The sequence below is a fragment of the Paenibacillus sp. FSL K6-2441 genome (assembly GCF_037964765.1).
Classification (GTDB): domain Bacteria; phylum Bacillota; class Bacilli; order Paenibacillales; family Paenibacillaceae; genus Fontibacillus; species Fontibacillus phoenicis.
In genome coordinates this window covers 400,687-631,372 of the sequence record NZ_CP150174.1, presented here as the reverse complement: position 1 = coordinate 631,372, position 230,686 = coordinate 400,687, and the positions used below count along the sequence as shown (strand labels likewise).

Genomic DNA, 230,686 nt, shown 5'->3' with positions numbered 1-230,686 from the left:
CTCCGCTTACAGCTGACGCAACCTCCATCTTGCGCAACCGCTCCAACACGCCCATCTCTCCCATTTCCCCCATCTGTCCCACCTCACCTATCTCTGCACTTCTTTCGGATGCGCGTATAATCGCCCGTCCTGCTCCGTCACCGGGATGAAGATCGGACGTTCATTGGGGCTGTCGTTTGGCGTATGAATCGCCAGTCGCAGCTCGCCCACGAACGTGCGGAACACCATCCCGTGGCCGCCATCCCGTTTATACAACGGCTCTGTGTCCTGCACCCACGGGCCGGTAATGTCTCCACCAGCTTGGCGAGCGCAGCCGATCGTGTAGCCGCCGTCGCTAAAGCTGGACCAGAGCAGCAGCAGCTCGCCGTTATCAGCGCGGTACAGGAAGGGGCCGTCCGTGACGTAATTGGCCCCGCCGCGAATCCCTTCGGCCCATGGTGCCTCCGAAGCCCGGAACAATAGCATAGGCTCAGACACCGCCCGGTCCAGCTCGCGGCTTAGACGCACCGCGCAAATCTCCCCATCCTGCACCTGCACCCATTCATGGCAGAATACCATCCAGGGCTCGCCCTGCGGGTCGACGTAAAACGTCCCGTCCAAGCACTCCCAATCGCGCGGCGTCAACGGCCCGTCCCCAAGCGGCTGGAACGGGCCCAGCGGGCTGTCCGCCACCAGCGTTTGCGTGCCCCGGCAGCGACCGTCTGCCTTGAAGGTGGCGAACATGTAGTAGCGCCCCTGCCACTCATGCACCTCCGGCGCCCAGTAGTTGAAGTCCGACCAGAAATCCGGCTCCGGGCGGAACGCCGGGTAAGGACCTTCCCATGCCGCCAAATCCGTGCTCACGTAAACGTCAAACCCGCGCGGTTTGCCCTTCCAGCACGTCTCTCCGATCGTGCCGTACATATAATATTTGCCTTCCGCCGGCATCGGCAGGAGGAACGGATCCCGAATATGGATGTCCGATAACGCCAAGGTCATAACCAATCCCTCCTAGAAGTCGTGTACAGTTCACCGTCCTGTCAGCTTACTTCAGCCCCGTCGTCGAGATTCCTTCGACGATATAACGCTGGAAGATCAGGAAGATCACGATGACCGGCGCAACCGCCACCGTCGACATCGCCATCAACGAGCCCCAGTTCGACGTGCTGGTGGAGTCAATTAACGAGCGCAAACCGATCATTACCGTAAACAGCTTAGGACTGTTCAGGTAAATCATTTGCCCAAAGAAGTCGTCCCACGTCCAGTAGAACGTAAAGATCGACGTTGTAATCACCGCCGGTACGCACAGCGGCATAATGATCCGCAAGTATATCTGCCAAGGTCCACAGCCGTCGATCCGGGCGCTTTCGTCCAATTCCATCGGTAACCCGCGAATAAACTGCACCATCAGCAGCACGAAAAACGCATCCAATGCAAAAAATTTCGGCACAACGAGCGGAAGAAACGTATTCACCCATCCAAACGTGTGGAACAGAATATATTGTGGGATGAGCGTCACTTGAAACGGCAGCATCAACGTCATCAGCATCATGCTGAACCAAAATTTCTGACCGGCAAAATTCAAACGCGCAAAGGCAAAGGCCGCCAGCGAGCAGGAGATCACGTTACCGATCACCGCCAGCGCCGCGATAATAAAGGAATTAATCAGGAAATGCCCAAACGAATAACCTTGAATCCCCCGCCAGCCGTTAACGTAATTGGAGAACGTGAAGGAATCCGGCCACAATCCCATGTCCGAGAAGATTTCCGCGTTTGGCTTGAACGAGCTGCTGATCATCCACAACACCGGATAAATCATGATCGTCCCGATCACGATCACCACCACGTGTCTCCACAGTTTGCTTAAGCTTAGCCTCAACACCATCTCTCTCAGCCCCTTTCGTCCTTGCCGTCGCCGTAATAAACCCAATACTTGGAGGAAGCGAACACGATCGCCGTAAAAATACCGATAATCACAAGCATCACCCAAGCCATAGCCGAGGCGTAACCCATATTAAAGTAAGAGAACCCCTTCAAATACAGGTACAGCGAGTAGAACATCGTCGAGTCGATCGGCCCGCCATGACCGTCCCCGATAATGTACCCGGAGGTAAACACCTGGAACGAGCTGATCATGTTCATCACCAGGTTAAACAGGATAACCGGCGACAACAGCGGCAGCGTGATCCGCAGAAACTGACGCGTCCGGCTGATGCCGTCCACCGCCGCAGCCTCGTAAATTTCCCCCGGGATCTGCTTCAGTCCCGCCAGGAAAATCACCATCGACGAGCCAAATTGCCAAACCGACAGCGCGACGATGGAATAAATAATGTAGCTCGGATTCGCCACCCAATCGGGGGCATCAATATGAAAAATCCCGAGGAACCGGTTAAACAACCCGTCACCGGAGAAGATTTTTTTCCAAACCACCGCAATCGCCACGCTCCCCCCTAACAACGAAGGGATGTAATAGACGGTCCGATATAGGCCAAGCAGCCGTAACCCTTTATTCAAAATAATCGCGACCGCCAGTGCGAACACCAACCGCAGAGGAACGGAGAGGAACACGTATTGAAATGTCAGCTTCAACGAATGGGTAAACGTGGCATCTCCCGTAAACATCTCCGTAAAATTCTGAAGCCCAATCCAAGCGGGCGCTTTCAACATGTTATAGTTCGTAAAGGACAAATACAGCGAAGCCAGAATCGGCCCAATCGCCATGCAAAAAAATCCAATCAACCAGGGCAGCAGAAACAAATAACCCGTCAAGTTCCGTTTCAGGGATCGACGTCGTTTTGGCTTTACCATCGTTTGGGTTGCCACACCTGTCACCGAATCCATAAGTAAACACCTCCGTAACCATCATTCCTTGGGTTCAGAAAAAGGGGAACCCAACGGATCCCCTCTTTCGTGTGACAGGCCGGTTAATTTGTCGTTGCACTTAAGTTTGCCTGTAAGATTTTTTGTCCCTGTGCATAAAAATCTTCTGCTGCCTTCGCGATGTCCATCCGTCCGAATGCCACGTTCTGGCTGGCTTTCAGCAGCTCTTGCTTAAACTCGTTGGAGCCCGGAACGTTGTACAACAGGTCGACATCATCCACCGCCACGATATCCAGGTAATCGTATACCACTTTATCCGTTTCGGAAGCCTCCGCCTTCAGTACGGCCCGCATCTCCGAGGAGACTGGCACGCCGCGGTTGTTGCCAAGGATTTTGGCTGCGTCCGGATCGTTCACCCAGAAGTCCATCAGCATCGCTACTTCCTTCGGATGCTTGGTATTGGCATAACCCACGATGTTCTGGCTCGATTGAACGGAGATCATGCTGCCGTTTGGTCCCATCGGAACCGGGATGAGCGTCAGCTTATCCTGGGACATTTTTTGGAAATCAGCAAACTGGTTCGTCGGAATAAACTGCATCGCCACTTGGCCTTTCGTCACCAGGGACATGCTTGTATCGTCCGGATCGGCCGAAATTTGCAGCTCCGGCGTAACGATGCTGCCGGCTTTGCGCATGCCTTCCCAGAGCGTGAACCACTCGGCGACGTCCGCCGCCTCGAAGCCCAGCTTCTTCTCCGGCTCATTGTAGATCATCTTGTCCCGCTGAGTCAGGTATACCCCAAACTGGTCCATCTCGCCGGAATAATCGTAAGAACCGTAAATGTCTTTGCCGGTAGCCGCAATCTGTTCATTGATCTTGACAAAATCATCCCAAGTCCATTCCTTCGTCGGCAGAGGCAGTCCAGCTTTCTCAAACAGCGCCGTATTCGCGAGAATCGCTGTCGAGTTCGCCCCAATCGAGATCCCCCGCAGCTTACCATCAAACGTATTCACGTTGATGAGCTGCGGCGAAATTTTGCTGGTATCGACTTCATTGCCGACGTACGGAGTGATATCCAGCAGTACATCCCGTGTGGCATATTCCAAGATATTGCTCCCTAACGTAAACAGGTCCGGGGCCGTCCCCGATGCCAGCTGCGTATTCAGCTTATCGAAATATCCATCAAAAGGAGAAAACTCGGGGATCACCTTGATGTTCGGGTGTTTCTCCTCGAACTTCTTCAGCATGGCCGTGGTAATGTCAGCCCGGGTTTGGTCCCCCCACCACATGACGCGAAGCTCAACTTGCTCCTCGCTGGCGGCGCCTCCTGCCTCCGACGGCTGGTTCGTATTCCCCGTAGTTACACTCCCGGCATTGTTGTTACCGGAGCCGCACGCCGAGACCAAGATGGCCGTAACAAGAAACAAACTGGCCAACAACATCGCCTTCGTCTTCTTCATCTCTTCCTTCCCCCTTCATGAGAATGGTCTTGCTGATTAAATGGTAGCGCATACAAAAAAGGAGAAGAATCCAATTTCTTTGGGCGTTGGACTTTTACTTTTTTTAGATGTTCTTATCCTTCTGCCGGTACTCGGACGGACTGATGCCAAATACCTTCTTGAATTTCGTGCTGAAGTAGCTGGCATTGGAGAAGCCCGTCAGCTCCGCGATATCGCTTAAGGACAGCGGGGTTTCGTCAAGCAGCTGCACCGCTTTGTTCATGCGTACATCGGTCAGGTACTGGAGAAAGGATTTGCCGGTTTTTGTTTTAAACAGATCGGACAAATAGGACAGGTTATAGTGGTACTGCTCGGCGATTTGCGACAGGTTCAGATCGTTCATGTAATTCAGCTCGATCATTTCCTTCATCGCTTCCACGATGGAGGGCTCCTCCCTCGTGCTGTCCCCCTTCTTCAGCGAAAACAGCGGCTCCGCCAGCTCATACAGGAACCCGCAGGCTTTGGATACGGTGCCGAGCCCCCATACTCGCTCCGGATCCAACCAGATCTCGTCCTTCTCCCGCAGCGCAAGCCCCATGGCATCCGCTGCCGCTTCGATGGCCAAGCAGCATTGGAAAATCAGCTTGATAAACTGCGGGTGCGAGAACGCCAGCGCGGCGGCGAGCTCCTCCTCCACCAGCTTCTCAAACGCTGCCTTGCGGCCGTCGGCCAAATGCCGCTGCAGCAGCTTCAGCTTGTCCTGGGCCGCCAGCTGTGCCGGATCCGCCGGGCCCCGCGTAGGCTCCGCTCCGGCTTGCTGCGTGTACCGGCTCATATACCAGGCCAGCACGGAGGAAAGGTACCCCTCCCGCCATGCCTCCAGACCTTGCACGGGTTCGCCGGCCATCACCAGCGCCTTCTGTTTCAAATAGCTGCGGACAATATCAGCCACTTGGCTGGAGAAGCTTTGCACAGCGGCCGTGTCGCCCGGCACGATGGCAAACAGCAAGTCAGGATGCTTCGCTTCCCGAAAGACCGGGATACCGGGAGCAGAACCGGTTGTACCCGCCAGCTCGCGGCAAAGCAGCTCAAACGGCAAACGCAGGCCGGATTCCTCCGGCGCTTCTTCCGGTGCCGGCGGTAACCCGATCGCCACAAAACGCACCGGTTGCTCCGCCAGTTCATTTAAGCCAAACAACCGAACCCGTTCCGGCCACAGGTGGCTGTTGCCTGGATAAGCTCGGATCACGCTCTGAATAAATTGCTCCTTCATTTCCTCCAGGTAGCGGGACAGCTTCCATTCCGCCAGCTTCCGCTCCGCCTGCGCCGAGCGCTCCCGGTCCAGCTCAGAAGCGACCCTGCCCAAGGCTCCGGCCAGTTCGCTCCGCGTCACCGGCTTGAGCAGCAAGTCACTGGCGCGATTTTTGATCGCCGCATGGGCATACTGAAAATCGTCATATCCCGTCAGCACGATCAGACGAATATCCGGATATTGCCGGGAACAGCTTTCGAGCAGCTCCACCCCGTCCATGATCGGCATGCGCATATCGGTAATGATAATGTCGCAGTCCCCGGTCTGAAGCCACTCCAGCGCCTCCTGACCATTCCCCGCTTCCCCGGCGATCTGGAGGCCCAGCTGCTGCCAATCGATTTTTAGCCTTAGTCCTTGACGAATCTCCCGTTCATCATCAACCAGCAGCACGTTATACATCCGCATTTCCCTCCCCTATCGGCAAACTCAGTGTGATCGTCGTCCCTTCCCCGGGCGCCGATTGAATCGAAAACGCAAAGCCAGCTCCATAATAAAGCGCACACCGGGCCAAAATATTCCGCAAGCCGATCTGTCTCCCGCCGGTGCTTAATACCTGCTCCAGTTGGGAATGCTGGTACTCCTCGTTCAGCTGCCGCACCAAGTCCGGCTCCATGCCAACTCCGTTGTCGGCCACCTGCAAGAGCAGCCGTTGATCCTCCTCCCAAATCCGGATGCGCACAACGGCAACGTCGTTTTTGACCTGACTGTATTTCACGGCATTTTCCACAAGCGGCTGCAAAATAAACTTCACGATATACACCGGACGGTCCGGCACCGCGTTCTCCAGCGTCAAATCCAGCTGTTCCGCAAACCGATGGTGCAGAATCGCAGCGAAAGATTCGGTATACGTCACTTCGTCACGCAACGGGATCAGATCGCTTTTGGCATTCAGCGAGAAGCGCAGCATTTTGCCTAGCGATTCGATAACGTCAACTGCATCATCCGTTCGCCTCTGGATCACCAGACTGCTGAGTAACTCCAACGTGTTAAACAAAAAATGCGGATTAATCTGCATCAGCAGCGCCCGATATTCCGCCTGTTGCCGGCGCAGCTTCAATTCAAACTCGCTTTTCAAATGGGCGCGCAGCCGTACAATCATGTTACGGAACGTGGCCGTCACGAACCCGACCTCATGGTTCACCTGCTGCCGCTCAGGAATACGCTGCTCCGCCTGGGCGAACTCCCCGCGCTGGACAAGCCGCATCGCTGCCACCAAGCCGCCCAGCGGTTTGGTAATGCTGTAGGAAATCCAGACGGCCGCAAGGACAGCGAACACCAACAGTGTCCCGGTCGCCACCAAAATCCCTGATTTCAGATTGATCAGGTTGGCCAGCAGTTCATTTTCCGAGACCGCCCCAACGAGCATCCAATCGTTAAATTGCAGTTTTTTGTAGACATAGATCATGTCCTCGCCCTGAGGTTTGGCATAAAATACGCCTTCCCGCGGCCCCCGCTCCCGGATCTCCCCCAGCTTGTTCAGGACCGGTTCGCTGAAATCTGATAACGGCTGGCCTAACAGCGGTTCACCTTCGCCGCTAAGCAAAAAAATCGTACCATGGGTTCCGAGATGCACCTGGCTGAGCGGGTCCTTGAAGTATTCAGCGCGAACGTTCACCTTCATGATGGCGGTAGCTTGGGAAACGCTGAACGTCCCGATCGGGATCAGGAAGCTGATGACCTCATGCTCCTTCAAACGCACCGGTTCAAACGGATCCACCGCCGCCGGGGCCCAATGCTGCTCAGACTCGTAAAAATTTCGATACCAGTCCGTCTCCAAAAACGACGGGTCCTGCAAGATCCGGTTGTCCAGACCGACATACAGCCCGTCTTTGCGATAAATCGAGGCGGTGGCGATGATGGAATAGTTGTTCACCGTCCGCGTCAAAAATTTGCTGAGCTGGATATTTTTCAGCATCTTCTGCCCTTCGGACTGCGTGGGATCGGAGACGAATTCGCTCCAGTCGTTCGTGATGTCACTGTTATAGATCACTGAGGAGAAATCGTAGATTTGGCCAATCGTGGAGTTGATGAGTGCGGTGTAGGCCGTCATTTTTTCCAATGCCGCCGTTTCGCTGTCAGAGCGCAAGATCGCGCTGGACTTGTTATAGCTGATCAGGAACATGACGCAGAAGGAAATGACCAATAAGACGACAAATACGGCAATCAGCCGATTGCGTAGCGAAAAAAACATCGGCGCCCCTCCCTTATGCACAACACTATAACGAAAACGTCCACTTCCCGCAATAAGCGCTTACATAGGCGTGACGTCAAGCTTTTTTTCATTTCACTTGCCAGAATCCCTCCCGCGCCCAAGCCCCTGCCCCGACTTCCAGACGAGGAACCGGCCCGACCAAGGTCCAGTTCACAAACCGTCCCCAGCCCGTTATGCCCTGCCGCCATTCCCGGTAGAATGAAGACATGAACAACGGATAACACATTCGTTCAATCGAGACTCAGTCCCCATGATCCTATTGACTTAAAAATAAATGAAAGCGAGTGGTTGACCATGAGAAAACTGTATCGTTCGGCAACGGATAAGCAACTGAGCGGCCTGTGCGGCGGGCTCGCCCAATGGCTTGGGGTTGACTCCACGGTCGTGCGGCTGATCGCCGTCGTTGCGGTATTCTTCAGCTTTGGCACCGTCGTAGCCCTGTACCTGATCGCAAGCCTCATCGTTCCCAAGGAACCGATCGGCAGCTACAGCTACGATGATCCGTTTTCCCCGTTTTGATCTGTGAAAGTTCCCAAACTCTATTAACCCTAAAGGAGAGATTCCAATGAGCAGCGTATTTGATCGTATCGCCAATCTGGCCAAGGCTTCCATTCATGAAGTGTTAAACAAACTGGAGGATCCGGTCCTGATGACCGGCCAATACTTACGCAACCTGGAGGACGACATCGCCGCCGCTGAGAAACTGTTGAAGGAGCAGCAAATGACCGCGACCGTTCAGGAGCGAAAAAGCGCAGATATCGCGCATCTGGCCAAGCAAAGTGAAATTCGGGCTTTGACCGCTCTGGAGCAAGGCGATGAAGTGACGGCGCGCCATGCGGCTGCGGAGAAAATCCGTTACGAGGAGCAAGCGCAGCTGTACGCCAAAGAAGCGCAGGAGGCCCGTGACCGCGTCGCTGAGCTGGAGATTCGCATCGCGGAAGGCAAAGCGGAGTTTGCCCGCTTGAAGGAGAAACGTAACGAGCTGGCAGCCCGTGCCCGCAAGGTACAAGTCAAAGCCGAGACCGAACGGCCGAACTTTAGCCGCGGCATCGAAAGCGGCGCAGCCGCGCGGGGCTTCGAGCGCATGGAGGAGAAGATCCTGAGCTGGGAAGCTCAGCAAGAAGTCTCCGCCAGCTACGGGAGAACGGCCGGTGTCGCGGATGCAGGCACAACCCAGTCCGCCGCCGTCAACGAAGAGCTGGAACGTCTGAAGGCGCAATTGTCGAACCGGCATTCCTGAGCCGTTCATATATAGAGGAACCGACCGAGAGAGCGCCGATCGAGTTAAGCATGAAAAAGAGCCCGGCAAGAACAATCTCTTGCCGGGCTTCTTCATTTGAAAGCTTATGATTTGCCGTCCTTGCCAGCTTTGAACACTTCGCCGATCGCGCCGAGGCTTCCCAGCGTTTCGATCGCATTCGATGGGAGAAATACCTTGTTGGCCGGTCCCTTGGCCACTTCCTTCAACGCTTCGAAGGACTGGTACGCCAGGACGGCTTCGGTTAAAGCAGCGTCGCGCAGCATTTCGATCCGCGTCTTTTCGGCGGCGGCAATCGACTCGATCGCTTTTGCTTGACCCAGCGCCTCCAGCTCCTGGGCTTGGCGGAAGCCTTCGGCTTCGCGAATACGCGCTTCCTTGTCGCCTTCCGCTTTCAGAATCTTACTTTGCTTGTCACCTTCCGCACGCAGGATCATATCCTGCTTGGCGGCTTCGGCCTCAAGCACGATGGCCCGTTTGTTCCGCTCGGCCTTCATTTGTTTGTCCATCGCTTCTTGGATATCGACCGGCGGCCGGATGTCGAGGACTTCTACCCGTTCGATCCGCACGCCCCACTTCTCGGTCGCTTCATCAAGCGCCGTCCGGATATCGGTTGAAATCTTCTCCCGACCGGACAACGTTTCGTCCAGTTCCATTTTACCGATGATCTGACGCAGCGTAGCTGTTGTAATGTTACGCACCCCGTACACAAAATCAGAAATGCCGTACGTTGCTTGTTCCGGATTTACAACCTGATAGAAAATAATCGTGTCGATCTGCACCTGTACGTTATCTTTGGTGATGACGGTTTGCGGCGGCACATTCGTCTGTTGAATCCGCAAATCGTGATACGTCCGCACCTGGTCGATGATCGGGATCAGGACGTTCAGACCCGGCGTCAGCAAACGGTTAAATTTACCGAGCCGTTCAACGACACCCACCCGTTGCTGCGGTACGATTTTGACTGTCAGTGAGACAAATACGACAACAACGACCACAATGACCGCAATAATTGCCCATTGCATTAAGTAATTTCCTCCCATCTTTCTACTTCGATAATTGTACTGCTTCGCGCCAGCACCCGAACCTTCTCATCCCTGCCGATCGGGACGGAGGCCTTCGCGCTCCACGAATCTCCCCCAACCTTCACGATGCCGTATTGACCGGGTTCAATCGATTCCACAACGACGCCTTGCTTCCCTACCAGTTCGGTACCGATATCCTTAAATCCTTTTGCTGTGCGAAATTTTCTGGAAAGCGGCTTCGTAAACACCGTCAGGACTACGGCGACCAGACAGCCCAAAGCGACCTGCCAGAAGTAAGCTTCGGGGGCCACCAAAGCTACAACTACCGCAACCAGCGAACCGATGCAGAGCCATAGCAGGTAAAAAGTCATCGTCATCATCTCAAGTACCAATAAGATTCCGGCGACGATGAGCCAAATCGCCCACATTTCCATCCCCCTGTTGCACCACCTTTCAGCATTATAGTTATTTATACGGGAAACATACCAAAAAGTATCAAGGAATCGTTGGAAATAGAAAAAAAAGCACCCCAGCACACCGCCGGAATGCTTAATTCAAACGTAAAGAGCTCTGATTTCCTGAGTTACCGGTACAATGCCAACAGCCGGAACACCGCCGTTTTGCTCTCCACCTCTTCTTCTCTTCCATATTCAAAGGAGTCGACGATATAGAGCCGGTCGGCTTTCTGCAGAGCTACGGCGAAGTTTTTGACTTCCGCCAAGCTCCCCCGGAGCTGAAGCTGCAGCGACATCACGGTGAACCCCGCCGTACTGAGCTCCGCTTCATTTAACAATCCGGAAGCCCCCAATGCAGAAGGAACGCCGTCTGTCGACGATGAACCTGCGGGCAGACTGTTCAAAATGGACACACTTCCGTCCAGAGACAAGGAATTATCTACGGCCGCGGCATCAGCGGAAACCGCAAAGGACCCGCCGCTTTCCGGCCCTTCGAAGACAACCTCCCGAATCTGTACGCCGGAGGACTTGGCCGCTCGTTCCAGGTCTAGCAAAATCCCTTCCCGGTCGGGCTCCTCCGGTACCGCTGCCTCCCGCTTGGCCGTATCGGCCAAAGCGTCCGATGCTGCTGCATCTGCCCGTTTGGCCTCAACAATCGCCTGTGTTTTTTGCAGAAATAATTGTTTGGCTTCGTGGTCGGACGCCAGGTTCGCCGATTTCTCCATCTCCGGCCGGTATCCGAAGAAATAAAACGATCCCGCCGCTAGCAGCACCAGCGCAGCAACCAGCATCCAGCGGGCTCCGGCCGATCCGGAGCGATGTTCCGTATTCATTCGCCGTCACCTGCCTGTTCCGCCGTTCCCGTTCCCGGCTTCAGCTCAAATGTGCCGATATACCCCCGCCCCGGCAGCTCTTTCACCGATTGAATCAGCTCGCCGCTTAGTTCCGGCTGTTTACGCAGCGCGGTGGAATAGGCACTAGCTTCACTTAAGCTGGCGAATCGGCACGTCCAAGTGAGTACGGTCTCTTGAAAGCGTACCGTTTCCAACGTGCCCCCAGCGGGAAGCGGGGCTTCCAGGCTGGTGATGAGCGCCTTCACATCCGGCCGCTGTCCACTTAGCTTCTCGATCAACTCGATGCCCGCCGCTCCGATTCCCGCAGTCCCCAAGCTTTGCAGTTCGCTTTGCAACTCCGCCTGCTGCCGTTCCGTTTCGGCGATTCTCGTAGTTAATTCAGCAGCCGTCTCGTGAACGCCCCAAAAGGCATACCCAAAGTAAGCGCAAAGCCCAAGCCCGGCGAGCAGCAACAAGAGCGGGAGAAGGACTCCAGAGGAAGCCGGACGCGGCTTGGGAGGGAGCAAATTGATATCGATCATCGGCCTTCCGCTCCCTTCATGGCGAGGCCAAGGGCAATCGCATAGCTGCCTTGGTCGGCGATTTCCTGTCCAGCAAAATACGGGGACAAGTCCACTTCGGACACGCTCACCTGATCAAAAGCCGCCGACAGCTGGCGCACGATCTCCGGCTTGTCCGGCGCGGCGCCGGCAATCACGATGCCTTGCACGCGTTCATGCCCTTCATGCAGCGTATACTCATAGAAATTCATGATCCGGGTCACCGAGGAGACGATCTCCCCATACCGCCACGTATTCAGCTTGTCCCCGGACATCGGCTCCAAGGGAAACGTGCGCACGAAATCAGGCAACCCCTGGTGGTAGGTATAGACCTCCGCTTCTTTGGCTTTGAAATTAATCGCCATCACATTGCCGGATTCCCCTAGCAGGCGCTGCTGCCGAAGGATGCGCGACAGCGCAATGGCCGCCAAATCGACCGCTTCCAGACGAAGTCCAGCTTGTTCCAGTGAAGACACCATCTCTTGAATGATCGGACGCGGCACGGCGGCCACAAACGTGAGCAGCGCCTCCCCCTCCTCGCGCTCCTCGATCCAATGGTAGTCAATCACCGGATCCTCAAACGGCAGGCGAATGCTGCCTTCGATCTCCAGTTCGGTCACGCGGCGTTGCTGCCTTTTGCTCACCTTCGGGACCTGGAGCAAGCGGATAAACGATTGGGAGGTGGGCGCCGCTAGACGAACTTTCTTCCCGGCTAGTCCCCGGCGGTTCGCCCAGCGCTTCACCATCTCGGTGAAGCCGGACACGTCGGGAACCCCGTCCTCGTTCAGTTCGGCATCCACCGGCAGCAAGCCGGCCCGTTCTACGATGCCACGTTTGGCGTCAAATTTGACGAAACGGATTCCATCCTCATCGATCGTAATCCCAATGTGGGCCGACCGCCGGTTTAGTAAAAAGGAATGACGTTTTGCAGATACCAATGGATGATCTCCTTTCCATACATGTAAACCACCAGGGTGCCGATTGCCAAAAAGGGACCAAACGCCAGCGTCTGGCCGCGTCTTCTGCGGCCCCACGCCAGCTGCAGCAGTCCGGCGGCCGCGCCGGCTGCGCTGGCCAGAAACAAGGCCAGGAGCACGCCGGGAAAGCCGACGACCCAGCCAAAGACGGTCAGCAGCTTCACGTCGCCCATCCCCATCCCTTTCCCGGAGGTGAGGAGGGCGATCAGCAGCAGCAGACCGCCGCCGCCAAGCGCGCCCAGCGCTTGGCTCCACAACGGCACGCCGCCCGCCAGCGGGGCGGCGACGAGCAGCACGGCGCCGAAGCCTAGGACGGCGCCGTTGGGGATAATATGCGCGGTCAGGTCAGTGACCGCGCACAGCACGGCCAGCGCGCTCAGCAGCAGGCCGAGCGCCCATGCGCCCGATGCACCGAATTGCAGGTGCATCAGCGCGAACAGCGCCGCCGTCCCAAGGGCGGCGGCCGCTTCGCCCGCTGCCGGGCCTGCGGCTTGGCTGCTGCTTGCGCGCAGCAGCCCGCGCTTCGCCACCAGCCGGCGCCCGTACCACGCCAGGACCGGCCCCAGGGCCAGCCCACCGGCAACATTCAGCGCCGTCAGGATCATATTCGCGTCCATCCGCTTCAGTCTGTAGAAGAAGCAAGCTTCTTACCTGCTTTTAATTCAGAGGTTTTAAAACTGACGCTATCACTGCCGATGATCAACGTGACTACAGCATTCTCCGTATTCCAATTGTCCAGATTTACGGAAGTATTGTCGCCTAATGCCGCCCCGGTTTTGGGATCTGTAATTCCGCTCTGGATGTATTTTTCACTAACCAAGTCGGACAGCTTATGCGTCCCTGTAACTTCCCCGTTGTTTTTCGTAATCGATCTCAATCTCGCCGCTTCATACAGCTGGTTTGCCGTTGCTGTTCTGGCATTCTCCTTCGTATCGTTCAACAACCCGGAAATCAAAGGCACCGCGATTGCAGCGATCACCCCGATAATGACGATAACGGCCAGCAACTCGACGAGCGTAATCCCCTTCTCTTCCTTGCGCAATCGTTGAATCCGTTGGATAAGTGCTGTCATAATAATTAACCTCCTAAAATAATTTGCTTCACTTCGTGAGCTCAACCCAATTCAGCTGATACTTTGATAAATACTAAGCATCGGGATCATTACCGAAGCAATGATAAAGCCAACCACGCCAGCCAGCAGCAAAATCATCGCCGGCTCGATCAGCTGCTTCAGCTTGTCCACCGTGTTCTCAACGTCCCGTTCATAAAAATCGGCCACCTTGCCCAGCATCGCATCGATCGAACCGGTCTCCTCACCAACCCGAATCATCTGGGTGACCAGCGGCGGAAACACCCACGACTGGCGCAGCGGCTCTGACAGCGGCCGTCCTTGGCGCAGCGATGCCTGGCATTCCTGCAGCGTCGCTCCGATCACCCTGTTGCCGACGGCCTTCTCTACGATCGCCAAGGCTTGAAGCACCGGCACCGCGCTGGCAAACAACGAAGACAACGTCCGCGTCATCTGGGCGATCGCGCTTTTCCGATTGAGCATCCCGAACACGGGGACTTTGAGCTTGATATAATCCCAAGCATACGCCCCTCGCTCCCACTTCAAGAGCAGGTAGACCACAGCAACCGCCGCCAAAGCGGCCAGCAGCCATACGATCCAATGCTGTTCCACACTGCGGCTGAGGGTAAGCGTAAACCTCGTAATCGCGGGCAAATCACCGCCTAATTCAGCGAACATCGCTTGAAAGCGGGGAATCATAAATTTCAACAGGAAGATAATCACAAACACGGCCATCACGCTGACGATCAGCGGATAGGTCATCGCGGACTTCACTTTCTCCCGCGTGACATGCGCTTTTTCAAAATACACCGCAAGCCGCTCCAGCGTCTCTTCCATGCTGCCTGCCTCTTCCCCTGCGCGAACCATATGTACAAAGATCGACGGAAAAATCCGCGGGTACGCCGCGACCGCCCCGGAGAGCGTATTGCCCTTACGGAGCTCGGCGGTTACTTCAGCCAGCGTCTTCTTCAGCGGTTTGCTTTCCGATTGCTCCGCTAAGATCGCGGTCGCCTCCACGATCGAGATTCCCGCCTTAATCATCGTGGCAAACTGCCGGCAAAACACGACGAACTGCTCGTTCTTCACCGGGCTGCCCAGGTAAAACTCTTTATTCCACACCGTCTCGCGCTGCTCACGCAGACCCGTTACTACGATTTGCTGCCTCTTGAGTTCGGCAAGCGCGGTTGGCCGATCCGGGGCTTGCAGAGCCCCTTTGCATCGCTTCCCCACCACATCCTTGCCCTGATATACGTACTGGGGCATCTTCCATCTGTCCTTCCGCTTCACACATCTGCTGTTTACTTAACCTCGTGAATTAATGAGGGCTTTCCGCTAGGTATGGCCGGGCTGCAGCCTCATCAATGGCCCCTTGCCGCAGCAGCTCACGCAGACTCATCTCCAGCGTGTGCATCCCAAGCTGGGAGCTTGTCTGCATCACGCTTCGAATTTGGTGCACCTTCTCCGTCCGGATCAGGTTGCCGACCGCCGGCGGATTGAGCAGCAATTCCGTCGCGCACACCCGCCCTTTCCCGCTGCGGGACGGAAGCAGCCGCTGCGATAGGATTGCCAGCAACACCGAAGCCAGCTGAATCCGGATCTGCCCCTGCTGGGCCGGTGGAAAAGCATCAATGATCCGATCGATCGTTTGCGGAGCGTCCGCCGTATGTAAGGTGGCAAAGACGAGATGACCGGTTTCGGCCGCCGTGATGGCCGTCCGAATCGTCTCCGGATCGCGCATCTCGCCAACCAAGATGATATCCGGATCTTGACGAAGCGCAGCCCGCAGTCCGTTATCAAAAGACAACGTATCCAGCCCCACCTCCCGCTGATTAATGATCGACTTGTCGTGGCGGTGCAAGTATTCGATCGGATCCTCCAGCGTTACGATATGCTTGCGCTGGGTATGATTAATATGGTCAATCAACGAAGCCAACGTCGTTGATTTGCCGCTTCCCGTCGGGCCGGTAACCAGAAACAACCCTTGCGGCTTCTGCGCCAGCTTCAACAGCACCGGCGGCAAATTTAACGTTTCGAAGGGCGGGATCGAAGGCGAAATGACCCTGGCCGCGATGCTGATCGAGCCCCGCTGCCGGAAGACATTGATGCGAAACCGGGAGAGGCCCGGCACGCCGTAAGAGAAATCCAGCTCCCCGAACTCCGTGAATTTCTTATACTGCGCCGGGCTCATCAGCTCTTGCACGATCTGCTCCAGCATGGACGGCGAGAGCAGCTCTCCGTCCAGGGCGCGAAGCGCTCCATCGATGCGCAGCACCGGAGGCGAATTCACCGTCACGTGCAAATCGGAGGCGCCGGCATCAAACGCCTGCTTCAACAGTCCGTTAAACGTCCCGTCCGTCACGATCGGTCCTTGATTCATCGCTCTCCCTCTTCCACTTCACGGATGATTTCCTGCAAGGTGGTTTGTCCCTCCAGCGCTTTCTGGATCCCGTCGGCAAACAACGGCGTCATCCCTTGCTCCTTCGCCATCCGGCGCAGCTCATGAATTGAGCGGCCTTCCACAATCGCCGTGCGCAGGTCGTCGCTGATCAGCAGCGCTTCATGCACCGCCATCCGGCCACGGTAGCCGGTTTTGCCGCAGGTGCCGCAGCCGTTGCCGCGGTACAGCTTGTCCGTTTGAATGCCGAGACGCTCCAGATAAATCATTTCCTGCCGATCTGGCGTATAGGCCGTTTTGCAGTCCGGGCAGATGCAGCGCACCAGCCTCTGGGCCACGATCCCGATTAGCGACGAGGCGATCAAGTACGGCTCGATCCCCATGTCACGCAGCCGGACGACCGTACTCACCGCATCATTGGTATGTAAAGTCGAAAATACGAGATGCCCGGTTAAAGAAGCACGAATTGCAATCTCCGCCGTTTCCAGATCGCGGATTTCCCCCACCATGATAATGTTGGGATCCTGACGCAGGATGGAGCGCAACCCCCTGGCAAACGTCAATCCGGCAGCCGGATGAACCTGCATTTGGTTCACGCCGTCCAGCGTGTACTCCACCGGATCTTCGACCGTAATGATATTCGTTTCTTCCCGGTTCAAGTGCTGCAGGGCCGAATACAAGGTCGTCGTCTTCCCGCTCCCCGTTGGCCCGGTCAGCAGAACCATGCCGTGCTGCTTCTCAATCATGCGCCGGAACAGGCTTAACGTCTGCTCCGTCATGCCCAGCTTGTCCAAGCCCTTCACGCCTTCGGCAAGGTCGAGCAGCCGCATGACGATTTTTTCTCCATGGACGGTTGGCAGCGACGACAAACGGATATCGATCGTTTGGCCATCCACCAGCATTTTGATCCGGCCATCCTGCGGTAACCGCCGTTCAGCGATGTTCAGGTTGCCGAGAATCTTCAGCCTGGCGATGATGACGCCTTGCATCGACTTCGGAATCGTCCGCTCATTGCGCAGCTGTCCATCAATCCGATAACGGATCGCCAGTTGGGTCTCCATCGGATCGACGTGAATGTCGCTGGCGCCAAGGCGCACCGCCTGCTCAATCATTTGCTGCACCAGCCGGACGACAGGCGAATCCTCACCCTGAATCACCGCATCTTCAACTTCAATTTGAGCGGTGCCGGCCCCAAGATCCTTGAACATTTCATTCATGGAGTCCTGCAGGCCATACAACCGGGCAATGCCCCGCTGCAGCTCGCCCCGCGAAATAATCGCCGGTTCGATCGTAAAGCCGGTGCTCATTCTGAGGTCGTCGATGATAAACAGATCCAAAGGATCGGCCATTGCAACCATGAGTTTACGTCCGTCTACGCGGATCGGAAGCACTTGATACCGTCTGGCCATTTGCTCCGGAATGACCTGGCTTAATTTCGCATCGATTTGAAACCTGGATAGTGTGACATGAGGAATACCCAGCTGAAATTCCAACACCTCGATGAGCTGGTGCTCCGTCAAGACGCCTTGTGCTAACAACACGTCACCAAGCTTTTTTCTTGCGCGCTGCTGTTCCTCCAAAGCGGCTTGCAGCTGCTGCTCCGTGATGATTCCGGATTCCAGCAGAAGTTCACCCAACCTTTTCTTGATCGTGTACATGGTTCACCTCATCCCTGTTGGAGTTTTCATGCGATTTAATTAATAGTTCTATTGTCCTATTTAGAGCAAACAAAAATAGTTCCAGAAAAATAAATCGTAGTAATTTAATACCGATTATATACCTTTCACTAAAACGATGCTATCATTTTTGTAGTAAAATATACCTAGATTACATAGGTCGACAGAACTCTCTATCGATTAACAACACTCTGCATATGTATCCCGTTTTGAAAGCGAGGGGACGGTCATGGAACCTGCCTATAGACAAAAAAAATCACCTCTTCTCCGGGCATTTGCGCGGGAAGACGGTCTGACCTTACTTGAGGTAGCCCTGGCGTTAGTGATTCTCTCCGTCGTCTGCTTAGCTTTGTTATCTTATTTCTCGAACAGTGCATCGCAGAGCAGACTTACGAATCAGCGTTTATCCGCAACCCATCTGGCGAACGCCCGACTGCACGAGGTGCAAGCGATGGGGTTTTCGCAGCTGCAGACTTGGGCTAGCCGATCCCCGGGAACGCTGCCGAATATCACTCGCGGAATCTATTTGCTAGAAACCGAGGTGAGCAGCCATCATTCGGACTATCCTTCCCATCCTGACATTCTGTACATCACCGTAACAGCCTATTGGCAGCCTGACCCATCCCAGGACGCAGGCGAATATAGACACAAAGTCTCGATAACCGGGGCTGTGAAGAAAAACTACGCAATCGCCGGAGGGGGCTCGTCATGAAGCATCGATTGCGGCTGATTCACCGGGAAGACGGAATTACGCTGGTGGAGCTGCTGGCCGCCTTGGCTTTATCCGGATTGCTGGTCGTCCTGGTGTCTACCGTGCTGACCACATCGCTGTTCGCTTTTGGACGGGTTAACCATGAAACCCAGCTTCGGAACGAAGCGATCACGCTCAGTTCAGCCCTTCAGACCAAGCTGAGAAACGCCGTGTCCATTTCGGGCTCGGGCACCTTTACGCAATTTCAAGCGGAAGTGGTCACCGATGCGCTGACGGAAACGACCCAGACGCTCCGCTTTCAGCTTGTCGGGGGACAGCTTCTCCTCAACGGCGAACGTTTCAGCGACGAGAGGTTGGATTTAACCGGCACCACTTTTTCCAAAGGCCCTAACGATCTGTGGGTGAACCTTCAAGTGGCGCTAAAGAATGAGCCCGAGGTCGAGCCAATCTATCTGTTCGTTTCCATCAAACTGATTTCGTGAGGTGCGTGTGGATGACAAAACGAGGACTAGCCACAATCCGCCAAGAGCAAGGTTATGCTTTAATCTCTGTGCTGCTCTTAGTTGCCATGCTGCTCGTGATCGGCACGCTGGTCGTGCAGTCGGTAACGAATTCTCAAGGGATGGTCAACGTCTCCGAAGATATCGTCTCCGCCCAAGCCGACGGCGAAACGAAGCTGCTGATCAAGCTTTCCGATTTGCGGGCGGCCGTGATGGCGCTGAGCGATAGGGACAAAGTGACGTTGGAAGACGTGCAAGCCGCTGCCGCCCCCTATGTAGAGGCTGAGACAGTCACCTTGGACACCGAAAACCAGCGGTACGTTGCCGTTGTCAGAGCCGATGGGGTATCGGACAAAATCACGCAAACCTTCCGGCGAAAGGTGGAGATTACGCTCGCCTTCACTCCTACCGACCCTTCTCCGGGAACCGGAACGGGCGAGTACGCCGTAGTTAGCTTTGGGTCCACGGCTTTGAACGGAACGACGATCAACGGGAATGTCTATTCGGCTGGAGCAGTAGCCAACAATCAGTCCCACATTAACGGTGTCCTTGTATCCCCTACCTTGCCGGGATCGAGTCTAACTCCGCCAAAAAGATTAGATATCACCTCCATCGTGAATCAGCTCGATCAGGACCTGAAGACGACGAAATCGGCCCTTTTTGCAACCCCGGCGACACAACTGGACTTCGAGGTTCGAACTAGCACCCAGTTCACGAAATCAACCGTATTAAATGCGATCAAATTGATGCCCAACGTTGCTTTAAAGGTGGACGGCGACCTCTGGGTAAAAGGCGGGGTTACGATGGAAGCCAATTCGTCTATCGTGGCCAGCGGGATCATTTACATTAGCGGGGATTTGTTAATCAACAACGGAAACAATATGAAATTGCAAGGCAGCTTAATTAAAGTGAACGGAACCACCAACTTTAACAGCGAACCTACGGTGAACATCACCGGCGATTTTTATGGAAGCTCCTTGAATACCAGCGGTACGCTGTTCGCCCAAAACATCTATCTCACAGGAGCCTCCAACATCAATAATTTAAACGGCAGCAATCAATTTGCCTTATTCGCTGCGGGTTCGGTCAATGTGAACAACGGGACTGCCCCCTCGGCCTTAACAGGCCACATCTATACGAACGGTGCGCTTCATATTAACGGGAACAACAAAGTAACCATCAACGGTGCAGCTTCTTCCCCCGCAACTCCCGAGAAACCGTCGGAGATCAAGTTCGAGGAAAAATATTTTGTTATTAACTGAGGGGGACTCACAGGGCCAACGCTATCTCATGACCCTCGTGACCTTCGTGCCCCCCTCTGGCTCCTCTTTCCATGATTATCCCTTTCGTTCAGAAATGGAAGGATTGAGTGAGGTGATCCCCGCCCCCCCCTGATGCAACGGGATAATCATGAGAAGCGTGCGGCTGACATAGGTACCCTACACAGAAAAACCGCCGGGCATACGCCCAGCGGTTTTCGTTTGCATTTCCCATGCGATGTATTAAGCAGTCACAGCGTCCAAGTCCACGTCGCGTTTGAACGCCTCGGTGTCGTTCTCGCCCAGAATCTTGCCGGTGATTACGCCAGCGGTGATCGAATCGTTGACGTTCAGCGCCGTCCGGCCCATATCGATCAGCGGCTCGACGGAGATCAAGAGACCCGCCAAAGCAACCGGCAGGTTCATTGTCGACAGAACGATCAGCGAAGCGAACGTAGCCCCGCCGCCAACGCCGGCAACCCCAAACGAACTGATCGTTACAACCAGGATCAAGGTCAGGATAAAGTCCCAGCTCATCGGGTTGATCCCAACGGTCGGAGCGATCATAACAGCCAGCATTGCTGGGTAAATCCCGGCGCAGCCGTTTTGTCCGATCGTTGCACCAAACGAAGCCGACAAGTTGGCGATTCCTTCTGGAACGCCCAGACGTTTCGTTTGCGTCTCCACGTTCAACGGAATCGTTGCCGCACTCGAACGCGAGGTAAACGCAAATACCAGCGTCGGGAACACTTTACGTACATACTGAATTGGATTGTAGCCAAAGGCGGCCAACAGAATCAGGTGAATGATGAACATCACGATCAGCGCCACATACGAAGCTCCCACGAACTTGATCAGCTTCAAAATCTCTTCGGCGTTGGTCGTAGCAGCGACGTTCGTGATCAACGCCAAAATCCCATAAGGCGTCAAGCGCAGAACCAACGTAACGATCCGCATCACAACGGTGTAAACCGCTTCGACCATTTTGCGGAACGTATCCGCCTGCTCAGGTTTTTTCTTATCGAGTCCAAGTACCGCTACCCCGATAAATGCCGAGAAAATCACGACCGCCAAAGTCGAGGTGCTCCGCGCACCGGTCATATCCGCAAACGGATTGGTAGGAATGAAGTCGAGCACCTGCTGCGGAATTGTCTTATCTTCCACTGTGCCCAGCCGGTCTTCAAGTGCCGCCCCGCGCGCCTGCTCCCGTTCGCCTGCCTCGATTTCAATTGCCTTCAGATCGAAGCTCAAGCTGGTCACGATGCTGACGCTGGCCGCGATCGCCGTCGTAATCAGCAATACCGCGATGATCAGACCGCTCATTTTACCTAAGTTTTGTTTCCCCTTCAAATTCATGATTGCCGAAATAATCGAAACCATGATCAGCGGAATAACAACCATCTGCAGTAGCCCGACGTAACCACGCCCAGCCAGGTTAAACCAGTCGGTTGATTTCGCGATAACCTCAGAGCCGGCGCCGTAGGACACCTGCAGGATCACTCCAAACACGAGCCCAAGCCCCAGTCCGGTAAACACCCGCTTGGTAAAGGATATGTGCTTCTTCTGCATCCAAATCAGAATGCCGATCAGCACGAGCATAACGGCTACATTAATGATAATACGCAAGGTATCCATAACCTGATCTCCCCCTGAATATGTCCTTAAATTCGTGTTCGCACCTTGATAGGCAAACGCCGAGTTGCGAATTACAAATCGTATGATAACACATATACAAGTATTTTGATAGGATTAACTTTCACACAGCTTGTCACTAAATTACAAAGGTTGTCCCTGCTCCACACAGTAAGACTTTGCCTCATCCCCACATCTCAAATTCTAACGTTTGCATACTGATATATTGCATAATTGGGATAAATTAGATTCATTTTTACGGATACCAATCTAAATTTTCATGGTTTTGTTCAATAACAATTATGAGAACAGGCGATTATCTAATTAATATGGAGATAACTAATGATTTCGTCTTAATAATTATGTAATTTACTTATATTAACTGAAATTTCCTTAAATTCTCCTTGTGCAAACGTTTTATTTTTCTTGTTGCTCAGGTATGATGGTGAAATAAAGGTACTTTTGCGAAAGGAAGATGTTCGATGCAAACCCCAAGTCTTCTTCAGCGAACGAAGCTGCGGCGAAATGGAAGCGCTGTCCCGTTGCTTCCCCCGCACCTGCTTCGGATCCTGATCCTGCTCTTGGTGCTGCTGCCGATGCTGCTTGCCGGCTGTACCGATACACCGGGCAGTAAGAGCACCGCCTCGGAACCAAAAGGGAATTCCACCGATACAGCAGCCACAAGCCCGAACCCCCCTGAAGGCGGGAAAGCCGCTGCACCTAATGCGGTGGATTCCCAACCCTCTACGGTTTTTTATGAAATTTTTGTCCGTTCCTTTGCCGACTCGGACGGCGACGGCATTGGGGACTTCAAGGGGCTGATCAGCAAGCTCGACTACTTAAATGATGGGAACCCGGATACGGATACCGACCTGGGGATTGGCGGCATCTGGCTGATGCCGATTAATCCTTCGCCAAGCTATCACGGTTATGACGTCACCAACTACAGGGACATCAATCCGGATTACGGGACGATGGATGACTTCCGCACGTTTTTGAATGAGGCCCATAAGCGCGGGATAAAGGTCATTATGGATCTGGTCGTCAATCATACCAGCAAAGAGCATCCGTGGTTCACCCAATCAGCTGCCGATCCAAACAGCCCGTACCGGGATTGGTACGTTTGGGCCGAGGATCAAGGCCGTGCTGTGTCCGGCACCAGTGCCGCCGGAAGCGGCAACCCTTGGCATAGCCTGAACGGCGGCCATTACCTCGGAATCTTCTGGGACGGGATGCCGGATCTCAACCTCGATAACCCGGAAGTACGGAAAGAAATGATCGAGATCGGACAATTCTGGCTGGAGCAAGGCGTGGATGGGTTCCGCCTGGATGCAGCGAAGCATATCTACGAGGATTTGCTGACCGACAAGAGCCAAGAAACCACGAACAAAAATGTGGCTTGGTGGCAGGAGTTCCGCAGTGGGCTCAACGAAGTCAAGCCGGACGCCTATCTCGTTGGCGAGATCTGGGATCCTTCCGCAGCGCTGATCTCCTCCTATCTGGACAAAGCCTTGGATTCCGGGTTTAACTTTGGCCTGGCCGAAACGATCCTCAGCAGCGTCAAGAACGAAAAGGACGCGAACATCCCTTTTACGCTGGAGCGTACGTATAAGCTGTACAGCGAAAAATCCGGCGGCAACTTCGTCGACGCTACGTTCTTGACCAACCATGACCAGAACCGGGTCATGACCCAGCTGGAGGGAGATGTGCCGCACGCGAAGATGGCCGCGAGCCTGCTGCTCACGCTTCCCGGCAATCCGTACATCTATTACGGCGAGGAAATTGGCATGTTTGGGGCGAAGCCTGACGAGCTGATTCGCGAGCCGATGCGTTGGACGCCGGACGACAGCGAAGGCCAAACGACCTGGGAGCCCGCCAAAAACAATGCCGGCATCAAGGGCCTCAGCGTAAGCGAGCAAACCGGCGACTCCGCCTCCCTGCTGTCGCATTATCGCCAGTTGATCCGGATGCGCAACGATATTCCGGCGCTAAGGGACGGAGCAATCCAGGAATATACAACGGATCAGCCGGGAATCACCGCGTTTGTTCGCTTGACAGAAGACCAGGCGGTGCTCGTCGCTCACAACTTAACCGGTCAAGAGCTCACGGTCTCCTTGGATCCGAATCAAGCAGACGGCAAGAGCTTCACCAAGCTGTTGGCGGAAACAGGCGAAGGCGCCAGCCTCAGCGGCAATACGCTGACGCTGCCTGCGTATTCAACAGCGGTATTAGAATAGTAAAAGGCCCTGCCAGCTAACAAACAGCTGCAGGGCCTTTTTAAATGTAACGGACTGTATGGACGTTATTTGCTCATTTTTCGCATATTTCAAAAACTAATGGACTCCAGTGACGTTATTCGGGCTAAAACTAGCGTTTGGAGCTATCCAAGCAGCAAATAGCGGCTCCTGGGTCCGTTAGTTTTCGAGGATCCCGCTGATCAGCGGATATAACGGCATTTGAGTCCGCTAGCGACACGAAAACACGACAGACAATTAATGACTCGCCGCGCCTTCACCCTGGAACGCGCTGAGCGAACGCTGCAGTTGCCCCGCCAGTTCCTCCAGACGAGCCGACAGTTCAACCAACTCGGCGCTGACCCGATGCTGCTCTTGAGACATAGAGGCTACCTCTTCGGTGGAGGCGCTGGTTTGCTCCACAACCGAGCTGACCGTGTCCACAAAATCCTGCAGGGTCGCTTGCGATTGCAACAGCTCCTGAACGGAGGCCGACGAGCTTCGGATCTCCGTCACGAACCGCTCCATCTCCCCTTTAACGTTCTGGAAGATGCCGGCTGCTTCTTTGACGGCCTCGGTTTGTGCCGCAAACAGCGGCGCAATTCCCGTCAACACCTCCACCGTTTGTCCTATTGCCTCCTGGATTTCCTCGGTGATCGCCGATACGGTTTGGATCGATTCCCCCGAAGCGGCTGCCAGCTCGCGGATCTCCCCGGCAATGACCATAAAACCTTTGCCGGCTGCCCCGGCACGGGACGCTTCGATCGAAGCATTTAACGACAAAATGTTCGTTTGCTTGGTCATCTCCACCATAGGGGCAAGGATCGAGCGGATCGATTGGGTGCTTCGGCTGAGCTTCGCCGAATTCTCCTCTAACCGCGCCGTCATCCGCGACACGGCTTCCGTCTTCTCCACCAGTTCCTCCATATGCGCTTCCCCATTGCGGCTGACCTCGATGACACGTCCGGCCGAATCGTCCATCGCTGCGTTCAGACGAGCCACCCGGCTCATTTGATTGCCAATCTGCTCCGCTGTCTCGGTGCCCTTGTCCGCCTCCACGGCCAAGCTTTCAGCTCCGGCGGCGATTTCTCCGGTCGCCTGCGCAATCTCGGCGGCGGTCTGCGACGTATCGCGCGATGCCTTCGTCAAATTCTCCGCCGTAGCCAGCAGCTCCACGGCGGAATCATTTGTCCGGTCCACCAGCCGTGAAATTTGCTCCAGCATCCGGTTGAAGCTGTGTCCCAGCCGACCGATCTCGTCATGCCCTTTAAAGTTGGTACGCACCTGCAAATTTCCGCGTTCGCCTTCCTCCATTAATCGGCACAGCTGCTCCAAGGGCCGGCCGACCATGCGCACCAGGAAATAGCCGATCAGAGCCGCAACGACCACGGCGCCCAGAAGCACGAACAACATGACGACAAGCAGCCGATCCGTCGCACTCAAAAAGTCGTTCTCCGGAGCATATCCAACAATCCGCCAGTCGACCGTTTTCAGCGGCCGGAACACGACCAGTTGCTGAACTCCTTGCTCGTCTGGCGCCTGGAACGAGCTTTCCCCCGATTCCGCCCGTTTGGCATCTACCTTAATTATGGATTCCGTCTCCAGGAGAGCGGAATCGTTCGCATGGACAATCCGGTTATCGGCGGTAAGTACCCGCACCTGACCGTTTTTCCCGATTTGCAAGTTGCCCAAAATATCCCCCAGCGCCTGCGCCTTAATCTCAAACAGCAGGATGTACTCAGCCTCCGGGTGATTGATATTCCTTAGCAAGCGGGCCATCGTGATCGTCGGCTCGGTATAAGCGTTAAAGAAGCCCTTCTGTAACGCCGGGAACCACACGGGCTCGCCGGTTGCTTCCAATACCTCCTTCACCCGGATTTCCACCGCCTCATCCGTACGCACCGAACTGACCCCTGAAGATTTGTACGACTTCACGTCTTCCAAGTCCTTAGAAACAAGACGCACTCCCTGAAGACGTTCATCGGCACTCTTCAACGCGTCAAGCTTCTTGCGGATCCGGTCCTCGGCTTGCGTCTTCACAACGGTTCCGATTCCCGGCTGGTTCACCGTCTCCAGATCGCTCCGCAGCGTCTGATCAACGGCCAATTGCCGCGACGTAGCCTCATATTGTTCGAACAGGAAGTCGAGCTTGTCCGCTGCCTGCTCCACCGCCTGAGTGGAGGCGGAAGCCACTTGCTCCCGGATGATCTCCCTGGACGCCCGGTAAGAGCTGAACCCCAGCACCACCGACAACACCACGACTGCCGCAAATACGATCACAAACATCTTTAGGCCCACGGAATTCCAGTGCCGCCCACCGCGAAGCTTCTTCATTTCCGCATCCCCTTTTGTTTTATGTATAAAAAGGGTATAGCCCCGCTTTGACTGAGGCTATACCCAGGTGTTGATCAACTCTAGCTGCATTATCCTTTGCTGGCGCCCGAAGTTAAGCCGTCAACAAGCAGCCGCTGCAGGAACATAAACAGGATCGTGATCGGAAGCGCGATCAGAACCGCCCCTGCGGCAAACAGCGTAAAGTTGCTGTTCTGATTGCTGCTGACCATATCCCACATCCCGACGGCCAGCGTCCAATTTTCCTTCGTCCGCAGGACGAGCCGGGCAAAGATGAAGTCAACCCAGGGACCGACAAATTGGGTTAACGCCATATATGTCAGCATCGGCTTGGACAACGGCAGAATGATGCGCCGGAAGATCAGGAAGTTGCTCGCTCCGTCGATCCGCGCCGCTTCATCCAGCGATCGCGGAATTGTATCGAGGAAGCCCTTGGCGATAAACGTACCGCCCAGCGGAGCCCCAGCCGCATATACGATGATCAGAGCCAAATGCGTATCCAGCAGCTGCATCTCCCGCAGCAGCAGATAGATGGCGATCATGCTCATGAATCCCGGGAACATCCCAAGCACGAGCAGGCCGGAAAGCGCCGTTTTGCGTCCGCGGAACCGGAACCGGGAGAGCGCATAGCTCGTAAGCAGCGTCAGCAGCACGCCCAGAATCATGGAGCAGACAGCAATTTTCAACGTATTCAGGTACCAGGTGCCAAACAGATAGGTTTTGGATGTAAATAGTTCGTGATAATGATCAAACGTAAATTTTTCCGGAATCAACGTTTTGCTGTAAAGCGATTTACCCGGCCGCAGCGAACCGAAGACGACCCAAAGCACAGGGTAGACGGCGGCAATGCACAGCAGGTTCAGCACAATGTAGCTGGCGCCCAGACGAATCGCGTTTCGTATTTTCCGTCTGCTCATTGGATCATATCCTCCTCTTTAAACGACTTGGTTCTGCGGTAGTTGTAAATCGAGAACGAAGCGATAATGATGAAAATGATGATCCCGATCGCAGAGGCCATGTTGTATTTGTTTTGGTTCAACGTCAGCTTGTACAGCCACGTTACCAGGAGGTCGGTCGCCCCGGCATACTGATAATCGCCCTTCACCGGATCGCCGCCCGTTAACAGGAAGATGGCGTTAAAGTTGTTGATGTTACCGGCAAATTGGGTAATCAGCGTTGGTGCGGTCGTGAACAGAATCATCGGCAGCGTGACGATCTTAAATTTCTGGAACCCGGTAGCTCCATCCACTTCCGCTGCTTCGTACAAATCCTTTGGAATCGTCGTCAGCACGCCCAGAATCAGCAGCATGGAGACCGGAATCCCCACCCACATGTTAACGACGATAACCGTCACTTTCGCCCAGAACGGGTCGGTTAACCACGGCAGCCCGCCCAGACCGAAATAACTAAGATATTGGTTGATTGGACCAAACTGACCGTTAAACATATTTCTCATGACAAGCAGCGAAATCAGCTGCGGAATAGCGTAAGGAAGAATTAAAATCGTTCTCCATAGCCCTTTGAAGCGAATGCCCTTTTGATTAATAAGTAAGGCGACAAGCATACCACCGAAATAAGTCGTTACCGTGGACAAAATCGCCCAGATAATCGTCCAGGTCAATACGCCGTAAAAGGTATGGCTCCAGGTTTTGAGTGCCACCAAATTTTTAAAGGTTTCGAAGCCAACCCAATCGACCAGCATGGCCGGCGGGATGTGCTTCGGCGCCGAATAGTTGGTGAACGCAAGCAGAATCATGAACAGAATCGGCATTACGGTAAAAAATAAAATCCCGAGGGCGGGAATGCTCAAAAATGCAACAGCGAACTTGTAATCCAGGATATAACGTACCGTTTGCTTAAAGTTATTCGGTGTCTTGCCTTTGTCCCGTTCGAGCCCGATGGCGCGAGCATCGCGGACGTTCATCACATAAACGATAATAAAAACCGCCACAAACAGCAGCGTAATCAAGCTTTGAATCATGATGAAGATCGAATGATCCCAGCTTCCGTTCATATTGGCTCCGGTTCTTGGCGTTTCACCAAGCGTAACGATTCCCCAGAGCGCAAACCCTAAGTTCCGGATCAAATAGATCACGCTAAATGCTTCAAAAAGGACGAACAACAACCCTTTGATATATTGTCGATTGTAGAGTTGTCCTAGGCCCATGCACAGTATCGACAAAAGCGTCGCCCGATCCCGATGTTGGTGTCGGTCCATTTCCCTTCCTTCTCCTCTCCCTTGGGAAATTAAGGATGACCCGCCGCTATCAGCGGCGGGCTCAACCTTCCCTCACTGGGTGACAGTTCGTTCTGCCTTACTCCGTTGCCCCTTGGTTCAAATCCCGAATTTGTGTCACGGCATTTTCCATCGCGGCTTTTGGATCTGCATTGTTGTTCCAGATTTCCGGAAGCGCAGCGTTAACAGGAGCCCAAACGTTAGCCATTTCCGGAATGGAAGGCATCGGCTGGGAGTTCTTCGCTTGCTCAGCAAAGACGGAAACGAAAGGATCGTTTTTGATTTGATCGGTTTCCAGCGCTTCCAGGTTCGTCGGTACGGCGCCGACTTTTTCGTTCAGCAGCAACTGAGCATCTTTCGTGGAAGCGAAATGAGCGAACAGTTTAGCTGCATTCGGGTATTTCGTAAAGGAGTTTACGACCCAAATTTTAATACCGGAGAAGGTGATCGCTGTTTTGCCGTTGACGGAAGGATATAGAGCAAGACCCAGGTTGTCGCCGAGAGCGGCTTTGTATCCTGCCAATTCCCAAGGACCGTTGATGTCCATTGCCACGTCGCCTTCGTTAAACAAGCTGCGTTTGATGTCCGGGTTGATGTCGCCGCTGTTGATCGGCAGAGCTTCTTTCAAGCTTTGGAACACTTTCAAGCTTTCGATCGCGCCATCGTTAGCCAAACCGATGTCGTCTGGGTTCGTACCGTTATCGCCGAACAAGTAACCGCCGGTGCTCGCAATAAACGGATAGTTGAAGTACATGTTGCCGACTTCCCACATGATGCCGTATTTGTTTTTGGATTTGTCGGTAAACGTTTTGCTGAATTCCAGAACGTCTTTAAAGTCTTTAGGCGGTTCCGGAACGAGCGATTTATTGTAATACAAAGCCATCGTTTCGGCAGCTCTTGGATAACCGTACAGAACGTCGTCATAGGTTGCACCTTGAATGGAGGCTTCTGTATTGTTCTTCGTCGTTTCTTCGGCGAATACATCGTTCGGCAGGATCAAGCCGGAAGTCGCTGCGTTCCCCAAGTGGTCATGAGGGACGATCAGCACGTCGGCCGCCAGACCGGACGGTCCGTCTTGCGTCAATTTCCCGATTTGGTCGGTTGGCGATACTTCTTCAATTTTTACAGGTACGCCGTATTTTTCGGTGAATTGCTTCGCGATTTCTTCAGTGAACACTTTCTCTTCTTTACTATCCCAAATGAGCAGCTCAGCGCCCTCTTCCGGAACGATCGCATCAGCGGAAGCGTTCTCCCCGGCACCGGTATTCCCCGTATTTTCAGTCTGATTCGCCGGAGCATTTGCACTTCCGTTGTTGCCGCCGTTGTTGCCCGATCCGCAAGCCGTGATCGAAACAACCAAGGACAGCGCCGCGATCAAGGTCAATGCCTTTTTGAACTTCATGACTATAACCCCTCCTATAATTATAAAGACGTGATGCGCAAACGTTTTCAGAAAATACTTGAAACTATTTTTCCTCCACGACTTCTTCCTGGGATAGTTTAGTATTTCCCGCCCGAAAGCGCTTTATCCATGAACTCATGATACATCATACCTATGAAGTTGTAAAAACGTTTGCACAGAGAATAAACGCGGGTTAATCATCCTCTTCCTCTGTTTTTCTTACGTTTTCTCTAATATTCGCACTTTTTATATATTCCCAACTTTGTTGTGCGCCAAGTGAACATTGCATATTTGCGCAAAATTTTCACGATTTATCAGCACAATCTACTATTTCATCGTTAGGTTATCATCTATCGTCTGCTTTCCCCTGAACATTACTTTCTCCCGTCTTGTGCAATGGTTTGAACAGTGTTATAATCCGGATCAATGAGAGCAATACTAGCTTTGCCGTTCGGTTACACAATTTGAAGGCACTGTTATCGAAAGGTACATCCTCGGCCCGTTTCTCCGGCTTGGATGTGCTTTTTTTGCTTCCAAAGCAAGTGGATACGGGGGCCTGGCGGACAAAGCTGTCCACAATCCACTAGGAGGGATTCATCATGTTACTTGAAGCGGTCTATCATCGCCCTAAGCTGAACTGGACTTATGCTTACGACCACAAAACGCTTCATCTGCGCTTGCGCGCCAAGAAGAACGATCTCACTGAGGTCTATGCCTTTGTGGGGGACAAATACATGTGGGATCAAAGTAAAGAACTGATTCCGATGACCCTGATGATCAGCGACGAGATGTTCGACTATTGGGAATGTACCTACCAACCGCCGCTGCGCCGAACGAGATACGGCTTTCTGCTGAAGTCCGGCGACGAGCAGATCTGGATGACGGAAAGCGAGTTTACGAAAGAGCGTCCATCTGGCCCTGAGCGGCTGTTCGAATTCCCGTTCATCAATCCGGTTGACGTCTTTACGCCGCCGGCATGGGTGAAGGATGCCATCTTCTATCAAATCTTCCCTGAACGCTTCGCCAACGGCGACCCAAGCAACGATCCGAAGGGCGTATTGCCTTGGGGCGGCAAACCGGAGCGCGATAACTTCTTTGGCGGGGATTTGCAAGGCGTCATTGATCACCTCGATCATTTAAGCGAGCTTGGCATTACGGGTATCTATTTTACCCCGTTGTTCGAAGCGACAACCAACCATAAATACGATACGGCCGACTATATGAAGATCGATCCGCATTTCGGCGATATCGCTACGGTCAAGAAGCTGGTTCAAGCCTGCCATGAGCGCGGGATCAAGGTGCTCTTCGACGCCGTATTTAACCACTCCGGCAGAACCTTCGCCCCTTTCGTTGACGTGATGGAGAAAGGCGAGAAATCCCGTTACAAAGACTGGTTCCATGTGCGCGAGTATCCGCTGCAAGTGAAGGACGGCGTGCCTAGTTACGATACGTTTGCTTTCGAGCCGCTGATGCCTAAGCTGAACACGGAAAATCCGGAAGTAAAAGAATACTTGCTGAAAGTCGCTGAATTCTGGATTAAGGAAGTGGGCATCGACGGCTGGCGGCTGGACGTTGCCAACGAAGTAGACCATGCCTTCTGGCGCGATTTCCGTAAAGTCGTGAAGGCGGCCAACCCGGATGCCTACATCTTGGGCGAAATCTGGCATGAGTCCTCGGCTTGGCTGCAAGGGGACCAATTTGATGCCGTGATGAACTATCCGTTCACCGAAGCGGTGCTGGACTTCGTCGTACGCGGCACGTTGGATGCCGAGGGCTTCGCGAATGCGATCGGCAAGCAGCTGTCCCGTTATCCGCTCCAAGCAAGCGAAGTGGCGTTTAATCTGCTGGACAGCCATGACACGCCGCGCTTGCTCACACTATGCGATGGCAACAAAGCCAAAATGAAGCTGGCCGCCCTGTTCCAATTTACGTACAGCGGAACGCCTTGCATTTACTATGGCGACGAAGTTGGTCTCGACGGCGGACCGGATCCGGATTGCCGCAAATGTATGGAGTGGGATCCTAAACGCCAGGATCGCGATTTGTTTGCGTTTTATCAGAAGCTGATCAAGGTTCGCAAGCAGCTGGCTCCGCTGCGCACCGGCAGCCTGAAATTCCTGCTCGCCGAGAAGGGCGGCTCGAAGCTGGCTTATGAACGCGTACTGAACGGGGAGAAAGTACTTGTCCTGCTCAACAACTACGATGCCGGACAGACCTTTACGATCCCTGCGGATGGGAAAATGTGGCGCGACACCTTCAGCGGGCAAACCTACAACACGGCGGACGGCAAACTTGCCGTTAAGCTACCAGCATACGGTTATGCAGTATTAACGCAAGCATAATCTACAAACTGCTTTTTATACCTGCGGTCGGCCCTAACTCGATGAGAAAATGGGCCGGCCGAATTCTTTTTTAAGAGTAAAACGTTTGCGCAAAAATCTCTTGATTTTCCTGCATTGAATGCCCATTTTCGATGAGAATATGAGGAGCTTTCAGCGGTGTTATACGGGGTTATCCCTAGATTCTCTATTTACTTTCAGATTTCTTTAGATTAATATTACAGTGTAAAGCAAACGGTTCCACAGAGGAGGTTTTTTATGGCTGTCACCATCAAGGATGTTGCCAAAAAGGCCGGAGTATCGCCCTCTACCGTGTCCCGGGTGCTGTCCAATCATCCCAGAATCAGCGAGGAAACCTCGCGTAAAGTAAAGCTCATTATGGACCAGCTTGGCTATCATCCCAACATTATGGCCAAGAGTCTGGTCTCCAAAACGACAAATAGCATTTGCATCCTGCTGCCAAAGTCCGCCGAGGAATTGTTCTCCAACTTCTTCTTCATGGAACTGATCCGCGGCATTGTGACCCAAGCCAGCCGCCTGGGTTATGACGTGCTGATCAGCTCCGGAGCCAATGAGAAAGAAGAAGTCGAAAGCGTCTCCAGACTGCTGAACGGACGCCGGGTGGACGGGGTCATCTTACTGTATTCCCGGCAGAACGATCCCGTGATCGAATTTCTCCATAAAGGCGGTCATCCCTTTGTACTCATCGGGCGCAGCGAGGAATATCCTGATATTTTAACGGTGGATAACGATAATATCCAGGCGTCGTACGACGCCACAAAGCATTTGATCGCGTTAGGACACGAACGGATCGGGTTCGTCAGCGGACCGCCGGAGCTCGTTGTTTCCAAAGACCGGTTGAAAGGCTATCAGGATGCGCTCAGAGATGCAGGCTTAGAGTGCCGGCCCGAATGGATTGTCGAAGGTGAGTTTTTGCAGGACAGCGGCTATCGGGCCATGTCGTTCTTCATGAATCTACCGAACCGTCCGACGGCCTTGGTCATGATCGATGACGTCGTAGCGTTTGGCGTGCTCCGCGGCCTGCATGAGCTGAAGTACAAGGTACCTGAAGACTTATGCCTGGTCAGCTTCAACAATATTCCGTTGTCCGAGCTTTCAACGCCGCCGCTGAGCAGCATGGATATCGGCATTTACAATCTGGGCTATACGGCTTCGCAAGTGCTGATCCAAGCGGTTCAGAACAACGGCGACAAGGTGTATCCGAAACGGCAAATTATTCCGCATCGGCTGATGGTTCGTGAGTCGTCCATGTATTCGGTTCCCAAGAAGCCTTGAGGCAACAGGTTGCATTAGACATTGGAGAAAAAATAAACGGAAGCTCACGCTTCCTTTATTTTTCACGCTTTGTTCAAACGTTTGCGCTAAATCCACCATAGAGGAGGTTCGTTATGAATCCCATTCAAGCTTGTTTATTTGATCTCGACGGCGTGCTCGTGGATACCGCGAAATACCACTATCTCGCCTGGAAACGGCTGGCCGCCGAGCTCGGCTTCGAATTTACCGAACAGGACAATGAGAAGCTGAAAGGCGTCAGCCGCATGGCCTCGCTCGACATCTTGCTTAGCGTGGGCGGCCTTCAACTGGAAGACAACGTCAAGCAGGAGCTGGCTGAACGCAAAAATAACTGGTATGTCGAGTACATCTCCCAAATGGACGCGTCGGAAATTCTGCCGGGAGCGCTGGAGTTCTTGCAGCAGTGCCGGGAAAACGGATTGAAGACCGCGTTAGGATCAGCGAGCAAGAACGCCCCGATCATTTTGCGGAATACCGGGCTTACCCCGTACTTTGACGCGATCATCGACGGCACTCGCACCTCCAGCGCCAAGCCCGATCCGGAAGTTTTCCTGCTTGGCGCTGCGGAGCTGGGCGTTGCCCCCGAAGCGTGCGTCGTGTTCGAGGATGCGGAGGCCGGAATTGAAGCGGCCCGCCGTGCGGGCATGCGCTGCATTGGCATCGGTTCGCCGGATACGCTGGGCAAGGCGGATCGGGTGGTCTCCTCGCTGGGCGACGTTTCGGTCGCCATGCTGCAGCAATTAGCCGCGAAATAAGCGCAGTCAACACTAGGGCCCTAGGGCAGCTTCGCAGGAAGCACAGCTCGCCTTGCTTTAATTTGTGCGGGCCGCGTGCGGCGAATACCTCTCGTTCTATTTTTGCATAATAATCTATTCGAAATGACTAAAGGAGCGGTTAGCGTGAAACAGTATTTGAAAGTGGATCCCTGGTCCATCCTGGAAGAATCGTTTGATCCGGCGAATCATGAAATTTCGGAAAGTATTTTTAGCATCGGCAACGGTTATATGGGCCAACGCGCGAATTTTGAGGAGCAGTACAGCGGCCCTTCCCTGCAAGGCAGCTACATGGCCGGCGTGTATTATCCGGACAAAACCCGGGTGGGCTGGTGGAAGAACGGCTATCCGGAGTATTTTGCCAAAGTGCTGAACAGCACCAACTGGATTGGCATTAACGTATTTGTGGACGGCGTAGCGCTGGATTTGGCCGAATGTCAGGTGAAGGATTTCGTCCGTGAGCTAAACATGAAGGAAGGTTACCTCTACCGCCGCTTTACCGCCGTGATGAAGGACGGCAAAGAGCTGGCTGTGGAAGCGCTGCGATTCGTCAGCATCGTACGTCATGAGATCGGGGCGATCCGCTACGCGGTAACGCCGCTCAACTTCAACGGAGAACTGCGTTTTGCGCCTTACCTGGACGGAGACGTGATGAATAAGGACTCCAACTATGAGGAGAAATTCTGGCTTGAGGTGGAAAAATCGGCCGGTACCGACGTCTCCTACTTAACCGTAAAGACGAAAAAGCTCGACTTCCACGTCACCTCGGTGATGGCGTTTGACGTGGAACAAGGCGGGAAACGCCTGGAGCTGGCCCCTGCGTTCCACGAGCAGGAGAAGTTCGTCTCCGCCGAAGTGGCCGTGGCAGCGGTCTCCGGTGAGACGGTAACGTTGTATAAGTATGTTGCCAATGTCACCTCCCGCGATCATGGGCTTGGCGAGTTGGTGAAAGCCGGCAAGGCCGCGCTGCACTCCGCGAAAGAGGCCGGTTTCGATGCCCTGAAGCGCGAGCAAGCTGAAGCCTGGGCGAAGAAATGGGAAATGAGCGACATCATCATCGAAGGCGACGTTGCGGCGCAGCAGGCGATTCGCTTTAATATTTTTCAATTAAACCAAACCTACAGCGGCGAGGACGACCGACTGAACATCGGGCCTAAAGGCTTCACCGGGGAAAAATACGGCGGCAGCACCTACTGGGATACGGAAGCCTATTGCTTGCCATTCTACCTCAGCACGGCGGAGTCGGATATCGCTCGCAATTTGCTGATTTACCGCTATAAGCATCTGGAGAAAGCGAAGGAGAACGCCCGCAAGCTTGGCTTCACCAAAGGCGCGCTCTATCCGATGGTGACGATGAACGGCGAGGAATGCCACAACGAGTGGGAAATCACGTTTGAAGAGATCCATCGGAACGGGGCGATCGCTTATGCGATTTATAACTACGTTAACTATACAGGGGATAAAGCATATTTGGGCGAGTATGGCCTGGAAGTGCTGGTGGAAATCTCCCGCTTCTGGGAAGAGCGCGTGAACTTCTCACAAGCCAAGGGCAAATACGTCATGCTCGGCGTAACCGGCCCTAACGAATACGAGAACAACGTCAACAACAACTGGTACACGAACCGGATTGCCGCCTGGACGCTCGAATACACGCTGGAAGTGCTGGCCGAGCTCAAAGTCCAAGATGCCGCGCACTATGCAGCGCTGGTGGAGAAGCTGGGGCTTCAGGAGTCGGAAACGAAGCAATGGCAGCACATCATCGACAACATGTACTATCCGTACGATGAGGAGCGCGGCGTGTTCTTGCAGCAGGACGGCTTCCTTGATAAAGAACTGATGCCGGTGAAGGAACTGGATCCGAAGCAGCTGCCGCTGAACCAGAACTGGTCGTGGGACCGGATTTTGCGCTCGTGCTTCATTAAGCAGGCGGATGTGTTGCAAGGCTTGTATTTCTTGAGCGACCGTTACGACCTGGATACGAAGAAACGTAACTTCGACTTCTACGAGCCGATGACCGTTCACGAGTCCTCCCTCTCCCCTTGCGTGCATGCGATTCTCGCCTGCGAGCTCGGGTATCAGGAGAAGGCTTACGAGATGTACCTGCGCACCGCGCGTCTGGACCTCGACAACTACAATAACGACACCGAAGACGGCTGCCATATCACCAGTATGGCCGGCACCTGGATGGCGATCGTGCAAGGCTTCGGCGGCCTGCGCGTCCGGGAGGGCGAGCTGGTGCTGCGGCCGTTCATCCCGTCGCACTGGACCTCGTTCTCGTTTAAGGTGATGTTCCGCGGCGCCCGGCTGAAAGTCAACGCAACCGCTGACAGCATCATCGTCTCGAACGAATCGGATACGCCAGCAGCGATCCGCATTTACGACCAAAGCTACACGGTCGATGCGAACAGCCAAGTGCAAGCGAAGCGCCTGGAGCCTTCGGCGCTGAGCTGAATTTATTGAACCAACCCCCATGGCTTTGCCGTGGGGGTTGGTTTTTGGGGGCGCCCGGCGTTGCGGGGGCCCCAGGGAATAATAACGGTAATAAGTTCCCTTATTTCCGGCGATTGAGCTTCATTTGAACAAATAGCGGTAAAAAATGGCCTTATTTCGGTCCGGCAGGAGCAAAAAGCCCCATTTGGGGGCTCCTGCGGGAGAATAAGGCCATCAAATACCGCTATTTTGTTCAAATGGGGCGGCTACGCGGAAATAAGGGTCAAAAATACCCTTATTTCCGCGTAGCCCGCTAGCGCCCGGCCGATCCTCACCCGGCCGCGGCGCTAAACCAAGGGCAACGGGGCTCACGCCCCTTGCCCTTGTCGCGGTTACCGCGGGACGGCGAGTACGACGACGCCGACCCCGCGCACCTCCAGCCGTGCCCCGCCGGCTGGAGGCCCCCCTGCTGCAGCGTGCGCCGCCGCTGCAGCCTCAGCGCTCGCGCCCGCTTCCAGCGCGAGCACGTGCTCGCCCCCGAACCGGACCTCCCACGGTCCGAGGGCGGGCAGCTCCAGCGACAACGCGCCCGGGTTCGCGTTGTAGAGCACGTACAGGTGGCGGTCTGGATCGCCACCCGCGTGGTCGCGCAGCGTAAACGCCACGGCGTGCGGCGGCGCTGCCTCAAAGCGCAAATGCGCGCGGATCTCGTCCGCCGTCTTCAGGCGGAACGCGGGATGCGCCTTGCGCAAGGCGATCAGGCTGCGCATATAGGACACGTCGTCCTGATGCGCAGCGCAGCGCTCCCAATCGAGCCAGTTGACCTCGATCGGCGATTTATAGCTGTTCTCCACGCCGCCCTTCGTGCGCATAAATTCCTGACCGGCGTGGAGGAACGGGATGCCCTGGCTCGTCAGCACGATCGCGGAGGCGAGCCGGTGCATCGCCCGGCGTTCGTCGTCCGAAACGCCCGGCGTGGACAGCTCGATTTTGTCCCATAACGTATGGTTATCATGGCACTCCACATAGTTCACCGATTGAACCGGTTCCACCGCAAACTGCCGGAGCTGGCCTCCGTCATAGTTAATTCCCCCGGCCACGCCGCGCTTCACCCCGTCCTCGAAGCCGTCGCCGGCGCTAATAAAGCCTTTGCGGTCAAAGATAAAAATATCCCCTTTTACCGAGTCCCTCAGCCCGTCGTTAAACATACCGATGCCCGGCAGCTTCCCGGCGTTGTCCTGGTTGGCCCGACGCTCCTTGGGAAGCACCGTCTCCATCATCCAGCCTTCGCCGATCGTCAGGATCGTCGGATCGATCTCGTCCAACCGCCGGCGGATTTCATTCATCGTTTCGATGTCGATCAGTCCCATCAAATCAAAGCGGAACCCGTCAATATGGTATTCCCGCACCCAGTGCAGGATCGACTCAATCATATATTTTCTCATCATCGGCCGTTCCGAAGCGCACTCATTGCCGCAAAATGCCCCGTCCGAGAACGTCCGATCCGACTTGTACCGCAAATAATAACCCGGCACGAGCTTGGTGAAATGAATCAGATACCCGTCATAAACGTGATTGTACACCACATCCATAATCACTCGAAGTCCGCGAGCGTGCAGCGTTTGGATGAGACGTTTCAGCTCAAGGATCCGTGCGGCTGGGTTATACGGGTCCGTCGAGTAAGAGCCTTCCGGCACATTATAATTCTGAGGATCGTACCCCCAGTTGTAATGGGGTTCATCCAGGCGGCTTTCATCCACGCTTTCCTGCGAGTAATCAAAGATCGGCAGCAGTTGCACATGCGTCACGCCAAGTCCGGCAATATGGTCGAGCCCCGTTGGAATGCCGTTCGGCCCGCGAGTACCTTCCTCGGTTAAGCCGAGGAACTTCCCCTTTTCGCGGATGCCGCTTCTCGGGTGAATCGACAGATCTCGAACATGCAGCTCATAAATCACCGCATCCGTCGGCGAAGCCAGCGGAGGCTTCTGATCGTTCTCCCATCCTTCCGGATTGGTGCTGCGCAGGTCAAGGATCGCCGCTTTTTTCCCGTTCACGCCCACCGCTTTCGCGTAAGGATCAACTGCCTCGTTCCACTGCTCCCCAACCTTCACACGATACGTGTAGAATAACCCCCCGCAATCTTCCGGTACCGTTAAGGTCCACGTTCCTTGCACATCCCGCTTCATGGGCAGCTCATTTACCGGCGTCCCGTCCTCGGTTTCGTACAGAATGACTTTGGCTTCGGAGGCGGTGGGGGCCCACAAGCGAAAACGAGTTTGTTCCGGGGTATACACCGCTCCTAAATCATCACCATCGTATACATACAGCTCGTCAAACTTCGCGTCAAATACCGAGATTCCCCCGGTGACCGCCACATCTCCGTAATCGATGGTGCCGTGGAATTCTTTTTGTACTGACAACGTCCTCACTCCAATCCCGTCAAATTCGGCAGCACGTCTTCCGTATAGGTCCGAGGAATTTCCCCAAGCTCTAGGTAAGGGTTAAGTCACTGTGCCCGGTGCAGACAATTCCCGTCAACAATGTTGTCCATGCGCCAAATCCCCGCACCTTCTATGCTCATTCATCATATGGTCGCTTTTCCCCGAAACGTTCCGCAAGCTGGTGGCAGGAACCTGTAATCATCTTCCCCATCAGGTGGTTTCAAATATTCATAGACAACGTGCGCCCTGTTGGTTCTCATTAGCCAATGCTTCTCTTTCCGTTCTCTGAAAAAAACATCTGCGTCCAATGTAGAACCTTTTTTGCGCCCTAACGTAAACGTTTACTTTCCTGTATGTGCTGGATTATATCACCGGTGCTAAGACTTGGTCAATCGTTTGCACAAAAGGTGGAATTACACTTGCGGTCGCTTGGTTACCCCTTTACCGCTCCGGCCGTAATGCCAGCGATAAAGTACCGCTGCAGCAGCAGAAACAGTAAGATAATCGGGACAACAGCGATCAACGAACCTGCGAACACGATGCCCCATTGCGTCGTATATTGCCCTTGGAAATTGGCCAGGGCAATCGGTAACGTTCTTTTCAGTGGATCATTGATGATGGTTAGTGCCCAGGGGAACTCTTCCCACACGGTCAGCGCGTTAAAGATCGTGGCTGGAACAAATGCCGGCTTGGAGAGAGGCAAAATGATGGAAGCGAATAACGTCCAGGCGCCGCCCCCTTCCATCTCCACCGACTCATCAATGTCACGGGTTATGGAATCGAAAAAGCCTTTAAGCAAGAAAGTTGTAAACGGAATGGCACCTGCGGCGTAGACAACGATAAGCCCCCACCGTGAATCGAATAAACCCAACTGACGAATCAGGACAAACTGGGGAATCAGCAACGTCAAACTTGGGATGACCAAGCCTCCCATAATAATTGCAAAGCTTAGGCTTTTTCCCTTAAAGTCAAACCGCGAGTAGGCAAAGGCTAACATGGAAGACAGCAGAAAGATAAGCGCAAAGCTAGCCAAGGTCACCAGCAAGCTATTCAACAAATATAACGCGAAATTTTGACTTCCCCACGCTTCTCTAAAATTGGACCAGGTCATTTCCGAAGGCAAAAAGCGAGGCGGAAACTCAAATAACAGCGTCATGGGTTTGAGAGCGGTTAGCAGCATATACACTAAAGGGTAAATGGATATCAGTCCGCCCGCGACAAGCAGGGCGTAGATGCAAAATGTTTTCAGCGAGCGCATATGGTTCGCCCCCTATTCCTGCTTGTTCAGACGGAACTGCACAGCCGTTAATCCAGCAATGATCACCGCAAAGACATAGGATAACGCCGATGCGTAACCCAGATCATATTCGGAGAACGCCTTCTGATACATTCTCGTCAACATCACTTCGGTCTGATGCAACGGTCCGCCATTGGTAATGAGGTACACGGATGTAAACACATTAAACGCACCGATAATTAACATCATTTGGATAAAAAACGTCGTGTTTCGAATCGATGGCAGCGTGATATAACGGATCTGGTTCCACGCATTGCAGCCGTCTAAAGAAGCCGCTTCATATTGATCTTTGGGTACCCCTTGCAGCGCGGCCATGTAGATAACCATCGCCCAGCCAACCCCTTTCCAGATCCCAAGGGCTCCGATCACGATCAAGGCTTTTCCCGGTTCACTTAACCAACTGATCGTCCGGTCCGTCAGATGAAGGATATCCGTAATGGCATAATTCAAAAAGCCCTGATCGGCAAAAACGTATTTAAATATTAACGAGGCAACGACCCAAGACGTAATGACCGGCAAGAAGTAAAGCACCCGAAACGTCTTGGTACCGGGGCGATTCTGATAAAGTGCATAGGCGACCAGAAAACCCAAAATCATTTGGCCGGGTACAGAAATGATCCCGTAGATAAAAATATTTCGTATCGAAATCCAGAACACTTCATCCCCGAACACATGCTTATAGTTATCCCATCCCACAAATTCAAGATGATTTATGTTCGTGAGCCGAAAATCATAAAAGCTGTAGATCAAATTCCGGATCAACGGGTAGAGAATAAATAAGGCAAAAAATAAAAATCCGGGCAAAAAGAACAAGTATCCGGCTGCTCCGTTTTTTTTGCGCATGTCATGTTGACTCCTTCGTAAAAGGGAGCGCCTCCCGTACGGAAAACGCTCTCCTGATAATGGACTACTCCTTCAACAAAGCATCGATGGCACGGACTGCCGCATCCAGCTCCGTTTTTACATCCGCATCCGTCATGAAAATTTTACTCATCGCATCATTAATCACGCCGTCGATTTGCGGCCAAGCACTAACCGGCGGGCGAGCTTTAGCCGTCTTCAACTGTTCAAGAAACGGTGGATAATAATCGATCGCCTTGACATCGGCATTCTCCATTGAGGCGAGGTTAACCGGAATTTGTCCGATCTTGCCCATCTCGATCTGAGCCTCTTCCGACACCATGAACTTCACGAATTTCCAGGATTCCTCCTGCTTGTCTTTACTAAAGATCCCGATATCCTCTCCGCCCAACACCTGAATGGAGCCCGCCGATCCCGCCGGAAAAGAAGCCATTTCGACGTCGAAATCAGGGAATTGCGATTGGAACTGAGCCACCGCCCACGGGCCTTCCGCCATCATGGCATAGCTTCCGCTCGCATGACCTTCCGTAACCGCTACATCTCCCGGCTTAAATCCGGAAATTTGACCGGCGTTGTAGGCGTCTTTAAGTTTCGTCAAAATTTCTACCGAAGCTGGGCTATTCAAATAACCGTCAGCCGTTGTGAAGTCAGGCGAGAGTACATCCCCACCGTTGCTCCAAATCCACGGTAAGACGTTCCAGCCTTGAAGGGCCGGTTCACCGAATCCCCAGCTTTTTTCATACTTACTTTTGATTTTACCCAAAGCCTCAAAAAACTGTTCCGTGGTTTCAGGCGCTTGCTCTACACCGCTTTGCGACAGCATCTCCTTGTTCCAGAACAACACCTTGGTATTCGTATTGAGAGGAAGTCCGTAATAGTGATCGCCTACCTTCGCTGTAGACAGCGGGCCTTCCAGCAAGCTGCCGGCAACCTCGTCAAAATCTTCAAATTCGTCTAACTGTTGCAGCAACCCGCTTTTCTGGAACTCCGGCACCCAGATAATGTCCAGCCGGGCTACGTCCGGCAAATCGCCAGCGCTGCCGCTGATCTGCAGCTTCTTATGCAGGTCTTCCCAAGTAAAGGCAACAGGGTTAACTTTAATCCCGGGATTCTCCTCCTCAAATTTCGGAATAAGCACCTCTTTTAACGTCTTCTCTTCCGGAGATGCAGTACTGTAGTGGTGCCAGAACGTTATAGTGACCTCCTTGCCCGGCTTCGCATCCGAGCTTGTCCCGTTCGCCGTCTCTTGCTTCCCCTTGGAACCGCAGCCCGCCAAAACCAGGGTCACGGCGAGTAAAATCGGCAATAACTTGCTCCATTTATTTATCATAGATTGATCTCCTTAATTCTGTTTTTGGAAAAGAATCGTATCTCCGGGACCGATGAATTCAGGCAAGTTCCCGGTATCCTGCGAATGATCCATTGTATAAGCGCCAATCAAGTCAAACTGCTTCATCACGACGTCCAAAGCTTGCCGGTCCTGCGAAAAATTGATTAAAAGCACCGCTTCTTTGGTTTCGGTGTAGCGCCGAATGACGTAACACTCCGAGTCTTCCCGGTATCTAAGCTCCGTGTTGCCGTGCTGCAGTACCGGATCGGTTGTTTTACGCCGAATCCAGGTGCGGAACTCTCTTAACAACTGCGGTTCGGCCTCGACGAGCTGCCAAGGCATGCTCCCGCGGCAGCCTGGGTCATTCTCCCCGGTCATTCCCAGTTCGTCCCCGTAATAAACGGTAGGATTCCCCGGCAGGAAGAATTGAAGGGCCAACAGTTGCTGTAGTTTGCTTTCATCCTTCCCGCAACGCGTCAAGATTCGTTCCGTGTCATGGCTTCCTAGCAGGTTAAACATTTGATTTAGTTCAGCCAAGGAATAACGATGGAGTAAACTCACAAGTCTGGAATGGAACTCCGCAAGCAGGATGGAACGATCCAGACAGTAATCGAACAGAATCGTTCGCAGCTCATAGTTCATCACGCTGTCCACGCCGCCAGACGCCATCAGGCGCTTGGCATCATCCCAGATTTCTGCAATAATGATAGCGTTAGGATTTAATTTCTTGACACAGGATTTCAGCTCCCGCAAAAAGCTGATTTCCACCTCATCTGCGACATCGATTCTCCAGCCGTCGATGCCCGTCTCCTTCTGCCAAAAGGAAACGATATCGTATACGTACTGCTGAACTTCGGGATTCGATGTCCGCAGCTTAGGCATCCATTGATAATAACCTACAGAATCGTAACCGTCTTCGCTTCGGTGAACCGGGTACCGGTTAATATAGAACCAATCTTTATATACCGAAGCTTCTCCTTTTTTCACGACGTCCTGAAAATATGGATGATAGAACCCGCAATGATTGATTACCAGGTCGAGAATCACCTTGATATCGCGTTCGTGGCATTTTTGGACAAGCTCTTGCAGATCTTGTACCGTCCCGAATTGCGGATCGATTTGAAAGTAATCCACGGTGTCATATTTGTGGTTCGACGTAGCCGCAAATATCGGATTTAAGTACAGCGCATTAATGCCAAGCCCGCTCAGGTAATCCAATTGCTTGATGATTCCTTGAAGATCACCTCCCATATAATTGTCCCGCGTTGGCACGCTCCCCCAAGGTTCCACAGATTCCGGATCATTCTCGGGATCACCGTTACAGAAACGTTCAGGGAAGATTTGATACCATACACGGTTCCCAATCCATTCCGGAGAGTTCACCATGTCGCGATCTCCCGCATAGGCATACGAATAGCTGCCTCTGGTTCCTTCCGTCTTACATAATCCCTCAGCACCCAGCCAGTAGGATTCCCCCTTTGCAGCAAACTCGAATTTATATTGAAGGTACCGAATGCGAGATTCCATACCCGTCAATATCGTGCGATAGTACTTAAATTCCCCCGATTCCGCCCATAACGTCATCGCTTGCTTCCGAATACCATACTCCGGCTTATATTTATTCCAATAGTTTAGCGTGACTTGATTCGCATCAGCAGGGAGCTTTAGGCGAACTTCCAATTCATTCAGAGAAATTAGGGTAGCATCTACTACCGGATCGTGATACAAATATTGGGTCATCAACTTATTACCTCATTATGTTTAGTTTGTTCGATCATTTACCGATTTGCGTTGGAATCGAGATAAACGGCGGTACCCCCGATTCTTTATTCATCCGCGAAAACAGCATTTGCGCCGCTTGCTTCCCCATCATTTCCAGATCGATTTCTACGAAATGCACCGGGTATTTCAAGTATTTGGACATCGGAAAGCTGTCAAATGTAGCTAAAGCCAGCTCGGCCAAGAGAGGATTACCGTTCTCCCAGTCCAAGATTTCGAAAAGCTGTTCATGCGTACAGCAGATCAGAGCATCGGGCCGTTGCGCTTCCGATCCAGAGCGAGGGGAATCGTAAAGCTTTTTCAAAAAATCGGCATGCTCGATCACTTGAGGTTCCAAGTGGTGTTGACGCATCGCTTCATGGTAGCCGTTCAGGCGATCACCCAGAAATTTGTCCCTCTTGGCGGCTGATCCGCCGGCATAAATCATGATGTTGCGACAGCCCAAATCGATTAGATGCTCGGTCAGAATCCGACCAGCCTGAACGTTATCGATATCTACCCAAGGTGCGTCCGCTTGCTTCAGCGTATTTTCGCCGGATACGACAAACGGCATGTCATGTTTGGTTAGCAATTCATAATTCCGCTCATTAAGCAGCGTATTGGGGATAATGACACCGTCAACCCGGCGCTCAACCACCACCCGCTCGAATGTTGATCTGCCGTTCTTCCCATCATGATCGCTCATCATCAGAAACATGTGATCGTGATTGTATACGACCTCTTCAATCCCTTGAAGGACTTTGTAAAAATACGGGTTAGCATAGGCCTGTTTATTGGTGTAATCAAAACAAAAGCCGACCGTAAACGTCTTCTTCGTCGCCAATCCGCGCGCAATGGAGTTGGGGACATAGTTATACTGCTTCATGATGTCTTCGACTTTCTTCCGAGTTTTCTCGGAAATGTTCCGATTCCCGTTGATCACCCGGGATACGGTCGCCTTGTTAACACCCGCCAAAATCGCAATTTCTTGAATAGTTATCTTAGACACGATTGATCTCTCCTTAATCTGCAACCGGTTGCATAACTCATTATACAAAACGCTTTCATTCTTGGCAAGCCTGGTTTTTTTAACGAACGAAGGCAAAAAAGCCGCTCAGGCATCTACTCTATCCTGAGCGACTTTTCTATTCCAAGATCTACAAGCTAAGCCGCCACTCCCCCGATATACTCCAAATCCTCCAGCATCAGATTCGCGAAGCTCTGCTTCATGGTTAATCCGCTTTGGACGCTGATCGTGATCTTCAGCGCCTTGAGCCTGATATCGCGCTCCAATGGAGTTTTGGCCTTTTGCAGCGAGGCGATTTGGGCTTGCAGGCTGGTGGCCGTGCCATTCGTTAAGAAATAGCCGTGATGTTTGCCCATGTCCACCAGCTCATCTAAGTGCGCAATGTCGATGGTCACTTGGAACGTAAATTCCACCGACGTGGTATGTCCCGCTGCATCCGTTGCTTGCACCGTCAGTTTATGAGTACCAACCGATAGCGAGAACGGAACGATTTCCGCAACCCCTGTGATGGTTCGTCCGTCAAGCCGGTAAGCCGTTGATTTTGGCCCGCTGACCGCGTCATTTACATCAACGTGAAAAGGAACACTCGAAGCAACCTGCAGCACTTGCTGATCCCCGGTGAACGTCACTTCTGGCGCCAGGCGATCTACGTTAATGTACAGCGTCTTCGGCGCTTCCTCGTTACCTGCCCGATCCACGGAGCGGTATTCGATCGTATACTTCCCGTCGTTTGACAGTGTAAAAGGCTCAGCATACTGAATCCACTCCCCGCCGTTCACCCGATACTCAGTCCGTTCCAAACCGCTGCCGCCTTGATCCTCTGCGTACAAAGCTACCGTGACTTCCATCGGATTATAAACGTCCGCCCCCTCAACCCCGGCGACATCGCGCTCCGTCACCGGAGCCGTTAAATCCGCCTCGGTCGTGCTTGGTACGACATGAGCCAAGGCAAGCGGCTTCAGCTGGTAGGTCCCTCGGTATACCGAGGCGATACCGCTGATATTCACGCGGGTACCTTCAGGGTACAGCGCCAAAAAGGAATCCATCGTCACTCCGGTTCTACCATCAAACCGTACTCGGGTTGAACTGCCGTCTTCGCGGACGGCATTAAATTCAAGAGAACCCGCCGGAGTCGCAGCAACGACATCCTGCACCACTACGTTGGTCAAGGTGATCATCTGTCCTTGATTCGCCTCCGTCACCGCATCCTGAACCTGCGGCTGCGGCAGCGAAGCTGTCCCCAGATTCTCGATCAGCACCGGATTCTCCAGCTCAACTTCCCCGTTGTACAACGTACGGGTTGCGCTGATACGGATAAGGTCACCGGCATGATAACCCGCTGCTGTTTGGAAGACGTAAACGCCTCCCGTTTCATCCTGCAAATAGAAGCCTTGACCGCCAAACACACCCGGTTCGGAAGTAATCACTCCCTGAACCGTGACGACCGTCCCTTCCGCCGCCTCACGTGCTGCGGCAATTGTGCCCAGCTCCGGCACCGTCGGATGATCGCCTGGCAACGGCTCGGCATCCACATTCGCGATCTCGACCTGCTTCGTGAGTTCATTCGCGCTGCCTTTTTTCAAACGTAAGTTAGCGCTTGAGGCCGTTACCCCCGGCTTCAGTTGCACGGTCAAATCCTTGGATGCATGCCCCAGGGCATCGCCCGTCAACGAAAACGCCGGGCTGTAATTGTAATCCGACCAGCTGCCGTCCGCATTCTTGAACCGGGCGATCTGTTCACCGCCGGCCAAATAGATGCCTACCCGCAAATCGGACACCGTCTGTCCCGGCGTTAAGCCGTCTGCGGTCACGCGGATTTGGAATTCCTGCTGGCTTGGCAGCTGTGCTTGATGGACGAAGGCAAACGTTGGCTCCGTTTCCGGTGCTTGCGACGAGCCGTACGAACCCGGCTTAAACGTAGCCGGATCATACCATTTATATCCGGGGGCCGGCTGCGCCCACGGCTCTGGCTGCGGTTCGGTGGTGGCGGCCGGCTCCTCATCTGCGTCCAGCGCAGTTGGCGTATCCAGCACCAGTCCCGGCACCTGATCAAAAGAGGTGTAGCTCTCGTCATGCGCCAGCCATTTCACCGTTTGCACCAGGAACAAGCCGTCGTCCACTTCCTTGAAGCCGTCATAGGTCGTTTTCTTTTGGCCGTTTTCTTCCCGTACATACTTCGGGGTTGCGTCTTCAACCGGCGAAGAGTCACCGATAAAAGCGGCTTTACCGAGACCCAGCTTGGCGATCGCCGCATAAGGGCCTTCCGCCCGACCGCCGCCATTATAGACGCCTTCGTCAACGGCATTGCCCCATGCCGGAACGCCAGTCGGGACATAGACAAGCCCTTTGGCTTTGTTCGGATCGAGAATCGCTACAGTTGACCCGGCATGCATGGCGACAGCTTCCACTCCCGCCGTGATGCCAAAAGATTGCGACGGGCTGACGATATCCGTTGCATTGACGTCGCCCAAGGCGTTATAGCGGAAGCGAACGCCAAAGTTGTCAGCTAACCAGTCGGAGCTGCTCACCCCATGCATCGCTGGAGAATTGGCCTCTTCAGCCGTCATCCCTTTGGCTGGATTTTCGTATGCCCCGCGGCGATAGCCGTTAAATACCTCTGAGGCGTCCCAGCGGTTCTTGTTACGGTCAGCATTATAATGGTCGGAGATGAAAAATACGGCGCCGCCATTTTCCACGTACTGCGCCAAAGCCTCCTGCTCAGCCTCCTTAAACGGAATGTTCGCTTCAGGAATCACAAAGACGTCATAAGGCTCTAATGCCTCGTAGGTAATGGCCGTTTCCCCAAACGTATACGGCATCGGGCGTTCCAGCGACTCTACCGTAAAACCGGCCGCCCGCAGCCCATCGGCAAAGTCGGAAAACCCGCCATCGATAACCCAATCCGCTGCGCCGGCGGTTTGGCCGTGGGCGTTGTCAAACAGCACCTTTTTGCCGGTGCCGTCCGGAAGCTGCGGGATGTCGCCCGGATCCGGATCTTGACCAGGGTCCTCACCGGGATCCTCGCCAGGCTCTTCTCCAGGATCTTCACCCGGATCTCCCGGCTGGTCCCATAATGAAATCGCGGTTACGCTTTTTAATCCAGCAAAATTGTTGTACGCCGCCAGCGACCCCGATACGATCACCGACTTCCCGATCAAATCCGGGTTGCTTTGCAGGCCGAACTCGGCTCTGAAGCCGGAAGGAATCTGTACGTCGATGAGCTTCGTTTTGTCCTGTTCCCCGGCCGTATCGGCAATCAGGAAGTTAAAATCGTTGCCGAAGGGCGCTTCAAAATCCGCAGTAAGCGATCCCGTCGCATGGCCCACAATGATGCCGTCCACTTCCACTGCTTCGCCGCTGTTCCCCTTGGCGATCGCTTCAGCGACGCTGAGCGGAGCGGCAGCGATCTGCAGCAAGGCCTCTCCGCTGTTCGATACTGCGTTAAGCTGCGCGCCTGCCCCGGCCCGCGATACATCGACCGTTAAATCGGCAGGCTGGGCTGCCGCCTGTGGTGCCCATCCCGGCAGACCGGTTACGACCAATGCGCCGGCTAATAAGAAACCTAACCATTTCTTGCGCCAAGCGTTCGCCTTGCCCTTACTCATAAATCATCGATTCCTCCCCATGCGCTTGATTTTTATTGGACTACCTCCTCATCATACTTATTTTAAAATTGAACATTATTTCCTGTCGATTAAAATTATGTAAAATCATTCCGCCAAAGCATGAACATCAACGATTCACGAAGAACAAAAAACGGGCACTGCCCCCGTTTCAAGGACTGTACCCGTAATCTTATGTGCTCCTTACACTCCCGCTTTCTCGATCATTCCGCGGGCGATCCATACTCCGGCCGCTCCCGCCTGGGCTAAGCCGCGGGTAATCCCCGCGCCGTCACCGCCGCAGAACAAGCCGCTGATCTCCGTTTCCAGCGATTCGCTCAGCTTCGGACGGGCCGAATAGAACTTCGCCTCCACCCCGTAGAACAACGTATGCTCCGAAGCAATCCCCGGCGTCACTTTATCGAGCGCCTCGACCATCTCGATCAGGCTCTTCATCGTATTGTACGGCAATACCAGGCCGAGATCGCCCGGCACCGCTTCCTTGAGCGTTGGCTCCAGGAAGCCTTCGGCAATCCGCGCAGCTGTGGAGCGGCGTCCGCGCAGGATATCGCCGTATTTTTGCACGATGACCCCGCCGCTCGACAAATCGTTGGCCCGCTGACAAATTTCCCGCGCATACTCGTTTGGTTTATCAAACGGTTCGGTAAACCGATGCGATACGAGCAGCGAGAAGTTGGTATTCTGCGAACCAAGCGCCGGATCTTTGAAGGAATGACCGTTGGCCGCCATCACGCCGCTGTGGTTCTCGACGACGACATGTCCGGAAGGATTGCTGCAGAACGTGCGCACTCGCGTGCCAACCGATGTATTAAAAATAAACTTGCCCTCATACAAATGCTCGTTGATCTCCCGCATCACCACATCGGAAGTTTCCACACGAACGCCAACGTCCACCTGATTGTTCGTCATCTTCAGACGGCGTTTCTTAAGGATCTCGGTCAACCAAGCGGAACCGTCCCGGCCTGGAGCTACCATCACCAGATCGGCTTCGTACGTTTCGCCGTTCTTCAGTGTGATCCCGCGGACTTGGTGGCTTCCATCGATTTTTTCCGTGATCAGGTCTTCGACTTCTGCCTTGAACAGCATATCAATGCGCGTGTTGAGATATTCGTAGATCGATTTCAGGATTTCCAGATTCTGCTCGGTCCCCAGGTGCCGCACCTGCGCCCGCAACAGCTTGAGCCCGGCGGCGTATCCGCGTTGTTCGATCTGTCGGACCGCTTCCGTCATCGGATCGGTGATGGTGGTTGTCGCCCCGTGCTCCAAGTTGATCGCATCGACATATTTAATCAAATCCAGCACCTTGGACGGCGCGATATAATCGCTCAGCCAACCGCCGAATTCCGTCGTGATATTAAATTTCCCGTCGCTGTAGGCTCCGGCACCGCCAAATCCAGCCGTGATCGAGCAGGCCGGCAAGCATCCGGCAAACTCCTTGCGCCCGGCCGCAGGCGGGCAAAGCGTAATCTTCTCCTCCAAGATTGGGCAACGGCGGCGGTAGATATCATGCCCCTTGTCCACCAGAAGCACCTTCCAATGCGGCGCTTTCCGGGTCAGTTCGTAACAGGCGAAAATCCCGGCAGGGCCGGCTCCCACTACAATGACATCGTATTTGCTCATCTGTATCCTCCTGAGGTGATTATCATTCACATCATAAACCAAAAAATTCCTGACCTCTCATAGGTATGCGAATGCACCCTATTCGTAGTCAGGAATTTATGGTTCCTTGTAGAGACCCTCAATCCATATTATTGAGGATATACGAACTTGTTCTTTAATCTATGGACTTGTTTGTGTTTTGGAACAACCTGAGTATAAGCGGGATAAACGGATAAGTCAAGCCTAATTTAAATTTAATATTCGTGTTTTTTACCAAAACAAAAGAAAATAACGTGGATTTTTTCACAACGACTGCTAAAAACACGAACATTAACACCTAATCCGCCCCGCGAGCGGGTTCGCATGAACGGGAGAGTTTATTGTATAATAGTGATAAGATTCACGCCATTATATTAAATTATCGAGGAGTAGATGCATCGAATGGACAGTGACAGGTATTTGGTTTTAAATGTGGTTTTGGTCGTCATTCTTATCGCGTTAACGGCGTTTTTCGTCGCGGTAGAATTTGCAATCGTTCGGGTCCGGGGCAGCCGGGTCGACCAGTTTGTGGCGGAAGGACGGAAGGGTGCCGTCGCCGTCAAGCAGGTCACCTCCAACCTGGACGGATTTTTATCGGCTTGCCAGCTCGGAATTACGATCACCGCGCTGGGACTCGGATGGCTAGGTGAACCAACGGTGGAGCGCATGCTGCATCCATTGTTCCATAGCCTGAAAGTACCTGAGACTGTTGGCAGCGCGCTTTCGTTTATTATCGCGTTTGTCGTCATCACGTATTTTCACGTTGTTGTGGGTGAGTTGGCCCCTAAGACCGTGGCAATCCGCAAAGCCGAAGAAATTGCCATGATTACAGCCAAACCTTTGATTCTTTTTACGAAAGTCATGCGCCCTTTCATCTGGGCCCTAAACGGTTCGGCCAACCAGCTCGTGCGCTTGTTTGGCATTAAGCCGGCCTCCGAACATGAGGAAGCGCACTCGGAGGAAGAACTGCAGATCATCATTAACGAGAGCTTCGAAAGCGGCAAAATTAACCAAAGCGAATTTGGCTACGTGAATCGGATATTCGCATTTGATAATTTGCTCGCCAAGGAAATCATGGTACCTCGCACCGATATGGTGTGTTTATATACGGACAAGACGCGGCAGGAGAACTTGGAGATCATCCGGGAACAGCAATACACCCGTTTTCCGGTTGTTGATGGCAGCAAGGATAACGTCATCGGAATCGTAAATACGAAACAGTTCTTCTTGGCTTATGATCACAATCCAAATCTGGATTTTTCCGCTTTGCTGCAGCCGGTGATGGCCGTCTCCGAAGTAACTCCAGTGAATGAGTTGCTGAAGAAGATGCAGAAGGAAGGCACCCATATGGCGATCCTGATCGACGAATACGGAGGAACCGCTGGTCTGGTTACACTGGAGGATATTCTCGAGGAGCTTGTCGGGGAAATCCGCGACGAATTCGATAAAGAAGAGGAAGATCCGATCGTCCAGCTCGACGAATCGCATGTGGTTGCCCTCGGCACGGTGACGGTGAATCAGATCAACGAAGTGCTGCTAACCGACCTGAGCACGGAGGAAGTGGATACCATTGGCGGCTGGCTCTACGGCAGAAACCCGTCTATGGATGTCGGAGACACGCTGGAGCATGAGGATTTAACCTTCACATTGCTGGAGAAGGAACCGCATCGCTTTAAGAAACTCGAAATCGTCAAACACAGTTCCTAATGAAAAAAAGAACGCGAGCAAGCAGAGTAAATCTCTGCAGGCTCGCGTTTTTTGCGTCTAACCGCTAGGTCGATCCGGAGCACACCTGCTTCGCCTTACCGCGCAAGGCGCCGCCGCAGCTCCGCCACCTCCTCGTCTCCCGGCAGCTCTTCCCCATACCTCGTTTCATAGTACAGTTGGAGCAACGGATCAACTGCAGCTTCCAGCTTGATCTCTTCCACCAATTCCTTTGGGGTCAAATAGGGCTTGAGCGAGACCCCCCGCTGACGTTCCTTCCGCAAAAATAGTCGGTACAAAAAGCGGACGCGCTCTCGGTTATCCCTCATGTCCTCCCAACGTTCGGCTGGCTTCCCGGTACGCAGCAGGCGGGCGCCAATCCTGCGCCAGCCTTGCAGTGCCGATTCCCAAGTCAATAAACTCGTCTCCTCGTCGCGGTAAGCAGCTGGCTCCGGCGCGGCGCTTTCCCGGCGCAGCAAGTTGAGCAGGCGACTGATCGCTTTGCGCCAGTAACCCCCGGCGTTCTTATACAGCCAATACAGGACGAAGCCCAGCAGTGCCGCCAGGAGCAAGCCGCCAAACACATAAAACGCATAGTTCAAAATTTCCGACAGCAACCCCGGTTCCTGGGGTTCCGCTGGCAGTATCGGCTCCTGCGGCGGAGTTACCGCTTCCGGCTCTTCCGTCGGCGGAAGCACAGGCTCCTGCGGACGGGTTAACCAACGCACGATCGCTTGAAGCAATCTCCACAGCAGGCTGCCGATCCAGCGACCAACGCCGGCCGCCAGCAACAAAGCGGCAACAACGATCACGCCGACAAATAAGCGGTTATGGCGGCGGAGACCAGCAGGCAGCCGCTCTCCCGAGTCACCGGATTGCGAACTGTAGCACAGAAACTGATGGTTCGTCACGAACAGAGCCGTGGCCAAGTTGATTACGCCGGCCCAGGTGATGAGCGGGACCGTCGCTTGAAGCGCTTCGATTCGCGGGAAGAAGATTCCCGCTAAGAAATAGAGGCCAAGCCCAACCCAGTACAGCCGAAAATGGCGCTGGCGATTCCGAACCGTCAGCCCTTGCAGCGAGCAAAACACCCCGGCGGCAAACAGCGCCACCGTTTGCAACAGCGCAACGACGGTGGAGGCTAGCGCGGGCGTCTGGCCGGCCGATGCGGCGTTACCGAAGCCAAGCGCGCTCGCGCCCCCCGCCCAAGCGAAGGCGGCCGCGGTATACACCGCGCCAAAGGCGAGGGCCGCAGCCCCGCGCTGCCACAGCTTACGCAGCCGGGTGCCAAGCAGGACGCCGGCCAGCGAGAGCAACGGCAGCAGGCCAAGTCCCGCGACCGGAAGCTCCGGCGGCCGAAGGAACGCCGCGAACAAGATCCATGCCGGCAGCAGCAGCACGTATTCCATCAGGCAGGTGAGGCCAAATCGCAGAGCCTGCACCAGGTAAGCGGATTCATTTTGATGCGGGTCTGCGTATTCGCCCTTGTCGTTCATCCCGTCATCCCTCCCGATATGTTCCTCCGATGGCCGGCTCCGGACCCTATTCCGACACCTATCCGAACGAAAAGCTCTCCTTCTTCTAGATTCATCATATCACAGAGGAGGGGGCTGCGGGCGTCGTTTATCCGAGGCTCCCCCCAAAAAAGAAGACCGATGGTTCACTGTAGTTGGTTCGCTGGATGAGCAGTGGATTTTTTCTCGCTTCCATTTCGAATTCCATCATCTCTACTAATCCATTATATAGCGAATATCGCGGCTCCCACCAGAGGATCTCCCGAACTTTGCCGTTATCAAGCACACTCTGGTCAATATCCCCCGGCTGGGCGGGACGGAATTGCGGCTGCACATGGCGGCCGGATATCTCCGATAAGACCCCCAACGCCTCCAGAATAGAGATACCGCGCCCGCTGCTGACATTTATAATCTGACTGCCCGCGCATCGCAGCGCCTGCACGTTCGCCTCTGCGATATCCTTCACATAGACGAAATCCCGCGTCTGCGAGCCATCTCCGTACACCTCCAGAGGAAGGCCCGCAATCAGTCGTTCGACGAACGCGGTCAGCACTCCATCCTCACCGGTACGCCGCTCCCGTATCCCATAAACATTGGCATACCGAAGGATCGAATACTCCAGCCCGTAGCGCTCGCTAAACGATTGGATATACATCTCGGAAACCCGTTTCGACACACCGTAAAAAGACAAAGGCTCCGGTCGTTGCGACTCTTTGATCGGCAAATGGTCTGGATTCCCGTACACCGCGGCCGATGACGCAAAGACAATCCGCCGCACTCCGAAACGAATGCATTGCTCCAGCAGTTGGATCGTCCCCAGGATATTCGTCTCGGCGTCGGCCGTTGGGTTTTGCAAGGAGCGACGGACACTGGTTTGGGCTGCAAGGTGAATAACGGCATCCGGTCGTTCCTCGGCAAAGATCAACTCCAATTCATCGGACATAATGTCCGTCGCGTAGTATGTAACCAACTCGTCTTTTTTCCTTAGATTCCCGGGCAACCCGGTATCGACCACCACCACCTGCTCCCCCTCTTCCACCAGCCGCTTGACTGTGTGGCGCCCAATAAACCCCGCTCCCCCCGTGACTAGCACTTTCATCGGCTTGACTCCCCTATTCCCTAAAAAAATATCGGCATTCGCCCCATTTCCACCACCTTATGTAGGTCTAGTCCGAAATAGACTTGGTAAAATGCTGGAATTTCGTCATTTTTGCACGCATTCGCGCACTCTGACGCTGGCTTGGCAGATTCCTTCATTCCGAGCATACGGTTCAGATTCCACGAATATACTGCTATGAAACCCTTTCACGAGATCTACTCGAATCGCTAGAGACGGAGTGGAAAAACGAATGAAATTCAAAATCCCCAAAAAAGTGGCAATCCCGGTAATTCTTCTGCTCCTTGCGGCTTTCGGACTGCTGACCGCCTATTTGAAATACGAGCCTTCACGGCATTTTCGGGGCACCGAGATCCCGGTATTGGCTACGCCGGAGCGTACCGGTGGAGATGTACTGTCGGATACGGAGGAAGGCATCGGCGACGAAGCTTCAAGCTCTGGGCAAACTGGTGTTATTGATAATGGAACGGCAGGAAAAGCCGGTGCGGCCCCTTCGTCAGAGGAGATTCGCGGAGCCCGGGGCAGCTTTAACCTGCTGCTGCTCGCCACTGACGCTCGGGCAGAGGAAGCTTCGCGCACCGATGTGCTGTTGCTCGCCCACGTCAATCCGGAGGACAATACCGTCAACCTTGTATCCATTCCGCGCGATACCCAGGTCAACCTTCCCGGCATTGGACTGACCAAGATCAACCATGCCCATGCCATGGCGGAAGCCCGTGGCAAAGGCAGCCACGCCGGCACCCTCGCCGCAATTCAGGCCGTCAGCAATTTATGCCGCTGCACCATCAACTATTACGTCAAAACCAACTTCAGCGGGTTTGAGCATTTCGTGGATACGATCGGCGGCATCGACGTTAAATTGGAGGCTCCCGTTAAGCTGACCTACAATTATCGGACTTTGCCTGCAGGAGAACAGCACTGGAATGGCGAAACGGCTCTCGATTTCGTCCGCGAGCGCAAATCGCTGGAAGACGGCGACAACGCCCGGCAGCGAAATCAGGCGCTGGTCGTGCAGGCGATTGCCCGCAGGCTGCTCGTTCCGGATAACCTGACCCGTCTGCCCGAGCTGATCCGGCAAGTGAAGGAAGACATTTTGGACACCAATCTGACCGATGCCGATATGCTGAGCTTGGCCTGGATGGTTCGCAGCATTGATCCCGAGGAGATGTATTTTGTGCAGTTTCCGGGGAGCAGCGGCAAAGCGAAGGACCCGTTGGTCGGCGCTGAACTGTACTACTGGATTCCGAATATGACGGCCTGGTCCGAGATGTCCCGTCAGCTTCTGGGGGATGAGCCCAATGAGTAAAAAATCTCTCTGGCCACATCCAAACGGCCCGCTTCGCCCGAAGCGAGGCGGCGGTGATCCGCGCCGGCGTCAGAGCCGGTGGCTGCTCCTTGCACTGTTGATTTTGGGCTTGAGTTGGGCCTTGCTGCTGCGTTGGGAGGCGAACTCCCCCTTTCCCGCTCCCACCTTCAACGTAAAGGAGGCCGGCGCCAAAGGCGACGGCCTCACAGATGATACGGCTGTTTTTTTGCGCGTGCTTCGGCAAGCGGCGGCCACCGGTCATAACACGACCGTCCTCGTCCCCCCTGGCACGTATCTGCTCGCTCTGGACGAGCCGCTGCCGATCCGCAGCGGCGTCACCCTCCGCGGGCTGGGCCGGCCTGTCCTGAAATTCCGTGCGATCAGCGGAGCCCGATACGGCTTTGAGGCCGTCTCCGTCCAGGGGCGCAAGGTCCGCATCGACGGCATCGTGATCGACGGCGGTTCACGGCTGACCCGCGGGATCGGCGTGCACAGCGGATCATCGAACGTGCAAATTGTGAATAGTACGATCCAGGACTTGAACCAGCCGGCCGATCCGCAGCACCCGTTGTCCACTACCGTCGTCGCCGGCATTATGATCTACGGCAACACTCTGGACATCAATATCCTCGGCTGCACGATCACCGGAATCTCCGCGCGAGAAATCGCCCCCGTCGCGCGGGGGATTATGGCCTGGAGCGAACCGGGGCGCACGATCGCCCGCCGCGTCAGCATTACAGGCAACCTGATTTCTTATATTACCCCGCGAGAGGATGCGGACGGAATCTATTTTGATCAGCCGCCTGCTTCTTCGCCGCGATCGGATTCTGTCATCTCCGGGAACATCCTCCACCACACCGCCAAACGCGGCATCAAAATCTCCGCCCCAGGCGTTGTCGTCAAAAATAACCGGATCCTCAACTCCTACTCCGGAGATAACCGCTATCTCGTTACGCCCAAGGACCCGCTGCCGCAGGACATGTACTCTGCCATATCCGTATATGCCGGCGATGTAACCGTGTCCGACAATACCATCGGGGGAAGCGGCAGCTTCTATGCTGCGATTGAGGCCAACGTTGGCTCGGCTGGCGGCGTCGTCATTGAGCGCAACGTCATCGAAAACGGCGAAGGCCAGCCCTTCCCCGATTCAAGCGGGATCCGCCTCGACCAAATCGGCAGCTTCCACATTGCCGATAACGTAATTACCGGCGCGGAAACCCCTATCCGCTTGTCGGAGCAAGCTAGGGCAGCGCTGGCATCGGGAGCAGGAACGCTGGCGGACAATACGGCCAAGTAATTCATTAGATTTGGAGGCCGGTGGAGGCATTTTCGCTATCCTTTCCCGCTGCCGTGGACGTTGCCGCTGCGCCTGCCTCCACGCCTTTGGCTTGCTCCCGTTGAAGCACGACCCGGATCGTCTGGAACAGGATCTTCAGATCGAGCAGCAGCGAATATCTTTTGATGTACATCAAGTCGTAACGCAGCTTGTCGGACGGTGTGGTGGCATACCCTGCCATCACTTGGGCATATCCCGTTAACCCCGGCTTCACCATCAGCCGATACGTGTAATGCGGCAGTTCCTCTTTAAACCGGTTAATAAAAAACGCCCGCTCCGGCCGCGGCCCTACCAAGCTCATATGACCAAGCAGCACGTTGAACAGCTGCGGCAGCTCGTCGATCCGGGTGGCGCGCATCCACTGGCCCAGCCGGGTCACCCGGGCATCGTTCCGCCCGGCCAGCACCGGACCGGTTGCGGCTTCTGCTCCATCCACCATGCTGCGGAACTTGTACAACGAGAACGGCTTTTCATGCAGCCCGATGCGCTCCTGAACATACAGCGCCTTCCCTCGCGACGTCAGCGGGATGAGGAGGAACATCGCAAGCATCACGGGGGATGCGGCAAGCAGCAAAACCGAAAATACCGTCAGATCAAAAAGGCGCTTGAACAGGCGCTCCGGCAGCGTCAACTGCGGCGGTATCAGCGAATACACCAGCAAATCGCCAATTTGTTGCGGCTCGGCATCGGCGAGATACAGCTCGTAAAAATCGGGAACGATGACCACTTCCATATTTCTTTTCCCTGCGGCCTGAACCCATGCTGCCTTCGTTTCGGGAGTCAACCCTGGACCGATGAGCAACGTCTCCATCCCTTCCCATGCCTGCTCCGGCAGTGCTTCGCCCGCCTCTCCACTGTCCGCGCGTACAATCCGCTCAACGCGGAACCAGGGCTTGCCCTGTTCCAACATGCCGCGCAGCGCTTCTTCACCAGGAGCTTCAGCGCTGACCACGGCCAACGTCTTTTTGCGGGTAAATCCTTTGCTCTGGATGTAAAACAACAGCAACCGAAGGCCAAACGATAACAGCAACTGGGCGGCAAATGTAAAGAGCAACAGACGCGGAGGCAAGCTCAACCATTTGCTCGCATAGCTGAACACGATCAGCTCCGCGGCGACGAATAACTGGGCCAGCAGTAAATTCCATAGAAATTGCGCCGGCTTCCGCCGTCCTGCCAAATCGTATAAGTTAAAAAAATAATACGTCATCACCGTTAACATCCCTAACCATGGGGCGCTACCGAATGATGAATCCCCCAGCACACCGGGCTGGCTCCAGCTCCCTTGCGGCAGCAGTCCGGCAGCAAGCCAGTAGCTGGCATATATCGCCAGCAGATCAAGAAGGAGAAGCACCGCCTTCATCCCATTATTCCGAAACAGCTTGATCATAAATCCCTTCCCCCTCCGCGTCTTCCAAGCGCGGCTGATCCTCCCAAGCTTCTGCCCGCTTGTGCACCCCAAGCTGCGTATACATCGCCGCCACGTCGCGGCGAATTTGCTCCAAATCGTACAGCCGCGCCAGCTTGCGGCCGTACTCGCCCATGCGCTGCCGCAGCCCGGCGTCCTGCTGCAGCCGCTCGAGCGCCTCGGCGGTGGCCTGCACGTCCCCAACCGGAACGAGGTAGCCGTTGCGGCCGGGGGCGACGAGATCGCGGCTGCCGCGCACCGCCGTGGCCACCAACGGCTTGCCGGCGGCCAGCCCCTCCAGCAGCGCCTTGGGCAGGCCCTCACGCCGCGACGCGAGCGCCAGGACGTCCGCTGCTTGCAGCAGCTGCGGCACGTCGCGGCGATAGCCGAGGAAGCGCACGGCCTCTGCCGCGGCGAGCTGCCGATACCGCGCTTCCTCCCGGCCAACCCCGGCCAGCAGCAGCACGGCCGGGACGCCTCGGCGCCGAAGCTCCGCGATCGCTTCAATCAGCTGCGCTTGATTTTTGTTGCGGTTCAGCTCCGCAATGCAGAGCACGGCGAAATCGTCCGGGGCTAAGCCCAACTCGCGGCGTTGCTGCTCGCGATTTCCATCCCCCAAGGCCGCGTCCGAATATAAAGTCAGATCTGCGCCAACCCCGGGGACGTAGACGCTGCGGCCACGCACCGGAAAGGCGGCCGCCCGCCGGGCATCCTCCCGGTTGATCGTCACGAGAATATCGGTCCACCGGGATAAGAGCCGCTCCAGCGGGTAATACAACAGCCAGTTCAACCAAGGAGCTCCGGTATAAAAATGAAAACCGTGCGCGGTGTAAACGACTTTAGGATACGGACGGCCTGCCATTAAGGCGGCCACCCGGCAGACCACACTTGCGTTGGGCGTATGCACATGAATCAGGTCATATCGCTCCCGTTTGAGCCAGTCCACGAGCTCCCGCAAGGCTCGAACGTTCCCGGGGGCCAGTGGATTGCGGCTAAACGGCAGGTCCCGGCACGTAAACCCGGCGGCGTCCACCTCTTCCCTGCCGTGATCCGGGGCGGCGTAGGCATGAACGGTAAACCCGGCAGCCCGCAGATCGCGCATAAAAGGCAGATGGAACGCCGCCAAATGGGCGTATACCGTTGCGATATAAGCGGCTTTTCGCGTTTGCGTCATCCTTTATGCGCCTCCTTGGACAACATTCGGGCAGAAGGCAGCTTCCGGCCGGATGCCTGCTCGTAAAGCTCAATCCATTTCCCGGTGACACGGGAAATGTCATAATGGGCCGCAGCGTGTTCCCAACCGCGCTGCCCCATGGCTCGCCGCTCCTCCGGCGGCAGGGCCATCACCTGCTCCATCGCACGAGCCAGCGCGGCCGGCTCCGCCGCCGGTACCAGGTGGCCATTTACGCCGTCCAGCACCACCTCGGCATTGCCGCCTACGGCGGTAGCAACGATCGGCAGCCGGCTGGCGCAAGCCTCCAGCAGTACGATCGGCAACCCTTCCCATTTCGAGGACAGGACAAATCCATCAGCGGCTTGCATCAGGGCCGGCATGTCCGTACGAATGCCGAGGATGCGCACGTATGCCGATAAGCCCAGCTCCGCCGCCAGCTGTTCGATCCGCGGCCGTTCCGGTCCGATTCCGGCGATCCACAGCACGCTGTTCGCAAAGCGCTGCCGCGCTTCGGCATAGGCTAGCAGCATAGCCGGGTAATCCTTCTCCGGGACGAAACGTCCGGCAGCCAGCCAGACAAACGGCTCCTGCGGAAGCCCCGCGCTCTCCACAACGGCTTGTTCACCTTCTCCACCTGTTCCGGCCCGGACTTCCTCCCCGCGTTCCTCCGCCTCACATGCGCCCCCTTGCTCCACCCCCAGCTCTGCCCGCAACTGCCGGCGTTGTCGGGGATCCTCGGCGAAGCGGCTGAGATCGATGCCATTTTCCATCAACCGGATTTTACGGGCTGGCGCGATTCTGCGCTCAGTATATATGCGCACCGCTTCCTGGCTGACATTGGTCAGCAGGTCCCCCAGCGGATCGGTAAGCCGGTACAGCAGCTCCCGCCGCCAGCCCCCTTCGTTGACGTTGTGGGCAGTGCAGACCAAAAACGGAATGCGCACAAACAACCGTGTGACACGCGCCAAAATATTCGCATGCACCAGATGGCTATGGACCACATCGGGCCGCATCCGCCGAATCAAGCTGGTAAGCCGGCAGATCGCCCGAGGGTCCGGTACCCCTTTTTTCATGCCGAGGCTGACAACTTCAACCCCCAGCTCCTTAAGCTCCTCCAAGTACGCCACCGGCGGTATCATCGTCACCAGACGGACCTCACAGTCTCTGGCCCGCAGTTCGCGGCACAGCAGCAGCACTTGGTTTTCCGCTCCCGCATAATCAAATCCGGTGATCACAAATAAGAGCTTCACGTTGGATCCCCACTCCTTCCCGTTGCTTGACCGGCAGCAGCGCCAATCCTGTCACGGCCATCACCACGTATTCGTAGTTGTAACCAAAGTCCCCGCTGAGCAGGGAGTAACCCACCGACTGAACCAGCAGGATGGCCAGCACCGGCGTACGTTGGTAAGCCGCCCCTAAAGAGAACAGCAGGGCGAATGTCCATAATGTTAACCCCACAAATCCCCCTTCAGCTGCGATTTCCAGCACCAGATTATGCGGAAAATCCCGGGCTAAGGGAGGTGTGACGCTGCCTAGCCCGGCCCCGAGAAACGGAGTGGACTCCAGCTTCTCCAAGGCCCTTGTCTGCAAGTCCAACCGGCCGATATAGTTATCGTCGCCCTGCAGCTGATTTCGGTCGAACAGGACCATAAACCGGCTGTTTTCCACCCAATCCTCCAATTGCTCCGCATAAGCCGATGCGACTCCACCCGCTACGATCGCCAGAAACAGCAGCGGCACAGTGAAACGCGACAGTTTCCTTAGCTTCCGCACCCGGAATTGACGGATGAACCATACGCCCAAATACAGCGCGTTGGCGAGCAGAAAAGCCGCCAGCGGCCCCCGAGACTGCGTGGCCAGCGCCGAAGCCAGCGCGACGCCCAGCGACAGAAGCCTGAGCGGCAGCGGAATCCGCGGCGCCCAAAGGCATACCGTTGCCGTAATCAGCGATGTCCGGGCGTTAAAGATCGGATTTCCGCCAGGAAGCGTTAACCGTCCGGGATATTCTTCGTTGTACTCGCCTAGCAGCAGATGCAACACCGCGTAAGCCAAGCCGGCCCAGGCGACGATGCTCCAGGAAAACCGGCCGTATTTTCGATAGACGAGATAGATATACAGCGCCGGAACAACGCCATGCGCCAACAGAATAACTTCCTTCATGAATCCGTTGGATTCAGCCGGAGCCCAGGTCAGCGAGATGAGGGCATAGCCGAGAAAAATCGCCCAAAGCCAAATCCCTTGATCCCGCAGCGTCTCCAGGACAATTGACGGTTTAAGCAGCAGAGCGGCACCCACCGGCAGCAGCGGCGCTCCAACTAACAGGATTAACGATTCCCCGGGAACGGCCAGCTTGTAGAAGTAGGCAAAGAAATCGAAATAGATGCAAAACGCAAACAGGTAGGCGGCGTCCACTTTCATTATTAATGACAACAGGCACTGAAGGTTAAAAAATATGACGGCCGCAACCAGCAATCCGATCCATATCAGACTGGTCTCGACCATCCTCAGCCCCCTCCTTCCTGCCGCCCAGCAATCCGCCGCATATAAGCCACCCGCGCCGCCTCTTTAAAGGCGACGTCCAAGTGACGCACCTGCTCCCGTTCCACCCGCCGCCCCCGCCATTCGCGGACAAAGCGTTCAATCTCAGAGAGATGGCGGATCACGTTCGCCGGCTCGCCCGGCAGTTGGAGAAAGATGGGGACCGGCTCCGGAAAATCCGTCTCCCGGTAGGCCGCAATCACCGGCAGGCCGTTGGCCAAATATTCGCGGACCTTCAGCGGCGAGGCTTCCTTCATGCCTTTGCGATACAGCGCCAGCGTTCCGATGGCGATATCGGCCTGATCGAGCAGCGGCTGATAACGATCACGTGTCAACTGGCCGTAAAACGCCATGTTCGCCGGCACCTGCAGGCCAGCCTCCTCCAGCTCGCCGCGCTCCGGACCGATGATGTCAAACTGCCAGTCCGACTTAACGGCGGCCAGCCGGGCGATCTCTTCCAAGCCCTGCCAGGCTTGGCCCGGCGAACTGATAAACACAAACCGCACTGGATCAGAGTCCGAGTGATTCGCCGCATCCTCCACAGCGGTTGCTCCAAACTGATCCAACGGGATACCGTTGCCGATCACCACATAATCGTTCTTCACGTACCGCCGGAAGCTCGCTGTTTCAGCCAACTCCCCGCTGACGAACACAAATCCTCCGGCGGCTCTCAAGACGAAGCGGCGCGTCAGCAAGTGATACATGCGGCGGAGCCCAAGCCCGCCGCTTTCCAACTCCAGCTCCGCAAGATCATCCGTGTTAATCTCCAGCACGGACGGATGATCCCGGAGCAGCCGAGGCAAGGAGGGATAATACAAATCATAGCGGTGGTAGATGACGTCCGGCTTCCAGGCGCGCACTCGGGCAGTTAACGCTTTAAATCGGGGGGCCCGGCCCAACCTGCCGCGATACGTTACGCGAAAGACAGGCAGCCCGCAGCTTTCCGCTTCCGTCCAAGCCGCGGCCGTATCCCGGCTGAACAGAAACAGCGCCGTTTCATGGCCTAGCGCTTGCCAGGTTCGTGCTTGGCTGATGATTTTTTTGAATACGCCGCTCTCCGGCCCTTCGTTCCAATGAATCAAATAGGCGATTCTCACGCATTCTCCCCCTTACGGCTGCGTTGACCCGAGCAGCTCCAGTACCACCTTGCGGTAAAGCCAGCGATCCGACGATTTCACGAGCTGGCTGTTGTGCCACAGCAGCGTGAAATCGCCATTGTACTTCCGGCATTCCAGGTATAGCCAGCGGATCGTTTCATAGGCTTGTTCGAGGGTGAGCCCCATATACTCTGGATGCAGGATGGTTTGGTCCATCACGATGAGTGGACGCTCACGCAATGCCAGCTCCCGCCGGGTCTTTAGATTAAACACCGGAAATTCATAACAAACCCCGCAGCGGAAGCCCGCCTGGTCCGCATATCCAAGCGTGCTGTCATAGTCCAGTCCGGCATCCTCCCAGAATTGCCATGTGTCCGGCGCCTGCCAGCGCAAATAGTGCTGGCGCCCGCCCCAAGCCACCTGATGAATGCCACCAGCTTCAGCAATTTCCCGCAGCTTCTCAAATTGTCTGCGGGTCCGTGCGGGATTCAAAAACGTATAGTACCCCGGATGCAGCCCGATCTCATGCCCCCGGGCATGGATTTCCTGCAGAAGCTGCTGGATCGCCGGGTCGTCGATGGAATAGTTGCCGTCAATCCCGGATTTGTCTTGATGCTCCTCGGTGATGAAATAAAAGGCGCTGCGCAGCCCGGCTTGTTCGCTTAGCTCCATCAACCAGCCAAACGTGTTGAACGGATCCTGGTCCAGTGCTCGTCGGGATCGAAGAAGCACCCCGGCTTTCTTACGGGCCGAATCAAGATCCCGGCGGCGAACAGCGTCCATCATCACTTCGCGGATCATCCGCAGTCGGCTGCGGCCGTAAACGTAGAACGGATAATCCACGTCATGACTCAGGTAAATCGCCGCCTCTCGCTTCCTGCGGGCCAGCTCCGGCCACAGCCCGTGCAGCAGTTCCCACAACAGCTCCACGTATTCATTGACGATCGGGCGATGCAGGAAGGACTCGCGCCAGGCGAGAGAACGGTATCCCGGAAACCGGCCGTGCCCGTCTCGCTCCTGGACCGCAATCTCTTCATACCTCGTCAGCATAAACAAACAGCTGCCGAACACATCCACGCCAAGATAGCAGCCTTCCTCGCCCTCTTCGTTTAACGGCTCGATGTAAGCGCCTGTCCGTCCTTTTTTGCCATAGATAACCGGCAGCAGTTCTTCCCCCGTTCCTCTTGTTGGTTTCTTGAACCGATCCAGCGGCAGCTTCGGCAAGGAAGCGGAGGTCAGCCATATCCGGTCGGGCGTCTTCAGAAGCACGTCCGGCATGCGGAGGAGTCTGCTAGAGGCTGCCTCCCCCTCTCGTTCTGCAGCCGTTCCCGATGCCCAGGTCAATTCAACATGCTCTCCGTCCCGGTAAATGATGGTATAGTCCAGACCAAGGAACTCGCCCAAAATCACGCGGTAGATGTATTCTCTCTCGGCCGCCCTTGCTGGAGGCGAATAAATCGTCAGCATCCCGTTAACCTCGCTCCTTGCCCAGTAGTGATCTGTCCGCAGCAGCTTCGGCTGCAATGATTTCAACGGTTTCTAGCGTATCCTCCGCCTTGTCCTCTGCCCCCCGGTACTTCCGCACCGAATGCCACGACAGCCCCAGATGCAGCGCGTACCCCAACGTAGATGCAGCGCTGAACAGCCCGATGGCCATTTCGGCCGACTGGTGCGTATGCCAGGCGAAATACAAAGAGCCCAAAATGAGCACCGTCCGAATGATCTCCCGGTACAAATGCAGATCCTGCCGTTCCATCACGTCGATCGTGGATCCAACGGAATTGGCGACAAACTGACTTAAGTACATCATCGAGAGAATGCGGATAAAGCTGCCTGACCGGGCCCACTCTTCGCCAAACAGGAACGAGAATAGGTAGGGACCTACCCCAACGATGATAAAAATAACCAAGGCGCCGAACAGAAAGACGTTGCGTACCGTTTTGCGGAATAAGGGATACAGTTTGTGGGGATGGTTGATCATGGAGTCGGCGGATTCCGCCAAGTACACGTTGCGAACGGAGGTCATGATCAGCGTCATCGGTGAGCCGAGAATCCGCTGGCAAAGCGCGAACCAGCCGGCCACCTGCGGGCCGTAGAACGAAGCGAGCAGGATGGTAGGTACGTAGAGGACAACGCTGTTCAGCAGCCCGGCGGCCATCGACAGGAACGGAAACCGCCGGTATCGGTAGGCGCTCTCCTTCAAGTCAGCCCAATCCGAGGTGATGGCCTGGCTTTTGACATCTCGGCGCCAGAGCTTCCACTGCGGCAGCAATCCGCCAAATCGGCCGATGATATCCCCAATGATCAGCCCTAACGGCCCGAGGTGGAACAAGCTCAAACCAATCTGCGAGGATACTTGGCTCAGGCTTTGCGTATATTTCGTTCGCGCCAGCTGCTTAAAGTATTTTTTGCGGATCGACCAGTAGTTCAGGATTTGATAGAACCCGGCTACGAACAAGCTGACGATAAAGAACAGATAATAGTGCGTCAAATAAGATTCGTGCAGCCAAGCCGACAGCGGCTCCTCCAGGATATGAATCCCGATGCCGCTGGCAATGCTGACCCCGATACAGATGCGCAGGGACAGACTGAGCACGTTGGAGGCGGTACGGTCGTCTTCCGGCAGCGTAATGGCATTTTCGTAGGAGAACGAAATCACCATCAGCAAGATCCCGATAATCGACAGGTACATCGAGTACGTCCCGTATTCAGTTGGCGAGTAAAGGCGCGTCAACACCGGCAGCGTCGCCATCACGATCACCTGGCTGACAACCGTTCCGCTGGCCAGCACGGCTACGTTCTTCAGGAACCCGTCGTTCTTGAGTTTCCGCAGCAGGGCGGGCACGTTTTGGAGCCGCAGCAGTTCCCCAAGCTGTCTAAGATGGCGGATAAATTGGAAGTTAAATTTTCTTATCATATTTGGCATAATCGTCCTTTGAAAAATAAATTAGCCCATCAGCCTGCGAACTTGCCCGGCAATGTGTTCCTGCACTTCTGCGCTGATTTGCGGCCAAATCGGCAGCGACAACACCTCTTGCGACAGCTGCTCCGCCAACGGAAAGACCAGGTTGCGGCCTACGTAGACAGGAAGCCGATGGAGCGGCAGCGGGTAATACACGTAACTGCTGATTCCGGCTTCAGCCAGTCCTGCCTGGAGGGCGTCCCGCCGTCCGTTCAGCACCCTCACCGTATATTGATGGAACACCTGCTTGTCGCCGGACGGAACCTCGTCTGGAAGCACCAGCCCGGGGATGTCCTGCAGCAGCTCGCGGTAACGCGCGGCAGCCTGCCGGCGGCCCTCGTTCCATGTCTCAATACAGGGCAGCTTCACCCGCAGGATCGCCGCCTGGATCTCATCCAGCCGGGAATTAAAGCCCACCCGCTCGTTGTAATATTTGCGCTTCGAGCCGTGCGTCCGGAGCATGGCTGCGGCTTCGGCCAACCCAGGGTCGTCCGTAACCAGAAGGCCGCCGTCCCCGTAGGCTCCCAGGTTCTTGGATGGGAAGAAGGAGTAGCATCCCATATCTCCAATCGTCCCGGCCTTCCGCCCTCCCGTCTCAGCGCCAAACGCCTGAGCCGTATCCTCAATGACGATCAGCCCGCAGCGCCTAGCCAGCAGCATCAATCGTTCCATATCCAGCGGGCGGCCAAACAGGTGCACAGGGATGATCGCCTTGGTGCGCGGCGTGATGGCCGCCTCCAGGCTGTCCAGATCCAGGTTATACGTCAGCGGATCCACATCGACGAATACCGGCTCTGCCCCTACGCGACTGATCGCCTCCGCCGTAGCGAAAAACGTAAACGGAGTCGTAATCACCTCGTCTCCGTGGCCGATCCCAGCAGCAAGCAACGCGATCACCAGCGCGTCCGTACCGGAGTTCAGCGTGATCGCATGCTTTGTCCCCAGGTACTCGGCCAGCTCCTGTTCCAGCCGCTTGACCCCGCTGCCCATAATAAACGCCGCTTCGTCCAGCACTTTTTCGATCGCCTGCATCAGCTGCGGCTTCAGCTCCGCAACCTCCCGCTTCAGATCCAGCAAGGGGATGGCTGCTTGCTTTCCTTGAGCTGTGGCGATGCTGCCCGCTTCCTTCGGGCTTCCCGCAGCACCGCTCGCTTGTTGCCCGGTTTGTAATGGTTCCATACCCGCTCACCCTTCCTTTATGATCGCTACGGCATCCTGCTCCAGCTGGTATTCCCGGCCGCAGTCGCCGCACCGTCCAATCCCGCCGCTAAAGCCCAGCGTTTTGCCGCAGCGGCACACCCAGCCGATACGCCGGCCAGGCACTCCCGCAATCAGCGCATAGGGCGGCACATCGCGGGTGACGACGGCCCCCGCCGCGATCAGAGCCCACTCCCCGATCGTAACCCCGCATACGACGGTGGCATTCGCCCCGATAGAAGCACCGCGTCCGACCCGCGTCTTGAGATAATCCTGGCTGCGATTGCGCGGAAACGCCGCGCGCGGCGTCCGCACATTCGTAAAGACCATGCTTGGCCCGCAAAACACCTCGTCCTCCAAAATGACGCCCTCATAGACAGAGACGTTGTTTTGGATCTTCACCCCGTTGCCGATACGGACGCGGTCTGCAACGTAGACGTTTTGCCCCAGGCTGCATCGGCCGCCAATCACCGCACTGGACGACACGTGGGTAAAATGCCAGATCCTTGTCCCTTCCCCAATTTGCGCTCCCGGATCCACTACGGCAGTTTCATGAATCATTGCATCCATGGTTATTTGCTCCTCATCAGATTAATGGGTGAGTTACAGCAAGTAATACCGATCCGGCTTGACCTGATCCTTCATGGCGTTTCGTGTATCCAGCAGGCAGCGGCTGGCGCGCCCGATCAGCTCATAGTCAAATCCCGAATGATCCGTTGTGATCACCGCAATATCCGCTGCTCGCAGCCGCTGTTCGGTCAGCTCCTCGCACGTATAAGTCAGGCCTTGATACTTAAACTCCGTAATATGCGTATCGCTCGTCCATACGGTGGCGCCGCGCTCCTCCAGCAACCCGATCATCTTCAGCACCGGTGATTCGCGGTAATCGTCGATGTCCTTCTTGTAAGCAACGCCCAGCAAATAGACGGTTGAGCCGCTCAGCGACTTGCGGTCGTTGTTTAAGATGTCGCCGATCCGCCGCACAACGAATTCCGGCATCGCATTGTTGATCTCTCCCGCCAACTCAATCAAGCGGGTATGGTACCCGTATTCCCGCGCCTTCCAGGTCAGATAAAACGGATCCACCGGGATGCAATGCCCGCCAAGCCCCGGCCCCGGATAAAAGGCCATAAATCCATAGGGCTTGGACTTCGCCGCGTCGATCACTTCCCATACGTTGATCCCCATGCGGCTGCAGAGAACGGCCATTTCATTCGCCAGGGCGATGTTGATATGGCGGAACGTGTTTTCATAAATCTTCTCCATTTCCGCCACGGCCGGACTGGATACAACGTGCACGTCGCCGTTCAGCACCTCGCGATACAGTGTCTCGGCCACCTCCGAGCAAGCGGCAGTGACGCCGCCGACCACCTTGGGAGTATTTTTCGTATTGTACGTCTTGTTCCCGGGGTCCACCCGCTCTGGAGAATACGCCAGGAAAAAATCAATGCCACAGCGCAGCCTAGTCGCTTCGAGGATCGGCCGCACCAGCTCCTCTGTCGTTCCAGGGTACGTGGTGCTCTCCAACACGACCAGCATCCCCGGGTGGAGAAACCGGGCGATTTCCCGCGTGGAGTTCTCGACATAACTCGTATCCGGCTGCTGATAAATATCAAGCGGGGTCGGAACGCAAATCGCCACAGCATCCACTTCACGCAAAAACGCGTAATCCGAGGTAGCCCGCAGCCGCCCGTCCTTCACCATTTCGCGTAAATCCTCGTCTACGACATCACCTATGTAATTATGGCCGCGATTTAGCATCTCGATCTTTTGGCTCTGTACGTCAAAACCGATGACGCTGTAGCCGGCCTTCGCTTTTTCAACGGCCAGCGGCAAACCGACATACCCCAATCCGATCACGCCGATCACCGCGGTTTTGTCCTTTAACTTGCGCAGCAGCTCGGCTTGCCCGTCCCCGGGATTCTCCGTGTTCTGCACCCACCGGCTCTGCATTCCACTATGCATATGTACCGTCTCCTTCCTATCCGCGGGTATGAGCGGGTTCGCCGCTGCCCCCGCCGGTCATGTCCAGTGCCAGCTTGACGGCGCGAATGCCGTCCTCCAGCGTAATTTCCGGTTCCCGGTCCTCCTGAACGGCCCGGACCAGATCGGCGATGATGCACTGGTGCCCCGGCACACCGTAAGGATCCTCGTCCACTCGGCGAATCAGCGCCTCCGTCTCTTCCCGCGACATCGACGCGCAGACCCAATGCCGGATCCAGTTGGCCGTCTTGCCGCCAATCACGGCATATCCTTCCTCGCCGAACACCCAGATACTTTCCTCGAGATTATGCCCGTACACCGTGGTCGCAGCTTCGATCACGCCCAGCGCGCCGCTGTCGAGCCGGATCGCGGCAATGGCGACATCCTCCGCTTCGATCTGCTTGATCCGCGTAGCCGTCAACGATTTGACCTCCGCAACCGGACCAAACAACCACTGGAGCAAGTCCAGGCCATGAATCGCCTGATTGAGCAGCACCCCGCCGTCCATCGCCTTCGTGCCGCGCCAAGCCGCTTGATCATAATAGGCTTGGCTCCGGTTCCAGCGGAGGGTCATGTTGACGTGGCTCAGCTTACCGAACCGGTGCTCCGCCAACGCCGCCCGGAGTGCCTGCATCGCCGGCCGATAGCGGTTCGGATGAACGACCGTCGCCTTGACGCCGCTCACGCGAACAGCTTCCCGCAGCTGCTCCGCCTCCGTCAGGCTTAACGTCACCGGCTTCTCCAGCACGAGATGCTTGCCCTCCCGGAGCGCCTCAAGCGCCAGCGGCGCGTGCAGCCCGCTGGGCGTGCAGATGCAAACCGCGTCAATCTCCGGCTGCCTCGCCAGCATCGTGCCCAGGTCCGGATAGGCCGTAGACGACGTGACCGCCCGCAGTTCCTTGAGCCGGTCCGGATTTGGATCGCATATGGCGACCAGGCGGGCTCCTTCCGTTTTTTCAATCGCGTCGACATGCTTGTAAGCAATATGTCCGCAGCCCGCGATGGCGAAATTCATCATTTGGCGGCCCTCCCTATATATTTCTTCTCAATCCGAACCAGGGCGTCGCTAAGCTCCGAGTAATCCTCCGGCAAGGGTCGCCGCGCTTGGCGGTTTCTCTTGTTGCGGATATGGCAGGCATTCAGGATCAGCGCCAGGCTGAGTCCCCCGAACAAGCCTACGAAGCCGGCGAGCGCGATGTTCAGCGCTTTACGCGGGCTGACCGGCTTCTTGGTCTCCTCCAGGCTGGCGTAATCCAGAATCGAAACGTTAGCTGCGGCCACAATCTCCTTGGATTTGGCGATAAACGTTTCGGCGAAGGCGTTGGCGATCGCGACAGCCTGCTTCGGGTCGTCTCCCGTATAGGACAGCATGATGACCAATGTACCCGGATCGGTGCGGACCTTGATCTTTTTCAGCAATTGAATGACCGTGTCAGGGGTGGAGACTTGCTTCTTGACCTCGGAGGCGATATAGCGGCTTTGAATCGTATCCTCATACGTTTTGGTCAGCATTTGGCTGGCTAGAAACTCGTTGTATGTACTCGATTCCGGATTCGAGGCGATATTGGCGACCAGACTCACATTCGCCCGGTAGGAGGGAGTCACCACTTCGTTCAGAAGCACAGCCAGTCCGACGCATGCCGCGATGACGAGGGAAAAAGCGAGAAGATGTCGTCGAACGGCATTCCACACATCTACCATATCCATAGTCGTTCACCTCATTCGATTAATGCCTGCAAGCTTCGGTTCTCAGTAAATCCCGCGGCTTCCTCCGGGATTGCCGCTGCCAGTTTCCCTGCTCCCGCTAACACTCGTTCTCCAAGCTCCTCCATATTCAGGCTGATCATTCCGTATTGCTCGGCCAAATAGCGATAATGGCGGATTACCGCTTCCAGCGAGCGGAATAATTCCTCGTCCGCCGCGTTGTAAGGATGAAGCCAGAGATGATACACTTGCCCCTGCCGGGCAGCCTGGGTCATTCCGTCCTTGATCCGCTTCAATCGAAGCGGATCAAGCCGCCGAAGCAACCCCGGCGGGGTCCGGAAGAAGAAGCTTGCCGGCAGATCGATCGGCAGCCGAGGTGAGATCGAGTCCACGGAGTAAGTATGGTGCCCGGTCAGGTTCAAGTAGCTGTCTGCCAGCCGCAGCGCCCGGCGGAACCAGGAATCGGACGTCGAATAGCCGCCGCGGTACAGCGAATGTCGGGGATTCCCCCGGTACGTCTTGAACCCGAGCTCCGGCAGTTGGTGCAGATACCGGCGGCGCAGCTGGTTGCGCGGAAGCACCAGGCTTTGAAGGGATATCCCCTTTTGTTCGGCTATGGCTACGTTTGCCTGCAGGTCGCTGTAAAACTCGTCTGCGGTTTGGCCTTTCTCGCTGCAGTAATAATGGGAAAACGTATGGGAGCCAATCGCTTGACCCGGAGTCTGGCGGATTCGCTCGATCAGCGTTGCGGCAAAGGAAGAAGGGTCCTCGGCTTCCCCGTCCCCAACCGCACCGGCTTCAATCTCGGCGTAAGGGGACAGTCTGTTGTCGGCATAACTAGGTTTGAGCTTCGGCAGCCCGGCCAACAGTTCACGTCGATTTTCGAAAAATAACAGCCCCACCGTGGCCCACGTCGCATGAACGCCGGACGTCCGGAACAACTCTAACATGCGAGGAATCCATTCCCTCTCTCGCAACCATTTCGCTCCATACTCCGCTTTGGTATAAAGGTCGCGAACACCCCAATATAACTCGAAGTCGAGCGAAACAACCAAAATGCCCGCTTCCTCCGCCAATGTTCTCACCTCTTTCGGGTCAAGCGATGGCTTCTACCGTCTACCAAGTTGATTGCTATACCGTTTTATATTCAGGTTTTTGCTGTTTTAGTAGCTTATTTTTAAAAAATCCCTCCGCGCAGAAGGATCCTCTATCGAGCCACCACATTCGAATTGGTTGACGAAGAGGTTTTCACTTTAAAGGTGGACGCCGTAATTTGGTTCCCCGTGCAGACGATGTTCTTTTGCGTGTACCCGCGCAGATACGTCGTCAGGTCAATCCCGCCCCCCTTCAGCATCCGGATGACGTTGCTTTCAATCCGCCCATTCTCCGCATTTTGCCAGGTCCAGATCCCGCGTTCGCCGTGATTTAACGTATTGCCCCGAATGACGAAATCGCGGATATTTCCAAGCCGGATCGCGGTCGTGCCTTTGATCTCGCTTTGGCTGCCCATGGTGACGGAATTCCCTTGAATGGTCACGTTGTCGACGACCGGTCCGGCCCCAACCTCGATGGCGGCATAGAAGCTGCCGCCCCCTGCGATTTGGTTCCCTTCCACAACGCAATCCCCGCCATAGATGCTGATCGCCGAATACATATCCGGGGCTAAGCGGCCCTGATCCGCCCCCTTATAATAGTTGTTGTTTCGATACGGGTTGTTGATCGTATTGCCGCGGATCGTGACGCCTTTCGCAAACACCTTCACCGCCCGTTTAGCACATTCATCAAAGCGGTTACCGACAATCGAGCTGCCAACCCCCGAGGCGCGGTTCTCCTCCATGGCCGGGTCCTCATAATAAATCCCGTCTCCGTCGTCCGCTGGCCCAATCTGATGAATATAACAGCCGGTGATCGAGACTTGCCGAGCGGCCCGTTCCTTGCTGCCCCAGGTCGTGGTGACATAAATCCCCCGAGCGACAAGACCGGCTGCGCCCATGTTCCGAGCGATAACGTCCGCAACCTCGGTTCCCTGGATCATAATCGATTCGGTGTTCCCCAACACCACGATGCCTGACACAACGCCCGTATTATACTCGCTGCGCCGGTCACTGCTATGAGTCGCCCCTTGGACGAGCAGCCCTTGGACGTTCACCCGCGAACTTCCCCCGGCGATCGTAAGCACCCGGTTCACCCGCCGATTGCCGTCCAGGACAATTCCAGTCAACAGGATGTTACTCCCCGACACCCGCATCAGTTCCCAACCAAAGCTGCTGGACGCTGCACGGATGATCGAGGTATGTCCGTCGCCCTTCACGGTGGTGTTCCCGCCAACTTTTAACGTTTTGGCCGGATTGACCAGGTAAACCCCCTTGGGAAAATAAACCGTATCCCCGGTAGCCGCCGCCTGGTTGAACGCTTTCTGAATCGCCGCGGTGTCGTCCGTCACTCCGTTGCCTTTTGCACCAAAATTCGTTACTACAATCATGATCTCACCTCCTTTGAGTTGGTTGATATATATAATGCCAAGTCTTTATGGAGGGAGCGGCAGTTGCCTTGATCTGCGCTGCGCGCCTTTTTCACATATTCTCATGGACGAGATCATAGGTTGGCAGTAAGGCATGGTCTGCCTTTAATAATGAAACCAGAGGTAATCGTATGGATGATCGTAATGAAGTGGAAAAATGGGCGGAATTTCACACGCGAAAATGGGGCTGCCGCGCACACCTGGCCCGTTGGGAAGCTCCTAATTCGCCAGCGCGGGGGGAGGGATTGTTATTTTTCAACCGGAGAGGCCACTTGTATTTACCGCCCTTGAATCCTTACCACCCCTTCGTCTTTCACCCGACGCCGACAGATAAGCCGTATAAGCTGACCCGGCAATGGCACGAGGTGGCCAAAGCGATGATTCCGGATTTGCGGAAGGTCCAGCGCAGCGCAAGCTTCGTCTTTCCACCTGGTATTGCCGATATTCGTCCGTTTGTATGGAGCGGTTTTATCGCCGAGGTGAAATATACATACATCGTGGAGCTCCCCTACGAGATAGACCAGGCCAGCACGGAAATCCGGGCAAAAATCAAAAAAGCGACCGCCGCCGGCTACTGGACGGCGCTGACGCAGGACATGGCCGAGGTATATCAGTGCTTGCAGGGCACGGAAACGCGGCAGGGCTTCAGCCACCATCTCACGCAGCAGGATCTTGAGCTGGCCCAAAGTCTGCTCGGGGATCAAGCCTTCCGCGCCTATGTCTGTTATGCGCCGAATGGAGAGCCGGTCAGCACCAGTGTAGTTGTATCGTTGGATGGCCGCCGTGCCTTCGGCTGGATCGCAGCCAGCAAAACGGAACATCTGAACCTCGGCGTGGTTCAGCAGTCGCAAAGCTTCGCCCTTCAGGATTTATCTGACCTGGGCTTCGCCGAATTTGATTTCGCTGGGGCCAATCTCCCGACGGTCGCCTATTCCAAAACCAATTGGGGAGGCCGGGTCACCCCGTACTACCTTATACGGTCGCCGGGATTAAAGGAGATTTTCCGGGCGGGACGCGACTGGATGCGGTTTGTACGCAGATCCCGACAGCCCCTGTAGGTGAGATGAATCGAGCAGCCTGATTTCCCCCTTCCCATTTATGGAAAATGAGATATAATAAGCATAAGTATTAGTTCGTTATAACGAACATTTCAACGAATAGCGATAGCTCTCGGCACGAATTGAACGCCTCCCTCAGTCTGAGAGGGCTACATCGCAAGGAAGGGAAAGGATGGGGACGATTGAAAAGGGTGAGGTATCGGAGCTTCCGCAAATACGCCGCGGCCATTTACGCTGCGTCCATCCTCGTCGGGGTGGTATGGCATGCAGGACAGGCCAGCGCCGCAGATACCTTGAAGCTGCGGATCGGAACGGAGCTCAGCAGCGAGCTGCCGATGACCAATTTAAAGCCCGGAGACCGGGTTGAACGGACGTTTACGGTCGCGAATGACGGCAGCATCGCTTTTGATTACAAGGTGCGGACGCGTTTTGTCTCGGGGGACACCGAGTTCTTCGATGTCCTTCAGCTGACGGTAAAGGACGGGGACACCGTGATTTATGACGGCGCGCTGCATCTGCAGCAACAAGAAATCGCGTTAGGACGGCTTGCAGCCGATGGAGAGAACGAGCTGGATTTAAGCGTGAAATTCCCGGAAGAGGCCGGCAACGAATATCAAGGCAAAGCAGCAACGATCGCGTTCGCCTTCTCCGCCTATGCCGAGGAGCCTTCCAACGGCGGGGGCGGCGGTTCCAATCCGCCGGGCGAGGGGCCGAATCAGCCCAATGATCCAACGCCGGGGAATAACGGCAATCCTCCAAGCAACCCTGGAACGAATCCGGGCCAACCCACCGAGGAGCCTTCGGTCGAGGAGCCTGATCCTTCCACGCCGGAGCAACCGGAAAATCCCGCTCTGCCGCAGCCTCAGCCACAGCCGGAGGAGTCACCTCAACCGCAGTCGTCCGATCCAGGGCCAGGACCAGGCGATGGCGGGTCAGGCATGATCGAGGAGCTGCCGCAAACGGCGAATCCGTGGTATAACCTGATTCTGATCAGCTTGTTTGCTACGGTCGGCACCGGCATGTTCCTCCGCAAGTCAAGACGGGAGTAACCGATGCGACGCAAACGTTCATTATTACGAATGTCCGCATGGCTGGTATTTTCCTGCTCCTTGGTTGTATTGGCGTACTCCATCTATCAGGTGATCCAGGCCCCGCTGGAAGCGCAGCAAGCCTTGCGGCAATGGGATGAACTGCAGCGGGAAACGGACAGCGAACGCGCGGTGCGGTCAGCGGACGAAAACCCGCTGTCCCCGGCCTTGGCCAGCAAGCTCCAGCAGACCGGCGGCGACGGAAAGGCCGCCGCGCCTGCGCGGATCGCCGAGGATGGCGAGCTTCTCGGCAAGATCGCCTTTCCTTCTCTCGATCAGCGCTATGCGATCCTGGAGGGAACGGGGAACGGCCCCCTCAAACTGGGGGTCGGGCATGTAACCGGCACCCCGCTCCCAGGAGAAGACGGCAACAGCGTCCTCGCCGGCCATCGGGATACCGTCTTCCGCAACATCGGCAAGCTGAAGGCAGGGGATCGGATCGAGGTAGAGACCGCCGCCGGTAACTTTATCTATGAAGTGACGGGCCGGAGAATCGTCGACGAGGACGATGCCAATGCGGTGCAAGCCTCCACCGAACCGCTGCTGACGTTGATTACCTGCTACCCGTTTACCTACGTCGGGCCAGCCCCGGAACGATTGCTGCTGACGGCAAAATTAATAGAAGAAGCGCCGGATTCCTGACCGGCGCTTCTTCTATTAGGTCTGGCGGCTCTTACACCACCGCTGGGATGTCCATCCACTCCACGCCGTTGCCGTTTTGCCGCAGCAGTTCGGCGGTTTCCACCAGCTTCTCGCCCCGGTGGCAGGAGATGATCAGATAGTCGGTATCGGTCGTCCCCGCCTCCAGCTCGATTTCCAGCAGTCGGATCATCGAGACGGTTTTGTCCAGCACCATCCGGGCCAGCGTCTCAAGCAGCAAGGTGAACTGGTCGGCGGAGGCATACGGTGCGATCCGGATCGGCTCCCTTGGCCCGTCCGCCAGGCACGCATTGCAGGCGAAGCCCGCCGCCAGGCCGCTGCGGAGCGCATGCTCGGCCACGGTCGCTGCGTAACGGATCCCCAGCTCGATGCGCTCCGGTTCGATGACCGTCTTCCACATCGAATCGCTGGTCTCCAGGTTCAGGCAAATCATCATCCGATGGTCGGCCGTGTAATCGCGTTGATGCACCTGCAGCTCGCCGGTGCGGGCCGTCGCCTTCCAGTTGATGCTGCTAAGCGGGTCGCCGGCCCGGTACTCGCGGGTGCCCGCTGTCAGGAACGGATCCTCCACGATCCAACGCCGGACGGGCAGCTCCCCCAGCCAGCTGTGATTAGGCAACGGCAGCTCCTGCAGCTCCAGAATTCGCGGGTACACCAGCAGTTCGAGGTCCAGCGGGAACCGCTTGACCTCGGCGTTCATCCCAAACGGATCGCCCGTCGTCATCGTGGCCGATTCCAGCCGATACCATCCCCGGCGCGAGCAGATTACTTGGTGGCTCCGGGTGATTTGCCGGTACGGCCGCAGGTGGAATAAGCTGCTGTGGTTCTGATAGATCTCGCCGGCATGGATATTCAAGTTGCTCTGCCGCCCAAACGTCAGGCCGGCAGCGATGCTGGATTCGAGCCGAAGCCACGGCAACGGCAGCAGCTTGGCGTTCGCGATCACCTCGACCATTTCGACGGTATCCCCTTCAAACACCGCCCGTTCCGTAAAATAACGCCGATAACGGATCCCCTTCAACGCTCGCCAGCGATAAACAAGCGCCAACGACACGATGATTCCTACGGCGCTGATAAGGAGCCATGGCAGCAGCATCGGTCAGTCCCCCTGCTTGCCCTGTGCCGCCAGCACCGTTTCAGCCGGGACCTCCACCTGCTCCAGCGCCTGACGCACCACCTCGGCACCGGGATTGTCCGCACCGCGCAAGCTGTGGCGCAGGATCAGTCGATGCGCCAGCACCGGCACGGCCACCGCCTTGATGTCGTCCGGCGTCACGTAATCTCGGCCTCGAACCAATGCAAAGCCTTGCGAGGCGCGCAGCAGGCTCATGCTCGCCCGCGGGCTCGCGCCCAGCTTGACCTCCGGATGCTTGCGGGTTGCCTCGGTGATCGCCACGATATAAGCGAGCAGGTCCTCCGCCGCGCGGACGGACTGCGCGAACCGCTGCGCTTCCGCCACTTCCGCAGCCGAGGCGGCCGGAAGGAGCTCCGCCAGCGGCTGGTGCTCCTTGAAGCGCCGAAGGATGGACACGCCCTCGTCGGATGTCGGATATCCCATGGCAATCCGCATCAGGAAGCGGTCCAATTGGGCTTCCGGCAGCGGGAACGTTCCCTGCTGATCGACCGGGTTCTGCGTAGCCATGACGAAAAACGGCGCCGCCAGCTCATGCGTCACTCCGTCGATCGTCACCTGCCGTTCCTCCATGCACTCCAGCAAGCTGGACTGCGTCCGCGGCGTCGCCCGGTTAATTTCGTCCGCCAGCAGCACATGAGTGAACACCGGCCCGGAACGGAACTCGAAATCGCCGGTCTTCTGATTATAGAAATTTATGCCGCTCAAATCGGATGGCAGCAGGTCCGGTGTAAATTGGATGCGCTTAAACTCGCCGCCAAGCGATTTCGCCAGCGCTTTAGCCAGCAGCGTTTTTCCGGTCCCCGGCACATCCTCCAGCAGCACATGCCCGTTCCCGAGCAACGCGGCGAGCAACAAATCCACCACGTTCTCCTTCCCAACCACCACCTCGCCGATATTGCGGCGAATCCGCCCGATAATCTCTACCGCTTCCCGCAGTTCCATAGGAAAAACCACCTTCATCGCAAAATTAGTCGTGCGTTGTTACCGCTTTCCAAATGCTATAACCCAAAGCAAAGCCCTTATACCCGCAGCCACTCGCTTAAATCCACCACCGAACGCATGGCGTATTCCTGCCGGACCGGCACACCGTCTTCGAGCACGATCAGACAAGGGACGCTGGCGATCCGCCACAGTTCCCGCAGGATCGGGGTATAGTTGATGTTCAGCTTGGACACCGGAATGCAGGGGCCGGACGCCAGGACGATCTCCAGCATTTTTTCCGCCAGTTGGCAGGTCCCGCAAAGAGCCGTAACGAAAAATAAAGCCTCCCTGCCGGCTTCCTTCCCCTTCTGCGCTGTCTCCCTTCTCTTCTCCGCTTGCATCAGCCATTCCTGCTCAGTGATTTCGCGTAAGCTCACGGGTCCCCATCTCCTGTCTCTTTGTCTCTGTATCCCTTTAACGCAACTCTTACCTCTTATCATAGCATAGGAAAACGCACACATTGGTGCAGGGTGAAGTCCGTTCACTGGACTTTGTACTCCGTGTAGCTCATAATAGTGACAACTATTGTCGTAATTAAAAAACAAGAATGGAGCATCAACCTCATGTCCAAATCGAAACGGCTCATGGAGCTGATGATGACTGTAAACCGTAAACGTAGGTTCACCGTCAAGGAACTGGCCCAAGAATTCGGCGTCTCCTCCCGCACGATCCTTCGGGACCTGCAGGAGCTTAGCGAGCTTGGCGTGCCCCTGTATTCCGAGGTTGGGCCGCATGGCGGGTACCAGGTGCTAAACGAGCGGGTCCTGCCGCCGATCGCGTTTACCGAAGAGGAGGCGGTGTCGATCTTCTTCGCCAGCCACGCGCTGCGCCACTACAAATTTCTTCCGTTTGAAACGGAAGCTTCTTCGGCGCTTGGCAAGTTCTATCACTATATGTCCAGCGACGTTCGGGACCGCATCGACCAGATGAAAAACCGGGTCGACTTCGTGACCCCAACGCGGCAATCGGCTTTTCCGTATTTAGGCTTGCTGCTGGAAGGAGCTATACAGCAGCAAGTCCTTCGCATCAACTACGAATCGCGCCGCAGCGTCTCTACCTGCCGCCAGATCCAGCCGGTCGGCATTTTTGCCAGCGGCGGCTTATGGTATTGCCCGGCCTACTGCTTTGAGCGCCGCGATTTCCGCTTGTTCCGCTGCGACCGTATCACCTCGGCTGAGGCGGCCGTGGGTCCCGACGCACCAGAACCGCTCGACCTGCGCGATGTCCATCTCGGCAACTGGGAAGAGCACCTCGGCCGCAAGCCGGCTCTGCTGGACTGCCTGGTCGAGCTCACCCCGCTGGGCGTCGAGGCCTGCGAAGGCCAGCTCGTCCGCCGACGCCTGAAGCTGCACGTCCGTGAGGACGGCTCCGGCCGGCTGGAAGGATCGTTCCCGATCAGCGAGCTGTCCTACCTCGCGACGTTCTTTATTGGCCTCGGTCAGGAGGCCACCGTCCTTGAACCGCCGGAGCTGGTGGATTCGATCAAGCGAACGCTAAGCGAACTGCTGGATAAGTATCGCTCATAAGTAGAAAATCTCGACCGTTATTTTTTCGCAAATCCTTGCTTGTTCAAATAGTCCATCATTTGAGAGAGCGTACTTCTCTGGAGATGTTCTTGGATATGGTCACTCCATCCTTTGACTTTTTTCTCGGTGAAGGGAGGCGTAACCGGACGGTTCTCATAATACTTCAACATGGCTTCATCATAGACGGCTAATTTCTCTCGATCCAGTGGTTGATACTCATTTTCTAGCAAGACCATGGATTGAGGCAGCCGCGGCTTCATCCCAGGTTTCTCTCCTGCCGGGGTACCCAAGCATAACCCCACCAAAGGGATCACATACTTCGGTAATTGCAACTGGTCAGATAATTCGTCGATATTCGCTCGGACCCCCCCGATAAATACACCGCCAAGTCCCATGGATTCGGCTGCGGTTAAAGCATTTTGTGCCATCAGACCAGCGTCGAACGTACCGACCAACAGAAAATCAATATATTCAATATCCACCTCTGGGGCAATTTGATGATTCCGGTTGAAATCTGCACAGAAAATCCAAAACTCTGCGGCTTCTTCAATATAGTGTTGATTCATGCTGAGTTGCATCACTTTTTTTCGCAGATCCTGATCGGTGATTCGAATAATCGAAACGGTTTGAAGAAGACTGGAAGATGAAGTTTGACTGGCTGCTTTAAAGATGGCTTCCAGCTGTTCTTCGGTTATAGGTGTATTGGTAAAAGATCGCACAGATGCATGATTCTGAAGCAATGAAATGGTTTCATTCATGTAATCCATCTCCACATGTATTTGATACAATAAACTAAACATTGGCCAATGTTGTTCTGTCCCAGGACATTGACATTATCATAAAATGTTTCGCTACATCCGCAAAGAGGGCAATAAAAATGCACATAGTACAACTTTTTGTACCTTTAGGGGGAATACAATGAGGGTCTGCAGTGAAGGATTTGATGAAGCGTTTATCGATGAAAACAGGGATATGTACGCGATATCCTTTACCCAATATATACTTTCCGGACGTTGGAAACACTTTATTTTATGGTATCTAAGAGAAGGACCTCGTCGCTATTCGGATATCAAAAAATATCTTGGCGGTTTATCGCAAAGCTCTCTCACCAAGCAGCTTCGAGAGTTGGAGCAAGATGGAGTCATTCAACGTGAAGTTTATCCGGAAGTCCCTCCACGGGTAGAGTACTCGCTTACAGACAGGGGAAAAAAATTACTGCCGATCCTCGAGAAGATGGAAGCCTTCGGAAGAGAATACGGCGGCTAAAAACAAACCCGATCACAGATAAGAATCACTTAGCTACGATCGGGTTTTGTGTTTTACATCGACAGCGAACCCGCCGTCGCAATCTGATGGTACAATCCGTTCACATCCAGCGTGCCAAACACGTTGTTCTGATTGAACACCAACCGCTCCGCCTCCAGCTCCTCCAGCTGCGGCACCCGGCCGTTCACGTAGTCCAGCAGACGATCGCGAGCCGATGCCGCGCGGGCCAGTACACCGCCGTAGCGGATATCGAGCACTTCCCAGCCAAACGGCTTGTACGTTCCAAGCCACAGCTCCCGGTGCGCCACGCGCAGCTCCTCGACCCGACGGCTCAGCTCCGGCAGCGTCTCGTCAGCGATCCGCCGCAGCCCGTCCCGGTCCCCGGCGTCGTAAAGGCGCTTGATCGTCACGCCCAGCGTCGATTTTACGGACAGCGCGGCGGCAAGCTTTTCATAGAAGGCAAACATCGCGGTAAACGGTTCCGTCCATCCGCTTCCCTCTCCTGCAAGGTAACCCCGCCATTTCTCAGCAAGGCCGGCATAATAGTCCGGCAGCGTCCCTTCCATGCCTTCCACATGCTTGTCGAACAAGCCGATCAGCGGATCTTGCCAAAGCAGGAATTTCGACGGATTCGCGCCGTAATAGTTCCCCTCGTAGACCTCCGGCACTTCGTCCATCCCCTTCAACGCTTCGAGCGGTCCAAACAAATCAAGCCCCGTGCAGGCGGCCAGCCGCTTCTGCAGATGCTCGTCCGTCACCTCGCCGTCATGGTACCCGTATTCGGCAAACAGCTGCAGCCCCGGCAAAATTACGAAATGATTCGCCTCGTTCCCGTTGTCGCCCCACGCGGTCGCAAACACCTCGCGCAGGCCGCTCCGTTTGGCTGCCCGCAGCGCGGGGTGCATGGACGACCACGTTTTGCCGTGGTTCGGGGCCATCAGGTTCCACATATGGATGCCTCCCGCAAAAATCGGCTCCGACCCAAGCAGCCGGTGCTTATCAAACACCTCTTTGTACGCGTTCTCGTCCGTCCCCCAGTAGTTCCAGTAAACGAACCGGAGGCCTTTCGGGATTTTGGCCATATTTTCCTCAGAAAAATCCGCCTCCATGTTATACAACCCGCCCTGCACGTCGTTCGACAGCAGGTTGAAATACATGTCGCTCCAGATCATCGGCTCCAGCCCCAGCTTCCCGGTGATCTCCATCACCCGCCCGACATGCTCGTTCATGACCTCGAATCGGTCGCGGAAGCCGTTGTCCCGCAAATACCGGCCAAGTCCCACCTGAAACGCTTCGTCCATGCCGATATGGATCCGCTTTGACCGGAACGGCGCCGATGCCGCCCGAATCGCCTGCTCCAGGAATTCGTACGTTGCCGGCGCACCCGGCAGCACGATGTCCGGATGGTCGCGCAGCGGCTCCGCATACTGCCATTTCAGCGCATGAAATAAATGCCCCAGCGTCTGAATGCACGGGATCATCTCGATGCCAAACAACGCCGCGTAATCGTCGCATTCCCGCAATTCCTCCGCAGTGTACCGTCCCCGCATATACCCGAAGTAAGGAAGTTCCGGCACTTCGTACGTGTCCTCGGTGTACATCATCAGCCCGTTCAGTCCCATGACCGCCATATAGCGCAGCATCTGCTTGATCGCATCCACCCGCATCACCGCATTGCGCGACGCGTCCAGCATCGCCCCGTTGTAATCGAAGCTCGGCCGCTCAGTTAGATCAAACGACTCTTTCGTCTTGGCATGCTCCACAAACAACCCCAACGCGCGGAAAAAATGAATCTTCTCCACATATTCAATCCGACCTTTCCCGCCGCTCAGCGAGACCCGCAACTGTCCTGCATCTGGAGACAAGCGCACAACTTCCACCGGTAATCCCGAAGGGTCCATTTGGAATCCGAGCTGGGCCTCCAATTCTTTTACGCCATGAACTAATCCCTCGTCCCATCCTTGAAAAAAAAGCTTCATCCCGTGAACCTCCTCATATAGTGTAAACCCCTGCGCCCAGAGACTCACTGTCCGCCTTCGCGACGATAACTCCGCGGCGAACATCCGGTAATTCGCTTGAACACGCGCGAAAAATAAAACGTATCCTGATACCCCAGCGATTCGCCGATTTCCTTGACGCTTTTCTCCGTGTTCATCAGGACGTTCTTGGCCTCGGCCACCTTCAGTCGGTGAATGAATTCATTCAGCGGATAACCCGAATATTCGTGCACGATCCGCCGCAACGTCGACATCGAAATATGATGCCGCGCCGCCAGCTCCTCCGGCGTTGGACCGGCATACAGCGAAGCGGCAATGTCCTCGATGACCTTCATCACGAACCGACCCCGGTTTCCGGCTTCCGCCTGATCCGCCTGCGACACCAGCTCGTACAGGAACGACTCCAGCATTAGAGAAGCTCGGTCGAGATTGCTCGGCACACCGCTGTCGATCAACATGAACATGAGCTCCATCCGGTTAATGAGGGAGTCGTCGATCGTTGCTTTTTTGACCTGGTCGGGGTGTTGCAGCCAGCTGCCAAGCCATTCCTCCACCCTTGAGCCTTCCACCGTGAAATAATACTCGTCCCAATGCCCTTCCGCGTGTGGACCATACTGAAACGTTTCGTCCGGATACAGGCAAAACCAGGATCCTGCCGTAACCTCCTGCCTTTCCGCGTTGCCGGCCTGGTAATACCCGCTCCCGCCCGTGATCACCACAAACGCCCAATACCGAAACTTTGCGTCTGCACGCTGCATCGTGCGCCCGGGCAGATGACCGGCGTTAACGACGGATAACGATTGGATTTTGCGCCGGCTCGCATCCACCGCGGGATTAAACAAACGAATCGGCTCAGGACTGATCATATAATCCAGATATTTTGTCATCCTGAACATTCTCCCTTTTAAATCGCTGTGCTAAATTAGGGGTGCCTAAACATAGATTTGAATAAATAAAACATATCCTAGCGAATGAATGCTCTCATTGTAGCAAACTCGCGCGGAGAACGAAAGGGTGCACCTGCGAAAAATGAGCCAACTGAACATCGGCCTGGTCGGCACAGGTTCCATTTCCGAGTCCCATCTGCAAGCCTACCGTGCCAACCCGCGGGCCAAGCTGCTCGCAATCTGTGACGTGAACGAGGAACGGGCTCGGAGCATGGCAAGCAAGTACGACATCCCGCACGTTTACACGGATTACCGCGATATGTTCGCCAATCCGGAAGTCCAGGCAGTCAGCATCTGCACTTGGAACAACACCCACGCCCCGATTAGCATCGCCGCCTTGGAGGCCGGCAAGCAGGTGCTCTGCGAGAAGCCGCTCTGCATCACTGTGGACGAGGCCCTGCAAGTACAACAAGCCGTGGAGCGGACCGGTAACCTGCTGCAGGTCGGATATGTAAGGCGTCATGCCTCCAACATCGCGGTGCTGAAGAAATTTATCGATGCCGGAGACCTCGGCGAGATTTATTACGCCAAAGCAAGCCTCCTGCGTCGGCTCGGCAATCCCGGCGGCTGGTTCGCCGACAAGTCGCGCTCCGGCGGCGGCCCGCTGATCGACATCGGCGTGCACGCGATCGATCTGTGCTGGTACCTGATGGGCCGGCCCAAGGTCAAATCGGTGAGCGGCAACACCTATGCGAAACTGGGGAATCGTTCGAACATCGAGAACTACTCTTTTTACCAAGCTGCGGACTATGAAGCCTCCCTCAACACGGTTGAGGATATGGCCAATGCGTTAATTCGCTTCGAGAACGGCGCGTCGCTCATCGTGGACGTCAGCTTCTCCTTGCATGCCAAGCAAAATTCAGCGCTGATCAACATCTATGGCGACAAGGGCGGCGCCGAAATTGAACCGACGTTGTCGATGGTGACCGAGCGCCACAACACGATCGTGAATATCGAACCGCAGATCACTGCGCCAGGCTTTGACTTTAGCGGAGCCTTCCAGAATGAAATCAACCACTTTGTAGCCAGCTGCCTAGATGGTGTCCCGCCGATCAGCCCAGTGGAGGACGGCGTGGAGATGATCAAAATCCTGAACGCGATATACGATTCGGCCGCCGAAGGCCGTGAAATTCATTTTTAATCTTATGAAGCCCAAGGAGGCGTGAGCACGATGAAGCTAAATAACAAAATTGGCATTATCGTTGACAGCTTTGGCGTAGGCGTGAAGGAAGGCTTAAAGAAAGCGAAAGAAGCCGGAGCCGACGGCGTACAGATTTATGCCGTTTCCGGCGAGATGGATCCGGAGGTTCTAACTGGGCCAAAGCGCAAAGAACTGCGCGATTACATCAACAGCCTGGGGCTTGAAATCTCCGCCTTATGCGGCGACCTCGCCGGCCATGGATTTCAGGATGCCGCCGCCAACCCAGCCAAAATCGAAAAGTCCAAGCGAATTCTCGATCTGGCGGTTGAGCTGGGCACCAACGTGGTGACCACGCATATCGGCATCGTGCCGGAGGACACCAACAGCCCAATTTACGCGGCGATGCAGCAGGCTTGTGAGGAGCTGGGCGTGTATGCGAAGAGCCTGAACGCTTATTTTGCCATCGAGACCGGACCTGAACCAGCTGCCCATCTAAAAAGCTTCCTGGACACCCTCAGCACCAACGGTGTCTCCGTCAACTTCGACCCGGCCAACATGGTGATGGTCACGGGAGATGACCCGGTTCAAGGCGTCAAAACGCTGCGGGAATACATCGTCCATACGCACGTCAAGGACGGCGTCCGCCATCGCCCGGTGGATCCGCGGGACGTGTACGGCTTCCTCGGCTACGATGCCATGAGCCACGAAAAAATCGCCGATATGGCCGCCTCCGGTGCAGGCTTCGAGGAAGTACCGCTGGGCAAGGGCAGCGTCGACTTCCCGGCGTATTTCGCCGCCCTGCAAGAAATCGGCTACACCGGTTACCTGACGATCGAACGCGAAGTCGGCGGCAACCCGGAGGAGGATATCCGTCAGGCGGTGAAGTTTATTCAGTCGTTCCGGGGATAAGTTGGTTGCCGCAACATAGAGAGCAGCCGGTCTCACCGCTGTACGCAACGGACCCTAATGACCTTATTGGCCACTTTCCTGGCAATTCCCCGCTGTAACGGACTCCAGCGACCTTATTAGGCCCAGCGTTAGGCGATTTGATCGGATTTAGCCAAAATAAGGTCTCCTCAGTCCGTTAAATAAATTCATCGCCCCAAAACGGGCAAATAACGCTTCTGGAGTCCGTTAGCTTGGAACTATCACTAAAGGAGATGGACCTTTCATGAAACTGGGAGTCAGTTCATACAGCCTCTATCAAGCGATGCAGGCCGGATCGATGACGCTGCTGGAGGTCATCGATTGGGTCGCCGACATCGGCGGCGAGCATATCGAAATCGTGCCGCTGGGGTTTAACTTCAACGACGATCCGGGTCTCATCGAGCGGATCCGCGAGCGCGCGGTACAGGCCGGCATCGTCGTGTCCAACTATGCGATCGGCGCCAACTTCATCGTCGACTCGGAAGAGGCTTATGCGGCAGAGATCGCCCGCGTCAAACGCGAGGTCGACCATGCCCATGCGCTTGGCGTCAAGCTGATGCGGCATGACGTCGCCTCCCGGCAGGACACCTCGATTATCCGGTTCCAGGAGGACCTGCCGCGGATCGCGAACGCCTGCCGGGAAATCGCCGATTACGCCGCGCAGTACGGCATCACAACCAGCCTGGAAAACCATGGCTACTACGTGCAGGCCACTGACCGGGTGCAAGCGGTGATCCATGCCGTCGACCGGCCAAACTACAAGACGACGCTTGACGTCGGCAACTTCGTTTGCGTTGATGAGAACCCCGTCGTCGCCGTGAAAAAGAACATCGGCTACGCCTCAATGGTCCACGTCAAGGACTTCTACATCCGGCCCGAAAACCGCGACCCCGGCGCCGGCTGGTTCCGCAGCTCGGGCGGCCAGTACCTGCGCGGCGCCATCGCCGGCCAGGGCGATCTCGACCTGTGGGAGATCCTGCGCATCGTGAAGGCTTCCGGCTACGACGGCTACCTCTCCATTGAATACGAAGGCATGGAGGACTGCCGCCAAGGCACCCGCATCGCCTTCGACAACGTCCGGCGCATCTGGGACGAGGTATAGGCTCAACTCGAACTCCCCGGACACATCGCTCGATTTCGTATACAGTGTTGTGTCAGTAAGGTGAGGTATACTTTGGTATGCCTCATTTTTTATTAGTTTGTTTATGCTGGAGGGTGTAGCCCCTTGCTGTCCGGGAGCTTTTGCATGATTATCCCATTGAATCAGGTGACCACCTAGAGATCAACCATGGCCACTTCTAGCTCACCTTCTCTTGCCACCACCATCCCCATCTCCATCCCCATCGCCCACACTCTCGCCTTTTCCCTGATCCCTTACCTCATCCCTTACTTCATCCCTAATCTCATCCCTAACCATACTCTTCCTTTGACCCTACCCTAATCATCGGTCCCCCATTTTCTTCACTCCCCCTTCGTTTGCCTTCCACTACTCCTTCGTGCCTTCCACTCACCCTTCACCCTTCACCCTTCACTCGCCGTCCTCATCCTCTTTCCTCCTTCCTCTTTCTCTATCACCTCTCTGAACAAAAGGGATAATCGCGTAAAAAAGCCCCAAAGACAAAACAAAAAGGTTACCCCGCCATAACATAACAAGTTATGGCAGGATAACCTTTAATCCTTAACTTCCCGGTTCAGGTTCAAGCGTTCCCCTGATTATTACCGGCGAACTCCGATGGTTACGATCTCGCATGGGCCGGCTAGCAGGGACAAGCTGCCTGCTGCGTTCTTGGCCAGCGGTGCCGCTTCTTCTTCGAGAATCGTTGTTTTATAGAAATGCTCATGTGGGATGTTCAGGCCGAGCGTCAGCTCTGATGCTTGCTTGCTCATGTTGAACCAACGCAGCAGCAGGTCGCCGGTCGTCTCGTTCATTTTGAGCGAGGAGAATGCCATCTCTTGGCCTTCCCATTGGAACGGTGTATACGACGGGGACAAGTTCCCTTCGTGCATTTCCGTTTGGCTGAGCGTCCACGGAATTTGGAACTGGTAAGCTTCCGTAAACGCGCCGGACGTCATACCGTCGCCGTTATGCGGAATCAGCTCCATCCGGGCGGTGTGCACGCCCAGGCACTGTGCTTCCGGCGTCGGGAACAAGCCCCAGTCCCCGAGCTCGCCCACAGAGCGGAGCAACGTCACGGCGATCGTGTTCCGGCCGTCGCGCAGCACTTCATATTCGTTTAAGCCAAGGTTGGCTACGGTCAGACCGGCCCCTTCACCGCTCACGTCCACGAACGCTTGCTGATGTTGGGTGTTGCTTGGGTTTTCCCACTCCGGTGCCGGTTCAATGCTCCGTTCGGCGATTTCAAACATCGAATCCACTTGATGGACCGATGCTTTCAGGTCAGTTGGGAACAAGGCACGGATGCGATGATCCTTCGCCGTGTTATCGATTGTCGTCTCGATGTGAACGCCTTTGCCGGCCGCCTCCAGCGAAATGACCGTACGCAGCTTCAGCGTCGTCAGCTTGCTGCTGCGCTGCGCTTTGCGGTGCGGATAGTAAACCAGCTCGCGCATTTCTTCGTCCAGCTTCTCATCAGCGGACGCCGGGATCTCCCAGTCATGGCAAATTTCCACGGAAGCGCGGTACGGTTCGTCCTCTACGATGCGGATTTGCGCAGCCAGTCCTTTCGTGGTCAGCGGCTTTTCGCCTTCCGGCTGTTTGTACATGTACTCGTTGCCGATATCGCCGGTGTCCTCATAGACGCCGAGATCACGGTACACTTGGCCCGTCGCTTTATCGGTCAATGTAAACGATCCGTCTTCGGCAATTTCCACCTTCAGGTTTGCGTTCTCCATGACCCGGTTGCCCGTGAACAACGAGGCCGGCTTGGTGGCAGTTGCCGCCGATTTCCGGCGCACCCACGCGTAGGTGCGCAGACCCAGCGCAGCCACATCGGAAGCCTGGAACGTCAGCTTGACGCGGCGGCACATGTACGGCTGACGGAACTTGTCGTCCGGCAAATCATAGCCGAACAGCAGCCCGAGATCCTCCACCGTGCAAGGCACCGTGTTCCCCTGCTCGTCGACCAGCTCGCGGCCTGACAGGTCGACCGCCTTCATGCGGCGGCCGGTCTCCTCGAGGCCGAGGCCGTCGCGCAAATACAGGCGGGCAGCGTCCAGCTCGATGGACACTGTGCCCGTGCGGCTCCAGCCGGTCGTGTTAAACACGACCAGCGGCAGCGGGTCTTCGCCATACTGGGCGAAGACGGAGGTGTTCACCGCATCCGCGATCACCCGCTTGCTGTCGTCGATGAGCGCCTCAGCAACGTGGCGGCTCTTCGCGAAGCGGGTGACCATCTCGCGGTGAACCTCGTCTACGCTGCATCCGCAAATGCTGTCGTGCGGATGGTTTTGCATCAAGGTTTTCCACGCATACGTAAACAGGTGATGCGGGTAATCCTTCCCGAGCAGATTCGCGATCGAGGCGAGCGGCTCGGCGACTTTTTCCAGCAAGGCCTGGCCGACCTGGTTCATCTGCTTCAGATACACGCGCGAGGAGGCGGTGTTCACCAGCGTCCCCCAACCGTCGGTGCGCTGGCTGCGCAGCTCGCCCTTGACGGTGGACAGCTCGCGGCCTTCCAGCGCCGCTTCCAGCTCGCGCAAATAATCCGGGAAGTTCGAATGGATGAACTTCGTGTCCGGGTACAGCTTCTCCGCCGTACGAATCGCTTCCGGCAGGTCCAGTTGCAGCGGCTGATGGTCGCAGCCGTTCATGAAGAGCAGCTCGCCGGTGGCTGCGTATTTCTCCGCATCCGCCAGCTTGCGATCCCAGAACGCCTTCGCTTCCGCTTCGTCCACCGGCACCTCATTGCCGTTGGAATACCAGTTGGCGAACAGGATCCCCAGCACCTTGGAGCCGTCCGGTCCTTTCCAGATCAGCTCTGAGAAGGAGGACTCATACCCGCCGTCGGATACGGTATTGTTGAAGCCGGTCGGCTTCACGCCGCGGCCAAAAAAGGCGTTACGAATCCCGGATTGCAACATCAATTGCGGGATTTGCCCGACGAGGCCGAAGGTGTCGGGGAAATAGCCGATCTTCGCGGGCGCACCGTATTTTAACGCGTCCTGATGGCCGATTTGCATGTTGCGGATATTCGCTTCTCCGCTCGTTAGGAACGCATCCTGCAAAATGTACCAAGGTCCGATGAGGATGCGGCCTTCGCGGATGTATTTTTCCAGACGCTCCTTGTTCTCCGGTCGTACTTGCAAGTAATCTTCGATGATGATCGTTTGACCGTCGAGATAAAAGCTGCGGAACGCCGAATCGCCGTCCAGCTTATCGAGCAGCGCATCCACCAGCTCAACCAGACGAACGTGATGCTTCTCGTACGGCAAATACCATTCCCGGTCCCAGTGCGTATGGGAGATGATATGGGCCGTTCTTTGCTTGCTCATTTCTCTAACCCCCGCTTTCCTCCGTGGTTTGTAATTTGGTAGATGAGCTTTTGTTCCTTACGCTTCTGTCTCCAGCGGATATTCTTCCATGTACTTCAGCAGCTCGTCCACGGTAGTGAAGGCCAGGCCGGTAACTGTATCCGCACAGCCGTAGTAGATCGCGATCCGGCCGGTTTCGGCGTCAGTCAAAGCGGCGCAAGGGAACGTCACGTTTGGCACGTCGCCGACGCATTCGTACAGCTCTTCTGGACCGAGGATATAGTTACGCGAACGCGCTTTGACGATCCACGGTTTGTCGATGTCCAGCAGGGCGCAGCCCATGCGGTAAACGAAGCCGTTGCAGGTATTGATGACGCCGTGGTAGATCAGCAGCCAGCCTTGGTCGGTTTCGATCGGAACCGGTCCTGGGCCGATTTTTTTCGATTGCCATGCAGAAGCATCGCCGTTAATCGTACCCATCACATAGCGATGTTTGCCCCAGAAGGTCAGGTCTGGGCTTTCGCTGTAGAAAATATCGCCAAACGGCGTGTGGCCCGTGTCACTTGGGCGGCTGAGCATCGCGTAACGTTCACCGATCTTGCGCGGGAACAGCACACCATTGCGATTGTACGGCAAAAAGGCGTTTTCCAGCTGATGGAACGTCTTGAAGTCCGTCGTGTACGCAATACCGATCGTTGGGCCATGGTAGCCGTTACACCAGGTGATGTAGTAGCGGTCGCCGATTTTGCAGACGCGCGGGTCGTAGCGGTATTCCCGTTTGGTCACTTCCTCGTCGCCTTCGAATTGGATTGGCTCGTGGTTGATTTTCCAGTTGATGCCGTCGTCACTGAATCCTGCAAAAATATCCATGCTGACCGAACGCGAATCGCAGCGGAACACACCGGCAAATCCGCCTTCAAAAGGCACGACTGCGGAGTTGAACACGCTGTTGGAGTTCGGGATCGCATGACGCTCTATGATTGGGTTTTGAGAGTAACGCCATACCGGGGCGTTCGAGCCGGCCGGTTTGTCTTGCCAAGGGATATTTTTTAAAGGTTCGCCGATAATTTTGCTCATGGTCAAGTCTCCTTTGAGATATGTGGGATATGAATTGGGGGCGCGTTCGCATCCTAACGGACACTTTCAGCGCCGCTTGCAGATCGATGCGTTACAATATACCTTCCTGCATCGCCTGGTACACCAGCTGCGAGAACAAGCTGTTCGACCAAGCGAACCATTTGCGCGTAAACGTATTTGGATCGTCGGCGTGGAAACCTTCATGCATGTAGCCGGTTCCGGCGTCGGTCGCCTCCAGCATTGCGATCATTTCCAGCTTCTCTTCCTTCGTTTGCGCGGTGAGCCCCTGCATCGACAAGGCCATATGCCAGATGTAATTCTCTGGTGTATGCGGGCTGCCGATGCCTTTGGCTGCTTTGCCTTCGAAGTAGAACGGATTCTCTTTGCTCAGGGCAAAACGCCGTGTATTTTGATAAATCGGATCGTCTGCGCTAACGTAGCCCAGGTACGGAATGGACATGAGGCCCGGCGTGCCGGCGTCATCCATCAAGCAGTAGTTGCCAAAGCCGTCGGTTTCGTAGGCGTAAATCGGACCGAATTCCGGATGGCGGTAGATCCCGTACAGCTTAATGCCGTGGTCAACCTCAAACTCCAGTTCCTTCAGTTCGGCCAGGAAGTCCATGTCGCGGAAGACCCACTCGGCGAATTCCTGCATTTGACGCAGCGCCACAACCGCAAACATGTTGCCCGGAATGTTGTAATGGAAATCGCAGGCGTCGTCGCTGGAACGGAAGCCCGACCAGATCATTCCCGTATAGTTCACCGGCATGCCCATTCCGTTGTTCCGCAAGGAATCGGTAGGGATTCCGTTGTTGCGGGTAAAGCGATATGGCGATTTCTCGAAGTGATGCTGCTCGGTTTTGAACACTTCGTAGATTTTCCGCATTGCGGATTTAAAGCCGGCATCAAAAATATCGGTCTGCTCCGTTTCCTTCCAATACGTGTAGGCCAAGCGGACCACGAAGCACAAGGAGTCGATTTCGAATTTGCGCTCCCACACCCATGGGGACATCTCGGTCACGTCAGTTGTATTCCAGTGCCAGTCGTTGGCCGACTCGTTAAATGCGTTCGCGTACGGATCGATATGAACATAATGAATATGGCGTTTGATCAGTCCGCTGATGATCCGCTGCAAATCGGGATCGTTCTTGGCGAACGGCACATAGTGGATTACTTGCTCCACGGAATCGCGCAGCCAAGAAGCCGGGATGTCTCCGGTGATGACGAAGGTGGTTCCGTCGTCCATCAGCTTGGTTGTCGTCTCGAGCGTGTTCGGAAAACAATTCTTGAACAGCTGCAGCAATTTCGGACGATGCGCCAGTTTCGTTTCGGCCTCGGCCAGTACATCCTTAATGGATTGCGGCAATTCCAGCGGCGGCATCGGTATTTTCGGGAGTCTAAATTGTTCCATGAGCTTGTCTTCTCGCTCCTTTATAGGTCATTTCATTTGGCTTCGTTTCGTTTCGCTTCTATGATCTTGAGGGCGGTTGGGCTGGCGGGCGACGGGCAATCTGCAAATTAACGGTAAATCCTACTGCTAATTCACCAGTTTCCCGCTAAATCGTTCATTTAACGGTAAATCGTACAGTTAATTTAGCCTCATTGGCCGAAGTCGGCGAAAATTCGTTAAATTAACGGTAGAAATTCCAGTTAAATTACATCCATCCTAAGAAAACGGCTGAATTAGCGGTACTTTTTCCAGTTAACAGTCTGATAGCTTTCCTGCCACCATTCCTGCTAACCTGCTAGCATTCCAGCTAACGTTCCCGTCAACTATCTTCTGACTATCTTGCTAACCATCCCGTTAACTTGCGAGCTGACTTCCCGCTGCCAACGTGCACCAACCCATCTTCACCCATTACTTCAACTTCAGCGTCTTAATTTCATACGGGGCAAAATCGAGCTCGATCCGCCCTCCGTCCGCCAGCGTAATCGGCTCCAGCTCCCGCTCCAAAGCGTCGGACCGGAACGCCGCCGAAACCGGCTCGTTCCAATTTAGCGCCACGCGTTCGCGGCCGCCTGCCGATTCGTACAGGCGCAGGATCACGCCGTCGCCGTCCTCGGCCAGTTTCACCGTGTCGAGCACCACGTGCTCGCCTGTAAACCCGAGCAACGCCCCGGTGGAAGGCAGCGAGCCTTCATGCGATTCTGCCGCCCATACTGCCGGCGCATGGTTGAGCTCTGCCGCCGCGCGCACCGTGTGCGCAGTCTGCCAGTCGCCTTGGTGCGGGTACAGCGAATACGTAAATTCATGCTCGCCCAGATCGGCGGTCACGTCCGGCCATTTTGGCGCCCGCAGCAGCGACAGGCGAATCGTGCTGCCTTGGATGTCGTAGCCGTATTTGCAGTCATTTAGCAGGCTGACGCCGTATCCGCGTTCGGAAACGTCGGCGAACCGGTGTCCGCACACCTCAAATTGCGCCTGCTCCCAGCTCGTATTGCGATGTGTTGGACGTTCCAGCGCCCCGAACGGAATTTCGTAAGTCGCTTTGTCCGTAACGAGGTCGATGGGGAACCCAACCTTCAGCAGCTTGTGAGCTTCGTTCCAATTCACCTTCGTTTGGAAATCAATCCGCTTGTTGTGATGATACAGAATCAGATCCTGCGTGATTTCCGATTGACCAATACTCCAGCGGAAGCGCAGTACGTCTTGGACGGGCCCGCTTGCAACCAGACCGCTCTCCAGCAATACAGCCTCGCCGGCCGGTTGCTGTTCATAGCGCGGGTCAATGTCCCAAGCATCCCACAGCGTAGGACGGTCGTGATAGAAGTGGAAGCGGTTTGCGCTTTCCCCGGATTTCACGATCTCCCGTCCGGCTTCCTTATCCCACAGGCTGACGATCTCGCCGCGGTCGTTAAATTTCAGGCGGTAGAACTCCGTTTCCCACTCGCCTTGGAACGCTTGGCTTCCGTCCAGGGAATCCGCCTTAGTTCGGGCAACTGCTCCCGCTTCGTTCCGCAGCCAAATCGTCTTGTAGCCAAACGCCGGAACCTCCGGCACGCGGACCCAAGCCGCGGTTTCTCCGCCAAGATCCGTCCGCACATCCAGCTCAAGCCGTGTCCCCTGCTCGTCGTAAGCAACCGCGCCGCTCCGATAAGCTTGTTCCGGAAGGGACACGATCACATCGCGCGTCCAGCCTAGGCTGTTAAAGACGATGTACGGCGTACCTTCGCCCGTGGTCGATACCCGTTCAGCCAAAGTCGTCAGGCCCTGACGCAGCCCGGCGTTTCCTTTCTCAAAAATCTCTCCATATTCTTTCGTCGATGTCTCGTACGCTTCGGTAATCGCCGAACCCGGAATGATGTCGTGGAACTGGTTCAACAGGATCAGCTTCCAGCCCTCCTGCAGCGTGCTTTGCGCCTCGCGTTGCTGATCCTTCAGCATCGCCGGAGCGGCCAACGCGTTCCATAGCTCCGCCTCGCGGTACAGGATCTCCGCTTTGCGATTGCTGCGCTTGTTGCGCCCGTGGGTCGTATACGTCCCCCGGTGCAATTCAAGGTACAGGTCGCCGTGCCATGCCGGCAATTTCGGCTGCGCCGCTTCGATGCCAGCAAAGAACTCCGCTGCCGTGCTATATTCGCTTGCCGGCTGACCTACCATCAGATCAGCGCGGTGAATGTACTCCAGCATTTCACGGGTCACCCCGCCGCCGCCGTCGCCATGTCCGTAAAGCAGCATTTGCTCCGGATGGACCGCTTTTTGGCGATACGATTGCCAGTGATCGTGAACGTCCTTCGGCAACGTATTTTCATTTACGCCGTGGTTCAGATACGACAGCATTGGCGTGCCGTCAATGCCGACCCAATGGAACAGGTCGTACGGGAATACGTTAGTGTCGTTCCAGCCAAGCTTGGTCGTCATAAAATAGCGAATCCCGCCATGCTTCAAAATTTGCGGCAATGATGCGCAATAACCAAACGTGTCTGGCAGCCATTCAATCTCCGAGGTGAAGCCGAACTCCTCCTGATAGAAACGTTGCCCGTACAGCATCTGCCGCATCAGCGATTCGCCGCTTGGCAGGTTCAAATCCGGCTCTACCCACATGCCGCCAACCAATTCCCAGCGCCCCTCCTTGATCCGTGCCTTCACCCGCTCGTACAACTCGGGGTCGTTCTCTTTCAGGAAGGCGAACAGCAGCGGTTGGCTTTGGGTGTAGCGGTATTCCGGGTATTCGCGCATCAGCGCATCAACCGTCGAGAACGTCCGGCTCGTCTTGCGCACCGTCTCCCGCACCGGCCACAGCCAGGCGATGTCGATATGCGACTGGCCGACCATGTGGATCAGGCCTTCGGCATTGCCGCCGATCGCCTTCACCCGCTCGGTGAGCCGCTGTTCCAGCTCGGTAATCGCTCCACCCTCGCGAATCGCTTCCTTGTCCAGCGCCACGAACCCGTCCATGGCGGCATACAGCGCCTCGATCAGGCGGGTGCGCCGAAAATCCTGTTCCGGCAGCAGCACCGTGGCATCGCGGACAACCGTTGCCGTATACATCAAGCTTTGCACCGGCCGGTTCACCAGTACCAGACGGCTGTCGATCCGCGAAATCGGCGGCTGAATCACCGCTTGTTGGTTCAGCGGATCCACCGGTTCAGGGATCGGGTCATACAGCTCGATTTCCAGCGAGAGCGGGCCTTGTCCCGACTCCTGCGGAAGCGTCACGAACGTATGGTTCCGGTCCAGGCCCTGGGCCGATTTGCCATTGATGCGCAGCAGCCCTTCGCCGCCGGAGGCAAAGATGAGGCCCACCTGCCCGCCGCGCCACCCTTTCGGAATCTCCAGTTGGGTACGGAAGAAATACGTGGTTCCCTGCGTGCTAGGGAAGCGCTCGAAGGCTTGTCCCTCCGAATATTCAGTTTCCTTCGTGTAGCTGCCGGGAACCTGGTATACGGAAGAAGTGATCTCCCACCCGCGCAGCTGGATTTGATCCAGCCACTGGGCTTCCGATAGTTCCCGGATAAAACGTCTGATGCGTTCCATATCAATTAATCCTCCCGCACAAAGAGATTGGCGCTCAGCGTATCATTTACGTTCTTGCCGACGTGCACCCGGAATTCGCCCGGCTCCACCACCGGTTTATAATTCTGGCCGATGTATTGCAGCTGCTCTGGACCGACCGTAAATTCCACGGTCTGGGTCTCGCCCGGTTGCAGGAATATTTTACGGAAGCCTTTCAACTCCTTCGCCGGCCGGGTTACCTTACTTGCAACATCGGTAATATACAGTTGAATGACTTCCGCACCAGCACGTTCGCCGACGTTCGTCACTTCAACCGTCACCTTCGTTGAGCCGTCCTTATTAATCGTATCGGACTCCAGCTTTAAATTGTTATAGGTGAATTCGGTATAGCTCAGTCCGTACCCAAACGGATAACGCGGCTGCGAATCGCCTTCCAGATACCGTTTGCCCCGCGAACGTTTGCCGTGGTAGTAGACCGGAACCTGTCCAACATGCTTTGGAATCGAGATCGTCAGACGTCCCGATGGATTCACGTCGCCGAAGAGGATGTCGGCGATCGCATGCCCGCCTTCTTGCCCCGGATACCAGGCTTCGAGGATCGCATCGGCGTGCTCGTCGATCCACGGCTCGGCAATCGGCCGTCCGTTGATATAAACCACCACGAGCGGCTTACCCAATTTATGAATTTCTTGAATCAGCTCCAGCTGTACGCCGGATAAGCTGAGGTTCATGCGGTCAATGCCTTCGCCGCAATCCATGTCGCTCTCCGCATTGTCGGTCACTTTGGAAGCGCCGGTGCGAAGGTCAATGGTCCCCTCGCCAAAGTCCCGTGCGCTTGAGCCACCCACGACCATAACCACCGTATCCGCCTTCTCCGAGCAAGACAACGCCACGTCAAAACCTTCCCGGGAATTGCCGTTGATCCGGCAGCCCGGCGCATACAGCACCCGTTCCGGCGTTTCAGCCAGCTTGCTGCGGATTCCACCGAGCACGGTCGTAACCTTGGACCGCGGCTGTGGCGAGGTGTAGTCGCCCAGCTGGTTGTACCCCGCATCGGCGTTCGGCCCGATAACGGCGATGGTACCGGCGTCCGCCGACAGCGGCAGCACGCCGTCTTTGTTCTTGAGCAGCACAACGCCTTCGCTGGCCAGTTGCCGGGCCAGCTCCACATGTTCCGCGCTGCCAATCACCCGCTCGGCCCGCTCTGGGTCGGCGTACGGACGTTCAAACAGCCCGAGGCGGAATTTCAGCGTCAATACGCGGCGTACCGCGCGATCGAGCACTTCCTCCTCCAGCTGTCCCGACCGTACCGCCTCCACCAGATGCTTGCCGAACATCACGCCGGACATCTCCATATCGATGCCCGCGCGGATCGCTTGGATCGCCGCGTCCCGTCCGTCCTCTGCCACATCGTGGCCGGAGGCGAGCATGTCGATCGCGCCGCAGTCAGTGATGACCATGCCGTCAAACCCCCACTCGCCGCGCAGGACGCCGTCCAACAATTCCTCGTTGGTCGTACATGGAACGCCGTCGATCTCGTTGTAGGCCGGCATGATCGAAGCCGCACCGGCTTCCACCGCCTTGCGGAACGGCAGCAGGTCGACCTCCAGCAGTTCGCGCCGTCCCATATGGACTGGGCCGGCATTTCGGCCGCCCTCGGAGCTGCCGTAGCCGACGAAGTGCTTCAGCGTAGCCGCCACGCTGTCCTCTCCGTCCAAGCTCTCCCCTTGCAAGCCTTCGACCGAAGCCACGGCCATTTCGCTGATCAAATAAGCGTCTTCGCCAAAGCATTCTTCGGTCCGGCCCCAGCGGGGATCACGCACAACGTCGAGGACTGGAGAATACGTGACCGCGCCGCCCTGGGCGCGCGTCTCCCGGGCCACCGCCCGGCACATCTCGCGATACAGCTCCACGTTCCAGGTGCTGCCGAGCGACAGCGGTACCGGAAACACCGTGGCGCCAATGGCCATATGGCCGTGCGAGCACTCTTCCCCGATCAGAATCGGGATGCCGAGGCGCGAGTTCTCGATGGCGTACCGCTGGATGGCGTTCACCGCCTCCGCACCTTCGCGCGGCGACAAGCCGGTTTCCAGCGTCACGCCCGTCCACGGATCGGCGCGCAGTACGCCGTATAACGAACCGACGCCGCCGTTTTTCACCTGCGCCTTAAACGCTTCGGTCAGCTTAATCTCTCCATCTTTATGCTCATAGGTCTGCCAGCCGAAGGGCTGAACCAGCTGGCCGGCCTTTTCTTCCAATGTCATCAGCCCGAGCAAATGCTCTACTCGTTCCGGGATGGGCTTCGAGCTGTCTTTATATAGCAACATCTCCACCTCGCTCCTTTCATTTTTCTCCTTGATTCCAAAAGAGTTCAAAAATGATTCAAACTAGAAAATTCACTTTTCAGCATCGAGAAGGTTGGATGAAGCTATATTTATTCTTTGACAGCGCCTACCGTAAGTCCTTGTACAAAATACCGTTGAAAGAACGGATATGCAAAAATAATTGGCAACGTTGCCAGCACGACCATCGCCATCCGCGAAGTGTCCTGCGGAATAGATTGCATCGCGGCCAAGCTAAGCGAAGTGTTCTGCGAGTTTTGCTGAATAAACGCAATACTCGATTCGATCCGCATCAGCATCGACTGCAGCGGCACCAAATTCGGATTGTCGATATACAGAAGTGCGTTAAACCAGTCGTTCCAGTAACCCAGCGTGCTGAACAAGCCGATCGTAGCAAGACCTGGGAGCGACAGCGGCAAGACGATCCGCAGGAAAATATAGAAATCGCCGGCACCGTCAATCCGCGCCGATTCAATAACTGCTTCAGGAACGCTTGTACTATAAAACGTACGTAAGATCATGATGTAGAACGCATTCATTGCAAGCGGCAAAATTAGCGCCCACAACGTATCTTTCAGACCCATCAGCTGGGATACCACCATATAGGTTGGAATCATCCCTCCGTTAAACAGCATGGTCACAATCGCAAATACGGAGAAAAATCTCCGGTACCGGAAGCTCTTCCGAGAAATCGCGTAAGCATAAAGCGCAATCATTGCCAAGCTAAGGATCGTACCTACCAGCGTGACAACGATCGTTACGCCATACGAACGAAGCAGAGAGTCGCCGCTCTCAAACACGAAGCGGTAAGCTTCGAGACTCCATTTGGCCGGCAGCAGCCGGTAACCGTCTGTTGCCAGCGTCTTCTCATCGGTAAAGGAAATAATCACAACAAAGATAAAGGGAAACACACACATAAACGAAAAAATACCGGCGATCAGGTGCAATACGGCGTTCCAGCCGCGAGAGACATGATGAAAATCTTTGCTTTTTCTAGCCATCTCCGCCATACCTTGACACTCCTTTCAGCTGTTTTAAAATAGGGCGCTGTCTTTATCCATTTTGCGCACGATGAAGTTAGAAACCATGACGAGAATAAAGCCTACCACCGATTGATAAAGACCGGCCGCCGTACTCATGCCGATTTCCCCGGTTGTTTTTAGACCGCGGTATACGTAAGTGTCGATGACGTTCGTGACTTGATAGAGCGTACCCGAATCTCTTGGCACTTGGTAGAATAAGCCGAAGTCGGCGTAGAAGATCCGCCCTACCGCCAGCAGTGTCATGATAATGATGATTGGGGAGAGCAGGGGAACCGTGATGTTGCGGATTTGCTGCCATTTGGTCGCACCGTCAATCATCGCCGCTTCATAAAGCGATTTGTCGATACCCATGATCGAAGCCAGGTAAACGACACTGTTGTAGCCGATCGTTTTCCATAGGTTGACGAATATCAAAATATAAGGCCAATATTTTGGCTCCGAATACCAGTTAATTCGCTCCACGCCAAACCAACCTAAAATCTGGTTAATCATCCCCCGGTCCATGCTCAGGAAGCTGAACGCAAAGTAGCCGACGATAACCCAGGAAAGGAAGTAGGGCAGGAACATCCCGGTTTGATACACTTTGGCCATGGTCTTGCCGACCAGCTCAGACAACAGAATCGCCATCGCCACGGAAAGGATGAGTCCAATGAAAATAAAAGCAAGGTTGTATAACAACGTGTTGCGGGTAATGGTAAAGGCATCGTTTGTACTGAACAGGAACTTGAAGTTTTCCCAACCTACCCACTCACTCCGCGCGATACTCGCCCAGAATCCGTCACGGCTGAAGCGGTATTGCTTAAACGCCGTAATCGTACCGACCAGCGGAAGGTACGAGAAGAAGAAAAACCAAACGGCACCCGGCAACACCATAAATAACATGACTTTATTCTTAAGCAGGTTTTTGAAAAATGCAGCCATGATGTTCCCCTCCTGTCGAAAAATAATGAAAAAGGATCGGGCGCAACTATCACCCGCCCGATCCCTCTCTATCTCTATAATGATTACTTGTTGTTTTCAGCTCTCCAGGCATCGAGCTGAGCTTGGGCTTCAGCAATCACCTTGTCCAGGCCTGCCTCTTTGAATTTTTTGATTGCTTTTGGCAGGTATTCCGCCGGATCAACCGTACCCGTCATCAACGAGGACCAGAATTGCTCTTTTACGTTTTGTACAGCGGCCATTTCGGTAGCTACTTTCGTGCTGTCGAAGTTGAAGCTCAGGATTGGCGAATTCACGCCTTCTGCGTTAAACTTCTTGAATTGCTCCCATTTGTCGTCTGGGTCGTTGGCATTCAAGTACAGGAGCATGTTGTTACCCAAAGAGTACGAAGGCATGTCGTAGTTTTTCGATTCTGCCAGGTTTTCGTAGTGGGTGTCATCGATTTTCTTGTAGTGAACGCCTTCGATACCGGAGTCAACCATGTTGCGCAGCACCGGATCGGTGTTCAGCAGGTTCAGGAATTCCATTGCTTTCTCCGGATGTTCGGAGTTCGCGGAGATCGCCATGATCGAACCTTGTACGGAAGTGTTCGTGATAATCGCGTCACTTGCCGGTGTAGATACTACAGGGTAGCCGTAGCTTGCAGACCATAGGTTATCCGCCAGCGGCTGGGTTTGTGCACGGTCCATGAACCATTGACCGGAAGTCATCAGGTCGCTGGTAGAGCCAGTTGTAGCCGCTTCCGGAGCTACGTAACCTGCTTTATAGTACTTGTGCATCAAGTTCAGAGCTTCTTGCATTTCCGGCGTTTCCAGGATGTTTACGATTTTATAATCGGTCGTATCCAGTTTTACCGCCATCGGCAGGTTTTGAATAATGTAATCGTAAGGAACATACGGAACGTATTCTTTGTTCATTGCGAACGGCGTTACGCCCGGTTCATTTTCTTTAATCGTTTTCAACAATGGCTCGATGCTTTCCAAGGAACGAACGTTCGAGATGTCCAGGTTATACTTGTCCAAGAACGTTTTGTTGAAGCGCCATACTTCTTGTTGCGGAAGTTCTTTGTTCGCCGGGATCCCGTAGTTATGCCCGTCGACTTTGGAGCCTTCCAAGAACGCAGGGTCGATAGTGTTCTTCAGGTCTTGTCCATATTGCTCGAGCAGCTCGTCCAGTTGCAGGAACGCGCCTTTTCTAGCGTTTTGCACGTAGTCGAAACCACCTGCGGAAGTGAAGATGATATCCATCGGTTCACCGGAAGCGACGTTCACTTGCATCTTTTGTGCGTAGTCGCCCCAGTCGATCATTTTCATCGTAATTGTTGCATTGATTTTCTCTTTGGTGTACTTGCTGACTTCTTCCATTACGCGGTCTACGTCTTTTTGAGGCGTACCGATCGTGTACCAAATCAGGTTAACCGGTTCCTCCGAGTTGCCCGCTGCGGCTCCGCTGTTGCTGCCGCTGTCCGCGTTCTTGCTTCCGCCGCATGCGCTCAGAACAAGCACCATGGCCATCAGAGTGGCAAGGACGAAAGAAAAACTTCTTTTGCTTTTACTCATGCTGATCCTCCCTTTTGAATCTCTTTTATTTTGTTCGACTAACCTAACCTTACCGAATGAAAGCCATTACAAAAAGAAGATAAACTTAAAAAATTAAGGTACAAATTAAAGAAAAGGACAATACCCCGGAACCAAGGAAAACCAACCGATTTAGGTGGTTAAAAATCTCCTTGCTCCAGGGTACCCTCCCCTATTCGATCTAATGCAGTGCCTTAAAGTCGGTGGGGGAGATCCCCACGTATTTCCGGAACTGCTTATAGAAATAACCGATCTCCCAGTAGCCCACGCTCCGCGCGATTTCGTGCACTTTGAGATTGGTATTTTTGAGTTGTTGCTTCGCCTTTTCGATCCGGTACTTGTTAATATACTCGGCAAAGGACACCCCCGTCTCCTTGTGAAATAACTGCCCGAGATACACCGGATGAATATGGTATTGCGCGCCCAGCGTTTTGAGCGACAGTTCGTCGGCGTAATGCGAGTCGATGTAGTTCAACACCTGATGCACCACCGGATTCTTAGCATCCTGTAGAAGCGAACCAACCGTCTCCTCCGCCAAATTTACGAGACTTTGGACCAGCTCTTGAAACGAATCACAGCGCTGGACACGTTGAAGCGTGTTCTTAAACAAGTCTGTCTCTTCCGTATATTTAATATGCTGAAGCTCCATTTTAAAGCGGACCACCAGTTCCAAGGCGATATTCTGCACATCCTCGGGACGAATGCCCTCCGTCTGCTTCAACCGCTCGAAATCTTGGCAAATCCGTTTTCTTAATCCATCCTTATCCTTCGCCAAAATCAACTTGGCGTAATCGTCCCAGCCTAGCGGATAGCCGCTCTCCAATACGCCGCCGGCGCGGGTACTCTCTAGCTGCTTGTATTCCATCGTCCGCCGTTCCGGATAAATCAAGTAATATTCAAGGGCACGCTTGGCTTGCTTATAGCTGAGAGATGCCGCTTCAGGCAACCGTCCCACATTACCTACGCCCATTTGAATCGTCTGGTTCATGACTGACAATTCCAGGGACAGGTGCTCCATCAGTTCGGCAAAAGTCCGCTTCTCCTCTGCCCCGGCAGGAAGGGAAGCCACGATTCCAATATCGCCATCTACATCGTGGAATAGGGTGATTCCCCGCCACGCCTTGAGGTAACGTTCAGCGCGATCAAATACTTCGGCCGAGTTGCCTTCGGTGCGCAGCATCGCCACCGCAACATAAGGCCCCTGCAAATGCAAGCCCAGCAGCTCGGCTCGCTCCTCGAATTCCGCAGCCGCCATCTGCCCGTTCAGCCAGCGGTAAAGCGTGTTGTCCTTCAGGATTTGGATATCATAGGCGTCGTAGAGTCCGTTTGTATCCACGCTGTCCAGCTTCTGCACCGTGTTGCGCAGCGTCGATTCCAGCTCCTCAACATTAATCGGCTTCAGCAGGTAGTTTTCAATGCCAAGCTTCATGCCCTCTTTGAGGTAATCAAACTCGTTAAATCCGCTCAAAATAATGACCTTCAATTCCTTGTGCAGCTTCCGCGCCTCGGAAATCAGCGTTAACCCGTTCATGACCGGCATGGAGATGTCCGTGATTAATACATCCACCGGCTTCGTAGCAAGGGCGTCCAGCGCCTGCTGGCCGTTCTCTGCGTGTCCGACAATTTCCAAGCCAAACTGCGGCCAGTCCACGATATCGTATAAGCCTTCGATGATGAACGGTTCGTCATCGACGATAAATACCTTATACATCTTCCCCCTCCATTCCTTCCCGATTCGGAAAACGAACTGTGATGGTTGTCCCGCTGCCGGGCGTGCTCTCGATCTTGATTCCGTAGTCCGGGCCGTACAGGAAACGAAGCCGCGAATGTACGCTGCGAAGTCCAAACATTTGCCCGGTTTCTTCTTCCCGCTCCAGCTCCCGATGGATTTCCGCCAGCCGGTCGGGTTCGATGCCCTTCCCGTTATCTTTGACCACGGCCACCAGCGAATCCCCGTCTTCCCGCACCTCGATCTTAATCCGGTTGTCGCTTTGGTCGGTTTGGATGCCGTGGACGATATAGTTCTCCACGATAGGCTGCAGGGACAAACGGACGATCGCTTTGCCCAGAAGCGAAGGGTCGGCTTGAATCTCATAGCTAAAGCGATCCCGGTAACGGATACGGAACAACTCTAGATATAATCGGCAAGCTTCCAGTTCGTCCTTAAGGGTGTAGTTCTTCTTTTGCTGCACCATGCTTTTGAACAGGACGGACAAGCTGTAGATCATCTCACCCACATCTTTCGCGCCTTGGGAAACGGCCCGCATCCGGATAACCTCCAGCGTATTGTACAGGAAGTGCGGATTGATCCGCGCCTGCAACGCAACGAGCTCGGTTTGCTGCTGCTTAATCTCCGCTTTGAACACCCGGTCGATGTATACATTCAGCTCGTCCAGCATGTCATTAAAGCTCTTGGAGATCTGCCCCAGCTCGTCCTCCCGGAACTCGTCGATCCGTGCGGTGAGATCCCCGTTGCGAACTCTGCGGGTAAACCGAATAATATTTCGCGTGCGTTTGGCGAAATTGCTGATAAACAGCGCCGGGATCAGGATCGCAAACAAAATGCAAATGGAGCTGATGGTAAAGATCGTGTTGCGGAGTCCGTGATAAGTTTTGGCCAGCTCCTCTTTTGGAACGGTACTGAGTACGGTGTAACCTCCCTGGCTTTGCGTCAGCTTAGTGGCAATCAGCCCTTCACCCAGCACCCCGGTATCGTACATAGAGTTAATTTGTTCGGCATACGGGTATTTCTGATCATAATAGGTTCCGGAGGAATCAAATAATACGCTGCCATCAGCGGACAGCACCAAGATGGATCCTTTGAGTTCATCTTCGTACATCGCGAGGCTGCCCCATACCTTGTCGGTATCGAAATACACGTCGAGCTGCCCGATGTTGCGAAGCGATTGCTTATTATTGATGGGGATGCGGACCGAATACATCGGGAGATCTGGCAGGCCCACCGTTTTGCGCACCCAGATGTTAGCGGCTCCCACGTTCACGCCTTCCTCCTGATACATCACATCAGGGATGAAGGATCGGGCCTGATTGGTAGGGATAATCTTAAATTGCTTATCGCTGCCAAAAACATATAACTGTTGCAGATCTGCGCTATATAACATCAAACTGCGAATGTCCGGATCGTCGTCGACCACGTTACGGAAATACAGAACGGTGTCGGTTGACGAATTATTTTCCGTATAAAAACGGTCCAAGCGGTAATTCACGTAATCCTGATACGGATGCTCCAAGAAAAAAGAAGTGTTCGAGGCCAACTCCTCGTCACGATAAATGCCCCGTACCATTGCCTGTACAGATTCGTATTTGCTGCCAATGTAATCGCTGACACTTTCGATTGCCCGCTTCTGAATGTCCAGTTGTCTCTGTACCGCGGACTCTGACATAAACATAAACATCAAATACGAAAAAGTAATAATCGTAACGATGGTGATGACTGAAAAAAACAAAAGAATCTTCATGAACAAATTGTTCTTGAAGTAATTGCGATAGATGCTCCGGATGAACATGTCTTCCCTCCTCGCACAAGGTCAATTATACCATGCCTTTGGCACTGCATGGGTTTGCAGTTCTTGGCTCAGCAGCACCATATCCAAATTGAAAAACGCCTATTCCCCATGGGAACAGGCGTTTATGGGCAGATCCTTGTGCAAGCTTATCCGCGGAATTCCTGCAGCCCTTCGTTCAGCGAGCGGGTTGCTGCATAAACTTGCTGATACAGCTTGAATAAGCGGGCGTACTTCTCCACATTAGCCGGGATCGGCTCATAGGTCTTCGCATACCCGATGAAGGCATCGGCGCATTCTTTCAAGCTGCCGAACCAGCCGCTGCCGACAGCAGCCATCATCGCCGCGCCCATCGCCGGGCCTTGCTCGTTCTTGAGCGCCACAACCGGCTTACCGAAAATATCGGCCTGCATTTGCAGCCAGACCGGATTCTTCGCGCCGCCGCCGATGGAAATCACGCGTTCAACCTCGATGCCGGCCGCGTCGAACAGATCAAACGACTCCTGCAGCGAGAAGGTGATGCCTTCCATTACCGCGCGGGCCAGATGCTCCCGGCGATGCGTGCCGGACAAGCCGATGAAGCTGCCGCGAATGACGCTGTCCGCATGCGGCGTGCGTTCCCCGACCAGATACGGGGTGAACAGCAGCCCTTCCGAACCCGGCGGAATGTCGCCCACCGGCTTCAGCAGCTCGTCAAAGCTAAGCTCCGGCGCCAGCGATTCCTTGAACCAGCTCAAGGAATACCCTGCGGCCAGCGTCACGCCCATCGCGTAAAAAGCGCCCGGATGCGCATGGTTAAAGAAATGCACCTTGCCGGCAAAATCCTTGTTCTTGTCTTCTTCGTAGGTCAGCACCACGCCAGACGTACCCACGCTGCACAGCGCGTCACCTTTACGGACGATACCTGCGCCAACCGCGCCGCAGGCGTTGTCAGCGCCGCCGCCAAACACCTTCGTGCCAGCCGCCAGGCCGGACTCGGCGGCAAATTCCGGCAGCAGCGTGCCGGTAAACTCGGTGCTGCCCACAATCGGCGGGCAGAAGCCAGCCGGAAGCCCGAAGGCGGCAGCGATCTCCTCGCTCCACTTGCCTTCCGGCACGTTCAGCAGCAGCGTTCCCGCCGCGTCGGAGATTTCCATTTGCACTTGGCCGGTCATGCGGTAACGCAAATAATCCTTCGGCAGTACGAAACGCGCGGCTTTGGCAAACAACTCCGGCTCATGCTCCTGCACCCAAAGGATTTTTGGCAACGTAAACCCTTCCAACGCAGCGTTGCGCGTAATGTCGAGCAGCTTGTCGCCCAGCTTCGCTTCAATTTGACGGCATTGCTTTGTTGTCCGGGTATCATTCCACAAAATCGCGTTGCGCAGCACGTTGTTCTGCTCATCAAGCAGCACTAAGCCGTGCATTTGACCGGAGAAGGAGACACCCTCGATGTCTTCGGCAGCTACGCCGCTTTCCTTCAGCAGCTGCTGCAAACAAGCAATCGTCCCTTTGACCCATTCCTCCGGATTTTGTTCGCTGTACCCCGGACGCTCTTGGATCAGCGGATAAGCTGCAGACGCCTCCCCGGCGATCTCGCCGTTTTGGTTCACGAGCAACGTCTTAACCGAGCTGGTCCCCAAATCGATGCCAATCACATACTTCATTGCGATACTCTCCCTTCGCATGTCCCCCAAAGGGGGGGCCTTATACCACAAAAAGGGACGGCAGGCGTCCCCTTTTGGATAGGTTGTTTAACAAGTGTCTCTCTACGCTTATTTCGTGCCGAAAATGTATTCGTTCAGGCGGGCTTTCACCAGTTCGAGATGGTTCGATTTGTTCACGATATGGCTGTGCTCCAGAGCATAAGCTTCCAGCGTTTTGAAGTTTGCTTTGCCGGACACGATATCCGCGCCGATGCCGGATTTGAAGCTAGCATAACGTTCTTCAATCAGGTTTTCGATAAAGTTGTCTTCGATCATTTTGCCGGCTACTTTCAAGCCTTTCGCGAAGGTGTCCATACCCGCAATATGAGCATAGAACAGGTCTTCCGGTTCGAAGGAAGTACGTCTTACCTTCGCGTCGAAGTTCACCCCGCCGGAGCCCAAGCCGCCGTTTTTCAGGATTTCATACATCGCCAGCGTTACGGCATACAGGTCTGTTGGGAATTCGTCGGTATCCCAGCCGAGCAGCATATCGCCTTGGTTCGCGTCGATCGAACCCAGCATGTTGTTGATGCGGGCTACGCGCAGCTCGTGTTCAAACGTATGGCCGGCCAGCGTCGCATGGTTTGCTTCCAGGTTCAGTTTGAAGTGGTCTTGCAAGCCGTATTTTTGCAGGAATGCAATTGTCGTAGCAGCATCGAAATCGTATTGGTGTTTCGTAGGCTCTTTTGGTTTCGGCTCGATCAGGAATTGACCTTTGAAGCCGATTTCTTTTGCATAATCGATGGCCATTTGGAAGAATCTCGCCAGGTTGTCGAGTTCCAGAGCCATATCTGTGTTCAGCAGGGACTCGTAACCTTCACGGCCGCCCCAGAATACATAGTTTTCAGCGCCCAGCTCAACAGCGGTTTCCAGACCTTTCTTCACTTGAGCTGCAGCATAAGCGAAGACGTCAGCATTGGAAGTCGTTGCAGCGCCATGTACGTAACGCGGGTTGGAGAACATGTTAGCTGTGTTCCAAAGCAGCTTCACGCCGGTTTGCTTCATGCCTTCTTTGATTTTAGCGACGATGACGTCCAGATTTTCATTGGATTCTTTCAGGGTCGCACCTTCTGGAGCAACGTCCACGTCATGGAAGCAAAAATACGGAGCGCCGAGTTTCTCCAGGAATTCAAAGTTAACTTCTACACGGGCTTTCGCCAGATCCATACCGCTTACCGTTTCCCAAGGACGAATCATGTTGCCTTGACCAAAAGGGTCGCTGCCGTTCATTGTCAACGTGTGCCAGTAAGCTACTGCGAAACGCAGATGCTCCTTCATTGTTTTGCCGAGTACAACTTCATTCTCGTTATAATGTTTAAATGCCAGCGGATTGTCGGAACCTGCGCCTTCATACTGAATTTTGCTAATGTTCTTGAAATAACTCACCACGAATTCCTCCCACCAGAGATTTAATTTAAGTAAGCCTTTACATCCTGTCGATTTTAAGTAGCATGCCCATTTACTAATGCGAGCATGCCGTCTACACCTAGATCGTATCACGTTCCACTTAGTTTGTCTAGTAAACTAACAAAGTTGTTGATTTTACCTGGGACGTTTATGTTATGATGCGTATAGACACAATTTTGCCATGCCGAGAGGCTTGGGTAGAACGAGGGAGTTTATATGAAAATCACAGGCGACCAACAGCTGATCAAAAAAATGAATAAAACGATCGTCCTGGATACGATTCGTCAGCGTCAACCCTTGTCTCGTGCGGATATCTCCGCTGCGATTGGCTTGAACAAGGCGACCGTATCGTCCCTCGTCTCCGAGTTGATCGACAGTCATCTGGTTACCGAGATCGGCCCCGGCGAATCCAGCGGCGGGCGGAAGCCGACATTACTGCTCTTCAACCGTAGTGCCGGGTATGCCATTGGCATCGACATCCGCGTCAATGATTTACTGGCTGTGCTGGTTGATCTGGAGGGCCACGTGCTTCAGGAAAAACTGGTGCCGCTTAGCGACTTCAGTCCGGAACACGTGCTGGAACAGATTCGCCAAACGATCCGCCAGTTTAAAGAGCAGCTGCCCGAATCCCCGTACGGGATCGTTGGGATCGGCATTGGCGTACCAGGGCTCGTCGACGACAAGAGCCGGGTGATCTCCGCGCCCAACCTGGACTGGAACAAGGTTGAATTATACGAACCGCTGGCCTCCGAGTTCGGGGCCAATCTTCATATTGATAACGAGGCCAATGCCGGCGCGATTGGCGAGAAGCTCTTTGGGGCCGGACGCGAGGCCCAAAATTTGATCTACCTCAGCATCGGCATCGGCATCGGTTCCGGCATTATCGTCGGCGGCGAGCTGTACCGCGGCACGTCGAATTTCTCCGGCGAGGTTGGTCATATGACCATCGCCGAGAACGGCCCGCTCTGCCGCTGTGGCAACCGCGGCTGCTGGGAGACGCTCGCCTCGGAGAAGGCGTTGCTTGACCGGGCCGCCAAGCTGTGGGGGGATAAGCACCCCGACTTGGAGGAGATGATTCAACTGGCCCACAGCGGCGATTCCCGGGCGATAGAGCTCCTGAATGAAATCGGTGCCCAGCTTGGCGTTGGATTGGCCAATTTGGTCAACATCCTCAATCCGGAGCTGATCGTTATCGGCAACCGTCTGTCGCTAGCCGGTGACCTCATCCAGGATGCGATGCTGCGCACCATCGAGAACCGCAGCTTATCCTACCACCGGAAGAAGTCCGGAGTCGCCTTCGCCAACTTAGGCATCCGATCGACAGCACTCGGCGCCGCCTCCATGCCGATTACTGCGTTTCTGAGTGAACCGGATCCCGTTCCTGTGCAAGAAAGCAGCTCAACGGCCGGTCTTTGATCCAAAAAGCAATAACCCGCAGCATCGTGTCTCTATTCCACGAGTCTGCGGGTTATTTTTATGTCATCTGATCAGGCCGGAAGCTTCGCAGCAAATCGCGCACCCCCCGCCTCCGGAAGCGGCTTGCTGATATAGTACCCCTGAATGATATCGCATTTCGCGCGGCGCACATGCTCCATTTGCTGCTCCGTCTCCACGCCTTCGGCAATGACCTGCAGCCATAGACACCTCCCTATGAGAAGATGTCTGACTGAACCTGTACTTATTTCGACGTACCGGAAGCATCCTCCGCATCCAAATACGGCTTGTTGGCAAAATAGTACATAAAGCCCATCAGCAGCACCCCGCCAACCAAATTGCCAAGCGTCACGGGAATCAGGTTGTGGAGAACGCCGCCAAACGAGATCGTGGCGGGATGGTCCAGCACCAAAGCGATGGCAAAGGTGCACATATTCGCAATACTATGTTCGTAGCCGGAGATAAAGAAGCAGAAGACGAACAGCATCATCGCAAACATCTTCGCCCCATCCCCTTGGAGCGCCATCGGAATGAAAAAAGCCAGACATACCAGCCAGTTACAAAGAATTGCGCGGAAGAACAATTCCGTGATTGGGGTAGTCATTTTATGTTCGACCACGCTCAGCAGGAAACTATTCACCGAAGCGTCGGCAAATAAGCCGGTCAAGTAAATCAATAAGGCGAATGCGGCTGCGCCCAGGATATTGCCGAGGTAGCTGAATACCCATAACTTGGTGACATCCAGCCATTTCAGCCGTTTTCTTAAAGCCGCGTATGTATAATAGAACGTATTTCCGGTAAATAGATCCCCGCCCCCGTATGCGATGAGGATAATCGCAGCGCCAAAGGTCGCGGCGGCCATCGGATAGGTCAGCGGCGAATGCTCCAGGTAGAGGAAGTTCCCGCTCTTGAACGCAACGATCACCCCAAACCCGATAAACATGCTCGCCAGCATCGCTCTGGCAATATACCGGAGATGGCTTTGCATAAAGATTTTATATTTCTTGATTGCCAATTCCTCAACTTTTAACAGCGATTCTGTCTCCATAACGCCCCCCGTTTATTCATGCTTGGTGTTCGTTTGAGGTTAGCTTATCCCTCTTTGGTTACGGCCATCCATCATACACCATTTTCGTTTAAATCTAAAATAAACGGTATTACTGCTATTTACAAGCGATACGGATTTGTGCATAATAAAAATTAGGATTATGTGATAATGATTATCATTATTAATTCGGAGCTGGCCTGGTTTATCCAACGAACAACAGCGTAAGAGGAGAGAATGCCCATGAGATTGTTAGCCGCCCGCAGAAAGACAAGGCTGGACATCGATGACTACTTGGATCTGCTCAATCTTGCCGCCCATTTGGGCGACCGCCAGTGGCAAAAGGAGATAATCCGCAAGCTGGAAATGATGCAGTCCGAGGTAACCGACGTCAAGTAGTCAACCCTATTAAAATAAGTGCGAGCTTAGGGACCACCTAAGCTCGCTTTTTTTTTGCATCTTGTCAAGAGTTAAGCTCTTGCGGACAACTGCAGCCCTGCCTCGTCATGATTTCCGTAATCACCAAGTCCGTTTTGCGCATGAGATCAATTTCATAAGGTGATTTTACTTCTGAACCGTCCGCTTCCCGAATGATCTTCACCGTCGGTCGGTGTACCAAGTTGGAATCCAAAGAGGTTACGACGCCTAACTGGCCGCTGCTAAGTTTTACGATGGAGGAAAGGGGGTAAATACTGATATGACGTAAATACTTCTGAATTAATTCGAGGCTGAAATAACGATCCCCTGCAGCGAGCAAATATTCAATCGCTTCGCCGGGAGTATAGGCCAGTCGGTAGTTCCGGCGAGAGATCAACGCGTGATAAGTGTCGGCAATCGCCACGATCTGGGCGTATTCATCGATTTCATGATGCTTGAGGCGGGAAGGATAGCCTGTCCCGTTATATCGCTCATGATGCTGCAGCGCACATAAGGCCGAACGCCTCGATACACCTTCCATCTCGCACATGATCTGGAAGCCTGCCTCCGGATGACGCCGCAACGCCTCACGATCGGCTCCGGTCAAGCTGCCGGGACGCCGGATGATGTGGGACGGCAGTTCCGTCATTCCGATATCAAACAGCAACGCACCTACACAAAGGTCGATCATTTCCGCACCGGAGTATTGACCCGCGATGCCAAGAATAGCGGAATACGCCGTGACATGAAAGGAATGATCAAGCAGGTAAGGATCGTTTTGCTGCAGACGAATCAAGCCGTCGAGCACTTGCTCATGACTGGTGATATCGTACAGGATGTTGCGGAACATCCGGCGAAACTGCTCATCCACGTGAGGAGTGGACAGGCGCCCCAATCCCAGATCGGAGTCAGCCAAACGGACCAGCATTTGCCGGATTTCCTTTCGTGCCTCGCGTTTCTCCTTGAGGTCTTGGAACTTCAACATCGAAGATTGCTTCTTCACATCGACCTCTTGGAAGGAACCATCTAATTCCTTGTTGCGGACGATCGCGGTTTGAATCCCCAGCTTCTTCAGACGAGCAATAAGGTTCTCCGTTAATGCAGTTCCCGCCCCAAGCATCGTCATCCCGTATTGATTCACTATTGGCTCGGCCAAGACATCACCGGGTTCGAGCAATCTGACATCAACCTGTCTCATGACATCACCTCTTTATATGAAAAAATTCAACTATCAATGAAGAACGCTTGCGCATCTATGTTTATTCACTAAGCCTTTTGGCCTAGAAGAAATTCTTATTCTCCAAGATCGAATTTATCATGACGACAGAAAATGAGACATTACCCCAAAGTATACTTTGGAAAAGCATAGTTCGACATAATTATACAAAAAGTCACTATTCCAACTTTAAATTCAGCGATATTCTGAACTATGATAACATAAATGATAAAATGGCGAGGGGGGGTGAAGAACGATGAGGCTAACACAACATGAGCACCAGGACCCTGGTTGGCCATCCCGGATCGTAAGTCGTGAGTGGGAGTTGGAGGTCTTTTCGTTATATCTAAAGCACTATTCTAGTATGGAGCGAATCATCAACATCTACGGCTCCTCCGGTGTAGGAAAAAGCTTTCTAGCTGAGGAATTTCAGAAGCAAGCCGCAAAACAAGGCGCAGCCGTAATCACACTTGATGCCGCGAAAATCAAAACCACACCCGAAGAAATCTGCCGGCAAATCCTGTTCCAGCTCGGTTTGTTGGACACCCTCCCCTCATTATCCGATCCCGACTTTATCATCAGAGCTGCCATCGAGGCCGTCAATAAACGAGCTAATTTGGGGGCTGTGCTTTTATTTATTGATACGTATGAACTGCTGGAGACGATGGATGATTGGTTTCGTGATTTTTTTATTCCGCAAATTAAGGACCGTTGCCTCAGCATCATCACCGGCCGGAATCCGTTGTCCAGCAAGTGGACGGGATGCCCGCTGTGGAAATATACCATCTATCGGATGCCGCTCAAGAACCTGGACTATCACAGCGTTGTCGCTTTTTTGCGGGGACGCGGAATCGTTGAACCGGACCAAATTCAGCGCATCTGGAAGCAAACGGACGGCTTGCCTGTGATGCTCACTTCGCTGCTCGGTGAGCACAACGCCAACGACGGCGAACCGGCCCTTCCAGGCCTGCGTGACGAGGCACGCCCGAGAGGCTGTGAAGCGATGGTCTTGGATGGCTCCCCGGCCCCGGAGAGTCTGCCGAAGTTGAAGCCGGAGGCGGCCATTTACGCCCGCACGGATTTGACCCATCGCGAGAAGGAGGTTGCCGCTCTCGCCTCCGAGGGGCTGACCAACCGTGACATCGCCTCCCGCCTTTTTCTCAGCGAAGTCACAATTAAGAAGCATATGCGCTCCATTTTTCAAAAAGTGGGGGCCAGCAACCGGACACAACTGCTTAAGCTGTTAATCTCTGTTCCGACCGGTTCGAAATGACAAGTTCTCTATCATTACGAATCCTGGCAGTTAGGTGGAAGGATGTGCGTCTATCGTCGCAGCTTATTGGAAAAATCGATTGCCATCGGTGCCATGCCGCATGTATGATGGATTCATAAGCTAAAGTTTTATTGGATTCTCCCGTATGACGCACATCGTCGGTTATTCTACTTCTTCAGCGGATCATTTCGAGGAGGCTTTGTATTGTGGAAGACGACCAGATAAGCTCCCTATTCCGGCCAGAATTCATGCTCACCGCTTCGGCCTTGCTTCAGGCCATTGACAGGATGGGCGTTGGCTTGGCCATTACAAATCCGAATCTTCCGGACAATCCGTTGGTCTATGTCAATCAAGGGTTTGAGAAGATTACCGGATACAAGCGAGAAGAAGTTCTCAACCGAAATCTCCGTTTCCTTCAGGGGAAAGAGACCAACAAGGAACATCTCGCCGTCATTCGGAAAGCGATCAAGGAAATTGGAGCCGCTACAGTAACGATCAAGAACTATAAAAAGGACGGCAGCACCTTCTGGAACCAGTTTGTCATCAGTCCCATTTTGGATGCGGAGGGGCATCTTCTCTATTTCATCGGGCTTCAGTTCGACGTGACCCGGGAAGTGGAGAAGCAGCAGGCTTCAACGGAACAGCTCCGCCAGTTGTCCCATTTCGATCCGGCGACCCACCTGATGAGTTCGAACTATTTTAAGGAACTGATGTACGCCGAGCTGCTTTCGGCCCAAGCCGAGCATACCACGGCCGCCGTCATTTGCATCAACCTAAACCGTTTCCGGCTGATTAATGAAAGCCATGGCGAGAGCAAAGGCAATGAGCTGCTGCGTCAAGTCGCAGAAAGACTGCGCCGTTCTTTCCCGGATGGAACCCCGATGTGTCGGAATTTTGCGGATGAATTTTTCGTGTTGGTGTCGAACATAACGGATCCATTATACATACATACACTTGCACTAGATTTGAACCAAGCGCTCAGAGAGCCTTACACCCTATCCGGCGAAGCGTTCCAGGTCGGTTTCGGAATGGGGATCAGCCTCTACCCGGACGACGGCTCCGACATCCATCAACTGCTGCAGCATGCGGAAATGGCGATGAAAGAAGCCAAGAAGGAAGCGCTGGAAGGCCCGCATTACTATGATCAATACCTGATGGACCGGCTGAAGACCCAAATCACGTTAGAGAAAAAAATGATCCGCGCACTGGCGGAAGGGGAGTTCGAGCTGCACTTCCAGCCCAAGGTGAATGCCTCAACCAAAGAGCTGACCGGCTTTGAAGCGCTGATCCGTTGGAAGGATCCGGTGCAGGGATACATTCCGCCAAACTCTTTTATTCCGATCGCCGAGGAGAATGGGTTTATCGTTGAATTGGGCGAATGGGTCCTGCGGGAAGCGTGCAAAGCGAACAAACGATGGCAAGATGCCGGGCATCCGAAGCTGCCGGTATCGGTGAATGTCTCGGCAGTGCAGTTCCGGCATCCGCAATTCTTGCGTACCGTTGAACAAGTGCTGAACGAGACGGGTTTGGCCCCGCAGTATTTGGAGCTGGAGGTAACCGAATCGTTATTAAACGATCATGTGATGATCAAGGATACCTTAACTGCCTTGCAGCAAAAAGGCATCTCGCTCTCTGTAGACGATTTTGGGACAGGCTACTCCTCGATTCATTACTTAAAATCGCTCCCGGTTCAGGTACTGAAAATCGACCGCACCTTCGTGCAGGAGACCCCGTGCTCCGAACGCGACAACTCTCTGCTGCGCTCCATCATCCAGTTAGGCAAATCGCTGGGCATGACGGTGCTGGCCGAGGGCGTCGAGACGAAAGCTCAGTTCGAATTCCTGCAGCAAAACGGCTGCGATCAAATTCAAGGCTACTATTACAGCCGTCCGCTTAACGCGGAAGCCATAGAGGGATTGCTGAAATCGAGTTAATGCGCGTCATGGCTCTCGATACACTCCGGTCACGACGTTCTCTTCCCCAAAGGGAATAAGTAAAAAAATAACCATGCCAGCAGCAAGGCTCCAGCCGGTATCCCGCTAAGCATCCATCGGATGCCGATCGCGGCCGATGCCGGCTGTTCGTTTAATGCGGCGTCGTAACCGCTCGCCTCCAGGATGAGCCCCATGCAAGCAGCCTGCAGCGAAACTCCCCATCTCACGATAAATCCGTTCATGCCGAAGTACATGCCCTCCCGTCTTGCGCCGGTACGCCGCTCATCCTCATCGATCACCTCAGACAACAGGACGTCGAGCAGCACCAGCAACCCTGCCAATCCGATGCCGACGGCAGCGGCGGTGGCAATCGCCCCTCCTGCCTGTGTCACCCAGCCGAACGGCAGCAACGCCGCTGTATAGCAGCCCATCGCAATGAGGATCCCCTGCCGGGCGCCGTATTTCGCTGTGATCCGTCCCCACAGGAATACGCAAGGAATGGCGGTGAGAAAGATCCCCCCTAGCAGCAAGGTGTTGTAGCTTTCCTCGCGGCCCAGAACGTATTTGGTGTAGAACGGAATCCCGGCGGGCAGCAGCGCAAATGTAAACTGCACCAGGAAACTTCCGGTCACGTACAGGACAAACGCTCGGTTTCCCAGAGTATGTCGAACCGCTGTGGTCAAACGGAAGGTGGCACGTACCGTATCGTGATGTTCCCGGCTGCCCCAAAGGGATAACGCTAGGAATACGGCCGACAATACAGCAAATATAACCCCCATGGAGCCCCAACCGATCTGTGAATAGAGGAGCGGCGGAATGGCGACACCTACAATCATGCCCACGATCCCCATCATTTGCCGCCACGAAGAGACATACGCTCGGTCCTTGATGCTCTGAAACATCTCCGGGAACAAGGCCGAGTAATTCAGAACAACCAAGACGAATAAAGCATCGTACAGGATTACGGTTCCTATAAAATAAGGAAAGGCCGCCCCTTCCGCCGCCGGCGGCGTCCACAGCAACGCAAACGCTGCGGCCAGCGGAACCAGGCCAAAACCGATATAGGGAAGGCGTCTGCCGAACCGGGTGCGGGTCCGGTCGGACAGATGGCCAAACAGCGGGTTCAGCACGGCATTCAGCACGCCGTGAAATATCATCGCCAAGCTGATCCAGGCGGGCCTTACGCCCAGCACGTCGACGTAATAATAGACGAGATAGGTTGCAAAAGCTTGCGACATCAAATTTACCGCCAGATTGCCCGAGCTGTAGGCTACCTTTTGAAGCTCCGTCCGGTTTCCCGGATTTGCGGTTCGCATCATCCGCCCTGCCTCCTTTATTCGATCCGCCGGCCGGCCTTAGGGCCGCTGCTGTGACTTCTGAAGGTCCTGCAAGTCCTTCCAGCGGATCATCTCGATGCCTTCCTCCGCAAGAACCGCCTTAATGTCCGGATCACGGAACAGTTGATAATCCCATTGTCTTTTTTCCCATTCGTTGTGGATGGCCTTCAGTTCTTCCGTCGCGAGCGCCGGATGGATGATAATCTCCGAGACACCGGGACGGAGCGCTTTAAGGACGGTGATCATATCGCGTTTGTAGCTTTCGTACGTTTCGCCCGGCTGCTTGCCAAAGGGCAAACCGATGAGATCACCGAGGAGGATCACGCCCATCCGATCGGCGAGCTCGGTGACCTGATGAATCAGGGCGTTCGCCTCCGGCGGCAATTTCCCTACCTGCGGCAACGAACGCGGCAAACGGAAGGGCAGGCCGTAATCCGCACAAATCTCAAACGCCACATCAAGGAAATGATGGCCGGTTGCCAATCCATACAAGCTGCCCATGTGGTTATCGAGGTGTGTAGGTGCTAAGCCTAACGCCAGCGCCGTCTCCACCTGGTTAATCATCTCAAGGCGCACTTGCGGCCGGCTGGCTTGCAATTCGAAGCGAGCAACGTCCTCGGGAAAATAACCTTCCTCTGTCACCAATGTCCGCACGTCCCCATCCCGGGTGACCGGCCCCCACTTATATCCGTTCCATTCGCTGGTGAACGTCAGATGGACCCCCACATCGAATTCCGGATTGGCAACGCTCCACGCCACCGCCTCCTTGGCCCAGGAGCAAGGGATCATGACCGTCGCCGAGGAGACCGCCCGTTCCTGTAGCAGTTGGGTTATCGCCGTATTTTCCGCATGGCACATTCCAAAATCGTCCGCATTCACAATCAACAGTTTGGCTTCCCGCCCGTACCCCAATCGCTCTGCCAATGTCATTTGCCTTCTCCTCCGTTTCTGCTCTAATTTCAATGAGCTTGATAATTAAAACGCTTACATAAATGGTGGAAATAACCGAAGTGTACCTTCGGTTATGGATAAAACTGCGAATCCCGATTGATGACGAACGTATCACAGATCTCAGCCCTTTCTTTGGCCGATGAATTTATATACCAAGTGTATGTTGGAACCTAAGCCTATAGTTCATAAGTTTGTAATTTCGCTTACACCCTGATAATTCCTGCTCAGGCAAAAAAAAATAAGGGCAATCGGTATCCGACTGCCCTTTCCGTTATCAGCTATTGAGAACTCTGTAATGATATTCCGACACGACCGTAAAGCCAAGCTTATTATAGAGCTCCAACGCCGGTGCGTTGTTCGCCAGCACTTGCAGGTGCATACCTTCCGCGCCGTTCTCTATCGCCCAAGACGCTAGCGCACGCAGGAGGCGGCCGGCGATCCCCTTGCGGCGGTGGCGTGCATCGACAACAACATTGCTGATCCCGGCCCGGCCCTTCTCAATGACCACGGTAGCTAAGCCCACCGGCTCACCCGCTTCATAGATTGCCACAAACGCCTTAGGTGTGGGCATTGCTGTAAAGATCGACGTATATCCGGCCCGGCGTTCCTCCGGAAATCCCTCCATCCGTAGAAATGCGTCCATCCATGACTCGACCGGTCCCGCTTTATAAACCAACTCCACATCGTCAGCCTCGTAAACGGTAGATCGCTGAAGTACATCCTGGCTAGAAGCCGCCAGCAGCAGGCAGTTCATCGAGATCTCATACCCCGCCGCGGCCAGCAGCCCATCCAACTCTTGAGGTGAAGATTCACTGACGTGAAAGCAGGGTCTCAGTCCACGTTCCCGGTAAAAGTGCTCCACGATGGCAAGCCAATCGTCCTCTGGAAAAGGTCCGGCTGCCAGCACACTGTTCGCTCTTGTTGTGACGCCGTCGTTTGCCCGAAGCCGCCAAGTGCCAAGCCATTCCAACTCGCGCGGAGGCCACCCACTTGCGGCCAATTGCTCCAATCGATCAGCTACCTCGGTTTCTTCCGTCCGCCCGCTCATTTGAGCCACTCTCCAAAGAACCGCTCGTATCCTCTCTTCATCACTGTCGCCGAAAACTTCTCAAAGGCGTAATCCCGGTTGTCCCTGGAATACTTCAGCGGTGAGGCTGCTGCCATGTTGACCAGTTCAAACCAGTTGTTCTCGTTGCCGGCAAAGGCGTGACGGGAGCTAATGTGACCATAGCAGGGATGCTCCGGCTTGACGACGATTTTGCCCATCGCGAGCGCTTCGGTCAGCGGCATTGCAAAGGTATCAAACCGGGAGCAGCTCCAGTACACCTTGGCCGAGTTCATCAGCGAAAACACTTCATCCTGGCTTAACGCAAACCGCAGGGTGACGTTGTGGGGGATGTTGTATTTTTTCACACTTTCCTTATAACGCTCCCCGCCAAACACCATCACGACGTCCTTGTCCGGATTTTGCCGCGCATATTCCAGCACCAGGTCCGGCCGCCGGTTCTCCTCGTCCCGTCCGATCCAGAGTACCCGATTCTCCACGATAGCCGAGGGGTCAAAAAACCGCTCCGCCAACGTTTCGTTAAATCCGATGGGAATCACGTCCACATCCGTCACACCGAACACGTCGTTCATTTGCTTCCGCAAAAACTCCGTCTGTACGATCGCCTTGTCCACGATCCCGTAAAACGGCTTCATCATCTCATACCCAGTCAACGCCGGGTCAGGGAAACTGTGTGGGAACAGTACGCTCTTGGGGAGGAACATTTTGAGAAAAGTAAACCCGGATACCGTATAAATCACGTGCTCGATGTTCTGCGAATAAATTTGGTCCAGCACGATATCGTAATTGACCAGATCGCCTTTCTCGTGCTCATAGCCGGGAAGCCAATCGTGTCCGCTGACATGGCGCTCCGGTGAGATAAATACAACCTCCACGCCTAGCTCCCGGCCGATGTCGCGCAGCCGCTCCGCAAACACGCGCGGGCCTTGGGCTTCCGCAAACTGGATTTTTCGCATGACTAAACCGACTTTCTTCATTTAACCCCGCCTCTAGTTGTTATAGTAATGTGTGCTTGCCACGTCATGTCTTGCTTCGTCAACCGCTAACGGACCTGAGGGACGTTAATCGCTACGAATTCGGGACTACGAGGTTTTAGCTAAGATGAACGTAAACAAAAGACAGCCCTCCAAATTGCTACATCTCGTAGGTTAAAATGGATAGTGTAGTATAAACCAAACCATTTCAGAGCTACATAGCAAAGGAGAGCTGATACTATGCAGTCTACCACAAAATTCGTCGGTTTAGATGTATCCAAAGAAAAAATTTCGGTTGCGATTGCAGATGTGAGCGGGGAAGCTCCACGCTATTACGGAACCATTCCCCACACACCGGCAGCGTTACGCAAGCTTATCAAAGAGCTGGGAGAGGCCGAAACGCTATCGTTTTGCTACGAGGCAGGACCCACAGGTTACGAAACCTATCGCTGGATCACCTCCATGGGGGCCCACTGTGTCGTCATTGCTCCATCGCTCATTCCCAAACGCCCCGGCGACCAAGTGAAAACAGATCGACGGGATGCCGAGCAACTCGCGCGTTTGTATCGTGCAGGAGAGCTCACTCCCGTTTACGTCCCCGAACGGGAAGATGAGGCTCTACGGGAATTGGTTCGCGCCCGTGAAGCTGCCAAGGAAGATGCCCACCGGGCTCGTCAGCGGATCTTGAAATTCCTGCTTCGTCACCAGATTGAACCACCCGCCACCATAAAGCGTCGCTGGACCAAGAAGTATCGCGTCTGGTTAGGGCAGCTTACGTTCCCGTATGAGTCCATGCACGTGGCATTCAGCGAAATGCTTCATGCTTTGGATGAGATCGAGCAACGCATGGGGCGCCTAGAAAAAGCACTGGTCCAGCAAGCTGCGACCGGTTCTAAGGCTTCTCTGATCCAAGCTCTTCAGTCCCTACGGGGGATTGGATTGCTTACAGCCATTACCCTTGCGGCTGAAATCGGAACCTTTGCGCGTTTTCGCTCCCCTGCGCAACTGATGGCGTACTTGGGACTGGTCCCTCGTGAGTATTCCACGGGCCTAAGTACTCGCCGCGGCAGCATGACCAAAGCCGGAAATGGCCGCTTACGACGGACTTTGGTGGAGTCCGCTTGGAGTTACCGTCACCGTCCTGCCGTAAAAGGGGATCTCGCCAAGCGATTAGATGGCATGCCCGCCGACGTACAGCTGTTATCCTGGAAGGCGCAAGAAAGATTGCATTACAAATACCGTCATCTTGTGTTTGGAAAGAACAAGCACAAGAATGTGGCCGTCGGTGCGGTGGCCCGGGAATTGATTGGGTTCATATGGGCGGTTGCTCGAACCGTGGAGCAGCCATCAGCCTCCTAACGCCTTTGGACGATGAAGGACGCAGGGGACGTTGCCCCCCTGCACCCCCACACTCGCCGTGTGGCGTTCCTCATCTTCGATGAGGATTTGGAAAAGTGTTGAATTGTACCCCACCGCTTGTCAAGGAAGACGCTTGACAAGCTCACGCCGGAGCACGAGGCCCGGGAGCAAACGAAGGTTCAGGAGAGAATTTGCGTAGTCCGTTTGCACTAGGTTTTGAAAGAAACTGAACGTGCGTTTCTAGCTTGCAAGGGCTCTCCCTGACGAAGGCATAACATGTGGTAACCAACCCACGGATAGCAGCGTGCCGACCGTCGCTCGCATTTTTGCTCTCGCGCCACGTGCTCAGGCAGATTTAAAACCGAGGGCTTGACAAAAACGTTCATAGCAACGGACTTGAGAGACCTTATTGTAGGCAAATCCGATAGAAACACCTCTTTATAGCCCAAATAGCGGCTTTCAGGTCCGTTAAAGCGGGAAATATTCCGAAAATGAGCTGATAAGGTCACTACAGTCCGTTAGCAGATCGTAAGTGTTCATATGCTACCCATGTTCTCCAGCAGTTCAAGGCATCCGTCCAAGCCGTCCAACGTCTCTTCCCGCTGTCGCAGCAGCCCTTCCGTCGTCCACACGCCGCCGCCTCGGTGCAGATCTCCTTCGATTAACAAGAGCATCCATATCGAAAAGATCGCAGCAAACCAAGCGTACTCCCGGATCATCACATCCTTGACCCATGGCGTGCCCTGTTTATCCGCTTCCGTAAGATAGGTTTCAAGCAGATGCATCCGATCCTCTGCCGACATCCTCTTCGGAAACCGGGGATGCGACATGTCGATCAGATGATACAAATCCCAATACGGGAGGCTCCGGTGCGCATGCTCCCAATCGAGCAACACCACGCGCCCCGCCTCTGTCACGGCGTAGTTGCCCTGATGCAGATCGCCGTGCGACAGCACTTGCCGTTGGGCTGTGAAGCCGCGACCGTCCCGGACCGCTGAGACGACTGCCGAATCCAACCATTGATCCGGCAGTCCCCGTCCGCTAAGGACAGCCGACGCCTCTTCCCGCCGCTTCAGCACATCTGCGGCGATGGCTGCGATGCCGGGCTTCGGGCCTTGGGCAAGCAAGCCCGGCCATTGTTCCGCGGGAGCCGCGTGCAAGCGGGCCAGCTGCTTGGCTGCCGCCTGGGCGTACACCAGCCGATAGACATGGTCCAGCGGCCCGAGGTTCTCGAAGATCGCCCAGCTCTTGGCGCCGCTCCCCTCCGGCGAGGCGGCAAGCAGCATCGGTGCGGTGATCTCAGGCAGCTCCGCCAGTACGTTCCGGTACACCCACGCCTCCCGGTCTGCCGATTCACCGTTCGTCAGCGGCTTGAAAATATAGCTCTGCCCCGGGGCGATGTAGATCCGCTCCACCCACTGGCCGTTCATGCCTTGGTACACCGGTTCCCGGCGCCAGATCTTTTGATCGTCCAGCGTTCCGTCCGCTTTGACCACTTCATCGATGTTCTGCATTTGGTTTCCTTCCCGCTCCCTAGTTTGACCTTAATGTTACATAAATTTTGAAAAGATTGTCAATCCGCCGCCGGCGTATAGCAAATTGCAGGCAAAAAAGAGCGGCGCCTTAAGCGAACCGCTCTTTTCTGAATATTTTTCTATTTACAAATAGCTTATGGTGTGGCTGGCGTTGTTACTGAAATGGGTCCGGTAATGGCATAGTTGGTGGAACTGCTCATATCCGGAACGGTAATGACGTAAACGTTGTAGGTGTTGTTCTCCAAATCCAGCAGATTACCTTGATAATCTTTATCCAAAACAGCCGAATAAGGTCCTGACTTCGAAATAGCTGCCCCTTGGTAACTTTCGGATGCTACGATACCTGAAGCCCCCGAGGTTGGGACTGCAATGACAAGATATCTGCTGATGCTTTGATCATTGCTTGGTTTGCTGAAAACCACCTCAATGCCGGAGCCATTCACCACAGCGCTCACATCCGTTGCAGCAGATACAGGTACGGTGCTTGGATCAACCTTTAGCTTCACTTGACCGGAAGGACCGGACAACAGATTCGTCATACCTGAACCGGATTTTGCTACCGTCAGCACAAATACTTGATAGGTCGTGTTGGCATCCAACGGTACGCCATATGCTGTATTCGGCTTGCCTAAAGAAACCTGAATGTTCCGTCCGTTCGGTTTCACAGCCGTATAGTTATCTTCCAGAGTCACCGTATTGGCATATTCCAGATTAAAGCTGCTCACATTCGCTGCCGGAACAACCATAATGCGGTATTCCTCAACGTTGCTTTCATTCGGCTGTTTGTTGAAGCTTACCACGATATCGCTGTAGGAATAACCGCTACCTGTGACATCAGCCGAAACGCTTAATGGCTGAAGCGCTGTGCTGTTCACCAGCGTAACCTCGTTCGAATATCCCGACAGGACGTTCGATCCGCCGCCGCTTGCGGCAACCGACAGGACGTACACCCGGTAAGGGACTCCGTTGCGAATCGCTTCTCCGTCCGTGTCCTTCGCGCCGTTAAGGTTTACGGTTAAGGTTGCACCATTTTTGTTAACGGTCGTATAGTAGTTCGACGAATTGGCTGCGTTCAGATTAAAGCTTCCGGTCTTCGACGCTTTCACCACAAGCACCTTGTAATAGCTAATATACGTTTCATTCGCAGCACGGGTAAAGGTTACCCGCAGATCACGGCCGTCCCCATAATCGCTGACGTCCGCCGCACTCAAGTTCAAAACCGCGCTAACCATATTGTTCGACAATGTAATCGGCGAGGAGTAAGAAGACAAGGCGTTGCTCAGGTTATATCCGCTGCTGGCTACCGACAGGACAAACACCCGATAGCTGACGCCGTTACGGATCGTCGCTCCGTCAACGTCTCTCGCTCCCGATTTCAGAATCGTGGAGAGCGTGTAGCCGCTCTTACTCACCGTCGTATAGTTTGCGCTGCCGACATTGTTGGCCTTGGCTAATGTAAAGTTATTCGCATCCGAGGTTTTGACCACCAGGATCCGATAGTTGCTAATATACGTTTCATTCGCAGCACGGGTAAAGGTCACCCGCAGGTCACGGCCGTCCCCATAATCGCTCACATCTTCGACAGTAACGTTCGATACCATATCCACCGTGCTGCCATTCGTTAACGTAATCGCAGCCGAAGCGGACGACAGCGTATTGGTCCCTGCGTAAGCTCCGGTGCCCACGGCCATAACGAATACCCGATAGCTGACACCGTTGCGAATCGTTGCCCCGTCTACATCCTGCGCATTGGAGGACAAGGCATATGACGTAATATTCGAACCAGTCTTATTAACCTGCGTATAGTTTGCGCTGGATACCAGGTTCGCTTTTGCCAGGCTGAAGTTGGCATAGTCGCTGGCTTTCACAACGAAGATCCGGTACGAGCTAATCCGCGTTTCATCTGAGATCCGGTTGAAGCTCACCCGCAGGTCACGGCCGTCGCCATAATCGTTCCAGTCTTCCACCTTCGTGATGACCGGTGCGATAATCGAGCCTTGCGCGAGCGTGATCGCGGAGGAGCCGGACGACAATTTGTTCGAATATCCCGTATTATTGCTCACCGATAACACAAACACCGTGTAGGACACGCCATTCTTGATCAGTTCTCCGGACGTATCCCGAGCGGAAGAGGCCAGCTGGCCGGTTAATGTCGAACCGCTCCCTGATTTGGACACGAGCGTAGAGTAGGAGCTCGGCAAGTTGTTCGCCGTGCTCAGTGTAAAGCTGCTAGCGTCCTTCGTCTTAACGACGAACACGCGATAGTTAGCGATGTTGCTTTCATTTTGCGCTCTTGTAAAGGTGACGCTCAGGTCGCGGCCATCGCCGTAATCGCTCACGTCGCTGACCTTAACGTTCGATGGAGCCGCTACGGAAACGGTATTGGTCAACGTAAAGGCCGGTGATGGATTCGACAACGTATTGGCGCTGTTGCCTTTGCCAATCACCAATACATAAGCAACGTAAGATTGATCCTCACGAATGGCAGCCCCGTCAACGTCCCGTGCGCTGGCCGACAGCGTCAAGGACAGATCGGATCCCGACGGAGACAACGACGTGTAATTGGCCGATCCGACTTTTTGGGCTGCTGCCAGATTAAAGCTGGAAGCATTTGATGCTTTCACGATCATCACGCGATACTGTTCAACGCGCGATTCGTTCGAGGATTTCGAGAAGCTGATCTGCAAATCCCGTCCATCCCCGTAATTTCCCACATCACGGGCAGTGACGTAGGCCACCGGACTAGGATCACTCCCGCTATCCGAGCCACCCGATCCGCCCGAGCCGAAGCCGGAGTTGATGGTAACGATTTTGGCGGAGTTGCTCCACCCCACTTGCTGCCCTAACGCCTCACTGACGAAGCGAACGGGCACCATCGTTCTGCCTTTGATGCTTTGCGCCGGCACGTCGAGCAAGACCGTCTCATTGTTGATGGTTGCCGAACGCGACATCAGCTTCAGCGTGATGGTCGTGCCGTCTTTGTAGGCGGTAACGGTTTTCAGCGTCTGGTTGTAATTCACCTTGGCATCCAGCGCTTCAAAAATCGCCCGGAGCGGCAACATCACCCGTCCGCTAATGATGACCGGGGCCTGGTCTGTAGTCAGCCGGTTGCCATCAATGTAGATGCTGATTGGCGTAGCCGCTTGCGCCGTCGTCTGTTGAAAGATTGGTATGATTAACAATGCGGCTAAGAGCGAAGCCCAAATTTTTTTCAAAAATCTCATCCTCCCCATGCTAATGAACAGCTAAAGAAAAAGTAACTCTTCCCATTTGACGTGTTATGCCAAGCAAAAGTTTCTATGTTTGCCGCTTGTAAAAAAATTTCACTCCCGGATGCCTATCCCCGAACAAAAAAAGCCGCTTCCCATCACGGGCAGCGGATTTAATGAAAGACGCTATTTGCCGGCCAATCGATTCAACCGGGCCGTCAACTGTTCACACCAGCTGGCTGACAACTCCTCCACGGCTAAAATACGCCGGATCCCTTCGGCATCCTCTTTGTCGACGTGCATTACGCGGTTGGCAAACGCCAGCGTGACTCCTGCGGGGTGCCTCTCGACAAGCTCCAGTTGATCCCCGGGCCGAACCTCTCCTTCCTGGAGCACCCGGAAATAATATCCGGTGTATCCGGTTTGCTGGATCGCCTGCGGCAGCTCGGGCAAACCATGCTTAACGCCCAGCTTGAAGCAAGGCTGCCGTGGTTGGCTGACCTGAACCATCGTGCCGCCCATACGAAACCGGTCACCGATGCAGATCTCGTCTTCGAGCATCCCTTCGGTCGTGATATTTTCCCCAAATGCCCCAAGTTCCAAGGTGATCCCGAACTTCTCCTCCCAATAAGCATAGCGCTCGTACGGATAAACGCAGACCGCCTTGTCCGGTCCCCCGTGAAATTTAAGGTCCGCTTGCTCATCACCGGCAAAATTCACCGACGATAAATACCTCGCTTCCGTCACCGGCATTTTGAATATGCCTGTTCGTACTGTTTTGCCTTGATGCTCCACCTCGATCGGCTTTCCCACGTTGAGCGAACGAACCGTCATATGATCGCCCATTCCTCTCAGCCCCCTCTGTTCCGAAATTCAGCGTGAAATAAATTCCATTATAAGGGACAACTTCATCCAGCACCACCTTATATTCCAAGGGAGCTGCCGGACGATTGAAACTTACCGGGCACCTGAACCGTATTACTAATAGGCATCAATGATCTCACGACAATCATTTATTACGATGAATACTATCCCTTGCACCAAAGAGAGGAATTAAATCTATGAAATTTAAGCTTAAAAAAGTCGTTATTCTTGGCACGATGGCCCTTGTCATTACGATAAACCCCAGCATGTCCAGTTTTGTAACCAGCCTGACCTATGCGGCTCACCCCTCCAAGCAATCCAGCCTCAGCAATAAGGCGGAGCGTCCGGAGGACGAGCTGAACCGGGTGCTTGGCGCTTCCTCCGACCGGGAGGTTTACGACGCTTTGCTTGAAGGCCAGTCGCTGGCGGATATTGCCGAATCCCACGGCCAAGATGCGAACCAGGTTGTCCAGCTGCAAATTGCCCAACTGCAGGAGCAGCTGCAGAAACGGTTAGACGAAGGCAGCATCACCCGTGAAGTTTATGAGCTTCAGCTGCAAGAGCTGCCGGAGCTGGTTGCCGAGAGCGCGAAAACGAGGTATACAATCCTCGGCTAATTTATTAAAACGAAGGCCCTGCTATGGCACCGCTTATTGCTTGCGGTATCCAGCAGGGCCTTGTTGCGTTTATTTTCCCCGTTTCGGGAGGAGCTTGACATATTCATCGGAGAGCTTCATCAGCTGCAAAATGTAATCGTAGTCGCTGCGGTACGGCGCAATATCGGTGACAGGCTGCAGTGTGTCCAGTGAAACCGCGGTGCCGTCGTCAAAGCCAGCGCCCGGCACGAACATGACTTCATCGTTAAAGAACGAGCCTGTCGGCAGATAATACCGCATCCCCACCACATTACGGTCCAAATTCAACAGGTCGTGCCCGAAGGCGGTAAATCCCTCATTCTCCAGCGAGATTCCGAGAAGATTGGCTACGGTCGGCAAAATATCGACCTGGCCTCCGGTGCGCTCGACGACTTGACCTTGTTCTTGGCCAGGGATGTGAATAATCAGCGGGATGTTGAACCGGCTGATCCGCTCGTCGTAAGCGATCCCCAGCTTCTCACTGATTTGCTTAGCGGGAACGTCCTTCTCCTGAAGGCCAAAGTGATCCCCATAGAACACCAGCATCGTATGGTCCCACAGACCCGTTTGCTTCAACCCGTCAATCAGCTTGCCGATCGCATAATCCGTGTAGTTGACCGCCTCGATATAATTCCCGAGCATCGTGCCTTCTAGATCGGCCGGCAGTTCGATTTGGCAGCGATCCTTCGGCACGACAAACGGATTATGGCTTGAGGTGGTGACGAATTGGGCGTAAAACGGATTGCCTTGCGCCTTTAGCTCGGCCAGCTTTTCGACGCCAACCCGGTACATTTCCTCATCGGACGCGCCAAAATCGTTAAAATGATCGTTTGTATAATACGGCTTATCGTAATATTTATCGAAGTTCAGCGCCGGGTACATTTTGTTCCGATCCCAAAATGTCACCTTATTGATGTGGAACGTATTCGCCGTGTACCCGTATTTTTGCAGCAGGCGCGGCAGACTGGGAAGCTCCCGATCACCATAGCCGGTCGACATCGCCTCCGCAGCTGTCGGATAGATCGACGTATTGGACATAAACTCGGCATCGGACGTATTGCCGGGGCCGATCTGCTGGAACACGTGCGGGAAATAGAAGCCTTCCTTCGCTAAACCGTTAAGTACGGGCGTAATTTCTTGACCGTTAATTTTCAGGTTCAACGGGAAGTTCTGGAACGACTCCATCTGCACGATGATCAAGTTCATCCCTCGGGCTGCGCCAAAATAAGCCGGTACCCCTGTAACATCCATTTTGTAAGGATAGCTGCTCTCAAGCTGCCGGACTTTGGCCGCCGTCTCCTGCAGATTACCTTCCGCGATCATCCGCTCTTCCTCCTGGTTGCGGATCGCCGCATCGACCTGGAAGTTAAAGAAACCTACGCTTTCGGCGCGCACCAGCTCGTTGTCGATGTCTTTTCCCCAGCGGATATAAAGGCCGGACAGCATGAGGCTGACGATCAGGACGAAAGCCACCCCCACCTTCCACGCCAACGAGCCGCGCGGCCGGTCGTTACGGAAGCTGAGGCTCCCCGCCAGATAGAATCCCCGGGAAGCCCGGCGCCTGCGAGCCGTACGAAAGATGCGAACCGCAATCAGCACTGGCAGATCGATGAAATATAGAAATTGTTCAGGCCTTAGCAGCGAAGCAACGCTGGCTTTGACCTCAGGAACCTGGTTGAGCCCGCTCAGCACCGCATACGTTGGTACCGTGCCAAAGTAGGCATTATATACCGTCGCCGCAAACAGGGTCACGGAGATAATCCAGTTCAATCCGAGGTACACTCCCCATTTGACCTTAGCCGGCGTCAACAGCTCAACCAAACACATCAGCGCCAGCACCGATAGCCATTCACCGGGCAATCCCTGAACCCCAAGGCTCCCATAGAAAAAATATCGCAGCAACAACAGCTTCATGCCAATTAGCACGAACGTTACGACGAAATGAATTCGACTTGAGTTACTTGAGTTACGTATGATCTCCATCTCTTTTCTCCGGAATTTACCGTGTTTTTACATAGCACGCAATTTCTATTTGTTTATTATAACACGGTAAAATCCAGAGTCGAATTTAGACGAAATCAGCCATGGAGCGGACGGTCAGCTTGCCGGGATGGCCCGCGACAAAGGGCTCTGCGCTGCCTGTGCCGCCCCGCCGCCGGAACTCCACCGTTACCGGAATGCCAGGAATTAGATCGAAGTAATTATCGGAGAAAATCCCTTCTTCTTCCGCCGAAATCCACACTTGACGCGCCAAGACATCGCTGACCAGGGTATAACAGCTTCCGCCGCTGCCGGCCTCTTCTTGCAGCGTAATGTTCGCCTGCGGCAACGAAAGTTCTCTAGCCGAAGCGAAGTAAAAAGGCTTGCTGTCCACGGCCTGCCCCTCGATCTCCAGGACCGCATGCAGCACGACCTGGCGCGGATCATGGCCTTCCAACCATTCCGCCCGACTGAACACCGCAGCTTCAACAACCGCATCTGCAGCGGCGTGAACCTCCAACGCCTGTTCTTTCAACAAGGCCCCCTGGAAGTCATACAGCGACAACCGCAACCGGCCCGTAACCGGCTTCTGCAGATCAGACACCACGCTAACCGAGATCGGGCCATTCTCCGGCTCGTAAATCGCCAGCATGACCTCGCGGAAGCTGCGGCGTACCGCATACTGCAGCGCCTTCCAACGTCCGTAATAGTCCATCCCCGCCCAGGACGCCACCGGCCAGCAATCGTTCATCTGCCAGTACAGCGTCCCCATGCAGTAAGGCTTGTTGCGGCGATGTGCTTCAATTGCCGTACGGATCGCCTCGGCCTGCAGCACCTGACTCATGTACAGGAACGAAGGGAAATCCTTCGGCTCCGGCAGATAAAGGTCCATGTACTCCTTGATCAACTGGTTCCCTCGGCCATTCTTCTGATGGGCCAGCATGATCTCGGACTCCAGCGCCAGCTCGCTCTCCGGCGCGTAAGTCAGCACCGATTTCAGCTCCGGAAAGGATTGAAAGCCGTATTCGCTCATAAAACGGCCTACCCGGAGGTTATAGTTATCAAACGGCTCAACCGCATGCCAGACCCCCCAGTAATGGACGTCCCCTTCACCGGTGACTTGAAGTGCATGTTGATCGGCGTCCCCCGTCAATTTACGGATCGGCGAAGACGGCAAGTAGGCGACGCCGCCGCCATGACGTTCCACGGCCTGAGGAAGAATTCGATGGAAGATCGCCTCGTAATCCGCCCAAATCTGTTCACGCTGCTCTGCGGTGTAATCCTTTTTCCACCCCCAGCCCCCATCCTCGACATAGTGGGCCCAAGCCGAATCGATTTCATTGTTTCCGCACCACAATGCGATACAGGGATGATTCCGCAACCGCTTGAGGTTGTCCTCCGCTTCCCGCGTAACGCTGTCCAGAAACTCCGATTCCCCCGGGTACATACTGCACGCAAACATGAAGTCCTGCCAGACCATGATTCCGTATTCATCGCACAGCTCGTAGAAAATATCCTGCTCATAAAGGCCGCCGCCCCAGACGCGAAGCATATTCATGCCGCTTTCGGCTGCCGTGGCGATTTCATGGCGATAACGCTCCTCCGTCACTTCAGTCAAAAAGCTGTCGTTCGGGATATGGTTCGCCCCTTTGGCGAAAACTGGCACGCCGTTTAACTCGAAGCGGAAGCAAGCCCCTGCATCGTCCTTCTCACGAACCAGCCGGATGTCGCGCAGCCCGGTTCGAACAGACGCTTCGGCGACCGCTTCCTGCCCGCCGTCCGTCACAAGCTTGGCATGGAAGTTATACATCGCCGGTTCGCCCAGCCCCCGGCACCACCACAGCTTCGGCTCCGCAATGACCGCCGGCACCTCTACTACATTCGTTCCCGGCTCTAATACCACAGGACGTTCCCAGGTCAACTCGCCGTCAGTGAGCTGCAGCTGACCTTCCCAGCGCTCAGCGGTTTCAATTTCCGCCAAGGCGGTAAGCTCCGCAACCGAGACGTTGACCCGGTCTTGGCGAATAAACAGGTCGCGAATAACCGGGCCGCTCCAGCCCTCAAGACGCACCTCGCGCCAAATCCCGCTGGTCACAAATCGCGGCCCCCAATCCCAGCCGTAATGATACGGCGCTTTGCGGGCAAACACGCTGACCCGGCGGTCGCCTAACCCGCCCAGCTCCGATTGGTCGTTCGCCGCCGGCAGGCCATACCCCAGCTTCTCGAGCTTAGGCAAATCCTCCGCGATGGGAGAGCGGAAGCGTACGGCAACCGTATTGTCGCCTTCGCGCAGCAGCGGCTTCACATCGATTCGCCAAACGCGGAACATATTGTCGGCCGACAAGACGTGCGTCCCGTTCACCGTGACATCGGCATACGTATCCAAGCCGTCGAAGACAAGCTCCAACCGCGGCAAAGCGGACCAAGCCTCATCCAATTCGAAGGAGGCTTCGTATTCCCAATCTTTTCGATCAATCCACTGCAGGTCATGCTCGTTAGTTCCATAGAACGGGTCAGGGATCAACCCGTTGCGGTGCAGATCCGTATGCACGGTGCCCGGCACGCGGGCCGGCTTCCACTCTGTCTCATCACTCGCTTTGAAGCTCCAATGCTGGATTCGATAACTATGTTTGTTCATATGTCCTCCATCAAGTTGTAAGTTACCGTTCATTATATACTAATTCCGTTATGGTTTGTTATATATTTGTTAGTGATTTTGCAGATCAAATTTTTATATGATCTTTCTTTGGGATTAAAGGTGAGCTATAATTGTAAAATTACTAATTATCAATTTCGACGAATCATAGTATGATGTTGTCGAAAGTGAATCACTTGGCAACTCTTCTTATGAAAGGGGTTTCATATGAAGAAGATTTGGATGGTGTACTTGCTGCTCTTCGCTTGCTTTGCGCTATACGTGCTCGATTACCGCTCCCAGATTCGTTTGAACGACGAATGGAATTCCGGGGGCCTCCGAGGTTCCATCGATGAGAAATACGTGATGGTGACGTTTCAAATGGGTATCGACTATTGGAAAAGCGGGCTGAAAGGCTTCGAAGACGCCGCCCAGGCGCTAAACGTCTCCGTAGAATACCGCGGCTCCACCCAGCGCGATATTCATGAGCAAATCACGGTGTTGGAGCAAGCCATTGCTAAAAAACCGGCCGGCATCGCGATCTCCGCGATTCATCCAACCGAACTCACCGCCACGATTAACAAAGCGGTCGACGCCGGCATTCCGGTCGTCTTGTTCGATTCCGACGCCCCCGGCAGCCGCGCTTTTTCCTTCCTTGGCACCGACAACTATTCCGCCGGCGTTGAGGCCGCGCGGAAAATGGCCGAGCTCACCGGCGAACGCGGGGAGGTCGCCGTCGTCACCGTGCCGGATCAACAAAATCATCAAGAACGCACCGAAGGTTTTTCCGATACCATTACCCAGGAATTCCCCAACATGCACATTGTCGCCACCAAAAACGGCAAAGGCGATGAGCTGTACTCGCGGCAAGCGGCGGAGGAAATCCTGCACGACTTCCCCGAAATCGCAGGCATTTTCACCACCGAAGCCAACGGCGGTATCGGCGTTGCGGAGGCCGTAAAGGCCTTTGGCCCGACCTCCTCCAGTCCGAAGATCATCAGCTTCGACACCGATAAGGGCACCTTGGACTTGGTCAAAAGCGGAGATATCGCCGCCACGATGGCCCAGGGCACCTGGAACATGGGATATTGGTCGCTGCAGCTGCTCTTTTCGTTGAAGCACGATTCCGATGGATCTTCGCCCCCCGGCCCTCGCGTTCCCCAGCGTTTGGATACCGGCATCACCGTCGTCACACGGCAGAATGTGAATGATTACTATGCGAAATAGATATGGAAAGCGATCCTGGGAAATCCGTCGTTTTTCGCTGAATAACTTGCCCATCCGCTACAAATTAATCGTCCACTTTATGTTGATCAGCATCCTTCCTTCGATCGGGCTGGGCGTGCTGACGAATTGGACGGTCGACCGCATTATCGAACGCCAGATTACGAACAACACGCTGCAGTTAATTGGCAAAGTGAACCGGTCGTTGGAGACGTATGTGGAGAATTTGCAAAACATGACGTTCCTCATCTCCTTTAACCCGGACGTGCTGCAGTTTCTCGAGAACAACAACGAGGCGGAACTCGTTCTATCGGCACCGTCAGTCAAAACACCTCCACGAACAACAACACCGGTAGATACCGATCACTACGAAATTCGCAAGTTCCTGCAGGGCTTCACCACCTTGTATTCGGAAGTCGCGGGCATTCTAATCGTCAACAGCCGCGGCGAATATATCAGCAACGAAATGTATGCCCGCACCGCAGAAAACCTGACCCGGGAAGAGTGGTACCAAGAAGCGGTCCGCAATAAAGGAATCTTTAAGATCATCGGTCATCCGCGAGATCGCAACGTCACTACGCATGTCAACTACAAGGACAGTGAAGTCGTCTCTGCCGTAAGGGCGATTCTCGACCCCGAAACCCAGCAGGTCAAAGGCGTCGTCTTAATCGACCTCAAACTGCGGGTCATTGCCGAGACCGCTCAGGACGTTCGTTTGGGGAAAACGGGCTATCTAACGGTGGTGGACGGCAACGGGGAACTGATCTATGCCCCGCCAGCCCCCTATATCAACCGCGTTCCGCTGGAGCGGCTCGGTCAGGACGGCTCAGGAACCTACGCAGAACGGGTGGGCGGCCGCGATTTACAGTTCATCTACCGACATTCGCCGTTTACAAACTGGACGACGGTCGGCGTCTTTTCCATGGCGGAGTCCGCTACGGAAATGCAGGAAATTCGTTTTTACGTGGTTAGCTTTGTTTTTATCGTCTGTTTGCTGGGGATGACGGCCTCTTTCTATCTGGCTCACACGATTTCCAGGCCAATCGGGCAGCTGGCGTCCTTTATGCAAAAAGCCCAGTCCGGCGATCTGACCATTCGCCACTGGAGCGACCGAACCGATGAAATCGGCCTGCTTGGCCGCCGTTTCAACGCCATGCTGCAGCAGATCCACCGACTGCTCTCCCTGACCGAACTGCAGGAGCGTCAGAAGCGGGAGGCGGAGCTAAGAAGCCTGCAGGCGCATATCAAGCCGCATTTTTTGTACAATACCCTGGATACGATTCATTGGATGGCCCGCCGCAACGGCTCGGAGGATATCGCGGAAATGGCGGAGTCCTTGTCGAAGCTGTTCCGAATCGGCCTTAGCAAGGGGAATGACATCATCCCCCTGAACGATGAAATCGAGCATGTTCGCAGTTACTTGCATATTCAACACGTCCGTTATCAAAGCAAACTCGATTACTCGCTGCACATCGCTCCGGAAATTCGCGGTGTCTATGTGTTGAAGCTGATCCTTCAGCCGATTGTGGAAAATGCCATCTACCATGGAATCAAGGAACGCCGGGGGCCGGGCCGCGTGGTTATCGAAGCCGCCGAGGATGCCGGCATGTTGGTGATCACCATCCGGGATGATGGGAAAGGCATTCCGCCGGATAAGCTGGCCCGGCTGCAAAAAGAACTGCAGTCCGCAGGCACCGCGGATGGCCGGGAAAAGGGCTCCGAACCGGCAGGGGCATCCAATGCAGGCGAAGGCGGACAGGGATATGGGATGCTGAATGTGCAAGCTCGGATCGCATTAACCTTTGGTCCGAAATATGGCCTGACGATCCAAAGTGAGGAAGGCCGAGGAACCGTAGTAACCGTCACCCACCCGATCATTCGGGATGAACAAACCCGTTGGGAGAGGATTGAATCATGAGCGGAACCTACTCAGAAACTCGTTGGAGGGTGCTCATCGCCGATGATGAATGCATTATTCGCGAAGGAATACGTGATAGCGTGGACTGGGAGAGCTTACGCCTTACGGTAGTGGCCGAAGCGGAGGATGGCGAGGAAGCTCTAGAGAAGGCGATCCAGCACGACGTTCACATCATGCTGGTTGATCTCAACATGCCGATCATGGACGGGATCGAATTAATGAAGCAGGTACGTGAGCGGCTGCCGGATTGTAAAATCGTCATCATCACGGGCCATGACGAGTTTGCGTACGCGCAAAAGGCGATCCGCCTTCAGGTCAAGGATTACATCCTGAAGCCCGCCAATCCCGTGCAGTTGGAGAAAGTCCTGCGACAGGTGCGCGGAGAGCTGGAGGAAGAAGCATCCAAACAGCAGCAATGGCAGCAGGCCTCGCGGCAGCTTTCCCGCAGTTATCCGCTCCTGAGGGAGCGATTTTGCCAGCAATGGCTGGACGGGGGCATGACAGCCGCTGAAATCTCCGAGCAGCTGCGGTTCTTGCAGCTGCCGGACGCCTGTCCGGATTGGCTGGGCGTCATCCGATTGCCTGAACCCGCCGCCTCCCCCGCTTTGTTCAAAGAGGACGAACGGCAGCTGTATGGATTTGCGGTAGAGAATATCGCCGCCGAAGTGCTCGCCCCCTACCCCAAGACGATCTTCCGTGATCCCTTCGGCCTGATCGTTGTCCTGCTGTGGGGAGTGGAAGCTGAAGCCGATTTTCACCGCATTGAAACCTTGGTGCGGACCCACTTAAAAATCGCTGCCGAGGTTTACTTGGCTGAGGGCGCTGGGGACGTCTTGGAGCTTCCTTCCGTATACCGGAAAGCGAAGTCCGCCGTAAACAAGGAAAACGCCATTTCCCCGCTGGTTCGCCGGGCCAAGCAATATATGCTGGAGCATTTCGGTGACAGCAGGCTGACGCTGGAAGCGATGGCGCATGCCTTGCAAACTTCTCCGGCTTATTTAAGCCGCATGATCAAGCAGGAGCTGGGCACCACGTTTAACAGCTATTTGACGCAGCTCCGCATCCGTCGGGCGAGCCGCCTATTAATCGCCACCGAGCTGACAATAGCCGAAATCGCCGAGCAAGTCGGCTACGAAACTCAACACTATTTCAGCACGGCGTTCAAGCGCGCGACCGGCCTTTCCCCACTGCAATACCGCAAAGGCGCATTTGAACATGAAGATGCTCAGGGGGAGTAAATCTCCCCCTCTCAGCCTCCTATTTTGGAGTCATGCCCCTCCATAAAGGTTCGATTTTTATAAAAAGAGTCAAACCACTGTAAATACGACCTCCCCCTTCGCTTGCTATACTCCGAACTGTAAACGCATTCATTTCAAGTATAGGGGGAATCGACTTTGAAGAAGGTAACGGCCATTTTACTTGCTTTGGTGATGGTATTCACCCTCGCGGCTTGCGCCAACGGCGGAAACGGCGGCGGCAGCGGATCGGGCAACAGTGAGAAGGGAACGATCGGCATTGCCATGCCAACGAAATCGTCCGAACGCTGGGTGAACGACGGAAACAATATGGTCAAGGAGTTTAAGGCTCTTGGCTATGGCACGGATCTGCAATACGGAGAAGACGTCATCGAAAACCAGGTGTCGCAAATCGAAAATATGATTACCAAGGGCGTGAAGGTCCTCGTCATCGCCGCGATTGACGGTGGTTCCTTAACCGACGTACTGCAAAAAGCCCACGATCAAGGCATTCAAGTCGTCGCCTACGACCGGCTGATCATGAACAGCGAGTACGTCGACTACTACGCAACCTTCGATAATTTCAAGGTTGGCGTGCAGCAGGCTTCCTATATTGAAGAAAAGCTGGGACTCAAGGACGGCAAAGGCCCTTTCAATATCGAGCTGTTCGGGGGCTCTCCAGACGACAACAATGCCTACTTCTTCTATGACGGCGCTATGTCCGTACTGCAGCCGTACATCGATTCCGGCAAGCTGATCGTACGCAGCGGACAAACCGAAATGGAACAAATCGCCACGCTGCGCTGGGACGGCGCCACCGCCCAGGCTCGCATGGACAATTTGCTGAGCGCTCACTATACCACGGAGAATATCGACGCCGTGCTTTCCCCTTATGACGGAATCAGCATCGGCATCCTCTCCTCGCTCAAAGGTGTGGGTTACGGCTCCGGAAGCAAACCGATGCCGATCGTAACTGGCCAGGATGCCGAGCTGGCATCGGTCAAATCGATTCTTGCCGGGGAGCAAACGCAAACCGTCTTCAAGGATACGCGCGAGTTGGCGAAAAAGGTTGTCTCCATGGTCCAAAGCATTCTGGAAGGCACGGAAGCCGAAGTCAACGACACGAAAACCTACGATAACGGCGTGAAGGTTGTTCCTTCTTACCTGCTCGAACCGGTCTCGGTCGACAAGGATAATGTTGAACAGGCGCTCGTCGACACCGGCTACTACTCCAAGGAAGATCTGGGACTCTAAACATCATTAACTTGTGGTGACCGGCATAGCGGCGGACGCGGATTCGGGCGACCGTCGCTATGCACTTACCGTGAGCGAAAGGCCAGGTGACGCATGTGAGCAATACGATTTTGGAAATGCGGGGCATTACGAAGACGTTCCCGGGGGTTAAGGCGCTCAGCAATGTCAACTTCAAGGTCAGATCCGGGGAAATCCATGCTCTGTGTGGGGAGAACGGGGCTGGCAAATCGACATTGATGAAGGTGCTAAGCGGCGTCTATCCGCATGGCTCTTATGAAGGCGAGATCTTGTTCGAAGGCAAGGTCTGCGAATTTAAAGATATCAAAGAAAGCGAGCAGCTGGGGATCGTTATTATCCATCAGGAGCTGGCGCTGATCCCCTATCTCTCCATCGCGGAGAACATTTTTCTTGGCAATGAGCAAAGCAAACACGGACTGATCGACTGGAACGAAACGACGGTCAAAACCAAAGCGTTGCTGAAACGGGTGGGCTTAAACGAATCCCCGGCCACACGCGTATTGGAGCTGGGCGTCGGCAAGCAACAGCTGGTGGAAATCGCCAAAGCCTTATCCAAACAGGTCAAGCTGTTAATTTTGGACGAACCCACGGCCGCCCTAAACGAAAATGACAGCGAAAACCTGCTGGAGTTGATCCTGGAGCTGAAGAAACAAGGCATCACCTCCATCATCATTTCCCACAAATTGAACGAAATCAGTAAAGTTGCCGATTCGATTACCATTCTCCGGGATGGCCGGACGATTCAGACCTTAGATATGAAGGCCGATCAGGTGACCGAGGATCTCATCATCAAGGGCATGGTTGGCCGCGATCTCACCCACCGCTATCCGGAGCGGGTTCCCCGGATCGGTGAAGTGATCTTTGAAGTACGGGGTTGGGAGGTAACCCACCCGCAACAAGAGGATCGTAAAGTGCTGGACAATATTAACCTCAATATTCGCCGCGGAGAAATCGTTGGGATCGCTGGCTTGATGGGTGCCGGCCGGACCGAACTCGCAATGAGCTTATTCGGCCGATCCTATGGGCGGCATATTAAAGGTCAGCTGTTCCTACACGGCAAAGAGGTACGATTTAACGACATCAGTCAGGCGATTAAGCATGGCGTCGCTTATGTTACCGAAGATCGCAAGCAATACGGCTTAATTTTAATCGACGATATTAAACGCAACATCTCGCTGGCTTCGTTAAAGAAGCTGTCCCGCCGAGGCGTAATCAATGAACGGGAAGAAGTGCTGGTCGCGGAGGAATATCGGAGCAAGCTGAACATTAAAACGCCCAGCATTTTGCAGAAAACGGTCAATCTGAGCGGCGGCAATCAGCAGAAGGTCGTCCTTAGCAAGTGGATCTTCGCACAACCGGAAATCTTGATTCTCGATGAGCCAACGCGCGGCATTGATGTCGGAGCCAAATATGAAATCTATTCGATCGTCAATCAACTGGCAGACGAGGGCAAAGGCATTTTGTTCATCTCCTCGGAGCTCCCGGAGATTCTCGGGATGTGCGACCGCATCTACGTCATGAGCGAAGGCCGGATCACCGGGGAAGTGCTACGCGAGGACGCCACCCAGGAAGTATTGATGAAATCCATGACTCGAGGCAGGGGGTAGACCGATGCAAGCGGTTAGCGAACTTTTTCGAAAAAACATACGTCAGTACGGCATGATTATCGCCTTAATCTTCATCACCATCTTGTTTCAAATTTTGACGGGCGGCATCTTACTCAAACCGCTCAACATTACGAATCTGATCTTGCAAAACAGCTACATTTTGGTGCTGGCCATCGGGATGGTGCTTGTGATCATCACTGGACATATCGATTTGTCCGTCGGCTCCATCGCCGCCTTTATCGGGGCTTTGGCTGCCATCATGTTGGTGGATTTTCAGTTGCCAACGTTCCTTACCATTATCATTTCACTGGTGATCGGCGGGCTGATCGGTGCCTGGCAAGGATTTTGGGTCGCTTACGTAAAAATCCCCGCCTTTATCGTCACATTAGCCGGGATGCTGCTGTTCCGGGGCTTGACGATGATCGTGCTTGGCGGCCAGTCGATCGCACCATTCCCGAAATCGTTCCAACGCATCAGTTCCGGCTTCATTCCCGACTGGTTTGGCGGCAGCAGCCTGCATATCCTGACGATTCTGCTTGGTCTGGCGCTCTCCCTTCTCCTCATTTGGCAGGAATGGAAGGAGCGGCGAACCCAGCTCAAATATCAGTTTGAGGTCGCGCCGATTTGGGTGTTCGTCACGAAGCTCGTACTGCTCGTTGCCATCATCAACATATTTACCTTTGTGCTGGCAACCTACAACGGGCTGCCGAACATCTTGATCATCCTGTTCTTCCTGATCGTCATTTATTCGTTCGTTATGAACCGAATGGTGGCGGGCCGCCATATCTATGCGCTTGGAGGCAATGAGAAGGCCGCCAAACTCTCCGGCGTCAAAACCAAAAAGGTGACGTTCTGGGTCTTCGTCAACATGGGCGCCCTGGCTGCACTGTCCGGCCTGATCTTCGCCGCCCGCCTCAACTCGGCTACGCCGAAGGCCGGGACGAACTTTGAGCTCGACGCGATCGCGGCCTGCTTCATCGGTGGCGCCTCTGCCTCCGGCGGCATCGGTACCGTCATCGGCGCGATTATCGGCGGCCTGGTCATGGGCGTGATGAACAATGGCATGTCGCTGATCGGGCTTGGGGTGGATTGGCAGCAAGGCATCAAAGGGCTGGTCCTGCTTCTCGCCGTCGCTTTCGATATTTACAATAAGTCGAAGACGACTTAACCCCAGGACCTTGATGTTCCTAAACCTCCGCTATCGATTTGGCGGAGGTTATTTTTTTGAAGGCTAGCTTGAGCGGGAGTATAATGAAAGACAGGATGATCTACCTATTTTTTCCACAAAGCAGGTGATTCCCTTGTCTAGCCCCCATCTGACCAAGGCGAAATCTGGCTTTTTCCGTCGGAATCCTAGACACTCCTTGGGGAGTGTCGTTTTTTTATACAGTCGCCCTTCATTGTTGATTTCGTTTGCTCCAAAGACAGATTACATTAAGATTGTTCCATTCATCACATTCTTTGGAGGTGAAAGTTATGTCTGCAGATCGTCACACCCATCACGTTTATTTTGTTGGCGGAGGGATCGCTTCACTGGCGGGGGCCGCGTTCCTGGTTCGGGACTGCGATTTTCCCGGCCAACATATTCATGTGTTGGAGGAAATGAAGGTGCTAGGCGGCAGCAACGATGGTGCCGGAGACGGTGAACGCGGATATGTGATCCGCGGCGGCCGGATGCTGAATGATGAGACTTATGAAAATACATGGGATTTGCTGCGCTCCATCCCTTCGATAGACCACCCGGGACTTTCGGTGCGGGATGAGATCATCGCTTTCGATACCGCCCACCAGACGCATTCCAACGCTCGGTTAGTCAACCGGGACGGCCAGGTTGTAGACGTGACCTCTATGGGCTTTGATATGACGGACCGGATGGCCATGGTTAAGCTGATTATGGCCCCTGAAGAGAGCCTGGGCACTGCGCGGATCAATGACTGGTTTGGCCCGCATTTTCTCAAGACAAATTTCTGGTACATGTGGGCAACCACCTTTGCCTTCCAGCCTTGGCACAGCGCTGTGGAGTTTAAAAGATACATGCTTCGGTTTATGCATGAATTCCCGCGAATCCATACGCTGGAAGGAGTCACCCGCACACCTTATAACCAATACGATTCCCTCATTCTCCCGCTGCAAAAGTATTTGGAGAAGCACGGCGTAGACTTTTCGCTGAAATGCACCGTTACGGATCTGGACTTCCGAGAAGGCGATGAGATCACCGTGACGCGGATACACTATCTGAAAGACGGCGAGCCGCAAGTCCTCGATTTGGGCGAAGACGATCTGGTGATCGTCACCAACGGCTCGATGACGGAGAGCTACAGCCTAGGCTCTATGAGCACAGCGCCGAAGCTGAACGGCAAGGGCAGCTCTTGGCAGTTATGGGAGCGGATAGCCGCCAAGAAACCGGGCCTTGGACGTCCTTCCGTCTTCGCCGACCATATCGAAGAGTCCAAATGGGAGTCGTTTACGGTGACTTGTCAGGACTCGCGTTTTTTTGACCGGATGGAAGCTTTCTCCCGCAACAAGGCGGGCACCGGCGCACTGGTTACCTTCAAGGATTCGAGCTGGTTCATGTCCATCGTGCTGGCCCATCAGCCGCATTTCCGCAATCAACCGGAGCATGTGAAGGTCTTCTGGGGGTACGGATTATTCCCGGATCGAGCCGGCGATTACGTGCCTAAGAAAATGTCCGAATGTACCGGTGAGGAGATTCTCACCGAGTTGCTGCACCATCTCCACTTCCAAGAAGACATGGAAGCGATCTCTCCACCGCCAACTGTATTCCATGTATGATGCCGTTCATCACCTCGCAGTTCATGCCTAGAGCGATCGGCGATCGGCCAAAGGTCATCCCGGACGGCTCCACCAACTTAGCGTTTATCGGTCAATTCTGCGAAATCCCGGACGACGTTGTCTTCACTGAAGAATACTCTGTTCGGACGGCCCGTATGGCCGTGTATGGCCTGTTGGGACTGAACAAGCCGATTGTCCCTATCAATCAGTACCAGTACGATGTACGTACGTTGCTGCAAAGCTTGGTCACTTCCTTCCGCTAAGAATGGACAGGGGTGATAAAAATTGCCAAAACGACCCATTTCGGATAAACTAGGCTTAATTGAATCTTAAGCAAAGTGAAGCACACTTACGCATCTGTCCATCTTGGCGCGCGTAGTGTGCTTTTTTGCGTTTGGAAAGGAAGTGTGACCTGTTGTTGGTATCAACATCATCTTTAGTCCAACAAGTCGGTGAGGAATCGCAAAGCGGGAACTATGGGAAGAAAATCATCCCTCATGACGAAGCGTTTAAAAAGCTGTTGCATACGTTTTTCGCGGAATTTATCGCATTGTTTTTTCCTGCACTTGAATCGCAGCTGGACTTCAGCCAAACCCGTTTCCTTATGCAAGAGCAGCTTGTGGATGTGGTGGGAGAAGAAGCGCGTACGCTCGATCTCCTGCTGGAAACCAAATATATCGGTACGGATGCCTTCATCCTCATCCATCTGGAGCCTCAATCGTACCGACAAGCAGACTTCCACGAACGGATGTTTATCTACTTCAGCCGGCTCTTTGAGCGGCACCGGAAAGAGCACCAGCTCATCATCCCTATCGCCATCTTTACATCCGCAGAGAGTAAAAATGAGCGAAATTCCTTAAACATGTCGATTCTGGGAGAGGATATCCTCCAATTTCGGTTTCTGAAAGTCGAGCTCATCAACCAACCCTGGCGCAGATTCATTGATTCCAACAACCCCGTGGCTGCTGCATTACTCGCTAAAATGGGCTACAATAAAGGGGAGGAACGGGAGCTCCGTCTAGCCTATCTGCGCATGCTGCTGCAGCTCAGCCAAAGACTGGATCAAGCCCGTCTAGCGCTAGTGATGTCTATCGCCGATTTATATTTCGAGCCGGATCCCCGGCAGGATGAAGAAATGCTTCGGGAGCTGGCGAAACAATATGCAAAGGAGAGTGAAGTGATCATGGAATTAATGCCCGCATGGATGCGTCAAGGATATGAGAAAGGGTTGGAAGAAGGCCTGGAGAAAGGTATAGAACAAGGGATCGAAAAAGGATTTGAAAAAGGGATCGAACAAGGCACCCTCATAGAACGCCGGCAAATCGCGCGCAGGTTGTTATCCAAGGGCTTCACTCTGGAAGAAATTGCGGATATGACCCAATTGTCTATCGAGGAAATCAAAAAGATTATGAATTAAGGAATTAGCCAACGGACAAAGAAAAGAAGCCGCATCTACGCGATCGGCTTCCTTCTTCGGTAATTGGAATATATGACTTGGCTATATTTATTTAACAAGCGGTCAAGAACAACCGACTGATGGAGAACCCGTGCATGGCGCATTCCGTATCTCTGTGCGAGCCGATTTAATTCTTGTCTTTCCAATTCGATCCGAAATCTGATTTTTTCAGAATTGTTCATCACTATCACCCTAGGAACATATTAGAAGAGGTTGCCAAATATTGCATAATGAGACCTAATGCAAGAAACAAAAAAAATTCCATTTTTTGAAATGGAATTTTAAAATAGGGCCAGTAGGATCTAGCCAAGCCTTATTATAGATTTCTATTAGTAAATGAATTAACCCCATCCGTGAGAAAATAACGTCATAGCTACCGGATAAAAGCTAACCATAATTATAGCCGAAACCGCCCAAAATGCTTTCTTTTTCATTTTCCCACACCTTTCTACATAACTCAGAATAAGTATTGCATTGTTTCAAAGAGGCGTGCTTCCGATGCAACTCAAATAATGCCATATTATTAACTATCAGATCTTTGCTGTTTAACAATATACTTAACTCCATACTGAATAAGAGATGATATATCCCTTCTTCATATAGAGCTTTTCGAAAATAATAGAGTGCGTAGTTCTGAAAAAAAACTGCACGTCTAAATATAAGTGATGGCTCTTTGTAATTCGATTTTGATGTCTGTTTGATTTTTCTATAATCATCAATATCATCGGAGAATTTATTTAAAATTTCATCGATAAAGTAATTATGTCGATTAGACGCCTCAATTAACGTGGTTAGCCCTTCAACAATTTCACCTGGATGCTCTTCAAGGAATTTTACATACTCCCCTATCAACTCTCGATTTCCTGATTTGATATCCATGCACATCCAGTTAGCGTATGCAAACATCTTAAGTTGCTCTACTTCGGCTTTCCCCGCTTCATCGAGACCCTCAAACCAGCTCAAATCTGCATACTTCGGAATCCACTTCTTGGATTCTTCAAACATTCCACGGTACTCATAAGAGCTAGATTTAATTAAATAAGCTCTTCCATAATAGTAGACCAATGGACGTTTAGGTTTGAAGTCTTCATCCATCCAGATGCGTCTGTTGTAAAGGGCTTCGGTGAATTGACAGAGCTCATCCGCATAATTCTCAACTTCAGACCAATTAAATCTCAGTGCGTAAATCTCAGTTAGCATCAGTAAACCATCGAGAGCATAGGCTTCAGGCAACCGATATCTGTAAGGTAAAAATTGCAATGCAGCTTTAAAGCCTCTTCTCGTATCAGTTTGAAATATTTGAAATATCCGATAGTAACTCATCGCCAAGCGTTCGGAGTGGCTAGATCGCTCACTTTCGATAACGCTTTCATAGAGTATAACCGCAGCCTCTTTCCAACCTTGTTCATACATCATTTCGGCTGTATCGAAAATGCCCGCGATTTGTTTCAAATCCTCTAACAAACGGTTTAGAACCTGTTTAATGCAGTCATGCTTCTGCAACTCGGCGCATCTCAGCAGGAACGGCCGCAGCCTCCTCCAATGCGGAGCCGTTGAAGTAAAACATTCATCTGCGTATAAATCGTAAAAGTGTCCTTCAGGCAACCCCATCGCAGCCGTAATCCGATCCAATTGTCCGATGGCAATCGGCCGGTTCCCGTTAATAATTCCGCTTAACGTTCCGACGTTCACCCCGGCGGATTCCGAGAAACGGTGCAGGGTTGTCCCTTCGCTCTTGATGTAATCTTCCAGTTCTGCGCGAATCGTGGTTGTAGATATCAAAAAATTATCACCCCCCAATTCCGCGACCTTCTGCGAGCCAAAGGATTCTCGGCTAACAGAGGAGTCAAACGACATCCAATGACATCAAGCAACACCATATCCTACTAAACTTCCAATATATGTTTACATAATAATCCTAAATTTGACAATCGTCAATATGAAAAAAGACCGATAAGCAAACTTTTTGTCTGCTTATCGATCTTTATGGGGGTTCTTAGATTTCCAGCTCCGCCGCAGCCGCATTAGCCTCCACTTGCGCAGGGTTCTTGCAGCCCGGAATCACCGTGCTGACAACAGGATTCTTCAGGCACCAGGCCAAGGCCCACTGAGCCATGTCCACACCCTCCGGCACTTCATTCCGCCGAATCTCTTCCACTTCCTCCAGCTTGCGCCGGGTGCTTTCCGGATCATGACGATGGCGTACATCGGTTTCGCTGAACACCGCGCCCGGTTTATACTTGCCGCTCAGATAACCGCTCGCCAGAGGAACTCTTGCAAGCACACCGAGTTGCTGGCGCTCGCAGGACGGGAACACCCGATTCTCCGGCACGCGGTCGAGCCGGTTATAAACCACCTGAATCGCCTCCACCCCTACCTTCGTTGAAGCTTCGGTCTGATGCAGGTTGTCGTTGCTGCCGATCGACGTGCCCAGATGGAGGATTTTCCCGGCTTGTTTTTGCTTATCCAGCAGCGTCCAAAGTTCATCATTATCAAACGCCGCATCCGGGCCGGAATGAAACTGATACAGATCGATATAGTCCGTCTTCAACGCTTTCAGCGAAGCATCAAGCTGTTGTAGTACCGCCGCAGCATCAAAGCGGTCCGTCCGCGTAAACCGTTCATGAAATTGATGCCCAAATTTCGTGGCGATCAGCCAGTCCTCCCGGTTGCGCCGGCTCAGATAATCCCCGATAAACGATTCGGACAGATGGTCGCCATAACATTCTGCCGTATCGATCAGATTGATGCCCAGCTCCCGGCCCCGATCCAAGATCGCATCCACTTCCGCTTGCGTGTAGTTTAAACCCCACTCCCCGCCGAATTGCCAAGTTCCAATGCCGACCACGGAAACGTTGAGACCGGTTTTTCCTAATGTCCGATATTTCATGTTCAAGAATCCCTCCGATTCGTCTCTATTTCAAGTAAAATACCTCGCGCATCGGCACGATCGGCTGCGGCTCATTAAAGTCAAACGAACCCTCCACCATGCCCGACGTAATTGCATTCCACCGCTGACACACCTCGCTGGCCGCAATGTACTTGAACGCCGCGTCCGGATCATCGCATTCAAAGCAATAGAAGAACTGATTCCCCTGCTGAAAAATCGAATAATTGCGAATCCCGGCTTTGCGATGCTCCTCCAGCACCTCGGGCCATGGGTTCAAATGCATCTCTACATAAGCCTCCAGTTGATCTTCCTTCACCCGCCAGGTCCAGGCAAATTTCCGGCTTGGACTGATTTCCATGATCATCCCTCCCATGAAATTTTCATACCATTGCATACTACTTGAAAAAACGTCGAATCAGCTTCAGCTTGCCAGCCGTATAAGGCGGATAGATGAAGCTCAAGTTCACCCGCGTTGACTTTTTCAGCACGCTTTTCCGATGAGAGAAGGTTTCATAGCTGTAACGGCCGTGGTAGGCTCCCATCCCCGAAGAGCCGACACCGCCAAAGGGCAAATACGGGCTCACCAGATGCATGACCGTATCGTTCACGCACCCTCCGCCAAATGAAACGGACTCCATCGCCTTCCGTTCCGTGGCGGCATTGCTCGTAAACAAGTACAACGCCAGCGGCTTGGGCCGCTCACCAATCTCCCGGAGCGCCACATCTAGGTCTCGATAGTCCAGCACCGGCAAAATCGGTCCAAAAATCTCTTCCTGCATCACGGAGTCTTCCCAGCTGACGTTGTCCATAATCGTTGGCCCCAAATACAGATCCTCACGGTCTCCGTCCCCGCCAACCACAACTTTGGACGGCTCAAGCAATCCCATCAGTCGGCTCCACTGCTGCTCATTCACGATCCGCCCGTAGTCAGGGCTTTGCCTTGGATCCTCACCGTAGAAGGCTTTGATCTGCGCCTTCATTTTGGCAACCAGCTCCGCTCGCACCGACTCGTGAACGAGTACATAGTCCGGAGCCACGCAGGTCTGACCTGTATTTAGGAACTTGCCCCAAACGATACGCTGCGCAGCCAGATCGAGGTCCGCCTCTTGATCCACGATGCAAGGACTCTTCCCGCCAAGCTCCAGGATAACCGGCACCAAATGCTCCGCAGCGGCCGCCATGACGATCTTTCCAACCCGAATACTTCCGGTGAAAAAAATAAAATCCAGCGGCGCATGGATCAGCGCAGACGTCGCCTCCGGCCCTCCCTCTATGACTCGTATGTAATCGGGTTCAAAATATTCGCCAAGCATCTCGGCGATCACCCTGGAGACATGAGGGGTATACTCCGAAGGCTTCACGATCGCGGCGTTTCCCGCAGAGATCGCTCCGATCAACGGGTCGATCACCAGCATAAACGGATAGTTAAACGGGCCGATGATCAAGGTCGAGCCGTAAGGCTCCCGATAGATGTAGCTGCTGGAGCCGATATGGGCCAGCGGAGTTCGAACCCGCTCCGGCTTGGCCCAACGCCTCAGATGCTTCATCACGTAGCGGATGCTGTCGTAAGCATAACCCACTTCCGTGCTGTAGCCTTCAAATTCAGGCTTGCGCAAATCTCGCTGCAGCGCTTCCAAAATGCGCGTTTCATAACGTTTAATCGCGGTCTTCAGACGTTCCATCTGACGCAGCCTGAATTCTACGGGCCGCGTGGCACCGGATCGGACGAATTGCTGCTGCGCGCGGACGACCTCCGAAATAGTTTGCTCTAAGGTTTGCGCCGGTTGCGGTTCGGTTGGAGCTTGGGTAGAATTTGCAATTTGACTCAAGGCGGTTCCCTCTTTTTCCCGAATAATCAATGTCATTCTTGTCTGTCTCTTCTATTGTAACCCGAAATGGGGGAGCTGGGCATCTTTGGACATTAAGCTTCAATTCAGGTTAGCGGCGTATGATGGTCTTGCCTGCTGCCAAGCCCTATCTATCTTGGCTTGAGGCGAACCTCAATGCAACACGGAATGGAGTGAAAGACCCATGAGCGAAAATCTCAAGAGGGCCGGCCGTCGCACTTCGAAAAAGAAGCTGGCCATTTATTTCCTCGTGCCTCTTTAGGGGCATTGGCGGGATTTTATATGGTTTGGTGGACCGCTATTTGATCGAGCATGTGGAAGTGGTTGTAACTCACCTATTACGTGGCAGATGTGCAAGTGAAGGATGCTCAGGTGCTGCAGTCCGCTTTTGCAGAAGACAGCTTTGGACGTAACATCACACAGACTACGTACCGGGATCCCCTAGGACACGATCCGTCAAGTGGCTCGGGGATTCGCCGGGGCAAAGCGCGGAATGGTTCTTACCGCGCGGGGGTTGGAGCAGCAGGTGAACGGCGTGGAGCATACGCTGCAGTACATGTCGTCGTCGACCTGTTCGAGACGGAGACGTCCGCCTACGCGGATTGGCTGCTGCCCGGCACGTCCTTCCTCGAAGTGGAAGAGACGATGACGAACCTCGAGGGCCGGGTGTTCTGCCGGCCCCGGGTGTGCTGTGCGCCCTCGCCGAACGGCTGGGCCCGCTTGACCACGCGGCGCGGGTCGCTGGAGGTCGCCGCCAAGGTGACGGCGGACATCCATCCGCGCACGATGTTTGTCCCGTTCCATTGGGGCGGCGACTTAGCTGTGAACCGGCTGACGAACGACGCCCTGCACCCCGTCAGCCGAATGCCGGAGTTTAAGATCTCCGCCGTTAGGGCGGAAAGCGTGGAAGCGGGGGACACTGGTTCCGGCGCAGACACAAGTGCTGACGGCGCTTCTTGGGGCAGCGCCCGGGACGACGGGGAGGCCAAGTACACTGCTGTGCAACACACCGCCGAGCGCACCGCTGATCCCGCCGCTCTTGTGGCATCTCGTCATGAGCGAAGCTGATGATTTATGTAACACAAAGGAGGCTATCCTCTCCAGCAAATTTGCTGGAGGGATAGCCCCTGTTTATATTAATCGCCGTCTTGAATTTGGATGCGTTTGGAGCGGGTCGGTTGCCGTTTCGGCACCTCCAGCTTCAGAACGCCATCCTTCAAGGACGCGCGAATATCTTCTTCAGCAATGTCCTGCACGTAGAATCTGCGTACGTATTCGCCGTGCCGGCGTTCCTTCCGAACGATTTGATGGTTCGTATCCTCCATGTTGTGGTCTTCATTACGAACCGCTTTGATTGTCAAGTAAGGTGCGGCATAGTCGATCTCGATGTCCTCTTTTCGGAAACCAGGCAATTCCGCTTCAACCAGATACGCTTGATCCGTTTCACGGATGTCCGTTCTGAAAGAAAGCGGCGAATTTTTAAACGGTGCAAAAAAGTCATCATTGAACACATCATTAAACGTTTTAGCCAACTGTCCAAACGCATCTTCCCTGTGTCTGCCAAAAGGAATCAAATCAAACATGATTATTCATTCCCCTTTCTTTAGTTTGACCTTATTTGACCTTACATCCTCATTATATGCTTCCACGACCAAAGTGACAAAAGTGATTTTAGCCCAAACAGCCTTGTATCGGGCGATTTTCGCGAATTTTTCCTCGTCGCTTAGGGCTTGACTTTTGATTTGACCTTCTTTGACCTTTGATCTTCACCAAATTTCCTCATAAAGATTTTCTGTCCTTTGGATGTGGAAGTAACGCTATCGTTAAGATACCTCGAGACATCGCAACCTATTCATGGTAAAAGTAAGATAACGAATTTATATCCTTACTGTTTACATGCCCGGACTAATGGTTTTTACATGGAGGTGGAGTTCTTGAACAAAACCATCAAACTTCGCATCGCCTGGATCATCCCAAACGTATTAATGTATCTTCTTTTCATCGGTATTGGTACTTTTATACTTTGCAATGCGAAGGGTCTAAGGGAAATCCATCGATTTGGCTATCTAAAAACTCGAAGGCTACGAAAAAAAGCGACTTCAACGTCGCTTTTCATAAGACTTAATATGAATATCCTAATTATGTCCGTGAATTAGTCGGTTTCCGCCAGCTCCGCCTCAATCGCCGCCGCCAACTCCTCGTAGGAAGCGCTTGGCAGCAGCTCCCCGTTCACCATGAATTGAGGGGTTCCGTTGACCCCGTAGTAACCACCTGTTTTGAAATCTTCTTTGACCGGCAGCATGTAGGTATATTCTTTTAAATCCTTCGCGAACCGATCATAGTCGATCCCCTCGATATTCTTCTTCACGAAGTCCAGCAAAAAGTCAGGTGTCGCCCAAATTTTCGTCTCATCGCCTTGGTGTTCATACAGCTTACGCTTGAACTCCCAGAACTTCTCATTGCTCTGCGCCGCGATCGCTTCGCCCGCGCTGGCCGCCATGATCGAATCCCGGTCAATAAACGCATAATTAATGAAAAATAACTCGATTTTACCGGTATCGATGAAGTCCTGCTGCAGCTGGTCCATATAAGTTTCTTCCCACTTCTTGCAGGCCGGGCATTTGAAATCAGCGAACTCGATGACTTTGACCTTGGCGTTCGGATCGCCCAAATGCGGCTGTTTCTCATACTTCAAGCCCTCGGCCGTGTAGTCGCCTTTGATTTCCGTGTAGTTCGGGAGATCCTTCAGTTCGGTGGATTTTGCGCTCTTCACGTACGTAATCACGCTTATCAATACTATTAACCCAAAGACAATTACTGTAATCACATAAAGGCCTTTTGAACTTGCCTTTCCACTTTTTCCCGTTACGTTAGCCATTATTATTCCTCCCTCCATTTATTTTACCAAGATCAACACACTTAATGTTAGTTCTCCACTTTGGCTCTTGGTCACAAGTTATCGTTTTTCATTTTTTCAACTTCTTTTTCGAGCTTGTGGAGCCGTTGGCGCATTCTATAAAAATAAGGGGCAGTACACACAATCAAAATAACAATTATTCCAATGGCCATAAAAAAACTCCTTTTATAAGAATTTAAGGTACACATTAAATAGTAACACAAATTCAGAAAATATATAATATTACATTATATCCATAATTATGGTAATATATTAAATAGAAAAAGGAAAAGGAGGATAGTATTGTTATAAAAATACCATTTGGAGGGTAAAACATGAAAACTAGTAAAAAAACCTTGGTTTCTTTTGTAATTACCTGTTCCGTTATTTTTAGTATCTTTAGTCTTACAACTTTCGCAAGCGACTCCGATAAACTTTGTAGCATAACTCTTGGAAAATCCGAGTACTGCTCGAATGTGATGACTATTCAAACATCCACAGTATATTATAAAAATACTATGGAAGATTATGTGAAGGCTACGGATGCATATCATTTGAATTTCATTATGACTACATGGAAACCTGATGTAACACGCGGAGATCCAATTTATAAAACATACTGGGTAACAGATAATTTTAATAATGAGCTTCTTTTTACCGATAATAGCCACTATGGATACCATCTGACAGACTACACAACATTAACCACAGGTATTAATAAAACAGCAGGATACTATCCTCAAGATTATGGAAGACCAGTCAGCGCTCTCGAAACCCAAAATATGCCACCAAATACATGCAGTATAAGTACTGGGGTTATATGCCGAACTTATACGCAAGCAAATCAGCTATCAGTAAAAAATTCCTCCCTTGCAGCAAAAGATTCACTTGCTAATAACCTCATGTCTACTAGTGAAAGTTTATCTACCAAATTTGCGCTTGAAAATACCAATCTTTCTAAAAAACAGCCAACTAAGCTCCCATTTACGGTAGATGAGACCTATGCCCAAAGTTCAACTATTGGGAATCATAATATCCTTGAAATTACTTACGTCAATAATGAAACCAAGGACTATTTAACATTAAGAACAGTTGACGCCCAAATAACTCCAATATCTTCGAATTTTACAATTAAACAAGGTAAGTTAGATAATAGCATTGTGTCAAATTATTTAGATAATGGACTAACTCAGATTTTAGATTGGAAGCAAGATGGATATTCATTTACAATTTTTGCCTCAAGCCACAACAAAACGTTTTCACAAACAGAACTCGAAGATATTGCAAAATCCCTTCAATAAATAGTAGATGCATCAGCATCACTAATTAAGTTGTAATTTAAATCAGTCGTGTAATGAGAGAACACAACTCAGATTCGAAATAAAAACGCCTTCTGTTCCCGATAGTGGAATAGAAGGCGTTTTCAAGAAATACACCGGTATATTACTAGTTGGCTAGATTAATCGCTGGATTAGATCACAAGTACATCGTATCAAGTTGAGGCTATCATTCATGTCCTCACCTTTAAAATTCTATCCTATTGCCCGCCAACCTCCGCCAGTTGCGCTTCGATCGCCGCCGCCAACTCCTCGTACGAAGAGCTCGGCAACAGTTCCCCATTCACCATGAATTGGGGCGTCCCGTTGACTCCGTAATAGCCCGCGGTTTTGAAATCTTCTTTGACCGGCAGCATATAGGCATGGCTTTTCAAATCGCTAGCGAATCGGTCGTAATCGATGCCGTCGATATTTTTCTTCACGAGGTCGAGCAAAAATTCGGGCGTTGCCCAAATTTGCGTCTCATCGCCTTGGTGTGCGTATAACTTGCTTTTGAACTCCCAGAACTTCTCGTTGCTCTGCGCCGCGATCGCCTCGCACGCGCTGGCTGCCATGAATCGAATCCCGGTCGATGAACGCGTAGTTGGTAAAGAACAACTCGATTTTGCCGGTATCGATGAAGTCTTTTTGAAGCTGAGGCATGTAGGTTTCTTCCCACTTCTTGCAGGCCGGACATTTGAAATCGGCGAATTCGATCACCTTCACCTTGGTGCTTGGATCGCCCAGGTGCGGTTGCTTCTCATACTTCAAGCCTTCGGCGGTGTAATCGCCTTTGATTTCCGTGTAGTTCGGGAGATCCTTCAAACCGGAACCATCCGAATCTTTGAGGAAAACGATAGCCAACGTGATCACTAGGGCCCCGATCAAAATCAACGATATCACAAAAATCAGACCGGATTTCGCGGTCCCCCGGTCTGTTCCTTTTCCGCCCGCAGATTTGCCTGCCGTCCCCTTACCGGCGATCTTCTTGCCTTGGGTTGTCCTGTTGTACGCCGTCTTGTTGTTCGGAGCCGGTTTCCCGCCGCCGCTCCGATTGCTTCCCTTGTTATGGGCCATCCGCTATCCTACCTCCATATGGATTCGTTTCGTCCCCATTCTAGCGTATGGCCCACGGCAAGGGACGTAATTTAGGTCACAGAGTGCTGCTTCTTCAACTCCTCGATTTGTTGTTCGAGTCTTTGGAGGCGTTTATGCACTCTATAGAAATACGGTTATCATTCTGTTATAACCGCCGCAAGTATACAAACCGGCTGGCGTAATCGCCGGCCAAGGTCAGCGGTAGGCCGAGGCGCATCAAGGTGGAGCCGTGCCAGACGTTGTCTTCGGCCAAGTCGGAGGCGGAGCCGACGGGTTGGGCCGCGCGTTGATCGGCGGTGTTGTCCGCCTCCGCGGGTAGTGCCTCCCCCGGCACTGCAACCCGATACCGTGCATCCGGCTCTAACCCCCGCAGGCGCAGCCGCAGCTCCGCGTCGCCAAAATATTGTGCCTGGCGAAAGGCAAACACGGCGATTTCATCCCGGTCTCGGGCCACATACTGCCATGCGGCGACATCACCTTCCGCAAAAGAGGCCAGCCGATACAAATCGCCCTCAGCCACCAGATGACGCACCTTTTTATACAGCGCCACATAACGGCTGGCTTCGGCTATTTCCGCCTCGGACCAGCGGGCGATGTTCGCGCCGATGCCCAGCCCGCCCAGCATGGCGCTGTGGAAGCGGAACGACAGCGGCAGCCGCCGGCCGTTCATACCGTGCGGGGACTCCGTGACCCAGCACATCATGACGGAGGGGCTGTAGGCGTAGGAGAAGCCCTCCTGGATCGTCAGCCGGTCCCGGGCATCCGTATTGTCGCTGATCCAAGCCTGGTCCGCAAACCGCAGCATGCCGAGATCGATCCGCGAACCGCCTCCGGCGCAGGTCTCGAACTCCACCCGCGGGAAACGGCGCCGGAGCTCGGCCCAAATCTCGTAAAAGTGGTTGACGTGCTTGATCCATACCGACTCCTCGGCGTGCTCGTGCAGCGGGATTGCGCCCGGCTCCGTGATCGTGCGGTTCATATCCCATTTGACGAAGGCGATGTCGTAGGTACTGAGCAGATCCGTCATAAACTCAAGCACAAACGCCTTGACCTCCGGCTTGCCCAAGTTCAGCATCAATTGATTGCGCAGCAGCGTTCCTTCACGCGTTGGGAATTGATAGACCCAATCGGGATGGTTCCGGTACAACTCGCTGTCCGGATTGACCGATTCGGGTTCAACCCACAGCCCGAAATCCATGCCAAGCCGTTTCACCTCGTCGATCAACTCCTGCAGTCCGTTCGGGAATTTCTGAGGGTTCACCTGCCAGTCGCCGAGACCGGCCCGGTCGCTGTGGCGCGCGCCAAACCAACCATCGTCGACGACAAACCGCTCCGCGCCGATCCGGGCCGCCTGTTTAGCCAACTCGATTTGCTCCCGGACGTTCACCGCGAATTCCGTCGCTTCCCAGGAGTTGTACAACACTTTTCGTTCCCGTGATCCGGGAAGCACGTAGTCCCGTTGATAGTTGTGCAAATTCCGGCTCATCTCTCCGAAGCCGCCGGAGACAAAGCCCCCCGTAAACACGGGGGAGGTGTAGCTCTCCCCGGGGCCCAAGGTAAACGCCCCATCGAAGTCATTGACCCCGCCGACAACGCGGACATGGCCAAAGGTGGTGGATTCCAGGACGATTTTCCAGTTGCCGCTCCAACTTAACGCGCCGAACCAAACGTTCCCGGATATCTCGTCCGCCTTGCCGCCATCCAGCGCAAACCAAGGATTGGCATGCGCTCCGGTGAAGCCCTGCCGCGATTCCAGCACCTTTTTGCCTTCGGTGAGCGGGGCCCGCCGGAGTTGGTATTCACCGGCCCAGCGGCCGGTCACATGCGTCAGCCGGACGGACAGCTCGGCTGGGACAGACCAGGCCGCCGCCATGACTTGATCGATGCGAATCGGCCTCCCCTCCTCGTTCACTACCTTGGCCGAGCGTTCAATTAAATCATATTCCTCAATGACCCGGTAATGCAGTTCCACCCGCAAGCGATAATACTCGTCGCTCAGGCGGACCATCAATTGGCCGCCCCGCTCGCTACTTCCAATCTCGTATCCTTCATAACGCAGCCGCAAATCGCGGACGCCGTTTTGGAACCTCACCTTCAGGCAGGGCTCTGCATATAAAGTACCGCCCCAACCTCCATACTCCTCTCGTTCCCGATTCACCTCGGCATCGAAGGAACTGTGGTGACGGAGGTGAAGCAAATCGGCGCATTCCGCAGCCTCCACGGGCTCCCCCCAATAAAGGTGCTGCACCGTCCCGTTTTCGTTAATGCCAAATACATAAGACGAGCTTTTCATGCGGATATCAAATATTTTCCCCGCTTCCAAAACCTGAATCGCCAAACGAATAACCTCCTCTTCCCGCTTTGTCCCGTAACCTCAGCCTTTGACCGCGCCAGCCGCGATCCCTTTAATGATAAACTTCTGCATCAGCAGGAAGAACGCGATGACCGGAATCATGCCCATGACGGCATAAGCAAACGCCAGGTTCAAGTCACTGCTGTATTGTCCGAAGAAGAAATACTGCTGCAACGGGATCGTACGGTACTGGTTATCCTGCAAATACAATAGCGGCAGCAGGAAGTCGTTCCAGATGTACAAGGCGTTTAAGACGACAACCGTCGCCGTCACCGGTTTGAGCAACGGGATAATAATTCGGGCAAAAATGCCCGGCGTACTGCAGCCGTCGATTTTGGCCGCCTCCTCGATCTCGCGGGAAATTTGGCGGATGAACGCAGCGTAGAACAGCACGCCCGTCTGAATTCCGAACCCGCCGTAGATGAGAATGATCCCCCAATGCGTGTTCAGCATCTCAAGGGTTTTGCCGAGTTTGTACAACGGCAGCATGGTGACCTGGAACGGAATCATCATGCCGGACAGAAACACCATGAACATGATGTTGTAAAACGGCTTATTCCTTCTCGCAATGGAATAGCCGGCTAACGCAGATACCAGCACGATCAGTACGACGGAAACCCCCGTGACGATCAGGCTGTTCATAATCGCTAAAGGAAATTTCGATGTCTCCCAGGCATGGACGTAATTGGCGAAATCGAGACTGGAAGGCAAGGCGTAGAAGTTATCGAACGTTTGCTTCGCCGTTTTAAACGACATCAACAGAGCCACATACAGAGGGAAAAGAAAGACGAGCGCCAGCACCAAAAACAGGAGGAATGTGATAACTTTGTTCGCTTTCATTACAGCTCGACCTCCCGTCTTCTGGAAATGGACATCTGCGCGACCGTCACGAGGACGAGTATCAGGAAAAACATCATCGACAGCGCCATTCCATATCCCCCCTTAAATGAGGCGAACGACGTCCGGTAGATGTAAGTGGACATCACTTCCGTCGCAAAACCGGGACCTCCGTTTGTCGTGACGTAAACGAGGTCAAACACTTTCAGCGAGCCGGTGAGCACCAGCAGCAGGTTGATCGTCACGGAAGGCGCCAGCAAGGGCAGTGTGATATGCCGGAACGTTTTCCAGGTTCCCGCTCCATCGATGCGGGCGCTTTCGAACAGTTCCCCCAGTATGCCCTGCAGGCCGGCGATGTAAATAATCATGGGAGAGCCGACGCCCTGCCACAAAGCGATCAGGATCAAGCCAAACAGGGCGTAATCCGGATTGCCCAGCGGACTGGACACCTCCAGACCCAGATGACTGAGCAGGTTCGGAATTCCCGTGCTGTAGTTATAGCTCCAAACGAAGCCCGCCAGCACGATCGAGATGACGCTTGGCAGGAAAAAGACCGTCCGAAACAGGTTGCGCAATGGCAGGAAGGTATCCAGCACCAACGCTAACAGCAGGGATAGGATGTTTACTAGAATCGTTAGGATGATCGCATATTTAAACGTGTTCCACAGCGCATCCCAAAAGCTTGGATCGCCAAACGCTTGCACGTAATTCTCAAAGCCTACGGAAGCAAAGGAATCGGATACCCCGTCCCAATTCGTGAACGAATACCGGGCACCCATCACCAGCGGAATCACGACCGCCAGCACGAACAGCGCGATCCCCGGCAGCATAAACAAGACGTACCACATTTCATTTTTTGCCATGCGTTTTAAAGTTCCCATCGGTTCACCCTCTCCTAAACCAACGAAAGGCACAGGCCCCCGCCCATGCCTTCCGTGAAGTTCGCTCTATTTGTGGTTTTTGCTAACCCAATCGTCCATATCGGCTAAGATTTGATCCATCGTCGTTTTGTTAAAGAACAATTTCTGCAGATTTTGGTCGAACTGGGAGCGCCAGTCGATCGTCGTTTTTGCCAAATAGAGCTGGGAGTCGTAGGTTTGACCGTTATCGAAGTACGGTTGCAGGTCTTTTAATGCCGGCGCGATATCCGTCGACGTACCCTTCACGTAGCTAAGCGATTTGATGTTCTCCACCCAGGCGTCCCCGCCTTCCTTGCTGCTCATGAACTCCAGGAATTTTAAAGCGGCTTCCTTATGTTTCGTCTTACTGCCGATCGCCAGCGAAGCATCCGCGTTGAAATCCAGCTTGTTGGCATTCTCATCATTGCTGAACGGGTACGGGAAGTAGCCGAGGTCATTGTTGTACAGCTCCGGATTCTTCTTCTCGATGTCCGGCAGCGGCCAAGTACCCATATACATCATGCCGACATCCCCTTTGGCAAAAAGATCCACGGCCCCGTTGTAGTCGACGCCAAGCTGGTCCTTGTTGCCCAGCTCATACAGCTTGAGCGCGTGCTCCATCGTCGTTTTTACAGCCGGATTATCGGCGAATTTGGCTTCGCCGGTTTCGATCTTCTCGAAGAAGTCCGGTTGGCCGATCAGCGCCGAATTGCTTGGCATGTCGCGGGTATCCCACATTGTTAGCGTCCAAGCATCCTTCCACCCCAAAGCGAACGGCGTTTTGCCCGCAGCTTTGATTTTCTCCGCAGCGGCGATCATCGCATCCCAAGTTCTGGGTACCTCAAGACCGAGGTCGCGGAAAATCTTTTTATTGTAGAACACGGCGATCGGGTTGGCGTTCAGCGGCATGATGTAATTTTTCCCGTCCGTCGCTTGGCCTTTCACCACATTCTCGTCGAAGTTGCTTAGGAACGGTTGACCGGTTAAATCCATCAAGTAACCGCCGTCGGCAAACAACTGGGTGTTGAATCCGGCGTTCAGGGTAAACACGTCGATGATGTCCCCGCCTGCCAGCTTCGTTTTCAGCAAAGTATAGTAGTCATCGTATTTTACCGGTTGCACTTCGACTTTGATATTTGGGTTTTGACTTTCAAACTGTTCCACGATTTGGTTAATCTGATCGGTGAAATCGCTCTTGAAGTGCATAAATTTGATCGTCACCGGCTCACCGGAATCTGTCGAGTTGCCGGAACCTTGAGCGGCGTTCGTAGTTCCGCTGCCGTTCTCCGCGGTTGATGAAGCCGAGTTATTCCCTCCGCCGCAAGCCGCGAGCAAAAAACTTAACATCAATATGCTGAGACTGATCGACATCCACTTTTTCAATTTTCTTCCCCCTCGTGTATAACATTAAAGTCGGAGCGAATGGCCGCGCTGCCAGCATCCGCATTTTTGCCCCGATGCCCTTCGTCCTGCTTTTATCGTATCGGTCCACTGCTTGCGCCGGAATAAAATATATTGTGCGTCTGATGTTCAATTTTTTGGGTTTCCGGCTTTACCCGATTGTTGGGCTTCACGGTATTCGGAGGGGGTTTGCCCGGTGCTTTTTTTGAACACCTGACTAAAATAACGCTGGTTTTCGTATCCAATCAATTCGGAGATTTCACTGATTTTTCGTTCGGAGGAACGAAGCAGCTCACAGGCCTTCTCGATCCGTTTGCGCGTCACGTACTCAATGAAGTTCTCAGAAGTTACCGATTTGAACAGCTTGCTGAGATAGCTGGGATCCAAGTGGAACCGGGTTGCCACATCAATCAAGCTGATGTCCTCAAAGTAATGAGCGTCCAGGTAGTCGACGATGTGCCAGATCAGCTGTGAGGAGTCCGTTTCGCGACGGTCCGCCCCATACTCCTCGGCCGCATCCGCCCATCCGGCTAAAAGCCGGCGAAGCTCGGCGGGATCGGTAACTTCAGTAATGGCGGCGGCATCATATAAGGGCGGATGCGCCGCAGCGATGCCTCTCATCTCCGACACCGCCGCCTCCCGGATGATGGCAAGTTCTCGATGAACCTGGCTGATCGTGATGTCGACGGATCGGTCCACCCTCGCCTGGTATTCGTCCAGCAGCCTGCGAAGATCCTTGGCATTGCCGGAAGCAAAGGCCTGACGGATCTCCTGCGCGACAAACGACGGCAAGGCCTCGGTTTTTCGCGGCTGTTCCGGATTATCAGCCAGAGACACGGTCAACCCCGACCCATGCAACGTTAGACGTAAAAGCGTACGCTCGGCGGTACGATACGCTTCGGGCAGCTCCGCGAACCCTTCGCATAAGCCGCTGACCCCGGCCAGCACCTCCAGCCTAAGCGTGCGCTGAACGGCTTCGTGAAGGGCTTCCAGCCATTCGAACCTTACGGAGTCGCCTCCTGCCTCAGCTGCTGCGAAGGCTTGCCCTTCGATGGAGCTTGCCGGTACAATCAGGCAATACCCCATGCCATCCTCCGAGATAAACGCGGGGATTTGATCGTCGCCAAGAATTTCGCGCAAAATATTATCGATGCTGAACATGAGCAGCTCGGCATTCCCATGGAAGTTAGTTCGGGCCACCTCGGAAAATTGGCGAAACCGGATCAGGACCAGCCGATAGCGGATGCCAGCGTCCATCTGCAGCTCTCTTGCCTGCTGCAGGATATCTGCCCGATTGGTGATACGCTGCACCGTTACATTTTTCAGGAAAGCCCCGCGCTTCATCCGTCGCATTTCCCGCGTTTCCCTCTGTTGCTGCTGCAGGCTCATGTATCGTCGGATCGCCTCGATGGCCTGTACCATCGATTCGCGCAGCTCCGGGACAGATACCGGCTTAAGCAAATACTCACACGCCTGATAGCGGATCGCCGCCTTCAAATACTCGAATTGCGAATACCCGCTGATGACGATGACCCGAATATCACCAAACCGGTCGTGCAGCGCCTCCAAAAAACGCTGACCGTCCATGACCGGCATATTCATATCCGTGACCACAATGTGCGGCTTGCTGATTTCGATCAGCTCCAGCGCCTCTTCCCCGTTTTGGGCCTCAGCAATCACTTCGACGTCCAGCGACAGCTCACTGATCATTTTACGTATGGATTTACGCCCCAGCGTCTCGTCATCTACGACCATGACTTTATACATCATTTGTCTCCCCCTGTTCTTAGAGGTTGTTCAACATCTGCAGGATAAGGAATCGTTAAGCTTACCGTCGTCCCCTTCCCCAGGCTGCTGTCAATTTCAAGACCGTAAGGGGGTCCGTAAAAGAGGCGGATCCGCTCATGGACATTCCGAAGACCGATGGATACCCCTGAGAACACCTTGGAAGCGGGGCGAGCTAAGACTGCCCGCAGGGCCTTCAGCTTGTCCGGTTCCATGCCGGGACCGTCGTCGGAAATGGAAATCCGGATATGGCCGTCTTCCCGTTGCGCGGATACCTCGATCTGAACCGCACTCCGTCTATCTTTGCCCAAAGCATGCACCATGATATTTTCGAGAATCGGCTGCAGCACGAAACGGATGATGGGGGCGTCCATCAACTCGGATTGCACGTCAAATCGGGTTTTTAGGGATTCCTCGAACCGGAACTGCTGAATGTACAAGTAATTGTTTAGATGGGCCAGCTCGGCCCCAATCGTCGATTCCATGTTCCCCTCATAAAAGCTGTAGCGGAAGATATCCCCCAAGGCCCGGCACATCTCATGGATTTCATAATCCCCGGCCAGCACCGCCTTGCCGCCGATCGTCTGCAGCGTGTTGTAGAGAAAATGCGGGTTGATTTGCATCTGCAAGGCCAAGAACTGCGCTTCCTTGTTGCGCAGCTGCAGCTTGTACTCCTTCTCGATCAATTCCTGAATCGTCCGGGTCATGAAGTTAAAGCTTGCGGTAAGCTCGGACAGGTCATCATGCCAGCGATTCGTAGGCAGGACAACGTCGAAATTCCCCTTGCGTACGGCCTTCATCGCCTTTCCGAGATATTGAATCGGCCTTGTGATGAACTGCTGAGCCAACAGGGAAAATGCCGCAATCACCAGCATTACCAGGGCAAGTGCGGCGATTGTAATGCTCAGCGTGGTTTTCCGGTTATGGGCAAGTTCGGTGCTGGGATATACGATACTCAGCCCAATGTTCCCATGGTCCAAGGGGGATGTACTGATTAATAGTTCCCGGCCCTCCGTGAACTGGAGTACCTGTTCGTTGCTGTCGCTGAGCTCGTCGGGAAGCCGATACGGCTGGATCTCGGCGTCGTAATTCGGGTTCGTTCGATAGAAGGCTTCTCCCTTGCCGTTTTGCAGCACGATCACGTTCGGGGCCCGGTTGTAGGTTTCGACTTTCTTGGCCAGGTCTTTGCCCAGCACAATAGAACAACAACGTCCCGAATTTCTCGCGGTAAAACGGGTCATAAATTGGCAACGCATAGACAAAAAGATCCTGCTTGATCGCGGGATCCTGATACGTAAACATGAGGGAATGTTGAAACGGCAGCTTTACAATGTCACCATAATGGGGCGTAGTCTGGTTCAGGGCGATCGCGTTGTAACTGTCGGCACGGGACCAGCTGTCCCGCAGCGTATTATCGCTGCCGTACACCATGATTTTGATGATGTCCGCATTGTTGCTCACCGCCAGCCGGTAATAGCTGGCCAGCGATTCCCGGACGTCGATGATGTCGGCGACGTTGTAATTGGTGCCGTATTCCATGAGGTCGATGACCCGCTTAAAACCGTAGACCTGAAGGGCGGATGTAGAGAAGCTGCGAAAATACTCGTTCAGGTAATCGGATAAGTACTCCGCATTCTGGTCTGAGCTGCGCACCATCGCTTGCTCCAAGGAGCGTGTGCTGTTCTGGTAAAAGAGATAGGACAGGACCAGCAAGGGGACAAGTGATATCAACACGGTGCTCCAGACGATTTTGGCGCGGATACTTTGGTTCATGAACAGACGTTTGATCATATAGGCTCCCCCTGCGGTCCTGAATATAGTCTAAAAAATTTCTTAATTACTTCATGCTAATGTCCAAATGCCAACGATACACGCCGCAAGCCGGAACAACGGCGGCTTCCCCTTCGCGGACAGCATGGGCGAGTTCGTCCATGCGGCCTGTGGCCGGTTCCAGGGCAACGTGATAGTTGCCGCCGAAACCGCCGTAGTTGGCCCAGACGGCCAAATACGGCACTCGGTCGGCTGGGAAGTGGAACATCAGCGCCTCGCCGGTCGCCGGGTCGCTGATGCCGGCGTACCCGGTGCTGAGCCGGCCGGAGAAATAATATTTCTCCGCGAATCGTCCAGCGTTGGGTTCCACGGTGCTCAGGTCAACCGGCCCTCCGGCTGCTCTGCGCGCCAGCGGCCAAGACTGCTTGTCGCCAAATGCACCTAGCCTTCCTTCCGCGGAATAGGAGACCTCGATGTTCGTTAAATCGGCCGGAACATGCAGCTTCATGCCTTCCCGTACCTGCAGCAAGGGATGGGCCGCCCACAGAAAGGAAAACGGGGCACCCGACAGGTTCGTCACGGCGTAATCGATACGAAGTGTGTCTACGGCCGGGAACGTATACGTTTTCTTCAGGACATAGGGAAATTGCACGCCGCCGATGCGACAGGTCAGGGCCGAGCTTGTGGCCTGATGCTCCCAAGCCCGGGACCACACCTCTCCGTGATCGGGGATCGCCCGGCCTTGCCAAGGCGCCTGCGGATAAGCACCGGCGTTGATGGCCGGGAACATTTCGTCCCAGCCGCTCTCGTCGCCGGAGGCAAAGAACGTGCCATAGCCTTCGTTCCCCAATGGTTTATCGCTCCGCCACAGCCATTCTCGCCCCGTCTTGCGATTCTGCAGCGAAACAGCCTTGCTGCCCAGCTCCGGAACAACGGTCACCGCTATCCTGTCGGTCTCCCCTATCCAAGCTTCCCAGCCTTCCACCGCCGTCTTTCGCCATTGGTTCATTCGCCTACTCCTCCTCCAACCGGATCGCTGCAAGGTAAAAACGTTGATTTGTTACTGGTGACTTGCTTCGCTTGAGAATTGTGATTCGGGATTTGTTACTTGCGATTAGTTTGACTGCTGACTGGTAATTGGTTACTTGTTACTTGTGATTTGTTACTTGTGATTTGTTACTTGTTAGTTGTGATTTGTTACTTGGGGCTTGTGGCTTGTTATTTGTTACTTGCGATGTGCGTTGCGTGATTTGTTATTCGTGATTCGTAATTCGCGTCCACTTTCCACAGCTAGTTTGCCCTCTTGCAACTGGTTGCCCTCTTACCACGCGGGGGCAGGATCGTCTAACGCTTGTGACCGACACTATTCGCGCAAAAAAAAGGGGGGGTTGGATCTAACGCTTACCAGACACCTTATTTGCTCATTTTAGAGTAAAAAGGGGGCTCAATCGCCCCCATAAGCACGCTGATCAGCGTTAGGAAATAAAAACCGCCATTTTAAGTCAAATAAGCGTTGTGGCAAGCGTTAGCGCAGAGCCACTGAAGAGCGACTGAAGTGCCTCTGCAAATCCTACTTAATGCCCACATCAACGTCTACCTCTACGTCCACTTCAATATCTCCTTCTACATCACATTTACATTTACTTTTACTTCTACTCCTACGTTTACTGCAACATCTACTACTTCTATATCTACTACTTCTATATCTACTACATCTACTACTTCTACGTCTGCTTACCTCGGCACATCCGCCGATGGATCATCGCCCCCTGATGGCTTGGCTCTAGGGCCAGCACCTCATCGAACTGCTCGGCGGCTTCTTCCGGCCGGCCAAGGCCCAGTTTCCCCAGTCCCCGCATGAAGCGGCAGTGGATGACGTTGCGCCGGTTCAAGTCGTCCTCGAACACGAGAAAGTCCGGGAGGGATACGGCAAAATAGTCAAATTCCACCTCATCAAACAAATGCTTCTCGGCATAGTCCACCAGCTTATTGAACCGGCGTTTCGCTTCCTTCTCCACGCCTAACTTCCGCCAAGCCAGCCCTTGATAAAAAATCATCTCCGGCGGCTGATCATTATAGTACATCGCGCCGGCCGGCTCCTCCAGCCCTTGCGAGGCGGCCTGCCAATACGGTGTTGCTTCCTCAAGCCGGCCCAGCCCCTCGTACGCGCAGCCCAGGTAATACAGGATGTCGTTCTCCTGCGCTCCGGTGAGCTTGCCTTCCCCGAGATTCTCCGGGTAAACGAGCGCACGCTCCAGCAGCTCGATCGCCTGCTCGGCGTTCCCGGCCGCCAGCGCTTGCTTCCCAAGCTCGACGAGGGCGAACCGGTACTGCCCGGTCACTTTGCCTTCGCCGCCTTCCCAAGGGTGGAACTTCCGGGCCTCCAGCGCCCGCAAAGCTTCGTCGTGGCGGTTCAGCGTATTTAGCAGCGTGACGTACTCTAAATACAAATCGTCGCGCTTCTCCACGAGAGCAAGATGGCGTTCCAGCGCCGCAAACCGCTCCGCCGCCGGACGGCCCAGCTTCTTATAGAGCTGATCCAGCTCGTAAAACACGCGGGCATCTTCCGGGTTCAGTGCGAACGCTGTCTCCAGCGCTTCCCGCGCCGCGTCGGCATCCTGGCGCTTATTGTAATAAGCCAGCGCCAAATTGCGGTGCACGGTCGGGAACCCGGGGTCTACCTTCCGGGACGCCTCCCAGTGAGCGATCGCTTCGTCCGGGCGTTTTTTGTCATACATCCAGTTGCCGAGGTAATAATGCGCCTTCGCATCGCCCGGGTTCGCCTCGATCGCGCTTTGCAGCACGAGCAGATCCGTCAGGCTGTTCGGGAAGCAGTAGTCCGCCGGCGCGGCGGCGCCTGCCTGCCGATGACGCGCGGCCAGTTCGCTGCGGCCGGCCCGCTCATGCGCATAGGCCAAGGTGTAGTGCAGCATCGGGTAAGCCGGCGTGTCTGCGTCCGGCACGATCCGCTGCAGCACCTGCACGGCTTCGTCATACAGGCCGAAGCCGAGGTAATCCGCGGCCAGCTGCAGGGCGTTGTGCGCGTCACCGCGCATCAACCGCTGGAGCTCGGCCAAGACCGCGTCCGCCTCAGCCGCATCGCCCAAGGCGCGCAGCGCGGCCCAGCGCTCGTTGGCGGCGCCGAAGTCGGCCGGGTCAAGCGCCAGCGTCTCGCCCGTGTAGGCGAGCGCTTCCGCCGGCCGACCGAGCTTCCGCAGCAGCGCCGCCTTCAAATGCCGCGCCTTATAGTTGCGGCTGTTTCGGATCAGCGAGCGCGTGGCCAGCTCGAGCGCTTCCGCATATTCGCCGCGGCCGCAGGCAATCGCGGCTAGTGAATAGTAGCCGCTGTCCTGCCAGGCGGCGGACCAGACGGCTTTGTAGAAGGCGGCGAACGCCTCTTCGTCCCGCCCTTGCAGCTGCAGCGCCAACCCAAGCTGGTACAGCGCTTCGCTGTCGTACGGGTTCGGGTTGCGCCAGGTCAGCGACTTCACCGCTGTGCGGAAATGCGCCTCCGCCTCGGCAAACCGGCCCCGTCGCAGCAGCAACGTGCCATAAGCGACGTTGATGCGGATATCGCTGGCGTCCCGCTTCAGGCCTTCCAAATAATACGCCTCTGGCTCAAACGTAGCATGGCGATACTGCTCCAGATGCAGACCGGCCAGATACAGCTGCTCGTTTGTCTTCAGCTCCTGCGGCTTCGGCAGCGGCTTGGCGGCTTCCGGCACCTGTTCAATCGACGGCTTGGCCGGGCGATACGAAATCAGCAGCCGCCCTTCACTGTCGCGCACCGTCACAAGCAAGTCATGAGGCTGGTCGCCTTCATCCAAAGGGACAACGGTTTTGTAGGTCGAAACCGGCGACAGCCGCACGGTGTCGGATACGTAGGTCCGGCGTGCGCCTTTGAGCTCCACAACCGCCCCTGCATAATCGGAGGTCGCATACGCCAGCACCGTTGCCGTCCGCGCCGTCTCGTCGACTTCGAGGTTAACGGCCGCTTCGATGGAAGCATTTTTTACAACACCGATGTCCTTGTAAGGCATAAAATACTGCTTAAACGACTTCTCCTCATACGGCTGGAGCCAGGTGAAGTCCGGCTGGTTGTCGGTATACACCCCGGTCATCAGCTCGATGTACGGGCCATCCTCGTCCGTCAGGTTGCGGTCCCAAGCCTGACCAAATTCGCCGTTCCCCCAAGTCCATTGCTTCTTCCCCGGGGAAATGTGGTGATTGGCGACATGCAGCAGGCCGGCTTGCACGCCGTGATCGTACCCGCCGACGAAGTTGAAGTCGGATTTGTAAGCCATGTAGGACGTGGGGACCGGGATGTTTTTGTAACGAGAAATATCTACGCCCTCCGAATAATCCATCTTGTAGTACGTGCCGGTGGCAATCGGAAACCGTGAGACGTCGCGCTTGCCATGATCGAATACGGCGGTAACGTCCGGCGGAAACACGGACTGCGTATGATCATTTACCGCCACGGCCGGGTTAGCCCACCACAGGAACGTTTGCGGCTCCGGCGTCCGGTTGTACAGCTGCGCGGATATCTCCAGATACGCCTTGCCTGGGTACAGTGTAAACCCGGCGGTCATCTTCGTGCCATACATGCGGTCAATTTCGCTGACCCAAACGGTGGCGCTGCCGTCCTCTCCCTGCTCCAGCCGGTACTCAACCGGGCCAAAAGTGTTCGGCCGGTGATGCTGCGGCCAGTTGAACTCGATGCCGCCGGAAATCCACGGCCCGGCCAGGCCAACTAGCGCTGGTTTGATCACGCGGTTGCAATAAACGAAATCGTAGTTGTTCGTCTTGTCGAGCGCACGGTAGATCCGTCCGCCGAGTTCCGGCATGATTTCGATCCGCACGTACTCATTTTCCAAAATCGCCAGCCGATAGCTGACCTCCCGCTTCTCATCGTAAATCTTATCGATGACCGGATAGGGATATACCCGTCCGGAGCTGCCTTGATATACGCGTTTTTCCAAAAACATCGGGTTCTTGTCCGGCTCTCCAACCCCATACGTCGGGATCAGCTTATCTTCTTCCCAGACTCGAACCGCAGCCTTTGGAGACGCCTCCCGCTGTTGAACGTTCATCTCAAATCCTCCCCTTCATTGGTTGAATCGGTTGTAACCCCAATGTACCCCGGAGCTGAAGGAATTCCAATTGACGAAATACGGGGAATGATGGACTATATTCTTATGAGGAGGCGTTTCTGTGGATCATCAAATTCGCAAGCCGGACGGTTTTGAGGCGCAAAAGCTGTTCGTTCAACCGGACTATATGCTGAAAGAACTGAACAACTCCACGTTGACTCGGCCGCTGTTCGTCAGCGACATCGGTTTTTTCCCGAATGCCCGGCATCATTATCGGGAGCGCCCGGAAGGGGCGGACGCTCATATCTTCATCTATTGTGTGGAAGGCGAAGGATGGGTGGAATGGAGCGAGGAACCCACGGATGGCAGACCAGACCGCTCAGGAACGACGGCGAGCAAAATGCAACAAAGCTACCCGCTGACCGAGCGCCAGCTGGCAGTGATCCCGGCGCATAAGCCGCACCGATATGGGGCTTCGACCGATAAACCCTGGAGTATCTACTGGTTTCACCTGCAGGGCGAGGATACCAACGCGTTGATTCACACCTACGGCCTGGACCAGGGCGGCCCTGTCCGGCTGCCGCTGAGCGTACATGCCCAGCTGTTGGAGCATTTTGAGCAGTGTTACCGCCTGCTTCATGACAAGCACTACTCTCTGCCCGTGCAGATCCATGTCGCCCAGACCATGCGCCACTTGCTTAGCAGCATCGGGCTCAGCGCCGAACGGTCGGCGCAGGACCGCAAACGCGAACGCTATTTCGATGAAGCGGTCCGCTACATGACCGAGCGGCTGACAGAGAGCCTCACGCTGTCCGAACTGGCGAAGCAGGTTGGGCTGTCCAAGCAGCATCTCGTCTACTTGTTTAACCGGGAGGCGGGGCTTCCGCCAATCGAATATTTTCTGCGGCTGAAAATGCAACGGGCCGGACAGCTCCTTGACCTCACCGGCTTAAGCGTCAAAGAGATCGCCGGTGCGGTCGGCTTGTCCGACCCGTATTATTTTTCGCGATTATTTAAGAAAATCATGGGGTACTCCCCAACCGAATACCGCCGTATTCCGAAGGGATAAGCCCCGGAGCGGCCGAAGCCTTCCTGCGCCGACATTACTTGCCGATGCGCATCAGGACCGCCTCGCGGGCGGCTTTCGTCAAACCGCCAAGCACCAGATCGTACGAGTGGTCGATCATGGCCCGCAATTCGTCCATCGACAAGCTGCCGTCCACGGTGACCGTATTCCAGTGCTTTTTATTCAGATGATACCCCGGCTTCACGCATTCATGCTGCTCCCGGAGATTGGCGGCGATCACGGGATCGCATTTTAGCGAGATGCTCGCGGTCTCATCGTCGGCCGTGACAGGCAGCAAGGCGAACATTTTGCCCCCGACCTTGATGACCGTCGTCTCCGGGCCAAAAGGATACTCCTCGACGGCCCCTTTTTTGGACAAACAATACGCTACCAGCTTACGGTACACGACCCTTCCCCCTCATAGGCTTGCTTATGGTGTAACTATATCATGCAGGCCACGGGAGGAAAAGCCGCTTTCCGTTTCCGAATTGACCCCGATTGTGTTGCAGAGCCAGAGCTATCCGTTTTGAAGCGTCAACGCCCCATCAAACCGATACTCCCCGCCAGCTTTGGCCTCAAAGGTTACGCGGCGGTCGCCAAGACTTAAGGTAAACGTACCCGGGGAATACGTGCGCACGACTGCGCTGCTCAACCGGCCCGCTTCCCAAGCGAGATCAACCTCGGCGTTGCCCTTCGCCCGCAGTCCCGTCACCCGTCCCGTCGGCCAAGCCGCCGGAAGCGCCGGAAGAAGGCGGATGTTGCCGCCCGGCCGGCTTTGCAGCAGCATTTCCGCAATCGCCGCCGTACCGCCAAAGTTACCGTCGATGACAAAAATGTTCGTCTCTGCCCCGGCGATCCCCGCCTTAGAATAGCTGAGCAAATTGTCGAAGCACAGCTCCCCAATCAGGTGGGAAATATGCTTCAAAGCGCGGTCCCCATTATACAACCGGGCAAAAAACAACCCAAACAACGCCGCCGTAAACTCGATATCCTCCAGTTCATCCTGCTGCATGCGGTTTTCCAGCGTCACCCGGGCTGCGGCTGCCAGCTCCGGCGTCTCCTCCGGCGTGATCTGATGCGCCGGGTACAGCGCAAACAGGTGTGACAAATGGCGATGCTCCGGCTGTGCTTCCTCGTAGTCCTCGAGCCATTCTTGCAGCTGTCCCTTTTTGCCGATCTGCAGCGGGGGCAGCAGCGGGATTGCAGAGCTCAGGCGTGAGCGCAGCTCCACATCCTCCTCCAGCAGCTCCGCCGCTTCCAAACAGAACGTAAACAGCTCCCGTACGAGTGCCTGATCCATCGTGGAGCCCATCGACAACTGCCAGCATCCTTCCTCCGGACGCCCCGGGTAGAAGTGGTTCTCCGGGGAATTCGACGGCCCCGTCACCAGCCAGCCGTATTTGGGATGCACCGTCATGTAATCGAGGAAAAACAACGCCGCCTCGCGCAGCACCGGATACGCCTGCTTCTCCAGGAATACACGGTCCAACCCGAACCGGTAATGCTCAATCATTTGCATGGCCAGCCATAGCCCGCCAGTTACGTTAAGTCCCCATGAAGTATCCCAGCCCGGATCGGTAAACCCCCACACATTGGAAAAGACATGGGCCACCCATCCCGGCGAACCGTATACATCGCGAGCTGTCTTTTGGCCAGCGCGGGCCAAATCCTCCAGATAACGCGTCAAAGGCTGCTGGCTCTCGCCAAGATGTACCACCTCGGTCGGATAATAGTTCATCTCCGTGTTCACGTCGAGGTGGTAATCACAGCTCCAGCCCATGCGGCATGCCTCGCCGTCATTCCAAATGCCTTGCAAATGCAAGGGCAGCGGCGAATCCTCCCGCGAACCGGCCAGCGTCAAATACCGGCCGTATTGCAAGAACAATGCGAACAGCTGGGGATCGCTATAGCCTTGCCGCAGCAGGCGAATCCGCTGGTCCGTTGGCAGTTTCGCCGCTTCTTCGGACGGACCCAGCTCGATGGACACCCGCCGGAACAACGGCTCGTAATCGGCCAAATGATCTGCTTTTAGCTGATCGTAACCCTTAGATAACGCCAAGGAAGCCTGTAATCGGGGCGCCAGCTCCCATGACCTCGACTCGCAGCGGTAATCCGTGGCGACGGTCAGATAAATGCATGCTTCGTCCGCGCCGCGGACCACCAGTCGGTCGTTCTGAACATAAAGGCTGCCGCCCCGGGTGTCGAGCTCGATGCGGCCGCGGCACCGGACGCCGCAAGCCCCGTCGCTATGCACCGTCTCCGTTGCCTTGCCGCGGAATTCCAGCGCGGCCATACCGGACGCCGAAACCTCAAACTCGGGCGTCAGTCCCGCAAGGCCAAGCGTAAACGAGACGCCGCCCGCCGCTTCGCTCCAGATCCGCGAGACGAGAACATCGTCAGCATGAGAAGCGAACAGCTCGCGCACCAGCGTTGATCCGGGCTGGCCGGAAGTTGTCGTCAGCAGGGCCGTCGACAAGTCCAACTCGCGTCGGAAAGGGGAGCACGCTCCGTTGACTGCCCCGGTCTCGGTCTCGCTGGGTTCGCCGGACGGAGCGAATTCGATCACCACATCGCACATCGCCAGATGGGTGCCAAAATTCCGCTTCGGCGGCTGCAGCGCTTGCTTCGCCAGCCGGTCGCCGCCCGCGTAGTCGCCGGCGAACAGCCGCTCGCGGATCGCGGCCAGCGCCGCTTTGCCTCCGGACGCCGCGGATGCCGTCTCATCCGCTTGGCCGGACCAGTAGGTCGACTCGGTCAGGTTCCAGACCTCGCGCTCCGGCGCGGCCATGACGATGGCGCCGATCCGTCCGTTGCCCACGGGCAGGCCCTCCGACCAACCCGCAGCCGGCTTGTCATACCAGAGCTTGGTTGCGCCAAGCTCCGCTGCGTTCACCTTCATTGCCTTCCCTCCACCTTGCCGGAGGACGTCCGGTCATCCGGGACCAGCCGATACGTTTCCCCGGCTTCCGTCTCAAATCGGATATCGCCTTCCGCGATCCGTTCCACGGCTACCTCCACGCCACCGTGGTATACGGTCAGCGGCTCGCCCCCGCTGAGCCCCACGCGAACGCGGCAGGCATGGCCCAGCGTCGACACGATCTCCGCCTCGGTCAGCTTGCCGTTCGCCCAGCGCAGGCTTACCTCGAAGCCGCCGCGGGCACGAAGGCCGCGGACCTCGCCGTCCGGCCAGGCCTGCGGCAGAGCGGGCAGCAGCACCAGCGCAGGGAGGTGCGACTGCAGCAGCATCTCGGCGATGCCCGCCGAAGCGGCAAAGTTGCCGTCAATCTGGAACGGCGGATGCGCGCCCAACAGGCTGGCGTATACGCCGCCGTGGTTATAGCGCTCCGTTTCGCCGTCCTTCACCAGCCGCAGCATATTGCCGAGCAGACGCAGCGCCCGATCGCCGTCGCCGAACCGGCTCCACAGGGCGACCCTCCAGCCCAGGCTCCAGCCGGTGCTTTCATCGCCCCGCCGCTCCAGCACTTGCCGCGCTGCGGCGAACAGCTCCGGCGTCTCCTCTGCCGAGAGCTGGCGGCCAGGATAGACGCCCACCAGATGGGACGTGTGCCGATGGTGGACATCCTCGTCCTCGAAATCCCGGCTCCACTCCTGCAGCTGTCCATACTTCCCAACCTGCAGCGGCAAGAGTCGCTCACGGGCCTGCCGCAGTTCCTCACGAAACGCCTCGTCAATGCCAAGCACACCTGCCGCTTCGATGCAGTTCGTAAACAGCTCCCAGATGAGCGACAGGTCCATCGTCGATCCTTCACTAATCGCTGCAACTCCATTCGCCGTACGGAATTTATGCTCCGGCGAAGTCGAAGGCGAAGTTACGAGATGGCCCGATTCGTCTTCAATGAGCCAATCCAGAGCAAACAAGGCAGCATCCTTCAAGATGGGGTATGCAAAATCATGTAAATATGCGACGTCCCCGCCAAAGACGTAATGCTCCCATAGATGTTGGGTCAACCAGACACCGCCCATCGGCCACAGCGCCCAGACCGGATCGCCGCCGCCGAAATCGCCCACGGGTGCGGTTTGACCCCAGATGTCCGAGTTGTGATGGGCGACCCACCCCCGGGTACCGTAGTTGACGGCGGCCGTTTTGGCCCCATTCTCGGCCAGGTTGCCGATCATCTCCAGCAGCGGCCAGTGGCATTCCGCCAGGTTACACACCTCGGCCGGCCAATAGTTCATTTCCGCGTTGATATTTAGCGTCCAGTTGCTGCTCCACGGCGGCCGAGTCATCGCATTCCAGATTCCCTGCAGGTTAGCCGCCTGCGTGCCAGGCCGGGAGCTGGCGATCAGCAAATACCGGCCGTAATGGAACAGCAGCTCAACCAGCCCCGGATCAGCGGCCCCGTATTCTACGATCCGCCGCTCCGTGTCCAACCCTTCCGGGGCCGCCGTCTCCCCTAACCGCAAGCTGACGCGGCTAAACAGGGCTTGGTAGTCCTCGATATGCCGGGCCCGAATCTCCAGGTACCGGTTGGCTAATGCACCAGTCAAGTCCGCTCTGGCCCGAGCCGCCGCCACGTCCGCCGGTACCGATTCCGGTCGCCCCGCCCCGGGGATTTGGTCGAACCGGTCAAAGCTCGTCGCGGCGCTGAAATACAATACGGCCTCCGTGGCGTCCAGAACGCGGATACCGTCCCCGTCGACGCTGACCCGGCCGTCGGTTTCCGTTACCGCCAGCCGCCCCTCAAAGGCCATCGCCGGGGAGACGGCCGGATCGCCGTAGCGGATCGGGCGATCCGCGTTCACGTAGTTCGGCTCCACCCGTTCCGGCGCTGTCCCCCGCATCACGAATATCCCGTCTTCCACGGCGGCAATATGGCGGAGCGGACTGTCGAGCCGTGCATGAAAAGCAAGTGCTCCCGGCTGGCTGCACGTCAGCCGCATGGCGATGATCCGATCGGGATGGGATGCGAAGATTTCGCGCTTATAGCTCACTTTCCCGACGGTGTATTCCGTCACGTGGATGGCGTCCGCCAGATCCAGCGTGCGCCGGTAACTCCGGCAGGCGGCCCCGTGCTCGAACGTCAGCTGTAAATCGCCAAACGGCAAATAGGATTCCGTGTACGGCCCCAGCATTTGACGTCCCAGTTGATCCGCCTCCTCATAACGGCCTTCCCGGACCAGCTTCCGCACCTCAGGCAATACCTGCCGGGCGGAGGGATTGTTCCAATCACGCGGATACCCGGACCATAAAGTATCTTCGTTCAGACTGATCGTTTCCCGTTCCACCCCGCCGTAAATCATCGCGCCAAGGCGCCCGTTTCCGACCGGCAGCGCTTCGGTCCAGACCGTGGCCGGCCTGTCGTACTGCAGCTTTGTGTTTCGCTCCATCTTTTCTTCCTCCCCTACCAGATCTTAGTTTCTCTCGCCTGCTCGTCACCGCCGAGGAATACATTCTCCGCGATCACCGCATCCGGGCACGCCTCCAGCCGGATAGCACTTCCTTGGTCGATTCCCCCAGAGAACGCCAGCGATATCGTGTTCCCTTGAAACACCAAATCCTGTAAGCAGCGCGCGGACAGCAGCAAGCCGCGCACCGATTCGAAACGATTGTTCACGATGGCAATCCCGCGATGAACCGATCTCTCCGGGTGCACCTCCCGATTCTCCGGCGCAATGGTGATCACCGCATGCGCTTCACCGCCGCAATCGATCAATCGATTGTCCTCGATGACCATCTCCTCTACCGCACCCGACTCGTACCAGGAATGCGCATCAGCAGCAACAAGAATGGCACTCATCCGGATTCTTTCAAATACGTTGCCGCGAATTACGGTTCGCCGCCGCGTGGAAGCCAGCACCCCGCGCGTCGGAATACGGGCGAAGTGGTTGCCCGTGATCTCCACCTCCGGGGACCAGGTGATGTTCTCGACCACATCTTGCGCCCTCATCTCCCTCGGGGCAGGCTGCTCCAGCGTAATCAGCAGCTCGCGGGGGTTTAACCGAAGAACGTCGCTCACCCTGCCGCTTCCATAGGTCACCAGCGTATCCGCATGAACGAAGCCGACCTCGTCTCCGGCGCGGAAGGCGGATATCCCATACGTTTGAGGATGCATAAACCTCACCAGCAGCTGATTGGGCGCCGGACGGCCGACGATTCGCAAGTATGTCCCGTGGACGTTGATCGCATCGTCATGCGCGCCGGCAAACCGGCAATTCCGGATTGCCACTCGCCCCCGGCAGCCCGACACATGGATGAAATCCGCAAAGCCGGCCACCGTCCGGCAGCTTTCGGCCCGTGGCGACAGGTCCAAACGCTCGAAAACGAGGTTTTCGCTGAATTGCCCCACCATCCCAAGCCCATGCATAAAATGAAACCCGCAGCCGGAGAACGTGATATCCGCACTTTCATGGACAAGGACCCCCACTTGATCGCGGATTCCATCCCGCATCTGAACCACGCGGCCGGGGGCCAGCCCCTCAGGGATGGTGCGGTCAAAATAAAACCTTACCCGTCCAGGGCCAACTTCCTCCGCAGAGGTCGTCGCCTGCTCCAGCCAGTTGTCCACCCGCCAGGTTGTATTTTCGGCCGGGTCACATAGCTGCATGGGTCCGGACTGAAAGCGCCAGCCCTCGCCAACCCATGCCAGCCGGCCTTCCTGAATGTCATACCTCGAATCCGGATGCACCACCGCCTCCATCCAACACGCTTCAGGCTCGCAATGCACCACGGTCATCTCCGTCACTGTCGGTACGGCGTAATCAAAGTGAAGGTCATGGATGACGATATTTGCGCTGCCGTCGATCAACAGCATCGTCTGCTTGCCGTGGAACAAGAACAGGGACCCGTTCCCCCTAATGGTCAACCGCTTTTGTTCTTTCAGCAGTATCCCTATCGTTTTCGTGATATCGAAATGCTCCTCTTCACTTGCTGTATTGGTGACATGATAAGGAGCTCGGATCGCCGATTGCGGGTAAAAATGATATCGGCCATAAGGCACCTCCAGCACAACCGGCCCTTCCGTTCGCGCGGCTTCCTCCAACGCCATCTGCATGGCTGGCTGCGTATCCTCTTGCGTATCCGGCCGGGCCCCATAATAACCTAAGGAGATCACAGTCACAGGTGGTTCATCCTCCACGGGTACCTCCGAACGGAGCGTACCCAACATGTGTTCAGAAGCTAGTCCTGGCGTTATCCTATCTTCGCCCAACATAACACATCTGCTCCTCTCCATCTATCGCTGTTTTGGAAGAAAAATGCCGGAAAACGCCCCTTTTGAGCTAGAAAAAAGGAACGCCGGCCCAACAGGCCGGCCTGGATTCAAGCCGCGATCATGCGACATGAGGGGATCCAATTATTTCGCCAACTGATCATAAGCCTTCTGCAAGATCTCCAGATAGCGGTCCAGCTTCAGATCCTTCAGACCTTTCACATAAGCGTCCCAATCCTTGTCCAGATCCTTGTTGCCAGTGATGAACTGCAGCTGGCTTTGCTCGATGTAATTTTTCAGGTTCGTTTGCAGCATGCTGGCTTCGTCGATCACGCTTGGATCAATCCAGATTGCCCAGATTGGGAAGATCTCCTTCGGTTCATGTCCCTGATAGAGCAGCGAGGCGTTGTACAATCTGCGTTCATACCCGTCCGAAGCATAGATATCTTCACCTTGCACCCAGGTGTCGCGGTATTCCTTCGGCATGTAGAAATGGCCCATACCGCTCCAGCCTGCGTTACGCGGCGCTTCGCCTTCCTTCATCGGAATTTGTTTGACCATCGGGGTTACGCCTTCACCCAGCGCCTTATCCCCAGGCTCCGGATCGGTCCAGTCGATGCCTTTCAACCCGGAAGCGGCATTGGTTTGCCCTTCCGGCGTGTACAAGTAGTCGATCGCTTTGATTAATGCGATTTGAACTTCTTCGCTCGCCTTGTTTGTGATGACGAACTTGGCTCCCGAGGTGACGCCGCCGTTATCATGCGTGGCGTACGAAACCCCGTTTGGTCCGGTCAAAGGCGCCAGCGGGTTATAGTGCGCGGAACGGGTGTTGCCCGGATCGATGTTGACGAAAATCGCGGGATGCATCCCTGCGCCAGCACCGAGAATTTCCGCATCCGCATTTTCCCCGATTTTCTTGTAGGCTTCGGCGTTTTGCGTAAAGGCCCCCGGATCAATCAGCCCTTCATCATACAGCGATTTGATGTAAGCCAGACCTTCTCTCCATTCCGGCTTGATCGCTGCCGAGACCACTTTCCCATTTTCCAGGTTCAAGTAGTTACGGTCATCATCATAAACGAAGGCGTTCATCAGATACGGCACGATACGTACGCCGAAATCTTCTATGGAACCGCTGAGCGGCACTTCGTCGGCTTTGCCGTTGCCGTTTGGATCTTGCGTTTTGAACGCCTGCAGCATGGCTTTGAATTCTTCCGTTGTTTTAGGCTCCTCCAGGTTCAGCTTCTTCAGCCACTCGGTATTCACCCACAGTTTATTCGGATAAGAGCAGTGGAAGCACTCCGTGTAAGCGCCAAGTCCGTAGATGTTTCCGTCCGGGGCGGTATACAGCGCTTTCATTTCCGGCGTTTCTTCCATGGCTTTCTTAATGTTAGGGGCGTATTTATCAATCAAATCATTCAGCGGAATGAACACCCCTTGCTGTCCGTATTTAAGTACGTCCGCTTGGGAGAACTCATCGATGTAATGGGTCAGCAGATAGGCTTCCGGATAGTCGCCGCTCGCCAGCGAGATTTGGCGTTTCTCCTTCGCGCCGTCAGAGGGGTTAATCTGCCAATTAAATTTAATGTTAAACTTCTCTTCCATATACTTCGTAAATTTGTTGGTCGGAATATCGATGCCCGATTCCTGAACCGCGAAAACGCTGATTTCCACCGGCTTCGAAGATTCGGCGCCGCCGGGCGAGCCGTTGCCTTGGGCGCTGTTCGAGCTCTCTGTATTTTTACCCGAACAGCCGCTGAGGACCAGCGTAATCGCTAGAACCAGCATGAACATGCTAAGCAGGATTTTTTTCAAATTTGATCGCTCCCTTTTTGTATAGATGTCATTCGCTTCCCTTCTGCAACTCTCTTGGTGCCTATCGAGAGCATCACCTCCTTCTATCATGAAGTCAGCCGCCTTCAGGCGCAACTGCCACTTTCGGAGGTGCAAGGATCAGCCTTTCACCGAACCGACCAGCATCCCCTGAACAAAATAGCGCTGCACGAACGGATAAATAATCAATACCGGCAGCGTAGCCACCACAATCAGTGAGTATTTCAGCAACTCAGCCAGTTGCTGCTTCTCGACCATGGCGATCGCATCCATGTTGCTGCCGCTGTTGTTCTGGATAATGATGCTTCGCAAGATGAGCTGCAGCGGGAACAGGTCTGCCGATTTCAAGTAAATCAACGCATCGAAATAAGCGTTCCACTGCCCAACCGCATACATTAGCACGAGCACGGCAATGATGGGTTTGGACAGCGGCAGTACGACGCTCCAGATGAACCTCAAATCGCTGCAGCCGTCGATTTCACTCGCTTCCAGCAGCTCCTCGGGAATAGAAGTCTGGAAAAACGAACGGGCGATGATCACCTGCCATACCCATATCGCATTCGGGATCAAAAGGGCCCAGCGCGTATCGATCAGATCCAGCCCCTTCACGACCATATAGGTGGGAATCAGGCCCCCGCTAAAAATCATCGTAAAGGTAATGACCATCATTAGCGCGTTCCGGCCGAAGAACGACCGGCGCGACAAGGGATAAGCAATCATGATGGTCAACGTGACACTGATGAGGGTCCCGGCCGTCGTATAAAAGATCGAGTTGAGATAGCCGGTGATTACCTCACCTCTTCGGAACAGCTCTTCAAAGCCTCTAAACGACAGGTCCACCGGCCACAACCAGACCCGGCCCGAGGTGACGGCCGCCGGAGAGCTGATGGAGCTGCTGATGATATAGATGAGCGGATAAAGCACAATGATGACGAGCAGGGTCAGGATCACGTAGATGAAGCCGATAAATATCCGGTCTCCCGCCGATTCTTTGATTCTTCTCTTAGGGGTTGCTGTAGCTGCCATACCCTAACTCCTTTCCTACCAGATGCTGCTCTTCGTCAGCCGCTTGGCCAAACCGTTAACGGTCAGCAGCAGAACGAGATTGATGATGGAATTAAACAAGCCGACCGCGGTGGCGAAGCTGTAGTTGGCATTCAGCAGGCCGATCCGGTAAACGTAGGTTGCAATGATTTCGGAATTGACCAGGTTTAGCGGATTCTGCAGCAGGTACACCTTCTCGAAGCCCAGTGCCATGACGTTGCCGACGTTCAGGATCAGGATGATCACGATGGTCGGTACGATGCCCGGCAGGTCGACGTGGCGAATTTTCTGGAACCGCGAGGCCCCGTCCACCTTCGCCGCTTCGTACAACGTCGGATCGACGCCCGCCAAAGCTGCCAAGTAGATCACGGCGTTATAACCCGCGGTTTGCCAAATGTCCGACCAGACATAAATCGAACGGAACATGCCCGGTTCCCCCAGGAAATTGATGGACTCAAACCCGAAGTAATTCAGTGCGATATTGGCAAAGCCGAGCCGGGGCGCAAGAAACAGCATAATCATCGACACCATGACGACCGTCGAAATGAAATACGGCGCAAAGGAAACCAGCTGCACGAACTTCTTGAAGCGGCCGGCGCGAATTTCGTTGATCATCAGCGCCAGAATAATCGGAATCGGAAATCCGGCGAGGATGAGATACCCGCTGAGAAAAATCGTGTTCTTCACCAGCGTCCAAAACTGCGGATTTTCAAAAAACAGTCGGAAATGCTTGAACCCTACCCACGGACTTCCCCAGATCCCTTTGATCACGTTGTAGTCCTTGAACGCCAGCACCGCATTCAGCATCGGGTAGTATTTAAAAATCAGAAAAAACAAAATGGGAGGAATGACCAGCAAATGCAGCTGCCAGTGCTTCTTGATATTTCTGCGCGCGGTACGCCAGTAACTGGCCTTGCGCTTGGCGTCCGGGACGTAATCCGGTTGGAAAGCAAGTTGTTTTTCCAGAATAATTCCCCCTATAAGTTTTGTAAGCGCCTTGATGGATGATAGCGTTTTCTTCTCGAGTCGATCATAGGGCATGTTTGGCGGCGTTGAACAGGTACACTTCCGTCTTTTGGCGTACAGTTCTCCCGTTTTTCAGGGAACATCCTTCGGTACGGGAGCCACGATTCCGCAAATAAAAAACAGCGGCCGCCCCCTTCCTCATTCGGAAGGTACGGCCGCTGCTAGGCGGTTGTACGTTATGGACTTAACATGGATGAATCGTCTGGCCGATCCCGATCAATCCTGAAAGGACTGCCTGTAAGCGCTGGGCGAAACTCCCGTTAACCGTTTGAATGCCCGCCGGAACGAGTGGGAGCTGTTGTACCCCACCCGGGCGGCGATTTCGTCAACGGTATAGTTGCTCTCCTTCAGCAGCAATGCGGCCTGGTCCATCCGCACTTTAATCAGATGATCGGAATAATTCACCCCGGTCACTTCTTTAAACAGCTGGGAGATGTATTTCTCCGGCCGCTCCACGTACTCCGCAACCCGATATAGCGTCAGGTCCGGGTCGGCATAGGCTTCGGCTGTATACTGATAGATCTGTTTGATCAGCTGGGCGTGTGAATCCTTCTTCTTCTTGGCGATAAAACCGCACAATTCTTCCATAATCCCATGGATATCCTGCTGAATCGTCTCCAGCGGCACAGTAGGGCTGATGTCAATGATTCGCTGCTTGACGCTCTCGAACAACGGGGATTCCAGGAAGATTTTCTGATCCAGCAGCTTGAGGAACGTCCCCTTGATTTCCCCGACGAGCTGGTTTTTCATTTCCACCGACAGCTCGCGTTGCTCCAAATTCTGCGCGATGATCGAATCGATAATCTTCTGGGCTTCTTCCAGCTCCCCGGCCCGGATCGTGCTGATCAGGCGATGCTCCGTATCGAGGGGGTAATAGTAGGTCGTGTTTGTGCTTTGCGTTTCATGGCTCCACAGGATGCCTTTCTTGTTCAAGTAAACCGCATATTCCAGGGCCTGCTTCGCCTGATCGAAGGATTGGCCGACCTCCGTGACGCTGGCAAAGGCTTCGCCAAATCCGGCTTGCATCGAGATTTTGTATTCGGTGAACACATGCTGGGCAAGCTCCTCCATCAGTGTGGTAATCCGCTCTTCCTCCGCCGGCCCTGGCAGCTGATCCGCTTCGCAGAAGAACAGCAGTACGATTTTGTCCGACCCCACATCGGTCATCGGCACCGGCCCTGCAAGCTCGGTGATCGCCTGCTTCATCAGCAGCCTTGCGGCGTTTAGCTCATTCAGCACCTCTACGGTATCCATGCCGGCGTATCCGTTGATTTGCAAAATACCAACATAGCCTTCGCCTTGCCGGAGCGGAATGTCGGCCTGCGCCGCCGCAGAGACGATCTCCTCCCGCGATTCAAATTCCCCGGCAATCAGCCGCTTCAGGAAAGCGTCGCGCACCAGCGGAAGCTGGCGATGAAGCTCCGCCTCCAGCAGTTTGTTCTTCGTAATCATGCCGGCAATGTTCCCGCTTAGGAAGTCAAACTCGTTGTGCCCCGTATCGTCATCCTTACCGAACTGCTCCTTCATCACGCCGATTAATCGGTTGATGGGGAGACTGTTCCGGTAAGCCAGGAACAAGCCCACCAGCAATCCGATTAACATCGCGCCGCCCGTAATCATCCAGGAGATCCGTTTGATCTGGTTGGGTTTCTCCATGAGAGTGCTTCGTGGGATGCCGGCTTGGTAAACCCAGCCGTTCTTATCGGATCGCGTCGTGATCACGAGATCGCTGCCATAAAATTGGCTCGTCTTGCTCTCGTCAAACTTCGGATCAGAGTGCAGCTTGGCGATATCCGGTACCGTTTCCCCCTGAAGGAAGATCGTATTGCCCTCCGCATCGTAGATATGAACCCACCCGCCGCTTTGTTCCGTTAAACCGGATAACAGTCCGGCAATCGTCTTCTGATCTATTAATACAACGACGATCGCTGGTGAGGTATCGTTAAAACTATCCAGAGGCAGCGATTGCATGTAGGTGATCACGGAAGTTTTCATGTCCCGTTCGCTAAACGGAGTCAGCGGTTTGATTTCGCTGCGGTGGGTTGTGCCCAACACCTGCTGCTCCCATTCCTCAAACGACAGATTATCATAATGAAAATACTCATAATAATGCTCCGGCCGGTAAGACGATCCGGAGGTGATAATTAAGTTATAGTTCGCCAGATATATAAAATAGTTACGCAAAAAATCGTTGGTTTGCCCAAACGTCAGAACGTTGCGCATCGCCTTCCAGATGCCGTACACATCCCTCTCCGTACCTCGGTCGTTCATCAGGGCGTTAATCTCCTGGCTGATTGCCAGCTGCCGAGTCATGCCCTCCACTTCCGCCATCCGGTGCTCGAGCAGCTCTTGGCTTCTCTCCAGCTGAATGACGCTGTTCTCGATGGAGATCGACTCCGTCACCGAGATGGAAGTCCGGTACGAGATATACCCGCCGATGCAGGGAATGAGCAGGATAGCGACATACGAAATCAGAAAGCTGCGGAAAACCCGGGAATGCCGAAGCATGGGATGCCCCCCCATCTTTATTGGTAGCGCTCTCATTTACGGCCGAGCCGTCCGCTTTTTTCGTTTCATCATTATATCTATATAGCCATTTCATTCTGTCCAGCGGCATGGAGCGCCCCTTCAATCCAAGCATATCGAGGTTCGCCTCGCTTGGATAGGTACTCCTGGGTAGCTGAACGTACAATTTTCCCGGCTTGTCCCTCGCAGAACCGCGCAGCGGCGCGGGTTTGCAGAAATGTTCGACGAAGTGTGCAACCTGCGCCAAATAAAAAATGAGAATTTCGAATAAATTGTGAATTAACAACATGAATGGGATCTCTTATAATAAATGAAACGGTTTAGGAGAGTTGGATATGCGAATGAACTGGTATTACCGTACGATTCTTTCCTATGCTCCGATCCTCTTCGTGATCATTTCTTCCATGATCTTCGTGATTTTCTTAGCCCTCAACAACGCTTCCGAGCGAAAATACTTGGAAACCAACAAGGCGATCCTCGATCGGATCGTCTTTAACGCGGATGCGAATCTCATGCTAATCGAGCGCAACGTCGTCAGCAAGGTGTTGATGGACGGCGAGATTCAGGACTACTTCGCGAACGCCTCACAAGATGCATTGGGTGACTTCTTGCTGCAGAAAAAACTGATTGACCTAAGCTTAACTTTGCCTTTTGCCAACACCATTTACATTTACAATGAAGCCGAACGACGGATCATTTCGGATTTGGGGTCCTATTCGCTGCGGGCGTTTGGGGATGCAGACTTCCTGACAGCCAACTACGGCAGGAAGGAATCCGCAGGCTGGTTTAATCCACGCTCTTTCGCTTATTCGCCGCAAGGAGAGGAAGCGCAGCAGGTGGTCTCCTTGGTGAAATTTGTTTATACCGGAGACGATATGCGCGGGGCACTTGTGGTCAACGTGTATCAACGCTCTTTTATGGAATATCTTAATTCTTTTGATGAAAGCGATTACAACCATGTTCGATTAATTGATGCCGCTGCCGCTTCGGAATCCCCGGACAAGGCGCCGACGATGAACCCGATTCAAGTTCAGTCTGATTATACCGGCTGGACCTATGTTTCGGAGGGGGTCCATGATCAAGGCTACAACTGGTTGTCCCTTTTCTCCAACGCGTGGATGGTCATTTGGGTCATCTTGATCCTGCTGGCGCTGATCGGGTTTACGATCATCACCCACATCCATTACAAGCCGATTCAATCGATTATGGAAAAGGTCAGCCAGTTTTCGAACCGAAAAAGCGAGGAATTGGGCATTAAAGGAGCGGACAATGAGTTCACCTTCATCGAAATGGCGCTGGACCATCTCTTGAAGCGGTCGCTGGACTACGAGAACCTGCACAAGGAAGACAGCTTGCTGCGGCAGCAGCGGCTGTTTCACGATCTGTTAGCCGGGCATCTCGTGCTTACGGATGAAGAATTCCAGCAACGGCTGGCCGAGTTTAATCTGTCCGCCCCCTATGACCGGTTAGGCGTGATGGTTGCCGAACTGGACCGATACGCCGAGTTTACGGATAAATATAAGGTCAAAGACCAGCATTTGCTGAAGTTTATTATTGAAAGCGCCTTCCGCGATCTGGGACAAAGCCATCATGCCTTTGTCTGGCATGCCTGGATGGAGCCGCATCGCATCGCCTTTGTCGTGCATCACACCGCCGATCCGCACAATACCCAGGCGACCACCACTTATGCAGAGGAATTTAAAAAGTGGATTCATCAGCATCTGGAGCTGACACTAACGATCGGCATCGGGGCCGATTCGACTTCGATTGATACCCTCGCGGATTCCTATCGGAACGCGGTGGAGAATGTGGAGCTGAAGACGGTACTCGGCATCCATTCCATCATCGATAATCGGAAAAGCGCCGGCATTATGAATCTGGACCGATATGCATACCTGCAAGCTTTGGATTATGCCGCCCAGTCCTTCCGCATGAATGAAAGCGAATGGCGGGAGAAACTAACCCAAGTCTTTGGTGAACTGAGTAAAATGCGGTTTCGCAAGCGGGATATGGCGGAGTTTGCACAGGCGTTCCTTAAACGGATGGAACAGGCTGTATTGGCCATGTCCTCCCCTATTCAAACGCGCTGGAAAAGCGATTATCAAGACCGGTTCGCCAGCCTGACCGAAACGGCGGAGACGCTGGCAGAATTTCAAGAACAGTTCATGAGCCTCATGAATCAGTTCGAAGCCTGCGTGGAGGAAGACCGGCAAGCCCGCAGGCATCATAGCTTGGCGATGCAGGCCAAACATTACATCGATGCGCATTTCACCGATCCGGGTCTCTCCTTGGTTCAGGTCAGCGACTATTTGAACCTTCAGCCCAGTGCGCTAAGCGTTATTTTCAAAGAGGAAATTGGGGAGAAATTTGTGGATTATGTCTTGAAGGTTCGGATGCAGCAAGCCAAGCAACTCCTGCTGGAAACGGAGGATTCGATCCAGTCGGTGGCGATCAACAGCGGTTATCAGAACGTGAATTCCTTCTACCGCGCATTCAAGAAATTTCAGGACATTCCGCCGGGGGAATACCGCAATATGTACCGTGCAACGTAAAAGATCTATAATCTGTGTTCCCAACGAGGAAGGAGAGTTCGCATGCCCCTTTTGAGGTCGTGGTTATCGAAGCTGGCGGTCATCGCTATTCTGTGCGTCCTGACAGGCTGCAGCGGATTTGGGGATACGGATCGGTTGGGCTGGGCTGACGGCCCTCTCCCAAATTTTGATTCGGACGGATTCACTGCCAATCATGACGGCTGGACAACGCTTCGCATTGAGCTGTTTGAGCGAAGCAACAAACCGATCGGCGCCCCCACAATTACCGATAATACGATGACGCAGTACATTCAGGAGCATTTCGGAAATCCGGAGCGGATCAAGATCGAATTTGTCACCGTCCCCCGGGCGGAAGAAGTCCGGAGGCTGCAGGTGTTAATGGCCGCAAATCAAGCGCCGGATATCGTGTTCACCTATGACCTGCCTACCGTCTACAATTTCTACACCCAAGGGAAATTAACCGATTTGTCGCCTCTGTTGGACCAATACGGTTCAAGGTTGAAGGAGCTCCTCGGGGAAGAGGTGTTGAGTTATGGGCGGAGGCAAGGAACACAGTTTGCAATTCCCGCAAGGCGGGTGTTGACGGCCCGAACGACGACCTTGATCCGGGAGGATTGGCTCCGGGAGGCCGGACTCTCCCTGCCGGAGACGACGGAGGAGTTTTACCAGGCGCTCCAAATGTTTAAAAAGAATCGGTTGCAAAAGACCGGAGAGGTCATCTATCCTTACGGTCAAATCGATTATTACCATACCGCCCCGCTGCAATACTCGTTCTGGGATTGGGACCAGATCACCGAGGAGGACTTATACGCCGAGCCGGGTTGGACGATGCCCGGGAACAAGGAGGCGTTCCGGTTCCTGAACCGCCTGTATCACGAGGGGCTGATTGATCCCGATTTTCATTTGGACCGATTCGCCCAGCAATTTCAGAAGGATCTGGTGAACGGCCGGGTTGGAGCCGCATCCCCCAATACGAATGAGCCGGTTTATATGGGATATCTGGCTGAACTGTTAAAGAACGACCCCGATGCCATCCTAACGCCAATCGATCCCTTCACAAGCGCCAGCGGCAAGAAGTGGAAGCCGATCCTGGAAAACACGGGCATGTACATCATGGTTCCGAAAACGAGCAAAAACGCCGAAGCAGCGATTAAATATTTGAATTGGATGGCGCAGCCGGAGAACATTATCACGCTGCAGAACGGCGTGGAGGGCGTGACCTACCGGATGGAGGACGGTGTGCCGGTAACCCTGGAGAACGAGGATGTAAATCGATTGTTATTTAATTTTTTTGACTACTGCATCATTTTAAATGGAAAATATGTCAGCAGCCAGGACGAACGCTTGAATCTAAAAGCGAATGCGACCAACAAACGCTTTGAAGAGTTTACGCGCAAGAGCGTGGAGTACGGAATGAATGACGGGATCGAAACCCCGCGCATTCATGCGATTTTGCCTTCCGAAATTCGGTATGCCGCTGCTTTAAATGAGAAGAACGACGAAATTTTCGTAAAGGTCATTACGGCGTCTCCGCAAGCCTTTGATACCGTTTACGACGAGGAGGTCGCAGAGTATCTCGCCATGGGCGGACAGCAAGTTCGCGAGGAGAAGCATCGAGCGTATCAAATGCAAAACGGCGGAACACCATAAGCTGCTGCCACTTTAGAAATCCAATCATCCCAGAGAGGGGTTATCCCTTTCTGGGATGATTTTTTTAGGCGCTTAACCCTCCTTCCGCCCCCCCTGAATAAACAAAGGATAGTCATATAAAAAAGGTGAAAACCCCCGCAGGAAAAAGAGAAGAAGCCCCCAAAAAAGGAGAATTTCCTGCCATCCGCCCCTGTTGTATAGTAAGCAGCAACCAAGCCATGAACTTACCACCCGAAAGGAGGATGCCGATGCAAACGGAAGTCAGGCAGGCCCGTGCCCCGCTCCCCGTTAAACGACGGAACAGCATGGCGGCCTTCAAGCGGCAATGGCCATTGTATCTGCTGATGCTCTTGCCGATGACGTTCTTTATCGTATTTAAGTACATTCCAATGGCGGGCGTCGTAGTTGCTTTCAAGGACTACAACATTTTTCAGGGGATCTGGGCCAGCGAGTGGGTCGGATGGGACGTATTTCGCGAGATCTTTGGGATGCCGCAGTTCTATAAGGCGCTGCGCAACACCTTGATGTTAAACGTCTTCTCTCTGCTGACGTTCCCGGTTCCGATCATCCTGGCGATTATGCTGAACGAGCTGCGGGTCCATTGGTACAAACGCGTAAGCCAAACCTTGCTGTATCTACCCCACTTCATCTCTTGGGTCATTGTCGGCGGGATGGTGCTTCAATTACTCGCGACCAATACGGGCAGTGTCAACGAGTTGATCAAGAGCCTCGGCGGCCGGCCGATTCCGTTCCTCGAGGACACGGTGCTTTGGATTCTGACCTACACAGGAGCCGGGGTTTGGCACTATGCGGGCTGGGGAACGATCCTTTATTTAGCAGCGCTTACAAGCATCAATAAAGAGCTGTATGAAGCCGCCGAAGTAGATGGGGCCAGTCGGCTGCGACGAATCTGGCATATTACGCTTCCCGGGATTAAGCCCACGATCGTGGTGCTGTTTATTATCCAAATCGGCCATATGGCGGATATCAGCTTCGAGCAGCCGTATGCCCTGCAGAACGGCTACGTCATGGATGTCGCTCAGGTGATCAGCACCTATGTGTACACGGTGGGCATTCAATCAGCGCAATTCGCGCTGGCAACCGCCGTGGGATTGTTCCAATCGGTCATCGGGCTGATTCTGCTGCTCACGGCCGAACTCATATCCCGAAAAGTAAACCAGCAAGGCATCTTCTAGCCAAGGAGGGAGCTCACGTGATCCGGAATCCGGTTGATAAAGTGATCGATACGATCGTCATCGTGGTCATCGGTTTATTTGCCTTGTTTTGCGTCGTGCCGATGATCCATATCTTTGCCTTATCCTTCAGCGGCAACCGGGCCATTATGTCCGGGGAGGTGTTCCTGTGGCCGGTCGACTGGAACTTCCATTCCTATTCCGCCGTATTCGGGGACATCTCCATGATGCGGTCCCTGTTGCTGACGGTGATTCTGGTCGTCGTCTATACCGCGGTCGCTTTGGTGATGACCATTATGGCCGCGTATGCGTTAAGCCGCAGAAACTTCAGAGGCCGGAACGTGATGTTTGGGCTCATCATCGTCACGATGTTTTTTAACCCGGGGATTATCCCCAATTACTTGCTGATCAAAGAGCTGGGCCTGCTCAATTCGCCACTGTCGCTCATTTTGCCCCTGATGATTAATGCGTTCCTGCTGATCATTATGAGAACTTCCTTCTCCGGCGTTCCTCATGAGCTGGAGGATTCAGCCTGGATGGATGGCTGCGGCCATTTCCGCTTTCTGCTCCAGGTCGTGCTGCCGCTTCAGTTGCCGATCCTTGCGACCATCGGGCTTTATTCGGCCGTGGACCGTTGGAACATGTTTCAGGACGCTTTGTTTTACATCAACGATAAAAATTTGTACCCGCTCCAGCTCAAACTTTATCAGATGGTCATCAACAGCCAGGTGAACGATGCCACGGCGCAGGAAGGCTTTAACGCCGCGACGCCGATTCCCCAAGGCATTCAGTCAGCCAGCATTATGTTTGCTACCGTGCCGATTTTGCTGGTCTACCCCTGGCTGCAGAAATATTTCATTTCCGGCATGCTGCAGGGGGCCATTAAAGGATAGGCCCTAGCCTGGCGGGAAGCAGCCCGATGTTGATAGCTGCTCTTCGGTCTCGATACCGAAGGTCACTATATTTAAACCAAATCAAAAGGGAGGCAACACCATGCGCAAACCATTTCGCTCCTCGATGTTCGCCTTAGTGGCGCTGGTCATGGCCGCAAGCTTCGCTTTGGCGGGCTGCGGCGGCGGAGGAAGCAACAGCTCATCCAGCGGAAACGGAAAGGACAGCGGCGGGAACACCACAGCTACGAACAATGCCAAGGAATCCGCACCGAAGGGGGAACGCATTACCTTAAAGGTGGAGCTGTTTGACCGGAACAATACGCCGGCTGGGGAACCGCCAATTACGGATAACTTCATGACCCAGTATATCCAGAAAAGCTTTGGCGACCCGAACAACATCGACGTTGAATTCGTGACGGTGCCGCGCGCCGAAGAGGTCGATAAGCTGAACGTCCTGATGGCCTCAGGCTCTGCTCCGGACATTGTGTTCACGTACAGCAAGCCTACCGTGCAAAACTATGTAAAAAGCGGAGGCTTAACCGACCTGGGACCGCTCATCGATCAATACGGCCCCAATTTGAAGAAGGTGCTGGAGCCTTCCCTGCCCTACGGCGTATTTGACGGGAAGCAATACGTCATCCCGGCACTGCGCGTGATTCAAGCCCAAAGCACGACCTTCATTCGCAAGGACTGGCTCGATCAACTGAACCTTCCGCTTCCGCAAACGACGGAGGAATTTGTGAATGCCATGCGTGCTTTTAAAGAGAAGGATCCCGGCAAGACGGGTGGCAAGGTCATCCCCTACAGCTACATCGACGTGTTCCATATGATGCCGTTGGTCAATTCCTTCTGGAAATGGGATGAAATCACGGATAGAGATCTGTACTCGGTTCCGAGATGGCTGCAACCGGGGAGTAAGGACGGTTACCGGCTGCTCAACCAGATGTACAATGAAGGACTGATCGATCCGGACTTCGCGCTCAGCGACGACTTCAGCCAAGCTTTTGCCCAACAGGTTGTGAACAGCATTGCCGGGGCAGGCACGCCAAACACCAATGAACCGGTTTATAACGGGTACTATGCCAACCTGAAAGCGAACAATCCGGACGCGGTACTGGAGGCGATCGATCCGTTCTCTACCCCGGACGGGAAGCATCCAAAGCCGGTGTATGACCCGATTGGCGCATACATCATGGTTCCGGCAACAAGCAAAAACGCAGAGGCGGCTGTGAAATATTTGAACTGGATGGCTGACCCAAGCAACATTCTCGTGCTGCAAAACGGCGAGGAAGGCGTCTCGTACGAAATGAGCGAAGACGGGCTGCCGGTGCTGCTGAATACGCCGGAAGCTCAGAACCTGCTGTACAACTATTACGATTACTGCATCATCCTGAACGGCAAATACATTTCCACCGAGGATCCAAACAAGAACATTGCCGCCAACGCCTTCGATCCCGACTTCAAAGATTTCACCGTCAAGAGCATCCAAGTCGGAACGAATGACGGGTATACCCTGCCTCGCGTAGATATCGCGGTGGATGCCGAGATCAAATATGCCAAAATTCTGGAGGATTTCGAAAAAGAAATGCTCGCGAAGATCGTCACGGCCAAACCGGATCAATTCGACAAGGTCTATGACCAGAAGGTCGAGGAATACATGGCCATGGGCGGCAAAGCTGTCATGGAAGGGAAACAGGCGGCTTACGACGAGTTTTACAAGAAGTAACAGATAACGGATCGGGCCTTTCGGAGTTGTTCTTCGGAGAGGCCCGATTCACATCCAAGCTAAGGAGGGAACCCGAGTGATCCATGTAGCAGTGATCGGAGCCGGTGCGATATCCCCGGCCCATATTCAAGCGTATTTGCAATTCCCGGAGCGGTGCCGGATCGTGGCGATCTGCGATATTTATCCGGAGAAAGCTCGGCAAAGGGCGGAGGAGTTTCAGTTGGATGCGGACATCTATGCCAACTATTCCGAATTGCTCCAGCGCAGCGACATCGACCTGGTCTCCGTGTGCACCCCGCCGTATACTCACGCGGAGACGGCGATCGCTTTTTTGAACGCGGGCAAGCATGTGATTGTCGAGAAGCCGATGGCCTCCTCGCTGGAGGAATGCGATCGGATGAACGAAGCCGCGGAGCAGAGCGGAAAAATATTATCCGTCGTGGCCCAGAACCGGTTCACGACCCCTATGATGAAGCTGAAGAAGGTGTTGGACACGAAGCTGATGGGGCCGATCGTGCACGCGCAAGTCGACTCTTATTGGTGGAGAGGCCACTGTTACTATGATCTGTGGTGGCGAGGCACCTGGGAGAAGGAAGGCGGCGGCTGCACGCTGAACCATGCGGTGCACCATATCGATATTTTTCAATGGATGAACGGCATGCCGGCGGAGGTCACTGCAGTGATGAGCAACACCTCCCATGACAATGCCGAGGTGGAGGACATCTCGATCGCCATCGCCCGCTACGACAACGGGGCGCTGGCCCAGCTCACCAGCTCCGTTGTGCATCACGGCCAGGAGCAGCAGTTAATTTTCCAGGGGAAGCACGCGCGTGTGTCTGCACCGTGGAAAGTAGCGGCTTCTGTTTCCAAGCCAAACGGATTCCCTGAGCCGGACGTAGAGCTGGAAGCGAAGATTCAACAGGCTTACGATGAGCAACCTGAGCTTCGGTATGAAGGTCATCGCGGCCAAATTCAAGACGTGCTGAATGCGATTGAGCATGGGACACCCGTGCTGGTGGATGGCATTCAAGGCCGCAGAACGCTGGAGCTGATTACGGCGATTTACCAATCCGCAAGTACCGGCCAGACGGTGAAACTGCCGTTGGGTCCGGATAGTCCCTTTTATACACGGCAAGGGATATTGCAGAACGCGACTTATTTTTACGAGAAGAAGACCAGCATCGAAAACTTCAGCGACAATACGATCACCTCGGGGGGCAACAGCTAATTCACGAAAGGGGCAGACGCCATGACGAAGGAGCAAGATGGCATGAATTATGCGCCGAAAGGAAAACTCAATCCGGTAGTTGGAACAGGCGAATTTCGCTTTGCGGCGATCGGATTGGATCATGGGCATATCTACGGAATGTGCAACGGGTTGATCGAGGCCGGGGCGGAGCTCGCCGCGGTGTATGACCCGGATCCGGAAAAGGTGAAGCGGTTTGTCGATACGTTTCCGCAAGCGAAGGCAGCGGCGTCCGAGGAGGAGATTTGGGAGGATCCGCAGATCCGGTTGATCGCCGCAGCCTGTATTCCTTCGGAACGATGCGCACTCGGGCTTCGGGCGATGGAGCACGGCAAGCATTATTTTGCGGATAAACCGGCGTTTACGACGTTGGAGCAGGTCGAACAGGCGCGACGGAAAACGGAACAGACCGGTCTTAAATGGGGGATCTATTACGGGGAACGCCTGCATGTTGAGAGCGCTGTGTTTGCCGGCCAGCTAATCGAGGAAGGCGCCATCGGGCGGGTCGTCCAGGTCATTGGCACAGGGCCGCATCGCGCTAATCCCAAGGCCCGGCCGGAATGGTTCTTTGACCCCGACTGTTACGGCGGGATATTATGCGATATCGGGTCCCATCAGATCGAGCAATTCCTGCATTACGCAGGCGCTAAGGATGCGAAAGTGCTGCATAGCAAGGTGGCCAACTACAAGTTCAAGGAATACCCGCGATTTGAGGACTTTGGCGATGCAACGCTGGTAGCGGATAACGGGGCGACCTTCTACTTCCGGGTGGATTGGCTGACTCCCGACGGTTTGGGGACGTGGGGCGACGGCCGCACCCTCATCTTGGGGACGGATGGCTACATCGAAATTCGCAAATACATCGACATCGCCCGGGAAGCTTCCGGCAATCATCTCTATTTAGTGAATCATGAAGGCGAATTCCACTATGACTGCTCCGGGAAAGTGGGATACCCTTATTTCGGCGCATTTATTTTGGATATCCTCAACGGAACGGAAACTGCCATGACACAGGAGCATGCCTTTAAAGCGGCGGCTTTATGCATTGAGGCGCAGGCGCAAGCGATTCGGATTGAAACGGATTAAGAAGAACCCGTGGAGCAAGGAAGGGGCTAACCCAACCGTCATCGTGGATGATGGAGGAGCAGCCCCTTTCTTGGCCTATAGCGCATTGAAATTACAGCGGCATCGCTTTCCCGTCGATACCAATCATCACGGCGTGGGTATCCGCGTCCAGCTTCCCTTCGGCCAAGTCGAGAATCGCCCGCGCCGAATCCCGCGGATCGCCGGGCGCCTGACTGCCGCCCATCGGGGTCCGTATCCAGCCTGGATGCATGGCGTACACGCTGAACCCCTGCGGCACCAGCTCCTTGCGCAGCTGAGCGGTAAAATAGTTGAGTGCGGCCTTGGACAACGCATACGGATAATCGCCGCCATATGCCCCGGCAAAACATCCGGCCTCCGAGGATACGTTCAGAATCAAGGGCCGATCACTCTCTTTCAGCAGCGGCAGGAAATGCTTCACCATCTTCATCGGGCCGTACAGATTGGTGCGGAACGTATTCTCCACCGCCGCGAATTCCAATCGCTCGATCGGCTGCTCCCGTGCCAGCAAGATCCCCGCGTTGTTGATCAGCGCGTCCACCGTTCCCCATCTGGCAGCCATGGCCTCCTTCGCTTGAGCAATCGAATCTTCCTCGTCGACATCCAGCTCAAGCAGCGTCAGCTTCCCTTGCGCCCCCTCCTGCCGTGCCTTCAACGCTTCCACGTTCGTATCCAGCGAGCGCATGCCGGCAGCCACCTCATGGCCGCGCCGCAATGCTTCCCCAACGATTTCCAATCCAAGTCCCTTCCCCGCTCCTGTTACGATCAGTTTCATCGTTCAACCTTGCCTCCTTTGGTTGCTATGAATCCGTTTACATTTCTAAGTGCTGATGAGTCCATGGTCCAATGCATCCCCATCTTAGCATATTCGCGCGCATTCCGGTACAAAGCAGATCACTAGCAAAATGAAGGACACGAACCTGCGGCACAAATGCCCATCTCCGCGAATATACTGCAGCAAGAACAAAGGAGGAATGGATGGAAATGCCTAATATGTATTCACCTTACGGCGGTACGCCAAGCCAAGTAAGCCCGATGAGCCAAGAGCCGATGGGATACAATCACAAGAAACAAATGATGGAAATGTGTAAAAAATATCATCACCACCTCATGCAAATGGAAGGCAACGACGGCAGAATGTATGAAGGGATCATCGACGGAATGGACGACGACCACGTGTACCTGCTCGTTCCGGTGGGAGATATGGATGATCGCGCGTTCGGTTCCCCTTATGGCGGTTACCCTTCCTACGGTGGCTTTGGTTACGGTTACGGCTATCCGCGCCGCTTCCGCCGCTTTATCCGCCAGCCGTATCCGTTTTTCTTCTTCAGAAGATTTTTCTTCCCGTTTTTCTTCTAAACTTAAACGCAAAAAACAACAAGGCCTCCTGCAATTTGCGGGAGGCCTTGTTGTTCTTAGGCTTGGCTGGAATTGGTGTAATGCGCTTCGTTGTGGGAGCCGCGACGGCGATAGACGGTACTGCCGATCCGGGCATACACGCCCCGCAGGGATCGGATATGATCGTAATTGGGATAAATGATCAAATCAAGCAAGTACGCCGATCGCCGGCTGCCGGGTATTCTTCTCCGATTAAGTGCGTCGATGATTCCGGCGGAAGAATGGATGCCGATGCCATGGCCATAATAGCGGTCTTCGCCCAGCATAATGACGTTCTCCCCTTGCCATTCCGGGGTTTCGGGATTATGGTCCGGATTTTTGAAATAGAGAATATCTCCGGGATAGGGCCCCAGACGCAAACTTCCTTGACGAAAACCCAGATCACTGTCATACTGCCAATCGTAAAGAAGCAGGTTGGTAAAATACGTATTAAACGCCCGACTGCCGATCTGATCCAGTACAGCCTTATACATCACGATCATCATCGCCATCGAGCATTCGAAGCCATAAAGCGGACCGTTCCGGTAAATGTCGAGAATGGCATCCGCCGGCGCTACTCCGTTTCTTAGCCGAAACCCTCCCTCCTCCGTGCGGTTCCAATACAGCTCATTGCATCGGGATTTACGGTAGACGGCAAATTGGGCCCCGCTTCCATTCAGCGCCAAGGCCGAATCGACGATCGAGTTGCGGAGAGCCAGTTCGAACAGCAATTCATCTAAAGAACCGTAACGATAGGGCACCGGGCTTCGTTCTTGAGCCTGCACGATTTCCCTTTGAAGCGGAGGCAGCGTCATTTGAGCAAGTTGACTCTTATCTTGTGGCGGCAGTAGGATCAAACCTATTCCCCTCCTTGTCAATATTCAGGTGAATCTAGGTTAGTGTACGTGCGGATGTCTGGATTGGTGCCCGGCCGTATCGAATCTACCTGTTCCAGAAATGCTAATCCCATAATTTATATGAAGGGGGTGACGCGAAACGATGAACGACCGTCAGAAGGATATTTTACATATGCTGCTTACCGATGCCCGGCCCCACTTGGTGATCCGGGATATTGCCTTGCACTTTGGCTGTTCGGAGAAAACTATACGTAACGATCTGGATGAAATCGATCAGTATTTAACCCAATCGTCAAATGCCCGTCTGGTCCGCAAGCCCGGATACGGGGTCGCCTTGGACATTTCCGAGCCGGACAAAGCCCAAATCACCGCAGAACTGCTCCGATCCCGGTCCATCAAGCCAAAGGAACAGGAAACGGAGGAGGAACGGCTTATCGCCGTGGCCTACCGGCTCTTGATGGAGACGAAGCCGGTAACGATCCAAGAGCTGGCCGACAAGCACTACACCAGTAAGACCGTGATCAAAAAAGACTTGGACGCTTTGCGGGATTGGCTCGCGAAATGGGACCTGATCGTCGTTTCCAAGCAAAAGGTCGGCGTCTTGATCGAAGGGAAAGAACGGGATAAGCGCGCGGCGTTGTCCAAGCTGTCCCAACTCACCGGCGAAGCAGGCCAAGCCTTCATCAAGGATCGATTTGCTCCCCATGAGCTCGATATCGTCACTCGGGAGCTCAAGCAGCTCGAGCTTGATGCGCAGCTTGCTTTTACGGATGAAGCGTTCGACAATCTGCTGATTCATACGCTGCTGATGATTCGACGAACGAAACTGAAACAGCCGATTACCTTCTCCGAGCAAGAGAAGGTCTTTGTCCGCGGGAAGCCGGAGTTCCGCTGGACGGGAGCCTTCATCCGGAAGCTGGAGCGCTTCTTCGCCGTGCGCTTCCCGGAGGATGAAGTAGCTTATCTGACCGCTCATATTCTGGGCGGGAAGATCCGATCCCGGGCGCGGATCGAAACGGCGGAGCCCGGAGCAGGTCCATCCGCGGAAACGGCGGAGGCCCGCGGTTTAGCAGAGACGCTCGTCCGGAAGATGTCCGCTTTGACCTGGGTGGATTTTGGCCAAGACGAGGCTTTGATGGAAGGGCTGCGCATTCATTTATATTCAACGTTGAACCGGTTAAGCTACGGGCTCACCGTATCGAACCCGATGCTGCAGGATATCAAGAGAATGTATCCCTACATGTTTGATATGGTGATTTATGCGACGAGAGAGTTAAGTGAAGGGTACCCCTTCACCATTCCTGAAGAGGAGGTCGCTTATTTGACGCTGCATTTTCAGGCCGCTGTGGAACGGCTGAGCCAGCCGGCTGAGGGAAGGAAGCGAATCGTGACTGTCTGCCATATGGGGGTGGGCATGTCGCAGATCTTGCGCAGCAAGCTGGAGCGGAAGTTCCCCGAACTGCATGTATTGGATTCCGTTCGGAAAGCCGATCTCCCCGGGTATTTGGCTCACCATTCGGTTGACTTTATCATCTCCACAATTCCTTTGGAGAATGTGAACGTCCCCTATATCACGGTATCCCCGCTGCTGGAGACTGGCGAAACGCAGAAGATCGCCGACTTCATCGGCAAGTTGGACCAAGAATCCGGTCACGCCGAACACGCTGGCTCGATTCTGGGCATGTACACGCAGCCTTCGCTCATCTTCCCGCGCCTGACCATCGGCCATCGATTCGAGCTGATCGAGCTGTTAGGGAACGAGCTCGCCAAGCAGGGGTTCGTTGAGCCGGATTACGCGCATCAGGCTTTGCTGCGGGAACGGCTCTCGTCCACGACCATCGGCGGCGGCATCGCAATCCCCATGGCGATCCGAAGCTGATTCGCACCTCGCGGATCGCTGTTGCCACCCTGGAAGAGCCGTTGGAATGGCAGGAAGAGAAGGTGTCCGTCGTATTTATGCTGGCGCTTGCCCCGCAGGAGCAAGAGATGACGAAAAAACTGTTCCAGCGCCTGTCCTTGCTAAGCGAACAGCCTTCAACCGTTGAGCGGCTCGTGCAGGCACGGACTCCCGAGGAGCTGCTCAATTGCTTATAGGGAAAAAAATCAGTTTTTCCGCAACTTCCGGTAATATAAAGTTCTTTTCCGCCGTTCCTTTTGCGATAAGATGAGTCATGTAAACGATTTCGATCTTTGATTACAGGAGGAAACATCCATGAAACTACTGGCGATTACCTCATGTCCCAACGGGATTGCCCATACGTACATGGCGGCGGAAAATCTGCAAAAAGCCGCCGACAAGCTAGGTATTGCCATGAAGGTCGAGACCCAAGGCTCGATCGGAGTGGAAAACGAATTCACGGAGGAAGATATCCGCCAAGCGGACGGCATCATCATCGCGGCCGACAAAACGGTAGACAAACGCCGGTTCGTCGGCAAGAAGCTGCTCGTTGTTGGTGTGCAGGAAGGCATACGGAACCCCGAGGCGCTGATCCAACAGATGATTCGCGGAGAAGTGCCGGTATACCAAGGACAGGATAACAATGAAGGTACGCCGGCCAAACAGACCGGCGCCAAGCAGCAAAACGCCTTTTATCGCCACCTGATGAGCGGTGTCTCGTATATGATTCCGTTTATCGTCGTGGGCGGTCTCTTGATCGCCATCGCTCTCTCGATCGGCGGCGTACCTACGCCGGGCGGCCTGCAAATTCCAGAAGACTCGTTCTGGAAAACCATCGAGAAGCTGGGATCTGCGTCCTTTACGTTTATGGTACCGGTGCTAGCCGGGTTCATCGCGTTTAGTATCGCCGACCGGCCGGGTCTCGCTCCCGGGATCATCGGCGGTTACATCGCCGCCAATGGCAGCTTCTACGGAAGTGAAGCCGGTGCCGGCTTCATCGGCGGGATCATCGCCGGTTTCCTGGCGGGTTACGTTGCACTTTGGATCAAGAAGTGGAAGGTGCCGAAAGCGATCAATCCAATCATGCCAATCATCATCATCCCGGTTCTCTCTTCGCTGATCGTAGGTCTCGCCTTCATTTACCTGCTTGGCGGCCCGATCGCCCAAGTGTTTGAATGGCTGACCAACTGGCTTGCCAGCATGCAAGGAGCCAGCTCGATTCTGCTGGCCTTGATTCTGGGCGCCATGATCTCCTTCGACATGGGCGGTCCGGTTAACAAGGTAGCGTTCATGTTCGGCTCCGCGATGATCGCGGAGGGGAACTATCAAATCATGGGTCCGATCGCCGTTGCGATCTGTATTCCGCCGATCGGTCTGGGCCTGGCAACGTTCTTGTTCAAACGCAAGTTCCATAATGCCGAACGGGAATCCGGCAAAGCCGCCTTTACGATGGGCTTGTTCGGGATCACCGAAGGTGCGATTCCGTTCGCATCGCAAGACCCACTGCGCGTTATTCCCAGCATCATGGTCGGCTCGATGACAGGTTCCGTCATCGCCATGCTGGGCGGCGTCGGCGACCGCGTAGCTCACGGCGGTCCAATCGTTGCCGTACTTGGCGCCGTTGACAATGTCCTCATGTTCTTCGTGGCCGTCATCGCGGGTTCCATCGTTACGGCCTTAATGATCAAATTGCTGAAGAAAGAACAGGTCGAGCCTCAGCTCGCCGAAGCGAGCGCTGCGGACGAGGCGGCTCCAGCCATGGAAACGCCACGTGCGGAGAACGTCCGCCCGGTAAGCGTGCCGGCTGCCGAAGCTCAAAGCACAGTTCGCAAGCTGACGGATATCATCAGTTTGGATCTGATTGAGCCTTCCCTGTCCGCGTCAACACGGGACGGGATCATCGACGAAATGATTGCAAAGCTGAACGCTGAAGGTGTGCTGACCTCCTCTGCTGAGTTCAAGCAGGCGATTCTGAAGCGCGAGCAAGAAAGCTCTACCGGCATCGGCATGAACGTCGCCGTACCGCACGGGAAGTCGGTGGCGGTGCTGAAGCCAAGAGTCGTATTCGGGATCAAGCCGGAAGGCGTGGATTGGAGCAGCGCGGACGGAACGCCCGCTAAGTTGATCTTTATGATCGCTGTCCCTGCCGAAAACAAAGGCAATGAGCATTTAAAAATTCTGCAAATGCTGTCCCGCAAGCTGATGGATGACGCATTCCGCGAACAGCTGCTGCAGGTGAAAACCAAACAGGAAGCTTATCAGCTGCTGGATCAAATTCAATAATTAAACTAAGGTCCCCCGAGCCGTTGCGACGGCTTCGGGGGAATTTGCTTATTTTTGCAAATGATAAGGTACAGTCGCAATGACGATATCTTTCTTGTTAAACAAATAAGCTCTAAGCAACAAGCTCGACTGATTATGCAAAATATTCTGCCACCAGTGCCGAGGAATAAACTGAGGAATCAGGACGGTAATGTGATCGGTCTCCGCCGTTTTCCATTCCACGGTATCAATGAACTTCATCAGCGGCCGGATAATGCTGCGGAAGCTGGAGCGCAGCGTAATGAGCCGAACCCCCGGATTCCATTCCTCCCACTTCTTCTCCATCCGTTCGATGTCCTCATCATCAAATCCGACATACACCGCAACAACGTTATCCGTCAGCGATTTGGCGTAGCTTAACGAGTTCATCACGACACGGGTAACGCCCGCCACCGGCACGACGATCGTGCTGCCCTTTATGCAAGGTTTGTCTTTATCGATGTCAATCCGAAGCTGGTCGGCGATATTGATATAATGTCGATGGATCTGGTAGAAAATAAACATCACGAGCGGCAAGAAGATAAATACGAACCAGACATGTGAAAACTTCGTGATAATGAAGATGAGCGTAATGCCCAGCGTCGTCAGCATGCCAATCGTGTTAATCGTAAGCCGGAACACCCAACCTTGCGGCTTGCGCTTGATCCAGCGCACCATCATCCCCAGTTGGGACAAGGTGAACGGAATAAATACCCCAACGGCATAGAGCGGAATCAGGCTTTCCGTGTCGCCGTGGAATCCAAGAACCAGCAGCGCCGAGGCTACGCCCAGGAAGATAATTCCGTTTGAAAAGCCAAGCCGGTCACCGCGCACCATAAACGCATGCGGCATGTATTTATCTTTGGCGAGCATAAACGCCAGCAGCGGGAAGGCCGAATAAGCCGTATTGGCTGCCAGAAACAGGATTAATGCTGTAATGCCCTGGATCAAGTAGTACAAGATCCCGCGCCCAAAGGTCGATTCAGCGATTTGAGATATTACGGTGGCCTTCGGATCCGGAGCAATTCCGTACCAATAGGCCAGCGCACTAATACCGATAAACATGGTGCAGAGAATGATACCCATCATCACCAGCGTGGTTGCGGCATTCCGCTCCGCCGGCGGCTTGAAGTTCGGAATGGCGTTGGACACCGCCTCAACCCCCGTTAAGGCCGAGCACCCCGAACTGAACGCCTTGAGCAGCAGGAACAAGCTGACGTTGGATACGGCCGTCCCGAACTCCGGTGCGCTGGCATGAATCCCGCCAGTCCAATACTTGTAGAGTCCCGACACAATCAGGACGAAGATGGAGGCCACAAATAGATATACCGGAACCGCCAGCATTGAAGCCGATTCCGTGACCCCACGCAGGTTCATGATGGTCAGTATAGTAATCATCAGGAGGGCGATCAGCACCCGCTGATCATGCAGCATAGGGAATGCGGATGTTATGGCATCTGTACCGGCTGACGAACTTACAGCTACCGTCAGTATATAATCAACAAGCAGCGAGCCGCCGGCCAGCAGTCCGGTTGACCGCCCCAGGTTATCCATCGCTACGATATAGGCCCCGCCCCCAGTCGGATAGGAGAAAATCGTCTGGCGGTACGACAGAATCAGAATCAACAGAAGCCCAAGTACCGCAAACGAGATCGGGATCGAATACCAGAGCGCGGAAAATCCCGCCGCCATCAGGACGATCAAAATCTGCTCCGTACCGTATGCCACGGAGGACAACGCGTCCGACGACAATACGGCCAATGCCTTAAGTTTGCTTAGCTTTTCTCCTTCAATTTCGGTACTTTTCATCGGTCTGCCGATCAGTACCCGCTTCAGTTTGCTTACCATGATGAAATCCTCTTTTCATTCTCAAAATAGCCTTCAATCCTGATCCGCTCGTAGTCCTTTAGGCTTCCCATTCCTGCAGCGAACAACACAAAAAGGCCGCAGGAAAGTTGGACCTTCCCGCAGCCGCTTTAAAAAGTTCAAGCAGATCACTGCGACAATTCCCTCTTTCGGACGCTTACGGAGTTAGCTGACGGATTCGGGCACGAAAGCAGCCCTACGCAGTTTGGCCAAGTTGGCCAAATCAAGCGATTCACCCCGGAAACCCGCCCTTTTGGACGCGTTTCATTGGTTCCCCCGTTTCTTTCTGAAATAAAGAAAGAACTCAGCGATCAGGTATTTTCGCCATATCAAATTGCTACGGATGAATCATACTCCCCGCCTCAAGAAGTGTAAAGATGAGGAAAAGGCGAATGGGTCGGAAAATGGGATCGACCTTGTTCGAGGAAGCGCATACATCATCCTCTTGCATTCATTTTTGAGGGCAGGCTTGAATTATCGAAGCATACATGCAAAAAACACCGTAAGGAGCGACATCCAGTCGCTTCCTACGGTGTTCTGATCTCAAACCGATACAGGTTTAAAACGAGAGTCCTCTCAACTTCTTATCCAGCAGCTCGAACGCCAGCTGCAGCCGATCTTCCGGCACCTCGCTATAGCGATCTCCGATACTGATTTCAAAGGTACTTCCCCCATCTGCCTTCTCCTTGACGAAAGAGGTTAAGCCAACCCCGGTTTCCCGATATACCTCAATCAGCACGGGCTCCAATCGATCCTTGGGAACGTCCGAATGAACATGGAACATGTTGGACACCGGGATCGCCGGGACGGTCTTCATCCGATGACATTGATTAAACAGACTGGAGAGCTCCTGCGCTTGCCGATAATACATCCCCATCTTTCCTATGCGCTGCTCATAGTAGTAATCCGCACTCAGAAAATAAGGATACAAGCTGATGAGATCCCCGCCATGGCGTCTTTTCCACACCTTAGATTCCTTCGTCAGCTCCGGATCCCCTGCCAATATGGCTCCGGCGATTCCGCCGATGCCTTTGTAGAACGAGATATAGACGCTGTCGAACAGGGCGCAAACCTCTGCGGCGGTTTTTTCGTAGTAAGGCAACACTTCGAACAGTCGGGCTCCGTCCAGATGCAGCTTAATGCCCCGCTCCTGGCAGTAGGCGGAAATGGCTTCAAGCTCCGCGAACGGCGGCAGCTGACCGCCGATTTCGCGCTGCGGCAGCTCCAGCAGCAGGCACGAGACATCCTCCGGCAGTTGCCGAACGTCCTCCATCTCAATCAGCCGATCCTTATCCGCCAGGAGAATCGGCTCCAGCCCGTGCAGTTCCTTTAATCCGTCTTCCTCATGAATTTCCAAATGGCATAAAGGATGATAGGCCACACGTTTCGATCCCTTACGGTCGCACCAAATCCGTAAAGCAATTTGCTGCGCCATCGTGCCGCTCGGAAAAAATACAGCCGACTCCTTGCCGAGCACCGCAGCCATTTTCCTTTCGAAGGCTTCCAGCGCTTGTCCTGTACCGTACATGTCGCTGTCTACCCCGCCGCTGATCTCGGCAAAAGCCTGCTTCAGCACCTCTACATTCCGTTTTCCGTGGCCCACCACTTGATAAACCGTCCGGTCAAAGGCCGCCTTCAGTGTCCGCCTATCCAGTACCCCATCATTTCCATACATGCTCCTCGCCGCTCCTCTCCCATGCTGTCTGTCTAGTTTGTATGATCATGCTTATTATAGCGCCATTTGAAGCAGGAATCGATTATCAGTAACGAGTGGATTTGTTACTACTTACTCCACTTTGAAGTTTTCCACTTAGTGAATCATTTCGAGCGAAAACAATGCGCTCTCCTTGATCTCCAGAGCGAACTCGATAGACCAAGAAGAATCCTCTGTGGAAGCCTAATTTTGTCTAGCTACTGAAGAGAACCTAACAGTGAGCAAGGCACGGTTTTTATCTATCTTCATTAGCACTCCAATAGAAGTCGAATCCTCCATTTACAGTATCACTCTCCCTAACTAGAATCGATGACTAACTGAATACTTTTTTACCATTTTTAATCGGGTAGGAGGCTACCCATTAATTAGGCAGCCGACCTCCCACACCACCGTACGTACCGTTCGGTATACGGCGGTTCCATTAGCAATGCGCAGTAACTTGTCGATAATAATCAGAAAAGAAAAGGAATCCGAGGTTCTTCAGCCTATTGTTACCGAGGGACTTCGAGAGGATTGGGCTATTGGAGATTCTCCAATAGCCCTTTCTTGTGTTTGCGTATTCCCACGCCTTCTGTTCATGAATTCCGAGCGATATAAGCCTTTCGAGTTTCGTCCTCACTCGTTTCCATTGCTTCCAGAAGACCATTCGGATACGCCTTCTCATCCATTTATCAGTGGTTTGGAGTAGTTGTTTCATGTCAGCAAGCTTGAAATAATTTACCCATCCCATGATGTAACGCCTAAGCTTCAGCGCCCGGTCGGTGTTGCCCATTCCGTTGCTTCTCGACGTTAGCTCTTTCACTTTAGCTTTCATCTTGGATACGGATTTGGGATGGATTCTGACCCGCGTTTCCCCTTTGCTCTGGTAGAATGAGAAGCCAAGAAATTTAACTTTTGTCGCATCGTCCACGATCGTTTTCTCCCGGTTTACCTTGAGAAACAACTTCTTCTCGATGTAAGGGAGAATTTTCGTCAGGGTACGCTCCGCACTCCTCCTGCTCCGGCAGAATATGAGCATATCGTCTGCGTATCGCACGAATCGATGTCCTCTTGCTTCCAGTTCCTTGTCCAATTCATTCAGCATGATATTGCTGAGAATCGGACTTAGGTTCCCTCCCTGCGGTACGCCGATTTCCGTGTCCTCAAACTTATGCTTCACGACGACTCCCGCCCGGAGATACTTATGGATGAGCGAGATCACTCGTCCGTCTTTGATCGTTCTTGAAAGCACTTCGATGAGCTTGCTTTGGTTGACGGTGTCAAAGTATTTCTCCAAGTCCATATCCACCACGTAACGATATCCCTCTTGCACGTATTGTTGGCTTCGTTTCATCGCGTGGTGTGCGCTCCGTTTGGGTCGGAATCCGTAGCTGTTGTCTGAAAACTGCCTCTCATAAATTGGCGTAAGCACTTGGGCGATTGCCTGCTGGATGACTCGGTCAACCACTGTTGGAATGCCAAGGTTTCTCTTCTTTCCGTTCTCTTTGGGAATCTCTACCCTTCGAACGGGATTCGGGCGGTACTTGCCGCCCAAGATCAGTTGCTTGATGGTCTCGCCATTGTCTCTGAGATATTGTAGAAGTTCATCTACTCCCATCCCGTCGATTCCGTGCGATCCCTTGTTCGCTTTGACTCTCTTGAATGCTTCGTTCAAGTTGTCCCTGCTAACGATTTTCTCAAGCAACCGGTCCTTCGACTCGGTTGCGTTGGTGTCGTCGGTTTCGGTTATCCTCGCAGGACTGTGCACTCCCGCATATCCTTCGTGTTCCGCACTATTCTTTTGCAGAGAGTCTTCCGTTGGAAGTTGGCTGCCCTTGGCTCCTGTTTCGGTAACTTTCATTGACTTCACCTCCTAAGGTTCAGCCCTTCCCTCGAACCGTCGACTGTTCGCAGTACTATGGCGTCTGCTGACTTCTCATGATAAATCTTGTTTCAACCGTGATTCGAAGTGCATCTCCTCACGTCCATGAGACCTCCCACGGTAAGACGATTCACTTTCCTTCCATATACCCACATCATTTACATTGGTACGTCCGTGTAGTTAATTGGACTTCGTCTTGTTTAGCAGACTCATCCCGTATCCTATGCCTGATGATGTTCGTGTTCCTTGGGCCGGAAGTTTGCCTCCAGCTTCCTTTGGATTCCACCTCGCGGTGGACACCCTTGCTCTTGGCTAGTGGTTGGTAACTACAAACCCCCACAGTGGACTTTCACCACCTAGTTAATCGCCATGCGTGGCACACTAAAAGAAAGAACGCCTGTAAATACAAGCGTTCTTCAAAATGATATGAATACAACCCAGTTTTACTACACAATTTTCTGATTAACTATTTCAATTTCAACTAATGTAATTCATTTACAATGAAGCCGGGATACTTTGATCCGAAAAGTTCCCCTCCTCATCAACCGCTCTAACAGTCCATACAGTATAGTCTTTTTAAATCAACCGTTCTTACATAGATTTTCTTGAAGCTACTACCGCTAACCGTAACTGGCACTGTATAGTCCAGCCAGGTTTCCGAACCTTCAATCCGATACTGTGATTTCCATGTACCACTTTGATCATCAACCCCATCAAAAATAGTTACTACAAAACTAGAATTGCTCCAAAGTTCCGGACTTATTGCGAATTCAGGATCTGAAGGCGGAAGCAAATCTATATTAACCTTGTATTTCTGCGTTTTTTCAATATTACCGTCAATATCTCTAGAACGATAATAAATGATTGTCTTATCTTGATCTTTTATCGGAAAGGGTTGAACATAGCGATTCCATGTCTGTCCTCCATCAAGACTGTACTCCGAATAGTCAATCGCGGAGTGCTCGTCAACTGCATTCAAACCGATAGTCACCGGGCTAATGTAATAAGATTCTCGCCCTTTGTACCTATCACTTCAACGCTCGTCTCAGGTGGAAAATAATCCTGCTTAATCGTAAAATTAACTTCTTTAGGATCTTCGATGTTACCCATATTATCGATCGATTGATAAAGAACGTGATAAACCCTTTTCTCCGAGAAAATAACTGGGGTTGTATAAGTTAACCAACTCTGGCCATTATTCAAACTATACCGAGTCTCAACACCCCCGGGCCCGAACTAAGTACAGTTAAATTCAGTTCCACACTCCCATAATATATGCCACTTACATGTCGATTCCCAATTAGTGAATGAGTCGTAATTGGAGAATCTGATGCTGTTGCTGTTGCTATCGTCCATCCCCCCCCATACATGGGGAGAAGATGGACAAAAATAGTGCAAAACATATAGAAATGCTCAAATATCGTTTCATAGAAATCCTCCACATAAAATTATTATTTAATCTCGGACTTCTCTACTTCATGCCATAAATAACTAAGCAATATAGGAGGAGTATAGATAGGCATGATCCATTGGTAAGTCAAATCTAAAGTCAACTCACCCAGCCAAAATCGCCCTTTCTCATCTAGCTGCATTTTCCATTTTCCACTAGCAACAGCCTGTCCTTTATCAACTCGCTCTCTGGCTTCTTCGTATGAGAATTCCACTCCTTTTTTGCGTTCAATTTCTTCTAGAGCCAACTCGTAATTCCGCTTCTGTTCCTGCTCCTTCTCCTCGGTGAATTCCGAATCGAATACGACAGAAAAGTCCAGGCCTTTGAACTTATGACTTTCTATTAAGTCTTTAAAGGCTTCGGTGACATATACTCTTGTAGTTGCACGTTCTTTAAACTTAAAAATATAAGTCCACTTAGGTATTTTGGTAAAATCAAATACAAGTTTATTAAACCCTGCTAATGTACCATCTTCGAAGGATTCAAAATCTGACCGTTTCCAGTCTACGCAGTCTAGTACATTTGTAACATTAACCATGTATAAATCTAACTCTTCATGCATCAATGGCAAAAATTCAACTTCTGTTCTCACGAAGGGTTCGATTACTTCTTTGACACGAGCTGATATCACAGGTTTTCCAATTACATAATCAGGAAAATCCTTATAACTTTTTTTACTGACCGTTTCAACTTTAAATGGAGACCATTTAAACAGCTTCGATTCTCCATCAAAGTCAGATGTAATTGGGTGACTTTTGTCATAATCAGAAGAAATAACCATTGATTTGATATGATTTCTCAGTTCATAAACTTTCATAGTTGCCACCTTCTCAATTATCTAAATTGCCTAATTTTAGCCGTCCATTTAGTAATTCTGTTCTAATATATTCCAATTGTTCAAGAATTTTATCGGGATCATTTTTTACAGGTCTAATCTTCTCCAAAACAAACCTATAGTAACTAATTGCATGTCCACCATTATGAGTTGCCATAGTCTGCCCATCAATTACCGTTGTTGAAACACCTTTTTCTCTAGGTAGATAAACACCGTTAGCCGAAGTGTTCAGGTCGATCTTAGCCCCTTTCATAATGTCTTGCAACTCCTTAGCGTAAATATTTGATGCGCCATGAGGAACAATATGATGAGCAGCCCAACCATATGGTTTGTCCATTCCTGTTGCCTTTTTAATTTCTGCCTCTAGTATTGCGGAAGATCCACCACTGGTTCTAGTCGTTAATCTTTTCGGGCTTACTTTAGCATAATTTTGAATCTCGCAAACTTCTAAAAGATTGTGCGTTAGTATGCCCAAATCGGATATATAGTAAGTATGGAAACCACTTACAGTAAAGTTATAAACCTTCGTGTCTTTATAATTTACCTTTAAGGCATCGACCGAAACAAGTCCCCCGTCCTCAGTTTCCAATTGATCGCCCGGTTGCAGATCCTCTGCTGGCACCCAGCCTTTTCCTTTTACCTAGAAAGGATGATTCCCAGTAGTATCAATCTGTGTATCGCCGATTTTTATAATAAATATTTCCTCAGACTCGCTGTTGAAGAGTTTCTCAACTGGTTGGTAAGCTTGGATTCCCGTTTCTGTATCCTTGGCAAGAACCAGATCGCCAACCCTTACCTGTTCAATCGGCTTAACTTTAGTTGTAATACTGGTTCCAAAAAGGCATTTTGTCGGCTATTGACCCCGATGCGCGTTTCGGTTGGAAGAGCAGTACGAAGTCCTTTTTCGGCTATAAAGAACACATTGCCATGACCGAAGAGGAAATGATCACTGCCGTAACCGTTACCGGAGGAAGCTCGGAGGACGGAAAGCAATTCAAAGAGCTCTTGAACCAATCGCTAGCAACCGGAATTGAAGTCGATGAAGTCATTGCCGATACCGCGTATTCAGGTAAAGATAACTGAGCCGAGATGAAATCCAAAGAGATCCGGCCTGTTGTCCCACTAAATCCAGTTGTACATAACGGGGGCCTAAGGCAAGAGGGCTTTGAATACAACAAGGATGCGGATTTCGTGATTTGCCCGGCAGGTGAGCACTGTATTCGTAAAGCTGTACAAGGAAGCAAGAAAAGTGGCGAAAGCCGTTCACTTGTCTTTTACTTCGATACGGAGAGGTGCAAGACTTGCCCGCTTAGAGAAGGTTGCTTGAAACCGGGAGCGAAAAGCAAGACCTATTCCATTCGGATGGTGGCAGAGCACTTCAAGGAACAAATCGAATTTGAGAACAGTGATACGTTTAAAGAACGCATTCGCCGCCGACCGATCATTGAACATAAGAATGCCGAACTGAAAAGATTTCATGGGATGACCAAGGCCAAATACCGTGGTCTATTTCGCATGCGAATACAAGCCGTACTTACCGCTTTCGTGGTAAACGTGAAGCGAATGGTAAAGCTGAAAGAACAAATGCAGCCCGCCTCTTAAGGGAGAACGGACTGCATTTATTTGTTTTACGCCACATCTTAGTCGGAAGCCCCAGCGTCTTATGCCCTCAACCCAAAATGAGGGTGTATTGCAGGGCTCTTATATTAGACGCTCTTTTTCATCAAAAACTTTATTAATTTCTTATAGTTTGAACACTTTCGTCAAATCGTTCATATTCTCGGACAGTTCTACCAACTTACAGGAGGTCTTCTCGATATCACCGAAGATCCGTTCCTGCGTACCAAGCTGATCTTGGATATCGCCGGACACTTGCAGGCCAGACTCGATCGTGGTGTTCACATCCTCCAGCGTTGCGGTCATTTCCTCCAGCGCAGCTGCTTGCGTGGTGACCCCATCGGAAATATCGTTCAACATGGCGAAGGTGTTCTCTACATTGTCGATGATTTGCTCGATATTGAGCTTCACGTTTTCCGATTGCGTTACACCCTGCTGAACCTTCTCTTCCGTTTGGGCAACCGCAGACACAACGCTGCCAGTGCGAACCGTCATATCCTCGACTAAGCTGCTGATTTCCTGAAGGGAGCGGTTCGTATCCTCGGCTAATTTCCGGATTTGTCCGGCTACCACTGCGAACCCTCTTCCCTCTTCCCCGGCCCGGGCCGCTTCAATCGCCGCGTTAAGGGCTAACAGGTGGGTCTGTTCTGAAATTTGTTTAATGATGCTGATAACCTCGGTAATTTTCTGGCTTTGTTCCTCAAGCCCAAGCACCTCGCTGTTAACGTGCTTCGTATTCGCTGCGAGCTCGTTAATCGCCTCCACGATCGATTCCACCGAACGCTTCCCGCCTTCGGCGGAATGCATAACCGATTGGGCTTGCTCCGCAATGCGGCTTGTCAGTTCTGCCGTCGTCTGCGAATGGTTCGTAATCTCGGAGATCGCAATCGCCGTTTGCTTCATGCTTTCTGCATTTTGGGTAAATACGGATAACAAATGCTTGATGCCTTCGTTAATTTCGTGCACCTGCCCATTCGCCTGCTCAATGATGCGGTTTAACTCTTCCGAAGACAGCGTCACTCGTTCGGAGGAGGATTGGATGGATGCGATCAAATGCTTCAGGTTATCTCTGGCCTTCTGAATCGAGCGGATCATTTGCCCGGCTTCCCCTTGCTGAAACGTATGTATTTTGGTGGATAAATCATTTTCGGCCATGGAATTAGCGAGCTTCGCGCCTTCTTTGAGCGGACGAACTAGAAAAGCTTCGGAGATAAACGCAGACACCACTTGGAAAATAAGAAAAATGATCAATGCCTTTAATACCAAAGAGGGGGTAATCAGTTTAAAGAAATCATTACTCTGGCTATAGGATAAGGTTACAATAAGAGCGGTGTTGGAGACGAACATGGCCAAGAAGACAAGCACCATGATTCGGGTCCGGATAGAAATATTGCGAATTCGATTCATCTTAGTATCACCTGGTTTATTTGTAGTATGGTAAAAATCAAAATCCTCTGGCACATTTTTTTATCCGCTCCAGGTATCTCCTCCCATTCTCGAGATAGGCATTGAGTTCCAAATCTTGCATGTGATTTTCGTTATATAGTCCAATATATAGTCCAAATTGACCATAGTCAAATTCATGTTAAATGGTAGTAAACCGCTTACAAGTCTAGTAAAATAAATAGGTTAGGAAATCAGCCGAGCATCTTTTAGCACACAGGAGGGGATCCGAATGGTTGATGTGAAAGGCAAATGGGCGCTCATTACCGGAGCAAGCCGCGGGATAGGGTATCAAATCGCGAAGTTTATGGCCGAGCAAGGCTGCAACTTGATTCTGCATAGCCGCGAGCTGGAGCATACCCGGCAATTGGAGCAGGAAGTCCGGGCATCGGGCGTCCAGGTCTACTCTGTACAAGCTGAGCTGTCAAACCAACAGGAAGTTGTCGCCATGCTGGATGAAATCGAAGCCAAAGGCACGCCGGTTGACATCGTATTTAATAACGCCGCCGTTCAAATCGCTTACCGGACCGATTATTGGCAGACTCCAGTCTCCGATTTCGAGCAGAGCTTCCAAATTAATTTCATCTCCATCGTCACGATCTGCAACCGATTGATTCCCAAGATGATCGAACGCGGTTTCGGCCGGGTCATCAACACAACCAGCGGGATCAAAAACGAACCGGAGCAAGCCGGCTACGCCGCAAGCAAAGCCGCGCTCGACAAGTTCACCAAAGATCTCGCCTCCCGTCTCGAAGGCACGGACGTGATGATTAATTTAAGCGATCCGGGCTGGTGCCGGACCGATCTGGGCGGCCCGCATGCCCCGAATTCGGTGGAAAGCGTACTTCCGGGCATCGTGGTGGGCGCTTTTGTTGACGACCAGAAGAGCGGGCGTTATTTCCCCGCGCAAAGCTTCACCGGCCTGACACTGGAGGAAGCCGTCGCCAAGGCAGAGACGATCGAAGCGGTGAGCTATACGATCTAACCATTAACATCCCGCGGTAGGCCGCGGGATGTCTTTCATTTCCCCTAGATACGGCGGTGTCCCACTCTCCGTACGTATATCGCTGCTTACACTTTAAACTTGCCGATCATCGCCTGCAATTCCTCAGACAACTGACTGAGCCCCTCCATCGAAGCCATCATTTCTTCAACGCCGGCGTATTGCTCCTCGGTGTGCGCGTAGACCTCGCGGGAGCCGCTGGCGGTCTGCTGCGCAACCCGATCGATCGTGGCGATCGCCTGAACCACAGCATCCGATTGGGAGTACAATTGCTCGGCCTGCCCGGTCACCCGGCTGATTCGGCCGGCCACCTGCTCGACCGCCTGACGGATGCTCGTGAACACCTCGCCGGCCTGCTGAACTGTGGCAATACCGGCCGCGACCTCCTGCGAACCAGCTTGCCCCGCCTCAATCACAAGCTCCATCTCGCTGCGCACGCCTTCGAGCATCTCGGCTACACCTGCAGCCGCCGCCCCGGTCTCCGCCGACAGCTTGCGCACCTCGCCGGCGACCACGGCGAACCCTTTACCGGCTTCCCCGGCCCGCGCCGCCTCGATGGAGGCGTTCAGCGACAGCATCTGCGTCTGCTTGGCGATCCCGGCAATCAGCTCAGCAGCCTCCGCAATTTGGCCGGAGCGAACGCCCAGCCGCTCGATGAAGGCGCGCAGCTCGTCCATCTGCCGCTGGATCGACGCCATCTGCGCCGCTGCTGACGCGACGATGTCCTCGCCGGCCCGCGTTTCTTGCACCGCCGCCTCCGATTCCTGGCGGGCGTCATCCGCGAGGCCTGCCATCTCCCGGGCTCCGGCAGCCATCATCGTCACTTGGGCCACGCCCAGCTCGACACTTTGCACCTGCTCCTCGCTTCCGGACGAAATTTGGCCCATGATGTCCGAAATTTCCCCGGAGGAGGCACGGAACTGCTCCGACTGGTGCCGCAGCTGATCCGCCGATGTTGCAACGCGTCCGGCATGCCGCCCCAGATTGCGGATCATCTCCTGCCAGCTTCGTCTCATATGGTTAAACGCAGCCGCCAATTCCCCAATCTCATCGCGGTTTCTCACAGCGATCTCTGCAAGGGTTAAATCGCCGTCTGCCAGCTCGCGGGCCCCCTTCACCATCACTCGCATCGGTTTGACGATTTGCCGGGACAACAGGACACCGGTCAAGACGGCGAAGAGGATCGCGATGGCCCCGCATATCACTAAAATCCACAAAGTGATCGCCGATTCTTTCTTGAACTCGGCCAATTTCGCCTGAAGCGCGCTCTCCTGCAGCGTCCGCAATTCACTCGCCCCTTGAATCATCGTATCCGATGTCGGAATCGCCCACATCAACGCTTCCGCTTTCGCCAAATCCGGCTTTCCCGATTGTACGTAATCGCGAACCTTCGTCAGCAAGCGAGCAAACGTCGCATTGGATTCCGATAACGAGGAAGCAACCGCCCCCTGCTCTTCACCTTCGGAAGCGCTTACGATTTGGCCGATGATCCTATTCAATTCATCATTGGCTCCCGTCAACAGCTGTTCCTTCTCGGACGAAGGCTCCACGATATAACTAAACAAGAGACTGTTCTGACGCTGCGTCTCCATCTCCAGCTTGGCCGCTTGATCCCGTGCCGCCGTATTTTGCTCAAGCAGCTCGGAATAGTTCTGATCCATCCGGTTCAAGAACACGTAGGCCACTCCAGCAATGACCCCCACCAGCAGCGATACCGTGATAAAAGCCGCCGTCAGCTTCCGGCCGAGCGAAAACGCGTGCCCTCTAGCTCCTTTTCCATAGGATTTCCCCTGATTCTCCATCTTTGTCCCCCCTTGGTTGGATCTAACGAACAAGGGCCGCCAGACAAATCATCTGCGGCCTATGTTCTTCTTGTCTATTCACTTGTATCATCTATCAAACCGTGGCAGGAGGGGAATTCAAAATTCTCCTCTGTTCTATCAAAATTCTCATATCTAAGACTTAGCCGAAGATTTATGCGGTCTCTCTCGCCTTACCTGCCCGCATAAAGATCTTAATGATCTCATTCAAGAGCAGCGGGATTAACGCCAATAGGATCACGAGCCCCCAATCGGATAAGCTGAGATATTGCACCTTAAACGCTGCGGCCAGGAACGGAATCGAGATCGACAGGAACTGCAGCAGCAATCCGGCGATAACCGCTCCGACGAGCAACAGGTTGGAGAACAGACCAATCGTAAAGATCGACTTGGTCGCACTACGCTTCGAGAAAGCGTAGAACAACTGTGACGCTGCCAGCACGACGAAGGCCATCGTTCGCGCGTAAGTTATCACATCCTCAGGAATGCCGAAGGAGCGCAAACCATACCCATGCTCGCGAAGTCCTATGTAAAATGCAAGCAAGGTCAGCGACCCGATCAAGAGCCCGCCAAGCACCGCCTGCCACGCCGCGCCCCCGGCAAAGAAGCTCTCCTTCGGATCGCGCGGCTTGCGCTTCATCACGTCCTTCTCGCCAGGATCAACGCCCAGCGCAATCGCCGGTAACGTATCGGTGACCAGATTGATCCAGAGGATCTGGGTCGCTAGGAGCGGCAACGGCCAGAAGAACAGAATCGAAGCGAGTATTGCCACGATCTCCCCGAAATTGCAGGCCAGTAGAAACGTCACCGTCTTGCGAATATTCGCGTAGATGTTCCGCCCTTCCCGAATCGCCTGGACGATCGTGGTAAAATTATCGTCGGTCAGAATCATGTCGCTGGCGCCCTTCGACACATCGGTGCCGGTAATCCCCATGGCCACGCCGATGTCCGCCGTCTTCAGCGAAGGGGCGTCGTTGACGCCATCCCCAGTCATCGAGACGATGTTGCCCTTCGCCTTAAAGGCCTTGACGATCTTCACCTTATGCTCGGGCGAGACGCGGGCAAATACGCGGATGCCGTTGATTTTCTCAGCAAACGCCTCTTCCGACAGCTCGTCGATTTCCGCCCCGGTCATGCTCTGCTCGAGGGAGCTGGCAATCTCCAGCTCTTTGGCGATGGCCACAGCGGTGTTGCGATGGTCGCCCGTGATCATCACCGGAGTGATGCCCGCCGCTTTCGCCTCGCGGATCGAATCCTTCACTTCGGACCGCGGCGGATCGATCATGCCAACGAAACCAAGGATCGTCAGATCCTGCTCCATTTCCTCCGGCGGCAGAATGCGGCCCGTATCCTTATAGGCAGCGCCCAGCACCCGGAGCGCGTCGTCCGACATCGCTTCGGCGGCTGCAATGAAGCGTTGCTTCAGCTCCTCCGTCAGCGGCACGACCTCCCCGTTCACCACGGCGCTGTTCGAAATCCGCAGCAGCTGGTCAATTGCCCCTTTCGTATGGACGCGATAGCCCTCCCGCGTCTGGTTAAGCGTGGACATCAGCTTGCGGTCCGAATCAAACGGCTTCTCGGAGATCCGTTTGTATTCGGCCTCCAGCGATTTCTTCGAAAGTCCGTGCTGTTCGCCGAAAGCGACTAAGGCAATCTCCGTCGGGTCGCCGGTCCCTTGGCCGTTCTCGTAAGTGGCATCGGAACACAACACGAACGTCTTGATCATTTCGATCGGCGCCTCGTCGCCCAAGGGCTCCGCGGTAAAATGCTTGACGACCGTCATTTTATTCTGGGTTAGGGTTCCGGTTTTGTCCGAGCAGATGATGTTCACCGAACCCAGCGTTTCAACGGCCGGCAGCTTCTTGACGATAGCGTTGACGCGGGACATGCGGGTAACGCCAAGCGCGAGTACAATCGCCACGATCGCTGGCAGCCCTTCTGGAATCGCTGCGACCGCCAGGCTGATCGCCGTCAGGAACAGCTCGAACAAATCCCGTCCCTGGATGAGGCCGATCACGAAGATCACGACGCAGATGCCAATGGCGATGTAGCCAAGCATTTTGCCGAGCTCTTCGAGCTTTTTCTGCAGCGGAGTCAAGTCCTGCGTATCTTCGTCCAAAATTTTGGCGATTTTGCCCATCTCCGTATTCATCGCCGTCCCGACGACAACCCCTTCGCCGCGGCCATACGTTACGAGCGTAGACATAAACGCCATGTTGCTCTGGTCCCCGATGGGCGTTTGCGCTTCTTGATGCACATCCTCCGCATTTTTATCCGACGGTACAGACTCGCCGGTCAGCGCGGATTCCTCAATTTGCAGGTTGGCGCTGTCAAGCAGCCTCAGGTCGGCTGGGACGAATCGTCCGGCATCCAGGATCACGATATCGCCCGGAACGATTTCCCCGGAATCGATCTCCTTCACATTGCCGTCACGCCTTACCAGCGTTTTGGGGGTGGTCATTTGCTGCAGCGCCTCAATCGCTTTCTCCGCTTTCTGTTCCTGAATGACTCCGATGATCGCGTTCAACAGGACAACAGCCAAGATGATGATGGCATCCATGTATTCTCCGACAATCAGCGTAACGATGGCGGCAGCCAGCAGCACATAAATCAGCATATCCCTCAACTGAGCGAAGAAGAGCGACCATAAGCCCGGCTTCGGCTTGCCTTTAATCTGATTTGGCCCGTACTTAGACAGGCGCTTCCCGGCTTCTTCCGAAGACAGTCCGGCAGCGGGATCCACCTGCAGCTCTTGCAGGACGGCCTCCCGGGTTTTTGTATGCCACATGCAGCAGCACCTCTTTACTTGAATTTGATAGACATGAACTTACCATTATTGTAAACCGAATCCACAGGAAATTATGAGAAAAAATAAGCAACAGTACACATCGATATCCCGCCACAAAATTGCCATAATATGAAGGACCCTGAGCAAGCTGCATGAAGATGAAAAAATGCCCGGGCTATGCTACAATACTGAGATGTTAAACGGGAACGTTTAGAGGGATGTCATTCTAGGAGGGTATTTCATTTCATGTTAATTATAGGTATCGCCGGCGGCACCGGGTCCGGGAAAACGACGGTGGCCCGCTCGGTTATCGGCCAGCTGGACACCGATAAAGTTACGTTTATTTCGCAAGACAACTACTATAAAGACCAATCGCACCTCAGCATGGCCGAACGGGAAAAGACGAACTACGACCATCCCTTCGCCTTCGATAACGAGCTGTTGGTGGAGCATCTGAACCAGCTCAAGAACGGACAAGCCGCCTATGCTCCGGTGTACGATTTTACGAAGCATACCCGTTCTGATAAGACGATCAAGCTGTTGCCCAATAACATCATTATCGTCGAGGGACTCTTCGTCCTGTATGACGAGAAGCTGCGGGAGATGCTCGACATCAAGGTGTTCGTGGACACTGACTCCGACGTGCGCATCCTTCGGCGCGTACTGCGCGACATGGAAGAACGCGGCCGCTCGATCCATTCCATCCACCAGCAGTACCTCGCAACAGTGAAGCCGATGCATGAAGCATTTATTGAGCCGTCGAAAAAATATGCCGACCTCATTATCCCCGAAGGCGGGCATAACGAAGTTGGCATCCAAATGCTGGCCATTCTGACGGAGAAACACCTGTCCGGCGGGTTCAAATCCTAGAGGGGACGGCGCGGATCACCGCTTGTCTAAAGCACAAATCCAAGCTTCGGCCCCATGATGCTAAACTCATTCTCTGTATTGTTGCTCTGCCGTTGCCCCGTTTGAAGCTAGATCCAGGGTCGCCTGTCCCCGGTCCAGCTTTTTTTCGAAACGCTTCACAAACATCCCCTCGATTTCAATCATTTTCCTTTAAGATTCCGCAGTATGGCGGGGTTTATACAAAAAACCGGCACCCGAGGAGGATGCCGGTTTTCGTTAATGAGTGATGGAATGATACGTATCGGATAATAGTTCGAAGTTGAGCAGCCCTGTGGATTCGAGCACTCGGTGGGCATTGCCCAGATTCCCGGGGTCGCCAATGCCGATGGCTACCATATTGGCATCCCGGATCGCGGCGATGCCGGAGTATGCATCCTCGATGCCGAGACAATTTCTCGGCGGAACGCCCAGCGCCTCGGCTGCGCGCAGGAAGATTTCCGGATCGGGTTTGCCCCGTTCCAGAAGGCCGGCATCTACGATCTCGTCGAAGTAGCCGGTAATGCCCAGCGATTGCAGAATAGCCGGGGCGTTGCGGCTTGCCGATGCGACGGCCATGCGGATGCCGCGAGCCTTCAGCTCCTCCAGCAGTTCCTTGATCCCCGGGAGCAGATGCTCTGGACGGATGCGGCGGATCAGCTCCTGGTATCGCTCGTTCTTGCGCTGCATGAATCGCTCTTTATCGGCTTCCGAATAGATGCGGTCCGAACGTTTCAGTAGAAATTCGAGCGAGGTTCGGCGGTCAACGCCCTTCAGGTTTTCATTGTACTCCTTATCAAATGGAATCCCCAGTTCATTGGCCAATTCCAGCCATGCCTCGTAATGAAATTCAGCCGTATCGGTCAGAACTCCGTCCAAATCGAAGATCACCGCCTCCAGCTCCCGGTTGGGCAGCGCAACTTCGCCGTCGATCTCAACTCGCTTGCCCAAATGGCAGATCGTCAGCGGGCTGCCTTCAACCAGCCTGTAGATGGTTTTGTCCTTCGTCACCTGAACGGACAACATGCTGCCTGCCACCCGCAAGTTAAACGCATAGCTCGTCCATTGATCAGGGATGTTTGGTGCAAAATGCAGCTCCCCCTCCACCTGCCGCATCCCGGCGAAGCCGTCGACGATCATCAGCCGGCTGCCAGCCATCGAAGCGGTATGGATCCCGTCCTTGACGTTAAGATGATAATCGTCCAGATCGACGCGAGCCGTTTGCTGGAAGAAGTCATAAGCTTTGTCCATATAGCCGAGCTCCGCGCCAATGATCCCGTGGATACAGGTGGACAAGGAGGAGTCATGCGTTGTCAGCGGCTCATAATAGTTATAGTTCCGCTGCTTCTCCCACATCGTAAACCGCTGGCTTTGGGTATACATCGCCATAACCAAGTCTGCTTGCTTCAGGACTTGGTGGCGGTTGATCCGCAAGCTATGATAGTGCATCATCAGCGGGTAGTGCTCTTTTGGCGTTGCTGCAAAGTCCCACACCGGCTTATTCAGGAAGGAATCGTCCTGCCCGATCAACCCGTTCTGGCGATGGATGTAGATGCCGGCCGCCGCTTCGTTCCACCGGTTCACTTCTTCCTCACTGATCCCCATGGTAGCAACCAGCTCCGCCCAGCGCTCCGGACGTTCCTCCCGCAATGCCGTCGCAACTCGCACCGCAAATTCGAGCTGATCCTTGATCATCAGATTCGTATAGGTATTGTTATCGATGACCGTTGTATATTCATCCGGCCCGGTTACGCCGGTAAAGCAGAAGCCGCGGCCTTCGATCCACGCCCCCGCCCCAGCAAAGTAACGCGACGTTTCAAATAAGATTTCCGCCCCTTCCTCATACAAGAAGGGTTTGTCTCCCGTCACTTCCACGTACTTCTTCAACGCATAGCAAATGTCCGCATTGATATGGATTTGAGCCGTGCTGGCGGACGGGTATGCCGAGGTCTCCTCCCCGCCGATCGTCCGCCAGGCGTAAAGGGCACCTTGTTCGCCCATTTCCCGGGCCCGTTCTTTGGCCTTAGGGAGAATGTAATGCCGGTATTTTAGCAGCTGCTTGGCAATCTCCGGTTGAATGTACAGGAAATACGGGAGCATATAGGTTTCCGTATCCCAGAAATAGTGACCGTCGTAGCCTTCGCCTGTGATGCCTTTCGCCCCGATGTTGGTCCGGCCGTCCCGTCCAACGGATTGCAGCAGATGGTAAGCGTTGAAGCGCAGCGCCTGCTGCAGCTCGGCGTCCCCCTGCACCAGGATGTCTGCGGTCTTCCAATACTCATCCAAGAAGGCTTGTTGCGAGGCGGCCAACTCGGCATATCCCATCGTCATGGCAGCCTCCAGCTCATCCGTGGCCAGCTGCAGCAGCTTCTCCTCCGGATCATCCTTGGAGGTAAAGTAAGTTATGAATTTATCCAGGACGACGGTGCCGTTCTCCTCGGCCTGTACATGGAAGCGCTTCTCGATTCGTTGCTCCAACGCGACCGTTTCCAGTTCGTAAGCATGGTTGAGAGCATGCTCGATGCCGCACAGCACCGCAAAATGTGTCATGCTCGTCGATTGGAGCAAAGCACAGAACGTCCGATGCTCATACGATTCCTTCGTCTGCAGCACTTGCCCGTTGAAGGCTGAGCCCGCACGCGGGTCACCTCCCCCCGCCTGATTGGCCACACGCCCGTCAACCGCCGACACAAGCAGAATCTCTCCCGAGAAATTCAGCGGTGTCACTTCATAACGGATCGCTGCCAAATGCTTGCGGCTAAGGGCAGCAAAGCGCTCGATGCGAATGCGCAGCTGTTTGCCCGTCGTCGTTTCCCACACTTGCGTCCGGACGACCGTCCCTTTCCGCATGTCCAGCCGGCGGCTGTAATCGCTGATCCGCTCCGCGAACAAACTGAATTTCTCACCGTCCACATACAGTTCGATAATTTTGCCGTCCGTCACGTTCAGCATCGTCTGGTGCAGCTGGGGATGTCCATAATGCCGGGCCTTCGGGTAGGCGATAGGAGAAGAATCGTAAAACCCGTTCAGATACGTGCCGTGCAACGATGTTCCCGGAGGGCCGTCATACCCCTCCTCGAAGTTGCCGCGAATCCCGATATAACCGTTGCCAACGGCAAATACCGTTTCATCCCGCTGATTCGTCTCTACATCAAATGACGATTCCGTTACCGTCCAAGGCTCAAATGGATAGATGACTTGTCCTGACCGCATGTGTTTCTCTCTCCTCCTTCTCCCGCATCCAAGACGGGCTCTCTTAGATCTAGACCAAAATTGCCCCGTTTTGGGTTAACGTCTCCTGCAGCGAACGGATATCCACCTCTGCCGGCGAAATGCCCTGCGCTGCCGCCATTGCGGCGGCCGTGCCTGCGGCTTGCCCGGTTGCCATGCAGCTTGGCGTCAACCGGGTTGTAGCCAGCGCTTCATGCGTTGTAGAGATGCAACGGCCCGCAATCAGAAGATTGTCGATGTCCTTTGGAAGCAAGCAGCGGTACGGGATGTCGTAGGCGCCGTCTCCGTTGATCCAAGCCGCTTGAACCGCTTTGCCCGACGGATCGTGAATGTCGATCGGATACCCGCTGCGAGCGATCACGTCCTCGAAACGGCGTCCTTCTACCACATCCTCCATTGCCAGTGCATAACGGCCGACGACCCGGCGCGTCTCCCGAACGCCGATCTGCGTACCAACCTGCGTGATTTCGGCTTTGGCAAAGCCCGGGAGACACCGCTTCATGAAATCGGCGATCATCATGACCTGCTGACGCCCAAGCTCCTCCGCTTCGGTCAATTGCTCCACATCGGTGCCGTCCAGCCCTTGCACGCGAACCATGTTCACGACGATTTCGTCTTCGCCTGGACCGGTGAAGAACAGCACCTGATCGCGATTGATCGGCAGGCCGGCTTCCTTCCAGTGCTTATAAAAGCCTTGCACCGCCGTCAACGGAAGCTCCTCCAGTTCGTCAATCGGCGTCTTACGGTAAAATTCGTCCGGATGCTCGATCATGTACTGCTTAACGGCCTGCAGATCTACGCCCTTCATGCGGAATTTCATGGTCATTGGCTGGGTTTTGCCATCCGACTCCCGGCCTTGCAGGACCGGCACACCGGCAAAGAAGGCCAAGTCGGCGTCGCCCGTCGTATCAACGAACTGCTTGGCCCGCAACTCTACAGGCCCGGATTTGGTCGCCAGACGAACCGCCCGAATAATTCCGGTCTCGCTCACCGCTTCGTGCATGAAGCTATGGGCAAGCACCTTGACCCCGGCTTCCCGCAGCATCTCTAACGCAAGCAGCTTGTACACTTCCGGATGATAAGGCGTCACCGTATGGACGAACCCGCAGGTATCGCGGACATGGCCGGGCGAAGCCCCTCGCGCCGCCAACCGTTCGACGATCTCCTGAGCAATCCCGCCGATCACCCGCTTGCCATCCATCGTGTGGAACGTCATCCACGGATAGACGAGCGCGATCGTGGACATGCCGCCAAGAAATCCGTAGCGCTCGACCAATACGGTTCGCGCCCCTTGCCGCCCCGCCGCCAAAGCGGCATTAATTCCCGCCGGTCCGCCGCCAACAACAACGACATCCGCTTCTAAAATACTATGCATAAAGTACCACCCTTTCTTGAAGCTTCAGCTTCGATATGCCCTAAATCAGCCTTTGACCGCCGAGCTGGCGATCCCCTCCACGAACCAGCGCTGAAAGAACGCCACCAGGAGAATCAGCGGCAGCAGAGCCGAAACGGAAGCTGCCATGATCGCGGTATAATTGGTCGTATTTTCGTCCACGAAGTTCGTCAGCGCCAGCGGCAGCGTATACAGCTCGTTCGTTCGCAGGAAAATCAATGGTCCCTCGTATTCGTTCCAGTGCCAGGTGAAGCTAAGGATCAGCAACGAGACCAATGCCGGTTTCGTCAGAGGAAGACACACTTGCCAGAAGGTACGGAAGACACCGGCGCCGTCCACCTTAGCCGCTTCCAAGATTTCGTTCGGCAAGGTACTGAAGAACTGCCTCATGATAAATGTGCCAAGCACAGAGAACATGCCGGGCAGAATAATTGCCAAATGGCTGTCCACCAAATGCAGCTTGTCAAACAAAATGAATCGCGGTACGAGCAAAATTTGCGTTGGAATGATCATCGTCGACAGGTAAAGAAGGAACATCACTTCTTTACCTCGGAAATCCAGCTTGGCGAAGGCAAAGCCGGCCAAAGCGCTGGTCACGAGCGTTCCGAGCACGGTCATGGCTGTAATTTTAATCGAGTTCCAGTAATACAAGGCAAACGGGTATTTCCCGGCCCACACTTCGATATAGCTGTCGAAATGGAACGTGTTTGGAATCCAGTCGATCGGTGTCTGGAACATTTCCGATTGCAGCTTAAACGATGACGAAGTCATCCATAAGAACGGCAGGATCATGCAGACCGCCAGCGCGGCAAACACGATCGTGAAAACCCACTTCATGAGCTTGCGTTGTAATGTCATTTCTTTCGTCCCCTCCTGTTTAGAACTCGTCCTGCCATCTTTTTTGACCCTTCCATTGCACCAACGTGATTAGCAAGATGATCAGGAAGAGCGCCCAAGATACGGTTGCCGCGTAGCCGACCTTATAATATTGGAAGGCCTGAATGTAGATGTAGTAGGACAACACCATCGTGGAATTCAGCGGCCCGCCCTTGGTCATAACGGATACGGCAGCAAAAACCTGGAACGTGGAAATGATCAAGGTGATGGCGATCATGAAGCTCGTCGGTTTTAGCCGCGGGATCGTAATGCTGAAAAATTGTCTTATTCTGGAGGCCCCATCCACCTCAGCCGCTTCGTACAAATCTTTAGGGATGCCCTGAATCCCGGCCATGTACAAAACCATCGTATAGCCGGTGTAAGTCCAAGCGACCATGATGATGATTGCCGGCAACGCCCAATGCTGGCTGGCCAGCCACCCCGGGACGTTATGGAGGCCAAGCCCCCGCAGAAACTGGTTAATCGGTCCTTCCGACGGGTTGTACATGACGCTCCATACGACGGAAATTGCCACAATGCTGCTGACGTACGGAAGGAAAAACAACACTCGCAGGAAATTCTTCATATAGACGAATGAATTCAGGAAGACCGCCACAATCAACCCGACGATCATCGCCGCCGGTACGGTGACTCCGGTGAAGATGACGTTATTTTTCAGCGACTGCCAAAAATATTCGTCCTGGAACAACTGTTTAAAATTATCGAACCCGACCCAATCGATCCCGGCGTAGCCTCGCAAATAGTCCCAATCCATGAACACCATGGCTAAGCTGATCAATAGAGGAAACAGGATGAAGATAAAGACGCCCAAAAAATTCGGCAGAATAAACAAATATCCCGCCAGATTATCCTTGTAACGGTTTTTGCGGATTCCGTTTTTCACGGTTGGTTCAGCTCCCTTCTCTCATAACCGTATCCTAAGAAAAATCGCCCCCTCTCGGAATGGACAGGACTTGACGTTTTCCGTCCGATTCCTTTCGCAAAGAACTTACGAGCGCCCAAAGAAATAGCAGGGGGAAGTCAAGAATTCTCTCCTAAAATATAAAAAGACAAGGAGCCCGGTTGGGGTTCCTTGCCTTGTCTTGTCTTGCGATATGAATTATTTGCTTTCGGATTGGATCACTTTGTCGGCGCGCTCTTGCATCGCTTTAAGCGTCTCGTCCACCGATTGCTGATTCATGAAATATTTCTCCGCTTCTTCCTTAGTGATCGTGGTGATTTGCGGGAACGCCGTCGCTTTCTCGCGAACCGCAAACGTGTAATTCGCCTTCAGCACATTCCCCAACGATTCCTGATCGATCACGTCCTGCTTGTCGCCTACGATCATCTGAGTCACTTGATCGAAATCGGCCGTTTTGTTCGTCGGAATGCGTCCGCCCGGAATCATGTCCATATTGCCTTCTTGCAGATACCAGGAGATGAATTGGAACGCTTCTTCCTTATGGGCACTGTTGTTATTGATGGACATGAAATCGTTCATGCCGCCGTTGTTGACGTTGGTACCTTTTTCGTATTGCGGAGCCGGAGCGAACGCTACAGCGAAGTCGCGCGGCCAAGTGTCCGTATCCTTCAAGCTTCTCATCATCCAAGCGCCGCCGTATACCATCGCCGCCTTGCCCGTCAGCAGTTCGTTTGCCGGATCCAGCTTGTTGGCGATGCCTTCGCCCCAGCTCACCATAGCGCCTTCATCATACAGCTTCTTCTGAATTTCCAAGCCCTTCTTCATCGCCGGGTTGTTGAAGTTCGACAAGCCTTCCGCGTTATAGAAGGAATCCTTCGGTTGGCTGGACACCAGCGTAAATTTGCCGATCAGCAAATCTGCACCCGGTGTAACAAACGCGCCCTTACGGCCGTCCTTATTCAGCTTGAGGGCCAAGTCAGCGAAATCGTCCCAAGTCCAGTCCGTTGGTACAGGTTCGCCGATTTCATCCAAAGCTGATTTGTTCAACACCACGAAGTCGATGTTTTTATAAGCCGGCAGGTAGTGGATTTGATCATTGTATTTCAGCAGGTTTTCGCTGCCAATCACGCCGTCCACGTCAAACCCTTGCGCGCTGATCAACTCATCCAGCGGAGCTGTCATACCGGAATTTTCACGGCGGAACAGATTGTTCTCCCCATAGCTGAAGAAAATGTCAGGCGCGTCGCTTTGCATCATCAGTGCGGTATCCAGCTTCGTATTGCCGGAATCGTCGTTGATGTAACGCACGTATTTTACTTGAATGTCAGGATGAGCTGCGTTCCACTTGTCGATGACGGTTTGCGGACCATTCTCTTCTGGAACCGCTCCCCAAACAGTCAAGTTCACGACGCCGCTGCTGCCTCCATTGCCGCCTGCATCAGTGTTGCTATTTGCGTTCTCCTTGCCATTGGAGCAACCGGTAACTACGATGGTAGCTGCCAATGCCAAGGACATAACGCCTTTCAACCATTGCTTCATTCCTAAGTCCCCCCAGGTTGTGGATTGTTTCTCTTGCTATGAATAAAGTAACAAAGCCTGTCCGGGGAGAACATGGCGTAATCCTCGGCAAAACAGGGTAATTCTTATCGAATCTATTTCCCCAGATACAACCTGCGGAATTCGAGGGGATACACCCCCTCCATTCGCTTGAATTGCTTGCTGAAGTAGTTCGAATCCCCGTACCCGACCATCTCGGAGATTTCATAGATTTTATAGGTTTGGTCCTTCAGCAGCTCCCGGGCCCGGTCCATGCGGATTCGGGTGAGATGGTCCATGATCGTTTGCCCGGTCTCTTTCTTGAACAGGATGCTCAGGTAGTTCTCCGTAAACCCGACGAGCTTAGCCAGCTCTGATACCTTCAGCGGCTGGTTGTACTGCTTGCTGATGACATCCAGAACAACCTGGATCTCCGGGCGGACATGCTGATGGGAAAGCGACCGAATATAATTGAGATACATCGGCAGCCAGCCTCTGCACCACAAGTAGATATCCTCCAACGTCTCCAGGCTGCGCACGGCAGAATACGGATACATCTCCTCGTGCAGCGGAGCCGAATACAGGTCCCCGCCAAGCCGTCGGGCAAAGCCGTCCATCAGATGGATCCAGTGCACCCAATTTTCCCGCTCGACATCCGGTGACAATTTGGGACCATCTAGAACGGAACGGTACCACCGGTCCAGATAATCCAACAGTGCTGCCTCGTCGCGAATGTCCAACAACTTCTCCCATTGCTCCTGAAGCCACGGCGCTGAACTGGCGTCCGGTTCGGCGTAATGGATACGGTCAAAATACACCAAAGCTTCCGTCCCGACGTAAAAACGGTATGCGAGGGCTTTCTCCGCTTGGTCGTAAGCTTGATGCAGGTCCAGAATATCCTCAAACGGACTGGATACCCCCACGCTGGCTGACAGCTTCAGGAAGGTGGACACGGCATCCTGCATCTCCCGAACCATCGCTTCCTGATAGCGGTCGGTCAGGATCGTAAACAGCCCGTCTCCCATGTCGAGCAGTTCGCCATCGGAATATTTTTTGAACACCTCGCTGAGGATGTTGGCAACCGTGTAATGCAGTAAGTGCTCGCTGCGGAAATTGTTCTCCTCCAGCACCTTCGGATACCGATCCAGCCGAAGGCTGATCACGTAAATCGGCGGCTCGTAGGCACGCAAGCCAAACTCCTGCATCATTTCTTCCACTTCGGCGCGCGTGCCTTGCCGTTTGATTAAGAGTTCTCTCAGCCGCTTCTCCTTGGCTTCCCTGCTGTATTTACTGACCTTGACTTGCAATCGCGAAGTCTCCAGCGACTGCTCCGCTTCCTGGCGGATCATCTCCTTCATGGAGTTGAGCTTATCCATTAATTCTGAGGGCTCCATCGTTAGCTTGAGGATATAGTCGGCCGCCCCAAGCCGCAACGCCCTCTGGACGTATTCGAAATCGTTGTGGTTGGAGAGAATCAAGCATTTCGTTCGCGGCGACAGCTTACGGATCTCTTCCATCAGCTGCAGCCCGTCACACCCGGGCATTCGGATATCAGTCAGGACGATGTCGCAGGGATTGTCTTTCAGCAGCCTTAGCGCTTCCTCCCCGTTGGCGGCCTCCCCAATCAATTCAAAGCCATTGTCTTCCCAAGGAATGATCGTCTTTAACCCGATACGCACGAGGATTTCATCATCGACAATCAATACTTTAATCATCAATCGTTCTCCTTTCGATCCGCATCGCGGGAGAAGGGATTCTCATCCGCAAGAGCCTGGCGATCCAACCGCGGAAGCCGGATCTTGACGCGAGTTCCTTCCCCAATCATGCTGCTCATTTCCAGGCCGAAGTCTTGTCCGAAGTGCAGCTTGATACGTTCATTCACGTTATAGATGCCAATACCGCTGTATCTCGAATGGTCCTGGTTCAACTGACTGGACAGTTCTTTCAGTTTCGCCTCAGCGATCCCTACGCCGTTGTCGGAGACCGTCAGCACTAATCCTTGCTCCGTCTCCTCGCCTTGAATGCCGATGGCAAGCGGCGTCCGCCCGCCATGGATGATGGCATTTTCGACGATCGGCTGCAGGGTGAATTTCAGAATCGCGTTGGACCTGAGCTCATCCGGCACATCCACCTCGAACTGGACATTATCATGGAAGCGAATTTTTTGCAGATCAAGGTACACCTTCAGATAGGTTAATTCCTCCTCCAGGGTGACAACCTCTTGCTGTGTTTTCATCGTATATTCCAGCAGTCGGCCCAAATTGGTAATCATTTTGCCCACATGCTCTGCGCCGGACAAAGCGGCCATCCACTTAATGGAGTTGAGCGTGTTGAACAGGAAATGCGGGTTGATTTGCGCTTGTAGCGCCTGAAACCGAGCTTCCTCCTTGCGTTGCTGCTCCTTGGACAGCCGATCAATTAACTGCTGTAATCGCGTTAGCATTCGATTATAGTGCTTGCCAACGATCGCAATTTCGTCGTCTCCATTCACTTCCACATAGGCCTGCAGGTCGCCATCGCCTAGCTTGTTCATCGAGCGGACTAACTGTTGCAAAGGCTTCGTGAAGCGAATCATAAAGTAAATGAACACGATGGAAAACAGAATCGAGGCGCCCATCAGCCAGAGGATCGATTGGTTGCGCAGGCCGCCCAGCCTCTGCTGGTACAGCGTCTGCGGAATGAGCTGGATCACCTGCCAACCCAGCCGAGGGATTTCCTCGCGGTTTACAGAGTAATCGCCAAACGAAGCCGCTCCCTCTTGAGCCTGACGCGTGTCGGCACTTCGAATCTTTTCCAGCAGCTTTGTCGTTTGTTCATCGTTTAGCGGCGAGGCTCCGCCAAGCAGGCGGCCTTCCCCATCCGTCAGCAAGAAGCTCCCGCCGCCCTTCGTCTGCGCCGGAAGATTCCCAAAAAAGGCCGAGCCGGGAATCCCAATCATGAGCAGGTCCTCCCCTTCTTGCTGCCTCCCAATGATCCGGCGGCTCATCGTGAAATAAGGCTCGTTTAAGTCGGTCAGCTTGCTGATTTCCCCGGTATACGGATATTGCCAAACTGGCCAGCCTTTGCGCGCCCTCGTTAATTCCGTCCACGACTCTTCGCTTAGCTTATGGAGCAGCTCCTTCTCTCTACTGCGGTTATTGGGCCCGTAAGCCGTCGAATGCACGTAGCCCCGGTCGTCGATCACCGCGATGATCGCATTGCTGTCCAGCAGGATGTCGCGAATATTAACCAATTTTTGCTGAATGTTGTTATAACGTCGCAGGGACATGTAATTCGTCTCCCAGTCCGCCTCCGACTCCAGAAATTCGTTAAATTCCGGGTCGTTCATAATTAAGTTGGAAGCCTTCAGCACCCGTTCACTCAGATCGTCCATATTGCCGACCACCTGACGCAGCGCTTCTTCATTGCCGCGCCGGGCTTCGTCCATGACGACACGACTCGACGACATATAGTAGTAATAAAAAATCGTTACGATTGGAATCACGATGCAAACAAAAAAAGAGACCAAGATCTTCCCCCGAATCGAGCGGGAAGGAACATTTAGTCTTTTCATAGGAAACGACCTTCTTTATTCATGGGGATATGAACCTAACATAGCATATCGAATGTCTTTGAAAAGGGGGGATTGTTGACAACTTCCTGCTATTTCTTTGTTATTTGCCTTCGTATTGTAGCATAGCCTCCTACTTTTATCCTAACCTTCTTCCTCCCCGCTCTACACCTGCATCTTCAATGCATAAATATACAAAATAACGTGTCCAACGGTTTGATGGATCTGGAAATTCGCAGTATGATTAAAAAGCTGAGACTGAATACAAGGAGGTCGAAGAATAACAATAACCTTTTCTGGGAAAGGACGGGATGCCCGATGCGGGGAAAAACCTTGTTGCTTAGCCACATGAAGTCGCATTTTCCGCTGTATTTGACGGCTGCGCTATGTCTGACGGCCGCCAATGTGACGTATTCGTATTTCCCGAAGGTCCTGGGGGATTTTACGGATC

Annotated in this window: 171 protein-coding genes, 3 pseudogenes and 2 riboswitches (2 of these 176 running past the window's edge); of the genes and pseudogenes, 53 read left to right on the top strand and 121 right to left on the bottom strand. The window is 54.0% G+C overall.

The genetic code is table 11. The annotated features are described in order from the left end of the window. From NSQ80_RS02620 to NSQ80_RS02590, 7 genes are all read right to left on the bottom strand, one after another. Positions 1-64, bottom strand: the 5' end (the start) of a protein-coding gene (locus NSQ80_RS02620) for a hypothetical protein (protein ID WP_339302154.1). Its footprint begins 1,643 nt before the window's first position; only the first 64 of its 1,707 coding nucleotides appear in the window; it begins with the start codon at positions 62-64; the stop codon falls past the left edge of the window. A gap of 23 nt (positions 65-87) precedes the next feature. After that, complete coding sequence (locus tag NSQ80_RS02615; protein ID WP_339301247.1) at positions 88-978, bottom strand: glycoside hydrolase family 43 protein; 891 nt, start codon at positions 976-978, stop codon at positions 88-90. Between the two features lie 46 nt (positions 979-1,024). Continuing rightward, the gene (locus tag NSQ80_RS02610) at positions 1,025-1,864 is read right to left on the bottom strand and encodes a carbohydrate ABC transporter permease (RefSeq protein ID WP_036644429.1); all 840 of its coding nucleotides are present in this window, start codon (positions 1,862-1,864) and stop codon (positions 1,025-1,027) included. A gap of 5 nt (positions 1,865-1,869) precedes the next feature. Continuing rightward, entirely contained in the window at positions 1,870-2,787 is a 918-nt protein-coding gene (locus tag NSQ80_RS02605; protein ID WP_036644557.1) for a sugar ABC transporter permease, read from the bottom strand. Between the two features lie 116 nt (positions 2,788-2,903). Then, positions 2,904-4,259 (bottom strand): sugar ABC transporter substrate-binding protein, encoded by a 1,356-nt coding sequence (locus NSQ80_RS02600; RefSeq protein ID WP_339301245.1) that lies wholly within the window; start codon positions 4,257-4,259, stop codon positions 2,904-2,906. Between the two features lie 103 nt (positions 4,260-4,362). Then, positions 4,363-5,949, bottom strand: a complete 1,587-nt coding sequence (locus NSQ80_RS02595; protein WP_339301243.1) for a response regulator — start codon at positions 5,947-5,949, stop codon at positions 4,363-4,365. After that, positions 5,942-7,741: a histidine kinase gene (locus NSQ80_RS02590; protein WP_339301241.1), complete on the bottom strand. Its 1,800-nt coding sequence runs from the start codon at positions 7,739-7,741 to the stop codon at positions 5,942-5,944. The genes NSQ80_RS02595 and NSQ80_RS02590 overlap by 8 nt, the downstream gene beginning before the upstream one ends. A 315-nt stretch (positions 7,742-8,056) precedes the next feature. On the opposite strand from NSQ80_RS02590, the gene NSQ80_RS02585 reads away from it, so the two are divergent. After that, positions 8,057-8,281 (top strand): PspC domain-containing protein, encoded by a 225-nt coding sequence (locus NSQ80_RS02585; RefSeq protein ID WP_260070484.1) that lies wholly within the window; start codon positions 8,057-8,059, stop codon positions 8,279-8,281. Positions 8,282-8,327: 46 nt separating this feature from the next. Next, positions 8,328-9,002 (top strand): PspA/IM30 family protein, encoded by a 675-nt coding sequence (locus tag NSQ80_RS02580; protein ID WP_009223954.1) that lies wholly within the window; start codon positions 8,328-8,330, stop codon positions 9,000-9,002. Between the two features lie 104 nt (positions 9,003-9,106). Here NSQ80_RS02580 and NSQ80_RS02575 read toward each other — a convergent pair whose 3' ends face one another. The 10 genes from NSQ80_RS02575 to NSQ80_RS02530 all read right to left on the bottom strand — a co-directional run bounded on the left by NSQ80_RS02575 (position 9,107) and on the right by NSQ80_RS02530 (position 17,992). Next, positions 9,107-10,045 carry an SPFH domain-containing protein gene (locus NSQ80_RS02575; protein WP_260070485.1) on the bottom strand — a complete coding sequence of 313 codons (939 nt, stop codon included), beginning with the start codon at positions 10,043-10,045 and terminating at the stop codon, positions 9,107-9,109. Beyond that, complete coding sequence (locus NSQ80_RS02570; protein ID WP_028539829.1) at positions 10,045-10,479, bottom strand: NfeD family protein; 435 nt, start codon at positions 10,477-10,479, stop codon at positions 10,045-10,047. Before NSQ80_RS02570 ends, NSQ80_RS02575 begins: the two co-directional genes overlap by 1 nt. A gap of 149 nt (positions 10,480-10,628) precedes the next feature. Next, entirely contained in the window at positions 10,629-11,333 is a 705-nt protein-coding gene (locus NSQ80_RS02565; protein ID WP_323078881.1) for a hypothetical protein, read from the bottom strand. Beyond that, on the bottom strand, positions 11,330-11,875 hold the full coding sequence (locus NSQ80_RS02560) for a hypothetical protein (protein WP_323078880.1): 546 nt from the start codon (positions 11,873-11,875) through the stop codon (positions 11,330-11,332). Before NSQ80_RS02560 ends, NSQ80_RS02565 begins: the two co-directional genes overlap by 4 nt. Further along, on the bottom strand, positions 11,872-12,831 hold the full coding sequence (pilM, locus tag NSQ80_RS02555) for a pilus assembly protein PilM (RefSeq protein ID WP_009223949.1): 960 nt from the start codon (positions 12,829-12,831) through the stop codon (positions 11,872-11,874). Before pilM ends, NSQ80_RS02560 begins: the two co-directional genes overlap by 4 nt. After that, positions 12,798-13,475 (bottom strand): A24 family peptidase, encoded by a 678-nt coding sequence (locus NSQ80_RS02550; RefSeq protein WP_051417100.1) that lies wholly within the window; start codon positions 13,473-13,475, stop codon positions 12,798-12,800. The genes pilM and NSQ80_RS02550 overlap by 34 nt, the downstream gene beginning before the upstream one ends. A gap of 17 nt (positions 13,476-13,492) precedes the next feature. Continuing rightward, on the bottom strand, positions 13,493-13,942 hold the full coding sequence (locus tag NSQ80_RS02545; RefSeq protein WP_009223947.1) for a prepilin-type N-terminal cleavage/methylation domain-containing protein: 450 nt from the start codon (positions 13,940-13,942) through the stop codon (positions 13,493-13,495). 51 nt (positions 13,943-13,993) lie between these two features. Next, positions 13,994-15,202 (bottom strand): type II secretion system F family protein, encoded by a 1,209-nt coding sequence (locus NSQ80_RS02540; protein ID WP_036644415.1) that lies wholly within the window; start codon positions 15,200-15,202, stop codon positions 13,994-13,996. A gap of 52 nt (positions 15,203-15,254) precedes the next feature. After that, positions 15,255-16,316: a type IV pilus twitching motility protein PilT gene (locus tag NSQ80_RS02535; protein ID WP_009223945.1), complete on the bottom strand. Its 1,062-nt coding sequence runs from the start codon at positions 16,314-16,316 to the stop codon at positions 15,255-15,257. Then, positions 16,313-17,992, bottom strand: coding sequence for an ATPase, T2SS/T4P/T4SS family (locus NSQ80_RS02530; protein WP_339301236.1), 1,680 nt, complete (start codon positions 17,990-17,992; stop codon positions 16,313-16,315). Before NSQ80_RS02530 ends, NSQ80_RS02535 begins: the two co-directional genes overlap by 4 nt. 247 nt (positions 17,993-18,239) lie before the next feature. Between NSQ80_RS02530 and NSQ80_RS02525 the strand changes: the two genes are divergently transcribed. From NSQ80_RS02525 to NSQ80_RS02515, 3 genes are read left to right on the top strand one after another with little or no spacing between them, the layout of a single operon-like run. After that, the gene (locus tag NSQ80_RS02525) at positions 18,240-18,722 is read left to right on the top strand and encodes a type II secretion system protein (protein ID WP_339301234.1); all 483 of its coding nucleotides are present in this window, start codon (positions 18,240-18,242) and stop codon (positions 18,720-18,722) included. Then, complete coding sequence (locus NSQ80_RS02520; RefSeq protein WP_028539822.1) at positions 18,719-19,204, top strand: prepilin-type N-terminal cleavage/methylation domain-containing protein; 486 nt, start codon at positions 18,719-18,721, stop codon at positions 19,202-19,204. Before NSQ80_RS02525 ends, NSQ80_RS02520 begins: the two co-directional genes overlap by 4 nt. Before the next feature lie 11 nt (positions 19,205-19,215). Beyond that, positions 19,216-20,484 carry a hypothetical protein gene (locus NSQ80_RS02515; RefSeq protein ID WP_339301231.1) on the top strand — a complete coding sequence of 423 codons (1,269 nt, stop codon included), beginning with the start codon at positions 19,216-19,218 and terminating at the stop codon, positions 20,482-20,484. 240 nt (positions 20,485-20,724) lie between these two features. On the opposite strand, the gene NSQ80_RS02510 is transcribed toward NSQ80_RS02515, so the two are convergent. Then, entirely contained in the window at positions 20,725-22,116 is a 1,392-nt protein-coding gene (locus NSQ80_RS02510; RefSeq protein ID WP_009223940.1) for an L-cystine transporter, read from the bottom strand. 479 nt (positions 22,117-22,595) lie between these two features. On the opposite strand from NSQ80_RS02510, the gene NSQ80_RS02505 reads away from it, so the two are divergent. Next, positions 22,596-24,350: an alpha-amylase family glycosyl hydrolase gene (locus tag NSQ80_RS02505; RefSeq protein ID WP_260070495.1), complete on the top strand. Its 1,755-nt coding sequence runs from the start codon at positions 22,596-22,598 to the stop codon at positions 24,348-24,350. 255 nt (positions 24,351-24,605) lie between these two features. Here NSQ80_RS02505 and NSQ80_RS02500 read toward each other — a convergent pair whose 3' ends face one another. The 4 genes from NSQ80_RS02500 to NSQ80_RS02485 all read right to left on the bottom strand — a co-directional run bounded on the left by NSQ80_RS02500 (position 24,606) and on the right by NSQ80_RS02485 (position 30,337). After that, positions 24,606-26,681 (bottom strand): methyl-accepting chemotaxis protein, encoded by a 2,076-nt coding sequence (locus NSQ80_RS02500; protein WP_339301229.1) that lies wholly within the window; start codon positions 26,679-26,681, stop codon positions 24,606-24,608. Between the two features lie 89 nt (positions 26,682-26,770). After that, positions 26,771-27,616: a sugar ABC transporter permease gene (locus NSQ80_RS02495; RefSeq protein WP_339301227.1), complete on the bottom strand. Its 846-nt coding sequence runs from the start codon at positions 27,614-27,616 to the stop codon at positions 26,771-26,773. Continuing rightward, complete coding sequence (locus NSQ80_RS02490; RefSeq protein WP_009223936.1) at positions 27,613-28,917, bottom strand: sugar ABC transporter permease; 1,305 nt, start codon at positions 28,915-28,917, stop codon at positions 27,613-27,615. The genes NSQ80_RS02495 and NSQ80_RS02490 overlap by 4 nt, the downstream gene beginning before the upstream one ends. 97 nt (positions 28,918-29,014) lie before the next feature. Beyond that, positions 29,015-30,337 carry a maltose ABC transporter substrate-binding protein gene (locus tag NSQ80_RS02485; RefSeq protein WP_260070497.1) on the bottom strand — a complete coding sequence of 441 codons (1,323 nt, stop codon included), beginning with the start codon at positions 30,335-30,337 and terminating at the stop codon, positions 29,015-29,017. Positions 30,338-30,936: 599 nt separating this feature from the next. Here NSQ80_RS02485 and NSQ80_RS02480 point away from each other — a divergent pair. From NSQ80_RS02480 to NSQ80_RS02465, 4 genes are all read left to right on the top strand, one after another. Further along, the gene (locus NSQ80_RS02480; protein ID WP_323078855.1) at positions 30,937-32,679 is read left to right on the top strand and encodes an alpha-glycosidase; all 1,743 of its coding nucleotides are present in this window, start codon (positions 30,937-30,939) and stop codon (positions 32,677-32,679) included. 255 nt (positions 32,680-32,934) lie between these two features. Beyond that, entirely contained in the window at positions 32,935-33,972 is a 1,038-nt protein-coding gene (locus tag NSQ80_RS02475) for a LacI family DNA-binding transcriptional regulator (RefSeq protein WP_260070499.1), read from the top strand. Positions 33,973-34,085: 113 nt separating this feature from the next. Then, positions 34,086-34,745 carry a beta-phosphoglucomutase gene (gene pgmB, locus NSQ80_RS02470; protein WP_260070500.1) on the top strand — a complete coding sequence of 220 codons (660 nt, stop codon included), beginning with the start codon at positions 34,086-34,088 and terminating at the stop codon, positions 34,743-34,745. Between the two features lie 144 nt (positions 34,746-34,889). Continuing rightward, positions 34,890-37,214 carry a glycoside hydrolase family 65 protein gene (locus NSQ80_RS02465; RefSeq protein WP_260070501.1) on the top strand — a complete coding sequence of 775 codons (2,325 nt, stop codon included), beginning with the start codon at positions 34,890-34,892 and terminating at the stop codon, positions 37,212-37,214. A 371-nt stretch (positions 37,215-37,585) separates the two neighbouring features. Here the strand turns inward: NSQ80_RS02465 and pulA are convergent, their stop codons facing one another. The 8 genes from pulA to NSQ80_RS02425 form a co-directional block, all read right to left on the bottom strand. Then, on the bottom strand, positions 37,586-39,613 hold the full coding sequence (gene pulA / locus NSQ80_RS02460) for a type I pullulanase (protein WP_260070502.1): 2,028 nt from the start codon (positions 39,611-39,613) through the stop codon (positions 37,586-37,588). A gap of 454 nt (positions 39,614-40,067) precedes the next feature. Continuing rightward, positions 40,068-40,892, bottom strand: a complete 825-nt coding sequence (locus NSQ80_RS02455) for a carbohydrate ABC transporter permease (RefSeq protein ID WP_009223929.1) — start codon at positions 40,890-40,892, stop codon at positions 40,068-40,070. A 12-nt stretch (positions 40,893-40,904) separates the two neighbouring features. Next, positions 40,905-41,774: a sugar ABC transporter permease gene (locus NSQ80_RS02450; protein ID WP_323078845.1), complete on the bottom strand. Its 870-nt coding sequence runs from the start codon at positions 41,772-41,774 to the stop codon at positions 40,905-40,907. Positions 41,775-41,838: 64 nt separating this feature from the next. Continuing rightward, on the bottom strand, positions 41,839-43,122 hold the full coding sequence (locus tag NSQ80_RS02445) for an extracellular solute-binding protein (protein WP_339301223.1): 1,284 nt from the start codon (positions 43,120-43,122) through the stop codon (positions 41,839-41,841). A 12-nt stretch (positions 43,123-43,134) separates the two neighbouring features. After that, complete coding sequence (locus NSQ80_RS02440) at positions 43,135-44,862, bottom strand: glycoside hydrolase family 13 protein (protein ID WP_260070506.1); 1,728 nt, start codon at positions 44,860-44,862, stop codon at positions 43,135-43,137. A 34-nt stretch (positions 44,863-44,896) separates the two neighbouring features. Continuing rightward, positions 44,897-45,889: a LacI family DNA-binding transcriptional regulator gene (locus tag NSQ80_RS02435; protein ID WP_260070507.1), complete on the bottom strand. Its 993-nt coding sequence runs from the start codon at positions 45,887-45,889 to the stop codon at positions 44,897-44,899. A gap of 155 nt (positions 45,890-46,044) precedes the next feature. Further along, a complete protein-coding gene (locus tag NSQ80_RS02430; RefSeq protein WP_339301221.1) occupies positions 46,045-49,512 on the bottom strand; it encodes a DUF6359 domain-containing protein in 3,468 nt (1,155 codons plus the stop codon). A gap of 201 nt (positions 49,513-49,713) precedes the next feature. Next, positions 49,714-51,150, bottom strand: a complete 1,437-nt coding sequence (locus NSQ80_RS02425) for an NAD(P)/FAD-dependent oxidoreductase (RefSeq protein ID WP_339301219.1) — start codon at positions 51,148-51,150, stop codon at positions 49,714-49,716. 65 nt (positions 51,151-51,215) lie between these two features. Then, positions 51,216-51,315, bottom strand: a riboswitch (purine riboswitch). 255 nt (positions 51,316-51,570) lie between these two features. Between NSQ80_RS02425 and NSQ80_RS02420 the strand changes: the two genes are divergently transcribed. Further along, positions 51,571-52,875: a hemolysin family protein gene (locus NSQ80_RS02420; RefSeq protein ID WP_036644407.1), complete on the top strand. Its 1,305-nt coding sequence runs from the start codon at positions 51,571-51,573 to the stop codon at positions 52,873-52,875. Positions 52,876-52,970: 95 nt separating this feature from the next. On the opposite strand, the gene NSQ80_RS02415 is transcribed toward NSQ80_RS02420, so the two are convergent. Beyond that, positions 52,971-54,368 carry a DUF4129 domain-containing protein gene (locus tag NSQ80_RS02415; protein ID WP_339301216.1) on the bottom strand — a complete coding sequence of 466 codons (1,398 nt, stop codon included), beginning with the start codon at positions 54,366-54,368 and terminating at the stop codon, positions 52,971-52,973. Positions 54,369-54,495: 127 nt separating this feature from the next. Next, positions 54,496-55,485 carry an NAD-dependent epimerase/dehydratase family protein gene (locus tag NSQ80_RS02410; RefSeq protein WP_260070509.1) on the bottom strand — a complete coding sequence of 330 codons (990 nt, stop codon included), beginning with the start codon at positions 55,483-55,485 and terminating at the stop codon, positions 54,496-54,498. 250 nt (positions 55,486-55,735) lie between these two features. Between NSQ80_RS02410 and NSQ80_RS02405 the strand changes: the two genes are divergently transcribed. After that, positions 55,736-56,809 (top strand): LCP family protein, encoded by a 1,074-nt coding sequence (locus NSQ80_RS02405; protein ID WP_339301213.1) that lies wholly within the window; start codon positions 55,736-55,738, stop codon positions 56,807-56,809. After that, positions 56,802-58,106, top strand: a complete 1,305-nt coding sequence (locus tag NSQ80_RS02400; RefSeq protein WP_323078828.1) for a glycosyl hydrolase family 28-related protein — start codon at positions 56,802-56,804, stop codon at positions 58,104-58,106. The genes NSQ80_RS02405 and NSQ80_RS02400 overlap by 8 nt, the downstream gene beginning before the upstream one ends. A gap of 4 nt (positions 58,107-58,110) precedes the next feature. Here the strand turns inward: NSQ80_RS02400 and NSQ80_RS02395 are convergent, their stop codons facing one another. From NSQ80_RS02395 to NSQ80_RS02330, 14 genes are all read right to left on the bottom strand, one after another. Further along, a complete protein-coding gene (locus tag NSQ80_RS02395) occupies positions 58,111-59,532 on the bottom strand; it encodes a sugar transferase (protein ID WP_260070512.1) in 1,422 nt (473 codons plus the stop codon). Next, entirely contained in the window at positions 59,510-60,724 is a 1,215-nt protein-coding gene (locus NSQ80_RS02390; protein WP_339301210.1) for a glycosyltransferase family 4 protein, read from the bottom strand. Before NSQ80_RS02390 ends, NSQ80_RS02395 begins: the two co-directional genes overlap by 23 nt. Further along, the gene (locus NSQ80_RS02385; protein ID WP_339301208.1) at positions 60,721-61,974 is read right to left on the bottom strand and encodes a glycosyltransferase; all 1,254 of its coding nucleotides are present in this window, start codon (positions 61,972-61,974) and stop codon (positions 60,721-60,723) included. Before NSQ80_RS02385 ends, NSQ80_RS02390 begins: the two co-directional genes overlap by 4 nt. Further along, positions 61,943-63,226 carry an O-antigen ligase family protein gene (locus tag NSQ80_RS02380; protein WP_339301206.1) on the bottom strand — a complete coding sequence of 428 codons (1,284 nt, stop codon included), beginning with the start codon at positions 63,224-63,226 and terminating at the stop codon, positions 61,943-61,945. Before NSQ80_RS02380 ends, NSQ80_RS02385 begins: the two co-directional genes overlap by 32 nt. Positions 63,227-63,228: 2 nt before the next feature. Further along, the gene (locus NSQ80_RS02375; RefSeq protein ID WP_339301204.1) at positions 63,229-64,359 is read right to left on the bottom strand and encodes a glycosyltransferase; all 1,131 of its coding nucleotides are present in this window, start codon (positions 64,357-64,359) and stop codon (positions 63,229-63,231) included. A 12-nt stretch (positions 64,360-64,371) separates the two neighbouring features. After that, positions 64,372-65,892 (bottom strand): polysaccharide deacetylase family protein, encoded by a 1,521-nt coding sequence (locus NSQ80_RS02370; protein WP_339301202.1) that lies wholly within the window; start codon positions 65,890-65,892, stop codon positions 64,372-64,374. Further along, the gene (locus NSQ80_RS02365; RefSeq protein ID WP_339301201.1) at positions 65,831-67,276 is read right to left on the bottom strand and encodes an oligosaccharide flippase family protein; all 1,446 of its coding nucleotides are present in this window, start codon (positions 67,274-67,276) and stop codon (positions 65,831-65,833) included. The genes NSQ80_RS02370 and NSQ80_RS02365 overlap by 62 nt, the downstream gene beginning before the upstream one ends. Positions 67,277-67,306: 30 nt before the next feature. After that, the gene (locus NSQ80_RS02360) at positions 67,307-68,353 is read right to left on the bottom strand and encodes a DegT/DnrJ/EryC1/StrS family aminotransferase (RefSeq protein ID WP_339302153.1); all 1,047 of its coding nucleotides are present in this window, start codon (positions 68,351-68,353) and stop codon (positions 67,307-67,309) included. Between the two features lie 153 nt (positions 68,354-68,506). Next, positions 68,507-69,088: an acyltransferase gene (locus NSQ80_RS02355; protein WP_260070519.1), complete on the bottom strand. Its 582-nt coding sequence runs from the start codon at positions 69,086-69,088 to the stop codon at positions 68,507-68,509. A 33-nt stretch (positions 69,089-69,121) separates the two neighbouring features. After that, on the bottom strand, positions 69,122-70,471 hold the full coding sequence (locus NSQ80_RS02350; RefSeq protein ID WP_323079173.1) for a nucleotide sugar dehydrogenase: 1,350 nt from the start codon (positions 70,469-70,471) through the stop codon (positions 69,122-69,124). Positions 70,472-70,499: 28 nt separating this feature from the next. Beyond that, the gene (locus NSQ80_RS02345) at positions 70,500-71,519 is read right to left on the bottom strand and encodes a Gfo/Idh/MocA family oxidoreductase (RefSeq protein WP_339301199.1); all 1,020 of its coding nucleotides are present in this window, start codon (positions 71,517-71,519) and stop codon (positions 70,500-70,502) included. Then, complete coding sequence (locus tag NSQ80_RS02340; protein ID WP_339301197.1) at positions 71,516-72,208, bottom strand: GNVR domain-containing protein; 693 nt, start codon at positions 72,206-72,208, stop codon at positions 71,516-71,518. Before NSQ80_RS02340 ends, NSQ80_RS02345 begins: the two co-directional genes overlap by 4 nt. Positions 72,209-72,219: 11 nt before the next feature. After that, a complete protein-coding gene (locus tag NSQ80_RS02335; protein WP_339301195.1) occupies positions 72,220-73,281 on the bottom strand; it encodes a polysaccharide deacetylase in 1,062 nt (353 codons plus the stop codon). 131 nt (positions 73,282-73,412) lie between these two features. Continuing rightward, positions 73,413-74,687 (bottom strand): glycosyl hydrolase family 28-related protein, encoded by a 1,275-nt coding sequence (locus tag NSQ80_RS02330; RefSeq protein WP_323078808.1) that lies wholly within the window; start codon positions 74,685-74,687, stop codon positions 73,413-73,415. A 170-nt stretch (positions 74,688-74,857) separates the two neighbouring features. On the opposite strand from NSQ80_RS02330, the gene NSQ80_RS02325 reads away from it, so the two are divergent. The 3 genes from NSQ80_RS02325 (at position 74,858) to NSQ80_RS02315 (ending at position 77,514) form a co-directional block, all read left to right on the top strand. Further along, complete coding sequence (locus NSQ80_RS02325) at positions 74,858-75,784, top strand: GNAT family N-acetyltransferase (protein ID WP_260070524.1); 927 nt, start codon at positions 74,858-74,860, stop codon at positions 75,782-75,784. 182 nt (positions 75,785-75,966) lie between these two features. Continuing rightward, positions 75,967-76,833 (top strand): hypothetical protein, encoded by an 867-nt coding sequence (locus NSQ80_RS02320; protein ID WP_339301193.1) that lies wholly within the window; start codon positions 75,967-75,969, stop codon positions 76,831-76,833. A gap of 3 nt (positions 76,834-76,836) precedes the next feature. Continuing rightward, on the top strand, positions 76,837-77,514 hold the full coding sequence (locus NSQ80_RS02315) for a sortase (protein ID WP_009223917.1): 678 nt from the start codon (positions 76,837-76,839) through the stop codon (positions 77,512-77,514). A gap of 31 nt (positions 77,515-77,545) precedes the next feature. Here NSQ80_RS02315 and NSQ80_RS02310 read toward each other — a convergent pair whose 3' ends face one another. The 3 genes from NSQ80_RS02310 to NSQ80_RS02300 form a co-directional block, all read right to left on the bottom strand. Next, positions 77,546-78,628, bottom strand: a complete 1,083-nt coding sequence (locus tag NSQ80_RS02310) for a DUF58 domain-containing protein (RefSeq protein ID WP_009223916.1) — start codon at positions 78,626-78,628, stop codon at positions 77,546-77,548. Positions 78,629-78,631: 3 nt separating this feature from the next. Further along, positions 78,632-79,609: an AAA family ATPase gene (locus tag NSQ80_RS02305; RefSeq protein ID WP_323078800.1), complete on the bottom strand. Its 978-nt coding sequence runs from the start codon at positions 79,607-79,609 to the stop codon at positions 78,632-78,634. Positions 79,610-79,686: 77 nt separating this feature from the next. Further along, positions 79,687-80,025 carry a thioredoxin family protein gene (locus NSQ80_RS02300; protein WP_311202263.1) on the bottom strand — a complete coding sequence of 113 codons (339 nt, stop codon included), beginning with the start codon at positions 80,023-80,025 and terminating at the stop codon, positions 79,687-79,689. Positions 80,026-80,211: 186 nt separating this feature from the next. Between NSQ80_RS02300 and NSQ80_RS02295 the strand changes: the two genes are divergently transcribed. Continuing rightward, complete coding sequence (locus NSQ80_RS02295) at positions 80,212-81,174, top strand: YafY family protein (RefSeq protein WP_009223913.1); 963 nt, start codon at positions 80,212-80,214, stop codon at positions 81,172-81,174. Between the two features lie 17 nt (positions 81,175-81,191). On the opposite strand, the gene nfsA is transcribed toward NSQ80_RS02295, so the two are convergent. Further along, on the bottom strand, positions 81,192-81,932 hold the full coding sequence (gene nfsA / locus NSQ80_RS02290; RefSeq protein WP_339301189.1) for an oxygen-insensitive NADPH nitroreductase: 741 nt from the start codon (positions 81,930-81,932) through the stop codon (positions 81,192-81,194). Positions 81,933-82,092: 160 nt separating this feature from the next. Between nfsA and NSQ80_RS02285 the strand changes: the two genes are divergently transcribed. Further along, positions 82,093-82,440 (top strand): winged helix-turn-helix transcriptional regulator, encoded by a 348-nt coding sequence (locus NSQ80_RS02285; protein ID WP_311202264.1) that lies wholly within the window; start codon positions 82,093-82,095, stop codon positions 82,438-82,440. A 53-nt stretch (positions 82,441-82,493) separates the two neighbouring features. On the opposite strand, the gene NSQ80_RS02280 is transcribed toward NSQ80_RS02285, so the two are convergent. Further along, positions 82,494-84,419: a beta-N-acetylhexosaminidase gene (locus tag NSQ80_RS02280; RefSeq protein WP_339301187.1), complete on the bottom strand. Its 1,926-nt coding sequence runs from the start codon at positions 84,417-84,419 to the stop codon at positions 82,494-82,496. A 44-nt stretch (positions 84,420-84,463) separates the two neighbouring features. Continuing rightward, positions 84,464-85,324 (bottom strand): AraC family transcriptional regulator, encoded by an 861-nt coding sequence (locus tag NSQ80_RS02275; protein ID WP_009223909.1) that lies wholly within the window; start codon positions 85,322-85,324, stop codon positions 84,464-84,466. Between the two features lie 142 nt (positions 85,325-85,466). On the opposite strand from NSQ80_RS02275, the gene NSQ80_RS02270 reads away from it, so the two are divergent. From NSQ80_RS02270 to NSQ80_RS02260, 3 genes are all read left to right on the top strand, one after another. After that, a complete protein-coding gene (locus NSQ80_RS02270) occupies positions 85,467-86,525 on the top strand; it encodes a Gfo/Idh/MocA family oxidoreductase (RefSeq protein WP_339302152.1) in 1,059 nt (352 codons plus the stop codon). 30 nt (positions 86,526-86,555) lie between these two features. Then, a complete protein-coding gene (locus NSQ80_RS02265) occupies positions 86,556-87,434 on the top strand; it encodes a sugar phosphate isomerase/epimerase (RefSeq protein ID WP_339301184.1) in 879 nt (292 codons plus the stop codon). Between the two features lie 262 nt (positions 87,435-87,696). Continuing rightward, the gene (locus NSQ80_RS02260) at positions 87,697-88,554 is read left to right on the top strand and encodes a sugar phosphate isomerase/epimerase (RefSeq protein ID WP_009223906.1); all 858 of its coding nucleotides are present in this window, start codon (positions 87,697-87,699) and stop codon (positions 88,552-88,554) included. 614 nt (positions 88,555-89,168) lie between these two features. On the opposite strand, the gene NSQ80_RS02255 is transcribed toward NSQ80_RS02260, so the two are convergent. The 12 genes from NSQ80_RS02255 to xylA form a co-directional block, all read right to left on the bottom strand. Continuing rightward, positions 89,169-91,904, bottom strand: coding sequence for an alpha-mannosidase (locus NSQ80_RS02255; RefSeq protein ID WP_339301182.1), 2,736 nt, complete (start codon positions 91,902-91,904; stop codon positions 89,169-89,171). Between the two features lie 57 nt (positions 91,905-91,961). After that, entirely contained in the window at positions 91,962-92,960 is a 999-nt protein-coding gene (locus tag NSQ80_RS02250; protein ID WP_009223904.1) for a glycoside hydrolase family 130 protein, read from the bottom strand. Between the two features lie 91 nt (positions 92,961-93,051). Beyond that, the gene (locus NSQ80_RS02245; RefSeq protein WP_036644398.1) at positions 93,052-94,371 is read right to left on the bottom strand and encodes a glycoside hydrolase family 125 protein; all 1,320 of its coding nucleotides are present in this window, start codon (positions 94,369-94,371) and stop codon (positions 93,052-93,054) included. 447 nt (positions 94,372-94,818) lie between these two features. Then, on the bottom strand, positions 94,819-97,938 hold the full coding sequence (locus NSQ80_RS02240; RefSeq protein ID WP_339301179.1) for an alpha-mannosidase: 3,120 nt from the start codon (positions 97,936-97,938) through the stop codon (positions 94,819-94,821). 5 nt (positions 97,939-97,943) lie between these two features. Beyond that, entirely contained in the window at positions 97,944-100,244 is a 2,301-nt protein-coding gene (locus NSQ80_RS02235) for a glycoside hydrolase family 3 N-terminal domain-containing protein (protein WP_339301177.1), read from the bottom strand. 107 nt (positions 100,245-100,351) lie between these two features. Further along, positions 100,352-101,269, bottom strand: coding sequence for a carbohydrate ABC transporter permease (locus NSQ80_RS02230; protein WP_009223900.1), 918 nt, complete (start codon positions 101,267-101,269; stop codon positions 100,352-100,354). Between the two features lie 24 nt (positions 101,270-101,293). After that, positions 101,294-102,223, bottom strand: coding sequence for an ABC transporter permease subunit (locus tag NSQ80_RS02225; RefSeq protein WP_009223899.1), 930 nt, complete (start codon positions 102,221-102,223; stop codon positions 101,294-101,296). A gap of 83 nt (positions 102,224-102,306) precedes the next feature. Next, a complete protein-coding gene (locus tag NSQ80_RS02220; protein WP_009223898.1) occupies positions 102,307-103,800 on the bottom strand; it encodes an ABC transporter substrate-binding protein in 1,494 nt (497 codons plus the stop codon). Between the two features lie 199 nt (positions 103,801-103,999). Beyond that, positions 104,000-105,529, bottom strand: a complete 1,530-nt coding sequence (locus tag NSQ80_RS02215; protein WP_260071533.1) for a response regulator transcription factor — start codon at positions 105,527-105,529, stop codon at positions 104,000-104,002. Beyond that, a complete protein-coding gene (locus tag NSQ80_RS02210) occupies positions 105,522-107,345 on the bottom strand; it encodes a sensor histidine kinase (protein ID WP_339301175.1) in 1,824 nt (607 codons plus the stop codon). Before NSQ80_RS02210 ends, NSQ80_RS02215 begins: the two co-directional genes overlap by 8 nt. 146 nt (positions 107,346-107,491) lie before the next feature. Continuing rightward, entirely contained in the window at positions 107,492-108,988 is a 1,497-nt protein-coding gene (gene xylB / locus NSQ80_RS02205; RefSeq protein WP_260071531.1) for a xylulokinase, read from the bottom strand. Positions 108,989-109,096: 108 nt separating this feature from the next. After that, the gene (xylA, locus tag NSQ80_RS02200; protein ID WP_036644393.1) at positions 109,097-110,413 is read right to left on the bottom strand and encodes a xylose isomerase; all 1,317 of its coding nucleotides are present in this window, start codon (positions 110,411-110,413) and stop codon (positions 109,097-109,099) included. Positions 110,414-110,650: 237 nt separating this feature from the next. On the opposite strand from xylA, the gene NSQ80_RS02195 reads away from it, so the two are divergent. Beyond that, complete coding sequence (locus NSQ80_RS02195) at positions 110,651-111,850, top strand: ROK family protein (protein ID WP_009223893.1); 1,200 nt, start codon at positions 110,651-110,653, stop codon at positions 111,848-111,850. Between the two features lie 71 nt (positions 111,851-111,921). On the opposite strand, the gene NSQ80_RS02190 is transcribed toward NSQ80_RS02195, so the two are convergent. Further along, on the bottom strand, positions 111,922-112,059 hold the full coding sequence (locus NSQ80_RS02190; protein WP_260071538.1) for an EAL domain-containing protein: 138 nt from the start codon (positions 112,057-112,059) through the stop codon (positions 111,922-111,924). Between the two features lie 53 nt (positions 112,060-112,112). Then, the gene (locus tag NSQ80_RS02185) at positions 112,113-112,916 is read right to left on the bottom strand and encodes a formate/nitrite transporter family protein (protein WP_323078766.1); all 804 of its coding nucleotides are present in this window, start codon (positions 112,914-112,916) and stop codon (positions 112,113-112,115) included. A 240-nt stretch (positions 112,917-113,156) separates the two neighbouring features. Between NSQ80_RS02185 and NSQ80_RS02180 the strand changes: the two genes are divergently transcribed. Then, positions 113,157-113,312, top strand: coding sequence for a hypothetical protein (locus NSQ80_RS02180; protein WP_198136168.1), 156 nt, complete (start codon positions 113,157-113,159; stop codon positions 113,310-113,312). 64 nt (positions 113,313-113,376) lie between these two features. Here the strand turns inward: NSQ80_RS02180 and NSQ80_RS02175 are convergent, their stop codons facing one another. After that, on the bottom strand, positions 113,377-114,528 hold the full coding sequence (locus tag NSQ80_RS02175) for an HD domain-containing phosphohydrolase (protein WP_339301172.1): 1,152 nt from the start codon (positions 114,526-114,528) through the stop codon (positions 113,377-113,379). 274 nt (positions 114,529-114,802) lie between these two features. Here NSQ80_RS02175 and NSQ80_RS02170 point away from each other — a divergent pair, with 274 nt between their 5' ends. Together NSQ80_RS02170 and NSQ80_RS02165 are read left to right on the top strand one after the other, a co-directional pair. After that, positions 114,803-115,819, top strand: a complete 1,017-nt coding sequence (locus NSQ80_RS02170) for a LuxR C-terminal-related transcriptional regulator (protein ID WP_339301170.1) — start codon at positions 114,803-114,805, stop codon at positions 115,817-115,819. Between the two features lie 206 nt (positions 115,820-116,025). Beyond that, positions 116,026-117,753: a bifunctional diguanylate cyclase/phosphodiesterase gene (locus tag NSQ80_RS02165; RefSeq protein ID WP_009223887.1), complete on the top strand. Its 1,728-nt coding sequence runs from the start codon at positions 116,026-116,028 to the stop codon at positions 117,751-117,753. Between the two features lie 29 nt (positions 117,754-117,782). Here the strand turns inward: NSQ80_RS02165 and NSQ80_RS02160 are convergent, their stop codons facing one another. The 4 genes from NSQ80_RS02160 to NSQ80_RS02145 all read right to left on the bottom strand — a co-directional run bounded on the left by NSQ80_RS02160 (position 117,783) and on the right by NSQ80_RS02145 (position 122,084). Next, complete coding sequence (locus tag NSQ80_RS02160) at positions 117,783-119,072, bottom strand: MFS transporter (protein ID WP_009223886.1); 1,290 nt, start codon at positions 119,070-119,072, stop codon at positions 117,783-117,785. A 36-nt stretch (positions 119,073-119,108) separates the two neighbouring features. Continuing rightward, positions 119,109-120,020 (bottom strand): polysaccharide deacetylase family protein, encoded by a 912-nt coding sequence (locus NSQ80_RS02155; protein WP_323078761.1) that lies wholly within the window; start codon positions 120,018-120,020, stop codon positions 119,109-119,111. A 295-nt stretch (positions 120,021-120,315) separates the two neighbouring features. Further along, positions 120,316-121,089, bottom strand: a complete 774-nt coding sequence (locus NSQ80_RS02150; RefSeq protein WP_339301168.1) for a GNAT family N-acetyltransferase — start codon at positions 121,087-121,089, stop codon at positions 120,316-120,318. Further along, positions 121,086-122,084 (bottom strand): glycosyltransferase, encoded by a 999-nt coding sequence (locus tag NSQ80_RS02145; RefSeq protein ID WP_260071527.1) that lies wholly within the window; start codon positions 122,082-122,084, stop codon positions 121,086-121,088. Before NSQ80_RS02145 ends, NSQ80_RS02150 begins: the two co-directional genes overlap by 4 nt. 237 nt (positions 122,085-122,321) lie before the next feature. Here NSQ80_RS02145 and NSQ80_RS02140 point away from each other — a divergent pair, with 237 nt between their 5' ends. Then, on the top strand, positions 122,322-123,440 hold the full coding sequence (locus NSQ80_RS02140; protein WP_339301165.1) for an IS110 family transposase: 1,119 nt from the start codon (positions 122,322-122,324) through the stop codon (positions 123,438-123,440). 536 nt (positions 123,441-123,976) lie between these two features. Here NSQ80_RS02140 and NSQ80_RS02135 read toward each other — a convergent pair. From NSQ80_RS02135 to NSQ80_RS02125, 3 genes are all read right to left on the bottom strand, one after another. After that, the gene (locus tag NSQ80_RS02135) at positions 123,977-124,954 is read right to left on the bottom strand and encodes an aminoglycoside phosphotransferase family protein (protein WP_339301163.1); all 978 of its coding nucleotides are present in this window, start codon (positions 124,952-124,954) and stop codon (positions 123,977-123,979) included. A 155-nt stretch (positions 124,955-125,109) separates the two neighbouring features. After that, positions 125,110-128,199 carry a copper amine oxidase N-terminal domain-containing protein gene (locus NSQ80_RS02130; RefSeq protein WP_339301161.1) on the bottom strand — a complete coding sequence of 1,030 codons (3,090 nt, stop codon included), beginning with the start codon at positions 128,197-128,199 and terminating at the stop codon, positions 125,110-125,112. Positions 128,200-128,370: 171 nt separating this feature from the next. After that, a complete protein-coding gene (locus NSQ80_RS02125) occupies positions 128,371-129,030 on the bottom strand; it encodes an MOSC domain-containing protein (protein WP_339301159.1) in 660 nt (219 codons plus the stop codon). 215 nt (positions 129,031-129,245) lie between these two features. Here NSQ80_RS02125 and NSQ80_RS02120 point away from each other — a divergent pair, with 215 nt between their 5' ends. Then, complete coding sequence (locus NSQ80_RS02120) at positions 129,246-129,665, top strand: hypothetical protein (RefSeq protein WP_260071608.1); 420 nt, start codon at positions 129,246-129,248, stop codon at positions 129,663-129,665. A 69-nt stretch (positions 129,666-129,734) separates the two neighbouring features. Here NSQ80_RS02120 and NSQ80_RS02115 read toward each other — a convergent pair whose 3' ends face one another. Together NSQ80_RS02115 and NSQ80_RS02110 are read right to left on the bottom strand one after the other, a co-directional pair. After that, positions 129,735-131,666, bottom strand: a complete 1,932-nt coding sequence (locus NSQ80_RS02115) for an LTA synthase family protein (protein WP_009223878.1) — start codon at positions 131,664-131,666, stop codon at positions 129,735-129,737. Positions 131,667-131,751: 85 nt separating this feature from the next. Further along, complete coding sequence (locus NSQ80_RS02110; protein WP_339301158.1) at positions 131,752-134,301, bottom strand: glycoside hydrolase family 2 protein; 2,550 nt, start codon at positions 134,299-134,301, stop codon at positions 131,752-131,754. A 225-nt stretch (positions 134,302-134,526) separates the two neighbouring features. On the opposite strand from NSQ80_RS02110, the gene NSQ80_RS02105 reads away from it, so the two are divergent. The 8 genes and pseudogenes from NSQ80_RS02105 to NSQ80_RS02070 all read left to right on the top strand — a co-directional run bounded on the left by NSQ80_RS02105 (position 134,527) and on the right by NSQ80_RS02070 (position 145,764). Beyond that, positions 134,527-135,525, top strand: a complete 999-nt coding sequence (locus tag NSQ80_RS02105; protein WP_009223870.1) for a substrate-binding domain-containing protein — start codon at positions 134,527-134,529, stop codon at positions 135,523-135,525. After that, positions 135,515-137,440 (top strand): sensor histidine kinase, encoded by a 1,926-nt coding sequence (locus NSQ80_RS02100; RefSeq protein WP_339302151.1) that lies wholly within the window; start codon positions 135,515-135,517, stop codon positions 137,438-137,440. The genes NSQ80_RS02105 and NSQ80_RS02100 overlap by 11 nt, the downstream gene beginning before the upstream one ends. After that, the gene (locus tag NSQ80_RS02095) at positions 137,437-138,678 is read left to right on the top strand and encodes a response regulator (RefSeq protein WP_323078739.1); all 1,242 of its coding nucleotides are present in this window, start codon (positions 137,437-137,439) and stop codon (positions 138,676-138,678) included. The genes NSQ80_RS02100 and NSQ80_RS02095 overlap by 4 nt, the downstream gene beginning before the upstream one ends. 156 nt (positions 138,679-138,834) lie before the next feature. After that, on the top strand, positions 138,835-139,929 hold the full coding sequence (gene chvE, locus NSQ80_RS02090) for a multiple monosaccharide ABC transporter substrate-binding protein (protein ID WP_009223867.1): 1,095 nt from the start codon (positions 138,835-138,837) through the stop codon (positions 139,927-139,929). A gap of 95 nt (positions 139,930-140,024) precedes the next feature. Beyond that, positions 140,025-141,554, top strand: coding sequence for a multiple monosaccharide ABC transporter ATP-binding protein (gene mmsA, locus NSQ80_RS02085; protein WP_339301155.1), 1,530 nt, complete (start codon positions 140,025-140,027; stop codon positions 141,552-141,554). 4 nt (positions 141,555-141,558) lie between these two features. Next, complete coding sequence (gene mmsB / locus NSQ80_RS02080; RefSeq protein WP_009223865.1) at positions 141,559-142,722, top strand: multiple monosaccharide ABC transporter permease; 1,164 nt, start codon at positions 141,559-141,561, stop codon at positions 142,720-142,722. Between the two features lie 308 nt (positions 142,723-143,030). Then, a pseudogene (locus tag NSQ80_RS02075) lies at positions 143,031-144,610 on the top strand (oleate hydratase). A 152-nt stretch (positions 144,611-144,762) separates the two neighbouring features. Beyond that, entirely contained in the window at positions 144,763-145,764 is a 1,002-nt protein-coding gene (locus NSQ80_RS02070; protein WP_323078736.1) for an Rpn family recombination-promoting nuclease/putative transposase, read from the top strand. A gap of 35 nt (positions 145,765-145,799) precedes the next feature. Here NSQ80_RS02070 and NSQ80_RS02065 read toward each other — a convergent pair whose 3' ends face one another. The 5 genes from NSQ80_RS02065 to NSQ80_RS02045 all read right to left on the bottom strand — a co-directional run bounded on the left by NSQ80_RS02065 (position 145,800) and on the right by NSQ80_RS02045 (position 150,522). Next, positions 145,800-145,985 (bottom strand): aspartyl-phosphate phosphatase Spo0E family protein, encoded by a 186-nt coding sequence (locus NSQ80_RS02065; protein ID WP_009223862.1) that lies wholly within the window; start codon positions 145,983-145,985, stop codon positions 145,800-145,802. A gap of 205 nt (positions 145,986-146,190) precedes the next feature. Then, on the bottom strand, positions 146,191-147,603 hold the full coding sequence (locus NSQ80_RS02060) for a helix-turn-helix transcriptional regulator (RefSeq protein ID WP_323078734.1): 1,413 nt from the start codon (positions 147,601-147,603) through the stop codon (positions 146,191-146,193). A 196-nt stretch (positions 147,604-147,799) separates the two neighbouring features. Next, positions 147,800-148,693, bottom strand: a complete 894-nt coding sequence (locus NSQ80_RS02055) for an aldo/keto reductase (RefSeq protein ID WP_036644378.1) — start codon at positions 148,691-148,693, stop codon at positions 147,800-147,802. A 25-nt stretch (positions 148,694-148,718) separates the two neighbouring features. Further along, positions 148,719-149,051, bottom strand: coding sequence for an L-rhamnose mutarotase (locus NSQ80_RS02050; RefSeq protein ID WP_260071602.1), 333 nt, complete (start codon positions 149,049-149,051; stop codon positions 148,719-148,721). A 37-nt stretch (positions 149,052-149,088) separates the two neighbouring features. After that, complete coding sequence (locus tag NSQ80_RS02045) at positions 149,089-150,522, bottom strand: aldehyde dehydrogenase (protein WP_323078733.1); 1,434 nt, start codon at positions 150,520-150,522, stop codon at positions 149,089-149,091. Positions 150,523-150,897: 375 nt separating this feature from the next. Between NSQ80_RS02045 and NSQ80_RS02040 the strand changes: the two genes are divergently transcribed. Next, entirely contained in the window at positions 150,898-151,608 is a 711-nt protein-coding gene (locus NSQ80_RS02040; protein ID WP_323078731.1) for a molybdopterin dinucleotide binding domain-containing protein, read from the top strand. Positions 151,609-151,676: 68 nt separating this feature from the next. Here the strand turns inward: NSQ80_RS02040 and NSQ80_RS02035 are convergent, their stop codons facing one another. Together NSQ80_RS02035 and NSQ80_RS02030 are read right to left on the bottom strand one after the other, a co-directional pair. Further along, positions 151,677-152,123, bottom strand: a complete 447-nt coding sequence (locus NSQ80_RS02035; RefSeq protein WP_009223855.1) for an Hsp20/alpha crystallin family protein — start codon at positions 152,121-152,123, stop codon at positions 151,677-151,679. Between the two features lie 569 nt (positions 152,124-152,692). Further along, complete coding sequence (locus NSQ80_RS02030) at positions 152,693-153,418, bottom strand: DsbA family protein (RefSeq protein ID WP_339301150.1); 726 nt, start codon at positions 153,416-153,418, stop codon at positions 152,693-152,695. A 353-nt stretch (positions 153,419-153,771) separates the two neighbouring features. On the opposite strand from NSQ80_RS02030, the gene NSQ80_RS02025 reads away from it, so the two are divergent. Beyond that, the gene (locus NSQ80_RS02025; protein WP_339301148.1) at positions 153,772-154,737 is read left to right on the top strand and encodes a hypothetical protein; all 966 of its coding nucleotides are present in this window, start codon (positions 153,772-153,774) and stop codon (positions 154,735-154,737) included. 236 nt (positions 154,738-154,973) lie between these two features. Here the strand turns inward: NSQ80_RS02025 and NSQ80_RS02020 are convergent, their stop codons facing one another. The 11 genes from NSQ80_RS02020 to NSQ80_RS01970 all read right to left on the bottom strand — a co-directional run bounded on the left by NSQ80_RS02020 (position 154,974) and on the right by NSQ80_RS01970 (position 169,988). After that, the gene (locus NSQ80_RS02020) at positions 154,974-155,327 is read right to left on the bottom strand and encodes a thioredoxin domain-containing protein (RefSeq protein WP_339301146.1); all 354 of its coding nucleotides are present in this window, start codon (positions 155,325-155,327) and stop codon (positions 154,974-154,976) included. Beyond that, complete coding sequence (locus tag NSQ80_RS02015) at positions 155,236-155,829, bottom strand: thioredoxin domain-containing protein (RefSeq protein ID WP_339301145.1); 594 nt, start codon at positions 155,827-155,829, stop codon at positions 155,236-155,238. Before NSQ80_RS02015 ends, NSQ80_RS02020 begins: the two co-directional genes overlap by 92 nt. 166 nt (positions 155,830-155,995) lie before the next feature. Then, a complete protein-coding gene (locus NSQ80_RS02010) occupies positions 155,996-158,188 on the bottom strand; it encodes an alpha-galactosidase (RefSeq protein WP_339301144.1) in 2,193 nt (730 codons plus the stop codon). 36 nt (positions 158,189-158,224) lie between these two features. After that, positions 158,225-159,043: a carbohydrate ABC transporter permease gene (locus NSQ80_RS02005; RefSeq protein ID WP_260070075.1), complete on the bottom strand. Its 819-nt coding sequence runs from the start codon at positions 159,041-159,043 to the stop codon at positions 158,225-158,227. Then, positions 159,043-159,921 (bottom strand): sugar ABC transporter permease, encoded by an 879-nt coding sequence (locus tag NSQ80_RS02000; protein WP_339301143.1) that lies wholly within the window; start codon positions 159,919-159,921, stop codon positions 159,043-159,045. Before NSQ80_RS02000 ends, NSQ80_RS02005 begins: the two co-directional genes overlap by 1 nt. Before the next feature lie 66 nt (positions 159,922-159,987). Then, positions 159,988-161,322 (bottom strand): extracellular solute-binding protein, encoded by a 1,335-nt coding sequence (locus NSQ80_RS01995; RefSeq protein WP_009223850.1) that lies wholly within the window; start codon positions 161,320-161,322, stop codon positions 159,988-159,990. 147 nt (positions 161,323-161,469) lie between these two features. Next, a complete protein-coding gene (locus NSQ80_RS01990; protein WP_339301140.1) occupies positions 161,470-163,110 on the bottom strand; it encodes a response regulator in 1,641 nt (546 codons plus the stop codon). Next, a complete protein-coding gene (locus NSQ80_RS01985) occupies positions 163,107-164,105 on the bottom strand; it encodes a sensor histidine kinase (RefSeq protein WP_323078718.1) in 999 nt (332 codons plus the stop codon). Before NSQ80_RS01985 ends, NSQ80_RS01990 begins: the two co-directional genes overlap by 4 nt. Continuing rightward, the gene (locus tag NSQ80_RS01980) at positions 164,047-164,916 is read right to left on the bottom strand and encodes a hypothetical protein (RefSeq protein WP_339301138.1); all 870 of its coding nucleotides are present in this window, start codon (positions 164,914-164,916) and stop codon (positions 164,047-164,049) included. The genes NSQ80_RS01985 and NSQ80_RS01980 overlap by 59 nt, the downstream gene beginning before the upstream one ends. Positions 164,917-164,962: 46 nt before the next feature. Beyond that, complete coding sequence (locus NSQ80_RS01975; protein WP_339301136.1) at positions 164,963-165,904, bottom strand: hypothetical protein; 942 nt, start codon at positions 165,902-165,904, stop codon at positions 164,963-164,965. Between the two features lie 715 nt (positions 165,905-166,619). After that, complete coding sequence (locus tag NSQ80_RS01970) at positions 166,620-169,988, bottom strand: DUF5107 domain-containing protein (RefSeq protein WP_323078712.1); 3,369 nt, start codon at positions 169,986-169,988, stop codon at positions 166,620-166,622. Positions 169,989-170,109: 121 nt separating this feature from the next. On the opposite strand from NSQ80_RS01970, the gene NSQ80_RS01965 reads away from it, so the two are divergent. Further along, positions 170,110-171,057 (top strand): AraC family transcriptional regulator, encoded by a 948-nt coding sequence (locus NSQ80_RS01965; RefSeq protein WP_323078711.1) that lies wholly within the window; start codon positions 170,110-170,112, stop codon positions 171,055-171,057. Positions 171,058-171,091: 34 nt separating this feature from the next. Here the strand turns inward: NSQ80_RS01965 and NSQ80_RS01960 are convergent, their stop codons facing one another. The 8 genes from NSQ80_RS01960 to NSQ80_RS01925 form a co-directional block, all read right to left on the bottom strand. Then, complete coding sequence (locus NSQ80_RS01960) at positions 171,092-171,460, bottom strand: MmcQ/YjbR family DNA-binding protein (protein ID WP_009223843.1); 369 nt, start codon at positions 171,458-171,460, stop codon at positions 171,092-171,094. A gap of 111 nt (positions 171,461-171,571) precedes the next feature. Continuing rightward, positions 171,572-173,953 (bottom strand): glycoside hydrolase family 95 protein, encoded by a 2,382-nt coding sequence (locus tag NSQ80_RS01955; protein WP_339301134.1) that lies wholly within the window; start codon positions 173,951-173,953, stop codon positions 171,572-171,574. Beyond that, a complete protein-coding gene (locus NSQ80_RS01950) occupies positions 173,950-176,403 on the bottom strand; it encodes a glycoside hydrolase family 95 protein (RefSeq protein ID WP_323078707.1) in 2,454 nt (817 codons plus the stop codon). Before NSQ80_RS01950 ends, NSQ80_RS01955 begins: the two co-directional genes overlap by 4 nt. 14 nt (positions 176,404-176,417) lie before the next feature. Further along, a complete protein-coding gene (locus NSQ80_RS01945; protein WP_339301132.1) occupies positions 176,418-178,133 on the bottom strand; it encodes a right-handed parallel beta-helix repeat-containing protein in 1,716 nt (571 codons plus the stop codon). A gap of 234 nt (positions 178,134-178,367) precedes the next feature. Beyond that, positions 178,368-180,035: an ABC transporter substrate-binding protein gene (locus NSQ80_RS01940; protein WP_339301130.1), complete on the bottom strand. Its 1,668-nt coding sequence runs from the start codon at positions 180,033-180,035 to the stop codon at positions 178,368-178,370. 138 nt (positions 180,036-180,173) lie between these two features. Then, positions 180,174-181,079, bottom strand: a complete 906-nt coding sequence (locus NSQ80_RS01935; RefSeq protein ID WP_323078702.1) for a carbohydrate ABC transporter permease — start codon at positions 181,077-181,079, stop codon at positions 180,174-180,176. 15 nt (positions 181,080-181,094) lie between these two features. Then, positions 181,095-182,138, bottom strand: coding sequence for an ABC transporter permease subunit (locus NSQ80_RS01930; protein ID WP_323078701.1), 1,044 nt, complete (start codon positions 182,136-182,138; stop codon positions 181,095-181,097). Positions 182,139-182,339: 201 nt separating this feature from the next. Continuing rightward, positions 182,340-184,631: a helix-turn-helix domain-containing protein gene (locus NSQ80_RS01925; protein ID WP_339301128.1), complete on the bottom strand. Its 2,292-nt coding sequence runs from the start codon at positions 184,629-184,631 to the stop codon at positions 182,340-182,342. A gap of 353 nt (positions 184,632-184,984) precedes the next feature. Between NSQ80_RS01925 and NSQ80_RS01920 the strand changes: the two genes are divergently transcribed. The 7 genes from NSQ80_RS01920 (at position 184,985) to NSQ80_RS01890 (ending at position 194,995) form a co-directional block, all read left to right on the top strand. Further along, positions 184,985-187,201: a helix-turn-helix domain-containing protein gene (locus NSQ80_RS01920; protein WP_339301127.1), complete on the top strand. Its 2,217-nt coding sequence runs from the start codon at positions 184,985-184,987 to the stop codon at positions 187,199-187,201. Positions 187,202-187,243: 42 nt separating this feature from the next. After that, positions 187,244-188,851 carry an extracellular solute-binding protein gene (locus NSQ80_RS01915; RefSeq protein WP_323078696.1) on the top strand — a complete coding sequence of 536 codons (1,608 nt, stop codon included), beginning with the start codon at positions 187,244-187,246 and terminating at the stop codon, positions 188,849-188,851. Positions 188,852-189,099: 248 nt separating this feature from the next. Further along, entirely contained in the window at positions 189,100-190,047 is a 948-nt protein-coding gene (locus NSQ80_RS01910; protein ID WP_009223835.1) for an ABC transporter permease subunit, read from the top strand. Positions 190,048-190,064: 17 nt separating this feature from the next. After that, a complete protein-coding gene (locus NSQ80_RS01905; protein WP_009223834.1) occupies positions 190,065-190,937 on the top strand; it encodes a carbohydrate ABC transporter permease in 873 nt (290 codons plus the stop codon). Positions 190,938-191,037: 100 nt separating this feature from the next. Next, the gene (locus NSQ80_RS01900; RefSeq protein ID WP_009223833.1) at positions 191,038-192,663 is read left to right on the top strand and encodes an extracellular solute-binding protein; all 1,626 of its coding nucleotides are present in this window, start codon (positions 191,038-191,040) and stop codon (positions 192,661-192,663) included. A 76-nt stretch (positions 192,664-192,739) separates the two neighbouring features. After that, a complete protein-coding gene (locus tag NSQ80_RS01895) occupies positions 192,740-193,891 on the top strand; it encodes a Gfo/Idh/MocA family oxidoreductase (protein ID WP_009223832.1) in 1,152 nt (383 codons plus the stop codon). A 21-nt stretch (positions 193,892-193,912) separates the two neighbouring features. After that, positions 193,913-194,995, top strand: a complete 1,083-nt coding sequence (locus tag NSQ80_RS01890; protein WP_339301122.1) for a Gfo/Idh/MocA family oxidoreductase — start codon at positions 193,913-193,915, stop codon at positions 194,993-194,995. A gap of 91 nt (positions 194,996-195,086) precedes the next feature. On the opposite strand, the gene NSQ80_RS01885 is transcribed toward NSQ80_RS01890, so the two are convergent. After that, positions 195,087-195,788: an SDR family NAD(P)-dependent oxidoreductase gene (locus tag NSQ80_RS01885; protein WP_260070088.1), complete on the bottom strand. Its 702-nt coding sequence runs from the start codon at positions 195,786-195,788 to the stop codon at positions 195,087-195,089. 203 nt (positions 195,789-195,991) lie between these two features. On the opposite strand from NSQ80_RS01885, the gene NSQ80_RS01880 reads away from it, so the two are divergent. Then, on the top strand, positions 195,992-196,372 hold the full coding sequence (locus tag NSQ80_RS01880; RefSeq protein WP_339301120.1) for a hypothetical protein: 381 nt from the start codon (positions 195,992-195,994) through the stop codon (positions 196,370-196,372). 56 nt (positions 196,373-196,428) lie between these two features. Here NSQ80_RS01880 and NSQ80_RS01875 read toward each other — a convergent pair whose 3' ends face one another. After that, complete coding sequence (locus NSQ80_RS01875) at positions 196,429-197,247, bottom strand: protein-glutamine gamma-glutamyltransferase (RefSeq protein ID WP_339301118.1); 819 nt, start codon at positions 197,245-197,247, stop codon at positions 196,429-196,431. 142 nt (positions 197,248-197,389) lie between these two features. Between NSQ80_RS01875 and NSQ80_RS01870 the strand changes: the two genes are divergently transcribed. From NSQ80_RS01870 to NSQ80_RS01860, 3 genes are all read left to right on the top strand, one after another. Continuing rightward, complete coding sequence (locus tag NSQ80_RS01870; protein WP_339301116.1) at positions 197,390-199,126, top strand: PRD domain-containing protein; 1,737 nt, start codon at positions 197,390-197,392, stop codon at positions 199,124-199,126. Beyond that, positions 199,123-199,341: a PTS sugar transporter subunit IIA gene (locus NSQ80_RS01865; RefSeq protein ID WP_339302150.1), complete on the top strand. Its 219-nt coding sequence runs from the start codon at positions 199,123-199,125 to the stop codon at positions 199,339-199,341. Before NSQ80_RS01870 ends, NSQ80_RS01865 begins: the two co-directional genes overlap by 4 nt. A gap of 118 nt (positions 199,342-199,459) precedes the next feature. Further along, the gene (locus NSQ80_RS01860) at positions 199,460-201,427 is read left to right on the top strand and encodes a fructose-specific PTS transporter subunit EIIC (protein ID WP_009223826.1); all 1,968 of its coding nucleotides are present in this window, start codon (positions 199,460-199,462) and stop codon (positions 201,425-201,427) included. A gap of 48 nt (positions 201,428-201,475) precedes the next feature. Here NSQ80_RS01860 and NSQ80_RS01855 read toward each other — a convergent pair whose 3' ends face one another. The 7 genes and pseudogenes from NSQ80_RS01855 to NSQ80_RS01825 form a co-directional block, all read right to left on the bottom strand. Continuing rightward, the gene (locus tag NSQ80_RS01855; protein ID WP_339301113.1) at positions 201,476-203,293 is read right to left on the bottom strand and encodes an APC family permease; all 1,818 of its coding nucleotides are present in this window, start codon (positions 203,291-203,293) and stop codon (positions 201,476-201,478) included. A gap of 157 nt (positions 203,294-203,450) precedes the next feature. Continuing rightward, positions 203,451-203,631: riboswitch (cyclic di-AMP (ydaO/yuaA leader) on the bottom strand. A 239-nt stretch (positions 203,632-203,870) separates the two neighbouring features. Next, on the bottom strand, positions 203,871-204,986 hold the full coding sequence (locus NSQ80_RS01850) for a beta-eliminating lyase-related protein (RefSeq protein ID WP_009223824.1): 1,116 nt from the start codon (positions 204,984-204,986) through the stop codon (positions 203,871-203,873). 460 nt (positions 204,987-205,446) lie between these two features. Further along, entirely contained in the window at positions 205,447-206,865 is a 1,419-nt protein-coding gene (ltrA, locus tag NSQ80_RS01845) for a group II intron reverse transcriptase/maturase (protein ID WP_339301111.1), read from the bottom strand. A 571-nt stretch (positions 206,866-207,436) separates the two neighbouring features. Next, positions 207,437-207,865, bottom strand: a complete 429-nt coding sequence (locus tag NSQ80_RS01840; RefSeq protein WP_339301109.1) for a hypothetical protein — start codon at positions 207,863-207,865, stop codon at positions 207,437-207,439. A 472-nt stretch (positions 207,866-208,337) separates the two neighbouring features. Next, the gene (locus NSQ80_RS01835) at positions 208,338-209,153 is read right to left on the bottom strand and encodes a DUF1629 domain-containing protein (RefSeq protein WP_339301107.1); all 816 of its coding nucleotides are present in this window, start codon (positions 209,151-209,153) and stop codon (positions 208,338-208,340) included. A 13-nt stretch (positions 209,154-209,166) separates the two neighbouring features. Continuing rightward, positions 209,167-209,646, bottom strand: a complete 480-nt coding sequence (locus NSQ80_RS01830; RefSeq protein WP_339302149.1) for an AHH domain-containing protein — start codon at positions 209,644-209,646, stop codon at positions 209,167-209,169. Further along, a pseudogene (locus NSQ80_RS01825) lies at positions 209,638-209,976 on the bottom strand (polymorphic toxin-type HINT domain-containing protein); the annotation flags it as partial. The gene NSQ80_RS01830 and the pseudogene NSQ80_RS01825, both read right to left, overlap by 9 nt. A gap of 29 nt (positions 209,977-210,005) precedes the next feature. Here NSQ80_RS01825 and NSQ80_RS01820 point away from each other — a divergent pair. Beyond that, a pseudogene (locus tag NSQ80_RS01820) lies at positions 210,006-210,773 on the top strand (transposase); the annotation flags it as partial. 141 nt (positions 210,774-210,914) lie between these two features. On the opposite strand, the gene NSQ80_RS01815 reads toward NSQ80_RS01820, so the two are convergent. After that, positions 210,915-212,195 (bottom strand): methyl-accepting chemotaxis protein, encoded by a 1,281-nt coding sequence (locus NSQ80_RS01815; protein WP_339301105.1) that lies wholly within the window; start codon positions 212,193-212,195, stop codon positions 210,915-210,917. A 268-nt stretch (positions 212,196-212,463) separates the two neighbouring features. On the opposite strand from NSQ80_RS01815, the gene NSQ80_RS01810 reads away from it, so the two are divergent. Further along, entirely contained in the window at positions 212,464-213,216 is a 753-nt protein-coding gene (locus NSQ80_RS01810) for an SDR family oxidoreductase (RefSeq protein WP_260070094.1), read from the top strand. A gap of 86 nt (positions 213,217-213,302) precedes the next feature. Here the strand turns inward: NSQ80_RS01810 and NSQ80_RS01805 are convergent, their stop codons facing one another. Then, positions 213,303-215,036 carry a methyl-accepting chemotaxis protein gene (locus NSQ80_RS01805; protein WP_009223819.1) on the bottom strand — a complete coding sequence of 578 codons (1,734 nt, stop codon included), beginning with the start codon at positions 215,034-215,036 and terminating at the stop codon, positions 213,303-213,305. 172 nt (positions 215,037-215,208) lie between these two features. Continuing rightward, positions 215,209-217,842 (bottom strand): calcium-translocating P-type ATPase, PMCA-type, encoded by a 2,634-nt coding sequence (locus NSQ80_RS01800; RefSeq protein WP_339301102.1) that lies wholly within the window; start codon positions 217,840-217,842, stop codon positions 215,209-215,211. 246 nt (positions 217,843-218,088) lie between these two features. Here NSQ80_RS01800 and udk point away from each other — a divergent pair, with 246 nt between their 5' ends. Next, positions 218,089-218,712 carry a uridine kinase gene (udk, locus tag NSQ80_RS01795; RefSeq protein WP_009223817.1) on the top strand — a complete coding sequence of 208 codons (624 nt, stop codon included), beginning with the start codon at positions 218,089-218,091 and terminating at the stop codon, positions 218,710-218,712. A gap of 255 nt (positions 218,713-218,967) precedes the next feature. Here udk and pgmB (NSQ80_RS01790) read toward each other — a convergent pair whose 3' ends face one another. From pgmB (NSQ80_RS01790) to NSQ80_RS01760, 7 genes are all read right to left on the bottom strand, one after another. After that, on the bottom strand, positions 218,968-221,940 hold the full coding sequence (gene pgmB / locus NSQ80_RS01790) for a beta-phosphoglucomutase (RefSeq protein ID WP_339301099.1): 2,973 nt from the start codon (positions 221,938-221,940) through the stop codon (positions 218,968-218,970). A 49-nt stretch (positions 221,941-221,989) separates the two neighbouring features. Further along, complete coding sequence (locus NSQ80_RS01785) at positions 221,990-223,333, bottom strand: FAD-dependent oxidoreductase (protein WP_009223815.1); 1,344 nt, start codon at positions 223,331-223,333, stop codon at positions 221,990-221,992. A gap of 45 nt (positions 223,334-223,378) precedes the next feature. Further along, a complete protein-coding gene (locus NSQ80_RS01780; protein WP_009223814.1) occupies positions 223,379-224,209 on the bottom strand; it encodes a carbohydrate ABC transporter permease in 831 nt (276 codons plus the stop codon). A 19-nt stretch (positions 224,210-224,228) separates the two neighbouring features. After that, positions 224,229-225,131 carry a sugar ABC transporter permease gene (locus tag NSQ80_RS01775; RefSeq protein WP_009223813.1) on the bottom strand — a complete coding sequence of 301 codons (903 nt, stop codon included), beginning with the start codon at positions 225,129-225,131 and terminating at the stop codon, positions 224,229-224,231. A gap of 216 nt (positions 225,132-225,347) precedes the next feature. After that, positions 225,348-226,688 carry an extracellular solute-binding protein gene (locus NSQ80_RS01770; protein ID WP_339301097.1) on the bottom strand — a complete coding sequence of 447 codons (1,341 nt, stop codon included), beginning with the start codon at positions 226,686-226,688 and terminating at the stop codon, positions 225,348-225,350. A 113-nt stretch (positions 226,689-226,801) separates the two neighbouring features. Then, positions 226,802-228,400: a response regulator gene (locus NSQ80_RS01765; RefSeq protein ID WP_036644364.1), complete on the bottom strand. Its 1,599-nt coding sequence runs from the start codon at positions 228,398-228,400 to the stop codon at positions 226,802-226,804. Continuing rightward, positions 228,400-230,238, bottom strand: coding sequence for a sensor histidine kinase (locus NSQ80_RS01760; RefSeq protein WP_339301094.1), 1,839 nt, complete (start codon positions 230,236-230,238; stop codon positions 228,400-228,402). The genes NSQ80_RS01765 and NSQ80_RS01760 overlap by 1 nt, the downstream gene beginning before the upstream one ends. A 315-nt stretch (positions 230,239-230,553) precedes the next feature. On the opposite strand from NSQ80_RS01760, the gene NSQ80_RS01755 reads away from it, so the two are divergent. Then, positions 230,554-230,686, top strand: partial view of an ABC transporter ATP-binding protein gene (locus NSQ80_RS01755; protein ID WP_260070097.1) — the start only. It continues 1,622 nt past the right edge of the window; only the first 133 of its 1,755 coding nucleotides appear in the window; the start codon lies at positions 230,554-230,556; its stop codon lies beyond the right edge, outside the window.

What these genes read in the sequence shown, in the direction of transcription:
- NSQ80_RS02175 (WP_339301172.1), bottom strand. Translation starts at nt 114,528, where the DNA reads ATGAGACAGGTTGATGTCAGATTGCTCGAACCCGGTGATGTCTTGGCC.
- NSQ80_RS02315 (WP_009223917.1), top strand. Translation starts at nt 76,837, where the DNA reads ATGCGACGCAAACGTTCATTATTACGAATGTCCGCATGGCTGGTATTT.
- NSQ80_RS02490 (WP_009223936.1), bottom strand. Translation starts at nt 28,917, where the DNA reads ATGGACCGACACCAACATCGGGATCGGGCGACGCTTTTGTCGATACTG.
- NSQ80_RS02525 (WP_339301234.1), top strand. Translation starts at nt 18,240, where the DNA reads ATGGAACCTGCCTATAGACAAAAAAAATCACCTCTTCTCCGGGCATTT.
- NSQ80_RS02400 (WP_323078828.1), top strand. Translation starts at nt 56,802, where the DNA reads ATGAGTAAAAAATCTCTCTGGCCACATCCAAACGGCCCGCTTCGCCCG.
- NSQ80_RS01860 (WP_009223826.1), top strand. Translation starts at nt 199,460, where the DNA reads ATGAAACTACTGGCGATTACCTCATGTCCCAACGGGATTGCCCATACG.
- NSQ80_RS02035 (WP_009223855.1), bottom strand. Translation starts at nt 152,123, where the DNA reads ATGTTTGATTTGATTCCTTTTGGCAGACACAGGGAAGATGCGTTTGGA.
- NSQ80_RS02185 (WP_323078766.1), bottom strand. Translation starts at nt 112,916, where the DNA reads ATGGAGACAGAATCGCTGTTAAAAGTTGAGGAATTGGCAATCAAGAAA.
- NSQ80_RS02005 (WP_260070075.1), bottom strand. Translation starts at nt 159,043, where the DNA reads ATGAAAGCGAACAAAGTTATCACATTCCTCCTGTTTTTGGTGCTGGCG.
- NSQ80_RS01925 (WP_339301128.1), bottom strand. Translation starts at nt 184,631, where the DNA reads ATGCTTCGGCATTCCCGGGTTTTCCGCAGCTTTCTGATTTCGTATGTC.
- NSQ80_RS02590 (WP_339301241.1), bottom strand. Translation starts at nt 7,741, where the DNA reads ATGTTTTTTTCGCTACGCAATCGGCTGATTGCCGTATTTGTCGTCTTA.
- NSQ80_RS02050 (WP_260071602.1), bottom strand. Translation starts at nt 149,051, where the DNA reads ATGGAAATCAGTCCAAGCCGGAAATTTGCCTGGACCTGGCGGGTGAAG.
- NSQ80_RS02265 (WP_339301184.1), top strand. Translation starts at nt 86,556, where the DNA reads ATGAAGCTAAATAACAAAATTGGCATTATCGTTGACAGCTTTGGCGTA.
- NSQ80_RS02380 (WP_339301206.1), bottom strand. Translation starts at nt 63,226, where the DNA reads ATGGTCGAGACCAGTCTGATATGGATCGGATTGCTGGTTGCGGCCGTC.
- NSQ80_RS02250 (WP_009223904.1), bottom strand. Translation starts at nt 92,960, where the DNA reads ATGAGCAAAATTATCGGCGAACCTTTAAAAAATATCCCTTGGCAAGAC.
- NSQ80_RS02405 (WP_339301213.1), top strand. Translation starts at nt 55,736, where the DNA reads ATGAAATTCAAAATCCCCAAAAAAGTGGCAATCCCGGTAATTCTTCTG.
- NSQ80_RS01910 (WP_009223835.1), top strand. Translation starts at nt 189,100, where the DNA reads ATGCAAACGGAAGTCAGGCAGGCCCGTGCCCCGCTCCCCGTTAAACGA.
- NSQ80_RS01955 (WP_339301134.1), bottom strand. Translation starts at nt 173,953, where the DNA reads ATGAAGGTGAACGCAGCGGAGCTTGGCGCAACCAAGCTCTGGTATGAC.
- NSQ80_RS02230 (WP_009223900.1), bottom strand. Translation starts at nt 101,269, where the DNA reads ATGGCGGAGATGGCTAGAAAAAGCAAAGATTTTCATCATGTCTCTCGC.
- NSQ80_RS02395 (WP_260070512.1), bottom strand. Translation starts at nt 59,532, where the DNA reads ATGATCAAGCTGTTTCGGAATAATGGGATGAAGGCGGTGCTTCTCCTT.
- NSQ80_RS01935 (WP_323078702.1), bottom strand. Translation starts at nt 181,079, where the DNA reads ATGGCAGCTACAGCAACCCCTAAGAGAAGAATCAAAGAATCGGCGGGA.
- NSQ80_RS02340 (WP_339301197.1), bottom strand. Translation starts at nt 72,208, where the DNA reads ATGGATATGGTAGATGTGTGGAATGCCGTTCGACGACATCTTCTCGCT.
- NSQ80_RS02410 (WP_260070509.1), bottom strand. Translation starts at nt 55,485, where the DNA reads ATGAAAGTGCTAGTCACGGGGGGAGCGGGGTTTATTGGGCGCCACACA.
- NSQ80_RS02345 (WP_339301199.1), bottom strand. Translation starts at nt 71,519, where the DNA reads ATGATGAATTTCGCCATCGCGGGCTGCGGACATATTGCTTACAAGCAT.
- NSQ80_RS02605 (WP_036644557.1), bottom strand. Translation starts at nt 2,787, where the DNA reads ATGGTAAAGCCAAAACGACGTCGATCCCTGAAACGGAACTTGACGGGT.
- NSQ80_RS02110 (WP_339301158.1), bottom strand. Translation starts at nt 134,301, where the DNA reads ATGAACAAACATAGTTATCGAATCCAGCATTGGAGCTTCAAAGCGAGT.
- NSQ80_RS02360 (WP_339302153.1), bottom strand. Translation starts at nt 68,353, where the DNA reads ATGCAGGCGATCGAAAAAGTGCTGGACGAAGCGGCGTTTATTATGGGC.
- NSQ80_RS01850 (WP_009223824.1), bottom strand. Translation starts at nt 204,986, where the DNA reads ATGTATGGAAATGATGGGGTACTGGATAGGCGGACACTGAAGGCGGCC.
- NSQ80_RS02225 (WP_009223899.1), bottom strand. Translation starts at nt 102,223, where the DNA reads ATGGCTGCATTTTTCAAAAACCTGCTTAAGAATAAAGTCATGTTATTT.
- NSQ80_RS02025 (WP_339301148.1), top strand. Translation starts at nt 153,772, where the DNA reads ATGAAAACTAGTAAAAAAACCTTGGTTTCTTTTGTAATTACCTGTTCC.
- NSQ80_RS01835 (WP_339301107.1), bottom strand. Translation starts at nt 209,153, where the DNA reads ATGAAAGTTTATGAACTGAGAAATCATATCAAATCAATGGTTATTTCT.
- NSQ80_RS02530 (WP_339301236.1), bottom strand. Translation starts at nt 17,992, where the DNA reads ATGTACACGATCAAGAAAAGGTTGGGTGAACTTCTGCTGGAATCCGGA.
- NSQ80_RS02600 (WP_339301245.1), bottom strand. Translation starts at nt 4,259, where the DNA reads ATGAAGAAGACGAAGGCGATGTTGTTGGCCAGTTTGTTTCTTGTTACG.
- NSQ80_RS01950 (WP_323078707.1), bottom strand. Translation starts at nt 176,403, where the DNA reads ATGGAGCGAAACACAAAGCTGCAGTACGACAGGCCGGCCACGGTCTGG.
- NSQ80_RS01870 (WP_339301116.1), top strand. Translation starts at nt 197,390, where the DNA reads ATGAACGACCGTCAGAAGGATATTTTACATATGCTGCTTACCGATGCC.
- NSQ80_RS02390 (WP_339301210.1), bottom strand. Translation starts at nt 60,724, where the DNA reads ATGACGCAAACGCGAAAAGCCGCTTATATCGCAACGGTATACGCCCAT.
- NSQ80_RS01890 (WP_339301122.1), top strand. Translation starts at nt 193,913, where the DNA reads ATGACGAAGGAGCAAGATGGCATGAATTATGCGCCGAAAGGAAAACTC.
- NSQ80_RS02505 (WP_260070495.1), top strand. Translation starts at nt 22,596, where the DNA reads ATGCAAACCCCAAGTCTTCTTCAGCGAACGAAGCTGCGGCGAAATGGA.
- NSQ80_RS02480 (WP_323078855.1), top strand. Translation starts at nt 30,937, where the DNA reads ATGTTACTTGAAGCGGTCTATCATCGCCCTAAGCTGAACTGGACTTAT.
- NSQ80_RS02180 (WP_198136168.1), top strand. Translation starts at nt 113,157, where the DNA reads ATGAGATTGTTAGCCGCCCGCAGAAAGACAAGGCTGGACATCGATGAC.
- NSQ80_RS02500 (WP_339301229.1), bottom strand. Translation starts at nt 26,681, where the DNA reads ATGAAGAAGCTTCGCGGTGGGCGGCACTGGAATTCCGTGGGCCTAAAG.
- NSQ80_RS02150 (WP_339301168.1), bottom strand. Translation starts at nt 121,089, where the DNA reads ATGAGCGGGCGGACGGAAGAAACCGAGGTAGCTGATCGATTGGAGCAA.
- NSQ80_RS02120 (WP_260071608.1), top strand. Translation starts at nt 129,246, where the DNA reads ATGAAATTTAAGCTTAAAAAAGTCGTTATTCTTGGCACGATGGCCCTT.
- NSQ80_RS02420 (WP_036644407.1), top strand. Translation starts at nt 51,571, where the DNA reads ATGGACAGTGACAGGTATTTGGTTTTAAATGTGGTTTTGGTCGTCATT.
- NSQ80_RS02220 (WP_009223898.1), bottom strand. Translation starts at nt 103,800, where the DNA reads ATGAGTAAAAGCAAAAGAAGTTTTTCTTTCGTCCTTGCCACTCTGATG.
- NSQ80_RS02330 (WP_323078808.1), bottom strand. Translation starts at nt 74,687, where the DNA reads ATGATTGTAGTAACGAATTTTGGTGCAAAAGGCAACGGAGTGACGGAC.
- NSQ80_RS02130 (WP_339301161.1), bottom strand. Translation starts at nt 128,199, where the DNA reads ATGAGATTTTTGAAAAAAATTTGGGCTTCGCTCTTAGCCGCATTGTTA.
- NSQ80_RS01885 (WP_260070088.1), bottom strand. Translation starts at nt 195,788, where the DNA reads ATGAAACTGATCGTAACAGGAGCGGGGAAGGGACTTGGATTGGAAATC.
- NSQ80_RS02495 (WP_339301227.1), bottom strand. Translation starts at nt 27,616, where the DNA reads ATGAGCAGACGGAAAATACGAAACGCGATTCGTCTGGGCGCCAGCTAC.
- NSQ80_RS02170 (WP_339301170.1), top strand. Translation starts at nt 114,803, where the DNA reads ATGAGGCTAACACAACATGAGCACCAGGACCCTGGTTGGCCATCCCGG.
- NSQ80_RS02065 (WP_009223862.1), bottom strand. Translation starts at nt 145,985, where the DNA reads ATGAACAATTCTGAAAAAATCAGATTTCGGATCGAATTGGAAAGACAA.
- NSQ80_RS02445 (WP_339301223.1), bottom strand. Translation starts at nt 43,122, where the DNA reads ATGATAAATAAATGGAGCAAGTTATTGCCGATTTTACTCGCCGTGACC.
- NSQ80_RS02275 (WP_009223909.1), bottom strand. Translation starts at nt 85,324, where the DNA reads ATGACAAAATATCTGGATTATATGATCAGTCCTGAGCCGATTCGTTTG.
- NSQ80_RS01810 (WP_260070094.1), top strand. Translation starts at nt 212,464, where the DNA reads ATGGTTGATGTGAAAGGCAAATGGGCGCTCATTACCGGAGCAAGCCGC.
- NSQ80_RS02560 (WP_323078880.1), bottom strand. Translation starts at nt 11,875, where the DNA reads ATGATCGATATCAATTTGCTCCCTCCCAAGCCGCGTCCGGCTTCCTCT.
- NSQ80_RS01930 (WP_323078701.1), bottom strand. Translation starts at nt 182,138, where the DNA reads ATGCCCTATGATCGACTCGAGAAGAAAACGCTATCATCCATCAAGGCG.
- NSQ80_RS02325 (WP_260070524.1), top strand. Translation starts at nt 74,858, where the DNA reads ATGGATGATCGTAATGAAGTGGAAAAATGGGCGGAATTTCACACGCGA.
- NSQ80_RS02365 (WP_339301201.1), bottom strand. Translation starts at nt 67,276, where the DNA reads ATGATAAGAAAATTTAACTTCCAATTTATCCGCCATCTTAGACAGCTT.
- mmsB (WP_009223865.1), top strand. Translation starts at nt 141,559, where the DNA reads ATGCAAGCGGTTAGCGAACTTTTTCGAAAAAACATACGTCAGTACGGC.
- NSQ80_RS02575 (WP_260070485.1), bottom strand. Translation starts at nt 10,045, where the DNA reads ATGCAATGGGCAATTATTGCGGTCATTGTGGTCGTTGTTGTCGTATTT.
- NSQ80_RS02125 (WP_339301159.1), bottom strand. Translation starts at nt 129,030, where the DNA reads ATGGGCGATCATATGACGGTTCGTTCGCTCAACGTGGGAAAGCCGATC.
- NSQ80_RS02425 (WP_339301219.1), bottom strand. Translation starts at nt 51,150, where the DNA reads ATGAGCAAATACGATGTCATTGTAGTGGGAGCCGGCCCTGCCGGGATT.
- ltrA (WP_339301111.1), bottom strand. Translation starts at nt 206,865, where the DNA reads ATGAAAGTTACCGAAACAGGAGCCAAGGGCAGCCAACTTCCAACGGAA.
- NSQ80_RS02585 (WP_260070484.1), top strand. Translation starts at nt 8,057, where the DNA reads ATGAGAAAACTGTATCGTTCGGCAACGGATAAGCAACTGAGCGGCCTG.
- NSQ80_RS02210 (WP_339301175.1), bottom strand. Translation starts at nt 107,345, where the DNA reads ATGTTCATCCGGAGCATCTATCGCAATTACTTCAAGAACAATTTGTTC.
- NSQ80_RS02095 (WP_323078739.1), top strand. Translation starts at nt 137,437, where the DNA reads ATGAGCGGAACCTACTCAGAAACTCGTTGGAGGGTGCTCATCGCCGAT.
- NSQ80_RS02565 (WP_323078881.1), bottom strand. Translation starts at nt 11,333, where the DNA reads ATGAATACGGAACATCGCTCCGGATCGGCCGGAGCCCGCTGGATGCTG.
- NSQ80_RS02440 (WP_260070506.1), bottom strand. Translation starts at nt 44,862, where the DNA reads ATGACCCAATATTTGTATCACGATCCGGTAGTAGATGCTACCCTAATT.
- NSQ80_RS01805 (WP_009223819.1), bottom strand. Translation starts at nt 215,036, where the DNA reads ATGGAGAATCAGGGGAAATCCTATGGAAAAGGAGCTAGAGGGCACGCG.
- xylB (WP_260071531.1), bottom strand. Translation starts at nt 108,988, where the DNA reads ATGAAGTATGTGATTGGCATCGATTTGGGGACCAGCTCGGTTAAGACG.
- NSQ80_RS01780 (WP_009223814.1), bottom strand. Translation starts at nt 224,209, where the DNA reads ATGACATTACAACGCAAGCTCATGAAGTGGGTTTTCACGATCGTGTTT.
- NSQ80_RS02100 (WP_339302151.1), top strand. Translation starts at nt 135,515, where the DNA reads ATGCGAAATAGATATGGAAAGCGATCCTGGGAAATCCGTCGTTTTTCG.
- NSQ80_RS02280 (WP_339301187.1), bottom strand. Translation starts at nt 84,419, where the DNA reads ATGAAGCTTTTTTTTCAAGGATGGGACGAGGGATTAGTTCATGGCGTA.
- NSQ80_RS02535 (WP_009223945.1), bottom strand. Translation starts at nt 16,316, where the DNA reads ATGAATCAAGGACCGATCGTGACGGACGGGACGTTTAACGGACTGTTG.
- NSQ80_RS02350 (WP_323079173.1), bottom strand. Translation starts at nt 70,471, where the DNA reads ATGCAGAGCCGGTGGGTGCAGAACACGGAGAATCCCGGGGACGGGCAA.
- NSQ80_RS01975 (WP_339301136.1), bottom strand. Translation starts at nt 165,904, where the DNA reads ATGAACCAATGGCGAAAGACGGCGGTGGAAGGCTGGGAAGCTTGGATA.
- NSQ80_RS02270 (WP_339302152.1), top strand. Translation starts at nt 85,467, where the DNA reads ATGAGCCAACTGAACATCGGCCTGGTCGGCACAGGTTCCATTTCCGAG.
- NSQ80_RS02115 (WP_009223878.1), bottom strand. Translation starts at nt 131,666, where the DNA reads ATGGAGATCATACGTAACTCAAGTAACTCAAGTCGAATTCATTTCGTC.
- NSQ80_RS02615 (WP_339301247.1), bottom strand. Translation starts at nt 978, where the DNA reads ATGACCTTGGCGTTATCGGACATCCATATTCGGGATCCGTTCCTCCTG.
- NSQ80_RS02485 (WP_260070497.1), bottom strand. Translation starts at nt 30,337, where the DNA reads ATGAAGTTCAAAAAGGCATTGACCTTGATCGCGGCGCTGTCCTTGGTT.
- NSQ80_RS02580 (WP_009223954.1), top strand. Translation starts at nt 8,328, where the DNA reads ATGAGCAGCGTATTTGATCGTATCGCCAATCTGGCCAAGGCTTCCATT.
- nfsA (WP_339301189.1), bottom strand. Translation starts at nt 81,932, where the DNA reads ATGAATGAAACCATTTCATTGCTTCAGAATCATGCATCTGTGCGATCT.
- NSQ80_RS02450 (WP_323078845.1), bottom strand. Translation starts at nt 41,774, where the DNA reads ATGCGCAAAAAAAACGGAGCAGCCGGATACTTGTTCTTTTTGCCCGGA.
- NSQ80_RS02245 (WP_036644398.1), bottom strand. Translation starts at nt 94,371, where the DNA reads ATGGAACAATTTAGACTCCCGAAAATACCGATGCCGCCGCTGGAATTG.
- pgmB (WP_260070500.1), top strand. Translation starts at nt 34,086, where the DNA reads ATGAATCCCATTCAAGCTTGTTTATTTGATCTCGACGGCGTGCTCGTG.
- NSQ80_RS02020 (WP_339301146.1), bottom strand. Translation starts at nt 155,327, where the DNA reads ATGGCAGCCAGCGCGTGCGAGGCGATCGCGGCGCAGAGCAACGAGAAG.
- NSQ80_RS02000 (WP_339301143.1), bottom strand. Translation starts at nt 159,921, where the DNA reads ATGGGAACTTTAAAACGCATGGCAAAAAATGAAATGTGGTACGTCTTG.
- NSQ80_RS02215 (WP_260071533.1), bottom strand. Translation starts at nt 105,529, where the DNA reads ATGTATAAGGTATTTATCGTCGATGACGAACCGTTCATCATCGAAGGC.
- NSQ80_RS02510 (WP_009223940.1), bottom strand. Translation starts at nt 22,116, where the DNA reads ATGGATACCTTGCGTATTATCATTAATGTAGCCGTTATGCTCGTGCTG.
- NSQ80_RS01815 (WP_339301105.1), bottom strand. Translation starts at nt 212,195, where the DNA reads ATGAATCGAATTCGCAATATTTCTATCCGGACCCGAATCATGGTGCTT.
- NSQ80_RS01760 (WP_339301094.1), bottom strand. Translation starts at nt 230,238, where the DNA reads ATGAAAAGACTAAATGTTCCTTCCCGCTCGATTCGGGGGAAGATCTTG.
- NSQ80_RS01765 (WP_036644364.1), bottom strand. Translation starts at nt 228,400, where the DNA reads ATGATTAAAGTATTGATTGTCGATGATGAAATCCTCGTGCGTATCGGG.
- NSQ80_RS02295 (WP_009223913.1), top strand. Translation starts at nt 80,212, where the DNA reads ATGTCCAAATCGAAACGGCTCATGGAGCTGATGATGACTGTAAACCGT.
- NSQ80_RS01970 (WP_323078712.1), bottom strand. Translation starts at nt 169,988, where the DNA reads ATGAACGTTCAACAGCGGGAGGCGTCTCCAAAGGCTGCGGTTCGAGTC.
- udk (WP_009223817.1), top strand. Translation starts at nt 218,089, where the DNA reads ATGTTAATTATAGGTATCGCCGGCGGCACCGGGTCCGGGAAAACGACG.
- NSQ80_RS02030 (WP_339301150.1), bottom strand. Translation starts at nt 153,418, where the DNA reads ATGGCTAACGTAACGGGAAAAAGTGGAAAGGCAAGTTCAAAAGGCCTT.
- NSQ80_RS02540 (WP_036644415.1), bottom strand. Translation starts at nt 15,202, where the DNA reads ATGCCCCAGTACGTATATCAGGGCAAGGATGTGGTGGGGAAGCGATGC.
- NSQ80_RS02015 (WP_339301145.1), bottom strand. Translation starts at nt 155,829, where the DNA reads ATGGCCCATAACAAGGGAAGCAATCGGAGCGGCGGCGGGAAACCGGCT.
- NSQ80_RS02240 (WP_339301179.1), bottom strand. Translation starts at nt 97,938, where the DNA reads ATGGAACGCATCAGACGTTTTATCCGGGAACTATCGGAAGCCCAGTGG.
- NSQ80_RS02570 (WP_028539829.1), bottom strand. Translation starts at nt 10,479, where the DNA reads ATGGAAATGTGGGCGATTTGGCTCATCGTCGCCGGAATCTTATTGGTA.
- NSQ80_RS01785 (WP_009223815.1), bottom strand. Translation starts at nt 223,333, where the DNA reads ATGCATAGTATTTTAGAAGCGGATGTCGTTGTTGTTGGCGGCGGACCG.
- NSQ80_RS02055 (WP_036644378.1), bottom strand. Translation starts at nt 148,693, where the DNA reads ATGAAATATCGGACATTAGGAAAAACCGGTCTCAACGTTTCCGTGGTC.
- NSQ80_RS01900 (WP_009223833.1), top strand. Translation starts at nt 191,038, where the DNA reads ATGCGCAAACCATTTCGCTCCTCGATGTTCGCCTTAGTGGCGCTGGTC.
- NSQ80_RS02310 (WP_009223916.1), bottom strand. Translation starts at nt 78,628, where the DNA reads ATGCTGCTGCCATGGCTCCTTATCAGCGCCGTAGGAATCATCGTGTCG.
- NSQ80_RS01920 (WP_339301127.1), top strand. Translation starts at nt 184,985, where the DNA reads ATGCGAATGAACTGGTATTACCGTACGATTCTTTCCTATGCTCCGATC.
- NSQ80_RS02545 (WP_009223947.1), bottom strand. Translation starts at nt 13,942, where the DNA reads ATGACAGCACTTATCCAACGGATTCAACGATTGCGCAAGGAAGAGAAG.
- NSQ80_RS02160 (WP_009223886.1), bottom strand. Translation starts at nt 119,072, where the DNA reads ATGATGCGAACCGCAAATCCGGGAAACCGGACGGAGCTTCAAAAGGTA.
- NSQ80_RS02305 (WP_323078800.1), bottom strand. Translation starts at nt 79,609, where the DNA reads ATGGAACTGCGGGAAGCGGTAGAGATTATCGGGCGGATTCGCCGCAAT.
- NSQ80_RS02355 (WP_260070519.1), bottom strand. Translation starts at nt 69,088, where the DNA reads ATGGATGCAATGATTCATGAAACTGCCGTAGTGGATCCGGGAGCGCAA.
- NSQ80_RS02235 (WP_339301177.1), bottom strand. Translation starts at nt 100,244, where the DNA reads ATGTTGCTATATAAAGACAGCTCGAAGCCCATCCCGGAACGAGTAGAG.
- NSQ80_RS01915 (WP_323078696.1), top strand. Translation starts at nt 187,244, where the DNA reads ATGCCCCTTTTGAGGTCGTGGTTATCGAAGCTGGCGGTCATCGCTATT.
- NSQ80_RS02550 (WP_051417100.1), bottom strand. Translation starts at nt 13,475, where the DNA reads ATGATCCTGACGGCGCTGAATGTTGCCGGTGGGCTGGCCCTGGGGCCG.
- NSQ80_RS01880 (WP_339301120.1), top strand. Translation starts at nt 195,992, where the DNA reads ATGGAAATGCCTAATATGTATTCACCTTACGGCGGTACGCCAAGCCAA.
- pgmB (WP_339301099.1), bottom strand. Translation starts at nt 221,940, where the DNA reads ATGCGGTCAGGACAAGTCATCTATCCATTTGAGCCTTGGACGGTAACG.
- NSQ80_RS02455 (WP_009223929.1), bottom strand. Translation starts at nt 40,892, where the DNA reads ATGCGCTCGCTGAAAACATTTTGCATCTACGCCCTGCTTGTCGCGGGC.
- NSQ80_RS02135 (WP_339301163.1), bottom strand. Translation starts at nt 124,954, where the DNA reads ATGCAGAACATCGATGAAGTGGTCAAAGCGGACGGAACGCTGGACGAT.
- NSQ80_RS02285 (WP_311202264.1), top strand. Translation starts at nt 82,093, where the DNA reads ATGAGGGTCTGCAGTGAAGGATTTGATGAAGCGTTTATCGATGAAAAC.
- NSQ80_RS02415 (WP_339301216.1), bottom strand. Translation starts at nt 54,368, where the DNA reads ATGAACGACAAGGGCGAATACGCAGACCCGCATCAAAATGAATCCGCT.
- NSQ80_RS02195 (WP_009223893.1), top strand. Translation starts at nt 110,651, where the DNA reads ATGAAAATCACAGGCGACCAACAGCTGATCAAAAAAATGAATAAAACG.
- NSQ80_RS02145 (WP_260071527.1), bottom strand. Translation starts at nt 122,084, where the DNA reads ATGAAGAAAGTCGGTTTAGTCATGCGAAAAATCCAGTTTGCGGAAGCC.
- NSQ80_RS02520 (WP_028539822.1), top strand. Translation starts at nt 18,719, where the DNA reads ATGAAGCATCGATTGCGGCTGATTCACCGGGAAGACGGAATTACGCTG.
- NSQ80_RS02595 (WP_339301243.1), bottom strand. Translation starts at nt 5,949, where the DNA reads ATGTATAACGTGCTGCTGGTTGATGATGAACGGGAGATTCGTCAAGGA.
- NSQ80_RS02155 (WP_323078761.1), bottom strand. Translation starts at nt 120,020, where the DNA reads ATGACATTGGCAGAGCGATTGGGGTACGGGCGGGAAGCCAAACTGTTG.
- NSQ80_RS01990 (WP_339301140.1), bottom strand. Translation starts at nt 163,110, where the DNA reads ATGATGTATAAAGTCATGGTCGTAGATGACGAGACGCTGGGGCGTAAA.
- NSQ80_RS02260 (WP_009223906.1), top strand. Translation starts at nt 87,697, where the DNA reads ATGAAACTGGGAGTCAGTTCATACAGCCTCTATCAAGCGATGCAGGCC.
- NSQ80_RS02515 (WP_339301231.1), top strand. Translation starts at nt 19,216, where the DNA reads ATGACAAAACGAGGACTAGCCACAATCCGCCAAGAGCAAGGTTATGCT.
- NSQ80_RS01800 (WP_339301102.1), bottom strand. Translation starts at nt 217,842, where the DNA reads ATGTGGCATACAAAAACCCGGGAGGCCGTCCTGCAAGAGCTGCAGGTG.
- NSQ80_RS02255 (WP_339301182.1), bottom strand. Translation starts at nt 91,904, where the DNA reads ATGAGCAAGCAAAGAACGGCCCATATCATCTCCCATACGCACTGGGAC.
- NSQ80_RS02610 (WP_036644429.1), bottom strand. Translation starts at nt 1,864, where the DNA reads ATGGTGTTGAGGCTAAGCTTAAGCAAACTGTGGAGACACGTGGTGGTG.
- NSQ80_RS02140 (WP_339301165.1), top strand. Translation starts at nt 122,322, where the DNA reads ATGCAGTCTACCACAAAATTCGTCGGTTTAGATGTATCCAAAGAAAAA.
- NSQ80_RS01770 (WP_339301097.1), bottom strand. Translation starts at nt 226,688, where the DNA reads ATGAAGCAATGGTTGAAAGGCGTTATGTCCTTGGCATTGGCAGCTACC.
- NSQ80_RS02430 (WP_339301221.1), bottom strand. Translation starts at nt 49,512, where the DNA reads ATGAGTAAGGGCAAGGCGAACGCTTGGCGCAAGAAATGGTTAGGTTTC.
- NSQ80_RS01855 (WP_339301113.1), bottom strand. Translation starts at nt 203,293, where the DNA reads ATGGTAAGCAAACTGAAGCGGGTACTGATCGGCAGACCGATGAAAAGT.
- NSQ80_RS01980 (WP_339301138.1), bottom strand. Translation starts at nt 164,916, where the DNA reads ATGATCAAACGTCTGTTCATGAACCAAAGTATCCGCGCCAAAATCGTC.
- NSQ80_RS02105 (WP_009223870.1), top strand. Translation starts at nt 134,527, where the DNA reads ATGAAGAAGATTTGGATGGTGTACTTGCTGCTCTTCGCTTGCTTTGCG.
- NSQ80_RS02475 (WP_260070499.1), top strand. Translation starts at nt 32,935, where the DNA reads ATGGCTGTCACCATCAAGGATGTTGCCAAAAAGGCCGGAGTATCGCCC.